Raw genomic sequence first — 168,168 nt, forward strand, 5'->3', positions numbered from 1 at the left:
CCCCCGCACAAAATTTTGTTTTTGCCAGTATCGATAATGATATTGCCATTACGCCAAATGGTAAATTTCCATTAAAATGGAAAGATCAGGGTAAATTTATCCTGGATGGAACAGATCCTGCTTACGATTGGCAGGGATGGATTCCGGCAGCACAAAACCCAACAGTTAAAAACCCGCCAAGGGGTTTTGTAAGCTCTGCAAATCAATCATCAACCGATACAACTTATCCTTACTACATCAACTGGGAATTTTCTCCTTACGAAAGAGGAAAAAGAATTAACGATCGTTTAGCCGCAATGACTAAAGCTACGGCCGACAGTATAAGATTGATGCAAACGGACAATTATAGCGTTATGGCTCAAAATTTATTGCCTGCCTTAATGCCCTTAGTTAATAATGAACAACTAAATGCAACCCAAAAAGAAGCACTTGCTTATTTAAGCAAATGGAACAAAAGATACGATGCCAACCAAATTGCGGCCAGCGTTTTCGAAATCTGGACCAAAAGGTTATCCTTCGATATATGGAATGATGAGTTTGAGGTTGAAGGTGTTCCGATGCGTTATCCTTCGAGAGATCGTACAGTAGAAATGATTTTAAAAGAACCGAATGCAAAATGGTACGATAATATTAAAACTAATAAAAAAGAAACCCTTGCAGATTTAGTAAACGAATCTTTTAAATACAGTTGCGACAGTTTAGAAAAACGCTTCGGTCCAATTAACCAGGATTGGAACTGGGCTAATGTAAAACAAACCAATGTACCCCATTTGGCTAAAATTCCAGGATTTGGTTCAAAAGTTTTAATGATAGGCGGCGCAAAGAGCACCATAAATGCCATTAGCGAAAGCAACGGCCCATCATGGCGTATGGTTATTGAGCTGGGCAAAACACCCAAAGGACATGGCGTTTATCCGGGCGGCCAATCCGGAAATCCAGGCAGTAAGTTTTACGACAACATGGTTGATACCTGGGCAAATGGCAAGCTATATGATTTATTTTACATGCAAAGCCCTGATGATAAATCGGGCACAATTATTTCTCGTTTAAAAATATCTAAAAAATAAAAATGGTCTTCATCGTTATATTAATAGTTTGCTTCCTTTTACAAATGGTTTTACCCTGGTGGGTTATAATCGTTATTTCTTTTGCTACCTGTGGCATTATTGGTAAAACGGGCAAAATCGCTTTCTGGCAATCTTTCTTTGCCATATTCTGCTTATGGATCGGTTATTCCCTTTTTAAAAGCTTACCAAATGATAATGTTTTAGCCAGTCGTGTAGCAATTATGACAGGCGTAAAAATCTGGTGGTTATTACTTTTGGTTACCGGTTTACTGAGTGGTTTGGCCGCAGGAATAAGTGGTTATTGTGGCTATCAATTCCGCAAAGCTATGCTTGTAAAAAAAACTGACGCTTAAATAGCATAATGCTTCGTATTTTTGCCTTGTGATAAAGCATTCTGAAGATCTATTTTCCATTCAAAGTACAGCAGATTTTAATAAAACTGCACTAAAAATATTTAAATTTCAGGCAGTAAACTGTTCTGTTTATAAGGAATATATTCGCCATTTAGGCGTAAACATTTATGAAGTTAAGGCGGTTGAACAGATTCCGTTTTTGCCCATTAGTTTTTTTAAAAGCCATAGTGTTTTAAGCAGTAAAAATCCAATTGAGGTTACCTTTAGTAGTTCAGGTACCACAGGAATGATTCAAAGCAGCCACCATGTAACGAATGTAAAGTTATATGAACAAAGTTATCTGCAAGCTTTTAACCAGTTTTATGGAAATATAGAAGGGTATAGTTTTTTAGCGCTGCTTCCTTCTTACCAACAAAGATCGGGCTCTTCTTTAATTTACATGGTAAATGATTTAATAGAAAAGAGCAAACATCCTCAAAGTGGTTATTTTCTTTACAACCATAATGATTTACTGAATACCTTGCTGGATTTAAAATCAAAGAACCAGAAAACTGTATTAATCGGTGTTACCTATGCGCTCCTCGACTTTATAGAGCAATATGATATTAATTTCCCTGATTTAATTGTCATGGAAACCGGTGGCATGAAAGGGAAACGCAAAGAAATGGTACGTGAAGAACTGCACGAACAACTGACTAAAGGTTTTGGCATCCAATCTATCCACAGTGAGTATGGAATGACAGAATTACTCTCTCAGGCTTATTCTTTAGGAGATGGCATTTTTAATTGCCCGAGCTGGATGCAGATTTTAATCCGCGATACCAATGATCCTTTAAGTTTAATTGAAAACGGGAAAACCGGAGGTATTAATGTAATCGATTTGGCGAATGTCAATTCATGCTCTTTTATAGCTACCCAAGATTTAGGGAGAATAAATGAAGACAACAGCTTTGAGGTTTTAGGTCGTTTTGATAATGCTGATATCAGAGGATGTAATTTATTAGTGCAATAAGTTAAAACAAACGATTATCGAAATTAAAAGGCTTTACCTCAATGATTCTTATTTCTTTGGCTAAGGCATGATTTACATTCATCAAAAAATTAAATTCATCGTCAATTATAGCAGAAGGAACTTGTAATAAAAGAGATTTATTTTTTGAGACAAATTCATTCCCGATTTTTTGCAAGCCTGAAGGAGCTGGATAATTTCGCCAGTTTTTTGATAAATCTGCTTTATTAACAACCTGAATGTTATCTGCTGGAACATCAAAAACAGTGAGGCACAAAGTTCCTGCATCAACCATTGAATTTTTATTGACCAGAACTTCTAAAGCTGCCAGCGCACGGCTCGATGCCATGTAATGTACCGATATGCCAACCGAGTTCCATCGACCGCCAAATAACCTTGCTCCGGTTCCACTAACATCCTTTGCATGTTTGCAATTTGATATCCGGTATAAAATCATTAGCTCACTACACCGTATTCTATCCTGCCCAAAATTTGCAGAATCATGTCAAAACCAATTGAGGTATCTAAAAGGTTTAATGGCACTTCATTATTTAAAGCTTTATTGGGGCTGCGCATCCAAATATTAAAACTTTTGGCATCACCTAAAACATCTATACCACGCTCGTATAAACGTGCTAATTCAATAGCCCTATCGGCCGAATCAGTTTTAACCAGTGTAGATGGCGTGTAACGTTGCAAAGTACGTTCTGAAATGTGCAGGATGCCCGCAATCTCTTCAAGAGTTAAAGAAATTTGCTTTGCAAGTGCAATTAACGCTTTTTTGGATATTCCTTTTCGGGCAAGATTAAGTAAATCAAAATTGGTAGCCTGAGCATAGCTGTTGCCCATCATAGCCACCATTGGTGTTGAAACAACGTGCGAAACGTAAGCAACCATTGGTTCTTCAACAATATGCAAATCTTCTGTTTTCTTTTTCATATCAGACAATTACACATAAATATACGCAAATTGTCTGATACTAAAAATTAATTCAATCAATACCTTCCTTAGGATTTTAATTCAGGCTTATTCTGCAATTAAAAGAAAATAGTTTTTCTTACCTTTTTGCACCACAATAAATTTATCGTTTATCAAATGCTCCACATTGAAAATTTGATTTGCATCAGCTACTTTCTCCTTATTAACTGAAACACCTCCACCTTGGATTAATTTCTTTGCTTCTCCTTTCGAAGGAAATACTGTTGATTTTTCGGCTAATAAGGTTGCCGCATCAATTCCGTTTGCCAATTCTGCCTTTGAAATGTTAAATTGAGGAATGCCTTCAAACATTTCTAAAACCTGCACCACCGACAAGCTTCTCAAGAATTCTAAAGATCCATTACCAAATAAAAATCCGGATGTTTTAATGGCAGTTTCCAAAGCCTCAACCGAATGTGTTTTTATGGTAATATCTTCTGCCAATGCTTTTTGCAGAATACGCAAATGCGGCGCAGCATCATGTTCTTTTTCAAGCGATTCAATTTCCTCTTTAGTTTTTAAAGTAAAAATCCGAATCCACTTTTTAACGTCATCGTCAGTTGCATTTAACCAGAACTGGTAAAATTTATATGGAGATGTTTTTTCTGCATCTAACCAAACAGCGCCACTTTCGGTTTTTCCAAATTTAGTACCATCGGCTTTTTTAATTAGCTGCGTAGTAATTGCATAGGCTGTTCCCTGATCTTTTCGTCTGATTAACTCTGTTCCGGTAACAATATTTCCCCACTGGTCTGAGCCACCCATTTGAACCAGACAGTTGTTATTTTTCCATAAATGGTAAAAATCGTAACCTTGAATTAACTGATAACAAAATTCTGTGAAAGAAAGTCCGGAATCACCCTCCAAACGTCTTTTAACACTATCTTTTGCCATCATATAATTTACGGTAATGTGCTTACCCACATCCCTGATGAATGTAAATAAATTCATATCCCTAAACCAATCGGCATTGTTAACCATTACGGCCCCATTACCAGCATCCTCAAACTTTAAGAATTTAGCCAGCTGGCGTTTCATACCCGCAAGATTATGTTCAATCATTTCTTCTGTTTGGAGATTGCGCTCGTCCGATTTTCCGGAAGGATCGCCAACCATTCCGGTAGCACCACCAACCAAAGCATAAGGCTTATGCCCAGCCCTTTGAAAATGGATTAAAGTCATGATCTGAGTTAAGTGTCCAACATGTAACGAATCTGCAGTTGGGTCAAAGCCAATATAACCAGAAGTCATACCTTCGTTTAACTTTTCTTCAGTATTCGGCATAATATCATGTAACATGCCCCTCCAGCGTAACTCTTCAACAAAATTTGTCATGGTATAAAATTAATTGGGCAAAGATAATTATTAAGCTGAAAGGTAAAAGAAGTTTAAAGTTTTTAGTTAGCAATCAGAAACTGTATAATCTGCTTGCGTTATCACGCATCGCGAATGAAATCTTTATCTTTTTGAAGTTCGCCAAAAGAAATTAAACGTTTAAAATATTATCTTGCCAAACCAAATCTGGCATAATCGAAGCATAAATTATATGAATTTCCTATCGCACTATTATTTTGACAGATTGACAACCGATTCAAATGTGGTAATGGGTACTGTTTTACCTGACCTTATTAAAAATGCCTCTAAGGAAGCCAATCTCTATCCTCAGAAAAATGAGTTTTTATTTAAGGGAAATCTTGATGAAGAGCACTTATTAAAAGGATGGAAACGACATTTGGCTGTCGATTTGTTTTTCCATTCATCAGATTTCTTTATGGAAAAAACAGCCGAATTAAAAATATTAATTAAACCGGTGGTTGAAGGTACGCCGATCCGTCCGTCTTTTTTAGCCCACATAGGCTTAGAGTTGCTTTTAGATCATTTATTAATTGAGCATAATTTAATCCAGGTTAATCATTTCTACGATCATCTAAACGAAGTGAAAAAAGCATCATTAACTGATTTTCTGGAACATTGTAATTTTAAACAACCAGACATTTTTTTCAATTTTCTTGAAAAATTTATCAGCAGCCGTTATTTATTGAGCTACCAAAAGCTGGACAACATTAGCTATGCACTAAACCGAATTTGTATGCGCCTTTGGCCGCAAAGCCTGGAAGAAAAGCAATTACAGGATTTAACCAAACAGATTACCTTTTACAAACAACAGCTTGAAAAAGATTATATGGATATTTTCCATGAAATAGAGGAAAAGTTAACAGCGCTTACATAAGCTGATATTTCTTTTAACAGCCTGGATTTATCAGTGCACCTCCATAGTAAAAAAGATGCTGAAATAAATTTAGCGTGACGACCAATTAAACAAATTAGTAGTTTGTTTTAGTTATTAAATCAATCCTTCCTTTTTTTATCTTTGCTTCATGTCGCTATTTACAGTTAAAGAAGAAATGGATGCCCTGGTTGCAGAGCTGAACCTGCATAACTACAATTACTATGTACTGGCCATGCCAACCATTGGCGATTATGAGTTTGATAAAAAACTTAAACATTTAGCTGAACTGGAAAAGGCAAATCCTGATTTTGCAGATCCAAACTCTCCTACACAACGTGTTGGCGGAGACATTACCAAAAATTTCATCACTGTAAAGCATAAATACCCAATGTTATCTTTGGGTAATACTTACAATGAACAGGATTTAAGAGATTTTGATGAGCGGATTCGTAAAGCAATTGGTGATCATTTCGAATATGTTTGCGAGTTAAAATTTGATGGTTTATCCATTAGTTTAACTTATGAGCATGGTAAACTTCTGAGGGCCGTTACCCGTGGTGACGGAACTCAGGGAGATGATGTTACCAATAATGTAAAAACAATCCATACCATTCCACATCAAATAAAAACAAAAGTAGCGCCCGATCACTTCGAAATCCGTGGTGAAATTTTCATGCACAAAGCTGCGTTTTTAAAATTAAATGCAGCCCGCGAAGAACTCGGGGAGATTCCTTATGCCAACCCAAGAAACTTTGCTTCGGGCACCATTAAAATGCAGGACAGCAAAGAGGTAGCCAAACGACCTTTGGACGGTTTTATCTACTTTTTATACACGGATAAAAATGAATTTAAAACCCATTGGGAAAGTTTAAATGCCGTAAAGGAGTGGGGTTTTCATGTTTGCGAACATAATAAATTAGTTCAAAACATAGATGATGTTTTGGCCTTTATCCACCATTGGGAGAATGAACGTTTCAAATTAAGTTACGATATTGATGGCATTGTAATTAAAGTTAACAGTTATGCACAGCAAGAGGAACTGGGCTTTACTGCGAAATCTCCAAGGTGGGCAATTTCCTATAAATACAAGGCCGCAGAAGTGGAAACCATTCTGAACAAAGTAACCTATCAGGTTGGAAGAACCGGAGCAGTTACACCTGTAGCCAATTTAAAACCCGTTTTGCTGGCAGGCACAACCGTTAAAAGAGCTACGCTACATAATGCAAATGAAATAGAACGTTTAGATCTTCACGAAGGAGATACTGTTTTTGTAGAAAAAGGTGGTGAAATTATTCCTAAAATAATAAAGGTTAACCTGGATAAGCGCCTGGCAGGTGCGGCTAAAGTTCATTATTTGCACAACTGTCCGGAATGTGGAACCGAACTCATCAGAAAAGAAGGCGAAGCAGTTCATTATTGCCCCAATGATGAAGGTTGTCCGCCACAAATTGTTGGAAAAATTCAGCATTTCATAAGCAGAAAAGCGATGAATATTGATGGTTTAGGCGATGAAACCATAGAAACCTTTTATAAAAACGGGTTGGTAAACCACATCAGCGATTTATACAAATTATATGAAAAGGCTTTACAACTTAAAACATTAGAGCGCTTTGGTGAACGCTCTATTGAAAATATGCTTACAGGTATAGAAAAATCAAAAGAAATGCCTTTCGAAAAGGTGTTATTTGGATTGGGCATTCGTTATGTTGGTGAAACGGTAGCCAGAAAATTAGCTGCCGGTGTTAAAAACATCGACAAACTGGCTACTGCTACAATAGAAGAATTAATTGCTATTGACGAAATTGGACAACGCATTGCAGAGAGTATTGTTGAATATTTTGGAAAAACAGAGCATTTAAAGCAAATAGAATTATTAAAAGCAGCAGGTTTGGCCTTTGAAATTGAAGAAAAGGTAATTACACTGGCAAGTGATAAACTTATTGGAAAAACATTCGTAATTTCGGGCGTTTTTGAAAACTTTAGCCGCGAAGAGCTAAAGGACATCATTGAAGCCAATGGAGGTAAAATTTTGAGCAGTATTTCAGGCAAATTAAATTACCTGGTTGCCGGCGATAACATGGGACCATCAAAACTGGAAAAGGCAAATAAGCTAAACATTCCAATGATCAGTGATGCCGAGTTGCTGGAAATGATAAAATAACAAAGAAGGAATGGATGTTAAAATCAATAAACGAAAGATTAAACCATTTTACATTCGGAATTCAATAATTTAATAATTACAATATATAATGAACAAATTTCAGGGTACTGGTGTAGCTCTTGTTACACCTTTTAACGCAGATGGATCAGTTGATTATAATGGCTTAAAAAGCCTGATTAATCACTTGATAGATGGAGGGATAGATTATCTCGTTTCCTTAGGTACAACCGGCGAAACCGCTACTTTAACTAAAGACGAGAAGAAGAAGATCTGGGCTTATACCGCTGAAATTAACAACAACAGATTACCTTTAGTTGCGGGCATTGGTGGCAATGATACTTTAGCTGTTGCAGAAGACATTAAATCTTTCGACACTACAGGCTATAGTGCAATATTATCCGTTAGTCCTTATTACAACAAGCCAACGCAGGAGGGCATTTATCAGCACTATAAGTACTTGAGCGAAGTTAGTCCGTTAGACTTAATTTTATATAATGTACCAGGCCGTACCGGAAGCAATATGAGTCCGGAAACAACTTGCCGTTTAGCGCACGACTTTAAAAACATTATAGCTACAAAAGAAGCTTCAGGAAGCTTTGATCAGTTTAATGAGATTATGAGGGATAAACCAGCTGATTTCCTTTTAATTTCTGGTGATGACCCCATTACTTTGCCAATGATTGCTTTGGGTGCCGCAGGGATTATTTCTGTTATTGGAAATGCTTTACCTAAACAGTTTTCAGAAATGGTTAACCTTTGCCTTTCGGGCGATTATAAAGCCGCTATTCCTGCTCATTTAAGTTTAGTAGATTTTACCAGAATGGTTTTTGCGGAGGGCAATCCGGCTGGAGTTAAAGCTGCTTTAAAGCATCTAAATGTTTGCGGAGATACGGTTAGATTACCGCTTGTAAAAGTTTCGGATACACTGGAAAAATCTATTATAAACGAAGTGGAAAAATTGAGTCAGCTGGTTTAGCTAAATTCAATTTTTTAAGAAAAAAGGCGTCTGGAACATCACCAGATGCTTTTTTTATGGAATAAGGGCCCGCTTTTTTGAAATCAGCATCTACCGTAACAAAAAAGTTTCTTCAGGTAAAATGATTTAGTAATTTCTCAGCGGTTTCAAGGCATTATTATTGTCTTAGATTTATACACACACAATAAACACACAAATGAAAAAACTATTACTGGCAGGCTTAGCCGTTTTCATGCTAAGCTGCAAAACACCTGCAATTTCCCCTATCGGAACAACTGAAACATCTTTTAAACAAAAAAACCGAACAGCTGAACTGGTTTCGGCAGTAGCAGACGGAACCAGCATTTATCGTGTTTCGAGGAGAACTTTCGATTCAGTTAGTACGCCATTTTATTCCTTTTATTATTTTTATCACGGCAAGTTGGTTCGTTATGAGCAAGCTGCACAACCTGATGATTACAAATTTATCAGGTAACAAAAAATCCCCTTGAAATTCAAGGGGATTTTTATGGGTTCTAAATATTTTTAAGGCTTTAAGCTTTGTTTTTAGTTTCCTGAACTTCTAAGCGGATGGCTTGTGCTAAGTTTTTTAAGTCTTGCATTCCTTTACGGATACGCGTACCAGCAGCACTGTTTCCTTTAGTATAAAACTTATCAGCATCTGCTTCTAAAGCTGCGATCAGACTTTTTACTTCTTCAAATTTTTTCATGTTTAATAACTCCTCTAAGTTTTTAAGTTAAGATTTAATAATACTTACTCTAATTTAATGTGTTTAATTAAATAAAAAAACTTTTGCTAAAATAAAAAACAGCCTTAAAAGTGCTTTTTTTCCACATTAGACTCATTTATAAACATTGAACACTCAAAAAACAAAGAAAACACACTAAAAAACAAGCAATTACAGGCATAGCAACACAAAAAAGCCCTTTAAATTAAATTTAAAGGGCTTTTTTGTGTTATTTACAATTTATACAGATGCAAATTGATTTTCTTTATAGTAGCCGTTTTCAAGCTTTTCTGCTACTTCGCTAAAAGCATCCAAGGTGCGTTGTACATCTTCTAAAGTATGTACAGCTGTTGGAATTAAACGCAATTCGATCATTCCTTTAGGAATTACCGGATATACAACGATTGAACAGAAAATGCTATAGTTTTCACGCAAATCGTAAGTAATAGCGGTAGCATCACTCAACTCTCCTTTTAAGAAAACAGGTGTTACTACTGAATCGGTTACGCCTAAATCAAAACCACGCTCACGTAAACCTTTTTGCAAGGTCATTGCAATTTCCCAAAGTTTATCTTTTAACTCTGGCTGGCTTTTTAATAATTCTAAACGTTTTAATAAACCAATTACCATTGGCATGGGTAATGCTTTAGCAAAGGTTTGCGAGCGCATGTTGTACCTCAAGAAGTTGGTAATTTGCTCTGTTGAAGCTACAAATGCCCCAATGCCTGCCATTGATTTTGCGAAAGTACCGAAATATACATCAATGCCTTCAATACAATCCTGAGCCTCGTGAGTACCGGCACCGGTTTTACCCATTGTACCAAAACCATGTGCATCATCAACTAAAATACGGAAGTTGAATTCTTTTTTAAGCTCAACTATCTCTTTTAATTTACCCTGAGCACCACTCATCCCGAAAACACCTTCCGTAATTAAAAGAATACCGCCACCGGTTTCTTCAACCAGTTTAGTAGCACGCTCTAATTGCTTACGTGCACTTTCAATATCATTATGTTTATAAACAAAACGTTTACCCATGTGCAAACGCAAGCCATCTACAATACAAGCGTGCGATTCAGCATCATATACTACAACATCATTTCTATCAACTAAAGTATCAATGATTGATACCATACCCTGATAGCCATAATTTAATAAAAATGCATCTGGTTTACCTACAAAAGCAGCTAATTCTTGTTCTAACTGCTCATGATATTTAGAGTTTCCACTCATCATACGAGCGCCCATCGGGTAAGCCATACCAAAATCTGCAGCGGCCTGCTGATCTGCTTTTCTCACCTCAGGGTGATTGGCTAAACCTAAATAATTGTTTAAACTCCATACCAGATGTTCTTTTCCACGAAATTGCATGTGTGGTGCAATTTCCCCTTCTAATTTTGGAAAAGAGAAATACCCATGAGACCATTTTTGGTGTTGGCCAAGTGGCCCCATGTGTTTTGCTATTTTATCAAATATATCCAATGTAATATGTATTTATGTACTTTAAAATGTTGCAAATTTAATGTTTATTTGGCTCAAAATCAACATCCTTCTTCTTTCCCGTGTCAATTTCGCGAATCTTATAAGCCAATTTTATGCCAAAAAAGCCCCGATTTAATATCGGGGCTTTAAAATTATATTTGGTTGGTTCTAATCAACGTTATCGTGTAGAAAAGAATTATTAGGTCTGATTTCCGTTCCACCGTCCTGATCGTTGCTTAAAGTAAAGCGACTAACCTGCGATTCTGATGAATGCTGAACCTGTTGCAATTGCATTTGTTTACGCTTATAAGCGGGTTCGTTTTCTAATTCCTGTAAACCATTGGTTGTACGCAGTTTCATGCTTAAATCTTTCAAACGTAAAATACGTTCTTTAGATTTTCTAAGCTGCTCTTCCATTGATTCATCGTTTTTATCGTCATCTAAACCAACAACAGGCATTTCAATTTCTGGTTCTGGCTCTGGCATTGCCGGAATTTCGGCAACTGGTGTTTCAAAAACATAATTGGTTTCTGCCAGCTTTACTTCAAATTCGAAACCGCTTTCTGCCGGAGCTTCTGCTTGTGGTTCTTCTTCAATTAAAGTATGACGAACGACGTTATTTTCTGGCTCCTGTACTTTAGGAGTTTCTGATTTATTAAACAAACCGCCGAATAAATCAGCCTGTGAAGTTTCTTCTTTAGCTTTTAAAACCGGCTCGTATGAAGGAGTAGTTTTTGGCTGAATAAAAGAATTTACGGGTTCAACAACACGTACCAATGGCGCTTCTTCTGGTGTTAATAGAGAAATTTTCTTTTTATTTTTCTCTTCGTTAACACGTTCTTCCGAAGTTTGGAAACCAGTTGCAATAATCGTAACCGAAAGCCTGTCGCCCAATGATTCATCGGTACAGTTACCCCAGATTAAATCGGCAGATAAACCTGCTTTTTCCTGGATATAATCTGTAATAATGGAAACTTCATCCATGGTTACTTCGCGCACACCTGAACTGATGTTTAATAAGATATAACGGGCACCTTCAATTTCATTATCTTTAAGTAATGGAGAAGCCAAAGCTCCTTCTACTGCCTGTAAAGCACGGTCATCACCATCCGATGCAAAACTGCCCATAATGGCTACACCGCTATCTTTCATAACGGTACGCACATCTTTAAAATCCACGTTTATATAACCGGGTACGGTAATGATTTCGGCGATACCTTTTGCTGCAGTTGTTAAAATATCATCGGCCTGCCCAAAAGCTGAACCCAGGGTTAGGTTTCCAAAAATTTCACGTAAACGATCGTTTGAAATAACCAGATAAGAATCTACGTACTTTTTCAGTTCTTCCATTCCTTCGTCTGCCTGCAAACGACGTCTTTTTCCTTCAAAAGAAAAAGGTGTAGTAATGATGGCTACAGTTAAAATGTCAAGTTCTTTGGCGGCTTTTGCAATAATCGGACTTGCACCTGTACCGGTACCACCACCCATTCCTGCTGTAATAAACAACATTTTGGTTGTACTACCCAACATCGCCTTAATATCGTCGATATTTTCTATTGCTGAGTTTTTACCTACCTCAGGAATAGAACCAGCTCCCATTCCTTCGGTTAAACTAGCACCTAATTGTACCTTATTGGGTATAGGACTAGACTCGAGGGCCTGGGCATCTGTATTACAAATAATAAAATCCACACCAGTTATACCCGACAGGTACATATGGTTAACTGCGTTGCCGCCACCGCCTCCAACACCAATAACTTTGATGATTGATGACTTATCTTTTAACATTTCGAACTGCATAATCTTATGAATCAGTTGTTTAAAAATTCTTAATTCCTGTTCATTACTCAATGTAATATTAACACTTTTTCAACACACGTTTTCCACAAATGTTAAGAATGTGGAAAACTCATCTTTTGTTGAAAAATAAATTAGCTCTTCAGGTAATCTTCGTCGCTAACGTTCATATCATCCTGAATGAAAGTTCTTGTTTTTGCCAATAATTTATCGAACAAACCAGGTCCTCTTTTCTCTTTTTCTTTCGCTACTTTCGCTTTTTCTACAAACACACCTGGCTGTTTCATTTCTTCAATCAGCTCTTCGGCTTTTAAAATACCTTTAATTAACAAGCCAACACTGGTTGCGTACATCGGGCTTTTTAAATCGTCGTAAATGGTTTTCGGCATGTCTTCGTATTTGGATAAATGCTCATTGGGGTAACCAATACGGCAATCTAAACCTGTAACATATTCTACCAGCTGGCTTAAGTGTTTTAATAAAGCACCACCCCCGGTAATTACAATACCGCCTATTAGTTTCTTCTCGTATCCTGAAGATTTAATTTCATAGTAAACATGTTCTATGATTTCTTCCATACGTGCCTGAATAACGTAAGCCAGGTTTTTTACTGAAATTTCTTTTGGTTCGCGGCCACGTAGTCCCGGAACGCAAATAATTTCATTTTCTTTATTTTCTTCAGCTAAAGCTGATCCAAAGCGTGTTTTTAATAACTCAGCCTGATTGCGCATTACAGAGCAGCCCTCACGGATATCTTCTGTTACGCTGTTACCACCGAATGGAATAACGGCCGTATGACGAATAATTCCCTCATGGAAAATGGCAATATCTGTAGTACCTCCACCAATATCAACCAGGGCAATACCCGCTTCTTTTTCTTCATCGCTCAACACCGACTCGGAAGAAGCTAATGGCTCCAGGATTAAATCCTGAGTTTGCAGCCCTGCATTATTTACACATTTGATGATGTTTTTTACAGCCGTAACCTGCCCCGAAATGATATGGAAGTTGGCTTCAAGGCGAACGCCTGCCATACCAATCGGATCTTTAATACCCGGCTCGTTATCAATGGTAAACTCTTGTGGCAGCACATGGATAATTTCCTCTCCCGGAGGCATAACCAGCTTAAACATATCATCGATTAATTTATCGATGTCTTTTTTTCCAATTTCGTTATTTAATTCTCTCCTGGTTAAAATACCACGATGCTGTAAGCTCTTAATGTGCTGACCGGCAATCCCAACATTTACCACCTGTATTTCTACATTAGATTGGCCGCTGGCTACTTCTACTGCCTGCGCAATGCCTTGTACCGTTTTTTGAATGTTAGATACCACCCCACGTGTAACCCCCGCCGATTCTGCCTTTCCTATTCCTAAAATTTCTACCTTACCGTGTTGGGTTCTGCGGCCTACAATAACACAGATTTTTGTAGTACCGATATCTAAGCCTACTACAATGGGCGACTGACTGGTAAATTTTGCCTTGTCCATATTCGTTAATTTTGTTGAGTTATATATATTGTTTTTATAGGGAGCTATTTATTCTTTTTTTCTGTTGCCGTTTTCTTCTGCGTTGCTTCAGGTTTTACGGGCTTGGGTTTTACAGCGGGTTGGGCTGGTTTATCTTTATTAGTTTCGGGCTTTGCTACCGGAGGTTTTGCTACCGGTTTAGGCTTTGCAACCACAGGCTTTTCTGCCGGTTTAGGTTTAGTTGCCTCTGGTTTTTTAGCCTCAGCCGGAACCTCCTTGTTTTTTATCGCATTTCCAATCACATCATTGATTAGTGAATCTGCTACCTGGTTTCTTAGGCGTGAAACTTCTGCTATTGAAACCACTTTGGCTTTTTTAGCTGCTGTAGAATCCCTTTTTTCGCAAACCACCTGGTTGGTGTATTTTATGTTAATGGTTTTATACTGCCTGGCGATAACCTGGGGCATGGCCCGTTTATAAAAAATATTCAGGTTTTTCATTTTCACATCAAGCGAATCTGCATCACCCAGTATAATGTGTTCATCACCTACACGAGGGATCAAAATCATATCGCTCTTGGCATCTACAATAATTTGCTCAATCTGAGAATCCCATAAAGTATCTCTTTTTATATACTGTGCCGTTTTAAACAAATCTTTTGCCAATTGTGTATGTAAAGTATCTACACGGCTTCCAAAAACTTCGGCAATATTTCCTGTGGCTACTAATACGTTTGCAGTAAAGTTTGATGAAATAGGCATTTTTAAACCATCATTATCAATGTAAAAATCTTGTCCGCCATTATTTAATATACGCAATATTGGTTGTCTTTGTTTGACTTCAATGTGCATTATACCATCCATATCGACATATACTTTTGCAAAGCCGATATATGGGTTTGACCTTAGTTTTTTCTCAATCTGATGAATATTAATATTTTCCAGGTTTCTACCCAAAAGCACACCCTGATCCTCTTTTAATATGGCATCAATTTCTTCGCGTTCAATAAAATTATCTGCACCTGGTATTAGTATTTTAATGTTGGTACATTTTACCGTTTGCTTTTTAACGTTGATAAAACTTAATAGTACAACCACTCCGCTCAGGCTAATCAGCCAGGCAAACCCAAAAAATATTGCTTTCCAGTTAATCCGTTTAAGCATGGTTTAAGGTGTTTTTTAATGGTTCTATTAATGTATCTATATCGCCTGCACCAACCGTTAAAATCAGTTCAGGTTTTGTTTCTTTAACATGTGTAATTACAAATTCTTTTGTACAAACCTTTTTATCTGCGGCAGTAATTTTATCCAGCAGGTAAGCCGAATTTATTCCTTCAATGGGTTGTTCCCTTGCAGGGTAAATTTCGAGCAGCATCAATTCATCGGCAGTACTTAAAATTTTCGCAAAATCATCGGCAAAATCACGGGTACGGCTAAACAAATGTGGCTGGAATACAACTGTAAGTTTCTTATCAGGATATAACTGTCGCACCGCATCAAAACAAGCTTTTAATTCTTCAGGGTGATGGGCATAATCATCAATATAAATTTGTTTACCATTATTTACTACGTATTCAAACCTGCGCTTTACCCCTTTAAAATTTGCGACTGCTTGTTTTACTTTTTCGGCGCTAATACCCAGCTGTAAAGCTATTGCAATTGCAACGGTTGTATTTTCAACATTATGTTTACCTGGCAGCATGAGGCTTAAATCTTTAATCGAGTGGGAAGCATCCGTATAATCGAAAACAAATTTCGAACCTTCAACCCTCAGGTTTTCGGCTCTTGCCATTGCTGTAGAACTTGCCGCATACGTAATTCCATCTTTTAATGGCAATCCCTCATGCGCATATAATTTTCCCCCGTCTTTTAATTGACTGGCAAATAAATGGAACGATTCTTCCAAATGGCTTTTATCCCCATAAATATCAAGATGATCGGCATCCATTGAAGTAATTACCGCCACATCAGGATGAAGGGTTAGAAAAGAACGATCGTATTCATCGGCTTCAACCACTACAACATTGTTATTCCCAAACAATACATTACTGTTGTAATTGCTGGTAATGCCGCCCAAGAAAGCTGTACAATCGTAACCCGTATCTTTTAAAAGATGGGCTACAATTGATGAGGTTGTAGTTTTACCATGTGTACCGGCCACCGCGATGCAGAACATGCCCTTACTGATAATCCCTAAAACCGCTGAACGTTTTTTAAGGCTAAAGCCTTTATCTTTAAAGTGATTTAAAATTTTTGAATCTTTAGGAATTGCTGGCGTATAAACAATCAGTGTATCATCATGTTTATCCAGAAAAGCACAAGGCAAGGTTCCCGATTCATCCAGATAAGAAATTAAAATGCCTTCTTGTTCTAATGTTTCGGTAAGCTTTGTCCTGGTTTTATCGTAACCACAAACAGCAACGCCGCGTTTAGCAAAATAACGAGCAAGCGCACTCATACCGATACCACCGATACCCACGAAATAAGCTCTATTTATTTTGTCTAACTCCATTTTTATTTATTAATCAGTTTTAAAACTTCATTTGCGATAATTTCATCGGCCTGTGGCAACGCCATTTTGCCTATGTTTTCTGATAACTTTTCGCAAAGCACTTTATCCTTTAACATTTTTAAAGCTTCTGTAACCAGGGTATCTTCTGCCGAGCGATCGTTAATTAAAACCGCCGCATTATTTTTAACCAAAGCCATTGCATTTTTAGTTTGATGATCTTCGGCAACATTTGGAGAAGGCACCAAAATAACAGGCTTTTTAATTAAGCAAAGTTCTGCAATGGTTCCGGCACCAGCTCTGCTGATAATTACATCAGCAGCAGCATAAGCTAAATCCATTTTATTTAAAAACTCCAGAATCCGAACATTTGGATGGTAATCCAGGCCTAACCTTTCGATAATTCCTTTGTAGTAAAACTTACCGGTTTGCCAAATCACCTGTACATCTTCTGCAAGGATTTCAGCCAAATGTTTTTCTATACTTTTATTTAATGTTCCGGCGCCAAGGCTTCCGCCTGTAACCAAAATAATTTTCTTTTGAGGATCGAGTTTTAAAAGCTCTGCCCCAGCGTAATGCTTTCCTTTAATATCAACTACCTCTGTACGTACCGGATTTCCTGTTTTTAATATTTTATCCGCAGGAAAAAACTGTTGCATCTCATCAAAAGCAACACAAATTTTTGAAGCTTTTTTACCCAGCCATTTATTGGTTACGCCTGCATAAGAATTCTGTTCCTGGATTAAGTAAGGAATTCCTTTTAATGAGGCCGCATACAGTAAAGGACCGGAAGCATAACCACCTACCCCAACAACTGCATCAGGTTTAAACTCATTAATAATTTGCATGGCTTTACGCACGCTGCCAATTACCTTAAAAGGCAAGGCCAGGTTCTTAACGATCGAACCGCGTTGGATTCCACTAATGTTTAAACCAACAATTTTATATCCTGCTGCCGGAACTTTTTCCATTTCCATACGGCCGGTGGCACCCACAAATAAAATTTCACATGCGGGCACAATACGCTTAAGCGCATTGGCTATGGCCACGGCGGGAAAAATATGCCCGCCAGTGCCACCACCTGATATGATAATTTTTGGGGAATTATTCATTTTTTATCTTTAGTTACTGAATGATAGAATTTTGAACGAATGAATGTTTAACTGCAATAGCTACATTCTCTAATCCAATCATGGTCTCACTCTATCATTCATCTTTTATGCTATCGCAGGTATTTCTCCTATAATAACTTTATTTTTTATTTTGTCTTTCTCTTCTTTTGTTCCAATACCGGCATTCTCTTCAACATCCCTACTCACACTTAAAATAATACCAAACGCCACACTGGTAAAAATCATTGATGTACCACCCATACTTACCAGTGGCAACGGCACGCCTGTTACAGGACCTAAACCTACAGCAACAGCCATATTTGCAAACGCTTGTATGGTTAAGCTAAAGCTTAACCCTGCCGCCAGCAAAGCTCCGAATGCCTTGGGTGCCCGTGTTACTATTTTTATACATCGGTATAGGAGCACCAGGTAAAGCATCATAATTATAATTCCCCCCAGTGTTCCCCATTCTTCAATAATAATGGCGAAAATAAAATCGGAATATGGGTGCGGAAGGAAATTACGCTGTGTGCTATTACCTGGTCCTTTACCAAAAACACCACCAGTAGCTAAGGCAATTTTTGCCTGGTCTGCCTGGAAAGTTTTATCTGAGTGCTGCATCTCTGGATGCATAAACGAATTAATACGCGACATGTATGTTTTTCTTCTGGGACCGAGAAAGAACACGAACATGAGCAAAACCAATCCGCCGGCACAAACTATTGCAATTTGCTTTATACTAATCCTGCCTATAATAAGCAGTAAAATACTTACTCCAAATAACATCAGGGCTGTTGATAAATTGGCCAGGGCAATTAACACGAAAACCACGCAAACAGAACCCATAATCGGGATGAACGATTCTTTTACATTTTTAATGTTTTCTTGTTTCTTGGTCAGCATCCTGGCTAAAAAGGTAATTAAGGCCAGCTTGGCCAAATCGGATGTTTGAAATGTTAAACCAATTACAGGAATTTTTACCCAACGGGAAGCATCATTTAGGTTTGTACCAAATATTAAAGTATACAATAATAACGGTATGGTTACAATCATCAGCACTTTAGAAATACCTGCATAATACCGGTAATCCAGCAAGTGGGCAATGTAAATCATTCCAATACCCAGTAATACAAAAATAAGGTGCTTGGTTAAAAGCAGTTTTTCTACCGCTTCTCCTTTTTTATAGGCCAACGTACCTGTTGCGCTATACACGGCCATTACAGATATAAGCGAAAGCAGGATGATGATCAACCAGATCCATCTATCGCCTTTTGTTTTATTAAGTAGTGCCTGCAACATATTACAACCTCCTTCTATAGTTCTTTTACTGCCGCTTTAAACTGATTACCGCGGTCTTCATAATTTTTAAACAAGTCGAAACTTGCACATGCCGGCGACAACAAAACGGTATCGCCGCGTTTAGCCAGATGATAGGCAATTTGTGCCGCCTCATCAGCCGAAAAAGTATTGACAATCACCTCCACATCATCTTCAAAAGCATCATGTATACGCTTGTTATCTTTACCCAAACAAACAATAGCTTTTACTTTACTTTTAACCAGATCCTTAAGCATATTGTAATCGTTGCCTTTATCAACACCGCCCATAATTAACACTACATCGGTACTCATGCTCTCCAAAGCATACCAGGTAGAATTTACATTGGTTGCTTTACTATCGTTAATAAAGTCTATTCCAGAAATTTTGGCCACATGTTCTAATCTGTGCTCAATATTCTTGAAATCGCCCATGCTTTCGCGGATTGAGCTATTTCTTAATTCTAAAACTTTTGCTACAATGCCAGAAGCCATAGAATTGTAAATGTTGTGCTTGCCCTGTAAGGCTAAATCTGAAATAGACATGGTTAGTTCTTTATTTGGTTCTATAAGGATGTGTATTGTATTATTTTCTAAAAACGCACCTGGTTCAACTTTTTTAGTGATTGAAAATGGATATGTTTTAGCCAAAGGCTTAATATTTTTTAAAGCTTTTAAACTTCCTTCGTCATCAGCACAGTAAACAAACACATCGTTTTCTGTTTGATTCTGGATAATCCGCATCTTAGATGCTGCGTAGTTCTCGAGCTTATAATCGTAACGGTCTAAATGATCTGGTGTGATGTTAAGCAACACGGCTACATCCGCCTTGAATTTGAACATATCATCCAGCATAAAACTCGAAATCTCCAAAACATACCAGTCAAAGTTTTCAGTTGCCACCTGAGCGGCAAAACTTTGCCCGATGTTACCAGCCAAGCCTACATTTAAACCTGCACGCTTCAAAATGTGATAAGTAAGCAAACTTGTGGTCGACTTACCATTAGATCCGGTAATACAAATGGTTTTTGCACTGGTATATCTTTTCGCAAATTCAATCTCTGAAATTACAGGTATACCCTTTTTAGCCAGTTTTTTAATGATGCCTGCTGTTGAAGGAATGCCCGGACTTTTAATTACCTCAGTTGCGTTAAGGATGAGTTCTTCAGTATGTTTTTCAGATTCAAACGCAATAGACATTTTTTCTAAAGCGGCTTTATACCGATCGGTAATTACGCCAAAATCAGACACAAACACATCAAAACCTTGTTGCTGCGCCAATTTTGCAGCACCAACACCGCTTTCGCCAGCACCTAAAATAACCATACGGCCCTGCCCTGCCATTGCTGACTTCGTATTGCCTGATGTGTTATTATTGGTGCTCATTATATTATTTTATTTCTTTATTTTTTCTATCCAGGGCCTTAGCTTACCTTAGTTTTTCTTTTTCGCCAGGTGTTTTCTACCTCAATTTTAGGGTAACAATGGTCATAATGGCCAGCATAATTCCTATAATCCAGAAACGAGTTACAATTTTTGCTTCGTGGTACCCTTTCTTTTGATAATGATGATGTAAAGGCGACATCAGGAAAATCCTTCGGCCTTCTCCAAATTTCTTCTTGGTGTATTTAAAGTAAGAAACCTGCATAATGACCGATACCAGCTCAACTAAGAATAATCCGCATAAAATTGGAATCAGAAGTTCTTTGCGGATCATAATTGCAAATGCAGCGATGATACCACCAATAGCCAAACTTCCTGTATCGCCCATAAAAACCTGTGCCGGGTAAGAGTTATACCACAGAAACCCTACACATGCCCCAACAAAAGCGCCTGCAAAAATCATCAGCTCTCCCGAATTGGGGATATACATAATATTGAGGTAATCTGCCATAACGGTATTACCCGAAACATACGCCAGGATACCCAGCGTGGTACCGATAATGGCTGATGTGCCCGTTGCCAGTCCATCTATACCATCAGTAATATTCGCTCCGTTTGATACGGCCGTAATAATAAAAACCGTGAAAGCCAGGAATACAATAAATGCATATTTCTCGTACCCATCACCCAAAAACTTAAGCACCTTTGCATAATCGAACTCATTGTTCTTATAAAAAGGCATATTGGTTTTGGTCGATTTTACATCTTGTGTGTAATAGAAAGTTTCGCCCTTTTGGCGTAAAACCATGGGCACCGAAGAAGTATTTTTAACATTATCCTGAACGGTTTCTCTTACCACAATATTAGGGTTGTAATACATTGTCCACCCTATAATCAAACCTAATCCTACCTGGCCAACAACTTTAAAGCGGCCGGCTAAACCCTCTTTATTTTTTTTGAATACTTTAATATAATCATCCAGAAAACCAATTGCCCCCATCCAAACTGTGGTTACAATCATGAGGATAACATATACATTGGTAATGTTGGCAAATAAAATAGTTGGAATCAGAATACCCAATAAAATCATGATACCACCCATTGTTGGCGTACCCTGTTTTTGCATTTGCCCTTCCAAACCCAAATTCCTTACCGTTTCTCCAACCTGCATTTTGTGCAAGAAATCAATAATCCTACGGCCATAAACTGTTGTAATAATTAAAGACAGGATAATAGAAATTGATGCACGGAATGTGATGTATTGAAACAACCTTAATCCCGGAATGTCATAATGCTTATGCAGGTATTCGAATAATAAATATAACATTAGCGTGTTGGGTTTAGTTGTTCAATCAATAATTCTTTATCGTCAAAATGGTTTCTTACCCCATTTATTTCCTGATATTTTTCGTGGCCTTTTCCGGCTACAAGAATAATATCTCCGCTTTTTGCCAAAAGACAAGCGGTTTTTATGGCTTCCTTTCTATCCAAAATGGATATCGTTTTTCGTTTATTTGTTGGTGATACACCGGCTTCCATTTCTGTAATAATACTTTGCGGATCTTCGGTACGTGGATTATCAGCGGTAAGAATAACCTTATCACTCCAATCGCAGGCCACTTGAGCCATAATTGGGCGTTTTGTTTTATCACGATCGCCACCACAGCCAATTACCGTAATTACCTGCTCGGTTCCTTTACGAATGTTTGCAATGGTACTCAATACGTTTTGCACCGCATCAGGTGTATGTGCATAATCCACAATACCAATAATACCATCTGGAGAAGTAATGTAATCAAAGCGCCCCTCTGCCCCATTTAAACGGCTTAAAAGAGTTAAAACCTTTAATTTATCCTGTCCTAAAAGAATAGCTGTACCATAAACGGCCAGTAAATTATAAGCATTAAAAGAGCCTACCAGTTTAAAGTAAACATCTTCATTATCAATATCCAGGTGTAAACCACTAAACTGGTTTTCTATAATTTTCGCTTTAAAATCGGCAAGCTGTTTAAGCGCATAAGTCTTTTTATTTGCTTTAGTATTTTGCAGCATAACCATACCGTTTTTATCATCGATATTGGTTAATGCGAAAGCAGATTTAGACAAACCATCAAAAAATGCCTTTTTAGCTTTTAAATAACTGTCAAAAGTTTTATGAAAGTCAAGGTGATCGTGCGTTAAATTAGAAAAAACACCGCCAGCAAAAGTTAAACCTTCTATACGATGTTGGGCAACCGCATGAGAACTTACTTCCATAAAGCAATAATCGCAACCGGCATCAACCATATCCTTTAATAAGGCGTTTAAGGCAATAGGATTGGGTGTTGTATGTGTAGCCGCAACAACCACATCCTGAATGTAGTTTTCTACCGTTGATAACAATCCGGTTTTATAACCTAAATCTTTAAAAAGTTTAAATAAAATGGTTGCTATAGTTGTTTTACCATTGGTTCCGGTAATACCAATAAGTTTTAAAGCAGCAGAAGGATTTCCGAAGAAATTACCCGCCATAATACCGAGGGCAACCGATGAATTAAGAACCTTTACATAAGTAATTTCTGTGTTGATATGCGCGGGCAATACTTCACAAATAATTACTGTAGCACCCTGCCTAATCGTTTGATCGATGTAGCTATGGGCATCAACTGTGGTGCCTACTATAGCGAAAAAAACATCATCCTTTTCTATTTTACGGGAATCAAAATTTAGCGCACGAATACTTCTATCGGTTTTACCAACCAACTCCTGTATTGTTACGCCATAAAGTAAATCCTGTAATTGCATGCTATTTATTAATTATTGAGTTTAATGTATGAGTTGTTGAATGTTTAAAGGCAATCGCTTTCATTTCTTCAATTCTACATTAGTTATTCTAACATTATTTCTACGCCCAATCCTTTTCCAACCTTTGTTCCGGCAAGTATAGATTGGGTAACTACTTTACCTGAGCCCACCACTTTGGTTTTTAGCCCCGCATTACCCAAAAGATATAAAGCATCTTTTAAGCCCATGCCAGCCACATTTGGCATTACACCTTTATGCTCGTTATTTTCCTGGAATACCGTTCCGGCGCTGGTATCAATTGTATTGTAATACTCAGATTTAGATGCAAAAAGAGGTTTAAATCCAAATGCCTTATATACTTTCTGAGTAGCTTTACTTTGTCCGGCTTTTGTTGGTGGGTTACCCGTATTACCAACCAAAGTGGCTGGAGGATCATTATACATTTGCATATCGCTGGCATAAATCCTGTCAGCAATTTCCCTGAAAACAGGCCCCGAAACCGTAGCGCCATAATAAGCGCCTTTAGGATCGTTAATTACTACTATTAAAGAATATTTAGGTTTATCAGCTGGAAAATACCCTACGAAAGAAGCCTGATACTCTTTCTTCGCCTTATATCCTTTATTTGCATCAGCAACTTGTGCAGTACCCGTTTTACCAGCAATCGGATATAATGGATTGTAAACAATCTGTTTTCCGCTACCTTCAGTTACCACACCTTCCAACATTTTCTTAATCTTACTCAGGGTTACATCCGAACATATTTTATCGTTAATTACCCTGGCCTTAAACTGCTCAATTGGATTACCCAGCCTTCTAATCTCTTTTACAAAAATTGGCGCTATCATTTTACCATTGTTAGCCACGGCATTATACATGACAAGCATCTTTAATGGCGTTAACTGCATCTCATAACCATAAGCCATCTGCGGCAGCGTCATATTTTTGTTCCAGCTTTTGTTCGTTTTAGGGTTTTTAACCACTGGCATTGCCTCACCAGGAATCTGCAGCTCCATTCTTTTGTTCAGCTGCCAATCATACAGGTGATCGGTAAATTTTATCGGATCACTGCCATAATGCGTATTGATCAGCTTTGCGATTGCAGCATTGGAAGACGTTTCAAAGGCCTTTTTGGCTGTAACCGTTTCAATTTTTGGATGCGAATCCGTGATTAACTTTCCAGGGATCTGGTAATACCCTGTGCCAATCATCGTATTGGTATCTATGAGTTTATCTTCCAAAAGCGCCATGTAAGAAGCGAGTTTAAAAGTTGATCCGGGATCCTGATTACCCGCTATAGCATAATTGAACTGCTCTTTATACACCCCTTCTTCTACTTTAGAAAAATTGGCTACTGCACGGATTTCACCTGTTGCCACTTCCATCAATATCACTGTACCATGATCGGCCTGCGACTTGATTAGCTGTTTCTCCAACGCACTTTGCGCCAAATCCTGCATGTTTACATCAATGGTAGAAATAATATCTGCTCCATCTTTAGGTGCAACCTCTGCTTCTTCGTTAACCGGAATGTAAACCCCACCGGCAATACGCTGCATTAATCTTTTACCCGTCTCACCATTAATATATTCCTTGTAAGCACCTTCCAAACCAACACCATTTTTTACATTTTCATTTTTGTAGCCAATGGTACGCGCAGCAAGTGCTTTAAATGGCAAAATGCGTTTGTTCTGCTGTACAGCAATTAAACCTCCGCTAAACTTCCCTATATTGTATAATGGAAATGTCCGGATGGTTTTTAAATCTGCATAACCAACCTTACGGTGAATCAACAAATAGCGGGCACTGTCCTGACGGCCAGTGCGCAGGTAACGTGCATATTCTTTGGGCGTTTTATCCTGAAACAACTGGGATAATTTCATTCCTAAAGAATCTACCTTTTCATTAAAAACTTTGTCGTCCTGAATTCCTCCCGCGTACATATCCATACGCAACTCATACTCAGGCACCGAAGTTGCCAGCAAACTTCCATCGTTAGAATAAATGTTGCCGCGCGTGGCCTCAACATTTACATATCTTGTAGAAAGACTATCAGCCATAGCTTTCCATTTATGCCCCTGTACAAATTGCACCTGCCCTAAACGTAGAAATACCGCCAGCGCAAAAAGCACAATTAAGCCAAATGCCAGATATACACGAAGCAATATGTTTGCTCTAATATTCATCGCTTTTAACAATTATTTTTTTGGGTGGCTCAATTAGTTCCTTTATTCCAAGGGTATCAACCTTTTTAGCTACCTCAGTTAGTTTGCTTTTAAACATGAGGTCGGCTTTTAAAGATTTATACTCCCATCTTAATTCTTTTACTTCTTTATTCAACTTATCAATACGGCGTACATTATTTACCGCAAAGTGGCTGTTGGCGATATAGATCATTCCTAAAAAGGCCAAAAAACACAAATAAGGCAGAGCATTTGTTGCCGCCTCTTTCGTTACTAACCCATCATTAAAAAGCTTACTGATAAATGAATTGCTATCCATTTTCTCTTCAGCTGTTTTAGCCCTTTTTGGAGGAGCCTTCAACTCTGGTTCAGGCCCTATTTCCTCTTCTTCTATATCTTCCCTAAACCTGTTCATATCTTTTCTGCAATTCTTAATTTTGCACTCCGCGCCCTGTTGTTCCGCGCTATTTCTTCATCAGATGCTACAATTGCTTTACGAGTAATTACATTAAAAGGCTTTTGCTGGTTGCCAAAAAAGTCTTTATCCACTTCGCCCTGAAACTTGCCTTTTGCCATAAAATTTTTAACCGGTCTATCTTCCAAAGAATGGTAAGACATTACAACCAGGCGACCTTCAGGTTTTAAAACCTCGGCAGTTTGCAACAAGAAATCTTCCAACACACGCATTTCCGCATTCACCTCTATACGCAAAGCCTGAAACACCTGGGCCAGATATTTATTTTCTTTTCCTTTTGGAACAAAACCCGAAATGGCAGTTTTAAAGCTATCAATATCCGTAAAAGGCTTTTCTAAACGGGCTGTAACGACCGCACGGGCCAATGATTTTGCATTTTTAACCTCACCGTAAATGCCAAAAATTTTATGCAGCTGAGCTTCCGGATAAGTATTTAAAACTTCTGCCGCAGTTAACTTACCATGCTGATCCATACGCATATCGAGATCTGCGTTATGGCGAATGGAAAAACCACGTTCTGCCTGATCAAACTGATGTGAAGAAACACCAAGATCAGCTAAAATACCATCAACCTGCCTGAAACCTTTTAAACGAAGGTTATTTTTAAGAAATCCAAAGTTCTGATCGATAAAGATAAATCGCTCATCAGCAGGGATGTTCTTTTGTGCATCTAAATCCTGATCAAAAGCGATCAACCTTCCGTTAGGACCTAAATGTTTTAAAATTTCTTTTGAGTGCCCACCGCCACCGAAAGTAACATCAACATAAACCCCGTCGGGCTTAATATTTAATCCCTCAATGCAAGGCTGCAACATTACCGGCACGTGATAACTATTCTCCATCTACAACTCCTTTCTTTCCACCCATTACTTCCTCTGCCAGATTAGCAAAGTTTTCAGGTTCATTATCAAGCAAATCATCATAAGCCGATTTGGCCCATACTTCAATTTTATTAAACTGACAGGCCAGCACGACATCACCACTGATGCCCGCAAATTCCAATAAAGATTTTGGCAACAACACACGTCCGGAAGCATCAAGTGTTAACTCAGATGCACCACGTGTAAAAAAGCGAATAAACTCACGGGTTTTCTTTTCGTACTGATTTAGCTTACTTAAATCGGCTACAATTTCATCCCATACTTTTTTAGGATAAATAACCAAATGCTTTTCAAAACCACGGTTAATTACCAATCCATCACGCTCGGCTTCGGGCAATTGCTTCTTAAGCGAAGCAGGCACCATAAGGCGGCCTTTCGCGTCAAGTTTACAATCAAATTCTCCCAAAAGTTGAGTCATAGTGGTATCTACACTTTTTATGTAGTGTAAAAGTAAATAGTTCTACCACATTTTACCACTTTTTACCACAAAAAAGTTTTCAACACCACATTTCTCCCACCAAGCCCCTAAAAAAGCTCAGCAAATTACAATAAAAAAACCGCCAAATCAGTATTGATTTGGCGGTTTTTAAAAAGCCAGTGCCTTAAAAGCGGGTAAAAATAAATTTTATCAGCCTGATTGTAAATTAGTTATTCATTGATTGCTTTTACGCCTGGCAATTCTTTTCCTTCCATATATTCTAACAAAGCGCCACCGCCAGTAGAAACATAACTTACTTCATCTTCTAAGCCAAATTTTGCGATTGCTGCAGCAGAATCGCCGCCGCCAATTAATGAAAATGCACCATTATTTTTTGTTGCAGCAACTACTGCTTCAGCAACAGCTTTGGTTCCAACCTGGAAGTTTTCCATTTCGAAAACACCCATTGGTCCATTCCACAATAATGTTTTAGAATTTTTAATTACTTCTTCGAATAAAGCAACAGATTTCGGGCCGATATCCAAGCCCATCCAGTCTGCCGGAATGTGGCCAGAATCTACGTCTTTTTTAGCTGCATCGTTTGCAAATTTATCTGCAATAACGGTATCAACAGGTAAAATCAGGTTTACCCCTTTTGCTTTGGCTTTTTCAATTAACTCTAAAGAAAGTTCTTGTTTATCGGCTTCTAAAAGTGAGGTACCAATTTCGCCGCCCTGTGCTTTTGCAAAAGTGTAAGCCATACCACCGCCAATAATCAGGTTATCTACTTTTTCTAATAATTTTTCAATTAAAAGAATTTTATCTGAAACTTTAGCGCCACCCATAATTGCCGTAAATGGTCTTTCTGCGTGATTTAATATTTTTTCTGCATTTGCAACTTCCGAAGCCATTAAATAACCAAAATATTTGGCGTCAGGAAAAAACTGAGCAATTACTGCTGTAGAGGCATGTGCACGGTGTGCTGTACCGAAGGCATCATTCACATAAACATCACCCAGTTTAGATAATTTCTCCGCAAAAGCCACATCACCTTTCTCCTCTTCTTTATAAAAACGAAGATTTTCCAGCAATAAAACTTCTCCTGGAAATAAATTTTTAGCCTGGCTTACCGCGCTTTCGCCAATGCAATCATCCGCAAATTTTACTTCAAGATCTAACATACGCGATAAATCTCCAAGGATATGTTTTAATGAATATTTATCTGTTGGACCATCTTTAGGGCGACCTAAATGCGACATCAAAATAACCGAACCGCCATCATTTAAAATTTTGGTAATCGTTGGCAAGGCTGCGCGCATTCTTTTATCATCAGTAATTTTAAAATCTGCACCTAAAGGCACATTAAAATCTACACGAATCAGGGCTTTTTTATCCTTAAAGTTTAACTGGTCTATCGTTTTCATATATTTTATTTTGTGATTATTTTAAGTTTAATTTCATTTCGTAATGGAAGCCTATTCCGGGAATGTCAAATTCAGGTGAATCTGTTGAAAAGCCTAATTTCTTGTAAAATGATGCGGCACTTGAGCGTGCATTGCACCATAAATAATCTGTTTGGTACTCTTTTAAATAATCTACAGCAAAAAGAATCAGCGCTGCCCCGTAACCTTTCCCGCCAAAATCAGGATGCGTAGCCATACCCCGAAGCTGATAACCTGAACCCTGATCTTCAAAAAAGTCATTTTTCATAAAACTGGCTATAGATTTAACCTGGTCATCCACAACAAAACCTAAATGAAAAGTATCGTATTGATCATCGCCTTCAAAAATACATTCCGAAAACGGTTTACCATTTCTCAAAACCAGGCTTCTTAAGGGCAATACTTCATCAGACTGAATAAATTTGACCATCTTTTATTAATTTATGCGTTCTTTTTAGCTCCTATCTTTTTTACTAAATCAATTAACCGACTACTGTAACCATACTCATTATCGTACCAACCTACTACTTTAACCAAATCGCCCACAATTGATGTAAGTTGTGCATCAAATATACAAGAATGTGGATTATCTATAATATCAACGGATACAATCGGATCTTCGGTATATTCTAAAACCGTTTTTAATTCTCCTTCAGCGGCTTTTTTAAATGCCTCGTTAATTTCAGCAACTGATGTTTTTTGCTTTAAAAGACAGGTAAAATCTGTTAATGAGCCGTTTAAAACAGGAACGCGAATTCCTGCTCCACCTAAGCGGCCGTCAAGTTCTGGAAAAATATGTGTAATTGCTTTTGCTGCCCCAGTTGTGGTTGGAATAATAGATGATGAGGCCGCCCTTGCCCTGCGTAAATCTTTGTGGTTGGCATCGTGAAGGTTTTGATCTCCAGTCATAGAATGGATGGTTGTAATGTAACCTTCTTCTACGCCCCAGTTATCATTTAAAATTTTAATCATGGGCGCTATGTTGTTGGTTGTACAGCTTGCATTGGATAAAACCGGACTGTTTAAATCCAGGGTTTGATCATTTACACCCAATACCACCATCGGGATATCCTCTGCTGCAGGAGCTGATATTAAAACCTGTTTTGCGCCAGAAGTAAGGTGTTTTTGTGCAGATTCACGATCTAAGTTTTTACCGGTGCAATCTATAACCAAATCTACCCTTAACGCTTCCCAGGGAAGTTCATCCGCATTTTTAATTGCAAAAACAGGAATAGAGAATTCGTTTATTAAAATGGCATCCGGAGCAGCATTAACCTTTCCTTTAAAAACGCCATGAACGGTATCATATTTAAAAAGATGAGCCATTGTTTTAGCATCTGCTAAATCATTAATCGCGACAACATCAAAGCCTTCGGCTAAAGCCAAACGTAAAAATGTTCTTCCTATCCTTCCAAAACCATTAATTGCCAATCTCATTCTTATAAAATTAGAGCGCAAAATTAGTGTTTATTTTGATATTTGACCTGCTAAAGCAGTGCTATTAAACCAAGCGTTTACACTACCTTGAATAAGCACAACGCAACAAAACATAAGTCGCTATATTTCAAAATATTAAACATGAAGATGTTAATTTATTTTGTTGAATTGTTTTTTATTTAACTTAATTGTAATAATCGAATTAAATACGACACAAATTCCAATCAGTAAGAAAATTAACAAAAAATTACCCAGATTTTGAAGCAGGATGGTTAACACAATAATGCCTACGTTTAATCCTGAGGTTAGCCATACAATTTCATTTGGCTTTAAACCAAGCTTTTCCAGCCGGTGATGTATATGGTTACGATCTCCTCTAAACGGCGATTTTCCTTTTAAAATGCGTATGCAAAAAATTCTTAATGAATCGAAAATCGGCACAATTAAAATAGACACCGCTATGGCTGGCGCTGAAAAATATTCTGGAGTAAAAGCACTGGTAAACTTATTTAGTTCAATAAACTTTATGGCCAATGCGGCACAAATTAAACCCGTTATAAGTGCGCCTGTATCGCCCATAAATATTTTTGCCGGATACCAGTTAAATTTTAAAAAGCCTCCAATTGCACCGGCAATTGCAAAAGCGATAAAAGCGTATGGTACTGCATTCATTAACGAAAACAAAATACCAAAAGTAAGGGTTGCAATAATACCAATGGTTGCCGCTAAACCGTCAATTCCATCGATTAGGTTAAACGCATTGTTTAAAAAAATGATCAGGATAACAGAAAAAACGCCGCCCCAAAGCATATTCATATCTCCAATATTGAGCACTCCATATAAACTGGTAAGCCTAAAACTTCCAAAAAACACCAGAATAAAGGCAACTAAAAGCTGCAATATAAACTTTGTGCTCGTGTTTGTTCCGTGAACGTCGTCTTTTAAGCCCAGCGCAGATAATATCAGGCAGGAAACAATTAAAAAATTTGCTTCCTTAAAATTAATCAGGGTAGAAAAAAGCAGAATGCTGATTGTAAAACTACCTACAATTGCTAAACCTCCTAAGCGGGAAATATTTCGCTTATGATTTTTACGGTGTAAATCATTACGATCAAAGAGATTATATTTCAGCGAAGTATAAATAACAGACGGAACGCTAAACAACACCACCGAAAAGGCAAGCAATGCTATAGCTAAATAGAAAAACTCTGGATGAGTATTTACAAGTTCTTTTAACAAAATGGGATGATTAGGGGAAACAAATATAACGATATACCTTTAATTACTCAGACCGGAAGCTGGTGAACTGGTTTAACTTTAAAAATTTCTTTTTAAATAAAACTGACAATGGATTAGGAATTTTATTTCTTTTGAGTGCTTTGTAATCATTGAATATGGCCTTAAACCTACTTTTAAGAGATTGATTACTTACTCCTCCTGTACGCATATTTACCATCAAACGGGGCAAATAAGTTGTTTTTATTTTATAAGTATGAAAATAGCGCAGTATTAAATCGTAGTCTGCAGCTGTGCCCATATCCAATGCATATAGTCCGTATTCTTTAAATAATGATTTTTTTAAATATAATGTCGGGTGTGCCGGCATCCAACCCTTTTCTATGTCGTTAAAATCTGCGGGTTTCGAAATCCACTTTCTGATGATCTTTTCATTTGTTGCATTAACATAATTAAGATCACCGTAAAGGCCTTCAACAGCCGGATTATCCTCAAATACACGGGCTATATCGCTTAACACATCCCTTTCTGCAAACATGTCATCCGAATTTAGCAAACCCACAATTTCGCCTGAAGCCAATCCAATTCCTTTATTTATCGCATCATAAAGTCCATTATCCTTTTCAGATATAAAATGATCGATATTGGAGCGGTATTTTTCAATTATTGCCTGCGTACCGTCGGTTGATCCTCCATCGATGACAATATATTCTAAGTCATTATTATTTTGAGATAAGATTGACCGGATGCAATCTTCTAAATAAGTTTCGGCATTATAAACTACGGTGATCAGGGATATCTTCATCATTAAAAATGCTTATCATTGATTAAGCACTATTGCCATAAAGATAAATATCTCAACTAAAATTCAGTGATAATGGGCAATAATTCCTGTAAATTAAAATGCTAGTAGAATATTAAAATTTCACTCTTCTCCGAATCAGCACGAAACCAAATATTCCTGCGGCTAAACTCAAAGTCCATGAATAATCATCGAGACTGCAACCTATGATAGTGGCCGTTGCAACTTTACCATCAATTAAAGTGGTGCCGCAAGTAACCAATACGCCCGCAATAACTATGGTAAACCCACCACCTGTACAAACTCTACAGTTTTTTGAATTATCGGGAATATATGTTGTCATGGTGTTATTAACACATACCGTTGAACTGGGAGACGGGCTTCCTTTATATCCAGGACCCACTAATAAGCCTAAAATGGCATTAACCAAAGATCCTTCTGGCACGGTGTATACATCTCCGGTAGGTACTAAGCAGCCTGTTTGAGATTTCCCTGCAAAAGGAATTGCAAGTAAACTAAATATAACCACGAGATACTTTAACTTTTTCATAAATCAGAGACAATGCCCTAATTTACGTCGTGTTTATCAGCTAAAAGCCGTTCTTTTTGTTCATTTAATGGTTAAGCAGCATGCTTAAGCTAATATTTGCTTTTTAATAAAAAACACACCTATACCACCTGCCAAGAGTATTACGCCCGGCATATAATCATCTATGGGTAGATTATTTGTTGGAGGACTACTGCAATAGGTAGGATCATTTACTTTATAATCAACCAATACACCATTACCGGTAATACTTCCTCCTAAAGTCGCAGCAGTAACGCAATCTCCTTTGGTGGCTAATATTTCATTTTGGGCAGGAATTGAAACGTTTTTTGTACCATCCCAATAACTGCTCGAACCATAAGAATTAATATAACCGCATTTGTAACCCGTGTTACTATTATTATACCAGATCTGAATATTTGGCCCTGGTTTTTGATAAAACTTAGTTAGCGGGTTACTTGAGCCATATGGTCGTGCCTCTCCTAAATAGTTTGTATAAACAACATTCTCTACCTTACAACCTTCGCCATAGCTTTGCGAAAAGGTTTTGGGACTAAAAAAACTGGAAGCAATAAATACTATTGCGAAAATAAATTTATTCACAATATTACAATGCTATTTTACAGTAAACTGAATTAAATATTAGATGCGGTACAACAATTTTTTTCTTAAAAGAACAATATGTACAATGGTTGGGAGTGGTTGGAAACGTTGCCATTTCCTGATAAAAAACTTTCAAAATCGGGATATTTTCGTATTATTAACAATACAAAAGTGAGAAAAACAGAATGTTTTATAAAATGAATAAAATGAATGTGACAGCGCTATGATATTATGCAAGCATAGCAAAAACTAAAAAAAACAGCCATAACTAATTGTAATCGAACTTTTTCGAATTTTAATGAAAAATCGGGTATTCCTAAAAGGAATATAAATCCCGGTTTTGCTTGACATTTATCAATAACTAAATTGATAATCATCATTTTGGTTTATTATTTTGAACGCGATGAGGTGGCATTTTTAGCAAATACTAAAACTGCTGAATAGAATTAAAGAAGAAATAAACGTTTTGAAAAAAGGATTTTTAAGATGACATGCACAGAGAAAGCATTATTTTGCGGTCCATAATTTTATGCTCCAGCTGAAAATTTCTTCTGCCTGATAAAAAAGAAACCCATTACGCCGGCAAACCCTAATAAAATATAGATCGATTCATCTAAAGGGCAAGCTACAACGGTGAAATAGTACATGATACCGGAATTGGCTGTATCGAAAGTAGTACCAAAACCACAACCTATGTTTGTATTTGAATTTGTATTTGGACTGGGTTGTTGAGCTGCTGAACCCTGTCTGAAATAGGTCTTGGTATCTCCCGGATTACAGGTGGTAAATAAATCATAATAAAGACTGCTATTGTATTGATACCTGAATCCGGTTACGGTGCTACCATTCATTTGATAAACAGTTCGGGTATACGAGTAGTACATTTTACCTCCCGATAAGCAACCAGACCCCGATAATGGTCTTTGGTTCTGGGCTCGAACACTATTTACTAAAAATAAAAAACAGACAACAAAAAGGTAAAATAATAATTTTGGTTTCCCCATAAAAAAAATCGGCTACAGCAAGTAATAAATCTGAAAAATCCAGCGAAGTTAATCGATCGAATGTTTTAAATAACGCTTTTTAGCCAAAAAAATTGCCATTTCAGATTTCAAGCGACTTTTTTATCTAAACAGGGTTCATTTCCTTCAGTCAAAAACAATTATCAATAAATAAAAAATATAGGGCGTTTGACAGAAAGAAAATTAACTTATAAAAAGTTCAACTTTCGGTGGGTGAGATTGTTATTCTTAAAAATTTAAGATGGCGGATATTTTAATTATTAATGGAAGTGCGCGGCTGAATGGAGATACTCAAAAATTTGTAAGCCGATTAATGGAGGGCATTGAACATTCGCAAATTAATTTGGTTGAACATTATTTTCTTCCATATAATTACGAAAATCAATACCCTGCGGAAGATTGCTTTAATGCTTTTGCCAAAGAAATTTTATACCATAAGCACATTATATTTGCCACTCCTATTTACTGGTACGCCATGAGCGGAAGAATGAAAACCTTTTTTGACCGGTTGACGGATTGGGTTACATTAAATAAAGAAGTTGGGCGTAATTTAAAAGGAAAAACCATGCAGGTTATTGCAGTAGGTACAGACGGGACATTACCAGATGGCTTTACAACTCCTTTTTACATGACAGCAAATTATATGGAAATGGTTTTTAGTGGTTACGTTTATTTTAATTCAGAAAGTTCAGTTCCTGAAGAGGAATTTATGAATATCAGGAAATCTTTTTTTAGTTTTATAAAAAGAATAGATGACTTTATGCAGCAGTAATTCGATTTTATAATTTAATGGCTAAAACAAATGAATGTAGAAGACGTATTTAAAAATAACGAAAAATGGATTGCCGGTAAACTGGCTATTGATCCAGATTATTTTACCAATTTAGCGAAAGGCCAGAGCCCTGAATTTTTATACATTGGCTGTTCTGACAGTCGGGTTACGGCCGAAGATTTAATGGGTATCCAGCCAGGGCAGGCATTTGTACACCGCAACATTGCCAATTTAGTAAACAACGTTGATTTAAATGTAATGACCGTGCTGAACTATGCGGTGAGGCATTTGAAGGTAAATCATATTGTTGTTTGCGGCCATTATAATTGTGGAGGTGTTAAAGCGGCTATGCAACCGGCAGATTTGGGTATTTTAAATCCATGGCTAAGAAATATCAGGGATGTATATCGCATACATCATGAAGAATTAAATAAAATTGAAAATGAGGATTTACGCTACAACAGGCTTGTTGAGTTAAATGTGCAAGAACAGTGTGTTAACCTGCTAAAAACGGCAGCGGTACAGGAAGCAATTATCGATCGTGGCTTAACTGTACATGGGTGGGTTTTTGACATCCACAGTGGCCGTTTAATTGATCTGAAAATAGATTTTAATGCAATTTTGAAAAATATAATGGAGATTTATAAGCTGTATTAGAGCTTAGGGTTTGGAGTTTTAGAAAGCTGTACAATTTAAAACTCCAAACTTTAACTCAAAACTTATCTTCCCATCCAGCCACCGTCTACAGTTAAAATGGTACCATGTACGTAATCTCCTGCTTTTGAAGCTAAGAAAACAGTTGGTCCTTTAAAATCTTCTGGTGTTCCCCACCTCGCAGCAGGAATGCGGGATAAAATTGAAGCACTCCGGTCTTCATCTTCACGTAAAGCTGAAGTGTTATCCGTAGCAATATAACCTGGGGCAATTGCATTTACATTTACACCTTTCGATGCCCATTCGTTTGCAAAGGCCTTAGTTAAAGATGCAATGGCACCTTTACTTGCTGCATATCCGGGAACGGTAATTCCGCCCTGAAAAGATAATAATGAAGCTGTAAAGATTACTTTTCCGCTACCTCTTGCAACCATTTCTTTACCAATTTCGCGGGTTAAAATAAATGGAGCCGTTTGGTTTACAGCAATTACTTCATCCCAATATTCATCAGGATGCTCGGCAATGGGTTTACGTAAAATTGTACCGGCATTATTGACTAAAATATCAATAGTTGGATGATCGGCTTTTACTTTCTTAATAAAATCATTCACCGCATCACGCTTGCTAAAATCGCATTGATAAGCATAAAATTTCCGACCTAAAGCCGTAACTTCTTTTTCAATGGCGCTGCCGTCCAATTCTAAACTGGCTGAAACACCGATTACATCGGCACCGGCTTCGGCTAAAGCAATGGCCATTGCCATTCCAATACCACGTTTACAGCCGGTTACCAAGGCAGTTTTACCTTTTAATTCAAATATATTTAAAGACATGTTGTGGGTTAATTAGATTATTTCAATTCGGTGATTTTGCAGTGATCCATATCGCCATAATCTAAATTCTCTCCGGCCATACCCCAGATAAAAGTATAATTACTGGTACCGGCTCCTGAGTGGATAGACCAGTTCGGAGAAATTACAGCTTCATCATTCTGCATCCAAATGTGACGGGTTTCCTGTGGCTGACCCATAAAATGGCAAACGCTTTGACTTTCGGGTACTTCAAAATAGAAATAGGCTTCCATCCTCCTATCGTGCGTATGCGCGGGCATAGTATTCCACACGCTTCCCGACTTTAGTTCGGTCATACCCATTTGCAACTGGCAGGTTGGCAATACGCTATTTACCAATAGTTTATTAATTACCCTATGGTTTGCCGTTTCCGGCGATCCCAGTTCTACAATTTCAGCTTCGGCTTTGCTTACTTTTTTGGTTGGATAGGCTTGATGTGCCGGTGCAGAATTTAAATATAACTTTGCGGGGTGGTTTTGATCTACGGATTCAAAAGAAACAACCTTAGTACCTTTACCTATATATAAAGCTTCTTTATATGCCAATTCGAAACGTTCGCCATCAGCAGTAACAATTGCATTTCCACCTACATTGATCATTCCTAACTCGCGGCGTTCTAAAAAGAAATTTGCTTTTAAATCATCCGGATTTGGAAGGTCTACTTTCTGATCAACAGGCATAGTACCGCCAACAATATAACGATCGAAATGTGATAGGGTTAAATTTACCTGGTTGGCTTCAAATACATTTTCAATTAAAAAGTTTTCCCGCAAGGTGGCGGTATCCATTTCTTTAACTTCTTTTGGGCTCTGGGCGTAACGGCTTTCGAATTTATTCATTGATTAAAATTTGAGTTGTAATTAAGATCGTGGTTAGGTAATCGATCTTAATTACAAATATATTTATACAATCTTAGAAACCGTTTAAATTTCTAATTTAAAAAATAGTTGTGAGATCCTTCGTTTCTCAGGATGGCAAATGCCTAAGCGAATCCCGCTCTCAAATTTGCTGTCATGCTGAGGGCACGAAGCATCTGTAAACCATGAAACTGCATTGCAAATAACTTTGAGATCCTTCGTTCCCTCAGGATGACAAATGCCTGAATCAATTCTCGCTCTCAAATTTGCTGTCATGCTGAGGGCACGAAGCATCTGTAAACCATGAAGCTACAAATGCAAATAACTTTGAGATCCTTCGTTCCCTCAGGATGACAAATACCTGAATCAATTCCCGCTCTCAAATTTACTGTCATGCTGAGGGCACGAAGCATCTGTAAACCATGAAGCTACATTGCAAATAACTTAGAGATCCTTCGTTCCTCAGGATGGCAAATGCCTAAGCGAATCCTGCTCTTAAATTTGCTGTCATGCTGAGGGCACGAAGCATCTGTAAACCATGAAGCTACAAATGCAAATAACTTTGAGATTCTTCGTTTCTCAGGATGACAAGCAATTAAATACTAATACTCTACTTTGTAATCTTTTTTTACAGGTTCTCCTGTCCAGGCTTTAAGACTTGTCCAGGGTGCAGCTGCATCCGTCCAGAATTTATTGTCTGCTGGAAGGCCTAATGTAAGAAAGCCTAATGTTGCCATGTACAAACTTCCTGTTGAGGTATATTGATCAGCAATCATAGGTTGATGGCCATTAAAGCCCAACACAAGCCAGCCTTTACCATCGAAATTTTGATTACCATCGTACATATTATGCATTACTTTTGTTAAACCTGCCCTAACCTGAGCCGGCAATACATAATCAGGCAATTTTTCCATTAAAGCTGTTTGGGCCAGGGCCTGAAAAGCAGCAGTTCTGTAGGTAATTGAGCGACCATAAGCCGGATAGGTACCTTCAGGAGAAATAGAGCGTTCTAAGTATTCAGAATAACGGATCATGCGTTTTAAAGCCTGATCATAATCGGCTTGAGGCGCTTTCTTTTTATCAACCAAAATTTTCAGTAGATCAACCAACATTGGGTGTATCACATAAGAATTGTAATAGTCCATGCTGAACTTTTCTCCATCACTATACCAGCTATCGCCAACATACCACTCTTTCATTTTATTAATCGAAAACTGCACACGTGCAGGATCGTACTGCTCGCCAATACTTAATAAAAAGCCTTCGGTTAAGCCGGAAAACAGCAACCAATTGTTGTAAGCACCTGTGCGTGTGCGTAAAGCCTTAAATTCTTCAACAAAACGTTTTTTCGTTACCTCATCCAAAGGCTCCCAAAGTGCTTTTGGTGCGCGTAAAAAAGCGTGAGCAACATAAGCAGCATCAACTATAGGCTGCTGCTCGGTTCTGTAATTCATGTAATCAGGATTAGCAGGATCTACTGAATTTGCCAATCCTTTTAACAGTTCAGTACGCAACTGTTTCCGCATTTTGCCTTCTTCGGTAAGGTCATCAGGAAGTGCAAGCCATGGTGCTACACCTGCAATGGTACGCCCTAAAGCTTCCAGATAAGTTACCTTTTCCAGGTTCAGGTAATATTGCGGACCAATTTCTTTAGGCATATTTTGTTTTAGCGTTCCGTTGGCAAGATTATGGATTACAGGATAGGAAATGCGGTATAAAGTTTTGGCCCAAAAAGCACGATCTTGTTGTCCGGTAGTGGCCTTTTTAATTTGTGCCTCAGCATGTACGAGTGTGCAGCACAGCAATGCGAATAACGAGATTTTATAGATTAGTTTCATTTTTTAGTTATTTAAAGCAAGGTTTAACATTACAAATACCATTTTTTATACCGGGCCAAAGCTTCCAGATAATAATAATCAGCATAAATTAACGGCACATCAATTTCACTGTTTAAAGGTAAGGCGCCAGTACTATGCATTAATAAAAAGCCACCATTCTCACCTAATTTAGCCCTGTAAGCATCACTTGACAGGGAATAAATCATTGTTTCTGCTGCCGATTTAAACTCAGTTTTTTCTTGTTCGTTACTATACTGGCCAAGTTCCAGCAAAGCAGAAGCGATTAACGCACCCGCAGATGCATCGCGTTTAGCATATGGAATACCTTGTGCATCAAAATCCCAGAAAGGAATCTTGTCGGCAGGTAAATTTGGATGGTTTAAAATAAAATGCGCAATGCCTTTTGCCTGTTTTAGATAGGCTTCATCTTTGGTAAAGCGATACATCATGGTAAAACCGTACAACGCCCAGCCCTGTCCGCGGGCCCATGCAGAACAATCTGCAGCGCCTTGCCAGGTTGCTTTTCGCCTAACTTTTCCGGTGGTTAAATCATAATCAACAACGTGGTAAGAACTAAAATCGGGGCGAAAATGGTTTGCTAATGTTGTATTAGAATGCGCAATAGAGATTTCTTTATATTTTGGGCTGCCACCATTATCACTTGCCCAGTTCATCATTTCTAAATTCATCATATTATCAATAATCACCGGACATTCCCAATATTTACTTTTATTCCAGGATTGGATGGATTTAATCGACGGGCGGTACCTGGTGGCTAAAGATTCTGCCGATCGCTGGATAACGGCTTTATATTCTGCTTTTCCTGTTAAACGGTAGGCATTTCCAAAGCTGCAGTACATCATAAAACCTAAATCGTGGTTACCGGTATAGGTTTGGTTGGGCTCAATTACTTTTAAGGCTTTTTCTGCTTCGTTTTTAATTGCCTTATCCTGGGTTTGCTCATAAATGTACCATAAGCTGCCCGAATAAAAACCACTGCACCACCACTTTATATCATAGTTTACAGGTTTACCTTTTTCAAAGCTTTGGGGGGTTTTTCCCTCGGGAATATTTTTCCCCAGCACTTTGTATTGATCTGCTGCGAATTTAAACTCGTCATTAATGAGCTGGGCCATTTTCTTTTGTGGCGCTGCTTTTTGCGCGAATGCTGTGATACTGCTTAACGTAATGAGTACGGCAATTAAATTTACTTTTTTCATGTATGTGTTTATTCGTGTTTTTTTAAGGCGTTGATCTTTTATAAAGCCCAAATTCTGCCAGTGTTGGATTTAACCTGGATGACTGAATATTAAACCTTATTTTATTTGTACTAATGGGGTCAAAACGAATTAGCCGCTTATAGCCTACTGTTGTTCCGGATGCAAAAACTTTCCAAATGTCTCCATCTAAGTACTCGGCCGAAAACTTCTCAATTCTTTGTCCAATAGCAATATTTTCCTGTAACGCTATAATATCAAAGGTCTCTTTTTTGGCCAGTTCAAACTCAATTACCGCTGTGGTATCTTTTCCGGTAGTTGTTATAAAAGTTTCCATTTTACCATCAAAAAGAGTGTTTAAACCTTTACTATTTGTGGCCGTTATTTTAGCTTTTTTAGCCAGGTTATTACTGAAAGTTTTTTTCATAAGACTGGCAAAGCCCGAAAGATTTTTCACATCGGCATCAGCAATCAGGCCGTGGGTATTGGGAGGAATGTTCAGTAATAATACCCCGTTTCGGCCTACCGAAGTAAAATAAATATCCATCAACTGATCTGGAGTTTTTACTTTATGGTCTTCAGCATTGTGGTAAAACCAGCCCGGTCTTATACTTACATCTGTTTCGGCGGGGTACCAAACCAAACCTGCTGCTTCGGTCAGTTGTGGTCTGCTTCCCCTATCCTGGTCTTTGTAACTTCCTAAAATACCAGGAATAACATTTACATCTTTTTGAGAGGTTGCTGCAATTTTTTCCTGGCTCGTTTCGCCAACGGGCAAAACACTCCATTCGGTTTCTCTGCCCACCCCTGTTTCTGTACCCACCCAGCGTACATCAGGTCCTTGCACCGCAATTACGGCCTGTGGCTGCAGCTTACGGATTAAGGCATACCAGCGGTCGAAATTATAAACTTGTTTTTTACCATTAGGACCTTCGCCATTGGCGCCATCAAACCACACTTCGTCTACCTTTCCATATTGGCTTAGCAATTCAGTTAGCTGGTTTACAAAATAATCATTGTATGCATCTGTTCCATACAATGCATTGTTTCTGTCCCATGGCGAAAGGTATACGCCAAAACCAATATTATATTTGCGGCAAGCCTCTGCCACTTCTTTTACAATATCGCCTTTGCCACTTTTATAGGGCGTATTTTTAATGCTGTGTTCAGTATATTTAGAAGGCCATAAACAGAAACCATCGTGGTGCTTGGCCGTAATAATAACCTGCTTAAAACCTGCATTTTTAACCGTTTGTATCCATTGTTCGGCATTAAGTTGCTCCGGATTGAATTTTGAAATATCTTCAGTTCCATCTCCCCATTCCTTATTGGTAAACGTATTGATGCCAAAATGGAAAAATGCGGTAAGTTCCAGCTGTTGCCAGCGTAACTGCCTGTCAGACGGCGTTATGTTTGCTGCTTTTTTTATAACATCCTGTGCCTGATCTGAAGCATTTATTTTTACAAAACTTTTTTGCTGGGCATTTAACTCCATTGCTGCTAAAACCATTAAGCCTGCTATTAAACTCTTTTTCATTTGATTAGTGTTTTAATTCAAAGGCAAAATAGCTCAAACAAGCTCCATTAAATTCAGGCTTTTCAGCAATAAAATCAATCATATTGGTATAAAATTTTAGTATTTGCTTATGTAAAATTGAACTGGCTGCTTATTTAGCAAATTCTAATTTTCCTTAATTTGAATTTTATAGGTCCCTGATGTGTTCTTATTTTTCGAGGTTAATCGAATTCTGTATAGTTTTTCTCCCCAAATTTTCGCGATGCGTACATCGTCCATTGGTTTTTCATCAATATTTACCTCAAAATTTGCAGCATCAAAGCTCATCGATATTCCAGCTTCTTTAATAACCAGCTTCCCTTTTTGTAATTCGGCTTTATAGGGTGTAAGAAAATTTAAACTTGTTGGCGCTTTATAAGCGCTCAATACGTAATCATCTACCAAACTGATTTCATCTTTAGCTCGGTTGAGCACAATACTTCTGCTCCATTTTTTAACTTCGGCTTCAGCCGGATAAGCGTGTGCAATATCCATTGAAACGGAGGCCAAAGTATTGGTATTGCTATATTTAAAATCGGTTGCCGCAAATGATTTCCCATCCTGCTGGTTAACACCATTTATGGTTGGGCAGTTGTGCCACTGCGACTGCACATTCCATAATTCGTAGCGCTTACTGCTAAAGGTTTTTGCGGTATAAGTGCCAACGCCAGCATCAATTAATGCAGGTTTACCATTTGCATAAACAATAAAATTCCCAATATCGTTGTGGTTATGGCTTTCGGCATTGTTGCCTCCCTTTGCCGCAAAAAACAACCCTTTGGTATCGCCTGCCTTTAGTCGTGCATTAAATACCTGCAAATCGGGCAGTACAGCATATTGAGGATAAGGTGCGCTTGCTGGCAGGTTTTTTAAGTCATTATAAATATCCGTACTTGCCAGGAAATCGCTCACATCATCTGATGGGATTTGATTTTCGCGTTCTTTAAACAGGAATGAAGCATATTCTTTTAATGTTTCATCTTTAAACATCAAACCGTATTCATAAACACTCTCCGGATTTTGAGTATAAACTGCATTTGCATCCGCAAAATTTACATTGTAATTTCCTGCAATCTGCATTTTATAAGTATAGGCACCAATGCGATGCAGAAGCGCTTTATTACTCCAATCGAGTTTGCCACCCGAAGCCTGGTTTAAAATCAGCATTAACCTGATTAACCTGCCTCCAGCCATGTCCCAATAGGATGGTCCTTCGTCACATCCACCATCTTCAGGGTATTGATTAATAAAATTATCGGTACTCTTCAACAATTTAGCCGTAAGGCTATCTAATTTGGCGCCTGGCTTAAGTACCAGTAAAGCGGCCTGAAGGCTATTGGCATTTACATAGGTATTCCAGTTGTTCACCGAATTGCCTTTAAAGCCCATCCACCAGAAATAATCATATTTTAAATAAGGATCAAAGATGCGGCGGTTCAATTCATATAAAATACGGCTGTTTACGACTTTAGAATAAGTTGCAAATTTTGGGGCAAGCACACTGTAAATGCTTGCAACCGTTAAAGCTGTACGCGAAGCGTTTAAATCAATGTAAGGGTTTTCAATATTGGCTAAACCTGCACCTTCCTTTTGTACAACAATATGCGCGGGTGCTACCCAGGTACTTTCTTCTAAAATCAACCAAAGTCCATTTACAATTTGCGGAATGTATTTGCCTTTATTATCAACCAATTCGCCGATAACCATTTGCGAAAGCATTTTTCTACGTTCGCCCTGCAGGTTCTCATAGTTTACACGGGTGCCGGTTAACTTATAATCTAAGTATAAAGATGCGGGTAAAGAAGGCCAGTTGTATTTGTTGGCATTTTCTGCGTTGCGAATCAGTTTTTGCTTTAAGCTATCGGGCAAAGCCGCAATAGCCTTTACATTTTCTTCTTGTTGCTGCTCTTGCCATTTCACAAGGCCGGGCAATACACTCCCGTTTGGATAGGCCTGCTGATAAGCATTAAATAACCAGTTTCTTTTTACAACAGACTGCGCATTAACAAGGGATGAAAAGCCAATTAAAAGACAACATAGTGGAATGAATTTATTTTTAAGCATGATTTTGGTTAAAGATTCTGCAAATTTTATTTTGTTAATATTAAGCCTCGCTGCCTATATTATTCAGCATTTAACCCCTTGCCTGCTGAAACCGGTTCAGAATAACAAATGGTTAATGATCTTTTAAATTTAATAAAAGGCTGCCATCTAACCAATGGCAAACCTTTCTCAACTAACTAACTATTAATTTACCCAGCCTGGTGTTTGTACCAGATTGGGATTTCTTTGTATTTCTACCGCCGGAACCGGCCAGTTATATAAATAATCGCCTTTAAAAGAATAAGCATATACCACTTTACCCCAGGTTTGTTTTACACCATTGCCGGCATAAAAAACTTTGTCTTTCCAGCTTTTCCATCTCATTTCATCAAAAAAGTTAATGCCTTCGTTTGGAAATTCTACCCTTCTCTCGTTACGGATACGTTCTCTTAAATCAACCTGGCCAGCTACAAATGTTGGTAAAGCACCGTTCGCATTCTGTAATATGGCTGCTCCGGCTCTTGCCCTTACTTCATTTACCTTTGCCATAGCATCAGCTGTTAAACCCTGTTCGTTTAATGCTTCAGCCCACATCAGTAATACATCCGCATATCTAATTAAAACAAAATCTGTTGGCCCGTAATCCCGAGCAGGTGTTTCTGTTACACCTTCGTACACATATTTACGGTACAGATAGTAAAACAAACTTTGCGTATCGGTTCTTAAATCACCATTGGTTGCTGCTTCCGCACGATAAGGCCATCTTGATGTTACTATTGCATTGGCACCACTAAACACCCCTACATAGGTAGAGTATGGCGTAATTACATTGGCGGCCAAACGGGGATCGCGGTTGGCATAAGCTTGCAGAATGCGTGCTTCGTTGCCGGTTGGCAGGTAAAGACTCATTTTAGCACCCCTGGTGGTTGCCGCTGTAATCTCCGCAGCTGTTAAATTATTGCGAAGGAAGTAAACTTCCCTTTCTGCTACAGAAAGCACCGAATAACCAGGTAAAACCGTTTCCCAGTTAAATTTTGATCCATCTGCATTTTCATACAAATCGACCAGATTGGGAGAAACATGATAAGTATTCCAGCAAGAACCAAAGGAAGAACGTGTACCACAATAAAATTGTGTTGTAGAACCAAATCCGGTAATGCCAATGTTTTGAATAGAGAAGATCATTTCACTTGACTGTTCATTAGCGGTTTTAAAAAGGGCACTATAATTTGAGAACAAACTATAACCGGCGTCTTTAACTTTTTGAAAATCTGCTGCAGCCAAATCCCATTTTTGAGTATACATATAAGCCTTACCACGTAAAGCATAAGCAGCGCCTTTGGTTATATGTCCGTAATTTCCGTTTCCACTAACATAACGATCAGGAAGATTTGTTTCCACAATGGCAGCACTAAGGTCGCTTATAACCTGCGCCCACACTTCAGCCTCAGTAGAACGTGGTTTTATAGCCTCATCTGCCGAAAAAGGTTCTAAATAAATCGGTACACCTTTATATAACTGGTTTAAGCGTAAATAAAAATAAGCCCTTAAAAACTTAGCTTCGGCAATGTATCTGGCCTTTTTCTCAGGTGCTGAGGGCGATTTTAAAGGTATATTTTTTAATGCATCGTTTGCCCGCTGAATGCCTTCGTAAAGGTTTTGCCAGTGCGCACTGAAATAAGTGTTACTTGCTGTTATTGTTCCTGCAAGTAAAGATTCTGCACCAGAAGTTTGACCTGTAAAACCCAAACAATCCATTTGGTAAAGTTCCAGTCCTGTTGCGCCTGATGTTGACATACCATATCTTAATGCAGCATAAACCCCCGTCATCCCCTGATCTGTTAAATTATCACTGGTCCACATCGTTTCTGATGCGATTTGCGATGGCGGTGTGGTATCTAATAAATTCTTTTTACAACCTGTAAATACAGCAATTGCAAATATTATAGTTAAAATCTTTTTCATTTCTTTCCTTCTAAATCGTTAAAAAGTAACATTTAAACCCAAAGAGTACTGGCGCATAGTTGGATAAGACACTCCTGCTCCAATTTCAGGATCCAAGCCCGGGTAGTTTGTAATGGTAAAGAGGTTTTCTCCTGAAAGAAAAACCCTTGCCCTGCTCATGGCTGCTTTTTTAGAAATTTTTTCTGACAGTGTATAACCAATCTGTAAGTTCTTCAACTTTAAATAAGAGGCATTGTACAGATAAAAATCACTGGCTACCCCTCCATTCTGTGCATCAGATGTATTTTTAAGTCTTGGATATTTTGCCGTAATATTATTGGCCGGATCGTTTGGATTTGCATCGTTGTAATAATAATGGTCGTTGGCAATTAAAGTGCTTACCGCATTACCTAATGACACAATTGAATTGTTATAACCTGTTGCGTTCCAGTAATACCACATACCTGCACTACCCGACCATAGCATAGAAACATCAAAGTTTTTGTAAGATAAATTCATGCTAAAGCCATAGTTAAATCGTGGCGTGGATGATTTATTCATAAACTGCGCATCTACATCGTTGCCATAAAGCCCGTCGCCATTGCTATCGGCATAAATTAAATCGCCATAATAAATTTTGGTTTTACCTACCCCACCTGTTGGCAGAAAAGAGTAACCTGCGGCAATCATCGCGTTTAACCAGTTCATATCATCTGGTGTACGGATCATTCCATCTTTTGGTCCGCCATTAACGTTTACTTTACCATCTGTAAAATAATTTCCATCGCCTTTATATACCTTTTGCAGGTAATACTCATTAATTTCGTGACCTTCTAAAACGCGGGTATCACTGCCACTGGAAACACTGCCCAGGTTAGATTTGTACACCCGGTTGCCCAATGCATCGGTAGTATAACCTGCCTGGAAAGAACCTTTATATTTGGTTACACGGTTAAAATTGTAGGCAAAATTACCTGAAACACCATACTTAAAATCACCGATTTTACCATTATAACCTAAAGTAAGTTCTAAACCTTTGTTGGATACCGCTGCAATATTCTGGGTAGCAGCAGTAGCCGTTCCGGTGGTTAAAGGAATGGTTGGCGTAAATAAAATTCCACCGGTATATTTTCTGTAAAAATCAATTTCAAAAGTCATTGCACCATGAAACAAATTACCATCTAAACCAATGTTGCTTGTGGTTGTACTTTCCCATACCAAAAGTGGATTAGCAAATTTATTTGACACCAAACCGTTGGATTGAATGCCATTATAAGAATAGTTGGTAGAGGCATAAAGTGCCTGATAATCATAGTTACCTAAAGCGGGGTTGGTATTCATTACATTATTACCTGTTTTACCCCACGAAGCACGCAGTTTCAAATTGCCGATATAATCGTTTAAACCGCTCATGAAAGATTCCTGAGAAATGCGCCATCCAGCAGAAAAAGCTGGAAAGAAACCCCAGCGACGTCCTTGCGCAAACTTCGAAGAACCATCATATCTGAATACACCTTCAAAAAGGTATTTACTTTTGTAGGCATAATTTAAACGGCCAAAAACCGAACGCATAGCATAATCGTACTCATCGCCTGTGGCTGATGTAACCGCTGTAGCCGACGTTAGTGTTGTAATGCTTTCGTCAATTAAACCTTTTTTAGTGGCTCCGAAGTTATAATAGTTGTAGTAATACTGATTGTAACCAGCCAAAGCACTAATCTCATGATCTTTTGCAATGGTTGTATTGTATTTCAAAATGTTATCGATGGTCATCCCAACATTTTTGTTAAAACCATAAGTGGTACTAAGCTGATCGGGAGTAGTTTTAGCCGATTTTAAAGTATTGGTGGCAAAATTCCAGCGCTCATTGGTAATGCTATGGTTGTTAAACTCTTCCTCACGGGTTTGATAATTAAACCTGGTTTCAAAATTTAAGCCTTTTAAAATATCAAATCTTGCAAAAACAGTCGTGTTAATCCGAGTTTCTTTATCATCGCCACCTGTACTATATAAATAAGATGAAATGTTATTTGCGGTAGATGATTCTTCTGCAGCAGCCGGGAAACCAAACTTCCCATTCCAAACCGGGTATACGCCAGGAGTGGTTTGACGTAGAAAATTAAAAGCATTATCCGTATTCGCTAAACCAAAAGTTTGCAAAGAGGCAAAAGTTTGTGTTCCTACAGTTAAAAATTTAGCCACTTTCGATTCGAGATTAATACGAAGACTGTATTTATCAGAGCCTGTATTGGCCATTGTACCCGGATTATTAAGATACATTGCAGACAATAAAAACTTTGTATTTTCCGATCCCCCGTTTAATGAAATATTATGTTGCTGAATAACATTGTTTTCAAAAATTACATCACCCCAGTTGGTATTAGGATAAGCGATATAATTGGGTACCCCTTGTGCTGTAACGCCATCAGGATTAGCATTAGCCGCTGCCCATTGTGCAATTGTTGCATCTGTATAAATGGGATTTTGGCCTAAGTTGCGGTAACCTTCATTAACCAAATTCATGTGGGTAATGTAATCTGAAACAAAGGTTGGTAAATTTGCAGGCCTTGCAATTGATGCCAAACCACTATAGGTTATGGCCAGTTTACCGGTACTTCCTTTTTTAGTGGTAATTAAAATTACACCATTTGCGGCCAATGAACCGTAAATAGATGCCGCAGCAGCATCTTTTAATACAGATACACTTTCAACATCATTTGGGTTAACCGCATCCATTGTTCCAATAATACCATCAACCACCACCAGGGCGTTGTTGCTGTTTAGCGTTCCTGTACCACGGATCCTTATTGTAGCTCCATCTGCACCTGGTTTACCCGAAGACTGACGTACAAATACACCAGAACTTAAACCGCCAAGCGAAGAAGACAAATTGGTAACCGGCCTGTTTTCGATTGATTTAGCATCGATTGTTGATACAGAACCGATAACATTAACCTTTTTTTGCACACCGTAACCCACTACAACCACATCGTTTAAGCTGTTATTTTGTTCTTGCAAAACAACATTTAAAGTGGGAGAACTCCCGGCAGCTATTTCTTTAACGTCGTAACCGATATAGCTGAATACTAAGGTTACTTTGTCTGAAGGGGCTGCGATTGCATATTTACCATCTGAGCCTGTTACCACTGCAGTTGACGTACCTTTAACCGTTACACTAACACCAGGTAGCGAACCGCCCGATGCATCTTTTACGGTACCGGAAATTTTCACAGACTGACCGAAGGCCGTAAATGCCGCAAGGTTCAGGAACACCATTATAGCAAATAGTTTAAGCATACTGCCGCCCCTAATGCACCAACCGTGTTTAAATTGGAAATCATTGTAAAGTTTATCCATCTTTTTTGGTTTTATATTGTTTTATTAAATTGGTTAGCAAGGAAAAACATTATAAAATTTGTTTAAGCCGGTGTACAGCCTCAAACGAATGTTAATTATTCTTTAAACTTCTCATCAAGTATTTTTCTGAATATTAACTATTCCAAATTTGTTGGTTTATTTCAGAGTGTAAGGGGGAAAATCCTTAATAAATAGGGGTAAAATTTTATCGTTTAATGTTTTTTAAAGCTTAATACGCTATATTTCGATTGAAATAAAACATCGGCCATTTTTTATAAAACATTTTTTTGTCTGGTGTCAGGTCCACACTTTCTAACCAAAAAGTAAAACTTAATTGTATTTTTATCGCCTTAAACAATCAACCAATCCCATCCAATGTTTTAACATGAAACAGCTGTTTACTTTTTTCTTATTGTTTCATTCAGTAGCTAATTTTGCACAAAACAATAGTTCTTTTAAGCACTTAAATGTTGAAAATGGGCTTTCGCAAAGTTCAGTACTTTCTATTACACAAGATGCAAGGGGTTTTATGTGGTTTGGTACCCGTTTTGGATTAAATAAATATGATTCCAGAAATTTTAAAATCTACAAACATGATCCAAATGATGCCGGGAGCCTAATTAATTCTCAATCTTTATCTTCTATTTTATCAGCTAAGGACGGATCAATATGGATTGGCTCACCAGTGGGAATAAATAAATACAATGAAGGCCAGGACAACTTTGATTCCATAGTCCACCATTCAAAAGAGCCAAAAAGCTTATCCAATTCAAAAATAAACTGCCTTTTCCAGGATCGGGAAAACAGGATTTGGGTAGGTACAGGGAATGGCCTAAACCTATTAACCAACAAAAAAAAATATTATTTTCAGCATTTCCTTACTTCAGATAAATTAAATACGGAGGTTTTTGCGCTTACCGAAGATCATGCCGGCAACATCTGGATTGGCACAGGCAATGGTTTAATTGTAATGAAAATTAAAAACCACAAAGCTACTTTTCAATATTTAAAAACATTTAGCGATCAGATTAACCGGGTAAACGACAACCACGTAACCAGCATTGTTGAAGACCGGGAAAACAACCTCTGGATTGGCACCAAACAAACTGGATTAAATGTATTGAATTTACAAACCGGGGTTTTCAAAACATTTAAATATTCGAGTTTAAATACAAATGGAATCAGCAGCAATAACATCCGGAAAATTATTTTAGACCAGCAAGGTAAACTCTGGATTGGCACTTTACATGGCATAAGTATTTATAACCCAAATACAAAAACCTTTAGCACCCTGCAAAATGAACCTGAGAATAAAGGCAGCTTAAGCCAGAATTCTGTTTACGATATTTTTCAAGATAAGCAAGGTATTATTTGGGTAGGGACTTACTATGGTGGTATTAATATGGTTTATCCCGATTACACTCCTTTTAAAGTATATAAAAGCACCAGAAATGGTTTAAGCAGTAATGTGGTTAGCGCGATAACTGAAGACACCAGTCATAACCTGTGGATTGGTACTGAAGGTGAAGGACTAAATTATTTCGATCGCAAAAAAAACACGTATACGCATTATAAATATAACCCCAATAATCCTAATAGCCTGAGCTCTAATCTTGTTAAATCAATTTTTAAAGATAAAAAAAACAGGATTTGGATAGGTACGCACCTGGGCGGACTTAACTTATACCTGCCCAAAAGCAATAGTTTTGTTCGATTTACAAATAAGCCCAATGATCCTTTCAGCATTAGCTCGGATGCAGAGATTACCAGTATTTTTGAAGATAGTTATGGCCGTTTTTGGATTGGAACCAGCAATGGCTTAAATTCTTTTGAACCCGCCACGGGCAAATTTGTCCGGAAACAAGTTAATGGATTATCGGATGCCGTCTTTTATATTTTTGAAGACTCCAGCCGCCGCCTTTTAGTAGCCACCAATTCGGGCCTATACATTTTAACAGGCAATTCAAACCATTTTACCTCATTACCTTACGGCAATATAAGCTGTATTACCGAAGATAAACAAGGAATGATTTGGCTTGGAACCATGCGCGATGGAATTTATAAACTAAATGCACAAAATCGTAAAATTGGTGAAATTACAACCAAAAATGGTTTACCCAGCAATAACATTGTTGGAATACTTGAAGATGATGTGCATAATTTGTGGATTAGCACTGATAATGGCTTGTGTAAATACAACCCAGCCAAAAAATCTTTTAAAACCTTTAACATTAAAGATGGCTTACCGGGGAATGAGTTCAATTATAAATCGATATTAAAAGATAGTAACGGTGAATTCTTTTTTGGCGGCTTAAGTGGATTTATAAGTTTTATGCCAGGCGAAATAAAGGAGAATAAAATTGCGAGGGGGGCGGTTTTTACCGAGCTTAAATTATTCAATAAGCCTGTAAAATTAAATACGGAAGAGGATTTGTTAAAAAGCAATATCAGCAATCTTAACAGCATAACTTTCAAAGCTAACCAAAATGTATTTTCAATCGATTTTACCGTTTTAAACTTCATTAAGCCCGATAAAAATATTTATGCTTATAAACTAATTGGTTTTGAAAAGAACTGGAATTATGTAAACACGCCCACGGCCAGTTATACCAATTTATCGCCTGGCGATTATAAATTATTGGTTAAAGGGAGTAATAATGATGGTTTATGGGCAGAAAACCCAACAACACTTAATCTGAAAATCCTGCCTCCTTTTTACAAAACCTGGTGGGCCTACTTAATTTATTTCTGCATGGTTACGGGTATTTTAGTTTTAGGTGTACGCTACCTACTCATCCGCGCCGTTTTAAAGAAAGAAAAAGAAATTAATGAGCATAAACTTGAGTTTTTCACCAACATTTCGCACGAAATTAGAACGCCATTAACTTTAATTGTAGGGCCTTTAGAAAATATCATCGGACAAAGCCAGGATAACCCCCAATTAAACAAACAATTGCTACCGATTAAAAACAATGCAGACCGGTTAATGAACCTGGTAACCGAGTTGCTTGATTTCAGGAAGGCAGAAAGTGGCAAAATGACTTTACAGGTAAGCCCTGGTAATTTGGTTAAGTTTTGTCAAGAAATTTTCCTGGCTTTTCAAAATATGGCAATCAGCAAAAACATTGCGTATTCTTTTGAAACAGAAACCGAAGAAATTATCATTTATTTCGATAAAATCCAGCTCGAAAAGGTATTTTTCAATATCCTTTCAAATGCATTTAAATTTACACCTGATGGTGGAGAAATCAGTTTAAAAATTAGTTTAGACAAAAACGCTGTCAACGTTAACATCTGTGATACGGGTAAAGGAATTCCGCTTGAAAACCAGGCCAATTTATTTAATAACTTTTATCAGGCCAATCCAAACGAAAATATTGGTACCGGCCTGGGTTTATCTTTTTCAAAAAGCATTACAACATTACACAAAGGGAATATTTCATTTGAAAGTAGAGCACAGCAAAATAACCAGCCAGGTTTTACCTGTTTTACCATTCATTTAAAAACAGGAAAAGAACATTTTCAGCCTTCCGATTTTATCCAAGACTATGTTTATTACGATGATGCTACAAATTATACCGTAAAAACACCTGAAACTGCAGAAATTTTATCTGAAAAACCCTCAGAACAAGCCATTGCAAATAAAGGTTACAACCTTTTATTGGTTGAAGACAATGCGGAGGTTCGCAATTTCATCAGAAGCTCTTTACAAAACAACTATACCGTTAACCAAAGCGAAGATGGCTTACAAGGCTGGCAAAGTGCTATAGAAACCATTCCCGATTTAATTATCAGCGATGTTATGATGCCCAATATGGATGGGCTTGAACTGTGCCGAAAGTTAAAAACGGACGAACGGACCAGCCATATTCCCATTATTTTATTAACGGCAAGATCTGCCTATGTACACCAGATTAATGGTTTCGAAAATGGTGCCGATGCCTACATTATGAAACCTTTTAATTTAAGGATGCTGGAGCTTAACATCATAAACCTTTTAAATGCACGCGAAACGATAAAAAAGAAATTTGCCCAGGTGGTTAAACTGGAGCCTAAAAACCTGATTATTAATACCACCGAACAAAATTTCCTGCATAAAATTATTTCGATTATAGAAGATCGCATTACAGATTCTGACTTTGATGTTCCGGCTTTGGCTGCAGAAATAGGAATGAGCCAACCGGTTTTGTATAAGAAAATAAGGGCACTTACGGATCTTTCAGTAAATGATTTTGTAAAATCCATCCGGTTAAAAAAAGCAGCGCAATTGCTCAAACTTAACCAGGGTAATATTTCAGAAATTGCCTACAGTGTGGGTTTTAACGACCGAAAATATTTTAGTTTGGAATTTAAAAAGTATTTTGGCAAAACACCAAGTGAATTTATTGTGGAGGACAATGTATGAAAATTTACCAGCAAGATTTAAACCTTAATGAGAAACGCAGAGGTTTCCATTTAATTACACAAGCGGTTGAAAATGCGTTACCTGAAATTTCGAAACTTAAAATTGGTATTTGCCAGGTTTTTATCCAGCACACTTCGGCCTCGCTCTGCATTAATGAAAATGCCGACCCTACCGTTAGGGTAGATTTTGAAATGTTTTTTAATAAAGCTGTTCCGGAAAACGACCCGGATTACGAACACGATTATGAAGGTTCGGACGATATGCCTGCACATTTAAAAGCAGCACTATTGGGTAATTCTGTTACCATTCCTATTAGAAACGGTAAACTTGCTTTAGGTACCTGGCAAGGCATCTATCTATGTGAACATCGAAATCATGGTGGTTCGAGAACATTAATTATCTCTGCCTGGGGAGATTAATTTATTTCTCAATTCCCGGGTGGTTATCCTGAATAGAATTATTTCCTGTTTCTACCTCCACCTCTCTGGTGGTAACGGCATAATGTGCCGGATGAATTTCAGAACCATACGCTACTGCATAAGCCTTGGTAAACTCTGCACCAAAATAAAGAATAATGGAAGAGTAGTAAGTCCATAATAATACAATAACCAATGATCCGGCGGCTCCGTAAGTGCTCCCCACATTACTCTGCCCGATATACAAGGAAATACCGAACTTGCCAATCATAAATAAAATAGCGGTAACCACCGACCCGGCAAAAACGTCTTTCCATTTAATAATGGCATCGGGAAGTACTTTGAAAATTACACCAAAAATTAAGGAAACAACCGCGAGGGTAACCACCTGATTAATGATGTAAAAAACCACCACGGAAACATCTTCATACCTGGCTTGTAATGTGTGACTAAAAGTATCTAAAACGGCTGTAACCGCTAAAGAAACCAATAACAAAAAGCCTAAACTGATGATAACAGAAAAAGATAAAAATCGATTTTGCAACATTTTTAACCATCCTCTTTTTGGTTTAGGTTTTAATCCCCAAATGGTGTTGATTGAATCCTGAATATCGCCGAATATTGTAGTGGCCCCAATTAATAAGGTAACCAGCCCAATAATAAAAGCAATATTCCCTTTACCGCTTAAAGATGCCTTCCTAATAATTTGCTGAAGTTGAAAAGCAGTATCCTTTCCTAAAAAACCATCCAGTTGCCCGTAAATCTGACCTTCTGCAGCTTCCTGACCTAAAAATATAGCACAAAGCGAAATGATAACAACCAATAAAGGTGCCATGGAAAATACAGTGTAATACGCTAATGAGCCACTCAACTTTGTCACTTTGTGATCACCAAAGCCTGAAAATGCCGCTTTTAAAATTCCCCAAATCCCTTTTAATGTTATTTTTTCTTTCGCCATATAAACCTTAACCCACAAAATATCGCATTTGTTTGCTGTAAAGTTTACGAGATTAAATGAACCTGGCACACAAACCCCTTTATTAATCTTTGAGTTATACTTGCTCATTTCTTCCATCGCTAAATCTAAATGCTGTAATTGAGCGGTTTATCATAACAAAAAGAAGCCACCAGATTTTTATCTGATGGCTTCTTTGCTTAAAAATATTGTTTAAAACAGATTTCTATTTGGTTTTAATCCATGTGGCAATATCGTTGATTAAAGTTTCGGATACACTTGCCGGAATTTGGTATTGAGCAGATGAACCTTTTTCTGTTTGCGGACTGAATAAGTGGTTTAATTCCGGATAAAATTTAAGCTTTGCATTTTTCTTTTTGCCCAATGCTTCATTCCATAAATTGTAATCGGTTTGGCTTACCTGAAAATCATTTCCACCCTGAACAACAAGTATTCTGGTTTTAGTTAATTTTTTAGCCGCATCAACCTGATTATAGCTATTCAAATCAGACCAATAAGCCGCTGGTAATCCCAAAACCAATGAGTCGGGCTTTATTTTACCCAATTGCGTAATCCTACTTTTTTCAATTTCAGTTAATGCATCTGCCAATGCTTTTTTATTGGTGTCGGTGGTGTCTTTAGATAACTGGAACATATATTTATTCTGTTCCATGATAATATCTGTTAATTTGCGCGCCGGTGCAGCCGCTAAAATAATCCCGGCTAAATCAGGTGTTAATGTTGCAATTCTTGGTGCAAGCATTCCGCCCAAACTATGGCCAAACAAATAAATATTTTTTTGATCGGCACCAACAATGGTTTTAGCCATTGCAAGTGCAGCACTTGCATCATCCAAAACTTCCTCTTTTACGGTAAAAACCTTGGCAAAATCGTTTGGATATACCAATGTTCTTTTTACATAACGAAGGGAAGCAATTCCTTTTGCTGCAAGCCCGGCAGCCATGTCTTTAAAAGGTTTGTTTGGCCCTACGGTTTCATCCATATCACCAGGACCAGAACCATGAACAAAAACAACCACAGGGAAGTTTTTAACATTTTTTGGAGTGGTTATCACTGCTGCAAGCTGATGACCTGGTGTATTTAAATAGATCGATTTTTCAACATACAGGTTTGTATCGGCATAAGCCGGTTTTAAATAAGCATTGGCATTTGCCGCAGGAGCTAAAAATAATCCTACAATTTTTTCGGCCTTATTAAATCCTACAATAAAGTTCTGGCTTCCGTTTTCAAATTTACCTTCAATCGTTACGGCAAAAAATTCGCCCTGAACTTTACTTTGAATGGCATCAAAAGAATCGGCTTTGCCCAATTTAGTATTTAAATCGGCCCAAAGTTTTTGCAGCATTTCCTGGGTAATTTTGGTTTTTATACTTTCATCAAAATAATTATGTGCCTCAGGAAATTTGCCTTCCTGCATTAAAGCAAAAAACTGGTTGGCACTGTTAAACAGGTTTATAACATTTTGCGAAAAAGCCGATGTTGTTAATAAAAATAAGGTTGCTATAAGTAAAATACTTTTTTTCATGTATTCAGAATGTATTGTTTGGTTAAGTACAATATACCAAAGTTAATAATATTTGATTCTGAATCAGATTAAAATAAACTAATCTTTTAGTTTTTATATGCTTTTATGTTGTTGCTCATATTTTTTCCACAAGAAATAAGGAATAAACAGAATAATTAATGCCACCACTGGTGGAATCAATAAGCTTATACCATCGCCGGCAAAGCTCCTGGAAGCAAAGGCACCAATAAAGTTAAATGCAAAGCCTGCAAATGCCCATTCTTTTATGGCTTTAAACTTAGTTTGTAAAATAGCTATTACGCCTAAAAGTTTGGCTGTGCCGCTAATGATCAGAAAGTACATCGGATAGCCAAGATGCCTCATGACCTCTTTTCCGGCTTCTTGCTGGGTAACGCCTCCAATGCCATCCATAATCATCATTAAAGAGAAGATAATGGTTGCAATCCAGTACCAGGTATTTAGTTTTTTCATCAGTTTATAGTTTGTTTCTATCTTTTTTATTTATCCTTGTGGCATTGCCGACATATCCATATAAAAGTAAGACCAGATGTGTCCGTCCAAATCCTGAAAACTTTCTTCATACATAAAGCCAAGATCCTGCGCATCTACATTTTTTGAGGCACCGGCGTCCATCGCTTTTTTTACAATTTCTTGTACTTCATTTTTACTCTCTGCTGATAATGAAATCAATGCTTCGGTACTTTTTGTCGTATCGCAGATTTCTTTTTTAATAAATGTTTTAAAAAAAGATTCAACGATCAGCATAACAAAATTTTCTTCGCTAATGATCATACAGGTTGCTTTCTCATCCGTAAACTGTGCATTAAAAGTATAACCCAGTTTGGTGAAAAACTCAACTGATTTGTTTAAATCCTTTACCGGTAAGTTGACAAAAATTTTAGTAGCCATGTGTTCTATATTTTAGTGATTGATTAGTAACACAAACATAGGACGTGAAAGCCATAATCGTAAAGTGTATTGAAGACAATTGAAGGGGTGTTTTGCGACAAATTATTGTTAATATAGAATTAGACAAACTTAGGATTTGAAAAAAAATAAAAAAAATTTCGTTGCCATACAATAATTCTTAAAATGAGCGTTTATATTACCGAGAGCGTTAATTTAGATGACGGGGATACTGCTTCGGCGATGTCCCCGTTTCTTTTTACAGATTTCCTGAAGGCGTTTATTCTTTTTATATTATAATTCACAAAAAAAGGGACAATTTAAAAATGTCCCTTTTCGATTATATGATGGAGTTAAGGATTTTAGCTTTTTATTTCAGTATCCTGATTTGTGTTTTTGAAATAATCTTCAAAATTTTTATTCCTTTTAGGTTTTAAAATCACATATAAACCCAAGCCGATTAAAATAATTGCTGTTGTAATTTTTGATACCGCAAAATCCAAAATGGTTATGTCGTTTAATGTAAATACAGCGCCAATAATGGTTAATGCAAGCCAGCTGCTTCCTTGAAAGTTTTTACGATACCCGATCCATAATCCAGCGCCCAGCATAATGGTATGCCAGCTAAATATCCAGTGTGGAATATCTAAGCCTATATTTCTAAGTAAAAAGGCGGCTCCAATAACTAAGATTAAAACACCTGTTCCTAATTGTCTGTCTGCGAAGTTTTTTTTGATTGAAGTTTCCATGACTTTGTTTTTTTATTCAAATGTATTATGCAAATGAACACCAGTCTATGGTTTTTCTTTAAACCAATATAAATGATCGGTAAAAGGAATTAAAACGGCGGTTAAAATATTTTGGTTTTTTGTAATATGATCAAAATATCGGTGAAATACCTGGCTTCAGCCCATTTTTAACCAAAAACAGGAAGATATTGTTATACCTTATCAAAACTTATAACCTCAGTACCCTTTGCCATGATAACCTTTGATGTAAGGCCAATAAATAAACCATGGGCAAGTACGCCCGTAACCTGGTTTAAATTTGTAGCTAAACTTTCTGGATCATCAATTAGGCCAAAATCTACATCGATAATGTAATTATTATTATCGGTTATAAAAGTTTCATTATCCTTTTTTCTCAGAATGCCTTTACCGCCCAACTTGGCTAATTGATTGTACACATATTGAAATGCTAAAGGAAAAACTTCTACAGGTACGGTAAAGGCACCTAATTTTTCAACTCGTTTGGAAGTATCGGTAATGATTATCGAATTTTTGCTCAGTGAGGCGATGATCTTCTCCCTGAATAAAGCTCCTCCTCCTCCTTTTATAAGATTTAAGGTATCTGTAAATTCATCTGCACCGTCAATACTAATATCTATAGATGATAAGGCTCCGAGATCAAGGATTTGAATACCTAAAGATTTAGCCAGTTCTTCAGACCGGATAGAACTTGATGCCGCGGTTATTTTTAATCCATCGGCAACTCTTTTCCCTAATTCTTTTATGGCAAAAGTGGTTGTAGTGCCTGTACCCAGGCCAACCACATCGCCATTTTTTATAAATTTTACGGCTTCTTTTGCGGCCAGTAATTTTTCGGCATCCTGCTGATGTTGATCTGTAACTCCCATACAGTAAAAATAGAAAAAGAAATTTCCATGTAACCTACTTAAAAAAAAATTAAAAATATTTTACCGCTTGCACAATAAATCTTTATTATATCGTTTATGTATGTGAGAGCGTTAATTTAGATGATGGGGATTCTGCATAAGTGGAATCCCCATTTCTTTTTGCTCAAAAATTTAAGCATAAAAAAATCCCGATTTTCATCGGGATTCTTCATTACCATATCATTCTGTTATTTTTCGGTTGATAAAGAATAAGGGAAATCTGCAGGGTTTGAGCCTCTTTGTTTATTTGGGGTAGCCGTCATATTAAAATTTAATACCGCTCCCTTTTGCAGGCCGCTGTGGCTGATCCAGTTTTTAGAATAGGGTTTACCGTTCATTTGCAACGATTGAACGTAGCGATTGGCATTGCTGTTTGCAGGCGCATTAATCACCACTGTTTTACCGCTTTCTAAATTCAGGGTTACCTTTTTAAACAATGGCGCACCCAACACATACTGATCTACCGCTGGTGTAACCGGATAAAAACCCATTGCCGAAAAGACATACCAGGCAGAAGTTTGCCCGTTATCTTCATCTCCACAATATCCATCAGGTGTTGCTTTATACATTCTATCCATGGTTTCTCTAACCCAATATTGAGTTTTATAAGGCGCACCACCATAATTATATAAATAAATCATGTGCTGAATAGGCTGGTTTCCGTGTGCATATTGACCCATATTTGCAATTTGCATTTCTCTTATTTCATGAATTACACCACCATAGGCACTTTCATCAAATACTGGTGGCATAGAAAAAACAGAATCCAGTTTGGTTACAAATTTGCTGTGACCGCCCATTAATTTAGCTAAGCCATCTACATCCTGAAAAACCGACCAGGTGTAATGCCAGCTGTTTCCTTCTGTAAATGCACCCCCCCATTTAAAAGGACTAAATGGACTTTGGAAAGTGCCATCCTGATTTTTACCCCTCATTAAACCTGATGAAGGATCGAAAAGGTTTTTATAGTTCATGGCTCTTTTCTTATAAATATCAATCTCAGAAGCAGGTTTACCTAATGCCCTGCCCAACTGATAAATCGTAAAATCATCATAAGCATATTCCAAAGTTTTAGCTGCATTTTCGTTTTTCTTTACATCGAAAGGCACATAACCTAATTCATTGTAGTATTTAACGCCATCGCGACCAACGGCTTCAATAGGCCCTTCGTTGTTTGCGCCATGTTTTAAAGCTTCCCAAAGGGTTTGAATATCGTATCCGCGTAAACCTTTAATGTAAGCATCAGAAACGACCGAAGCAGAGTTATTGCCCACCATAATGTTGGCATAACCCGGGCTGCTCCATTCTGGCAACCATCCACCTTCCTTGTAATCGTTAATTAAGCCTTCCTGCATTTCTTTGTTGATAGAAGGATACACTAAATTTAAGAATGGATAAAGTGCCCTGAAAGTATCCCAGAAACCTGTACCGGCAAACATATAACCAGGTTTAGTTTCGCCTGTGTATGGGCTCCAGTGTACAATTTTATTTTGAGCATCAACTTCGTAAAGTTTATTAGGGAAGAATAAGGTACGGTACAGGCAAGAATAAAAAGTACGCATTTGATCAATGGTACCACCTTCAACCGAAATACGGCTTAGTGTTTTATTCCACGTAGCTTTAGCCTTAGCTTTTGTTGCTTCAAAACCATCGCTTGCCAGTTCTCTTTTTAAGTTTAACTCGGCTTGTTCGAAACTGATAAACGATGAAGCAACCTTGGCAGAAACTTTCTCTCCTTTTACGGTTTTAAAACCAATCACGGCGCCACTATGATCGCTTTCCAATTCTAATTCCTGATTATTCAATTTTTTTCCACTCCAGGTTTTTGATAATGTAAAATCTTTATCAAAATAGATTACGAAGTAGTTTTTAAAGTTTTTAGGCAATGGCCCACGTGCATATTTAGTGGTATAACCAATAATTTTACGTTCCTGGGGGATAATTTTAATATACGATCCCTTGTTCTGGGCATCTACCACTACAAAAGCGCTGTCGGTTTTAGGAAATGTAAACCTAAACTGAGCCGCACGTTCTGTTGGCGTAATTTCAGTTGTTACATCAGCATCGGCCAAATAAACACTATAATAATACGGTTTTGAAACCTCTGCTTTGTGGCTAAACCAGCTTGCACGTTCATCATCTGTAAATTTAATTTTTCCGGTACCTGGCATAATTGCAAATGCACCATAATCATTCATCCATGGAGAAGGCTGGTGGGTTTGTTTAAAGCCGCGGATTTTGTCTGCATCGTAGGTATAAGCCCATCCATCGCCCATTTTTCCGGTTTGCGGGGTCCACATATTCATTCCCCAAGGCAAGCCAATAGCGGGATAAGTGTTACCGTTTGATAGATCGGGTTTAGATTGCGACCCCATTAAAGGGTTAATCCACTCAACCGGATCGGTAATTTTGCCTACATTTTGTGCAAAGCTGGTTGAGGCTGCAAAACTGAGTAAGGCGATAAATAACTTTTTCATTTGTGTAATTTTGTTTTCAGTTGTAATGAATGGCTTTTAGTTTATTCATTTGTACCATGTGCGATTCATTTATATTCGGTTTTTTTGCTGTTCTACTGGCTTATACTTGGCTATAAGGTCGGGTTTTTAACGTAATCTGCCCAAAGTGCATCCAAATCTTTACCTGTTAAGTTGGTCCAGATTGCATCAGTATAAGTATGATCCCTTAAAGATGCATCTACTGCTTTTATTGTCCCGGCTTTTACATTTTTCTCTATCCACGCAAAAAACCTTGCCGTAATGCGGTAACTATTTTTATAAGTGTGTTCTGGTTTCACATCAGGCAAAGCCCATTTTGCACCTGCATTATCTACACCAAATTTATAACGGGCATAATCTGCAATACCCTCGGTTAACCAGCCTGGTCCAACACTATTGCCATAATCCTGCACAATATGCATCACTTCATGGGTTACCACATCAATATCTTCGGGATGTTTAACCATCCATATGGAGCTGTAGGTAACTTTTCCATTGCTGGTTGCTGCAACTCCTTTATAAGCCGTATCTACAAAAAACTTAACTGTTTTAAGTGTTTTCGGATTATATTCCTTTGCTAATTTAGGGTAAACAACAAAAAAAGTTTCAATTAATCTTTTCTTTAACTGCGGATTTAAGGCCTCGAAATTACTTTCAAAAGTTAAGGTATAACCATTTTTTTTTACGGTTTCCTGTGCTTTTAATTTAGCAAATGGAATGGCGAGCAATGCTAAGGTATTTAATAAAATTATTTTCTTCATTTGATTAATTTTAGGAATGACATCAATATTAAGCGTTGTTTTTTAGTAAATTTAAGTCTCTACAGCTGGCGGCTCCAATTAGTGCCGCATTTTCCTTTAATTCGGATATTTTAATTGCTGTTTCAATCTGATTTCCTTTTAAAGTTGCAATTAACTCCGGTGAAAACTCGTTGAAGGCCTGCGTAATGTTTCCTCCAAAAATGACCACTTCAATTTTATATTTCTGAATAATCGGAATTAGAAATTTAGCCAGGTTATTGCCAAATTCCATAAAAATACGGGTAGCATTATGGTCTGTACCAATAAGGCCCACCAGGTCTTTTACACCCGATAAGGTTTTATTGGTGAGCTGATGGTAACGTTTAACAAACCAACCGGTTGATAAATAATCTTCGGCAATGCCATTTAAAAACGCCGAATTCCATAATGCAGCGTCGGTGGCCTTATAATCAAGGCAAAATGCAGAACCTAAACCGGTACCTAAGGTTAAACCCATTACACTTGCATTTCCTTTGGCTGCACCTGCAAAAACTTCTCCCTGTAGAAAACCGGCTGCATCATTTATAAAGTGAATATTATTGGAAGGGATATTTAAGCGCACCGCTAATTCTTCTTTAATATTTACACCGTAAAGCGACCTGAATTTATCCTGGTCTTTAATTAATGAAATCCCTTTTTCGTAATTAAAAGGACCTGGCATTGCAATTCCTACTGTTTTATCGGCTGTTTCGTATCCACTAAAAGAATCCTGAATCACTTTACACCAACCCACTAAAATACTTTCTGCTGTTCCGTTAGAATCTATAAATTCTCTTTTTATTGAGCCTTCAACCAACTTTTTCCCTTCTATATCTACAATTCCGGTTGTTATATGAGAACCGCCTATATCTACACCTAATGCTACAGGCTTTAATTTCATTGTTATACTATCTTCTTTCATTAAAAAAACAAACGCTGCTAATTTTAGCTATTAATATTCTTAGTTTTCACTTGTTTTGATCTAAAATACCTTTTTTCATTCAACCCCAGCTCTTTTATAGAGCACTGTATTACAAATAATTAGAATTCTGCCTCACACAGCTAAAACGATTTATGAAATTATAAAAAGTTTTGGATAATCAACCACCTTATCCTGATTATGTTCTACATCCTGTTTTTCACCTCAACCGGGTTCATTATTTGCTTAAAGAAAAAGGTTTATCACTTTCTTGCAAGCCCCTGTTTAATGCAGGTTTATTATCCATTTCCAACTTTAATGTTCCACCTTTTAAAATATCCTGGTGGGTTAAAAAGTTTCGGGTATAGTTATTACCGTTTAATGTGGCCGATTTAATGTATACGTTTGAAGCATCATTTTTAGCGGCATCAATAATAAATTGTTTGCCATTTTCCAGGTTAATGGTGGTTTTTTTAAACATCGGACTTCCAATTACGTATTCTCCGGTACCGGGTGTTACACTATAAAAACCCAAAGCACTTAATACATACCAGGAAGAAGTTTGCCCCTGGTCTTCGTCGCCGGGGTAGCCATTTTCGGTAGCGTTATACAACTTACTCATCACTTCACGTGCGTGAAATTGTGCCTTCCATGGCTGGTTGGCATAATTATACAAATAAACCATGTGTTGTATGGGCTGATTTCCATGTGCATACTGCCCCATGTTCGCCATTACCATTTCAGTCATTTCATGGATCATGCCGCCATAACTGCCCACATTAACTTTATTGGGTTCGCTAAAAACAGAATCCAATTTAGAAGTGAAATGCTCATTGCCACCCATTAAATTAATTAAGCCTTTGGTATCCTGAAAAACCGACCATTGCCAGTGCCAGGCATTCCCTTCGGTAAAAGGTCCGCCCCACTCTATCGGATCAAAATTTGGCGTCCATTGCCCGTTTGCATTTTTTCCCCTCATAAACTTAGTTCCAGGGTCGTAAACATTTTTATAATTATACATCTGGCGTTCAAAAACATCCATGTAAAACTTATTCCCGGTCATTTTTGCAAGTTCATAGGCGCAGTAGTCGTCATAAGCATACTCTAATGTTTTAGCCGTAGCTTCTCTGTATTTTGGGTAAGGAACATATCCAAGCTGGTAATATTCTTTCCAGCCATCTCTTCCATTTGCCGGCCCCCAGGGCCCTTTATTGGTGGCTTCATGCAAGTATGCTTCCAAAGCCTGTTTGGGGTCAAATGTTCTGATTCCTTTTGCCCAGGCATCAGCCAATAAAGAAATGGCATGGTTGCCAATCATACTCCCTGCTTCGCTTGGAAAAGACCAGGAAGGAAGCCATCCACATTGTTCATAAGCATCGAGCATTGCTTTTACATAACGTCCGTGCATTTCGGTTTGCACCAAAGTATTGAGCGGAAATTGAGCCCTGAAAGTATCCCAGAAACCTGTATCGGTAAACATATAACCTGGGTGAACTTTACCATCGTAAGGACTAAAATAGTAAGGTTGGCCATTTGCATTTAGTTCGTAAAATTTTCTGGAGAATAAACTGGCCCTGAAAAAGCAAGAATAAAAAGTTTCCGTATCAGCCCGCGACCCACCTTCTACCACAATTTTGCCTAATGATTTATTCCAAACCGCAGCGCCATTTGATTTGGTTTGCTCTAAAGTTTTATCTTTCCCTAACTCGTTTTTCAGGTTAAGTTCTGCCTGTTCTAAACTAATGTATGATGAAGCTGTTTTAACCTGAACTTTTGCCCCTGCCTTAAATTCGACATAAGCACCTTTCCCTAAACCATCAGCAAAAACGGAGTCTGGATGAATGGTATTTTTCTTATTTTCCCAGGTTCCATAAGCTTTAATTGGCTGATCGAACTGTACCACAAAATAGCTTTTCCATCCTTTTTTAAAACCTTCTCCATTATTAACATATCCGGTTATCCTGTTTTGCTTAGGCTCTATTTTTACACCGCTTAAATGGGTATAACCATCCAAAATCAGGAAGCTTTTTTTACCTTTTGGATAAGAAAAGCGTAAATGAGCACCTCGTTCTGTAGGCGAAATTTCTGTCGTAACCTCATTATCAAATTTTACTTTATAATAATTGGGTTTGGCAACTTCATTTGCGTGGCTAAACTTAGCCTCACGTTTATTTTCATCCACCACAAGCTCATCAATTACCGGCATAAAAGAAAAAACAGCATAATCCCTGGTCCAGGAGCTACATTGATGTGCCTGCTGAAAACCTCTTATTTTATCTTTAAAATACTGGTATTTCCAGCCATCGCCATTTTTACCGGTTTGTGGCGACCAGGTGTGCATGCCAAAAGGAAGTGCTGTTGTTGGATAAGTATTGCCTCTGGTTAATTCGTGTTTAGAATTGGTACCCTGTAAAGTATTTACATACTGTACCAAATCTTTTTGCTGCGCAAATAAACCTTTAGTGGCTATGCAGCACAAAATTGTTGCAATTAATTTAAATTTCATTTGTGTGTGTTTATTTACAGATTAATGTTAACCTCTACACCTTCGCTGTAATTTTCAAATCCAAGTAATAAAGTTTTCGATTTTTCATCCCAGACATTTTGAATAAGCGGTAAATTTCGACCTCCGGTTTTAGCGGTAATAACACCTGGTTTTGAGGTTAGTAAAATCCGCATTACGTTATTAGTTTTAGCCGGACTTTTCGCTATAAAGGAGTATTGCTTCTTAGTAACCATTTCGTTCGTTACCCTTGATGCGGCGGCTAAAACCTGTGCTTTGGTTTTGTTTTCGGCTTTATTGATATCATATAGGTAAGCCTGTGTACCTGGCTGAATGATTTTTTGAGTAAGTACAGGTAGTGTAGGGTCAAATAAATCAATAAATAGTCCGTTTAAAGTAAGTGGTTCTTCTGTTACCTCATTTAAAACCGCAGCAATGGTAAATGGTCCGCGCGCTAAAACAAAATTATTTTTGGTTATTAATTCTTTAGCATTCTTTTCGTAAGCTTTTTTAACTGTGGCTAAAAATTCAAGATCACCGTTGGCTTGCATCACAAGTTCTTTAGGGTCTTTTCTAACTAAAAATACCTTCCCTTTACCGGCCTGGTATTCTGTTAATCCATCAGTTACCTGAATGCCCAGTTGTTTAAATAAATGTTCGGACGGGGCTTTGTATGTATTTCCATTGGTATTCCACCATTCCTTTACATTTTGAAAAGGATCATTATCTCTTCCGTAATATAAAAGCGTACCTCCATTTTTAACCCATTTGGCAAGCTCGTTATGATAGTCGGCAGATAAGGGTTTCATATTTGAATAACTCATAATTAATACCTCAATATCCTTTAAAGTATTTTTGTTGGCCAGGTTTTCTATATGTACAGTTTCTACCGGAATACCTCTTTTTAACAAAGGAATAGCCATTCCATAAAAATTAGAAAGCTGAGGATCATCGTAACCTGCATGCGTTGGAAAGCGCTGAAACATCATGGAGTTTGAGAGTAAAACTCCAATGCCATGACTGCCGTTCAGCTTATTTTTTGATAAGGGCATTTGATTAAGCGAATTGACCATTACCTGCATCTGCGTGGCATAATCAGGAGATATTGGCTGTTTTTCGGCTACGCCTTCTACCTTGAACTTACCTTTATAAATTCGGTTTGGCCAGGGCATTACTTCATAATTATCAACCATTGGGTATAACAGCTGTGCAGTAAAAGTAGCCTGATAATTAACCTTGTAATCATCCCATGATCTGGTTCTGTCTTCTATTGGATCTGTTAAGAAAAAAATCTTTCTCCCGGTTGGAGCCGTCATCGAAACCATTGAGCCATACTCCAAAAAAGCATTTTCAAATACCCTTTCTTTTTCTATACCATTAAAGTAAATAGGCTCTCTTGATGTTCCGGTCCATACTTGCGCAATGTAACCGTCCATGCCTTCCAGATTAGCCAAACTGGCCTCAGGGCTTACAATTTGCCAGGAAGAATAGTTAATTAGCGAATGCGTAGGCACATAGCACCTAACCCTTTTTCCTTTGCTTTCGCTATAAGATTTAACGTAACTGAATACTTCTTTTAGTGCTTTAAAATAGAGCTGGTATTTTAATTTAGAGGAGAGATAGGTGGCTTCGGGCGATTCGTGTTGAGCCATCCAGGGAAAACCATAATAGGCCTGCCATTCTTTTTTAAAAGCATCACCATAACCTGCCCTTGCCCAAAATTCGGGTTCTTCCAGGTAAATTGCGGTTACCCCTGCGTCAATAGCTCTTTTAACATGTGTTTTCATGTAAGCTAAATAATTTTGAGAGGGCACAATATAAGGCACATTTTCGCCATGCCAAATGGTTTCGCCATTGCGCATTACCTGACCTTCATCAAGGTGTTTTTTGCTATCCCATTGCCCCAGGAAATAATCTTTATACTGCCCCCAGGCTATTCCGGTCATAAACTGTACTTCATAACCTTTATCACGATAACTCTTTACCCTTTCTTCAAATTTTCCGCCATCATCATTTATACCATAAACCATGGCAATATCTGCCCTAATATCGTAATCAGGGCTCCATGGTGCCGAAGCCTGAAAGGATGTTTTTTCTTTTGTTTTGAGCTGTGCAGATAAATTGCTTTGCTGAAAAAGAAAAATAGTGGCGAGTGTTGCATAAACTTTTAATTTTTCCATTTAAATAATTTTAAATATAAACCCTGCACATTTGAGAGATCGATAGGTGCAAGATGTACGTTAATCGTTTAGAATTATTGGGCCGGCGAGAACAATTGCATTAATGCAGCTGCTGCGCAGGATTCGTAAGATTGAACTGCGCCAACAGGGCAGGCTACTTTATAATTTCTATACATAATTCCACAGGTTTGATCTCGGTTGTTCCATAACTCGGGGTTTTATGGGTGATGAAAAATCAAAGTTGTACCTGCCCGTTTAACGACAGGCACAACTTGAAATGGTTATTTATTAAGTGCTGTATTACCAGCCTGGGTTTTGCACCATCAAATCATCAGAATTTACATCTTTTGAGGGGATGGGGAATAAATAATGTCTTTTGGTAAATACCCGGGTTTCAAAAGGGACCACGGTAAGAAACTCAGGAAGATTTTTAGAAATATTTAATCCATAAATAGGTCCATTATCTGTTACTTCAGCAATTTTCCATCTTCTGGTATCAAAATACCTCACGTTTTCAAACGCCAGTTCTACCCTTCTCTCTTTTCTAATGGCTTCACGCATTAAATCCTGACTTGCCGGAGGTATAATCTGGCCGGCACCTGAACCATACAACGGAATGCCTGCTCTTTCCCTGATTTGGTTTAAGTAGATTAAAATATCCGGATCTCCGGGAGTTGATTCATTTAGTGCTTCAACATAATCCAGAAATAAATTACCCACCCTGTATAAAATACAAGGGCGATTACTTTCTCTCCAGTTGCCCAGGCCCATAGCTTTACGTACAATATAACCTGTAACCGAATAATCGTTACCTCCTGTTGCTTTACCGGAGTTGCCGTTGTTATTCATTTCAGTTATGATATTGCCGTAAGTTGTATTTAACCAAACACTGTTGTGGTAGGTGATGTTTACATAAAACCTTGGTTCGCGGTTAACCCATTGATTGTAGGTATCGGTAGCAATAGGACTTCCCGGTGCCTGGTAATTGGTGCTTCCAGAAGTTACATAACCCGAAGTCGGGTCTTCAATACTTTTCCCGTTGGCCATAAAAAATGCATCTACCTGATTTTGTGTTGCCGCTAAACCACCCGAGCCTCTAACCTCAGAGTTTTTGCCGTTGTGGTAGGGTGTTAATTCATATTGTCTGCCTTCAATTGATGCTTCAATTCTCGACATAATGATTTCGCTATTGAAACGATCGATAAAAACATCCCTGCAAGATAGATATGGGCTAAAATTACCCGAAGCATCATTTTTTCTGAACAAGCTATAAGTGCCCGGAACAAATTGAGTAATGTAAGCTTTATAGGCATCAGAGGCTCTTTTCCATTTACCGGCATCATAAGTTTGGCTAATCAATTGTTTGCCGTCTTTATTTTTTAAACTTGCCATATCCGGGTTACCATTATACAGCGGACTTGCGGCTAATAAATAAGCCTGTAAACGATAACTTAAGGCCATGCCTTTGGTAATGCGGCCATAGTTATTATCATTTACTGGGTTTACGGACAGATTATCTGCGGCTGTTTGCAATTCGGCCGCGATATAATTAATACATTCATCAAAGCTGCTGCGGGGTAAACGCACGCTTTCAGACGGTGCATCAGGCGCAATTACTTCTTCACCCAAAAGAACCACCGGGCCATAAGTACGTACCAAGTAAAAATAATACATAGCCCTTAAAGCCCTTGCCTCATTTTTATACTGAACAATTAACTGAGGTGTAATATCCTGGGTAACTTTATCAATATTGGCCATAAAGAAACTGGCCGAGCGGATGCCTTTATAATAATTGTTCCAGTAATCGTTTACAAAACCTGTGTTTGCATCCCAGCTGCCAATGTTAACATTATTAGCCTGGTTAAAGCCCCAAACAAATTCTGCCTCGTCGGCTGCACCTGTCCATATCCCTGCATTTCTGCCTGTATTGGGATTTCTTTGTCCAAATTCATCCGGAATCCAGGAGTATATATTATTTAAAAACTTCTCTGCTGTGGCCCTGTTGGTAAATGTTTCCTCAAGTGTTAACCTATCATTAGGTACTTGATCAAGGAAACCTTTTTTACATGAAGTAGCCAGTGTTAGGCAAGCTACAAATGTGATCAATATATATTTTTTCATGATTTCTAATTATTAAAATTTAACATTAAGCCCAAGCGATAAGGTAGCGGTAAGTGGATACTTGGCTCCATTTGCCCTACCGTCGACATTGGTATTTAACTCCGGATCCCAAAGTTTCCATTTACTGAATGTTAAAAGATTAGACCCAATTAAATAAATTGCTGCATTTTTAATGTGAACTTTTTGGGTAAATGCGGTTGGCAGATTATAGCTAAGCTGAGCGCTTTTTAACCTTAAGAAACTTACATCCTTTACCCACCACGAGCTTTCTAAAGTGTTATTTGTATTATCGGCTTCTCCATAGGCTAAACGAGGATAAAATGCATCTTGTCTTGGATTTGAAGGTGTCCAGCGATCGTTGGCAATTGCGTAAGCATTGCTTAAACCACCACCGCCATTAAAAGGAAATATACCCGAGCCACCCAACATAATATCGGCATTGGCAACGCCCTGGAATAAAGTGCTTATTGCAAAACCTTTGTAAGATGCGGTAAAGCCAAAGCCATATACGGTATTGGGAATATCGCCCCTGCCAATTTTAGTTTTATCATAATCGTTGATTAAGCCATCGCCATTTAAATCTTTGTATTTAATATCGCCAGGCTTAATGCTGCCTTTCGAACCCGGGGTTGCGCTTGCATTAATTTCTTCCTGCGAATCGAATAATTTTTCGGCTACATATCCGTAACGTGCGAGTACGTTGTCACCAAGATGGCTCATCCATGGATAAGGTTGCGCCGGGCGATCATCTGTAATCAATTTATCTTTACTGTAGGTATATGTACCTCTTAAGCCAATATCAACCTGCCCAACTTTAAAATTATACTCTAAAGTGGCGTCAATACCTCGGTTATCAACCACACCTAAGTTTCCGTAAGGTTGATTGGTTAAGCCTACATAACCTGGTAACGACTGGCGTTGTAAAAATATACCGGTACGTTTTTCTTTAAATAAATCTACAATCAGGTATAAATTATTGTTAAGGGTCCTGATTTCCATTCCTAAATCTTGTTTACGGGATTCAGCCCATCTAATATCTACGCCATAATCCATTACGGTAATACCACCAGAATTATTGAAGTTTTTACCCAACTGGTAACCTTGAACTTTATCCGGGTCGTTTGGATTATCAGATACCAGCGTTAAATAAGCAAACCTTCTGCCGTTGATTTTACCGATACCGGTAACACCATCTGAGTACCTGAACTTTAAGAATGAGATGGTATTTTTAATGGGCTCCCAGAATTTTTCATTAGAAGGAATCCATCCAATGCCGAAAGCTGGAAATGAGCCGTATCGGTTTGATGGAGCAAACAACTCAGAACCATTATATCCAAAGTTAACTTCAGCAAAATAACGATCATCGTAAGAATAGGTACCACGAGCGGCTAAACCAACCTGGCGTTCGGGAATTGACGAAGTAAAGTTTCCGGCAAAAGGATCATTATAGTCCTGTGTATAACCCAAAATTAAGCCGCCTACGCGATGTTTACCAAAAGCCCTGTCGTAATTTGCAGCCGCTTCTGTGTAAAATTTACGGTTACCGGCCCTGGTTGGATCAAAACTTAAATAGTTACCACCACTTGTAAAGGTTTGTACTAAATTTAAAGAACCATCGGCTTTATAAGGCGAGTTGGTACCGGTAACATTAGAAATGAAATAAGTACTTTCTCTTTTTGATCTTTTAATGAAATTTTCATTGTAGGCATCAAACGCCACCATTGCTGTGGCAGATAAACCTGGAGTAACCATTTTTAAATCTTGCGTTAACCTCAAGTTGGTATACAACTGGTTTTTAAATTCTGTACGGTAACCTCTTCTGGTTAAATCGGCATAAGGATTACGAAACCCCCCGTTTGATGAGCGGCCGGGAATAAAACCACCTGGATATAATTTAGGATATTCTACTGAGGAAACATCCAATGCAGAACGAAAAATATCTTCTGTTTTTTCGCCCGGATAATTCCCTGTAGATGCATATCCCTGAATACCTAAATCTAACTTGGTTGTTCCGGTTAGTTTTAAATTTAAATTACTGGTAAAATTATACCTGTTGTAATTTAAAGAAGAATTATACTGCGATAAATCATCGGTTTTTAAAAAGCCTGATTCATTGTAATATGCCAATGAAACATAGTACTGTGCATTTTCAACACCACCGCTTGCATTTAAATTTGCTCTTCGGTTATGGCTGTACTCTTTAAATAATTCATCCATCCAGTTTACGTTTGGATAAAGGAGCGGATCTGCACCTGATGCCGTTTTATCAATGTAATCCTGTGCGTATTTAGCACTCTGGCCCCTACCAGTCAAAGCCTCATTTGCCAGGTTCATGTAATCGATGCCACCAAGCGTTTCGGGTTTTTTGGTAAATGTACTTATGCCTTCATTATAATCGAAAAAGATATTGGGTTTACCTACCTTACCTGTTTTGGTTTTTACAATTACAACTCCATTTGCACCTCTAACACCATATACTGCCGTACCAGACGCATCTTTCAGCACAGTAAAAGATTCAATATCCTCCGGATCTACGTTATCAATCGAACGCTCAACACCATCTACTAAAACCAGGGGCGAACTTGAGTTGCCTCCAAAAGTGGCAATGCCCCTAATCCAGATGTCAGCAGCACTTCTTCCTGGCTCACCACTTCTTTGCACGCCAACTACACCGGCAATTCTACCGGCTAAAGATTGGGTAATACTGGCCACAGGTTGTTTTAATTCTTTTGCATTAACTGTTGATTGCGCGCCAATTAAGGAAACTTTACGTTGTGTACCAAAACCTACAACTGCAACCTCTTCTAATGCATTGCTGCTGGGTACCAGCTGGATTGAAATGCTTTTTTGATTGCCAACGGTAATTTCTTTAGCATCGTAACCTACATAAGAAATAATAAGAACGGATGCTTCTGAAGGGACAGAGATGCTAAAACTACCATTTATATCTGTCGCTGCTACACTTAAAGTACCTTTTACTTTTATACTTGCGCCTGGAATTGGTGCACCGGTTTCGTCTTTAACAATACCCCTAACCACAATGTTAGCGATATTGCGGTTCGGTTCTTTTTTTGTCGTGCGCACATTGGTATTCATCTCTCTTGCACCTGCCGAAGCGGTAAATGTTAAACCAAAAGCTAAAGATAAAGTGCCAATTTTAATCGCACCCGACCTCGTCATAAGCCTAAGCTTAATGAGTTTAGTAAATTTCTTGTTCATAATGGAATGGTTTGTATTTGGTTATTATTTTTGGTAATGCTATTTAATGCCCCATTTATCAGCCAGCAGCTTGATAAAATAGCCACCCACAACACTTCGAGCCTGGAAACCAGTTAATTTTCCAGTAGTTGTTTCGTACCAGTCGCTCATCGGAACTCTGCTTTCTGTTTGGGTAGCGTATTTATAAACCGGTTTAACAAATTTTTGGAAATCGTTTTGATTATCAGCTAAAGTCGCAGTCCATATAATCCAGTCTGATTTAGTATAGGTTTTGCGGCTATCCAGTGGTAATCCGAATTCATTTTGCTTTGTTAAATAGTAGTTGATTTCTTTTTTATACAATTCTTCTGGGAAAAGATTGAGCTTTAATAATTTATCCCAAACCAGGTTATATTTCTGGCTCCATGTATTTTTATCATTAAAAGTTAAGGCATAATGATCGCCGCCATCAGCCAATTTCTGCCAGTTTTTGGCCATTTCTAATGCTGCATTTCTATATTTTACAGCTACATCCGTTTTACCCATTTGCTGGGCCATTTGGGCATAACCGCCCAGTGCAACAATGGCCTTAACCGATAAATTAGCATTACGGGCAAGGTGACCGGCAAAGTCATCTGTACACAATTGATTTGCAGGATCAAATCCCTCTTTTAATAAATAATCGGCCCAGGTAGACATGGTTTGCCAGTGCTTTTCGGCATATTTTACATTTCCATCTGCTTTACTGATGGCAGCAGCCAGAATAATCATATTTCCCGCCTCTTCTACTGGCATATCTTCACCATAAATCTGACCGTTTGCAACCGGATAGGTACCAATATCGTGTGCAGGATAAGGCTTGTTCCATTTACCACTTTCTGCATAATAGAAAATACCGTTTAGCATTCCTTTTAACAATTCGGGATTATAAAGCAAATATTCGGGCGCCGAAGGATAGGTAACATCAACCGTATTGATAAAACCTCCGCTAAAATTTTCTTTTGAAAGAAAAAGAATTTCACCATTTGGCGCATATAAAATTTTATGGGCAGCTATGCTTTGTCTGTAAGCCATTTTACATAAATCGGCATATTCAATGCCACCAACTTTCGTTGCCTCGGCAACCAATTGCTTGTTAAACGCATCGCATTTTGCTTTAATAGTTGCATAATCATTGCTGGCATTAAGCAGTAAGTTTTCGAATGACTGGCCCGATTTCTTCCAGATTGGCAATAAAGACTTCCCGAAATATTCTACAGATTTTAAATCATCATAACCCATCATTACATATTTCTCTACCGGTTTGGCCGTTACCGTACCAAAAGGAATTACACTGCTCAAATCTAATTCGGTTGTATTTAAACGCTGTGTTTGTTGCGGGTATTTGCCACTCAAAAAGTTCTTTAAATTTTCGTCCTGCTTACCTATAAATTGTTGAGCCTTAAATTTTGCAGGCACAGCCACATACATATAACCCCAGTCAATTCGCGTATCATCGCCTTTTTTCTGCAATATTGGCTGCTCTACTGTTCCGGCTTTTAATAGGGATAAATTGTTTTTCGAAGTTTTCCATGCAGATACGGGCTGATTGCTTGTATTTACTGCAATGTTAGATGAGGCACTAAAATAAACGGCCACCTGATGTGCTTTAGCATCGTTAGCTTTGGCAACATAACTGATGTAACTAATTGGTTTTGCCGTTAAATTAATATCATTCAACAATAATGGAGAAGTAAAAGTTACCTGTAAATTAACCTGCCCGCAGTTGAACGTGTACTGGGTTGATGTTGCTTCAAACGCTACGTTGGTTTGTTTTGCGGTTAGTATTTTTGAGCCTTGCGGAACTTCCTCAACAATACCGGCATCGAGGTGCCTGCCACCTGCTGTATTTTTACAATGTATGGCCAAAGTATTTTCCCCGCTGGTTAAAATACCATCTTCAATAGGGATATAAATGTATTCATGTACCCATCCCTCTTTCTGATAAATCGTTTTAGTATTTAGATACACAATTACATTGTCATCGTGGCTAAGCTTTAAATATTTTTTAGCTTTTGAGGGTTTTGCGATGGAAAATTTCCTTCGGTAATAAATATTATCGGTATCCCATTTTGTTTTTGCCGTCTTATCATCTCCAAACGGAGCAGCTGATTTTTTCCAGCTCTGGTCGTTATATTCAGGGCCATTCCAGTTTGCTCCCGGATCATCAAACGTATAATTTACGCTATATGCAGTTTCATCTGCTGCCGGAAGAATGGTTTTATAATCTTTAGTTTCTTCGCCAAGGAAACGATAAAATTGATCATCAACTTTTACAACACCCAATAAAGATTGTTTTTTTCCAGTCCAGTGTTTAGTTACCGATTGGTTTAAATTGTCTCCAAAAGACCAAATGCTGAAGTAAGTATCGTGTGTAATTAATGGATAGGCAGGAGCCTTGTCTTGTGCCTTCGCACAAATTGAAATAAACAGGCACAGCCCGAGTAGGTAAAGGTTTCTCATAATTAGGAATTTGGTTAAACTTATCAATAAAACGTTTTAGTAAACTTTTAAAAATTAAACCCTCTGGTAAAAAAGAAGGCTGAAAAATTAAGTTGAAAATTTTTAATCGTGCATATATGGTTTTTATATGCAACAAAGCTTAAAACAGTAAAACGTTTTACTAAATCAATTTTAAAGAAAAAAAAAGATGAATAAAACAAATGCGGGTAACATATTGGTTACAGTATAATTTTAGTTAAAAACCTGAACGAACTGATTTCCAGAATAAAAATAAGGGATGCCTGTTTAAGCATCCCTTATACTAATTAAGTGTTCTTAATTATAACCCGGATTTTGGGTGAGTTTTGAATTATTCTTGATTTCGGGTGTTGGAATCGGGAATAAAAGATTTTTTGTTTGCAAAGGCAGGTTTACACTTTTATTAACATGCCCTACAAAGCTGTCAAAACTATTGGTACTTTCATTATAAGCCTTGCGCAGGCGAAGCATATCAAACCAGATAATTCCTTCATAGCACAGCTCATGCCAGCGCTCTTTCCAAACGGCTTCTTCAAATTGCGTTTGTCCAAGCCCTGCTAAATCTCCAAGCAAAGCCCTTCTTCTAACTGCATTTACCGCTGCATATCCGGCTAAATTTGGCGATCCATCAGCACGGTTTTGTGCTTCTGCATAAATTAATAAAACCTCAGCATACCTGATTTGCGGGATATTTAAATCACTTCTGGTTGTTCCTTCAACACCTAATGTACCATTGGCAACAATATCAAAGTGTTTAAAAATATAAGGTTTCCCCCTATTTACCAATGGCATTTTAAATCCGTCAGTATAATAATCGGTAAAGAAATAGCCATCTCTGTTTTTTGCTCTTAAATCTCCGGCTTCATACGATGTGTAAAAATCGTTGGTGGGTATCGCTGTTCCAATTCCATCTATTTTAGAAACCAATGGTTGGTGCAGTGGTAAATAAGAAGATTGAAGCGGATTGCCAACGCCGGCCGCATCATTATATTGAATACCAAAAATGTGTTCAATCCTATTATCATTCTTTGCATCATGTATGGCTCCATAAGTTGCAAAAAGATTAAGTGTGCCTGGATTGCCAGTGGAATAATCGATTACTTCCTTCGCTTTATCAGCCGATAAACGGTAATATGCTGCACCTTTATTTAGTGGCTGACCTGCCATGGTTAAATAAACTTTTGCCAGCTCTGACTTAATTGCTGCTGTAGAAACCCTTCCACTGGCATCCATAAAAGGCAAACCAGCTGATTCTGCAAATACTAAATCATCTACAATTTGTTTGTAAACCTGCTCCTGAGGTGTTCTGGCAGGATAAAAATCAGGATCGTTAGGGCTTGTTATCGGTTTTACAATTAAAGGCACATCGCCCCACAAACGTACTAAATAGAAATAGGCCCATGCCCTTAAAAAAGAAGCTTCTCCTAAAATCCTTTTTTTCTGCACCGCATCCATCGGGTTAATGCCCGGTACTTTATCCAACAACAAATTGGCTTGTGCAATTACTTTGTAAAAGCCATTCCAGTTTTGGTTAATGTGCAGGTTTGTTCCATCGTATATTAACGAATACAGGTTGTTTAAATCAGAATTTTGTGCAGTTTCAGTAGATTGTATGCCTGTAGGGGCATCAAGCATTTGCCAGTTATTGGAATAAATTCCTGCTCCGTTTCCGATGAACCTGATTTCAGAATATATTGCCGCAATGCCAGCCTCGGCATGCTCTGGCAAAGTATAAAAACTACCTGGAGAAAGGTTGGTTGGGTCTTTTTCTTCTAAAAACTTTTTACAACCTGAATTTCCAATTATTGCTCCACCCAAAAGCAGCAAAGCAGTGATGTTTTTTATGTTGATTTTCATTGTATCTTTCTTTAAAATGGTTTACAATCCAATGTTTAAGCCCACCATAAATGTGGTTGGTTTTGGATAATCAAAAAATGTTTGTCCTTGCGCAAATGCATTTCCATAGGTTGTTACCTCAGGATCGTTGCCCGTGTATTTTGTTGCGATAAAGAAATTTTGAACTGAGGTATAAACACGAAGTTTGCTCAGGCGCAATTTTTCGACAAGTGCCCTGTTAAAAGTATAGCCCAGTAAAAGGTTTTTTCCACGGATAAAAGAACCATCTTCCAACCAATGTGTATCTACATTGGTTACATAACCAGCTGATTGATCCCTGATGGCCGCGATAGGTGTATTTTGGTTTTGTGGTGTCCATGCATTTAATACACTTGCAAAACTATTGGCTTGTACTTGTCTATCTTCGCCCGAGTGATGCGTCATGTTCAACACATCGTTGCCATATGAATATTGAAGTTCAACAATTAAATCAAAATTTTTGTACCGGAATGAGTTTGAGAATGATCCCCAGCCTTTTGGCATTCCGTTTCCAATAATCTGGCGATCAGCATCTGTTATGGCGTGATCTCCGTTTACATCCAGGTATTTAATATCGCCCGGTAATAAAGTTTTGCCACCACGATAACTTACATATTTAGCCGCTTCATCTCTTTCTGCTTCACTCCAGGTACCTAAACGAACCAATCCCCAGAAAGAACCAACAGGCTCTCCCACTCTGATGATACCCGTTTGATTAGTAAAGTTTGGGTTACCAACGCCAAAAATATCATCAGGGGTAGCCAAAGAAAGTACCTTATTTCTATTTAGAGAGATATTGAAACTTGTTTTCCAGGTAAAATCCTTACTCTCAATGTTTACGGTATTAATGCCAAGGTCTAAACCTTTATTTTGCATCGAGCCTATATTTTTACGGATTACAGCATAACCAGTTGTTCTTGGAACAGGCGCATCCAACAACATGTCGGTTGTTTTTCTGTAGTAAAGGTCTGCTTCCAGGTTAATTCTGTTATTAAACAAGCCCAATTCCACCCCTGCATCATATTGCGCTGTTTTTTCCCAAACCAGGTCAGGATTAGCCAGTCGTCCAATTCCAATACCGGTTACTTTACCATCATTTATAATGGCAAAGTTATTAGCCAGCGTAGATAAAGATTGGTAGGCAGGCAGTTCTGAATTACCACTTAAACCGTAGCTGGTTCGTAATTTTAAATTAGAAATGGTTGTATTTCCTTTAAGGAAATCTTCATCTGAAGCTTTCCAGGCCAATGCTGCAGACGGGAAAAAAGCAAATTTGTGGTTTTCTCCAAATTTAGACGAACCATCTACCCTGCCGGTAAAAGTAACCAGGTATTTATCTCTGTAGGCATAATTTATCCTTCCAAAATAAGAGTTAAAAGCCGATTTATTTCTGCTTGAGCCCACAGTAATGGATTTACTTCCTGAGCCCATATTATTGTTTCCAAAGAAATCGGTTACAAAATTTTCTGCATGGCCGGTACTGCTAAAGAAATTTGTTGCTTGCCAGGATATCCCCAATAATGCATTAATGGCATGTACTTCGGCGAAACGTTTGTTATAAGTTAAATAATTTTCTAAAGACCAGAAGGTTTCTCTATCGTTGGTTACATTAGCGGTACCGTTCTGTCCGTCAGAAATACCATAAAGTTGCTTTGCATTATATTCATTTATATTCCGGCTTACAATGTTAGCGCCCAGTTGGGTACGAAATTCCAGATCTTTACTAAAGGTAATGTTCGAATAAATACTACCCAAAGATGTTTGCGTAACCATACCGTATTTTTGATCGGTTAAAATGTGAACAGGATTAGATCCTCCTTCGGCCCATGGAATTAATTTATTATCGGCCCAGGTTCCGTTAGCCAGTTTTATAGGTAAAAATGGGAAGGCCTCTGTAATCATACGTACCGAATTTAATCCCCCTGTTCCCTGGTCTACAATATTTTCTACCTGATTATTATAGCTTAAATTACCACCCACTTTTAACCAGGGCTTAATTTTGCTATCGAAATTAAAGCGTCCTGAATAGCGTTTTAAGAATGAATTAAGCAACAATCCTTCATCATCACGATAGCCTGCAAAAACACCATAAGTGCTGTTTTCATTACCGCCGGTAAAACCCAGCTGATGATTTTGCGAGAGCTTATTTTGAGTAGATTCTTTTAGCCAGTCGGTATTATACAAAGGATCGCCATTACCGTCGAAAAACTGTGGCAAAGCAATTCTGGCTGCTTTAGGAACCGGCGTTGAAGCATAATTTCCGGCAGCCCAGCCAACCGGATCGTACACCTTTATATTTTCATAGGCCAGATCCTGCACTTTTATATATTCGTAAGCATCGAGCATTTTAACATGATGCGAGGATAATGTATTTATTCCAAAATCAGCATCGTAGGTAATTCTTTGCGAATTGGCCGTTCCCTTTTTGGTGGTAATTAAAATAACACCATTTGCGCCCCTGGCACCATAAATTGCTGTAGATGACGCATCTTTTAAAACCTCTACAGAAGCAATATCACTTGGATTGATATAATCTATTGCATTACTGTTCTGCGTTTGCGAACCAACTGGCAAAGCCACCCCATCTACCACATAAAGCGGGTTATTACTGGTATTAATGGAGCTGAAACCCCTTATTTTAATACTGGTTTGCCCGCCCGGACGGCCTGAGTTTGTATTTACCTGCACACCGGATATTCTTCCGGCCAGTGCCTGGTTTAATGATGAGGCTGGCCTTTCCTGCAGTTCGCTTGCTTTTACCACTCCTACAGAACCTGTAAGATCAGTTTTTTTAACGGTTCCATAGCCAATAACAACAACTTCATCCAGCCTGCTGGCTTCGGATGGCGATATTTTGACACTGATGCTGTTTTGACTTCCAACAGTAACATCTTTCGTTTCATACCCCACATAAGAGAAGCGCAGCACATCACCAGGATTGGCTTCGATACTGAATTTACCCGAATCATCTGTTACAGCCGATTTGCCGGAAGATTGATTCTTAATTCCAACACCTGGGAGCGGAAGATTTTTTTCATCCAGCACCGTTCCGGTGATTACTTTTCGGACCTGAATTAAAGTTCTTGGTTCATACTTTGTCAAAAATCCTCCGGGCGAAACCCCGTCGTGATTCATTGAAAATGCAGGACTATTGAGCAAAAAAAGCGCAGAAAGTCCTGAAATCTTGAGTAGATTGATTTTCATTTAGTTTTAGTTAATGGTTAATTAAAATAGTTTTCTTTACTGGTTAAAACGTTTTACTAATTATTTATAAAATTTGCGAGTACAAGTTTTTTGTACCTAATCAGCGTGAAATGTTTAAAATGAAATAACTGGGTGTAAATTGGAACTACGTTTTAATGTGTAGATTTTCCATGTAACTAAATAAATTATGCATACAGAAATTGCATAATACGGAAGTATTAGTCCTGAGCTCATAAATACATTTGGTTTAGTTTGATAAAACGATTTATCAATCCAATAATAAATATTTTTCCTTCATTTTCAAGTCGGCGATGAGCAACATATATGTTACACAAGACAGTCGGATAACAATACGGCCTTAATTTAGTAGTTATACAACTACAAAAAAATCATTTTAAAAAGAAGAATAATCAAAGAATGAATAAATAAAAATGCGCGCAGATTGCTGTTTATTTGTAGATATTATGACAGGAAAGCCTATATGGAGCCTACAAATACCATACGTTTATAGGATTTTAAAGGAAATCAAAATCAATCAGACAATTTTTTCAATAAGTAAGGTTTAACTTCTTGAAATTAATTTAGCAGGAATAATAACCTGCTGGTTGGCAAGTTTTGTTTTTGAGGAAAGCTGGTTTAAAATTAATTTAATTACTGCTTCTGCAATTTCTTCAAGCGGTTGTTGTACTGCCGAAATTAGCGGCGTATGCAATTCAAAAGCTTCATGATCATCGTATGCAATTACAGCAAGATCTTTCCCTATAGTTTTTTTGATTTGTTTAAGGGCTTTTAAACCACTTATGGCTAAATAATTGGTTGCAAACAACACTGCATCTATTTCGTTGTTTTTAAAAAGTGCTTTTATATGATCAATGGTTTCCTCTTCTGCTTGTCCAAAAGGCACTCTTAAAACTAAATGCTCCTGATAAGGAATTTTATAATCGGTTAAAGCTTGTTTATAACCATCAAAACGTTCGATAATTTGTTGCACACCTACATCTGTAGTAACCAAAGCAATATTCTTTTTACCAGATTTGGCAAAACTTTCTATAGATTGATAGGTTGCCGTAAAATGGTTGGCCCCTACATAATTGGTATCAATATCGGGTAAATTCCTATCGAAGAGTATTACGGGTTTATTATCGTTTAAAAGCAGTTTTATATCTTCCTCAATCCCTACAATCGGAGAAATGATATAAGCATCAACTTTCCTTGATTTGAACATATTGATAAGCTCCTGAGCTTTTTCTATGCTATTTTCGGTACTGGAATAGATAATTTTATAGCCTTTTTTATACGCTTTATCTTCAATAAGCCTGGCAATTTTAGAGAAAAACGGGTTTGAAATATCTTCTACAATCAAACCAATAATATTAGAATTGCCCGTTCTTAAACTTCTGGCTATTTGGTTGGGCTTATAGCCGCTTTCACTAATAATTTTTTCAACTTTTTTAATTACGGCCTCGCTTATCGATTTTTCCTTAGCTTTTCCATTGATAATAAAGGAAACCGTAGTAATGGATACATTGGCTTTTAAAGCAATATCTTTTATGGAAAGGCTTTTCATTATGAATAATTATTTAAGGATGTATAAACGAATATAAATTATAGATTTCGATTTTGGCTAATATAATAGATAATCGGGTATTTTTTTGAAAATACGATTGTATTTAGCGAGCCTTTAACAAAATTTAAGCTTTTTCGGAAGTAATAACGGATAAAAATACAAAAGGTGCAAATAATTTGCACCTTTTGTATAACTAAATTAGTAACCCGGGTTTTGGGTCAGTTTAGTATTTAAATCCCGCTGTTGCTGAGGGATTGGATATAATGTTCTTGTAGCAACTGATGGTGTATGATCCCACCAGCTACCGGTACTAAATTTACCAAAACGGATTAAGTCGTTTCTTCTAAATCCTTCAAATATAAATTCCCTGCCTCTTTCTTCCAGCAGCTCGTTTAAATCTAAAGTTACAGTAGTATACGCTTTTCCTACCCAGGTTGCAGGTGTATAGGCTCTTGATTTACAAGCATTGATTAGATCGACAGCTTCTGCGGTAGCCATACCACCATTTTTACGCATTAAAGCTTCTGCTTTTGCAAAATAAATCCAGGTTAAGCGGTAAACATTCCAGTCGGTATTGTTGTAATTCGGATCAGGCTCTACCTTAACACCATTTACAATACCCGGCAATGAGTTTCCAAGTTTATACTTATTAAAACGAATGCCACTGTTTTCTTCTCCTTCGCTCATGTTGGAAAGTGTAGAATTTTTTACATTTCTTCGAATGTTATCAACAAACTCAAGTGGTTTACCTGCATACTCTACTGTACCTTTAACCGGTGTTACGCCATCAGAAAATGAAAGCTGTGGGCCTGCTAAAAGCCAGCTCGTTTTGCGAAGATCATCTGTTTTATATGTTGTGTAAACACCGGGCACTAAAACTACACCATCGTTGCCGTTTCTACCGCCGCCATAAATTTCCTTTTGCGAAAAATGATAAAACTCTCCCGTCCACGAAGGTTCAAATTTAGCCCTCGTAAAATCATAAGCAATGGAGAATATTACTTCTTTGGAAAGATCATTGGTATTCTTAAACTGATCGTTAATGTTTGGGTCTAACTGCATGTTTCCACTTTGTCCGCCGGCCTGCCCGTTAATTAACTGATCTGCCGCAGCAATACAATCGTCCCAGCGTGGTGTTCCTGTCCATACCTCAGCATTGAGGTACAATTCAACCAACATGGCATAAGCACTGGCCTGACTCATACGTCCTAACTGCGCCCTTGATAATTTTGGAACATTGCCCAGGTTATCCTTAATCTCCTTTTCTACAAAAGCAAAAACATCTTTTCTGGATGATGTACCGGGCAAAACAGGATTAGATGGATCTACGATTGAGGTCGAAATTGGAATATTGCCAAACAAATCCATCAATTTTAAATAATGGAAAGCCCTTAGGAGTTTTAATTCAGACAGGTATGCATCTTTTTCGGCCTGGGTAATGCCCATTTTAGAAATGTCTCTTGATTCTATGTTGAAAATAGGGTCGTTACAGTAACCAACACCTCCATACATTAAAGACCATGCATTATTAATGCCGGCTTCATCAACTGTCCAGGCGTGGTAATGCAGCCTTTTCCATTTACCACCATCTTCTCCGTGGGGGCCTTTTGTTGGCCAGGCCAACTGATCTGCCGACAATTCTGCCAGGCGCCACCATCCATCCTGCCCCGAAGGTGTAACCCAGGCATTTGCATGGGTATATGGTCTTAAAACGGCAGATAGAACTTCGTTTTTGTTGTTATAGAACTGATCAGCCGGAATGCTGTCGTATGCCTTTTCATCCAGATTGGTGCAGGCGCTTCCTAAACCAGTGAATAGAATAAGTGCTGTATATATGATTGATTTGTTTTTCATTGTTGTATAAATTAAAAGCCTATGTTAACGCCAAAAAGAAAAGATCTGGTGCTTGGATAAGCGCCACGACTATCAATTCCGGGGCCTAAACCAGTATCCTGAACAAAATCAGGGTCGTTACCCGAATAACCGGTAATGGTTGCTAAGTTTTGCCCCGTTGCGTAAACCCTGAAATTACGAATGACTTTACTTTTTAGCTTGAAATTATAACCTACAGTTACTTCGTCAATTTTAACGTTGGTACCGCTTTCTAAATAATAATCGGAGTACATATATGTGTCCTTAATGGCACTATATTTTGTAAACGCATCATTTAAATAATTGGAGCCGCTAATGAAGGGGTTACCATAAGAAAGTGCTGTTGTATTTAAAATATCGTAATCAAATTTACCCCTCAGGAAAATTCGGAGATCAAATTTCTTATACGTAAAATTAGCCGTGTAAGAAGCGTAATATTTTGGAATCGCATTTCCAATTGGTGCTAAATCAGATAAGTTTTTATCCTTTGAATAGTTAATCTTATCGTTACGAACAGCCTCTCCGTTCCTGTTGTAAAACAACCATTTACCGTCTGCATCAAAACCGGCGAATCGTTTACCATAAAAAACACCTAAATCTTCCCCTTCGTAGGTAATAATGGCATCGCCTAAATCTCCTGATCCACCAATTGCACCAAAGGTTTTATATTTTACCTTATAAACATCATTAGAATAAGAGTTTAGTTTATTTTTAATTGTGCTGCCGGTAAAATCCATGCTAAATGTAAAATCTTTGGTTTTAACCGCTTGATAACTCAGGGCAAGCTCAATACCTTTAGAAGAGATTGTACCTACATTGGCATATATTCTGGTTTGTACAAAAGGTGGCTGAGGTGTAATATATTCGTCTAAAAGATCTTTAGTTGTGCGGTTAAATAAATCCAATGATCCTGTTAGCTTACTGTTAAACAAGGTAAAGTCTGCTCCAATATTGGTTTCACGCTTGGTTTCCCACTTTAAAAAAGGATTAGGGTTTCTGGATGGACCATAGGTTTCGCGGTAAACTCCATCCGGGTAAAGATATTTTCCACCGCCACTTAAGGTTACCCTTGATGCGTTGTTACTAAAGCCCGAGTTACCCGTTACGCCGTAACCGGCTCTTAACTTTAAATAGTTAACCCACTTCACATTTTTCATAAAACCTTCTTCAGTAACATTCCAGCCTAATGAAACAGCGGGGAAATTACCCCATTTATTATTTGCGCCAAAACGCGAAGAACCTTCTCTCCTTAAAATAAACTGGGCTAAATATTTACCATCAAAAACGTAGTTAATTCTTCCAAAAAAGGCAATCAGGGTATTATCATTTTTAAAACTTCCCATAGCGGCCTTACCATCTGCTAAAGCTTGTCCTGCACCTAAATTGTCTTCGTGAAACTGATCATTTAAAAACCCGCGGTTGCTGGCTTTCTGGCCTTCTTCCATGTTATAACGATAACTGTAACCGGCTAAAGCGGTAATGGAATGTTTAGCTAAAGTGGTTGTGTATTGCAATGTAGGCTCAAATGCATAACTCTGCGAAAGGAAGTTATTTTTAAATCCATATCCTCCATTTGGATAATCGCTATTTTCGACAGAGTTTTCACTTCCAATAAGGGCATAGCCGCCATCGATATAAAAATCGCGCTGTAATGAACCGAAAACAGATCCTTTTAATCCTTTAACAATATCTATATCTGCTTTAATATCAGCCGAGCTGGTCTGTTGTTTGCGATAGCTGGTTTGCTGAAACAGTTTTGCATATTGGTTGGTACTTTGGTTATCAAAATAGAAAGAACCATCTGCATTGTAAATTTGTTTTGTTGGGTTTTTGGCCAATTCCTCTTCCCAGCCACTTCCATTCAATTCGTTATCATAAAATTGTAACGGACTTCCATTAGAAAGTAAATTGGCGCGATTAAAATTGGTTGCCAGGTTTAACTGCAAATTTAACTTATCGTTAAAAGCTTTTTGGTTTACATTTATTCGGGCAGTATATTCTTTTCTGCCATTCTCTAAAGCAATTCCTTGTAAATCACGGTAGTTTAAACTTGCGCGGTAACTGGTTTTGTCGGTTCCTCCAGAAAGGGAAACATTATGGTTTTGAGATAAATTACCATGATTAACCAGTTTATCATACAAATCATTATTGCCTCCATAATCAATAGCATTGATTTGTCCGGAAGCAATTTTAGACCTGAATTCATCAGCCGTTAAAAAGTCCAGTCGGTTCTGGATAAATTCTTTCCTGATGTAACCCGAGTAATTAATGGTTGGTATACCTGGTTTACCTTTTTTTGTGGTGATTAAAATTACGCCTGCATTTGCACTTGTTCCATAAATGGCTGCACCTGAACCATCTTTCAAAACATCAATAGATAAAACATCATCCTGTTGAAGTAAATCCGGATTACCGCCGGGAATACCATCAATAACATACAGCGGAGATGCGCTTCCGGTAACAGATACCACCCCACGCAATTGCACACTCGGACTTGAATTTGGATTTGACCCCGAGCGGGTAATATTTAAACCGGCTACTTTTCCCTGCACCAGATCTAATGCACTACGGGCACCGCCCTGCCTAAACTGGGCTGTATCAACGTGTGCCACTGCCGAGGTAACTTCTTTTGATTTTAAAGTACCATAGCCTACTACAACTACATCATCAAGCTTTTGCGATTCGGAAGGAACCAGGTTAACCACTAAAGGGGTATTTCCAGATCCTGCAGGCATAGATTTTGCCTGGTAACCAATATAACTGAATAATAAAACATCGCTGGCTGAGCTAACTTTTATCGAAAACTTTCCATTTTCTTGTGTTACTGCGCCTCCTGTTTTACCCTGGATTTTAATTCCAACCCCTGGTAAGCCAATCTTTTTTTCGTCCAGAACAACTCCCGTAATTGTTTTTTGCCCGGTTGAATCTGCTGGTTTTGCTGTAGCAGGTTGCGCCACAGCTGATGGGTTTGATGAACCCAAAGGATTTACCGGCTTTTTAGTGGTGTCGGCAGTGTTTACAACTGGTATTTTCTTAGTCGTATCCTGCCTTTTGGTGGTGTCCTGTTGAAAATATAAAAAATTTTTCTTGTCGTTTTCGCCCTTGGGACTGGCGAATAATTTCATGGATGAAATCAGGAAAAAGCATAGCAATCCCAATCTCGCTGGTAAAAAGTTTTTCATTGGCACTCATTAGGTTTAGAAATAATTAGTTCGCAATGCGGCAAACAAATTACACTTAATCAATGAGGCGTTTAAAAGATTAATTAGATGAAAAGTTTTCCGCAAAACGATTTAGTAACGCTTTAAATGCGGTTTTGTTTTAAACAAAATGAAAAAACTTTAAAAAGTGTGTGGTTAAGGTCGTTTATTTTTGCTGCATGTAGCTGTATATCAGCCGGGCTGTTTTTTCTGATGCACCAGGTTTTCCCATTAAATCTAAGAGCTCCTCATAGTTACTCAACATAGATTTTCTACCCGGTCCTTCGAGGATAATACGCAGTTCTTCGTCAACCTTTTTTGTATTGCAATCTTCCTGAATAAGCTCGGTTACAATTTTCTTATTTACAATAAGGTTAACGAGCGAAATGAATTTAATTTTAACCAGCATCCTGGCAATGGCGATAGAAATTGTACCGCCTTTATATACCACAACCTGTGGAACTTTAAACAATGCGGTTTCTAAAGTTGCGGTACCTGAGGCCACAATTGCAGCCTCGGCAATTTGTAAAAGGTCGTAAGTAGCATTAAACAGTAAATGAACATTTTTTTCACCCGTAAACTGCTCATAATAAGATTTGTTAAAAGTGGGTGCAGCAGCTATAGCAAAAACACAATCCGGATATTGATCGGTAATACTTAACATTACAGGCAACAATCTTTCTATTTCTTGTTTCCGGCTGCCGGGTAAAAGAGCAATGACTTTTTTATTCTCTAAATTATACCGCTCTCTAAAATTTTTATCTGCCTTAAACTGATCAACCGCATCCAGCAACGGGTTGCCTACATAATCAACATTCATTCCCCATTCCTTGTAGAAATCTACTTCAAATGGCAAAATGCAAAACATATGATCCACCACACGTTTTATTTTTAAAACCCGTTTTTGGTTCCATGCCCAAACTTTTGGCGAAATGTAATAACAAACTTTTATGTTATTGGCTTTTGCAAATTCTGCAATTTTTAAATTAAAGCCAGGAAAATCAATAAGAATTAATACATCAGGCTGCCAGGAAAGAATATCTGCCTTGCACGATTTCATATTTTTAAAAATCGTCCGCAGGTTTAAAACCACCTCTGTAAAGCCCATAAAGGCCATATCGGCGTAGTGTTTTACCAACTCGCCACCTTCTGCCTGCATTTTATCGCCACCAAAATACCTGAAATCTGCTTGGGCATCTTCTGCCTTTAAAGCTTTAATTAAATTGGCACCGTGTAAATCGCCTGATGCTTCTCCGGCTACGAGGTAGTATTTCATATTTTTGGAATGGAAAGTGCGAAATTAAAAGATAAGCGGTTGAAAATAACATATAAAAACTGAACGCTTCCTCTTACAAAGTTGCTTTCAATCTTTTTATATTTTCCAGCTTTTAAATAGCCGCCTAACTTTTTCATTATTAAGCTACTTTATAAAAGAAAAACACAAAAGCACATAAAAAAGTAGCCGCAAGAATCCCTCTTCCAATATTTTCCTTATTGTGTTTAAAAAAATACTGCATGGTATAGGCATTTATTGCTATGCCACCAATGTATAGTAAATCTGCTTTAGAAAGGTAAAACACATGGTGAATTAAATACCAGGCTATTGAACAAAAAATAGCGGGACTTAATAAACCAATCCCTACACCAACCCATACATTGTTATTCAGTTTTTTTAAATTTTCGTTCATTTATATCGTTATCCTAAACTTAATCCATCGGGTGCTGAAACCGTATTTTTGGCCGTATCTGTTTTCGATTTTTTACCGTCAATAAATGACCAGCTGTTTAACATTTGAATGGCATGGTGCGCGGTTAAATCAAACTGAACTGGGACAATTGATGCATAATGATTTTCCAGTGCCCAAACATCAGTATCTTCTCCCTTATCAAAGTTCTGAAAAACACCCGTTAACCAGTAATAAGGTCTTTTGTAAGGATCAACTCTTTCTTCAAATTCTTCCGCCCATTTTGCATTTGCCTGGCGGCAGATTTTAATTCCTTTTATTTCGGCTCCATTTGGAAAGTTTACATTCAGCAAAGTTCCATCAGGCAAACCATGTTCCAAAACCTGCTCGCAAATGTTTTTAATGTATTTTTTACAGTGGCTAAAATCAGCATCTGCTCCAAAATCGTCTAAAGAAAAACCAATAGATGGAATTTTCTCAATGGCACCTTCTACCGCTGCAGACATGGTGCCCGAATAAATTACATTAATGGAATTATTTAAGCCGTGGTTAATTCCTGAAACGCATAAATCTGGCTTTTTACCCTTAAAAATTTTATTGACTGCAATTTTAACACAATCTACAGGAGTGCCACTGCATTTGTACATTTCAACACCACTGTAAAGATCTACTTTATCAAAACGGATGGGCTTACCAATGGTTATTGCGTGCCCCATGCCACTTTGCGGACTATCCGGCGCAACCACTACAACATTACCTAATTCCTGCATCACCTCCATCAGGTTTTTTATGCCCGTTGCCGTTATTCCATCATCATTTACAACTAAAATATTGGGTTTTGTGCTTTGCTTTGTCATAGGGGTAAAAATACGGAATATAAGCTTGCTAATGTAAAAATGGATGGAGATTTTCTATTTAAAATTAATTAAAGCTTTAGAGGTATCAACTATAAAAAATATTATATTTGATTACTAACTTCAAATAAAAACTATGAAAACCAAACAAAAAGAAACTCTTTCGAGAGAAGAAATGAAAAACATCCAGGGTGGCGGAACGCGTTATTATTGCTTATGCAATAACGGAACCACAATTAATGGCGCTGTTTCTGAAACCATGATTGACGATGTGGACAGAATTTGTGGCGATGCTGGTGGCGAATGCTTTACACGTTAGTAAACCAATCCTGCCGCCTGTTATGGGATGGCAGGATTGCAATAGTTTTTTAAAAGAATACCAGAAAACCACTTTTATTACTTCATAAATTATATGTTTAAATTAACAACACTGGCAGGTATAATTTGCTTTACCTGCTTTTTATCGCATGCTCAAACCTCCTATCAATGGAAAACGGGCACATCGGGCGGTTACAACTACAAATATGTAACAAACGATCCCACAAAATCGCGTTTTTACACGTTAAAAAATGGGCTTACAGTTATTTTATCGCAAAATAATAAGGAACCAAAAATTGTGTATAAAATGGCCGTTCGTGCCGGAAGTAATACCGACCCAAGAACAAATACTGGATTGGCGCATTACCTGGAACATCTTTTATTTAAAGGCACGGATAAGTTTGGCTCTTTAAATTATGCAAAAGAGAAACCTTTACTTGACAAAATAGAAGCCCTTTACGAAGTTTACAATAAAACCACCGATCCGGCAAAACGTAAAGAGATTTATAAAGAAATCGATAAAACTTCTGGTGAAGCATCCAATTATTCTATTGCAAACGAATATGATAAGATGATGAAATCTATAGGAAGTGAGCAAACCAATGCCCATACTTCTGTAGAAGAAACCGTATACGAAGAAGATCTTCCTTCAAATGCCATCGATAAATTTTTAGCGGTTCAGGCAGAGCGTTTCCGCGCACCTGTTTTCCGTATTTTCCATACCGAATTAGAAGCGGTGTATGAAGAAAAAAACAGAGGATTGGATGATGATAACCGCAAAGTTTATGAAGCCAGGTTAAGGGCTTTATTTCCTACCCACAATTATGGGCAGCAAACCACTATTGGTACGATTGAGCATTTAAAAAATCCATCTTTGGTTGAAATCAGAAAGTATTACAACAAATATTATGTGCCAAATAACATGGCCCTAATTATGTCGGGTGATATTAATTATGATAATCTGATCAAAAAAATCGATAAAGATTTTGCATACATGGTTCCAAAACCATTTGCTTTGTATAATCCGGCACCAGAGAAGCCATTAACACAGATCCAAAAAGTTGATGTATATGGCCCAAGTGCAGAAAGTGTTAATATTTCTTATCGTGGCTTTGCTCAAAACTCTCACCAGAGCTTATTGCTTGATTTGATTAGCAGTATTTTATCAAATGGCAAAGCAGGTTTGCTTGACATTAATTTAAACAAACAACAAAAGGTATTAAGGTCAAGTGCAGGTTACGGTCAGTTTAAAGATTATGGCTTCTTTATCGCTTCGGCTTCGCCAAAAACAGGTCAGAGTTTGGAAGAAGCTCAAAAATTATTGCTTGAACAAATAGACCTGATTAAAAAAGGTGATTTTGATGAGAGCTTAATTAAAGCAACAGTTGCCAACACTAAATTAAGCGAACTCGAGGCTTACGACAATAATGATGTTAGAGCAGATGCAACCATGACAGCCTTTATCCAGAACAGAGGTACTGAATGGGATAAAAGCTTATCATCAACCGATGCTATGGCTAAAATAACCAAAAAAGAGATTGTTGATTTTGCCAACAAGTTCTTCATTGATAACTATGTTGTAATTTTTAAACATAAAGGTGAGGATAAAAGCATCACTAAAGTAGAAAAACCAGCCATTACTGCTGTAAAAACTAATGTAAACGAGGTTTCTCCATTTACTAAATCTATTATTGACAGTAAAGTTACCCCGATTGCACCTAAATTTTTAGATTATGCAAAAGATTTAAATTTTGGTAAAGCCGGCATTGCTGATGTAGTTACAGTTAAAAACACAGAAAACAGTATTTTCCGTATGAGCTACCGTTTTGAAAAGGGTTCTTATAACTACAGGCTATTGCCTTATGCCTCTCAATATTTAACTTTTTTAAGCACAGATAAATATACTGCTGAAGAAATTAGTAAGGCTTTTTATAATATTGCCTGCTCTTATAGCATTAATGTGGGTACCGATGCAACAACCATATCTGTAAGCGGTTTACAAGAAAATTTTGATAAAGCGGTTGCTTTAGTTGAACATGTTTTAGCCAATTGTAAACCAAATGAAAAAGCACTTGAAGATTTAAAAGGCCGACTTTTAAAAGCAAGGGAAAACAATAAATTAAACAAAGGCGCTATTATGAGCGGTTTAATGAGTTATGCACAGTATGGTGCTGATAATCCATCTAACTACGGTTTAACAAATGATGAGATTAAAAACATGAAATCTGCTGATTTAATTTACCTTTTGCAAAACTTAACCAATTACAAACATACCATTACTTATTATGGCCCTAAAGATTTAGAAACTTTTGCTGCAGATATTACGAAAGTGCATGCGTTACCAAAGGAGTTTACCCCGGAGGCACCGATGAAAAAATTTACTTATACCACTACGGATGCCAACAAAGTTTACTTTGCGGATTACGATATGGTACAGGCAGAAATTCGTTGGGTACGTAATTCAGGGTTGTACGATGCAGCAAATGCAGCAAAAGTAGATTTATTCAACAACTATTTTGGTGGCGGCATGGGATCGATTGTTTTCCAAACCATTCGCGAATCTAAAGCCTTAGCTTATTCTACGTTCGCTTTTTATTCTACCCCAAATAGTAAAGAAAAAGAAAATACGGTTGTAGCTTATGTTGGTACACAGGCAGACAAAATGAATGATGCTGTTGTAGGCATGAATGAATTATTAACGACTTTACCCGAGTCTGATAAATCATTTAACTTATCAAAAGGCAATAGTTTAAACGGCCTTGAAACCTCTCGTATTACAAAAGACGGCATTATTTATTCTTATTTGGCGGATAAAAAATTAGGGTTTGATCATGACTCCAGAATTGATCTTTACACCAACTTAAAGCCATTAAATTTTGCTGATATTAAAACCTTCCATCAAACTAACTTATCAGGAAAAGCTTATAATTATTGTATTGTAGCTTCTGACAAGAAAGTTAGTACAGCCGATTTAGAAAAATATGGCGCGGTTACTAAATTAACTTTAGAACAAATTTTTGGATATTAAGTAGGTTTAAAATTTTGTTGCTTATTTATAAACAGCGTTTCGATAATAAATCGGGACGCTGTTTTATTTTAATGCATATAGGAAACTTACCTCTTTCTTTTTTCTAAAAAGAACTTTGGTTATAGTAGCCTCGCCAAAATATCTTTTATAGAGAATTTAGCTGCGCATACAAATTCATCAGCCGCACCGTAATACATTGTAACTTCATCGCCATTAACAATATGCCCGTTGGTAAAAACCACCTGACCAAAAAAACCATTAAGTTCGTATGTTTCTGTTGGTACCATAATAGGTTCAGTAGTCTGTCCGATTATTTTGTAAGGATTTTCCAAATCCATTAAAAAGGCACCCAAACCGTATACCTGTTTTTCATCTGCGCCATGGTAAATGGCCAGCCAGCCAGCTTCTGTTTTAATAGGTGCGGCACCGGCTCCTACCCGGGCGCTATCCCAGCTATTTTTTCTTGTTTTGATTAAACAATGGTGTTTACCCCAATAAATTCCATCGGGAGATTCGGCAATCCAAATATAATTACCACCTAAACCCACACTACTGGGGCGATGCAATGCGTAAAATTTACCATTTATTTTTTCTTCAAAAATGGCACAATCTTTATTATGTGGAGGAATGATCATTCCGTGTTTTTCAAAAGTTTTCCAGTCTTTTGTAGTGCGCATTCCAACACCTACACCATGAGAAGATACTGCCGTATAGGTTAAATAATAGGTATCATCTATTTGGGCAACCCTGCAATCTTCTATCCCAAACGCTTCATCAGGTCCCTCTCCTTTCAAAATGGGGTAATCAGTAAGTGGTTTAAAGTTTATTCCATCCTCACTACAAACCAAGCGCAAATGCGATAAAGTGGTTAAATAATCATTCCCTTTATAATTAATAACTCTTGGATCCGTTTCAACCAGATCAGCACTATCTTTCTTAATTTCTATAATCTGTATTTCATCATCTTTTAAAACCGGAAAAGAAATAAAGCCAGGCTTTTGCTTAGGGCGTTCTGCAACTCTAATAAGCAACCAGGTTTTACCTTGAAAGGTAAACGCACCAGGATTTAATAAACAGGCAATTTCTAAGTTAGGCACACTGGGCACTAAATCTGCTGGTTTTAATATCGGATTTTCCGAAAAACGTTTCACAAGGTTGCCCATGATGTTTGAATTATTTTTTTAAACTAAACAGGCAGCCAAAAATTGACTGCCTGTTCTTATATTTAGTGGCATAAACCTATAAAGAATTAATCCATTTCACCAGTTCATCACGGCCTTTACCTGTTTTTTGCTGTAACTTCCCTAACAATTCATCATCTTTACCTTCTTCGTGTTTTAAATCATCATCCGTTAAATCTGCATAAGCCTGTTTAACTTTTCCTTTAATCTCGTTCCACTTTCCTTTTAATTCTAACTTATCCATTGTTATATTTTTAAATTAATAATGTGTTTGTAAATACAACAACGCTCTTCTGATTATTGTTTCAAATTTCTAAAACGATATAAAATATTAACTGCTAATTCTAATCTTTTAAAAACCAGGCCAATTTGTATTGCTTACAAACGCTCTGCCCATACAGTTTTGTATCATTAAACGCTATTTGATTAAAAGCCTGTATTGTCATATTAACCTCATGTATATCTTTTTTTTTCGTTACATTGTATTATCATTTACGAACAAACAAATTCATTTACTAAAAAAAAATTTGATGAAAAAACTACTCTTATGTTTTGTGCTGTATTGCTTTGCAATGGCACAAGCTTTCTCGCAAGAAAGGGTTATTAGCGGAAAGGTAACATCAAGTAATGCTGAGCCTATACCTGGGGTTAGTATTTATTTGAAAGGTTCTCCGTCTGTTGGAACTCAAACAGACGCTACAGGAAAGTATAAATTAACTGTCCCAAGTGACTCAAAAATGCTCGTTTTTAGCTTTATAGGCTATAAAAGTAAAGAGGTTGCAATTAATGGAACAACAATTAATACAATTTTAGAAGAGGATAATAAAACTTTATCTGATGTGGTTGTTGTAGGTTATGGTTCTCAGATCAAACGTGATGTAACCGGAGCCATATCTCAGGTTAAAGCAAAAGATCTTGAAAACTTACCAGTAACCAGCTTTGAATCAGCCCTACAAGGGAAAGCTGCAGGTGTTATGATTTCTTCTGAAGGGGGTAAATTAGGGCAGGGCATAAATGTTAGGATACGCGGTGCAGCATCTGTAACAGCTGGTAGTGCACCCCTTTACATTGTAGATGGAATTCCAATTACCGCTGCTGATTTGTCTGGTACTACCGCGGCAACAAATTCTTTAGCTGATATTAATACAAACGACATTGAATCTATTGAGGTTTTAAAAGACGCGGCATCGTCAGCAATTTATGGAGCAAGAGCATCAAATGGGGTTGTAATTATTACCACAAAACAAGGTAAAATTGGCAAAACAGCCATTAATTTTAGCGCATTAGGCGGAATTAGTTCTCCTTCAAACCATCGTAAATTTTTAAACGCTCAAGAGTTTGTGCAAATTATACGAAGAGCTGGTGTAGGAGCCGCTAATCAAGATTTTTTATTGACTGATGAATATGCTACTTTACAGGAAGCGCTCGACGATTATAACGGCATTGTAGAAAATCGACTAAAAAGATATTCAGCTGGTAATACGGATTATCAAACTTACAAAGTAAATACAGATTGGGAAGCAGCTGCTTTTGCGGATAAACCAGTTAATCAACAATATGATTTAAATTTTACAGGCGGTAACGAAAAAACTAAATTTTATATTGGCGGACAGGCTTTAGACCAAAAGGGCATTTTAATTGGAAACTCTTATAAAAGGTATAGTGGCAGATTAAATTTAACCAATAAAGTAACCGATTATATAGAGGTTGGTGTAAATTTAAATTTCTCTAACAGTATTAATAACCGTTTATCTAATGACAATGCTTTTTCAAACCCATTACAGGGAGTTGCATTATCGCCGATTACACCTTTTATAGATCCGAGAACAGGATTAATTAGCGGGAGTTTACCTGGAGAAGCCTCTAACTATCCTTTATATTATAACCCCCAGCTTTCTGTTGGCAATTCATTTTACCAGGCAACTGTTTACCGTACAATTGGTAAGGCATTTGCGAACATTAACCTGGCGAAAGGTTTAAAATTCAGCACTGATTTTTCTGTTGATAACCTAAACCAAAATGAAGAAAGTTATTATGGTTCTTTAACCTTTAAAAATACCGGAACCCCAAATGGAGATGGCCAAAACATTTCAACATTTGTAATGAATACCAACACAAATAATTTTTTCAGCTACAATACCAACATTGGAGAAAAAAGCAAATTTGATGCAGCTTTAGGTACCAGTTATCAAAAATCGACCACAAAATACAGCACTATAGAAGCCACTGATTTTCCAAGTGACGCATATAAAAAATTAGGTAGTGGTGCTACAAAGGTTATTGCATCTTCAAATGAAAATGCATTTAGTTTTCTTTCTTATTTTTTCAGGGCTAATTATAAATACAACGATAAGTATTTAGCTGGCTTCAGCATCAGGGCTGATGGGTCATCAAGGTTTGGTGCAAATCATAAGTATGGTTATTTCCCTGCAGGATCATTAGGATGGATCTTATCAGAAGAAGATTTCTTAAAAAGTAATGAAACCGTTAGCTTATTAAAATTAAGGGTAAGTTATGGTTTAACGGGTAACGCAGAAATTGGAAATTATGCAGCAAGAGGTTTATATAGTGGTGATGCTGCTTATGGTGGTATTCCAGGACAGATTCCAAATCGAATTGCAAACCCTGATTTAACTTGGGAAAAGACCAAACAACTGGACATTGGTTTAGATTTCGGAATTTTGAAAAATCGTATTACGGGTACTTTGGACTACTACCAGAAAAAAACCACTGATCTTTTGTTAGATGTTCCTGTACCGCAGACCAGTGGCTTCTCTATAAAAACACAAAATTTAGGTAAGCTAACCAATTCAGGTTTCGAAATTGGAATTAACAGCGAAAACTTAACAGGCAGCCTTAAATGGTCTACCTCTTTTACTGCTGCCATAAACAATAACAAAATAACAGATTTGGGCGGCCAGCTATTAAACACCAATGAAATTAATGCAGCAAGCGCAGGACAACCAATTGGTGCATTTTATGTTCCGGAATATGCAGGTGTAAATCCTGCAAATGGTGATGCCATTTACTATTTGAATACGGTTGATGAAAATGGTAATATAAATCGAGGCACCACCAATGATATTAATCAGGCGCAAAGAATTTTTGCCGGCAATCCTAACCCAAAATATACATTTGGGTTAAATAATACTTTGTCTTTTAAAAATTTTGATTTAAACATATTTTTCCAGGGTGTACAAGGCAATAAAATCTTTAATTCTGCTGGCCAATACATGAGCGCAAATGCATCTAATGGTTATGATAATCAAACCGTAGATCAAATGTCGTACTGGGATAAACCTGGCGATATTACAATGGTTCCAGAGCCGCGGTTAGGTTATGGAAATGGAACCGGTAATTCAACCCGATATCTTTCAAGCGGTTCTTATATCCGTTTAAAGACTTTAACATTGGGTTATACTTTACCTGTAACCGCTTTAAGTAAAATTAAATTAACCAAACTTAGAATTTTTGCCTCAGCTCAAAACTTAGCAACTATTACTGGCTATAAAGGATGGGATCCGGAGGTAAATGCGGATTATCAATCGACAAATATTAATCAAGGCGTGGATTTTTATACTGCTCCGCAGCCAAGGGTAATTTCAATCGGCATTAATATTGGTTTATAATTTAGACAGAAAGAACATCATGAAAAAGACATATATATACAACTTTATTATAGCTTGCCTGCTGTTGGGAACAACCTCATCTTGCAAAAAAGCACTTGATATACAACCCAAAGATACTATAGAAAAGGGATCGGCATTACTAACCTCAAAAGATGTTGAGGCTGCATTAACAGGTTCTTATTCTGACTTGGGCAACAGAAATCTTTACGGGGGCCGTCCTTTTTTAATGGCCGATTTTTTAGCGAATACTAATGCTATAGATTGGACAGGTACATACCAGGAATTAACCCAAACGATTAATAAATCTCTATTAAAATCTAACGTTTTTGTAGATAATGTTTGGGCCCAAGGTTATAAGACGATTAATGACGTTAATAATGTTTTAAATGCGATTGACAAGGTAGATGCGACAAAAAAAGATCGCGTAGAAGGTGAAGCTAAATTTATCAGGGGGGCTGTTTACTTTGATTTGGTTCGGTTATTTGCAAAGGCTTATAATGATGGAAGCCCAACAACTAATTTGGGTGTACCTATCGTATTAACCCCAACTGATGTTATATCTGAAGCTTCTTATGTAAAAAGAGCTACTGTTGCAGCAGTTTATCAACAGGCCATTACCGACTTAACCGAGGCCGAGGCAAAATTACCGGCGACAAATGGCTTTTTTGCAACAAAATATGCTGCCGCTGCAATGTTAGCCAGATTATACCTACAAATGGGTAATTTTAGCGCCGCGGCAAGTGCCGCAGATCGAGTTATATCTTCTAACAAATATACACTCGCCTCAACTTTTCTTGGAGCCTTCCCCCCGTTAACAGGCAAACCTGGAGTGAACACGACTGAAGATGTTTTTGCAATGCAAGTAACTACCTTAACTGGTTTTAATGGCTATAATGAGTTTTACGGATCATCTACATACGGTGGAAGAGGTGAAGCCGCAATAGCTCAAGACTGGATTGATGCAACTTATACTACCGATGACGACAGGATCAATAGTTTCTATGAAGATGGGGACATTTATACGTCTAAATTTGGAAATTTATATGGTAATGTTTCTATTATCAGGCTGGCCGAAATGTATTTAATTCGTGCCGAATGCAATCAGCGTTTAGCTCCTGCTACTCCTATTGGCGGCCAAACAGCTTTACAGGATCTTGCAGTTGTAAGAACCAGAGCAGGCTTAACGACAACAACTGCTACACTTGCTGATATACTAAAAGAGCGAAAATTAGAACTTTCTTTTGAAGGCTTCTCTCTGCACGATGCTAAAAGAACCCAGACCAATATTGGCAATATCGCCTGGAATGATAATGCATTGGTTTTCCCAATACCACAGCGGGAAATGGATGCAAACAAAAGTTTAGTGCAAAACCCTGGTTATTAATATAATTTAGGAGCAAAAAACGCCCCCGAAATTCGGGGGCGTTTTTTGTATAATTCTAAAATCAGACCTAAAGTTTCTTCGAAGCAGCTATAATTTCTTCAACAACCGCAGGGTCTAACAAAGTTGATGTATCTCCTAAATTAGAGGTATCACCTTCCGCTATTTTGCGTAAAATACGACGCATAATCTTCCCTGAACGCGTTTTAGGTAAACCAGAAACAAATAATATTTTATCTGGCTTGGCAATTGCTCCAATTACACGGGTAACCGTTTGTAAAATATCTTTTTTAGACAATTCAGCTTCGCCATGCATCTCGGGGTAAATTACAAAAGCATAAATTCCCTGTCCTTTTACATCGTGGGGATAGCCTACCACAGCGCTCTCCACTACACCAGCATGCATATTAATGGCATTTTCTACCTCGGCCGTTCCAATTCGGTGCCCTGATACATTTAATACATCATCTACCCGACCGGTAATTCTATAATATCCATCTTCATCACGAAGACAACCATCACCCGTAAAATATAAATTTGGATAGGCCGAAAAGTAGGTTTGCTTGCAACGCTCATGATCGCCATAAGTGGTCCGCAACATACCTGGCCATGGGAATTTTATGCATAAATTTCCACTTATACCATTACCCTTTAGTTCATTTCCATTTTCATCTACTAAAATGGGCTGAATACCTGGCAATGGCAGTGTTGCATAACCTGGCTTTGTTGGCGTTACCGTAGCAATTGGTGAAATCATAATCCCACCTGTTTCCGTTTGCCACCATGTATCTACAATTGGAGCTTTGCTACCTCCAATTTTTTCATCAAACCAATGCCATGCTTCTTCATTTATTGGCTCTCCTACTGATCCTAAAACACGGATGGTACTTAAATCCTTTCCATTCAATGGATCTTCGCCAAAACTCATTAAAGAACGAATTGCTGTTGGTGCCGTATATAATGTATTTACCTTATGTTTCTCTACAATATCCCAAAAACGTGAAGGACTTGGGTAGGTCGGAATTCCTTCAAATAATACCGATGTTGCACCCTGCGACAAAGGGCCATAAACAATGTACGAATGGCCTGTAATCCATCCAATATCTGCTGTACAGAAATACACTTCTCCAGGTTGATAATTAAATACATTAGCGAACGTATAACCCGCATAAACCATGTAGCCACCACAGGTATGAACTACGCCTTTAGGTTTACCTGTAGAGCCGGAAGTGTATAAAATGAATAATAAATCTTCGGCATCCATTTCTTCGGCTTCACAAATGTTATTTACGTGTTTCACCTCATCTTCCCACCAAACATCCCGACCTTTTAACATCGAAACCGGTGTGCGTATATGGGTTAAAACAATGCATTTTGATACTGTTGGACAACCAATTAAAGCATCATCAATTACATCTTTTAAAGGGATTTGTTTATTTCCACGGTATGCTCCGTCAGCGGTAATAACCAGTTTGCATTCAGCATCATTAATTCTATCAGCAATGGATTTGGCCGAAAAACCACCAAAAACGACAGAATGTACCGCACCAATGCGTGCACAAGCCAACACAGCAATGGCCAATTCGGGTACCATAGGCATATAAATGCAAATCCGATCGCCTTTTTTAGCGCCATTTCTTTTTAAAACATTCGCAAAGCGACAAACACGCTCATGCAGCATTTTATAGGTAAGGGTTACGCTTTCTTCTTCAGGATTGTTGGGCTCCCAAATGATGGCCGGTTTATCTCCATCTTTTGCTAAATGCCGGTCTAAACAATTCTCGGTGATATTCAGCTTCGCGCCTTCAAACCACTTAATATTGGGTTCTTCAAAATTCCATGATAATACTTTATACCACGGTTTACGCCATTGAAAGTTTTGTGCTACTTCTCCCCAGAATTGTTCAGGGTTATCTACGCTTTTTCTATAATCTTCTTCGTATTGCTTAAAAGATGTAATTTGCATTGCTCGTTTATATGTTTTGGATTAGTAGCTGCTAATTTAAATAATTATTGAGGGAATAAGACGGTTAAATTGTATCAAATGTATTTCACGCATAAAAAAGATCAGTTATATTTTTATATTTGAGTATGAAAACATACGCCTTATATGCTGCATTAGTCCTGTCGGGATTAACAGCAAACCACACATTTGCATCTGTAAAAGATGTTAAACCCTTTATAGCCATTGATTCTACTCAGGAGGCAGGTTACAAGGTAATTAACCAATCTGCGGGGATTGAAACTATAAAAATACGCAAAATCAAAAAGGGCGGAAACATACTTTATATCACGCTTGGAAATAAGAAACAAGATGTATTAAACAATCATGTTGCCTCAAATGGCATTTCCGGAAAATCGTTATCAGAACAAGAGAGAGATCGAGTTGGCCCTTTATTGGACAAAATAGACATATTAAATGGCGGATACGATGATATTAAAATTGATAAATTGAATGCCGATCAAAATGTATACACTATAAAAAATATTAACTTTCCATTAAGATTAAGTATGAAATCAGGTAAAGAGTTGATTGAATTTGAAATAAAAGAGCCTGGACGTTGGGATGTAAATATTAATTACAAAAATAATTAAGCAACTCTTGTCTTTTACAATTATTATTCAGATATTTGCACACTCTTAAAAAAATTAAGTAGCGATATTAACAACTATATATACAAGTCATGTCAAGAGTTTGTGATTTAACAGGAAAAATGGCGATGAAAGGTAATAATGTTTCTCACTCGAACGTTAAAACCAAGCGCAAATTTTATCCTAACTTAAAACTTCAGAAATTTTATATCCCTGAAGAGGACCGTTGGATTACGTTGAAAGTTTCAACTTCAGCGATAAAAACCATTAACAAAGTGGGTATTAGCGAAGCGATTAGTCGTTTTGTAAAAAAAGGATTTTTGTAAAAAACATTAACTGTTGAGATTAACAGTTTAAATTTATATTAAAATGGCAAAAAAAGGTAACAGAGTTCAGGTTATTTTAGAATGTACTGAGCATAAAGAAAGTGGCATGCCAGGTATGTCTAGATATATTTCGACTAAAAACCGTAAAAACACTACCGAAAGATTAGAATTGAAAAAATTCAATCCGGTATTGAGAAAAGTAACCGTACATAAAGAAATAAAATAATTGAATGATAGATTGAATGATCGAGTTTTAAAATTCTTTCGTTCTGAAATTCTCTAATTCGATCATTTAAAATTTAAAATATCATGGCAAAGAAAGTAGTTGCAACCCTTAAAACCGGAACTGGTAAAGAATATTCGAAAGTAATTACAATGGTTAAATCACCTAAAACTGGTGCTTATTCATTCAAAGAACTTATCGTTCATAACGACCACGTTAAAGATGCTATCGCATCTAAATAAGGTTAATATTTTTTAATATTGAAAATATTAAAAGCCGTTCCGCATTAACCGGAAGGGCTTTTTTTGTTATATAAAATTTAGATATGGGCTTATTCGATTTTTTCAAAAAGAAAGAGGTTGCACCTGAAGCTCAGGAAGCACTGGATAAAGGTTTGGAAAAAACCAAAGATGGTTTTTTTAATAAAATTACTAAAGCTGTCGCCGGAAAATCTTCTGTTGATGATGAGGTACTCGATAATCTGGAGGAAGTTTTAGTCACTTCTGACGTTGGTGTAAGCACTACCTTAAAAATTATTAAGCGGATTGAAGAGCGTGTAGCCCGAGATAAATATCTTTCAACTTCTGAGTTGAACTTTATATTACGTGATGAAATCCAGTTATTACTTTCTGAAAATAACAGCAACGATTTTCGTCAGTTTGAATATGGCGACCATAAACCCTATGTAATTATGGTGGTTGGCGTAAATGGTGTTGGCAAAACCACTACCATTGGAAAGCTGGCCCACAAATTAAAGGAAGCAAATTTAAAAGTTGTTTTGGGTGCTGCCGATACTTTCAGAGCGGCGGCTGTAGACCAGATTAAACTTTGGGGAGAAAGAGTTGGTGTAAGGGTTGTGGCACAAGCCATGGGATCAGATCCGGCTTCAGTAGCTTTCGATACTTTACAATCGGCCGTAGCTAATGGCGAAGATGTAGTGATTATAGATACAGCAGGGCGCTTACACAATAAAATTGGTTTGATGAACGAGCTTGGTAAAATTAAGCAGGTGATGCAAAAGGTTGTACCCAATGCACCACACGAAATTTTACTGGTACTGGATGCGTCTACCGGGCAAAATGCTTTTGAACAGTGCAAACAATTTACCGAAGCAACAGATGTAAATGCTTTAGCCATTACCAAATTAGATGGTACAGCAAAAGGTGGTGTTGTAATTGGTATTTCTGACCAGTTTAAAATTCCTGTAAAATACATTGGTGTAGGCGAGAAAATTAACGACTTACAGCTTTTTGATAAAAAGGAATTTGTAAACAGCCTTTTTAAATAATAGACAGATTAAGTGTAAAAGATGAATACTAAAATAGTAAAAAACAAAGTTGCAGTTAAACAGCCTAAAATCAATGTAATTACATTAGGTTGCTCTAAAAATATTTACGACTCGGAAGTGCTGATGGGTCAACTGCGTGGGAACAGCTTAAACGTTGTACACGAGGCTGACAAAGTGGGTAAAGACGACATTGTAGTCATTAATACCTGCGGCTTTATTGATAACGCTAAACAAGAATCTATCGATACTATTTTACAGTACAGCGAACTTAAAGAAGCTGGTAAAGTAGGCAAAGTAATTGTTACCGGATGTTTATCTGAACGTTACAAACCAGAGTTACAATCTGAAATTACAAACGTTGATGCTTTTTTTGGCACCAACGATTTACAAAATATACTGCACGAATTAGGTGCAAATTACAAACATGAGTTAATAGGCGAACGCTTGTTAACTACACCATCTCATTTTGCCTATTTTAAAATCGCTGAAGGCTGCAACCGCCCTTGTTCTTTCTGTGCCATTCCCTTAATGCGTGGTAAGCACTTAAGCAAGCCAATGGAAGAATTGGTTAACGAAGCTAAAATTTTAGCTAAAAACGGCACGAAGGAACTGATTTTAATTGCGCAAGACCTTACCTATTATGGCCTTGATCTTTACGGAGTTCGCAAATTAGACGAATTAATGCGCCGTTTATCCGATGTACCGGGTATTGAGTGGATTCGTTTACAGTACGCCTACCCTTCTGGTTTTCCGATGGAAATTTTAGATGCCATGAACGAGCGTGACAACATTTGTAAATACCTGGATATGCCACTGCAACACATTACAGATAATATGCTGAAATCAATGCGTCGCGGTACAACGAAACAGAAAACTATTGATTTGGTGAATCAAATCAGGGATAAAGTTCCGAATATAGCCATGCGTACGACATTAATTTGTGGTTACCCGGGCGAAACCCAGCACGATTTTGAAGAAATGAAACAATGGGTTGAAGATACAAAGTTTGACCGTTTAGGCTGTTTCACTTATTCTCACGAGGAAAAAACACATGCCCATACTTTAACAGATGATGTGCCTGATGAAGTAAAACAACAGCGCGTTGATGATATTATGGAAATACAGCAAGGGATTTCTTTTGATATTAACCAGGAAAAAGTTGGTAAAACATTTAAGGTACTGATCGATAAAAAGGAAGGCGATTTCTTTGTTGGACGTACAGAATTTGATTCTCCTGAAGTAGATAATGAAGTTTTGATTGATGCGGCTACGGGATACGCCGCTAATGGTAGCTTTGTAAATGTTAAAATAGACAGGGCTGAAGATTTCGATTTATACGGAAAAATTGTTTAAAAATAAATCCTTTAAAAAATCCTGGAAGATATCCTTTCAGGATTTTTTTTTGCTCAAAAAAACAGCAACCACTGTTTATTATAAAATTGCCTTTATTTTTTAATATAATCTGTAGCGTATTTTTAATTCGTTCGGTTAGCATAATAAAACTAAATATGAAAAAATCCTAATTACACTTGCGGTATTGTTTATTATAAAATTAAGTTGCGAAAATTGAAGGAGGTGGACTATTTGTCTGTTCAACTGCTGTCGATATTTCTCTCAGCTTGATAATCAAAAGCAGTACCGAGGGCTTATTTACTAATTCTGCAACTGCAGGCCTTTACGGCAAAGACCAGATAAAACTTTACTCAAATTAGCTTTACTATAAATCAAGGTTCTAACGCATTAGTATTGCTCACCGACTTCATTGCTGCTGTTATTCATTAATATGTAACAAGGTACCTTGTTATGCATCATAGTATAAAAGTTATTTATGAAAAATGAACTCTTACTTACAATCAGCTTTTGTTTATTTTCTATAACCTGTTGGTCGCAAACTGAAAAATTGCTTACGGATAACCCGCTCAAAAATAACTTAGATATGGCAGTTCAAGTGGCGGCATCTGATTATATGGCTGATCCGGGAACCATTGGTCTTTCAATCGCCATTTATAAAAATGGCAGCAGTTTTATGTACAATTATGGAAAATCAAAAAAAGGGACAGCCCAACTTATCAAGTCCAATCAACTCTTTAATTTAGGCTCAGTAGCTAAAACATTTATTGGAATCATGCTTGCGGAAGCTGTGATACAAAAAAAAGCAAATTTGAAAGATGACATCCGTAAATTTCTACCGGGAAAGTATCCGAATTTACAATACGAAGGCCACCCTGTTAGGTTGATTGACATAGCTAATCATACGTCTGGCTTACCAAAGTCGTCTCGAAATTTTTCTGCGAAAATTATGGACAGTATAAAAAACATCAGCCTTCCTAAACAGCTTGATTTTTTTGCCAAGTACAACCAAGATACTTTAATGAAAGATATGCATAATTTTAAGCTTAATACTATACCTGGTAAAAAATACGAATATAACGGCAACGCTATGACCATCCTTATTCTTTTACTTGAACGCATATACCATCAACCCTATGAACAGTTAGTCACAAATTACCTTAAAACTCATCTTGGCCTTTATGATACAAGAACTAAAATTCCAGTGAATCAATTAAGCCGCTTCATTCAAGGCTACAAAGATTCTACACACCCAGTACAATGGTATGATCTTACAATTAACAAAACAGATGATATTAATACAAATCTTTTTTACCCGGGAGGACCAAGCATGAATTCAACAATGTCGGATATGCTAAAATATGTAATAGCAAATGTAAAAGAGACCGATCCAGCTATTAAATTATCACATAACAATACTTTTAGCCAATCAGACAGTACTGGTGTAGGCTTAAGTTGGATGATCAAAAATAATAATGGAAACCGATTACTTTATCATAGTGGGCGTACTGGTATCGGATTTAGCACACTTTGCATGGCCTACCCTGAGGAACAGATAGGAATCATGATACTTGTTAATGATAACCTTAGTCAAGACAACGTTTCAATATTAGCAGACAAGATTAAAACTGCCCTATCAAAATGATGAGTTTTCTTTCAGGTTTTTTTTTTGCTAATAAACAGCAACCAACTGTTTATTAAAAAATTGCCTTTATTTTTTTAATAAAATCTGTAGCGTATTCCTAAATTAGTTCGTTTAGCATAATAAAACTAAACATGAAAAAAATCCTAATTACACTCGCAGTATTGTTTATCATTAACTTAGGTTGCAAAAAAATAGAGGGAGGTGGATTATGTGCCTGTTCTCCTGCTGTGGGGCCTTCTCTTAGCTTGACAATCAAAAGCAGCACCGAGGCTGATTTACTGAATTCTACTACTGCAGGCTTTTATGGTAAAGACCAGATAAAACTTTATTCAAAAGATGCAAATAATGTAGTTAAGCAGATTAGTTTTACGATAAACCAACCTTTTACGTATACAAACGACCTAAAGGTTACTTACTATCAACTTCACTCTTACGAAATCGCTTCGCTATCCAAAAATATTGATAATACCTTTTATTTGAAACTTGGGGATGATAAAATTTATGAGCTTAATTTGAAGGTAACCAGTTCTTTGGTTGAAAAATTACTAATTAATAAAACGGAGGCCCCTAAAGAATTTCCAAATGTTACTGCTTCATTTCTTAGTAGCATGTATTCCTTAAAAATCTAAATTAATCGTTGCATTAATTTTTATAGAATCTGATGCAAACAAAAAACCCCGATAGTTTTGCTATCGGGGTTTTTTGTTTTTATTTTTTCTCAGCAGGTCTGTTTTTAATCTGGCTTGCTTTTAACCAAATTTTTGCACCTTTTTTATTAACATAATACTTTTCGTTTTTACTGTTAATATAAACATCAGATCCATCTGGTGCCATTTTACCTTTATATACTTTATCCGCTACTTTTGAAGCACCTTTTACAGCAACTTCAGCTGTTTTTTTTCCAACTTTATCAGCAGTTTTACCTATGGCCTGGCCTGCTTTTTCAACACCACTTTTTTTCTCTTGTGCGTTAACACTCAGGGTTAAACCACCAACCAAAGCTAATGTCAATAACCCAAAAACAAATTTCTTTTTCATAATAGCTATTATATAATTTCTATAACAACGATTGAAGATTGTTTTTGTTTTTGAACTGATATAAGTTTTTAACAAAAATAATACAAAGTAATTTTTGGGCGCAAAAACGATACTTAAAAAATAACTATCGCCTGTTTAACAATTAAATATGCCGCCAGTACAAAAAGAAAAATTGCAATTGATTTATTGATTAAAAGACTGCTTAAAGCAAACTTTTCTTGTATGTATTTTGCAAAGTGACCATATAAATACAGTGCACCTGCTGAACCAACTCCTGATCCTAAAGCGAAAATAACCAACGATAAGTAATCCGTTTCTATCCATTGATGCAGAATAACATAATTACCAAAAAACAACCAGAAAGGAATTTGAACCGGATTAAGCACCCCTAAAATTAACCCGTACAATACACTTCCGCTACGCTTATCTTCTTTATCATTTGTTTTTGGCGTTTTTTTACGGTTTCTCCAGGTTATGGTACCCATTACCAGGAACATAACAATCATAAAACAATCTACCAAAGTGCTTAATCTTACATCGCTAACAGCTTCGTTCGGATTAATATCGCTCATGGCCCAACGGGCAAAACGCATCATTCCAAATGTAAAAAACACTTCTACAATAGAAAACGATAAAATAAAATACCATACCTGGCGCATGCCACGGTTAATGGCGAGTTTGGCTACTGTTAAGTTAATATTCCCCGGAGGGATATAACCCATGGCGTTGAGAACGATGCCAATGAAAAACGTTAGAAAAAGCATTGTCTAAATTATGGATTTATATTCAAATGAGTAGCTAAATATTTTCCGGTGTAAGAATTTTTCTGTTTTACCAGGTCTTCAGGAACACCTTCAAAAACAAGTTGTCCACCACCATCCCCCCCTTCAGGGCCAATGTCAATTACCCAATCGGCACATTTAATCATATCCATATTATGCTCAATTACTAAAATGGTATTTCCCTGTTCAATTAAGGTATTCAATGCTTTCAATAATTTTTTAATATCATGAAAATGCAAACCTGTTGTTGGTTCATCAAAAATGAACATGGTTTTATTGGCATTGTTACCTTTTATTAAGAATGATGCCAGCTTAATTCTTTGCGCCTCGCCACCTGATAATGTATTGGAAGATTGTCCAAGGTGAACATAACCTAAACCTACATCAACTAATGGATTCAGCTTATTGAGGATTTTTTGTTCATCTTTAAAGAAATCAACCGCCTCATCAATGGTCATATCCAAAATTTCTGAAACATTTTTTTCTTTATAGGTAACGTCTAAAACCTGTTGTTTAAACCGTTTACCACCGCATGCTTCGCAAGGCAAATAAATATCTGCCATAAACTGCATTTCAATCTTAACTTCCCCCTCACCCTGGCAAACATCGCAACGGCCACCCTCTACGTTAAAAGAAAATGCTGCCGGCTTTAAGCCCGCGGCCTTGGCTGCAGGAAGAGCTGAAAATAAAGCCCTGATATCATCCCAGGCTTTTACATAAGTTACCGGATTTGAACGGCTGGAACGGCCAATAGGATTCTGATCAACCATTTCCACTGCACTTACCAGATCGTAATTACCAAAAATCCCGTCGTAAGCCCCGGTTTGCTCTCCGGCATAATTTCCAATTGCTTTTTGTAAAGCCGGATACAATATTTTTTTCACCAAACTGGTTTTTCCTGATCCAGAAACCCCGCTTACCGCGGTAAAAACACCCAAAGGAAATTTGACATCAATGTTTTGGAGGTTATTTTCTCTTGCCCCTTTAATTAAAACATGATCTTTCCATTTACGGCGTTTCTCCGGAATGGCTATTTTTTCTAAACCAGATAAATATCGGCCGGTAAGGCTATTCTTATCTTTTAAAATCTCTTCATAATGTCCGCTAAAAACAAGATTTCCACCGTGTGTACCTGCTTCCGGGCCAATATCAATAATATAATCAGCAGCACGCATCATTTCTTCTTCGTGCTCCACAACTAAAACAGTATTACCTACGTTTCTTAATGATAATAACACTTCAATCAGCTTATTCGTATCACGTGGATGCAAACCAATACTGGGTTCGTCTAACACGTAGATAGAACCTACCAAACTACTTCCTAATGATGTAGCTAAGTTGATCCTTTGCGATTCTCCCCCTGATAAAGTATTCGACAGCCTGTTTAAGGTTAAGTAGCCTAAGCCTACATTGTTTAAATAAAGAAACCGGTTATCAATTTCTGCCAGTAAACGCTTAGCAATTTTTGCATCGTTTGCATTTAGTTTTAAATCATTAAAAAAACCTAAAGCTTTTGATAAAGGCATTAAAACAACGTCGATAATCGATTTTTCAGCTATTTTAACATAAGATGCATCTTTACGCAAACGAGATCCTTTACAATCCGGACATACCGTTTTGCCTCTGTAACGCGATAACATTACACGGTATTGGATTTTATAGGTTTGCTCTTCCAGTTCTTTAAAAAACGCATCTAATCCGGCAAAATATTTATTTCCTGTCCAAAGTAATTTTTGTTCCTTTTCTGTTAACTGGCTGTATGCACGGTGAATTGGAAAATCAAATTTGGAAGAGGCCTTGATAAAATTCTGCAACCAAACACTCATCTTTTCGCCCCGCCAGGGCGCTATTGCATTGTCGTAAACACTTTTACTTTTATCAGGAACTACAAGATCCTCATCAATGCCGATTACATTGCCATAACCTTCGCATCGTTTACACGCTCCATATGGATTGTTAAAAGAAAAGAAATTAGGTGTTGGCTCTTCAAAACGGATTCCATCCAGTTCAAAGCGATCGCTAAAATGCTTGGTTTTACCTTGTGCTTCTACATAACAGTCGCCCTTACCCTCAAAAAAGGCAGTTTGAGCAGAGTCAGCTAAGCGACTTAAGGTTTCTTCTTCCTGGTTAACTACAATTCTGTCTATCAGGATTTGAACAGTCTCGTGGTCCGTCAATTCTGCATCTTTAAAGTCAGCATCATCCAAAACCGTTTCTATTTTTTCAATTTTATTTTTAATCAGCACCCTTAAAAAACCTTTCTGCAATAAAATGGCAAGTTCTTCTTTAATTGTGCGGTTGTTGTGCGGATATAAAGGGCAGAAGAGAGTTACCGTAGTATCTTCGGGCATTGCGCTTACATAATCAACAACTGTTGTAACCGAATCTTTTTTAACCTCTTTACCCGAAACCGGAGAAATGGTTTTGCCAATACGGGAAAACAACAACTTTAAATAGTCGTAAATTTCTGTTGAGGTACCAACCGTAGAGCGCGGGTTAGACGTAATTACCTTTTGTTCGATTGCAATTGCCGGAGCTATACCTTTTATATAATCAACATCCGGTTTGTTCATTCTACCCATAAACTGTCGGGCATAAGCAGATAAACTTTCTACATAACGGCGTTGTCCTTCCGCATAAAGTGTATCGAATGCCAGAGAAGATTTTCCTGACCCCGACATACCCGTTACCACTACTAATTTATTTTTTGGAATAGCAACATCTATATTTTTTAGGTTGTGCACTCGGGCACCTTTTATAATAATATTTTTATGCGGATCTTTTTCGGCTTCTTTTTTGCTCATGTATTTATTAATATATGAAATATAACCCGGGAAGTATATTTTGGGTTTTTAAAACATACAAAAATAAGGTACTGAGACGGTTTATTTATTTTTTAACATTTTATTTTTTGTTTTTTGATAAAAAAAACACTTTCTTTGAATATCAACCCTCTCAAAACCAAACTAACAATAGTCAAAAACCATAGGAGATAAGCTATAGAAATTAAACATCTACAAATTAATTTTTAGCAAATAGTACGGGATTTAGTGTAGGTAAACCTATGAATTTACAATCATATAATGATCAGGACCTGGTAAAGGTATATATTACCGGGAACGAACTTGGATTGCAGGAGCTTTTAAGAAGGCATAAAAGCAAAATTTATACTTCTATCTACTTATTGGTTAAAGACCAATATCTGGCAGAAGATATTTTTCAGGATGCTTTTATCAAAGTAATTAATACGCTGCGATCAGGAAGGTATAACGAAGAGGGTAAATTTTTACCCTGGGTAATGCGTATTGCCCATAATTTAGTAATTGATTATTTCAGAAAAGAAAAACGCACTCCAATTATCACCAGTGCCGATGGCATGGATGTGTTTAATATGCTACAATTTTATGATGAAAGCGCAGAGGATAGAATGCTTCGCGACCAGACACATAAAGACTTAAAGGAAATGATACATTTATTGCCTGACGAACAGAAGGAAGTACTTTTGATGCGTCATTATGCCGATTTGAGTTTTAAAGAGATAGCAGACTTAACAGATGTAAGTATCAATACAGCACTTGGACGGATGCGCTACGCTTTGAGTAACCTTCGTAAAATGTTAAAGACAAAAGAGATGACATACAAGGGGTAGCATAAATATTACAAAAAAAGTTTGTTGATGTAAAATAAAGCTAAGCAACTATCGTTAAGTTTATAAAACTTATCACATTTAGTTGCTTATGACAAAAACCTCTACATCAAAACAAAATGTAAATTTACCCCAAAACATGTTTCAGCTTACTACTGATAATGAATCCGATGCAGAAATCGACTTGTTTTACGATCAAATCAAAAGCAAGTTGGATGGGCTAATTAAAAATCCTCAGGATGACACCATCAACAGGATTTTAGCCTACAGCAAATCGAAGTAAAATTTACACGAGCAAAAAAAGTTGTCCTGAAATTGGTGCAACTTTTTTTGTCTTTTAGCAAGCCTTGTATTAAACAGTTTATTTTCATTAAAAAAATATAATGAAATCTCAGCACTGTATTTCCTCCCTGTATTCAGATTACAGGTAATTTCGCACATTCAAAATGTCGTAGCGATTACAATTCTGTTTTAAGAAAAAGCCTACCTTTGCATAGTGTAATTTAAACACTAAGGCATGAATAAAAATTTACTTCCTTTAACATTGGGTGGCCTGGGCATTGGCATAACAGAATTTGTAATGATGGGCCTACTTCCTGACATTGCTAAAGATTTAGGCGTGACCATTCCACAAGCCGGGCATTTAATTTCGGCCTATGCCTTAGGCGTTGTTATTGGCGCCCCATTGCTGATTATGATTGCGGGCAAGTATCCACCCAAAAAAATCCTGATGGCTTTAATGGTGATGTTTACCGTATTTAATGCTTTTTCTGCATTCGCTCCCACCTTCGATACCTTATTTATTGCCCGGTTATTATCCGGATTGCCCCATGGCGCATTCTTTGGAGTGGGCTCTGTTGTTGCCAGTCGTATTGCAGAGAAAGGTAAGTCTGCTCAGGCCGTTTCATTAATGTTTGCAGGTTTAACCATTGCAAATGTTTTAGGCGTACCACTCGGAACTTATATCGGCCATAATTTTTCGTGGCGCATTTCCTTTGCCGTAGTCGTATTTGTTGGCCTCGTTACTTTATTAAGTCTTAAATTATGGCTACCGGCTTTAGAAGCCACAAAAAACAGAGATTTAAAATCAGAACTAAGTTTCTTCAAAAAACGTGATGCCTGGATCATTATTTTTATGATTTCTATTGGCACTGGCGGCCTCTTTACCTGGTATAGTTATATTGCCCCGCTCATGACGGAGGTTGCTCATTTTTCGGCCGAAAATGTAACTTATATTTTAATGCTTGCCGGTTTTGGTATGATGGCAGGAAATTTCGTAGGTGGAATTTTAGCCGATCGTTTTTCGCCTGCAAAAGCTTCGGCGTTTTTATTAATCGCAATGGTGATTACCTTAGTTATTGTACACTTTGTATCGTTCAATCAAACATTAGCCTTGGTTATGACATTCGTAACCGGTGCAATTGCTTTTTCTTTGGCTGCACCCATACAAATGCTCATGATTCAGTCAGCAAAAGGTTCGGAAATGCTTGCAGCCTCTGCAAGCCAGGCCAGCTTTAACATTGGAAATGCCCTTGGTGCGTTTTTTGGTGGCTTACCCTTAGTTTACGGTTTCGATTATACCTCGCCTGCCTATGTGGGTGCTGCAATGGCTTTAATCGGCTCTTGTTTTGCTTTTTGGTTAATCAAAAATAACCGCAATGTAAAACAAGAAGGTAAAATTACGGCAACAGCTTTCCATTAGAAAAACAAACCAATTTAAAATCAATCGCATTATCGGCGTATACGTTAATGCCTATTCATTATCTTTTGAAGTGAGCACAATACCTAAACCTGCGGAGGCGAACGTTTTTTGTCTGTTTGCATTTCCATTTACGGATAATGACAGGCCAACACCATTAAAAAAACGATAAATGTATTTAGCCTCAGCAATAAGGCCAGCTGAATTTTTCTGAACAATTTTATCCCGGGAAGTTTGGCTGTTCGACTGATCGTACTTTTTCAAATCTGAGATCACGGCCGCTCCACCGCCAAGTTCAATGCGATGATTTGAATTGATTTTTATCCTTTTCCCCAATATCAGCGCAACCTCTGAAAAGCCCGGGAGTTTTGTTTCTTCACCATTTATATTAACTTCGTAGGTGTCTTGTAAAATGGAAGAAATCCTAAACTTAAAATAAGCTTTAGGTTTATTGTACCCTACAAAGCCTGATATTAATGGCTCCTTTAACGTTGCGGCACCAATTTCTAAACCTCCGGTTAAACCACCCATAAATGTTTCAACTTGCGATTGTGCTTTACTGCCATAACCTGCGAAAGTTATTGTAGCAATGATAATTAGCTTTTTCATATCCTTAAATTTTGTTTGAATCAAACTTAAGCAACTCACAAAAAGCAATTAATCCTAAAAAGATTACCCTAAAACAAAAAAGTTTTAAAAACCCAACACTAACTAAAAAATAATCATTAAAGATTATTTAGCTTTAAAAATAAAAGAGAATAAGCACAGAAAGCGATAATTTATATTTAAATTCAATTATAAAATTATTCTTTTAAGATGAATCAACAGGCACTTTTTTTCGAAACGATTAAATCGGCATTGCCAGCCTATCAAAATCTGGCACAAAGTGTAGCGGAGGAATTAGGAATCAGCACCAACGAAGCCTATAAAAAAATCAGAGGCGTAAGCAGTTTAACGTTTCAGCAGATTATTAAACTCTCTGATTGTTTCAACGTGCAGTTCTTATACAGTCCAAAGCAATCTTTATCCGTTACCTTCAGCTACCTGAGTGTAAATGAAGACTTGGATATGATTGGTTATCTGGCCAATTTGCTCGATAATCTTAAAACCATCAAAAACAGCGGCAAAAAGCACATCACCATTACTACAGACGACATTCCTTTATTCCATTTTTTCAAATATCCTGAACTCACCAGCTTTAAATTATTTTTCTGGGCAAACAGTGCAAACCATTTGGAAATGCCATTCAGCGCCTCATTCCTGTCTGATGAAATTATTAAAATCTCACAAGAACTGCATGCCACCTACCTGGAAATACCAAGTACCGAAATATGGTCGAAAGATACCGTAACAGGCACTCTTGAACAAATCAGGTATGCTTTTGAAGCAGGACATTTGACCGACCCTGAACTGGCTGTGAAAATTGTAGAGCAGGTAAGGTATTGCCTTACCGATATGAATATGTATGCCATTAGCAGTAAAAAAACCATTGATCCAAATCACACTTTTAACTGGTACAACTGCGATGTTTTAGGAAGCATTGCTTATTTAGTTGATTTTAAGGACCGCATGGCCTGCTACAATAGATTTAACACCTTTAATTACCTTAGAACTGAAGATCAGGCATATTGCAACCAAACTAAAAACTGGATGCAGGGTTTGATTATGAAATCAGTTTCCTTTAGCGGTCAGGGAGAAAAACACCGAAACAAATACCTTTACAATGCTTTTGCGGAGTGCGATAAACTAATTAGAGAAATAAACAGCCATTAATTTAAATTTCCTGAACAATCTATTACTTATATTTGCAAATGCTTAAAAAAGAACGCTACAAACTTTTTGTAGAACATTTTTCGGCCAAGCAACCTGATGCAGAAACCGAGTTACACTATAACAACCCTTACCAGCTTTTAGTTGCCGTAATTCTGTCTGCCCAGTGTACCGATAAACGGGTAAACCTGGTTACACCTGCCCTCTTTCAACGTTTCCCAAATGCGAAGGCCATGGCTGAAGTAACGCCCGACATTGTATTTGACTATATTAAAAGCATTAGTTACCCCAATAATAAGGCTAAACATTTGGTTGGAATGGCCCACATCCTGTTAAACGAATTTAATAACGTTGTTCCTTCAGACATAGACGATTTGCAAAAAATGCCTGGTGTTGGGCGTAAAACGGCCAATGTAATTGCATCGGTTATTTACAATGCTCCAGCTATGGCGGTTGATACGCATGTTTTCAGGGTGGCCAACCGTTTAGGTTTAACAAATGGCCAAACCCCTTTGGCAGTAGAAAAAGATTTGGTTAAAAACCTGCCCGAGCAAGATATTCATATTGCCCACCATTGGCTAATTTTACACGGCCGGTATGTTTGTTTAGCCAGAAAGCCTAAGTGTGAGATTTGCGAAATTACTTATATGTGCAGGTATTTTGAACGATTAACTGCGCAAAACGAAAGAGATAAACTAAAAATTTAAAACTATTTTCACCTTGCTATTGACATTAGCTAAAAAACACTTAACTTAGCTAAATATTTTAGTATTTTAAATTGTAAAACTTTAGGCTTGATAGCCAGACAAATAATATATATTTACGTAATCAGATAGATGAAACAAAACATGAGCAGCGCAAATCCAGATAAATTAAAAGCCCTACAATTAACGCTTGATAAATTAGAAAAGTCATATGGTAAAGGTACCATTATGAAATTAGGCGATACTGCCATTGAGCCTATTGATTTTATTTCTACCGGATCTATCAGTTTAGATATTGCCTTAGGTATTGGTGGCATTCCAAAAGGACGTGTTATCGAAATTTATGGCCCTGAATCATCAGGTAAAACAACTTTGGCCACCCACATAATTGCCGAAGCTCAGAAAAAAGGTGGTATTGCAGCTTTTATTGATGCAGAGCATGCCTTTGACCAGTTTTATGCAAAAAAATTGGGCGTTGACACTGATAACCTTTTAATCTCTCAACCAGATAATGGAGAGCAGGCTTTAGAAATTGCAGATAACTTAATCCGCTCTGGCGCTATTGATGTAATCGTAATTGACTCTGTTGCGGCCTTAGTTCCTAAAAGTGAAATTGAAGGCGAAATGGGCGACAGTAAAATGGGCTTACATGCCCGTTTAATGAGCCAGGCTTTGCGTAAATTAACAGGAACAATTTCTAAAACGGGCTGTTGCTGTATTTTTATTAACCAGTTACGTGATAAAATTGGTGTAATGTTTGGTAACCCAGAAACCACTACAGGAGGTAACGCATTAAAATTTTATGCATCTGTACGTTTAGATATCCGTCGTATTTCACAAATTAAAGATTCTGACGAGGTTTCAGGTAACCGTGTAAAAGTTAAAATTGTTAAAAATAAAGTTGCTCCACCTTTCCGTATTGCCGAATTTGATGTAATGTTTGGAGAAGGTATTTCTAAAAATGGCGAGATTGTAGACTTAGGTGTTGATTTCGGTATCATTAAAAAAGCCGGTTCATGGTATTCTTATGGAGATACAAAATTAGGACAAGGTAGAGATGCCGTTAAACAGTTATTATCAGATAACCCTGAATTGGCAGAAGAATTAGAAATTAAAATTAAAGCGGAAGTAACCGGCGAGAAATTAGCGGAGAAATAAGCCAATTGTATGAACGAAAAGGCCTGCTTAAAAATTTTAAGCAGGCCTTTTTTATGAGGAGCAAATCTTATTTCGAACCATCCTGACTAAAGATGGCATTAAAATCTTTGGTAACGTAAACTATAACTAAAATTGCGGCAACCAGTAAAGCACCTAAAATAATTACACCCCAACTCCCACTTAACTTATTTTTATCTTTTCTTATCATCCAGTACAATGCTCCCATTAGAGGAATTGCACAAACGATCCAAAATATTAGCGATGCTCCTGTCATATTATAAAAATCAATATTTTATTAAATTATGTATTAAAATTCCATTCGGGCCATAGGCGATACCTCTTGCCCAACAAAATCCTGTTTTAAAAACTTCTGGTATCCGGCTATCGCAATCATACCTGCATTATCCGTACAATACTGAAAGGCAGGTATATAAACTTTCCACCCCAATGTTCCGGCTAAATCCTGCAAAGTATTGCGCAAACCCGAATTTGCTGAAACTCCCCCAGCAATGGCAATTTCTTTAATGTTAAACTGAACAGCAGCTTTTTTCAGTTTTTTCATTAAAATCTGAATAATGCTGTACTGCACAGAGGCACAAATATCATCTAAATTTTCTGTAATAAAGTTTGGATTTTCTTTTTCCTGTTTCCTTATAAAATACAAAATGGACGTTTTAAAACCACTAAAGCTAAAATTTAAATCCGCAATTTGAGGTTCGGCAAACTTAAACGCAAGTGGATTACCATTTTTAGCGTGTTTATCTATAAGCGGGCCACCCGGATAAGGAAGTTGCAAAATTTTGGCAGTTTTATCAAAAGCTTCACCTGCAGCATCATCCAGCGTTTCGCCAACAATTTCCATGTCAAAATAATCCTTAACCAGAACAATTTGTGTATGCCCGCCAGAAACGGTTAGGCACAGGAATGGAAAGTTGGGTTTAGGCTCATCAATAAAGTGCGCCAATATATGCGCATGCATATGGTTTACAGAAATTAACGGTATATTTAGGGCTAATGCGAAAGATTTAGCAAAAGAAACACCAACTAAAAGCGACCCCAATAAACCCGGACCGCGTGTAAAAGCAACCGCATTTATGTCCTGTTTTGTAACTTTAGCATAAATTAATGCTTGTTGTACGGCAGGTACAATATTTTGCTGATGTACCCTTGATGCTAATTCAGGGATTACACCACCATAATTTTGATGAATTGTTTGGTTTGCAATAACATTGGCAGTAATTTTGCCGTTGTTACATATGGCAACTGAAGTATCATCGCAAGAAGATTCGATAGCAAGTATGACAGACAAATTATTTATATTTAAGCTGCAAAATTATTAAAAAACTATTTAAAATACTCCTTTGGGTAATCGCATCAATAATTTTGCTGCTGGCGCTTGTTATTTTTTCTCTACAGTTTAAGCCTGTTCAAACTTATATTGCCCAAAAAGCAGCCTCATATCTTTCTAAAGAGCTCAATACAACTGTATCTATTAAGAGTGTATACATTAAGCCTTTTAAATCTGTTGTGCTCGAAAATTTATTGGTGCTTGATCAGCAAAAAGATACTTTATTAAGCACTCCAGCCTTTCTTGTCGATATCAACCAACTATCTATTAAGAAAAGAATAATTGACATAAGCACTGTCCAAATTAACAATGGCAGCTTTTTCCTAAAGGATTATAAAGATAAGACATCTAATCTTGATTTTATTATTAACTACTTCGATTCTGGTAAACCTACTGTAAAGAAAAAGAAATCGGAACCTTATAAAATAGATTTCAGGAGAATTATTTTAAATAAAATTAGCTTTAAGTATAAAAACTACGCAGTTAAAGATACTGTACTTAAACAGAGTGTAAATTTTGATGATGTAAGTTTACATAGTTTAAGCGGCATTTTTGAAGGGCTGGACACTAAAAACCATTTACTAAAAACCAATATCAAGGGATTAACTTTCAGGGAAAAAAGTGGTTTTTACTTAAAAAATCTTACTGCCGAAACAACTGTTGACAGCAATGCAATTGAATTGAAGAGTTTATTGCTGGAAACCAATCAAAGCCGGTTAACAGACTATTATCAAATGCGTTTTAAGAGCTTCAAAGATTTTAATCACTACGTTGATAATGTAAGGATGAAAGCAATCTTTAAGGAAAGCCATCTTACCTCTAAAGATGTTTCGTTTTTTGCACCTGAGCTCGGCAAAATGAAACTTGACGTTGATGTTGATGGCCAGATTACGGGCTTGGTGAATAATTTGAGGGCAAAAAAGCTGTCTATAAAATCAGGAAAGGCTACCTACATCAAAGGTGATTTCATTATCAAAGGGCTTCCTAAATGGGAAGAAACTTTTATGGATCTTAAAATTGAAATGGCCGGCACAAACAAAGCAGATTTGGAAGAGGTTATTGGTGGCATTACCGGAAAAAATGCGAAGATTATTCCTTCCATTGTAAATAAATTCGGAAATATAAATTTCAATGGTAGTTTCACTGGCTTTCAGAACGATTTTATTGCCTATGGCGAATTTAAAACCAAACTGGGCAAAATTGTTTCTGATGTGAATATGAAAATCGATAAAAACGATGTGCCTTCTTACACAGGAAACGTTAAAACATTTGATTTTAATATTGGCAACTTGCTTGATGAAAAAAGTCTGGGCAGAATTAGTTCTTCGTTATATGTTAAAGGTAGAGGTACGGAGCTTAAAAACCTATCTGAAAATATAAATGGTGATGTAGATTATATAGATTTCAATAATTACCGTTACCACAATGTTAAGGTTGATGGTACTTTTGATAAAAAATATTTTGACGGCAAACTCAGCATAGACGATAAAAACGTGAAGCTGATTTTTGACGGCGGCGTAAACCTGAACCCCAAGTTGCCCGTATTTAACTTCAATGCAACCATTACCAGGGCTAAGCTTAAAGCACTTAAATTATTAAGTGATTCATTAATGGTTGATGCCAAATTCAGCACTAATTTTTCGGGCACTAACTTAAATAACATTGAAGGCCGGTTATCGATTCAAGAAATCAGGCTACAAAATCCAAAGGGAATTTACCATGTAGATTCGGTACAGTTACTCGCAAATGGTACAGGTGTAAATCGAAACCTGACTATTAAATCAGATATTCTGGACGCCAGCATTACCGGTGAGTACGATCTAAACTCGATTGGATCTTATTATAAAGCCATTGCCAAAACCTATATTCCTTCGTTAAAAGCAGAAATAATTAAATTTAAAGATCAGATTTTTAAGTTTAATCTGCAGGTTAAAAAGTTTGAACCTTTGGCGCAGATTATATCCCCAGGCTTAAAGCTCGAAGAAGGTGCTATTTTTATTGGTAATTTCGACTCTAAACAAAACACAGCTACTTTAAATGGCTTTATTAAAAAATTAGATTACCAGGGCGTGGTTGTTAATAACATTATCCTTGATGAAAACACCACCCCCCAGCAATTACAGTTAAACATTACTTCTGATCGGGTTCAGTTAAACGACAGCTTATACATTAAAGACTTTAACATTTCGAACATCCTTCGGAATGACAGCCTTGCATTTAACGTAAAAATGTCAAATGCCGATGAAGACAATCAACTTGATTTAAACGGATTGGTTGAATTTACCAAAAACCAGGATACTACAGCAAGGTTAAGTATTCTGCCGTCGATTTTAAAAATTAACAGTCAGGAATGGCGGATACAGGAAAAAGTGCGTATCGTGTTGAACAATGGCAAAACAGAAATAAGCAATTTCGATTTAACCAACAACCAGCAGCAAATTACGATTGATGGTTTAATATCTGAAGATCCTAAAGATTTGCTACAAGTTGGCTTTAAAGATTTTAGCCTGAAAACGCTTAATCCTTTTACCAAAAGTATGGGCATTAAATTAAGCGGAAATGTAAATGGTAAAACCGAATTATTTGGCATATTAAAAGGTTTGAGGGCTAATGATGATGTAAAAATCGATTCGCTAACCTTTAACAATATTTATATTGGAACCTTAACAGACACTTCTTCTTTCAATACCAAATCAAATAAAGTTAACGTATTTACTAAAATCATTGCGGATGATACAGAGACCTTTAAATTAACGGGAGATGTTGACCTGAAGGAAAAACAGATTGATCTTGCTGTTAAAATGAACGACAGTAAACTTACCATTCTGGAGCCATTTGTAAAGCAACTGGTTTCTAACCTAAAAGGAAATATTTCTTCGGATTTAACCATTAAAGGCCCGCTGGATAAACCCCAGATTAATGGTTCGGTTGCGCTGAATAAGGGGCAGTTGATGGTTAATTACTTAAAAACAACTTATGTAATTAGCGATAAGGTTGATGTTGAGAACAGTGTAATTAATCTTGACAATTTTAAATTAAGTGATATTGAGGGTAATGAGGCTACAGCAAACGGCACTGTAGATTTAAACAACTTAGATAACCCAACATTGCAGGTAGTTGTAAATGCAGAAAATTTTATGGCTTTAAATACGACTGCCAAAGACAATTCTGTTTACTACGGAAAAGCGTATGGAACTGGTGTTTTTAAATTTACCGGACCAACCAACAAGATGAAGATAGACATTAAAGCCAAAACAGAAAAAGGCACTGTCTTTAACTTACCCTTAAACAGTTCGGAAACCGTATCAGACAACGACTTTATTAATTTTATTAGCCGAGACTCCACCAAAGTTGTTAAAAAAGCGACAAGTTTTGACGGCTTAACCTTAACATTTAAACTTACTATTGACCCCAATACAACAGCAAATATTTTTACCACATTGGGCAACCTGAGCGGTAAAGGTAACGCTGAACTGAACTTGAACATTAACAGCTTTGGAGATTTTGAAATGTCGGGCGATTATATTATCGAAACGGGTAGTTTTGATTTTACGGCGCAAGAGGTAATCAATAAAAAGTTCGAAATAAGGCAGGGCGGTACCATCAGGTGGACTGGTAATCCTACCGCAGCCCAAATTAACTTAAAGGCCGTGTATGCGCTAAGGGCAAACTTAAACGAGCTATTTAAAGCCGCCAACCGAGATGCCAGCAGTAATGCCAATCAAAGGGTAAATACCGAGGTTGAGATGGGCTTAACCGGATTACTGTTAAAACCTGATATTAAACTGGACATTAATTTCCCTTCACTTCCGGCAATTAAGGACGAGTTGCAAACTTACCTGAGCGACCAGAATAACCTGAACCTGCAGGCCTTCAGTTTAATCATCAGACGAAGTTTTGCTCCTGGAAACGGTGGTGAATCTATTGGTAACCAGTTGGGATCTACAGTTCAAAGTACCGCTACTGAGCTGGTATTTAACCAGTTTAACAATGTTCTTTCGTCATTAAACCTCAACTTTGTTGATTTAAATGTGAAATCACTTAGTGAAGCGAATGCATCATTCAAATTCTTTAACGACAGGTTAATTGTAAACGCAGGTATTGTAGACCGGAATAGTTTGAGTGACTTTACGGTTATCGATTTTTCTAAAAACAATGTAGGTAGTGAAGTTGAAGCCTTATTCCTGATTAAGAAAGATGGTAGTTTAACAGGCAAATTGGCCAACAAACCACCAACACAACAAAGTATTTTCTTAAATAGCGGAATTAGCCCTACTGCAAATGTAACTTCTTTAGGCTTACTTTATACACAACAATTTGATACCTTTAAAGAGTTTCTTCAAAAACTATCAGGTGCTTACAGGCGCAATTTAAAAAGAAAGCAAAGTGAGCAACAGCCTAAGGTAAATAAATCCATCAGTAAAGAAGTGATTATTAACCAAAGCAAAAATAATCCGAGGAAGTAAAAAGAGAAAAGTCCTTAAAATCGGGCTTCATATAATCAAAGTTGGTGTTAGAGTCTGGAGTCAAATAAAAAAACGCTTAACTCCAAAATCAGCATTTTGTTCCTGCGCCAATGCAAAATACGCCTATACTAACGCTTTACTTGGGTAAATGTTTTGGATGAAAAACAAAAGGGTTTACATTAGAATAATAATCAAAGTTGGCGTTTAGAGCGGGAGATCCAAATAAAAAGACTCCTGATTCCAAACGCCAAACTCCATATTTATATCTATCCTTTCATAATGGAATGACCCATTTTATCACGTTTTGTTTTTAAATAACGCTCGTTATGAACATTACTTTCGATTTCAATAGGAATATTTTCTACTACCTCTAAGCCATAGCCCACAAGGCCGGCTCTTTTAGTTGGATTGTTACTCATTAAGCGCATTTTGGTTACACCTTCTGATCTTAAAATCTGTGCACCAACGCCATAGTCGCGTTCATCACCTTTAAAGCCTAACTTAATGTTTGCTTCAACCGTATCAAAACCAGCATCCTGTAAATTATACGATCTTAATTTATTAATAAGTCCAATACCTCTCCCCTCCTGGTTCATATAAACCACAATCCCTTTACCTTCTTTTTCAATCATTTCAAGTGATTTATGAAGCTGAGGTCCACAATCGCAACGGCAAGAACCGAAAATATCTCCGGTAACGCAAGAACTGTGTACACGCACTAAAATAGGTTCGTCTGCAGCCCACTCTCCTTTTGAAATGGCTAAATGGTTTGCATTATTATTTAACTGCGTATAGGCTGTCATTTTAAAATCGCCCCATTGCGTAGGTAAATCAACGGTAACTTCTTGTTTAATCAGGCTATCTATTCCTAAACGATAAGCGATTAAGTCTTCAATAGAAATAATTTTTAACTGATGCTGTTCGGCAATTTTAAACAATTCGGGAAGTCTAGCCATTTCGCCGTCTTCTTTCAAAATTTCTACTAAAACACCTGCAGGCTGAAATCCGGCAAGCCTGGCCAAATCTACCGCAGCTTCTGTGTGCCCTGCCCTGCGGATAACACCGCCATCTTTTGCCCTTAACGGAAAAATATGTCCGGGTCTTCCTAATTCTTCAGGATCTGTTTTTGGATTGGCTAAAGCCAGCATTGTTTTTGAACGATCGCTTGCAGAAATACCGGTGGTACAGCCATGCCCAACAAGATCAACAGAAACCGTAAAATTAGTTTCGTGTACAGCTGTATTTTTAGTAACCATTAAATTAAGGTTCAGTTCATCACAACGCTCTTCTGTAAGGGGCGCACAAATTAAACCACGCCCATAAGTAGCCATAAAATTAATGATTTCTGGTGTTGCGTTTTCTGCTGCAGTTACAAAGTCGCCTTCGTTTTCCCTTCCTTCATCATCCACAACTATAATAACTTTACCGGCTTTTATATCTGCTATAGCCTCTTGTATGGTGTTTAATTTTGTTTGCATTTTTATAAAGCAATAAGATTTGATTATTATCGGCTAAAAGCAATACTTCTAATAAGATAAGCCATATTTTTTAGCTATACAAAGGTACAACCTTATTAGACAATAAATTTAATATTATATCATTTTGAAGTAAAGGAAAAGAAGCTGACGTGTTACTGTTTTTGTTTTATCCTGAAAAGCTTAACGAAGAATTGTTTGTAGTAATTGATGTCGAACAACGCAGAATCTACAGTTGCCTTGTAGGTTAAAAATGCGGCTAAGGGCGACAATACAATTACCGCAATCCACATGGCAAAAATTGGGTTTAATGACCCCTCTCTGGCCGATTTCTCCGCAACCGTAGTTAAAATGTGGTAAACCAAGAAAAATGATATGGCCATCACTACAGGCAAGCCCATACCACCCTTTCTAATAATGGCGCCAAGCGGTGCCCCGATAAAGAACAATAAAATACACGATGCGGCAAGTGTAAATTTGCGTTGATATTCTATTCTGGCGAAGATAATTTCAGATGTTAAATCCTGCGTCCGTGGCGAATCGTTATTTAAACTTTGATTAATAGAGGCTACTGCACCTGCTGCATTTTCAATACTTTGTTTTCTTGAACCATTTGGAATGGTTTTAAGAATAATATCATTAATTTTTTTTGGCGCTACCTTTAACTTCGAGTAACCTTTTGCAACATTATTTTGCTTAAAGTTATTTGCAAGGTTCATCGCGGTGTTTCGCTTAAAGGTATCGAGCACTTTTGTTAACGAATCCTGTTTCCTGGAAATTCCCTTTAAGTTAAGCATGGGTGTACTGTTTCCAAAAGCATTAGGATCGGTCCTGTTCATCTCGAAAGAAGAAAGATCAAACTTTGGTTCGGTTTCTTTAAATCTATTTCTGTAAAAAATCTGCCGCGGATTATATATCCCGCTGTTATTAGCCTGTTCTTCGTATTGTACGCCATCTTTTAATTTCAGCACAAGAAATTTACCATCACTGGTTTTTTCCATTACCCCTTGCTTGGCCATAATAATTTTAGGGATACCGCCATTGCCTTTATGATCGTAAATCATAATGTTATGTAAGGTTCCGTCGTCATCTTTTTTATCTACCCGGATAGAATAATTAGGAATACTATTATTAAAAACACCAGGTTTAATTAAAAAAGAGAGTTTTTTATTTCTTACGTCGTAAAGCAGCGAGCCAAATTTTAAATTGGCTTTTGGCAACATATAGTTAGAAAAAAGGAAAGAGCCTATTGTAAGGAGAATAATCACCACAAATAAGGGCTGCATGGCCTTTTGAAGGGATATACCTGCAGATTTAATTGCAACAAGCTCATAGTTTTCGCCCAGTGAACCAAATGTCATGATGGAAGAAAGCAGGATAGATAGCGGCAGCGCCATAGATACGTTTGCCGCAGATGCATAATACATCAGCTCTAAAATGGTATACCACTCAAAGCCCTTGCCTATTAAATCATCTACCCACTTAAAAAGAAAAAACATTAAAAGGATAAACATAACCACAAAAAAAGTAGTAATGAAAGGCCAGATAAATGCTTTAACTAAAAGAAGATGTATTTTTTTCACCCTACAAAGGTAAACAAAGCATTAAAATATTATGCACCTAAAACACTAATCAAATAATCAATTTGATTATCCCAGATTAATTTTTTCTCAGAAAGTGTTTCATCTGTTGAGAAATCCGTTATGGAAAGGGCAACATCATTTGTTAACTCATCCTGCACAATTTCCATCTCAAAATAGCACTGTGGTTCGTCATCTAACCACTTAAACTTAACTAATTTGTTCTCTTTTATAGAAATTAGCTTTGCTTTTAACTCTTCATCATCCCAGGTAAAAGTATAAAGCTGATCGCGAAAAACAACATCATCTGCAAACCATTGCGATAAGCCATTTGGCTCACTTATAAAACTATACAGTATTCTTGGTGACGATTTAACCTCGTACTCTAGCGTAAATTTTTTCTTTTCTGCCATGTTAATTCATTACCAGAATAATCTTCCGGACGATTTTTTTTATTTTATTTTTCTAAAGAAAAGGAATTTATTCTATATTTGCAACTCCAAAAAATAACCACACAAATATTTGATAATATAAGCAAATATTTTTACCCGGCGGGGTAGCTCAGATGGTTAGAGCGCAGGATTCATAACCCTGAGGTCGGCAGTTCGATCCTGCTCCCCGCTACTTGATTATCGATCCCTTAGACATAAAAATCTAAGGGATTTTTTATTCCCGCTTAAACATAGCTAAAACATTTTTCTGATTTTCTCTAAAAATCATTGCCTCAAACTTTATCATTAACGAAGCGGAGAATAGAAACGTAAGGTATAGCTTGATTTAAAAATCGGGTGTTTATTTGGGTGTTCTCTATTTATTCTATATAAAGAATCAAGCTATAACTTGTATTGCAATCAACGATACCCTTATTTTTAGAACCCGATCACTGAATCCAAAGCCTCATCCGCATCTTTATTGATAAATTGTCTTGATAGATAACCGTCGTGGCTATCGACGTGTGGCAGTAAAACATTTGCAGCAAGATATTCTCGCCCGAGATATTGCCAAAGGCATGTTGCAAATGGTGCGGATGAGCATAAGGCTATTAATAATAGTCCTACCGAATATTGTCTTTTGTTTATTCTTACCGACTAAAAGGTCCATATCAAAACTAATATTTCAAATACTACAAAACATTAATGCAAAACTTGTGTAGTATATGTTTTTTATTAGTTTTGGTAAAAGGATTCAAATTCAATAATTGATGAGAATCAAAACCGAAAAACTAAAATAATAATGAAAAAATTAATGCTCTCTAAAGGCAAACTGGCGATTTGTCTAATCTTGCCGTGCCTGTTTATAGTGCAAAGTTGTCGAAAGGCAATACTCTTACCTACAAGCGGATCGAATGAACTAACTATAGCTGAGGCAAAAAACTATTTTGAGAAAAAGATAGTCCAAACTTTGAATTCTAAAAAATTAATGTCAACTACTGGTTCAAATAATACCACTACTGATCCAGCACTTAAAGAAATCCTGCAAAGGAAACAAGCAATTTGGCATGAAGCCTATCAAAAAATAATTTCAACGGGAGCTGCGGTTAAGGTACCTTTAGATTTTGGTAAAGCCTATGCTGTGACCAATGTAGAGAAAAAAGAACTGATTCCTTTTAGCTCTTTAAATTATCTTTTTATGTACAAAGATAGTTTACAGCGTATCCATACCGAATGGGTAGTCATGTTGCCCGATCATGAATGGCTATACGGTAACCGAAATGTGTATACCGGTAGGATAGTGATAAAAGATTGGGATGGAAATTTCATAAAACAATACGATTATAAAAACTTATCTCCTGCTAATGGCTTAAGCTCAATAAAGACTAAACTGAAAGGCCATATACCTGCATCAATGAGCGTTACAGAACAACCGCCCATAACTCCAACCGAGCCGACAGCCCCTGGTCTCGGAATACTATGTATTACAGTGTGTCATGAGTTTTGTGGGGTCAATGTAATCGACAGTCGGAAATGTTGGTTTGTTGGGAATGGTGAAGATGAAGGTGGTGGTGGGGATGATGGAACAGGTGGCAATGGCAGCAGTACTGGAGGTAGTCACAATGGTAGTCAAACGGGCGGAGGTGGTACTAGTAGTGGTGGAGGTACCGGAGCTGGAGACTATCCACCATCAACCACTTGCAATGCTGACCCAAATGCGACTCAGGTTATAAATGGAATAATTCCCTGCTCATGGACAGTGCCAATTCCTACGCCTGTCGGATTTCTCCCTGCTCTTGACAGAGAAGAAACAGATTTTTTTGCCAATCATCCTAATGTAAAAGTAATCTTAGATAATTATTTCAGAGAGGCGACCGACAAAATCGATGCCGAGAATTTTTATCATTGGGCGATTAAATACTGGACAATTAGACCTAATATTTCATTGGCACAGCTAGATAATATTTATGATATGGTTAGATATCAAACTTATGTGCTTAGGGATAGAGAACCTGCGAGTTATTATTGGAGGCCAAAGCTTACTAGCGATGACTTTAGTAATTATCTAACAGAAACGACACCACGTTTTACTTATCCAAATGGGCAAAAAAAAGTAAATTTAGATGCATTTAACTGCCATTATTACGCATTTGGTTTAGAATATGCAACAGAAGTAGATGATGAAAATCCAAAATGGGTAACAGCAATATCACTAACATCGAAATACTGGGAACTGGTAACCGGAGCCGTTCGAGTTGGCGATAGGGTAATGTATTCATTAAATAATAATGGAGCATCGGGTTGGACACACTCGGCCATAGTAACTGAAGTAGATGCCGAGGGTTACGCCACCAAAGTAAGCAGTAAAATGGGAGCTTATGAAATTATAGAACATCATCCAAGAGATATTCCTGTATCTTATGGATCTACAGAGCCAACATTTATAATAGATGGCAAGACATATCCGTCTCGCATCTATTGGAGAAAAAAGTAATTATCGTCATGAAGCAAATTATTTTAGTTATAAGTTTATTCTTATCAATTACAGGACACGTACACTCGCAAGAGATTAATGGAAATTCGATTGATCTAGAATTTCAGAAGCTAACTGATTTGAAATGGGATTACGAAAGATATAAAAACAATGCTCCAAAAAGAGATACCATTCTTACCCTTTATAAAAGTCAGGTCAATAAAATAAAGAAATCGCCAGAGATATATCTAAAGTACATCAGGCGTGCACTAAAGAATGACAAAGCTAGGCAAGGCAAGGAAACTGTTTATTATAAATACGTACCCGGAACAGGAGAGTACATCAATAAAAGTTGGCATAGAATTAAAAAAATTGATTTATACAGGGTTATTAGATACAGCTTATTTAAGAAAGATGATGAAATTTTACCAGAGGATTTTCGCGGACTACCTGTAATTAGAGAGAAAGATTATAATGGATACGATGAAGCTAATCGGGGCGATTTTAAGCTGGCGTGTAGATTACTTTTGCACCACTTACCGTTAACTCCTCAAGAAATAAGGTTTGTTAAAAACGACAACAATCAATTGCATGTACTAGACATGAAAAAATATCTTGATAAGTATAGCTTGAGCGAGGAAAATAAAGACTTCATCAAATGGGCTATAGATTATTTGATAAAATATCCAAAATATTCGCTTGTTTATCTTAATAATGCTTACGATCCGATAAGGTACCAAAACTACAGACCAAGAGATAAGCCAATCAACAACCCCTAATAACCATTACTAAAACACAACTAATTTAAAAATCAATAACAGAATTTAAGGCTTCATCCACATCTTTGTGGATGAAGTTTCTTTTAATGATTTTCAATGCATTTGAATAAATATGAAAGAAGAAAAAGCATCAATTAACTACAAACTTTTTTATCAATTTTGTTTTGTGCTTGTATTCTGTTTTGTCTCTCCGATTAGTGTATACTCCCAGAAAATCGTTAATGGTAAAGTGTTAGATGATGAAACCGATTTGCCTATTGCTAACGTAAGTGTATTTATTAATGGTAGCACACGAGGGACAATGACAAATGAAAAAGGAGAATTCTTATTACATTACCTTTCTATAAATAAGTATACAGTAGCATTTTCTTCCATAGGTTACGAAACACAAGAAGTAAATGTTAGCGTACAACCTGATAGACCAATTTTGATAACTATAAGGCTAAAACGAAGGACAATTAGTCTTAGTGAAGTTACGATTTCCTTACAGAATAACTCATGGAAACGCTGGGGGAAAATATTTCTTGCTACTCTTATAGGCACTTCTTCTCACGCACAAAACTGTAATCTTTTAAATAAAAAGGCAGTTAGGTTTAATTACGATAAAGATAATAACAAATTATACGCCTACAATACCGAACCTTTGGTTATTCAAAACGATGGGTTGGGTTATATTATTCATTACAATATTGAAGACTTTAGCATCGACTTTAACAATGAATATATTTTTTATCAGGGCTTTGTTCGATTTATTGAAATGGAAGGCTCGTCGATCAAACGTAAAAGATGGGAAACTGCAAGGCATTTAACGTATCAATATTCTATGGCTAGATTTGTACGTACTTTATACAAAGGCCAGGCGATTGACGATTTATACGAAGTAAGATCGATTGAAAAAAGGCTAAATACCGAAAAAATTCGTGTGATTAACCTACTGAGGCAGAGTAATACCCACAAGAAGGATTCCATCAAATACTATCAACAAGTTATTAAGCAGGAGGATAGTATCAAAGTATTATCTGCCCCTTTGCATCCAAAAAATTTTATAAGTGCTATTAACGATGGGAAGAGAGGCATTATTGGAATTAACATTTTATATGTAAGCTTAATATCAGTTAAAAATAAGATTTTGAACAGATTGGCTACTTCCAAACTTACTATTTTACCAGATAGACACATTTATATTGAGCAAACAGGCGTTGTAACAGCTTCCCAAGATTTTGTAATAGGAGGCTATTGGTCTGGTTTTGAAAGAATTGGAGATGCGCTACCGATAGATTATATCCTACAACAAAAATAAAAAATCAGAAATCCAAAGCATCATCTGCATCTTTATTGATAAAATTTCCTTGATAGATAACCGTGGTAGTAATCGAAGTATGCTTGTAAAGCTTTTGTAGCATTTGTAGCGAGATATTCTCGCCTGAGATATTGCCAAAGGAATATCCTGCTCCCCGCTACTTAAGGAAACAACACATATAAGTTGTTTCCTTTTTTTATACCTAAATAAATCTGACAGTCTGACTCTTATGATCGGATTTTTTAGTTCGAAAACAGAATAAAATGTCCTAAACCGTTTATCCTTCAGATCGGGGCCTATTGTTTCCAATAGGATAAGTATTCCCATGCCTTAAATTGTAACAATACGTAATCTTTCACTATCTTAATATAAAATCTTCCAGTTCATTTCATGAATATGATGTTTAACTTTCCAAAGCTGAATACCCAGACCTGTTCGTTATTGGTCTTGATTGCAACCCTGCTTAATTCATCCATGTTGCTGGCACAACCTGCAAAAACCAGTTTTGTAATCTCCATGCCAAAGCCGGCAAACCACCTCTATCATGTAGAACTCAATTATCGTAACAATGTAAATGAAAAACTCAATTTCCACATGCCCGTTTGGACTCCTGGATTTTACTCTATAATGGACTATGCCAGTGCAGTAAGCAATTTTAAGGTAATTGGAAAAGGGAACAAGCTATTGAAATGGTCAAAAACAGGTTCATCAACCTGGCAAGTTATTGCCCAAAAACAAGATCTTAAAATTACTTACGATGTTAAAGCCAATGACCCGTTTATTGCGAACATCAACCTCACTGAAGATTATGGGTACATCATTCCTGGTGCTATGTTACTCTACACCAAACAGGCCTTGCCCTTACCAGTAACTGTACAGGTAAAGCCTTATGTGAAGTGGCCAACGTTTGTAGCAACGGGTCTCGGCGCGCTACCGAACCAGGTAAATGTATTTCGTGCAGCCAACTTCGATGAGTTGTATGACAGTCCTTTGCTTATGGGGCAACTGGAAGCCTTACCTGTTAGCATGATTAAAGGAGTGCCCCACCAATTTATCGGCAATAACCTTGGAGATCTCGATCGAAACCAGCTTGCGGCAGATTTAAAAAAGATTTTTGAGTGCGGTAGCGAGATCATTGGTGAAATCCCCTACAAACACTACACTTTTTTAGCAGTAGGCACCTCTGTAAGTGGAAGCCTTGGCGGAATTGAGCATCTTAATTCGGCGTCTCTGATTATCGGCAATAAAAATCTGCTCGCCCCAAAGAATAAAATACATTTTTACAACTTGCTGGCTCACGAATACTTCCATGCCTACAATGTAAAACGGATTAGGCCTATCGCCTTGGGCCCTTTCGACTATAGTAAACAGAACTACACCAATTTGCTTTGGGTATCAGAAGGCTTTACCGCTTATTATGAAAATATAATTACCCGGGCAGCCAAGTTAATGACTGCGCAACAGATGTTGGACAATTTTAAAGAATCCATCACCAATTATGAGAACAAGCCAGGACATCTTTATCAATCGGCATCAGCCGCAAGCCGGGCCATTTGGGAAATGGAAGGCAATCCTAACAATCGTGATGCAGATGCTTTGAACAAAACAATCTCTGTTTATGATAAAGGGTGTGCATTGGGTCTGATGCTTGATTTAAAAATACGCAATGAAACCCAAAACCGCAGTTCGCTCGACGACTTGATGCGAGTACTTTATCGCAAGTATTATCAAGTAAAAAAACGCGGCTTTACGGACGATGAGTTTAGAAAAGAAGCAGAACAGATTGCCGGTGTTCCACTAACGGAGTTATTTTCCTATGCAAATACAACCGTGGCACCCAATTACCCAAAGTATTTTGCTTATGCCGGCCTGGCCATTGATACCGCAAGGCATACAGTTGATGCCAATAACTTAGGCATTACGGCCCGTTTAAACAATGATCTAATCGTGGTAAGGTCGGTAAGCTGGCCGTCACCCGCCTGGAAAGCTGGCTTGCAAGCAGATGACCAAATCTTAAAAATCGACGGCGTACAGGCCAGCCTTGATCAATTTAAAGCGCCTTTGGCAGGCAAAAATGAAGGTGAGCAAATCACCTTGCAAATTAAACGTAATGGGATTGTGCAAAATTTAACCTTAACTTTAAAAAGATGGTACACTAAAAGTTTCGACATTACACCTTTACCTGAAGTCAATAAACTGCAAGCAAGAATCTATAACAGTTGGATAAGAAATTGAGTAGCCCTTTAAGAACAAAACGAACTACTCCTACTTCAACAAAGCCTAAACATTTAACTTTAGTTGGAGAGAACACAAATCGAAGGAAAATGGACCACAATCAAAGATGTTATTAATTGGAGTTTCGTATATTTAGGAGTTGGTGTTCATTGCACACCGACATACGAAAATCATCAAAATGGAAAGTATCTCAAGATTTATATTATTAATTTCTCTTATTTCTTGTCTAAATAAACAAGAGGGTAAAAACGCAGTGCCCAATCTTGTAAAACCTGATACAGTACAACAAAACCAAATAAAAAAACAAGATGGTTTGTTTAAACTTGATGTAAATCTTAATAAAAACTTTGTTAAAATTATTGCACCTAAAAATTCAAAATTTAAATTCCCCGACAGTTCGGCCAAAACAAAACCTTATAAATTGGGCGACTTTAATGCAGATAAAAAAGAAGATATTTTAGTCTATTTGGGTGCTTGTGGAACAGGCGGATGTATGTATGGTTTATTTTTAAATCAATACGACAATTACTATAAATTGGCTTTTATGAACTATTTGAAAAATGCAGAATTTGAAATAGAAAAAAATGGTTTGTGGACAATTAAATCATCAGAAGAAATTGAACCATATAATCCTTCTAAACTCCAAATAGCAATTTTTAAATTTGATAAAACTAAATATCAGTACAAATTGGACACCACTTATGTCCATATTGACACTAAGTAGAAATATGTAAACGAATGAAAAAACAACCGTGAAACAGACACTCTACATATTGACCATAACATTCTTGTCGATTGCTTGTAGTCAAAACCTTTTGACAACTGAGACTCCAAAAGTAGGTACTATTAAGGTTATTTCTGACACACTGAAGAAGAAGAATGATAAGATAGCAAGAAAAATAGTAAGCGATTCTTTGATATTGTATAATGACTTCTTGTATAGTGATCTGAAACTAAACTTTACTGAAATCTCGAAAAATGAGTTTCAATCCTACAAACAAAGGTATAAGACAGGTTGCGTTTTGGATTCAGGGAACTTTATTAGGGGTTCAGATCTTTATGTAAGTCGCCACTGTAATGAAATTTGTGAAACTTACCTCTCAGAAAGAACTACAAACAGAAAAATGCTAATTCCCTCAAGCTATGATGCGGGCATATTAACGATGTTACTTTCGCCAGCATGCAATAAGCTTATAGTTTGCTCATCGTATGACGGGCCTGATTATAGAAACTACTATAAACATAGAGCAGAAATATTTGTTTTCAAAGTAACCACAGGAATTGGATTAAAAGGAATAAAGCCTGCTCTTAAGTTTTACACAAAGAACTGGTCAATTGAGGATTTGACCTGGGTAGACGACAAAATAATAGCATTAAAAATTTACGAAGAAGCTAAATTAGGCGATGGAAGTGGCATTCATTATAAATATTATAAAGCAGACTTATAGAGATAAAAAACGTCTCATAACAGCAGTTTGGCAAAATGCGGACTGGCTTACTTTAACAGTTGCGCGAGGGATGAACTTTAGTTCTAAAATTCTTCAAGTCGCAAAACGTTATGTACAAGGATATAAGCCAAACATTATGAAAATAAAAATTGTTAACAAAGAATTTTTAATGCTCTCAGGAGTGATTCCTTATTTGACAAATTAGTTATTTTTTATTTTAATGGAAAAAATATGGAACTGAAACTTTATTCGTTAAAAACCGCACTTTAGATATATTAATTAATATTTTTGACCTTCCCTTTTCGATGAAAATTAATATCTTGCCGCAAAAATTAACATCATGCTCCATCTCAATTTATCCACTCTAAACATAAATAAAGATTTAAACACGAATAAAGACTGTTCAAAATGCTCAATTATTAATTTGGCTAAAAATGTTTTGATGAACTGCAATCTAAGATGTTGGCAAATCGTTTGTTTCGTGTATTTAGCTGTTAGCAGAAATCATAATTCAACAATGCAGATTGAAAATTAAAATGAAACAGGCTGACAATTTATCTAAAAATAGCAAGCTGAAGCGAATTAATTCATCGTATATCATGCATGAAATACAGCATCTGCTCCATTTGGAAAGTGGTTTTTTATTCACTGTAAAAGAACTATTTATCAGACCAGGAAAATTAATAAGAAATTTTATTTTAGAAGATAGAAGTAAAATTACAAAACCTTTAATTTTTTTAATATTCTCAGGTACAATACTTACGCTTACTTTTCACTTTTTTCATATTGAATACATTTTCTTTTCATTAAATCAAAAAATTGGAAACATTGACGGTTTTTTAGAAAAGCAAAGGATTAGTGACTGGACAAATAATCATATCGGCTATACTTCGCTTATCATTGGGTTTTTTATTGCATTATGGATTACACTTTTTTTTAAAAAGCAGAAATACAATGTTTATGAAATCACAACTTTATTATGCTATTGCGTTGGTCAAGGACTTTTAATCATTAGTTTATTTGCTTTAACTTCAATTCTGTTTAAAACTAAAACAATCGCCTCTATTGGAGTTTTTGTATCCTATTTTTACATTTTTTGGTCCATTGGACAATTTTTTGGCGAAAAAAAGCTAATAAATTATGTTAAAGCAATCATATGCTGTATTCTCGGAACTGTATCTTTCAGACTAATTTTATTGTTATTAGCCTATATTTTTCATCAATTAGGAATTAAATAATAACTTTCTGCCAACTATGGTTTTGCTTCAGACATACTGCAGTGCAAAATTTAGGGCTTTCATTCATAAAACTTTGTACCTAAATTTTCATTCCTGAATGTAAAGCTCAAAACGTAAGCATTCCTCAATAGAGACGTTTACTTTAAAAAGCCATCCAAGCAAGCCAATATTGTTTTCTTTTGCATCATTAAGCTCACATGTTCTTGCGCATGAACGATGGCCAATTGCGATTTTGGCATCGCCACCATATCAGCAAATACATCACCCCTAAATAATTGATAGGTTCTGATTAATTCAATTTTATCCAGGCCATCATCGTAGCAAAAGTAATCATCTGCCCCCCAAACTTTGTCCATTTTGTTTTGTCGGCCGCTACAGCATCATATGCTGTTTTCATTGGTGTGTTTGTTGAAAATTCTGGTTTTATACCTTTAAACACATTATTTACCTTTGGCATCCAACCAGAAGTTTTATAGGTAGAAGAAATGATGACTAACTTCTTTACTGGCTTAGGGCTTTGTATTGTTCAGTGATAGGCTACAGAGCTACCCATGTTATATAATTTAATGCCTCTCTTACTGTTACACCTTTATTAATCAACCGCTCTAAGGTAATTTGCACAATTGGTGGCTTATAAGCCTCACACAACAATTACACTACGTGTTAATTCATCCAAATTAGCCAGGTTTTTTGCATGCCCAGTTTCATAAGTTTTTGCCATATAAGTATTTATTCTTAACAATTGCCTGTATTGGCAATATGTAAATCAATATAACAGAAATTAACATATAATTAATCAATTAAAATAATTTAAAAACTACAAATAAAAAACATAATAATAATACAAATAATATTTTTGATAATAAAATCTACACCACTAAAATTCTATCTAAAATCAAATTAATTTTAAACCTATATTAATAATTAGCCTTAAAATGAATTAAATCTAATTATCATCAAAATCAAAACAAACCCATAATTATAATTAACACTAAATATGTAAATTTAAAATTACAAAATAATTATAAATATTAATACTTAATACAATGTTAAATTTTTAAAAAAAAGTTATTAGATTGGTAATTATTAAGTTATTATAGTATATTCGTCTATCATCCCCTGATTAAAGTATTTATTCATCCGCACGAATTAGACTTACTTATTACAAAATAAATACAAACAGATTTACGAATGCAGGCGATTACTTGCATCGCCTAAGCCGTTCTTGCGTGAAGGAATAGCAAAAATTAAACTCTTATTTAAATTTGTTAGATTATGAAAAATCTATTAGTGCTTAGTAAAGACCAAATGAAAAAAGTATCAGGGGGCGTTGCAAGAAATTGTGATGTGTATTACATCCTACCTGGCGGAGGTAGAAAAAACATCATGAGTTTCGATGAAGATTCTCCTGGTGCAAACAGCGCCCATGACGAAGCAACATTTTGGGCGATTGAAAGTGGAAAGCGGGTTGGATATGATTGTGAAGGAGTTTAGAAAACTCTGTTAACTTAGACTTCAACAGCTTAATAATTAAGCTGTTGAAATTAACTGAATGTAAACATGAAAACGTTTTTGATTCTAATTTCAAGCCTTATTTTGTGGCTTTTCAGTGGAGATACCAAAACTCGGCATAAAAGTAAACTTTATACCGGTTTTATTACTGTAAAGTTTAAATTAAGGCCAAATGAAAATGCAACACTTTTAACAGATGACTCAACAGGAGATGATAAGAAAATCATTTTTTTTAATACAGGAACTACTGACACAATAATATCTCAACAAATAGCAAGTAATAAACCAAAGGAGTTTAGATACGGTAGGGGGAATAAAAACGGTAGATTCATTCACCATTTTCTTTTAGATCCAAATACAGTGACCACTTTTGAAATGGTTAACGGGATTGACATCCAACCATTGAATACAGATAAAAAAGCATTATTTCTGGATTATTGGTTTGGATTCAAGTATAATTATATCCATCATAAACTGAGCAATGAAAATGATTATAAAATTTACTTTTCAAAAGTAGATAAGTTTAACATTAAAAATCTAAAATTAATTGATAGCCTATACGGTGTTAAGATCATAGATATAAAAACAAAAAATAATTGGGAAGCATATAAAGCAATTGAATACAATACCGCATATATGTATTTTTTTAAAAAAAATAATTTCAACTCTATCACTCAGAAATACAAAATACGAGCTGATTCTATTTTAAACAATTACGGTCGCGATGTTTCGAAGGTAGATTTTAGCAATGAACTATTTTACTATCTATGTAACTATGGATTATTAAAAGATAATAAAAATATTGATAATATAAATGATCGTATTCTATATTTAATTCGTAACGAGCAAAAATTTGGCTATGAAATAGTTATTAATGAAGCATATAGTTTAATAAAAAATTACTCAAAAGTTTCTGATCCTAACTATAAATTAGCTTATAATAATTTATTAGAGTTTGCGTCTGCAAAAAGAAATGGTAAATACGAGGGCTTAATAAAACAAATTAATCAAAATGATTTTTCCTCATATGCAGAGGTAAAATTAATTAATATACAAAACGAACAAACAACCTTAAAAGATATTGCCAACGAAAGCAATAAATTTATTTTAATAGATTTATGGGCAAGCTGGTGTAAACCATGTAGACAGCAGATACCTTTTTTAGAACAATATAAATTAAAAAACAAAAGTACTGTTCGTATTATTTCTATAAATATTGATGATGAGGATAAGCCACAGTTATGGATTAATGCACTAAAAGAAGAAGCAATATATAACAGTAAAGATCAGTATCAATTAAAAAACAAGGAAACCTCTCCATTATTAAAGTTTTTTAATGTAATATCAATCCCGAGGTATATAATATTAGATAATAAAGGAAAGGTTATTAATAGTTTTTTTTATACACCGGATGATCAAAGATTTGAAAAAGAACTAAACAATCTTTCTGATCAAAAGAAATAATCTAATTGGTTGGGACACTACCAATACAGGTATTATTACTATAAAAATGAAAGCAATCATAGAAAAAGCTCCTTTAGTTAGTGATAACGCCAGCCAAAAGAATCTTAATTATTTGACTATTTACTTTCTAATTGGTTGGCGATAACCCCAACCAGTGGAGAATCTGGGAAAAACTTCTTTAAAGAATAGTTTTAGCTGGAATATCGTACTGTAACATCTTTATGCTGCGATCAAAAAAATCTGTTATCTTAATATGCTTTTCGACAATGAATCTTAGTCCTTTATTGTTGAATACGCTTATGGCTTTTGTATAATCCTGATCAGTTATAATCTTTAGTAACTCTATTTTTCTTTCGGCTGCCCATTTGTTTATATCTATCTCGCCTGTAAATTTTTTAAAATTTTCATAAACCTCCAAAATTGTGTTACCTTTTGACACATGCGAATTGGTGAAATGATAATTGATTTTAGCTGAGACGTAATGTGCAACTTGTAAATCGATAGCTTCTTAATTCGCGTATGCGACTAATTTTGCGACCTAAATGCGGGCGGTTGGTTTTTAGTGCGGTTTCCATATTTCAAATATATCTAAAATATCGTTAGTGCAAAAAACAATACACGGCTTGTTATAAACAATTACCTGTGGTTGGTTACGCGGAGTTATTGTTTCATTTTTATTACCACAACTATTTTAACTTTTGGTTGGTGTTATCGCTAATAAAAGTTAAAATAGGTTCAACCCACTCTATAATTACTTAGAATCTCCGGTTCTATGTTTATGTGGTTTTAGGTCTGGGTGTTTAGGTTTTGTTTCAGGTGTTACTCTTCTCCTTTTGTCTGGTGTGCCGTCCGGTTTATTAGGCTTGGGTCCGGGTTTAATTGCTTCAATGTTTTTCATAAAAATATTTGTATTAAATTGAAACAAATTTAACTTAGAATTTAATCACATACTTACGGTTTTCCGTACACAATTTAGAATATCATTAACTTAACTTTAACTTTTGCTTGGTGTTATCACCAATCAATACCTTAGTGACGCGAGTTATAACTCCACCACAAGAAAATAGAAAGAAGTATCATTTCTTCTTGTTAACGGTATAAGAGATCATTTTTGTGATCAACCCATCGGCAAGCTCATAAATATCAGCATAAAACATATCATAAACTTGCCCGGTCTTATCCGTACATTTTACTTCACCTGCAACTGAAGCTTTATCTCCATCAACAAGGATATAGTCTTTACTCACCGAAAGTATTTTCATATCTGGATGCTCGGCAAAAAATTTTAGCAGGTTTTCTTTTCCTTTAATAATACTATCGCCCAGCATATGCCATTCAAAATCTTCAGATACATATTTGGCAATATCCTCCTTGGTGTCTTTATCAAAAGCGGTGTTAAATTTAATAACGATTTCCCTGTTGTCCATTATAGATTATTTTAAGTGCATATCAAAGATAAGTTTTCACAAGGGCGCTAAGGCGTTAGCAAAGGACAAATAGTAGGGCCAAACGCGACATCGTGCTAAACGCCCAAATAATTTATCTTTTTAGTTGACGACGACACCAAACATTCGGTGCACAGGACACAGATAACTTTTGGTTGGTTATCTTTTAGTTGATGATAAAATTAACCGAGGAAAAAACACCAACAAAAGGAAATTTTGGTGATTTGCCTGATCTGTTTTCGGTTTGAACTAAAAAAAGAGTTCAGGAAACTCTGTCCGGAACTCTTTTTATCAATTACATCAATCTATTTGGATGAATGTATAGTTATGACTTTCCTTTCTTATGGTTGTCGACTGTTTTAATAAATTGAATGGCTGCATTAATGGGTTCTTGAAATTTGGGGAAGGAAGTGTTATGGCCCAACTCCGGAAACAACTGGTATGTGTAGGGCTTACCTTTCGCTTTAAAAGCATCAAGGTGTTCTTTTGATAAACCTACAGGGATTTGTATATCTTTACCTCCAAAAAGCCAAAGCCCGCGGATTGAAAGTGTGGAGAGAGCGTCTTGCGGATCAGTGGCCGCAAATTGGTACCGATCTGGGTCGTTGCGTGTGTGTGCCCGTGCATCTGCTTCGGTATGTGTGCTCCAAAAGGCAGAATTTCCTTGGGTATAAAACTGAAACCGCAGCTGCTCGAGCGTGGTTACAACTGGCCCGCTAAACAATACCATAAAATTTATCTTAGGATTTTTTTGTGCGGCTATAGGGATTACCCATCCGGCCTGGCTAAACCCAATTAAACCCAATTGACCGTGTTTGGCCGGCAAATGTGCCAACAACATGTTAGAAGCGGCGTTTACATCTAAGGCAAGTAGATTGAGGTTGGCAGAATCAATGTTGTTGGTTCCCACTTCTGGCCCTACATAAACACCACCCGATTTACCTACTCCACGTTTGTCGTAAGTTAATACTGCAATACCGTTTTGGGCTAAGAATTTGGCCATTTCCTCCATTCTTGTCGCCTGACCAGATCCATGCACGATAACGACCGCACCATATAGATGCTTGGGTTTAAAAATTGCACCAGCCAAGGTAACGCCGGCACTGTTGAACTCAACATTTTCCGTGCTGAAGTCTGTTTGATTGGGAAGTTCAGGCACGTTTTGTCCAAAAAGGTTAAGACTGAAGCAGCCGAACAGAAGAATTAAATATGGTTTCATTGTTTTTAATTTAAGAGATTTTATTCCCGGTTATTACGATTATTTAAATGTGAAGCAATATACTTCGGATGGTAAACCGGTAGGAATAAATGTGACAGGATGGGGAATAAATGTGATGAATGATCACCCTAAAGTTTACAAAAGAAAACTGAATATAAATTGCTTATATATAGATGTGAAATATATCTTTGGTTTGGTAACAACACGAATAAAAAATAGCAAAGGGAAGAATTATAAATTATTTAGGTCTCTTCTTTCAAAAAACCACTAATTACTCAACCGATTTTTAATCTGAAATGATCGGTTTTAGCCCGAAGCAACACAATGCTAAATCAATTCCGCAACATCAATTCCATAAACCTGTTCAAATAGTTTTTTAAAATAAGCTCTTGAACTGTAGCCTGCGATATTTGATATCTCTGCTATGGTTTTATACTTTCCTGAGCCAATAGCTTCCCAGGCCAATTGCAGTCTGATTATTCTGATCAGATTATTTGGCGTAATAAGCATGATTCGGTTTACTTGTCTAAACAACTGGCGCTCGCTCATGGCCAGCTCGGCACTCAAAAAACTTAAGTTCAGATCTATTTTTCCTATATTTTCTCTTACAATGGCCTCAAACCTATTCAACCACATTTGATCAGTTTGTGATGGCTCGGTTTTTATTTTGGGAAGCTGATGCCCTGCTATTGTTTCTTTTATTTTTTTACCTGTGCCATCGGTTTGTATTTTAAAATGCTCAATCTGTTCGGTATTGAGCCGCATTAAAATAGCCGATATTCGCTCCAATTCTTCAAATTGTTTCCGGTAGGTAATATCTTTTGCAATGGCAAATACCAGCTTATCGCGCTCAATACGTATTGATGTCCAAAACAACCAAACCGCTGTTCCATCCTTTGTAAGGTATCTGTTTTCAAAATGGAGGAGTGTTTCCCCCTTCCTCAATCCATCACGTTTTTGAGCCGTACGCTCGCGGTCTGCCGGATGCACAAATGAATTTATCGGGGCAGCCATCAATTCTGCATGGCTGTAGCCCAATGTTTTTGAAACTGCGGGATTAATTTTTTTGAAATAACCATCATAACCTGCTACACAGAGCAAATCGGGCGACAATTCAAAAAAGTACTCTAAATCAAAAAGGTCGTTCTTTGGCAATTTATCCATGGAATGAATCAATCTATAAGGAATAGGCAGCTTTAGCAAAAATACGCTTATAAATGAGTCTACCGCTTTACTTCTTAAAATTCTTCCAAATAATAATCAAAAATCGAATTTTGTCAATTTTGCGCACAAATTGGGCAGTATTGTAAAAATCAAATAGTTGAAATTTGGATTTTCTGTATTACCATTTGTAGAGCCAAACTGTTTGCCGGTTATGAACAATATTAAACTTGTTCAATCAGCTTTATAGCAAAAAAGTACTGCCAATATAGTAAACATTAATTATCCCTAATTATATGAGTTTTAAAGATGAAGATCAACTCGCCATTTCGTTTTTGCTTAACTATTTACAACAACAACATTCTTTGCCAGAAAGGTTAGTTTCAGAATACAGACAGCATTGTAAGGTTATCAAAGTCAAAAAAAGCAAGTATATTCTCTCCCCGGTAGATAACAATAAATATTTATACTATATCGTTAGTGGCACTGTACGTGGTTTTATCAGAGATCAGGGCCAGGAAATCACCACATGGTTTGCCTTTGAACAGGAGATTATGGGGGCTTTACGCCATCCGGAAGAGGCAACACATTATTCGGAAGAATACCTCCACGCTCTTGAGAACTGTATGCTGGTATGCATCCCTTATTTATTAATCGACAGGATGTGCGAAGAGTTTGCGGAAGGGAACAAAATTAGCAGGAAGTTTCTTACCCTGCAATATTTTAGTGCTTCGCAAAGATCAATTTTGGCAAGAATACCAAAAGCTACCGACCGTTATAAGCGAATGCTTACTGACGAACGCTTTATAATGAGCCGTATTCCCCTCCGTCATTTGGCAAGTTACCTATCAATGAGGCTGGAAACACTGAGCAGAATCAGAAAAAAAGAATTTGACAGCTCTATAAATTTAAAAGAAGCGCTGGCCGATGTAGCTGGCCTGGCTTTTGTTTAATACTGGCTAAATAAGGTATATTGACGATTAAACTTCAATAAATAAATACAAGGCTTACTTTTTGCTGAAAGCTTGTATAACTTGTATTGCTTAATTTTAAAAAACCATTGTATATTTAAGGGCCCTCTTGGTAAATTCAGAATTTGATAGAGTTAAATACTAATAGGTTATTATTTAATTAGCAAATCTAATTCCGCTCAAATATTATTTTTGAAACATGCAGCACCAGGAATTCGAGTCCCCCAAAGAATTACAGGATACAATAAAGTGCTTTTGGTACAATAAAAGAGAATCGGGCATTGTGCACTCAAGTTTTGAGGTTGTACCTGATGGTTATGCTGAAATTATTTTTCATTTTGGAAATTTATACAACATATCACCAACCGGAGATTTGCAGCCATTGCCCTCGCCCTTTTTAATGGGCTTGCTTAACCAGCCAGTTATTTTTTATGCCAAAAACTGCTTAGAAATTATCGGGATCAGATGTTTCCCCTGGACGGTTTTTGATTTACTCGGACTTCCATCCGGCAAGGACAGTGTACATATATTTGAGCATCCTGTTGCCCAGCTTCAACCGCATTTGGATAAATTAATTGGGATGGGCATGATCAATGAAGCAATAGCGTATGTAAGACAATATTTTCTGAATGCGCAATCAGAAATTGCTGTTGATAGCCTGTTATTTAAGGCAGGCCTTGCCATGAGTAAAGCAAAAGGCACTATAGCGGTAAGCCAGGTAGCGGCAGCAGCACATGCTACAGTGCGTACGCTGGAAAGAAAATTTAAGCAATCATCGGGCTATACGGTTAAAGATGTGGCTGGTTTAATGCGCTTTGAGCAGGTTAGAAACCGGCTTTGGCATTATCCGGATACCAATCTTGCTGGTTTAGCTCATGAATTGGGTTATTCAGACCAGGCACACTTGAGTAAGGAATTTAAACGTTACAGCGGTACTACGCCTGCTGCTTTTGCCCGAAAAGCAAAGAAAGGTAAAGAGACTTTGGACAGCGATTTTGTCGCATTTATACAAGCCTAATCCTGCAGCATTCAGGAAGTTTGTAGTTCAATATTATGAATATGAAAACGACTACTGAAAATCATAAATCTGCGCAACATCATTCTATTTACGACGTAATTATTTCTGGTGCGGGCCCCGTAGGCTTATTTCTTGCCTGCGAACTTGCCCTAATGAAATGTTCGGTTCTTATCCTTGAAAAGACAGAACAATTGCATTCGCCTTTAAAGCAATTTCCTTTCGGAATCCGTGGAGTATCTGTACCTTCTGTTGAGGCACTTTACCGTCGAGACTTGCTAAAAGAACTTGAATTGCACAACAGACTTAAAAGCCCGCACGCTACAACAGGCAAGGTACCGCAAACCAAGCGCCAGGCCGGACACTTTGCCGGCATTCCAATTTACAGTGATTATATTGATTCCTCTCAATGGAAATACCGCTTACCAAGCGCTACAGAAACCAGTTTAATTTCTGAAATGGAAGAGCTTGAAACCGTATTTGCACGCCGCGCAGAAACACTTGGCGTAAGTATAAAACGTGGACTTGGCCTTACAGGTTTTAACCAAACTGATGATGAAATAACTGTGCAGGCCGGCGATGAACTTTTTAAGGGTAAATGGCTTGTAGGTTGCGACGGAAGTCGTAGTGCTGTACGCAAATTAGGCGGTTTTGAATTTGCCGGTACAGAGCCTGAATTTACCGGCTACTCTATCCAAGTTGATATTGCCGACCCTGAGAAGCTTAATCCGGGCAGAAATGTAACAGCTAAAGGGATGTACATGCAATCGCAACCGGGTTATCTGATGTTACAGGATTTTGATGGCGGGGCCTTTCATCAATCGGGAAAACCAATTACACTTGAACACCTGCAGGAGGTGCTCCGTCGAATTTCGAGCACTGACGTTACAATTAATGCCCTACATATTGCAACCACCTGGACAGACCGGGCAAGACAAGCCACCAGCTACCGCAACGGGCGGGTATTTTTGGCCGGCGATGCAGCCCATATTCATTCGCCTTTAGGCGGGCAAGGGCTTAACCTCGGGTTAGGCGATGCCATGAACTTAGGGTGGAAATTAGCTTCAACCATTTGGAAGAAAGCTCCTGAAAGCTTGCTGGATAGCTATAATGCCGAACGCCAACCAATTGGTGCACAGATTTTAGATTGGTCGAGGGCACAGGTTGCCATAATGAAACCAGATCCGCATGCACGTGCTTTGTACGCCATTATACAGAACCTCATGGATACACGTGATGGCTCGACTTATTTTGCAGGAAGGGTGTGGGGTGTATTAACAAAAACAAACCTGGGCAATAGCCACCCGATGGTAGGATACAGTGTACCTAACTTTGAGTTTGATGATGGTATAAAAATTGGCGACTTGATGCACGACGGTAAAGGTATTTTACTTGATTTTGATGGGAATACCTCACTTAAAAATTTAGCAGACAAATATGGAAAGCAAATTAAATACGTTACAGGTAGTGCAAAAGATCAACTGGATTTAAGCGCCCTACTGATCCGTCCGGATGGACTTATTGCCTGGGCTTGCAACAATAAACCAGACTACAATGAGCTCAAAACAGCAGCTGATTACTGGTTCATGGAAGAATAAATATTTAAAATATCATCTCTTTATCGAAACTCAGAGATGATATTTTAAAGGCTGTTAAACAATAAAAATCTATGGGCAAGGTACAATTGTAGACCAATCTGTACTTTCCATATTTACAAGGTTTGCTGTATGTCCATGTCCCGTAGCATCGGCTATGGACGTACCTGTACCTTCATTAAATTTCCAGTACGCTTCCAGGTTGCTGCTATTTACTGCAACGCTACATTTATTTCCCTGGATTGAGGTTTGTGGTAATGCCGTTTTCCAAACCCTCAGCTCGTCAAGTTGTCCGTTAAAACCACGGTTTGCATCCCAGCTTCTGGAAACCTGAAATGTGCCATTTGCTGAAATTGTACCCGTAGCACTCAAGCTTGCATCTAAAACTCCGTTAATGTAAATTTTCATGGTGGCCCCATCATAGGTTGCCGCAACATGATACCAGGTATTTGCAGTTAATGCGGTTGCAGAATTTAATTTTTTAGGCGTAGCACCACCTGTATTTAAAACAAACTGTAGTTTATTATTGGCCAGCGAAGCATCACCCAGGCGCAGTAAAGCTACATTTGCATCACTAACCTCTACCCCCATAATGGTTGATATATAAGGCGATGCGGCTTTAAAGCCTGCTGGTTTTACCCATCCTTCAAAGGTTAATCCTGTTCCGGCTAAGTTAAAAGTATTAGAATTAAGGTATTCGTTGGTACCATCGAATACTAATGACATATTTGATCCGGTTGGTGGCGTAGTTGCAGGAAAGAGTGCAGTAGCCAGGTTGGAAAGTTTTGCCTGCGAATCGTTACTTACATTATAAACCATTGCGCTTGCTAAACCATTATCTTTAACATAGGTGGCTACCGCTGCCTGATCGTTATTTGCCAAATCGGTGCCTAAACCTAATTTACTTTTTGGTACACCGGCACTAATATAGGGCTGTAATCTGCTTGCATAACTTGAAGAAAAATAGCTTTGCTCAAAAACATAATCTAAAATATCACCAACTTTTTTTCCGTTATAGGTGGCTGTAAAATAATGCGCATCGTTAAAAGCAGCAATTGTAATCAGTTTATCAGCCCCTAACCTTGCTCTTAAGGCTGCAACGGCAAGGACTAAAGAATTATCATTTGTTGTACATTGAGAATATTCCGTATCAATATCAATCCCATCTAAACCATATTGCTGTACTGCATTAGCACATTGTATAGCAAATGCATCTGCCTGGGCATAGGTTGTAAAGCAGCCCCATCCTGCATTTTGATGGTTACCAAGCACATCTAAAACCACTTTTATACCTAAAGCATGTAAATCAGCTACTTTACTTGAATTTAAAACAGCTTGTACCTGCGGGTTAAAAGACAAAGTTGGCACATTATTGCTTGAATTGATATTGGCTGCAAAAATAACCGAAAGACTAAATAATTGTTTTGACGGATTACCATAAGTATAAGTACCAATATTTGCCATGTCATGGTCGTTTACCTCTACGTAACCAGTAACAAATGGCCCTGCTGAAAGCGGTACTGGGTTTGCAGCCATCATTGCACCTTTTAAACTGGCGGTTTGTGTTGTTGTTTCTGTTCCTGTTTTTTTACAGGCATACAGTAAAACGAATGCGGATAGAATTACCCCTCCGAAGATGATTAGTTTTTTCATAAATTTGATTATAAGTGGTTAGATTAAATGTTAACAGGATAATTCTATACCCTGTTAACAGATTGGATTTTCTTTAATTTAAAATAAAATTCTATTATACTTTTCGTTTAGGTTGAAATTATTGAAGAACGAATTTCCATTTTTGCGCATTGGAACTATTAGCAGTCCAGATTTGGACTTTTGTACCATTTGAAGTGCCAGAACCACTCACATCAAGATTTTTGGCCGGAGCATTAGCCGGACTTAATGTATAATATCCATCGCCTGAGCTGGTTATTTTCCATTTCTGTGCATTTGCTGCATTATCGGTATAAATTTGAATTTGTGTTCCATCGGCTGTTCCTGAGGAAGCCACATTTAATGCTTTTGTAGATGCATTTAAAGGTTGTAATTTGTAGTAACCACTTCCAACACTAATTACTTTCCATTTTTGATTATTGGTTTTAGGGTTATTCGCACTCCAAAGTTCAGCCAAAGTTCCATCTGCTGTACCGCTGGCCGTAACATCCAGTACACTGCTATTATTTACCGCCGAAATTAACTGATAAGTGCTACCAGAGGTGATGCCGGTGCTCGCGACTGCAGACGGGTTAAAATATTTAATTTGGTCGTTTGTGTTTTTATAATTACTCTGTTTATCAAAATTAAAACCATAAGCACCAAAACCGCCTACTTTTCCCGAATATTTACTATTGGTATAATATTGTTTTAACCTGGTGGTACCGCTTGAATAACTGCTCTCAAAATCAGCAGAAATCAGCATGATTTTGTTTGAAGGATAACCATTAGCTATATAACCATCGATTTTATCATCAGAACTTGATTGAGAACCAAAATAATCCTGAATGTAGATGTAATCCACTTTATTAAGGGTCTGCATAGAGTAGCCTAATGTGCTAAACCCCACATTTGTATCAACAATAAGTAATTTACCTGTCCCGGAAGTTGGCCCGAAATACTTGGCAAAAGCATTAACATAGGCTTCTTGTTGTGCTATTGTTAAATTACCTACTGAAAATCCAGGTTCAATATCGAGATCAATACCATCAAAACCCCATACATTCAAAGAATCAGATACCGCTTTTGCATAACCGGCATAGTCTTCAGGCGTGTTTTGCCATTTTGCAGTTTTAGCGGCGTTTTTATAAGCATCAAAAATTTCACTTAAAAATTGAGTTTCAACAACCTTGGTTCCTCTTTCCTGTAAATAATCTACATCAGCGATAATTTCAGTTAATGATTTTGCATCTTCGCCGGTTGCTCCAGGTGTACGCGAACCTCGTTTTAAATTTCCCAAGCTAACAAATCTGGTAAAAACATTAACAATGTCAACGCTATCTGGAATATTTCTTAAATTATAATAGTCTGGAGTAACTACCCGGGTTACACCATTGAAATAACCAACGGTTTTAATATGGGTGCTATTCTTGTAGGCAATTAAACTTGTGAAGTTAGAAACATTGGTTACCGCAATTGCATTACCATTGGCGTTAAGCAAAGTTTCCTTTTTTTCTGGACCGTCTTTTTTACAGGCGTAAAAAACAGTAAAAACAGCAAGAACTGCCATTCCTAACGTTATTATTTTTTTCATAGGTTTAAATTTTGGTTAGATTGTGATGTACCAAAGAGTACAGGCTTAAGTTAAGCCCGTAACTCCAAGTATTTTTTCCCGTTCATAGCGAGCTGTAAGGAATATAAAATTATGGTACAAGAATAATGATTAACTGCCCACTGGAAGCCGTACTGTAACCTGTATAAGTATAAGGTGTGGGTACCGAGTAACCATATAACTGATTATCACAACGGAATACGCCTAAACTATTTGGTCCTGACCCTGATATCTGTATGTTGTAAACACCATCATCTATAACATTGGACGTTACTTTTGTTTTAGGTGGAATTGTAAATGTATAATTACTACCACCCGAAGTACTGGTTAGCGTAATTGTTGCCCAGGCATTTGAACTATTATCAAAATAGGTTGCAGCAGTTTTGAAATTTTTAAATGCGATGGATGAAGTGTTCAAAGGTAGCGAAAGTGGTTTAACTCCGGCAACTCTTGGATTTGAATTGGCTTTAATTCCGATTAAAGCAATTGCTGTAAATAAAATTAGTTTTTTCATAGTTTTTGTGATTAGATGTTAATAATATAATTAAAAAAGGTCTTTGTCAGTCATGTGGTTCTTGCTGTAAAAAAAAACAGGATTAATCAATGACTAATCCTGTTTTGCTTATTAAATTAAAAATTCGCTTTATCTAAATCCCACCATAATCTTGTTCCTCCGTTATCTGGTCCTGATAGCATTGAAATGGCTTTTTGTACCTCAGTATTATTGGTGCTGTATTCGTTTTGAGAAAATGGTAATCTCCTGATCTGAACTGTTGTAGAAATTGAACCTGCACTATTATTTTTAACAACAGGCAATAATTTAGGATAACCGGTTCTGCGGAATTCGCTCCAGGCTTCTTGTCCTTCAGGAAAATTAGCAATCCATTTTTGCGTAATAATGCGCTCTAATTTTTGCTCATTGCCAGCACTCTCATCCCATTTAATGGTGATGGTTGATGGCACTGGCGCATTGTTTACAGCGTTTAATGGATCCACGTAGGCTGCAGGTTTACTTGTAGCATCGGCTAAATAAGTTGTTGCACTTACACCCCATTGAGCAAATGAGGTTTGAATACCCTGTTCGTAAAGTGCCTGTGCTGTTCCACCAGTATTGCTCCAGTTTCTTAAAGCAGCCTCCGAACGTAAGAAATATACTTCAGCAGCCGTCATTAATACAGGCGCGGTTTTTAAGGTATAAGAAGGGCTTCCATCTTTAAAATTCAGGGTAGAGTATTTTTCGTATTTAAATGCGCCTACGTCTGATCCGATACGAATTCCCTGGTACTGACCATTTGAGGCTGCATCTGTTGATTTATCCATATATTTTCCAATACGAGGGTCATTATAACCACTCATATAAGTTTGAATAGATGCGCCGATGCAAATATTTGCCCAGTTTTGGGTAATAAAAACCAAAGGATTGCTGAAGTTGCCGCTTGGTATACTTACTTTCACAATCTGAGTATTATCGGTAATTACGCCGCCATTAGCTGGGTCAAGTGCTTTTTCTCCCTGCAATTTTGCCGTTGCCGGATCTACTTTCACTATTCTCATGGCTAACCTTAAACGCAACGAATTTGCAAAGCGAAGCCAGTTTTCAAACTCTGTACCTGTGCTGCTTCCATATACCAAATCCATTTTAGAAAAATCGAAAGGTAAAGATTTACCACTGGCAATAAAGGCTTTAAGCGCGGTGGTAGCTGCATCTAAATCTGCAAAAAAGCTATTGTATACATCTTTTTGATTATCATATGGTACACCAGTTGCACCGTTGGTTAGCGGGCCAACTTTACTGTAAGGTATAGGGCCATATATATCAGTTACGCGGTGCATGCCTTCTACCTTTAATATTTGTGCAACTGCCCAAATACCCGGGTATTTGGTATCAACAGCCTGTCCTTTAAGGATATCGATATAACGCATAATATCTAAGTAACCTACTTTAAAAGGTTCGCTATTCCAGCCAGATACCAAAGCATAGTTTAAGTTATTATTGCCACTTGCAAAATTAATCTGGCTCATAAAGTAACCTGAGTAACAATCAGAATTTAAATTTTGCTGCAATTGGTAAGAATTGGGATCGCCACCACCAGAAAAATTATAAACACCCATTTGAATGTGTTTAAATGTGGTTTCCATGTTAATATCGACCGCCAAATTGCTGGTATTATACTCTTCGAAATTCTTTTTACATGAAGTGGCAAAAAGAATAAGCACACATGGAATGATGTATTTAGATATGAAATTATACTTATTAATATGTTTCATGATTATTATTTTAGTTGTAATTAAAAACTGGGATTAAAAATTAGCATTTAAGCTGATTCCATAACTGCGGGTGGAAGGTGGCATAAAAATATCCACACCTGAAAGACCGTTACCAGTAGACATTGTTAACTCTGGATCGTAAGGTGCTTTCTTGTAGAAATAAATAAGATTTCTACCCGTTAATGAAAGTTTCAATGCCCTGAAAAAACTATTTTTAATATCGAAAGTATAACCTAAAGCAACTTCTCTTAAACGAACTGTTGTAGCACTATACATATATTCGCCAGATACACCTTCTCTACCTCCAATGGTTTGGTACCATTTATCGGCTGCAACCGTAGTAATGGCATTACCAGTAGGGCCAACACCATTTACCAAAACACCACCAGCCAAACGGGCATCGCCGCTTGCTTTAGATACGCCATAAGCATCAAGCATTTGCTCAGTTACCGACATTACTTTTCCGCCAAACTTTCCGTCAACCAAGAATGATAAATTAAACTGTTTGTAGGTAATGTTGTTGTTCCAGCCCAACTGCCATTTTGGATTCGGGTTACCTAAGAAAGTAAAATCTCCGCCCTGAACAATTGGTTTTCCATCAGCATCAATCATAATACGTCCCTGACTATCGTGCTGAAGGGTTTTTCCATAGATATCACCAAAAGAACCACCTACACTGGCAACAGATTGATAATTAGCACCAGAAGAACCTGTTAGTACAGCTTTGGAAACTGTTGGAGATAACTCAATAACCTTGTTTCTGTTTAAGGCAAAGTTTACCGAGCTATTCCATTTAAGGTTATCACCATCAAATACGTTATTATAATTGGCTACAAATTCAATACCCTGATTTTGAATATTTCCGGCATTTAAATAGGCTGTTCCATAAAATGAGGCTTCAGGTGCAGCAATTAATAAGGTTTGATTACGGGTATTGGTTTTATAATATGTAAAATCTAAGCCTAACTTGTTGCCAAAAAATCTCCATTCTGTACCAATTTCTATTGATTTTGTTCTTTCAGGAGCTAAATCTGAATAAGGGGAAATTGACCCAAGTGGTGTTAAACCGCCGGCACCAATGGTTGCTAATGGCTGCCTGCTTTGATACGCTAAAGGTGCATTACCTACTTCTGCATACGATGCACGTATTTTTGCAAAACTTATGGATTGTGGCAATTTAAACAACTGGCTTAAAATTGCATTTGCACCTACTGATGGATAAAAATAAGAAACACCGCTTTTTGTAAATGCCAAAGGTGAAGCCCAATCGTTTCTGGCTGTTACATCTAAATATAAAGCATCGTTATAAGCCAGGTTTGCACTGGCAAATACCGACTGAAACTGAGTGTGTTCTTCAGGAAGATCGCCTGTTGATGAAGGATCGGTAATGCTATTTTGCAGCGTAAAGATGTTTGGATAAATTAAACCAATATCTCCTGATGAGGCGTATTTTAAACCCTTCGTTTTAGTATCTCTGATACTGGCACCAACTACGCCTGTAATTTTAAACTTATCACTTATTGAACCGTTAAAGTTTGCAAGTAAATCAGCATATTTTTGAGTATTTACACTATTTGAATAAGAATATCCACCATTTGTTTTGGCTAAATATTGTGACGTACCCGCATATAATTTCTGATCATAAATATCATTAATTCTATCAATACTTCCTCTTGCCTGAATGTTAAACCATGAATTTACTTCGTATTTTAAATTTCCGTTTAATAAAACCCTGTTTCTATCCAATGTATTTGGGTTGCGGTTAATAATCCACCATGGATTTTGTTGAGTATCTTCACTAAACTTCTGTACCCCATCTGCACGGTTAGTTGCAATCCAGTTTTGTTCGTTTAATAATGTTAAAGGATTAACAGACTCATAGCCATTCTTATATGGATTAATATCTACGCCTCTTGGAAATAAATATAAACCAGTAAGCGGGTTAAAATAGAAACCTGCCAAAGGAGAATTTTCAATTTTTTGCGTTACATAATTAACACTTGCATCGGCCGTAAGCTTATTGTTAAAGAAGTGGCCTACTTGTTTAAAATTTAAATTATTTCTTGTTAAGTTATTATTTGGTTGTATTCCCCTTGCTGTTGTATTTGCATAAGAAACATAAGTTTGTGCAACTTTTGATCCTGCTGATAAACTGATGGAGTTTGTGTAATTTGTTCCGGTTTGAAAAAAGCTTTTTAAATTATCGTTTGATCCTGTTATGGCAGCACCCCAGCTTTTATACTGATCTGAAACACCGTAAGAATTTTGGAACGCTGGTTTAAAGGCTGCCTCATCAAATGAAGCGCTTGAAGAAAAATTGATTTCTGTTTTACCTTCTTTTCCGCTTTTTGTAGTAACAATAATAACACCATTTGCGCCCTGGCTTCCGTAAAGCGCTGCTGCAGAAGCACCTTTTAGGATAGATATATTTTCAATATCATCCGGGTTCAGGTTGGAAATAGGGTCACCGCCATCATAAGAATTGGTTCCTCCGTAAGCACTTGAAGGCTGGTTGGTGGTGGTGTTGTTCATTGGCACCCCATCAATCACGTAAAGTGCCTGGTTATTTCCAACCAAAGATTTTGAACCTCTTAAAATTACCTTAGCCGAACCACCAACGCCTGATGAGCTGGAAGAAATGGTTAAACCGGCAACTTTACCATTTAATGAATTGGCAAGATTTGTACTTTTAACCTTGGTTAATTCATCTCCTTTTACCTGCTGAGTAGAATATGTTACTGATTTCTCTGATCTTTTAATACCCAATGCGGTTACCACAACGGTTTCCAGGTTTTTAGAATCATTATCCAGTGTTACGTTGATTACACTTTGTGTACTTACCGTTATTTCTTTTGTTTGATACCCTACAAATGAAAACACCAATACATCCCCGGCTTTAGCCTGGATTGAGTATTGCCCCGATGTATTTGTTTGAGTGCCGCCAGTGGCGCCTTTAATGGTAATGGTTACCCCAGGTACTGTTGCTCCTGTTGCATCTTTTACCGTTCCTTTTATAGGTTCCTGGTAAAATGCAGTAAAGGACGAGGACAGTTTTAGATTATTGACAGTTTCAGCCGCGTATAAACTTGTGGAAGCATACAGCAATAAACATGTTAATTGTAATGATTTTTTCATACTCATTAAGAATAAACTTTGGTTATTATTTGGTTAATTGTAAACGCATTTAAAAATATGATTATAGCGTTATTAGTAGAGAGCATTATTTTAAACGAATTGCCTACAAGAAAATCGTTTTACGTAAATTATTTTATGTACCCGCTGATGAACTGATAATCAATTTATTTTCCCAGCAACTTGCCGCACCTGCAATAGCCGCATGCTCGTTAAGTGTTGAGATAAATACTGGTATTTCAATATCAAAAGCTTTAAATTGTTTAATAATGGATGGCAAAAACCGTTCTGAAGCATTTGCAATGTTACCACCAATAACAATTGCATCGGCCTGGGTATCTTCTTGAAAGATTTTCAGAAAAGCAGTGAGGTTATTGGCAAATTCTATAAATATTTTTCTAATGGTTGGGTTATAAACATACAGCCCGGTCATTTCCTTTACATTTAAAATATTAAGTCCGGATAATTCATAGTATCGTTTTAAAAACCATCGGGTAGAGAGATAGTCCTCAGCTATACCGTCTAAAAAAGGCGAACACCACAAATTTGCATCATTTGTTTCTCCATTTTTTAATACCGCAGTACCTAAACCCGTACCCAGGGTAATACCAATTACATTTTTATATCCTTTTACAGCGCCTGCAAATACTTCTCCAGCTAAAAAACAAGAAGCATCATTTTTCATCAGAATATCAGCGTGTTCTATTCCAAGTTTATCGGCCAGCATATTTTTGACGTTTAAGCCGTAAAAAGCTTCGTATTTATCGTTACCTTGTATGTAAGATATTCCCTCTTCGTAATCAAAGGGGCCTGGCATAGCAATTCCAATTTTCTCTATGTTTATACCAGCCTTGTTATAAGAAAGTGCAATGGCTTTGCTCCAGTTTTCAATAATAAGATCAGGCTTGCCGTGAGAATCGATCCATTTTCTGGTATATGAATTTTCAAGGATGAATCTGTTTTGCATATCCATTATTGCTGCCGTAATGTGGGATCCGCCGATGTCTACACCAAGTACATATTTATTTGTAATCATTTTGATATAGGTAGTTTGTTTAAAATGCCTAAGGATTTAGTAAATCCTTTTACGTAATAGATTTTAAAAAACTGAAAAGCAGTAGGTAGTTGCTCACTCATATTTAAGAAGGGTTTATATTGGTTTAAGTATTAATAAATTGTAAGCAGCGTTAAAATTTATAATGCCATTATTAGTAAGAATCCATTTTTTAAGAAAACTGCCTACAGGCAAATACATTTTTTGTAAATTATTTTTAATTATTACCTTACATTTGATCAAATAAATCTAACCGAAATTGAAAGCATCAAAGCCGGATCTTCTCGTATTATGGACAAGTATTTGCCTCGAAGATGATGTAAAATCATTCGAAGCACTATACCGTTTTTTATATAAAGGCCTGCTTAAACTATCGGTTTATTATGTTAACAGCAGAGAAATCGCAGAAGATATTGTTGCTGAGGTATTTGTTAAATGCTGGGAAAACCGCAAAACAAGTACGCATATTTTAAACCCTGAAAGCTATTTTTTCGTTGCCATCAGAAATCAATCTTTAAAATATCTAAAAAAAAATTCAGGTATTACGTTTATCGATTTAGGAGACACAGGAGCGCATGATCCGGTGAATCATTTTAATCCTGAAAGTATTTTAGAACGAAAAGAATTACATAAAAAATTAGACCAGGCCATAGAAACTTTGCCTCCGCAGGCTAAAATTATTTTCAGGTTGATTAAAGAAAATGGCATGAAATATAAAGAAGTTGCCGAGGTTTTAGAGATTAGCCCGAGAACGGTACAAACTCAGTTATTTAGAGCTATTGCCAAACTCAGATTAATTTTATCGCCAAATCAGCAAAATAATACCGGAAATGAAATAGTAGAAAAGCTTATAAGCTTAATTATAATCCCCGGTATGCTATATTTTTTTAATATTTTGTAGGCAATTTTAAAACAAATAGGTACTATAATAGTATAAACAGGTTAAGGATAAATGACGGATCAAAGATTTACAGAATTGCTTGGCAAACAGCTGGCTGGTGAAATTTCACCAGAGGAATCGAATGACCTTGAATTATTGCTTGCCAACAATGACAACTTTCGCCAGGAACACAAATCGTTAACCACCTATTTTGAACAAGAGGAAAATACAGACGGGCAAATTGATGTGGTTTTTGACCGTATAAAATCTAAAATTACAATCCCTGGAAAGAGCAGCAAGGCCACAAATATTCAATCCATCAGGCCTGATAAGGGTTTTAAAATATGGCTTCAAATTGCAGCGGTTTTCGTACTCTCCGTTAGTGGATTTTTCATCTATAAAAATTATTTCAATAAAGATCAATCTCAGTGGCAAACCATAAATACACCTGCTGCCGAAAAGAAAAATTTTACTTTGGCAGATGGAACATCCGTAACATTAAACTCCGTAAGCCAGCTTAAATACCCTGCATCTTTTAAAGGCGGTACCAGGGAAGTGTATTTAAGCGGTGAGGCCTTTTTTGATGTAAAAAAAGATGCCAAACACCCATTTATCATACACACCGAACAGATAGACGTTAAAGTTTTAGGTACTGCATTTGATGTTAAAGCGTATAAAAATGATGATTTCACAGAAACAACGCTAATCAGGGGGCGTGTTGAAATCAAAGTTAAGGATAACATGGCTACACCTTTTATTCTGAATCCTAATGAAAAATTTGTACTTACAAAGCAAAACAATAAAGCCAATTTAACGAAGCTTACCTATTTTTCTGCAAATGATGAAAATTCAATTATAGAAACATCATGGACAAAAAATGAACTGATGTTTAAAAACAATGATTTTGCATCAATTTCGAGGCTTTTCGAAAGGTGGTATGGAGTAAAAATAGTTTTCAAAGACGAAACCTTAAAGTCGTTTAAATTTACAGGGAAGTTTAAAGAAGAAAGTATCACTGATGCTTTAAAGGCCCTCAAAATGATTGAGCATTTTAATTATAGCCTACAGGGTAAAATTGTTTACCTTTATAATTAACCGGTTCTAACGCGGGTTATGCACACTCATTTTTATGAAGCGGGTACAGAAATTACTACTTTTTATACTTCTTTTAATTTCAATAAATAGTTACTCGCAAACTAAAGTTACCCTAAACTTTCAATCTGTCGACTTTGAAAGCGTAATTGAATCTATCCAAAACCAAACCATTTACCATTTCGTTTTTAGTGAGTCAAAAATTCCTCAGAAAAAAATCACCATTCAAGTAAATGATCTTGAAGTTGTTCAGGTACTGAATCAAATTTTAAAAAATACGGGCTATGAGTATGCATTATTGCCTAATGAGCTTATTGTAATTAAAGCCACCGAAAAAAAACCGAGTTATCCCGATAGTGTTAAAATGCTTAACGAGGTTATAATTACGGCCTTGGGCATAGAAAAAAACAACAGAAAAATAGGCTATGCCCTAACTTCAATTAAGGGCAGTTCTATAACTCAGGCGAGAGAATCTAATATGATTTTGGCGCTTCAGGGAAGAATAGCCGGATTAAACATCAGCGGCACCAACGGTGGCCCGTCCTCTTCAGCACGAATATTACTTAGAGGTGTTGCCAGCATGACTGCTGCATCTCCGCTTTTTATCGTTAATGGGGTTCCAATAGACAATACGATTCGTGGCAGTGCCAATGAATACGGAGGGGCTGATTATGGCGATGGCATCAGCAATATTAATCCTGACGATATAGAAACCATTACTATCCTCAAAGGTTCTGCGGCATCTGCCTTATATGGTGCCAGGGCAGCCAATGGTGTAATCTTAATCAATTTAAAAAGTGGAAAAGAAAATGCTGGTCCGTCAATAGAATACAACACAAACCTATCTTTTGAAAGCCCCATAAACAATACCGATTTCCAGTATATTTACGGCCAGGGGGCACAAAATAAACGACCAATTAATGTTTATAATGCCACTTCTACCGGGATTTTAAGTTGGGGAGAAAAAATGGATGGTGCCCTTAGCCCACAAATCGATGGATCCTTTAAACCTTATCTGCCGGCAAAAAATAATATCGTTGATTTTTACAGAACCGCTCCTGCCTTTACCAATACTTTATCTTTAGTAGGCGGAAGTCGCCAAAATATTTACCGCTTTTCCGCTTCCAATCTCGATTATGGTTCTATTTTAAAAAACGGCCACCTAAACAGGAAAACCTTTAATGTATATGGTTCTTTTGATTTAACCAAAAAGCTGACGATTAATTTTAATGCAAATTACATTTACGAATACAATAAAAATAAAAGTTACTTAAGCGATGGCCCACTTAACGCTAATTATGGCATAGCATCATTAGCAACCAGCTTAAATCAGGCCCTTTTAGCACCCGGATATGATGAAGCCACAGGAAACGAAACCCGTTGGAATGCCGATGAGTATAAAACAAATCCATATTTCCTGATGAATAAACAGGCTGATTACGCAAAACGTAACCGCTACATTTCTTCGGCTGCTGCAAAATATAAATTTAACAATTGGGCTTCTATTCAGGGGCGATTTGGTTACGACATCAGCAAAGATGAAGTGATTAGTATTTTGCCCACCGGAACCGCATTTTCAATCAACAGGCAAGGCGGAATAAATGCTTTTGATCAATCGCAAACGTCAGAATTAAACAGTGATGTTCTGCTTTCTGCCAACCGGAATATTACTAAAAATATTAATCTTGATGTTTCATTAGGTGCAAATTACAGGGAACGAAATGGAAAAACAAATAAAACAAAAGGCTCGCAATTTATAATTCCTTATCTATATACACCCGAAAATTTAATTACCAAAACAAATACCAATACCATATCCAAAATAGTAACAGAATCTGCTTATTATACAGCTGACATATCTTTTAAACAGCTCCTAAATTTATCTCTAACCGGTAGATATGATATTTACTCTACACTTCCATCCAATAACCGGGGGATTTTTGTACCCGGAATTTCAGGAAGCTTTATTTTTTCAGACTTAATTGACGTTAAGAACCTAAATTTTGGTAAGTTGAGGTTAGATTTTGCAAAAACCAGCGGCGAGCCAATCGTTCCTTACACCACGCAGATATATTATGTATCAGATGATCGTGTTAACGGCACCCCGATAGGCGATTTTTCAAGAGATTTACCCAATTACAATTTAAAACCATTTACATTAAGCGAGTTTGAAGCTGGAATAAATTTAAAGTTTTTTGATAGCAGGCTTGATCTCGATTTTACTTTTTTCCATAGAGTAACACACAACGAAATTATTAATGCAAAGCAGTCCATAACCACCGGTTTTACATCGGCATATGTAAACTTAGGCAAAACCCAAAATATAGGTACCGAACTTGCCATAGAGTATACACCAATTTTAAGGAAGAATAAAAAATGGCAGGTTAGTTTTAATTTTACACAAGTAAAAAACAGGTTATTATCTATCGATGGCAGCAATACCTATACTTTAACAGGAACTTACAGACCGTTAAATGCCAACACCGCTTTGGTTGTAGGAAAACCGATTACGCAAATTATGGCTTACGATTATAAAAGAGATGCAATGGGTAACGTGATCATCGGATCGGATGGAATACCCAAACGTGGCGAACTTATGCCTATGGGAAGTACGATCCCTTCTGTATATGGTGGATTAAACAATAGTTTTACCTTTGGCCAATTTAATATTTCCTTTTTAATTGATTACAGGTTTGGTAATAAAATTTTATCCGCAACAGAAAACTATTCTTATGTAAACGGACTAAATAAGGCAACTTTAGCAGGAAGGGAAACGGGTATTATTGCAGATGGTGTTTATGAGAATGGGGTAAAAAATACAACTTTAGTGCCGGCCTATAATTATTACCCTGAACTGGCCACCAACATCTCTGCATTGTCTGTACTAAACGGAAGTTTTATAAAATTAAGACAAGCAACCTTTGGTTATACTTTTAAAGAAAATTTCTTAAAGAAAACGCCTTTCAAAAACATCAGTATAGATTTTGTTGGCAGAAATTTATTTACCTTATTAAAATATACTAAAAACATCGATCCCGAGTCTGAGTTTTCACCTGTGCTTGCCTATGCGGGTATAGAAGGTGCCTCTTTGCCGGCTACAAGGACATTTGGTTTAAACGTAAATTTTAAATTTAAATAAAAACTGTATGAAAAAAGCGATCCTCTATTTAACCGGTTTTTTCTGCTTAATGTATGCAGGCTGCTCCAAACAACAACTGGACGATATTAATACCGACCCTACCAAAGTTACAGCAGATAATTACGATCCGAACAAATTGCTTTCTTCCGCACAATTAAAATATGCCAATATTGGTTATTATCAACTGGTTTACCAAAGTACAATGATGCAACTGCTTGCATCTACCTACTATTATTACAATAATGGCGATAAATACATTAACGTAGCCAGTTTTACCGATTATCAGGGCAGAATTTTTGATGAAGGCTACGCCGAAGTTTCAACGATACGGGAAATGCAGCGACTTGCTAACTTAAAAAACCCGGATAACAATGTTAACCTGATTAATATCGGCGATATTATGTTTGTATTAATTTTACAGCGAATAACCGACACTTATGGCGATGTTCCATACACTCAGGCCGCCAAAGCTATGCAAGGCATTAAATATCCCGTTTACGATAAGCAAGAAGATATTTACAATTTCATGCTCCAGGATCTTGAAAATGCAATTAATAACCTGGACCCTTTAAAGCCAAAACCTACCGCCGATTTATTTTACAATGGAGATATTGATAAGTGGAAAAAATTTGGCTATTCCTTAATGCTCAGAATTGCGATGCGGCTGACAAAAATTAACCCGGATAAGGCCAAAATCTGGGTAGAAAAAGCAGCTGGTAAAACTTTTTCGGGTATTGATGATAATGCAATATTATTAACCGACGCCATGTCTTTTAATAGCCAAAACGGAACTTCTCTTGCCCTTAGAACGTATTCAGATTATCTGGAAGTTCGGTGGAGCAAAACATTAATTGATCAGTTGAAAACCACCAATGACCCAAGGCTGGGTGTAATTGGCGAAATTCCTTTAAATGGTTTGGCCCAAAATGCCAATCAAAACCTAAAAGGAGATAATAGTCCGGCCATTCAAATAGGAATGCCCAACGGATATGATTTGCAGGATGGCGCAACAGATATCCATAACGCTCCGGGTTATCCGGGGGGTACGGGCAGTGGTATTGATTTTGCTCCCTTAGGTAAATATTCACGGCCACGAACATCTGTTTACTTAAAACTTGGCGGGCCTATTTTTGTATTTACTTACGCAGAAACAGAATTTTTACTTGCTGAGGCAAAAATCAGAGGCTGGAACGTATCGGGTACAGCAAGCAACCATTACAGCAACGGCTTAACCGCATCCTTACAATCGTTGGCACAATTAGACCAGCAGGCCAAAATAGATCTTGTAGTTATCAATACCTATGTTGCCCAAAACCCATTGGACGAAAGCAGTGTACAAAACTCATTAAAGTCTATCAACACTCAATACTGGATTACCACCGGTACAAATTTTAACTTTATTGAGTCTTGGTTAAACTGGAAACGAAGTGGTTATCCAGAACTTGTACCCGTTAATTATACAGGTAATGTAACCAATGCAACCATTCCAAGGAGAATGATTTATTTATCAACAGAAATTTTAAACAATACCATTAATTATAAGGATGCTGTTAGTAGATTGAATGGAGGCGATGTGTTAACTTCAAGGGTTTGGTGGGATAAATAAAGTCTCGTCTCAACTATTGTTTAATTTGGTTCAATAATTGGATTAATTCGATACCTTACCATTACCTTTTTCCCTTTACATTTTCCCGGCTTCCATTTTGGGCACTTTTTAAGTACATCCACATACCCCAAATCTAAGCTTGAATAAGCTTTGGGCGACTTATTATCGATGCTAATGTTTTTAACCGAACCCAATGTATCTATCATAAAAGTAATCAAAACCCTGCTTTGCCAGGATTTTGTAGTGTCAGGTTCGAACTTAACATTCTTAAAAAGATAGGAATAAAATTTACTTTGCCCGCCTGGGTACTCTGGCATTTCATCAACATAATTATAAACAAAGGCACGCAGCGCTTTATCATAATATTTTGAACAGGAATCCTGTTGAGTTTTACAATCACTTTTAGGTGCATTAATACCAATCAGGTAAAACAAGAGCAATAAAGATTTCATAAGGAGTTGCGTTATTTAAAGATGCCTATTTCATACTCAAATGTAACTTATTTGATAACTATTCTTTAAAATTCATATCTTGCAACATCAAATAAAAATGACGCTCATTAACCAATTTAAATTAGTAAAAACAGTTCTGTTTTTGCCAAAAGGGCAGCTGAAGCTTTCATGTGTAATTTAAATTGTTATTTGGTTACAGGTAAATGAAAAAGTTAGTTTCAATAGTTATTCCCGCTTACAACGAGGCTGATAATATTTTTATAATTATAGAAAGTATTAAAAATGTATTTTCGACCCTTAATTACAACCACGAAGTTATTTTGGTTGATGATGGAAGTGCAGATCATACACTTGATAAAATTAAAGAATATGCTGCTGCATCAAGCAATGTGTTTTTTCTTGAATTTTCCAAAAACTTTGGCCATCAGCTTGCTGTAAAAGCAGGCATGGATCATGCTTTTGGAGATTGCGTAATTTCCATGGATTGTGATATGCAACACCCTCCCGATTTAATTCCGGAAATGCTACTAAAATGGGAAGAAGGAAATGAAGTCGTCTATACCATCCGTGAAGAAGATAAATCCTTATCAAAACGCAAAAGAAGTACTTCTAATTTATTCTATAAAGTATTAAATAGCCTTTCGGATATTGAATTGGAACCTGGTTCAGCAGATTTTCGTCTTCTCGACCAGAAAGTTGTCAATGTTTTTAGAAACTTCCATGAGAACGAACCCTTTTTAAGAGGGCTTGTTAAATGGCTTGGGTTTAAGCAATATGCAATTAAATATAATCCTGCTGCACGTTTTTCAGGAAAAAGTAAGTACACCGTTAAAAAAATGATCCGGCTTGCACTCCATGGCGTAACTTCATTTAGCATTAAGCCACTTTATAGCGCTGTTTATTTAGGTTTTATTCTTTCTTTCGCCTCTATCTTATATGTACCCTACGTGCTTTATGCTTTTTTAAATAAAGTAGAAGTGTCAGGCTGGGCTTCTGTAATCATGACAATTGTTTTCTTTGGAGGTTTACAGCTCATTATTTTAGGTATTATTGGCATTTACGTAGGTAAAATGTTTATGCAAACTAAAAACCGGCCTAATTACATCATTCGTTCAACAAACATCCAAGATAAATAATGATCCTTCTAAGTTTTGACATTGAGGAATTTGATATGCCCTTTGAATATGGAAAAGACATTTCTTTTGAAGATCAGATTGCAATTTCGAGAGCCGGTACCATTTCTATTTTAAATTTACTGGATAAATACCACGTTAAAGCTACTTTCTTTTGTACCGTAACCTTTGCAGAGCATATCCCTGATTTAATTAACAGAATTACATCAAGCGGCCATGAACTTGCTTCTCACGGATACTACCATTCTGATTTTAAACCTGAACATCTCCTGCAGTCAAAATTGAAACTGGAAGAACTTTCTGGTCAGGAAATAACGGGTTATCGCATGGCGAGAATGATGCCTGTTGATGAAAAGGAAATTTTTAAAGCCGGCTATATTTACAACACCTCTATCAATCCTACTTATTTACCGGGCAGGTACAATAATTTCAACATTTCCAGAACGTATTTCAGAAAGGAAAATGTACTGCAAATTCCTGCTTCAGTAAGTCCGATTATTCGTTTTCCATTATTTTGGTTGTCATTTCATAATCTACCGATCGGGATTTATAAATTCTTATCCAATTGGACCTATAAAAAAGACAAGTACTTAAACATTTATTTCCACCCCTGGGAATTTACAGATTTAAGTGATTTTGAACGTTTTGGTTTTCCAGCTTACGTACGGAAAAATACAGGAACCAAAATGATTGAGAGAATGGATGAATTAATTTCGTGGATGAAATTAAAAAAATATCCATTCGGAACATTTCAGGATTTTATTAAAACCATTAATCACTAATAATAAAACAGTGTTTCATCTGTTTTAGGTTTATTTTTTATACTTTTCAGCAAGTTTTAAGGCATTGTATGCATTAACAATACCACCACTTACACAAATATCAGAAAAAAGTACCCGTACATTTTCACCCTTTCCATTCTTATATTTTATTTTATGGTTTACCTTAGAAACTGATTTTATAATGATGTCCCTTACCTCAGCAGCTGTAAATTCAGGGTAATAGCTTAAAATTAAAGCAGCCAGACCAGCAACCACCGGCGATGCCATGCTCGTGCCATCTAAATCTTCATATTTAGAATCAGGAACCGTAGAATTAATTAAAAAGCCGGGAGCAAAAACATCAACGCTATAGCGGCCATAGTTAGAAAAATTTGCTTTCAAATTATCATCATCTTTATAAGCACTTGCCCCAACTTCAATCCAGTTATTTGCATGTGGAAGGTTAAATTTGAGTGAATCTAAGGCTTCCACTTTATCTAAATTCTTTCTTTCTACAGCCGGAAGCATACCCAACCCATTTCTATTTAGATTTTTAGGCGGTGTAAAATCAGGTTTCGCTTTTACTTTATGAACAACTTTATATTCCTCTGCCTCTTTACTGTCGAAGTATTTATTTGGATAGTTTTCATCAATATCATTATCCTGATTATCGTTGCCTGCCGCATGTACCAATAAAACACCTTTAGTTTCTGCGTATTTAACAGCCTCATCAACTGCTTTTTTATCCCATTTATAACTTTTACCAAAACTCATATTAATTACCCTGGCCCCATTATCAACCGCATATCTAATGCCGTTGGCTACATCTTTATCCCGTTCATCACCGGTAGGTACAACTCTTATAGCCATTATGTTTACATTATCTGCAACGCCCATTATACCAATATTATTGGTACGGTTAGCAGCGATAATTCCCGAAACATGGGTTCCATGCATAGCATCAGGGCCTTTTACATCGCTGTTGCCATAGTTTCTTTGGTTAGCGTTTGAATAGTCATCGCCCACCAATTCAGCCCTTCTGTCATATTTTGGGTTTAAGTTATACTTAAGCATGGCATCATACTGCTCATATCCATCTTTTATATTTTTATAAAATTTTTCAAAACTACCATCCTCCTGGCTACCCCTTCTTATAATCTTTTTTACCTGCTCCTCTGTCTCATCATCGGCTTTATATCGATCAATATCCTCCAAAGATGGAATCTTTTTATTGTTAATCTTCGCTACAGAATCTAAAACTTTGTTTATGGCAACAAGGACTGAAAAAGTATTGCTCGCATCCTCGTATTTCTTACCAAAATCTCCAACCATTTTTTTATACAACCTAAATTCTTCTTTTTGTATGCTATCCAATGGTGTAAGATTAGTTGTAGATTGATATTTTGGAGTATAAATTCTTAACAACCGAACAAGTTCAAGATTATCATATTGCAAATTACCTTTTTTTGAACCTATAAAATTCCATCCGTGTATATCATCTACATAGCCATTACCATCATCATCTATGCCATTGCCAGGAATTTCTTTAGGATTAGTCCACAAAATACCTTTTAAATCTTCGTGATTAATATCTACGCCACCATCTATAACTGCCACAATAATTTTTTGCTTTGGCTTTTTATCCTTTAAAATTTCACGATATGCCTTTTCGGTACTAATTCCAAAGAATCCATTTTCCGCTAAATCCAAATTATGCCAGTTTGCCGGTAATTTTATTTTTTTACTCTGAGCGAAGGATAGCGTTTGTAAGCAAAGGAAAAAGATGATAAACATCAATTTCTTTAGGTTAAAATTCATCATAAAGATATTTACGTAATAATGCAATTATACGGTTTTATTGCATCCTCTGATGCATATTTATGATTTTTTAACTTAATCTTTAGGGGCCGTCAGACTGATAATATCCCTGTTTTAATAAGGAAACGCGTGTTGGTGTTTCATGGCTGCTGTAGCCCTGCCCTTTACTGCAATCTTTTTGGTTATTGATCTTTAACAGGGTAATTGTTACGCCAGCCAAAAAGGATTTTCGTGAGGGTCAGGTTTGGCTTGCAACGGCCGGGTGTAGAGATGGAATTTCTGGTTAATGGCAT

The 168,168-nt window shown here is 37.0% G+C and carries 129 protein-coding genes and 1 tRNA gene (1 of these 130 only partly in view); 49 read left to right on the forward strand and 81 right to left on the reverse strand.

Annotated elements, in window-relative coordinates:
• The 3 genes in view from R2Q77_RS12255 to R2Q77_RS12265 are tightly spaced (at most 31 nt apart) and all read left to right on the forward strand, a layout consistent with a single transcriptional unit that may run on beyond the window.
• Positions 1 to 1,067, forward strand: the final stretch of a protein-coding gene (locus R2Q77_RS12255) for a penicillin acylase family protein (RefSeq protein ID WP_316804011.1). The gene continues 1,366 nt to the left of window position 1, outside the view; 1,067 of the gene's 2,433 nt are visible here — the last part of the coding sequence; its start codon lies beyond the left edge, outside the window; its stop codon occupies positions 1,065 to 1,067.
• A 2-nt stretch (positions 1,068 to 1,069) separates the two neighbouring features.
• Positions 1,070 to 1,420, forward strand: a complete 351-nt coding sequence (locus R2Q77_RS12260) for a hypothetical protein (RefSeq protein ID WP_316804012.1) — start codon at positions 1,070 to 1,072, stop codon at positions 1,418 to 1,420.
• A 31-nt stretch (positions 1,421 to 1,451) separates the two neighbouring features.
• Positions 1,452 to 2,432 (forward strand): acyl transferase, encoded by a 981-nt coding sequence (locus R2Q77_RS12265; RefSeq protein ID WP_316804133.1) that lies wholly within the window; start codon positions 1,452 to 1,454, stop codon positions 2,430 to 2,432.
• 1 nt (position 2,433) lies between these two features.
• Here R2Q77_RS12265 and R2Q77_RS12270 read toward each other — a convergent pair whose 3' ends face one another.
• The 3 genes from R2Q77_RS12270 to tyrS form a co-directional block, all read right to left on the reverse strand.
• Entirely contained in the window at positions 2,434 to 2,886 is a 453-nt protein-coding gene (locus tag R2Q77_RS12270; RefSeq protein WP_316804013.1) for an RES family NAD+ phosphorylase, read from the reverse strand.
• On the reverse strand, positions 2,886 to 3,368 hold the full coding sequence (locus R2Q77_RS12275; RefSeq protein ID WP_316804014.1) for an antitoxin Xre/MbcA/ParS toxin-binding domain-containing protein: 483 nt from the start codon (positions 3,366 to 3,368) through the stop codon (positions 2,886 to 2,888). The genes R2Q77_RS12270 and R2Q77_RS12275 overlap by 1 nt, the downstream gene beginning before the upstream one ends.
• 87 nt (positions 3,369 to 3,455) lie before the next feature.
• Positions 3,456 to 4,742, reverse strand: coding sequence for a tyrosine--tRNA ligase (gene tyrS / locus R2Q77_RS12280; RefSeq protein ID WP_316804015.1), 1,287 nt, complete (start codon positions 4,740 to 4,742; stop codon positions 3,456 to 3,458).
• 211 nt (positions 4,743 to 4,953) lie between these two features.
• Here tyrS and R2Q77_RS12285 point away from each other — a divergent pair, with 211 nt between their 5' ends.
• The 4 genes from R2Q77_RS12285 to R2Q77_RS12300 all read left to right on the forward strand — a co-directional run bounded on the left by R2Q77_RS12285 (position 4,954) and on the right by R2Q77_RS12300 (position 9,249).
• Positions 4,954 to 5,637 carry a hypothetical protein gene (locus tag R2Q77_RS12285; protein ID WP_316804016.1) on the forward strand — a complete coding sequence of 228 codons (684 nt, stop codon included), beginning with the start codon at positions 4,954 to 4,956 and terminating at the stop codon, positions 5,635 to 5,637.
• 148 nt (positions 5,638 to 5,785) lie between these two features.
• On the forward strand, positions 5,786 to 7,798 hold the full coding sequence (gene ligA, locus R2Q77_RS12290) for an NAD-dependent DNA ligase LigA (RefSeq protein ID WP_316804017.1): 2,013 nt from the start codon (positions 5,786 to 5,788) through the stop codon (positions 7,796 to 7,798).
• Between the two features lie 88 nt (positions 7,799 to 7,886).
• Positions 7,887 to 8,774 (forward strand): 4-hydroxy-tetrahydrodipicolinate synthase, encoded by an 888-nt coding sequence (dapA, locus tag R2Q77_RS12295; protein ID WP_316804018.1) that lies wholly within the window; start codon positions 7,887 to 7,889, stop codon positions 8,772 to 8,774.
• A gap of 196 nt (positions 8,775 to 8,970) precedes the next feature.
• Positions 8,971 to 9,249, forward strand: coding sequence for a hypothetical protein (locus R2Q77_RS12300; RefSeq protein WP_316804019.1), 279 nt, complete (start codon positions 8,971 to 8,973; stop codon positions 9,247 to 9,249).
• A 58-nt stretch (positions 9,250 to 9,307) separates the two neighbouring features.
• On the opposite strand, the gene R2Q77_RS12305 is transcribed toward R2Q77_RS12300, so the two are convergent.
• The 23 genes from R2Q77_RS12305 to R2Q77_RS12415 form a co-directional block, all read right to left on the reverse strand.
• Entirely contained in the window at positions 9,308 to 9,484 is a 177-nt protein-coding gene (locus R2Q77_RS12305) for a histone H1 (RefSeq protein WP_316804020.1), read from the reverse strand.
• A 258-nt stretch (positions 9,485 to 9,742) separates the two neighbouring features.
• Complete coding sequence (locus R2Q77_RS12310) at positions 9,743 to 10,984, reverse strand: aminotransferase class I/II-fold pyridoxal phosphate-dependent enzyme (RefSeq protein WP_316804021.1); 1,242 nt, start codon at positions 10,982 to 10,984, stop codon at positions 9,743 to 9,745.
• Between the two features lie 168 nt (positions 10,985 to 11,152).
• The gene (gene ftsZ, locus R2Q77_RS12315) at positions 11,153 to 12,784 is read right to left on the reverse strand and encodes a cell division protein FtsZ (protein ID WP_316804134.1); all 1,632 of its coding nucleotides are present in this window, start codon (positions 12,782 to 12,784) and stop codon (positions 11,153 to 11,155) included.
• Between the two features lie 131 nt (positions 12,785 to 12,915).
• Positions 12,916 to 14,274, reverse strand: coding sequence for a cell division protein FtsA (ftsA, locus tag R2Q77_RS12320; protein WP_131535885.1), 1,359 nt, complete (start codon positions 14,272 to 14,274; stop codon positions 12,916 to 12,918).
• A 44-nt stretch (positions 14,275 to 14,318) separates the two neighbouring features.
• Positions 14,319 to 15,416, reverse strand: a complete 1,098-nt coding sequence (locus tag R2Q77_RS12325; protein ID WP_316804022.1) for a cell division protein FtsQ — start codon at positions 15,414 to 15,416, stop codon at positions 14,319 to 14,321.
• On the reverse strand, positions 15,409 to 16,764 hold the full coding sequence (gene murC, locus R2Q77_RS12330) for a UDP-N-acetylmuramate--L-alanine ligase (RefSeq protein ID WP_316804023.1): 1,356 nt from the start codon (positions 16,762 to 16,764) through the stop codon (positions 15,409 to 15,411). Before murC ends, R2Q77_RS12325 begins: the two co-directional genes overlap by 8 nt.
• A 2-nt stretch (positions 16,765 to 16,766) precedes the next feature.
• A complete protein-coding gene (gene murG / locus R2Q77_RS12335) occupies positions 16,767 to 17,873 on the reverse strand; it encodes an undecaprenyldiphospho-muramoylpentapeptide beta-N-acetylglucosaminyltransferase (protein WP_316804024.1) in 1,107 nt (368 codons plus the stop codon).
• 105 nt (positions 17,874 to 17,978) lie between these two features.
• Positions 17,979 to 19,172 carry an FtsW/RodA/SpoVE family cell cycle protein gene (locus tag R2Q77_RS12340; protein WP_316804025.1) on the reverse strand — a complete coding sequence of 398 codons (1,194 nt, stop codon included), beginning with the start codon at positions 19,170 to 19,172 and terminating at the stop codon, positions 17,979 to 17,981.
• A gap of 14 nt (positions 19,173 to 19,186) precedes the next feature.
• Entirely contained in the window at positions 19,187 to 20,575 is a 1,389-nt protein-coding gene (gene murD / locus R2Q77_RS12345; RefSeq protein WP_316804026.1) for a UDP-N-acetylmuramoyl-L-alanine--D-glutamate ligase, read from the reverse strand.
• Between the two features lie 76 nt (positions 20,576 to 20,651).
• Positions 20,652 to 21,899 carry a phospho-N-acetylmuramoyl-pentapeptide-transferase gene (gene mraY / locus R2Q77_RS12350; RefSeq protein WP_316804027.1) on the reverse strand — a complete coding sequence of 416 codons (1,248 nt, stop codon included), beginning with the start codon at positions 21,897 to 21,899 and terminating at the stop codon, positions 20,652 to 20,654.
• Positions 21,899 to 23,356, reverse strand: coding sequence for a UDP-N-acetylmuramoyl-L-alanyl-D-glutamate--2,6-diaminopimelate ligase (locus R2Q77_RS12355; RefSeq protein ID WP_316804028.1), 1,458 nt, complete (start codon positions 23,354 to 23,356; stop codon positions 21,899 to 21,901). Before R2Q77_RS12355 ends, mraY begins: the two co-directional genes overlap by 1 nt.
• A gap of 83 nt (positions 23,357 to 23,439) precedes the next feature.
• Positions 23,440 to 25,542: a penicillin-binding protein gene (locus tag R2Q77_RS12360; RefSeq protein ID WP_316804029.1), complete on the reverse strand. Its 2,103-nt coding sequence runs from the start codon at positions 25,540 to 25,542 to the stop codon at positions 23,440 to 23,442.
• A complete protein-coding gene (locus R2Q77_RS12365; protein WP_316804030.1) occupies positions 25,532 to 25,954 on the reverse strand; it encodes an FtsL-like putative cell division protein in 423 nt (140 codons plus the stop codon). Before R2Q77_RS12365 ends, R2Q77_RS12360 begins: the two co-directional genes overlap by 11 nt.
• Entirely contained in the window at positions 25,951 to 26,856 is a 906-nt protein-coding gene (gene rsmH, locus R2Q77_RS12370; protein ID WP_316804031.1) for a 16S rRNA (cytosine(1402)-N(4))-methyltransferase RsmH, read from the reverse strand. Before rsmH ends, R2Q77_RS12365 begins: the two co-directional genes overlap by 4 nt.
• Positions 26,846 to 27,313: a division/cell wall cluster transcriptional repressor MraZ gene (gene mraZ, locus R2Q77_RS12375; RefSeq protein WP_131535895.1), complete on the reverse strand. Its 468-nt coding sequence runs from the start codon at positions 27,311 to 27,313 to the stop codon at positions 26,846 to 26,848. Before mraZ ends, rsmH begins: the two co-directional genes overlap by 11 nt.
• 230 nt (positions 27,314 to 27,543) lie before the next feature.
• Positions 27,544 to 28,737: a phosphoglycerate kinase gene (locus tag R2Q77_RS12380; RefSeq protein ID WP_316804032.1), complete on the reverse strand. Its 1,194-nt coding sequence runs from the start codon at positions 28,735 to 28,737 to the stop codon at positions 27,544 to 27,546.
• A 16-nt stretch (positions 28,738 to 28,753) separates the two neighbouring features.
• Positions 28,754 to 29,185, reverse strand: a complete 432-nt coding sequence (locus R2Q77_RS12385; protein WP_316804033.1) for a GNAT family N-acetyltransferase — start codon at positions 29,183 to 29,185, stop codon at positions 28,754 to 28,756.
• Positions 29,186 to 29,196: 11 nt separating this feature from the next.
• Entirely contained in the window at positions 29,197 to 30,192 is a 996-nt protein-coding gene (gene gap / locus R2Q77_RS12390) for a type I glyceraldehyde-3-phosphate dehydrogenase (RefSeq protein ID WP_316804034.1), read from the reverse strand.
• Between the two features lie 150 nt (positions 30,193 to 30,342).
• On the reverse strand, positions 30,343 to 31,431 hold the full coding sequence (locus R2Q77_RS12395) for an MraY family glycosyltransferase (RefSeq protein WP_316804035.1): 1,089 nt from the start codon (positions 31,429 to 31,431) through the stop codon (positions 30,343 to 30,345).
• 43 nt (positions 31,432 to 31,474) lie between these two features.
• Complete coding sequence (locus R2Q77_RS12400) at positions 31,475 to 32,236, reverse strand: glycosyltransferase family 2 protein (RefSeq protein ID WP_316804036.1); 762 nt, start codon at positions 32,234 to 32,236, stop codon at positions 31,475 to 31,477.
• A gap of 109 nt (positions 32,237 to 32,345) precedes the next feature.
• A complete protein-coding gene (locus R2Q77_RS12405; RefSeq protein ID WP_316804037.1) occupies positions 32,346 to 32,780 on the reverse strand; it encodes a hypothetical protein in 435 nt (144 codons plus the stop codon).
• Positions 32,781 to 32,864: 84 nt separating this feature from the next.
• Entirely contained in the window at positions 32,865 to 33,380 is a 516-nt protein-coding gene (locus R2Q77_RS12410) for a hypothetical protein (RefSeq protein ID WP_316804038.1), read from the reverse strand.
• A 527-nt stretch (positions 33,381 to 33,907) separates the two neighbouring features.
• A complete protein-coding gene (locus R2Q77_RS12415) occupies positions 33,908 to 34,264 on the reverse strand; it encodes a hypothetical protein (protein ID WP_316804039.1) in 357 nt (118 codons plus the stop codon).
• Positions 34,265 to 34,643: 379 nt separating this feature from the next.
• Here R2Q77_RS12415 and R2Q77_RS12420 point away from each other — a divergent pair, with 379 nt between their 5' ends.
• Positions 34,644 to 35,174 (forward strand): flavodoxin family protein, encoded by a 531-nt coding sequence (locus R2Q77_RS12420; protein WP_316804040.1) that lies wholly within the window; start codon positions 34,644 to 34,646, stop codon positions 35,172 to 35,174.
• Positions 35,175 to 35,204: 30 nt separating this feature from the next.
• The gene (locus R2Q77_RS12425; protein ID WP_316804041.1) at positions 35,205 to 35,831 is read left to right on the forward strand and encodes a carbonic anhydrase; all 627 of its coding nucleotides are present in this window, start codon (positions 35,205 to 35,207) and stop codon (positions 35,829 to 35,831) included.
• 62 nt (positions 35,832 to 35,893) lie between these two features.
• Here R2Q77_RS12425 and R2Q77_RS12430 read toward each other — a convergent pair whose 3' ends face one another.
• The 8 genes from R2Q77_RS12430 to R2Q77_RS12465 form a co-directional block, all read right to left on the reverse strand.
• The gene (locus R2Q77_RS12430) at positions 35,894 to 36,661 is read right to left on the reverse strand and encodes an SDR family NAD(P)-dependent oxidoreductase (protein WP_316804042.1); all 768 of its coding nucleotides are present in this window, start codon (positions 36,659 to 36,661) and stop codon (positions 35,894 to 35,896) included.
• Positions 36,662 to 36,678: 17 nt separating this feature from the next.
• Positions 36,679 to 37,518, reverse strand: a complete 840-nt coding sequence (kduI, locus tag R2Q77_RS12435) for a 5-dehydro-4-deoxy-D-glucuronate isomerase (RefSeq protein WP_316804043.1) — start codon at positions 37,516 to 37,518, stop codon at positions 36,679 to 36,681.
• Positions 37,519 to 38,138: 620 nt separating this feature from the next.
• Positions 38,139 to 39,374: a DUF2264 domain-containing protein gene (locus R2Q77_RS12440; protein ID WP_316804044.1), complete on the reverse strand. Its 1,236-nt coding sequence runs from the start codon at positions 39,372 to 39,374 to the stop codon at positions 38,139 to 38,141.
• 29 nt (positions 39,375 to 39,403) lie between these two features.
• The gene (locus R2Q77_RS12445) at positions 39,404 to 40,594 is read right to left on the reverse strand and encodes a glycoside hydrolase family 88 protein (RefSeq protein ID WP_316804045.1); all 1,191 of its coding nucleotides are present in this window, start codon (positions 40,592 to 40,594) and stop codon (positions 39,404 to 39,406) included.
• Positions 40,595 to 40,616: 22 nt separating this feature from the next.
• Positions 40,617 to 42,128, reverse strand: coding sequence for an alpha-L-fucosidase (locus R2Q77_RS12450; RefSeq protein WP_316804046.1), 1,512 nt, complete (start codon positions 42,126 to 42,128; stop codon positions 40,617 to 40,619).
• A gap of 144 nt (positions 42,129 to 42,272) precedes the next feature.
• Entirely contained in the window at positions 42,273 to 44,210 is a 1,938-nt protein-coding gene (locus R2Q77_RS12455; protein ID WP_316804047.1) for a heparinase II/III family protein, read from the reverse strand.
• 183 nt (positions 44,211 to 44,393) lie between these two features.
• Positions 44,394 to 46,154 (reverse strand): RagB/SusD family nutrient uptake outer membrane protein, encoded by a 1,761-nt coding sequence (locus tag R2Q77_RS12460; RefSeq protein WP_316804048.1) that lies wholly within the window; start codon positions 46,152 to 46,154, stop codon positions 44,394 to 44,396.
• Positions 46,155 to 46,172: 18 nt separating this feature from the next.
• Positions 46,173 to 49,490 carry a TonB-dependent receptor gene (locus tag R2Q77_RS12465; protein ID WP_316804049.1) on the reverse strand — a complete coding sequence of 1,106 codons (3,318 nt, stop codon included), beginning with the start codon at positions 49,488 to 49,490 and terminating at the stop codon, positions 46,173 to 46,175.
• 385 nt (positions 49,491 to 49,875) lie between these two features.
• Here R2Q77_RS12465 and R2Q77_RS12470 point away from each other — a divergent pair, with 385 nt between their 5' ends.
• Both R2Q77_RS12470 and R2Q77_RS12475 read left to right on the forward strand, forming a co-directional pair.
• A complete protein-coding gene (locus tag R2Q77_RS12470) occupies positions 49,876 to 53,895 on the forward strand; it encodes a two-component regulator propeller domain-containing protein (RefSeq protein WP_316804050.1) in 4,020 nt (1,339 codons plus the stop codon).
• Positions 53,892 to 54,314, forward strand: coding sequence for a secondary thiamine-phosphate synthase enzyme YjbQ (locus tag R2Q77_RS12475; RefSeq protein WP_316804051.1), 423 nt, complete (start codon positions 53,892 to 53,894; stop codon positions 54,312 to 54,314). Before R2Q77_RS12470 ends, R2Q77_RS12475 begins: the two co-directional genes overlap by 4 nt.
• A gap of 1 nt (position 54,315) precedes the next feature.
• Here R2Q77_RS12475 and R2Q77_RS12480 read toward each other — a convergent pair whose 3' ends face one another.
• From R2Q77_RS12480 to surE, 23 genes are all read right to left on the reverse strand, one after another.
• Positions 54,316 to 55,377 (reverse strand): YihY/virulence factor BrkB family protein, encoded by a 1,062-nt coding sequence (locus R2Q77_RS12480; RefSeq protein WP_316804052.1) that lies wholly within the window; start codon positions 55,375 to 55,377, stop codon positions 54,316 to 54,318.
• Positions 55,378 to 55,492: 115 nt separating this feature from the next.
• Positions 55,493 to 56,812: a DUF3887 domain-containing protein gene (locus R2Q77_RS12485; RefSeq protein WP_316804053.1), complete on the reverse strand. Its 1,320-nt coding sequence runs from the start codon at positions 56,810 to 56,812 to the stop codon at positions 55,493 to 55,495.
• A gap of 93 nt (positions 56,813 to 56,905) precedes the next feature.
• Entirely contained in the window at positions 56,906 to 57,283 is a 378-nt protein-coding gene (locus R2Q77_RS12490; protein ID WP_316804054.1) for a DoxX family protein, read from the reverse strand.
• A gap of 30 nt (positions 57,284 to 57,313) precedes the next feature.
• Positions 57,314 to 57,721, reverse strand: coding sequence for a VOC family protein (locus R2Q77_RS12495; RefSeq protein WP_316804055.1), 408 nt, complete (start codon positions 57,719 to 57,721; stop codon positions 57,314 to 57,316).
• Positions 57,722 to 58,080: 359 nt separating this feature from the next.
• Positions 58,081 to 58,467, reverse strand: coding sequence for a LiaF transmembrane domain-containing protein (locus R2Q77_RS12500; protein ID WP_316804056.1), 387 nt, complete (start codon positions 58,465 to 58,467; stop codon positions 58,081 to 58,083).
• Positions 58,468 to 58,658: 191 nt separating this feature from the next.
• Positions 58,659 to 59,354: a ribose-5-phosphate isomerase RpiA gene (rpiA, locus tag R2Q77_RS12505; RefSeq protein WP_316804057.1), complete on the reverse strand. Its 696-nt coding sequence runs from the start codon at positions 59,352 to 59,354 to the stop codon at positions 58,659 to 58,661.
• Positions 59,355 to 59,581: 227 nt separating this feature from the next.
• Entirely contained in the window at positions 59,582 to 61,870 is a 2,289-nt protein-coding gene (locus R2Q77_RS12510) for a GH92 family glycosyl hydrolase (protein ID WP_316804058.1), read from the reverse strand.
• Positions 61,871 to 61,980: 110 nt separating this feature from the next.
• Positions 61,981 to 62,649 (reverse strand): basic secretory protein-like protein, encoded by a 669-nt coding sequence (locus tag R2Q77_RS12515; RefSeq protein ID WP_316804059.1) that lies wholly within the window; start codon positions 62,647 to 62,649, stop codon positions 61,981 to 61,983.
• A gap of 28 nt (positions 62,650 to 62,677) precedes the next feature.
• Positions 62,678 to 63,568 (reverse strand): ROK family protein, encoded by an 891-nt coding sequence (locus tag R2Q77_RS12520; protein WP_316804060.1) that lies wholly within the window; start codon positions 63,566 to 63,568, stop codon positions 62,678 to 62,680.
• Positions 63,569 to 63,824: 256 nt separating this feature from the next.
• The gene (locus R2Q77_RS12525; protein WP_316804061.1) at positions 63,825 to 66,092 is read right to left on the reverse strand and encodes a GH92 family glycosyl hydrolase; all 2,268 of its coding nucleotides are present in this window, start codon (positions 66,090 to 66,092) and stop codon (positions 63,825 to 63,827) included.
• A gap of 14 nt (positions 66,093 to 66,106) precedes the next feature.
• A complete protein-coding gene (locus tag R2Q77_RS12530; RefSeq protein WP_316804062.1) occupies positions 66,107 to 68,269 on the reverse strand; it encodes a hypothetical protein in 2,163 nt (720 codons plus the stop codon).
• Positions 68,270 to 68,569: 300 nt separating this feature from the next.
• On the reverse strand, positions 68,570 to 70,390 hold the full coding sequence (locus R2Q77_RS12535) for a RagB/SusD family nutrient uptake outer membrane protein (protein WP_316804063.1): 1,821 nt from the start codon (positions 70,388 to 70,390) through the stop codon (positions 68,570 to 68,572).
• A gap of 12 nt (positions 70,391 to 70,402) precedes the next feature.
• Positions 70,403 to 73,609, reverse strand: a complete 3,207-nt coding sequence (locus R2Q77_RS12540; protein WP_316804064.1) for a TonB-dependent receptor — start codon at positions 73,607 to 73,609, stop codon at positions 70,403 to 70,405.
• A 39-nt stretch (positions 73,610 to 73,648) separates the two neighbouring features.
• The gene (locus R2Q77_RS12545; protein WP_316804065.1) at positions 73,649 to 76,090 is read right to left on the reverse strand and encodes a glutaminase family protein; all 2,442 of its coding nucleotides are present in this window, start codon (positions 76,088 to 76,090) and stop codon (positions 73,649 to 73,651) included.
• A 315-nt stretch (positions 76,091 to 76,405) separates the two neighbouring features.
• Positions 76,406 to 77,965 (reverse strand): RagB/SusD family nutrient uptake outer membrane protein, encoded by a 1,560-nt coding sequence (locus R2Q77_RS12550; protein ID WP_316804066.1) that lies wholly within the window; start codon positions 77,963 to 77,965, stop codon positions 76,406 to 76,408.
• A gap of 21 nt (positions 77,966 to 77,986) precedes the next feature.
• Entirely contained in the window at positions 77,987 to 81,187 is a 3,201-nt protein-coding gene (locus R2Q77_RS12555) for a TonB-dependent receptor (RefSeq protein ID WP_316804067.1), read from the reverse strand.
• Between the two features lie 562 nt (positions 81,188 to 81,749).
• Positions 81,750 to 82,754, reverse strand: a complete 1,005-nt coding sequence (locus R2Q77_RS12560) for a LacI family DNA-binding transcriptional regulator (RefSeq protein WP_316804068.1) — start codon at positions 82,752 to 82,754, stop codon at positions 81,750 to 81,752.
• A gap of 198 nt (positions 82,755 to 82,952) precedes the next feature.
• Positions 82,953 to 84,608 (reverse strand): RagB/SusD family nutrient uptake outer membrane protein, encoded by a 1,656-nt coding sequence (locus R2Q77_RS12565; protein WP_316804069.1) that lies wholly within the window; start codon positions 84,606 to 84,608, stop codon positions 82,953 to 82,955.
• 11 nt (positions 84,609 to 84,619) lie between these two features.
• Positions 84,620 to 87,808, reverse strand: coding sequence for a SusC/RagA family TonB-linked outer membrane protein (locus R2Q77_RS12570; RefSeq protein WP_316804070.1), 3,189 nt, complete (start codon positions 87,806 to 87,808; stop codon positions 84,620 to 84,622).
• A 184-nt stretch (positions 87,809 to 87,992) separates the two neighbouring features.
• Positions 87,993 to 89,102 carry a lipid-A-disaccharide synthase gene (gene lpxB / locus R2Q77_RS12575; RefSeq protein WP_316804071.1) on the reverse strand — a complete coding sequence of 370 codons (1,110 nt, stop codon included), beginning with the start codon at positions 89,100 to 89,102 and terminating at the stop codon, positions 87,993 to 87,995.
• Entirely contained in the window at positions 89,099 to 89,239 is a 141-nt protein-coding gene (locus R2Q77_RS12580; protein ID WP_316804072.1) for a hypothetical protein, read from the reverse strand. The genes lpxB and R2Q77_RS12580 overlap by 4 nt, the downstream gene beginning before the upstream one ends.
• A 2-nt stretch (positions 89,240 to 89,241) precedes the next feature.
• On the reverse strand, positions 89,242 to 89,514 hold the full coding sequence (locus R2Q77_RS12585; RefSeq protein WP_316804073.1) for a stationary phase survival protein SurE: 273 nt from the start codon (positions 89,512 to 89,514) through the stop codon (positions 89,242 to 89,244).
• 8 nt (positions 89,515 to 89,522) lie between these two features.
• The gene (gene surE, locus R2Q77_RS12590; protein ID WP_316804074.1) at positions 89,523 to 90,368 is read right to left on the reverse strand and encodes a 5'/3'-nucleotidase SurE; all 846 of its coding nucleotides are present in this window, start codon (positions 90,366 to 90,368) and stop codon (positions 89,523 to 89,525) included.
• Between the two features lie 133 nt (positions 90,369 to 90,501).
• Between surE and R2Q77_RS12595 the strand changes: the two genes are divergently transcribed.
• Both R2Q77_RS12595 and R2Q77_RS12600 read left to right on the forward strand, forming a co-directional pair.
• Positions 90,502 to 90,684, forward strand: a complete 183-nt coding sequence (locus tag R2Q77_RS12595) for a hypothetical protein (RefSeq protein ID WP_316804075.1) — start codon at positions 90,502 to 90,504, stop codon at positions 90,682 to 90,684.
• 93 nt (positions 90,685 to 90,777) lie between these two features.
• Positions 90,778 to 93,711, forward strand: coding sequence for a M16 family metallopeptidase (locus R2Q77_RS12600; protein WP_316804076.1), 2,934 nt, complete (start codon positions 90,778 to 90,780; stop codon positions 93,709 to 93,711).
• Between the two features lie 119 nt (positions 93,712 to 93,830).
• Here R2Q77_RS12600 and R2Q77_RS12605 read toward each other — a convergent pair whose 3' ends face one another.
• Together R2Q77_RS12605 and R2Q77_RS12610 are read right to left on the reverse strand one after the other, a co-directional pair.
• Positions 93,831 to 94,874, reverse strand: a complete 1,044-nt coding sequence (locus R2Q77_RS12605) for a glycoside hydrolase family 130 protein (protein WP_316804077.1) — start codon at positions 94,872 to 94,874, stop codon at positions 93,831 to 93,833.
• Between the two features lie 76 nt (positions 94,875 to 94,950).
• Complete coding sequence (locus R2Q77_RS12610) at positions 94,951 to 95,136, reverse strand: CsbD family protein (protein ID WP_316804078.1); 186 nt, start codon at positions 95,134 to 95,136, stop codon at positions 94,951 to 94,953.
• Between the two features lie 286 nt (positions 95,137 to 95,422).
• Here R2Q77_RS12610 and R2Q77_RS12615 point away from each other — a divergent pair, with 286 nt between their 5' ends.
• Together R2Q77_RS12615 and R2Q77_RS12620 are read left to right on the forward strand one after the other, a co-directional pair.
• Positions 95,423 to 98,521: a TonB-dependent receptor gene (locus R2Q77_RS12615; RefSeq protein ID WP_316804079.1), complete on the forward strand. Its 3,099-nt coding sequence runs from the start codon at positions 95,423 to 95,425 to the stop codon at positions 98,519 to 98,521.
• 19 nt (positions 98,522 to 98,540) lie between these two features.
• On the forward strand, positions 98,541 to 99,905 hold the full coding sequence (locus tag R2Q77_RS12620) for a RagB/SusD family nutrient uptake outer membrane protein (protein WP_316804080.1): 1,365 nt from the start codon (positions 98,541 to 98,543) through the stop codon (positions 99,903 to 99,905).
• A gap of 67 nt (positions 99,906 to 99,972) precedes the next feature.
• Here the strand turns inward: R2Q77_RS12620 and acs are convergent, their stop codons facing one another.
• Positions 99,973 to 101,868 carry an acetate--CoA ligase gene (acs, locus tag R2Q77_RS12625; RefSeq protein WP_316804081.1) on the reverse strand — a complete coding sequence of 632 codons (1,896 nt, stop codon included), beginning with the start codon at positions 101,866 to 101,868 and terminating at the stop codon, positions 99,973 to 99,975.
• Between the two features lie 125 nt (positions 101,869 to 101,993).
• On the opposite strand from acs, the gene R2Q77_RS12630 reads away from it, so the two are divergent.
• From R2Q77_RS12630 to R2Q77_RS12665, 8 genes are all read left to right on the forward strand, one after another.
• On the forward strand, positions 101,994 to 102,497 hold the full coding sequence (locus tag R2Q77_RS12630) for a hypothetical protein (RefSeq protein ID WP_316804082.1): 504 nt from the start codon (positions 101,994 to 101,996) through the stop codon (positions 102,495 to 102,497).
• 89 nt (positions 102,498 to 102,586) lie between these two features.
• On the forward strand, positions 102,587 to 102,820 hold the full coding sequence (rpmB, locus tag R2Q77_RS12635; RefSeq protein WP_131535406.1) for a 50S ribosomal protein L28: 234 nt from the start codon (positions 102,587 to 102,589) through the stop codon (positions 102,818 to 102,820).
• A gap of 43 nt (positions 102,821 to 102,863) precedes the next feature.
• A complete protein-coding gene (gene rpmG / locus R2Q77_RS12640; RefSeq protein WP_010599807.1) occupies positions 102,864 to 103,046 on the forward strand; it encodes a 50S ribosomal protein L33 in 183 nt (60 codons plus the stop codon).
• An 83-nt stretch (positions 103,047 to 103,129) separates the two neighbouring features.
• Positions 103,130 to 103,285, forward strand: coding sequence for a DUF4295 domain-containing protein (locus tag R2Q77_RS12645; RefSeq protein ID WP_010599808.1), 156 nt, complete (start codon positions 103,130 to 103,132; stop codon positions 103,283 to 103,285).
• Positions 103,286 to 103,368: 83 nt separating this feature from the next.
• Positions 103,369 to 104,331 carry a signal recognition particle-docking protein FtsY gene (gene ftsY, locus R2Q77_RS12650; protein ID WP_316804083.1) on the forward strand — a complete coding sequence of 321 codons (963 nt, stop codon included), beginning with the start codon at positions 103,369 to 103,371 and terminating at the stop codon, positions 104,329 to 104,331.
• A 21-nt stretch (positions 104,332 to 104,352) separates the two neighbouring features.
• The gene (gene rimO / locus R2Q77_RS12655; protein ID WP_316804084.1) at positions 104,353 to 105,684 is read left to right on the forward strand and encodes a 30S ribosomal protein S12 methylthiotransferase RimO; all 1,332 of its coding nucleotides are present in this window, start codon (positions 104,353 to 104,355) and stop codon (positions 105,682 to 105,684) included.
• Between the two features lie 475 nt (positions 105,685 to 106,159).
• Positions 106,160 to 107,326 (forward strand): serine hydrolase domain-containing protein, encoded by a 1,167-nt coding sequence (locus R2Q77_RS12660; RefSeq protein WP_316804085.1) that lies wholly within the window; start codon positions 106,160 to 106,162, stop codon positions 107,324 to 107,326.
• Between the two features lie 131 nt (positions 107,327 to 107,457).
• The gene (locus tag R2Q77_RS12665; protein ID WP_316804086.1) at positions 107,458 to 107,955 is read left to right on the forward strand and encodes a hypothetical protein; all 498 of its coding nucleotides are present in this window, start codon (positions 107,458 to 107,460) and stop codon (positions 107,953 to 107,955) included.
• Positions 107,956 to 108,034: 79 nt separating this feature from the next.
• Here the strand turns inward: R2Q77_RS12665 and R2Q77_RS12670 are convergent, their stop codons facing one another.
• The 3 genes from R2Q77_RS12670 to uvrA form a co-directional block, all read right to left on the reverse strand.
• Positions 108,035 to 108,364, reverse strand: a complete 330-nt coding sequence (locus R2Q77_RS12670; protein WP_316804087.1) for a hypothetical protein — start codon at positions 108,362 to 108,364, stop codon at positions 108,035 to 108,037.
• Between the two features lie 113 nt (positions 108,365 to 108,477).
• A complete protein-coding gene (locus R2Q77_RS12675; protein WP_316804088.1) occupies positions 108,478 to 109,128 on the reverse strand; it encodes a LysE family transporter in 651 nt (216 codons plus the stop codon).
• An 8-nt stretch (positions 109,129 to 109,136) separates the two neighbouring features.
• Positions 109,137 to 111,950: an excinuclease ABC subunit UvrA gene (gene uvrA, locus R2Q77_RS12680; RefSeq protein ID WP_316804089.1), complete on the reverse strand. Its 2,814-nt coding sequence runs from the start codon at positions 111,948 to 111,950 to the stop codon at positions 109,137 to 109,139.
• A gap of 260 nt (positions 111,951 to 112,210) precedes the next feature.
• Here uvrA and R2Q77_RS12685 point away from each other — a divergent pair, with 260 nt between their 5' ends.
• From R2Q77_RS12685 to R2Q77_RS12695, 3 genes are all read left to right on the forward strand, one after another.
• The gene (locus R2Q77_RS12685; RefSeq protein ID WP_316804090.1) at positions 112,211 to 112,795 is read left to right on the forward strand and encodes an RNA polymerase sigma factor; all 585 of its coding nucleotides are present in this window, start codon (positions 112,211 to 112,213) and stop codon (positions 112,793 to 112,795) included.
• Between the two features lie 88 nt (positions 112,796 to 112,883).
• Complete coding sequence (locus R2Q77_RS12690; protein WP_316804091.1) at positions 112,884 to 113,075, forward strand: hypothetical protein; 192 nt, start codon at positions 112,884 to 112,886, stop codon at positions 113,073 to 113,075.
• Between the two features lie 234 nt (positions 113,076 to 113,309).
• Complete coding sequence (locus R2Q77_RS12695; protein ID WP_316804092.1) at positions 113,310 to 114,494, forward strand: MFS transporter; 1,185 nt, start codon at positions 113,310 to 113,312, stop codon at positions 114,492 to 114,494.
• Between the two features lie 51 nt (positions 114,495 to 114,545).
• Here the strand turns inward: R2Q77_RS12695 and R2Q77_RS12700 are convergent, their stop codons facing one another.
• A complete protein-coding gene (locus R2Q77_RS12700; RefSeq protein WP_316804093.1) occupies positions 114,546 to 115,100 on the reverse strand; it encodes a hypothetical protein in 555 nt (184 codons plus the stop codon).
• 207 nt (positions 115,101 to 115,307) lie between these two features.
• Between R2Q77_RS12700 and R2Q77_RS12705 the strand changes: the two genes are divergently transcribed.
• The 3 genes from R2Q77_RS12705 (at position 115,308) to recA (ending at position 118,123) form a co-directional block, all read left to right on the forward strand.
• Positions 115,308 to 116,264 carry a hypothetical protein gene (locus tag R2Q77_RS12705; protein ID WP_316804094.1) on the forward strand — a complete coding sequence of 319 codons (957 nt, stop codon included), beginning with the start codon at positions 115,308 to 115,310 and terminating at the stop codon, positions 116,262 to 116,264.
• Positions 116,265 to 116,302: 38 nt separating this feature from the next.
• Complete coding sequence (nth, locus tag R2Q77_RS12710) at positions 116,303 to 116,968, forward strand: endonuclease III (protein WP_316804095.1); 666 nt, start codon at positions 116,303 to 116,305, stop codon at positions 116,966 to 116,968.
• Between the two features lie 141 nt (positions 116,969 to 117,109).
• Positions 117,110 to 118,123, forward strand: a complete 1,014-nt coding sequence (recA, locus tag R2Q77_RS12715) for a recombinase RecA (protein ID WP_316804096.1) — start codon at positions 117,110 to 117,112, stop codon at positions 118,121 to 118,123.
• Positions 118,124 to 118,190: 67 nt separating this feature from the next.
• Here recA and R2Q77_RS12720 read toward each other — a convergent pair whose 3' ends face one another.
• Both R2Q77_RS12720 and tsaD read right to left on the reverse strand, forming a co-directional pair.
• The gene (locus R2Q77_RS12720; protein ID WP_131535389.1) at positions 118,191 to 118,397 is read right to left on the reverse strand and encodes a hypothetical protein; all 207 of its coding nucleotides are present in this window, start codon (positions 118,395 to 118,397) and stop codon (positions 118,191 to 118,193) included.
• Between the two features lie 33 nt (positions 118,398 to 118,430).
• Positions 118,431 to 119,432, reverse strand: coding sequence for a tRNA (adenosine(37)-N6)-threonylcarbamoyltransferase complex transferase subunit TsaD (tsaD, locus tag R2Q77_RS12725; protein ID WP_316804097.1), 1,002 nt, complete (start codon positions 119,430 to 119,432; stop codon positions 118,431 to 118,433).
• Positions 119,433 to 119,506: 74 nt separating this feature from the next.
• Between tsaD and R2Q77_RS12730 the strand changes: the two genes are divergently transcribed.
• Complete coding sequence (locus tag R2Q77_RS12730; protein WP_316804098.1) at positions 119,507 to 123,937, forward strand: translocation/assembly module TamB domain-containing protein; 4,431 nt, start codon at positions 119,507 to 119,509, stop codon at positions 123,935 to 123,937.
• Positions 123,938 to 124,203: 266 nt separating this feature from the next.
• Here R2Q77_RS12730 and R2Q77_RS12735 read toward each other — a convergent pair whose 3' ends face one another.
• The 3 genes from R2Q77_RS12735 to R2Q77_RS12745 form a co-directional block, all read right to left on the reverse strand.
• Positions 124,204 to 125,415 (reverse strand): bifunctional 3,4-dihydroxy-2-butanone-4-phosphate synthase/GTP cyclohydrolase II, encoded by a 1,212-nt coding sequence (locus R2Q77_RS12735; RefSeq protein WP_316804099.1) that lies wholly within the window; start codon positions 125,413 to 125,415, stop codon positions 124,204 to 124,206.
• 152 nt (positions 125,416 to 125,567) lie between these two features.
• Positions 125,568 to 126,995: an LptF/LptG family permease gene (locus R2Q77_RS12740; RefSeq protein WP_316804100.1), complete on the reverse strand. Its 1,428-nt coding sequence runs from the start codon at positions 126,993 to 126,995 to the stop codon at positions 125,568 to 125,570.
• A 29-nt stretch (positions 126,996 to 127,024) separates the two neighbouring features.
• The gene (locus tag R2Q77_RS12745; RefSeq protein WP_316804101.1) at positions 127,025 to 127,405 is read right to left on the reverse strand and encodes an START-like domain-containing protein; all 381 of its coding nucleotides are present in this window, start codon (positions 127,403 to 127,405) and stop codon (positions 127,025 to 127,027) included.
• A 137-nt stretch (positions 127,406 to 127,542) separates the two neighbouring features.
• Here R2Q77_RS12745 and R2Q77_RS12750 point away from each other — a divergent pair.
• The 8 genes from R2Q77_RS12750 (at position 127,543) to R2Q77_RS12785 (ending at position 136,896) form a co-directional block, all read left to right on the forward strand.
• Positions 127,543 to 127,616: transfer RNA gene (locus tag R2Q77_RS12750), tRNA-Met, on the forward strand.
• Positions 127,617 to 128,225: 609 nt separating this feature from the next.
• Complete coding sequence (locus R2Q77_RS12755; protein ID WP_316804102.1) at positions 128,226 to 129,917, forward strand: hypothetical protein; 1,692 nt, start codon at positions 128,226 to 128,228, stop codon at positions 129,915 to 129,917.
• Positions 129,918 to 129,925: 8 nt separating this feature from the next.
• Complete coding sequence (locus R2Q77_RS12760) at positions 129,926 to 130,675, forward strand: hypothetical protein (RefSeq protein WP_316804103.1); 750 nt, start codon at positions 129,926 to 129,928, stop codon at positions 130,673 to 130,675.
• 112 nt (positions 130,676 to 130,787) lie between these two features.
• Positions 130,788 to 131,975: a carboxypeptidase-like regulatory domain-containing protein gene (locus tag R2Q77_RS12765; protein ID WP_316804104.1), complete on the forward strand. Its 1,188-nt coding sequence runs from the start codon at positions 130,788 to 130,790 to the stop codon at positions 131,973 to 131,975.
• A gap of 396 nt (positions 131,976 to 132,371) precedes the next feature.
• Positions 132,372 to 134,210, forward strand: coding sequence for a M61 family metallopeptidase (locus R2Q77_RS12770; RefSeq protein WP_316804105.1), 1,839 nt, complete (start codon positions 132,372 to 132,374; stop codon positions 134,208 to 134,210).
• Between the two features lie 178 nt (positions 134,211 to 134,388).
• Entirely contained in the window at positions 134,389 to 134,934 is a 546-nt protein-coding gene (locus tag R2Q77_RS12775) for a hypothetical protein (protein WP_316804106.1), read from the forward strand.
• A 91-nt stretch (positions 134,935 to 135,025) separates the two neighbouring features.
• Positions 135,026 to 135,658: a hypothetical protein gene (locus tag R2Q77_RS12780; protein WP_316804107.1), complete on the forward strand. Its 633-nt coding sequence runs from the start codon at positions 135,026 to 135,028 to the stop codon at positions 135,656 to 135,658.
• 536 nt (positions 135,659 to 136,194) lie between these two features.
• Positions 136,195 to 136,896 carry a DUF3667 domain-containing protein gene (locus R2Q77_RS12785; RefSeq protein WP_316804108.1) on the forward strand — a complete coding sequence of 234 codons (702 nt, stop codon included), beginning with the start codon at positions 136,195 to 136,197 and terminating at the stop codon, positions 136,894 to 136,896.
• Between the two features lie 137 nt (positions 136,897 to 137,033).
• On the opposite strand, the gene R2Q77_RS12790 is transcribed toward R2Q77_RS12785, so the two are convergent.
• Positions 137,034 to 137,252: a hypothetical protein gene (locus R2Q77_RS12790; protein WP_316804109.1), complete on the reverse strand. Its 219-nt coding sequence runs from the start codon at positions 137,250 to 137,252 to the stop codon at positions 137,034 to 137,036.
• Between the two features lie 919 nt (positions 137,253 to 138,171).
• Here R2Q77_RS12790 and R2Q77_RS12795 point away from each other — a divergent pair.
• Together R2Q77_RS12795 and R2Q77_RS12800 are read left to right on the forward strand one after the other, a co-directional pair.
• Entirely contained in the window at positions 138,172 to 138,390 is a 219-nt protein-coding gene (locus R2Q77_RS12795) for a hypothetical protein (protein WP_316804110.1), read from the forward strand.
• A gap of 66 nt (positions 138,391 to 138,456) precedes the next feature.
• On the forward strand, positions 138,457 to 139,872 hold the full coding sequence (locus R2Q77_RS12800) for a TlpA disulfide reductase family protein (protein WP_316804111.1): 1,416 nt from the start codon (positions 138,457 to 138,459) through the stop codon (positions 139,870 to 139,872).
• Between the two features lie 1,076 nt (positions 139,873 to 140,948).
• Here R2Q77_RS12800 and R2Q77_RS12805 read toward each other — a convergent pair.
• The 3 genes from R2Q77_RS12805 to R2Q77_RS12815 form a co-directional block, all read right to left on the reverse strand.
• Positions 140,949 to 141,299 carry a nuclear transport factor 2 family protein gene (locus R2Q77_RS12805; RefSeq protein WP_316804112.1) on the reverse strand — a complete coding sequence of 117 codons (351 nt, stop codon included), beginning with the start codon at positions 141,297 to 141,299 and terminating at the stop codon, positions 140,949 to 140,951.
• 343 nt (positions 141,300 to 141,642) lie between these two features.
• Entirely contained in the window at positions 141,643 to 142,476 is an 834-nt protein-coding gene (locus tag R2Q77_RS12810; protein ID WP_316804113.1) for an alpha/beta hydrolase family protein, read from the reverse strand.
• Between the two features lie 387 nt (positions 142,477 to 142,863).
• Positions 142,864 to 143,700: a PAS domain S-box protein gene (locus R2Q77_RS12815; protein WP_316804114.1), complete on the reverse strand. Its 837-nt coding sequence runs from the start codon at positions 143,698 to 143,700 to the stop codon at positions 142,864 to 142,866.
• A gap of 293 nt (positions 143,701 to 143,993) precedes the next feature.
• Between R2Q77_RS12815 and R2Q77_RS12820 the strand changes: the two genes are divergently transcribed.
• The 3 genes from R2Q77_RS12820 (at position 143,994) to R2Q77_RS12830 (ending at position 147,281) form a co-directional block, all read left to right on the forward strand.
• Positions 143,994 to 144,650: a Crp/Fnr family transcriptional regulator gene (locus tag R2Q77_RS12820; protein ID WP_316804115.1), complete on the forward strand. Its 657-nt coding sequence runs from the start codon at positions 143,994 to 143,996 to the stop codon at positions 144,648 to 144,650.
• Positions 144,651 to 144,867: 217 nt separating this feature from the next.
• The gene (locus R2Q77_RS12825) at positions 144,868 to 145,686 is read left to right on the forward strand and encodes a helix-turn-helix domain-containing protein (protein WP_316804116.1); all 819 of its coding nucleotides are present in this window, start codon (positions 144,868 to 144,870) and stop codon (positions 145,684 to 145,686) included.
• Between the two features lie 41 nt (positions 145,687 to 145,727).
• Entirely contained in the window at positions 145,728 to 147,281 is a 1,554-nt protein-coding gene (locus R2Q77_RS12830; protein ID WP_316804117.1) for an FAD-dependent monooxygenase, read from the forward strand.
• Between the two features lie 69 nt (positions 147,282 to 147,350).
• On the opposite strand, the gene R2Q77_RS12835 is transcribed toward R2Q77_RS12830, so the two are convergent.
• The 6 genes from R2Q77_RS12835 to R2Q77_RS12860 form a co-directional block, all read right to left on the reverse strand.
• A complete protein-coding gene (locus R2Q77_RS12835) occupies positions 147,351 to 148,931 on the reverse strand; it encodes a LamG-like jellyroll fold domain-containing protein (RefSeq protein ID WP_316804118.1) in 1,581 nt (526 codons plus the stop codon).
• Positions 148,932 to 149,049: 118 nt separating this feature from the next.
• Positions 149,050 to 150,522 carry an RICIN domain-containing protein gene (locus tag R2Q77_RS12840; RefSeq protein WP_316804119.1) on the reverse strand — a complete coding sequence of 491 codons (1,473 nt, stop codon included), beginning with the start codon at positions 150,520 to 150,522 and terminating at the stop codon, positions 149,050 to 149,052.
• A 109-nt stretch (positions 150,523 to 150,631) separates the two neighbouring features.
• Positions 150,632 to 151,054 carry a hypothetical protein gene (locus tag R2Q77_RS12845; protein WP_316804120.1) on the reverse strand — a complete coding sequence of 141 codons (423 nt, stop codon included), beginning with the start codon at positions 151,052 to 151,054 and terminating at the stop codon, positions 150,632 to 150,634.
• Positions 151,055 to 151,170: 116 nt separating this feature from the next.
• Positions 151,171 to 152,808, reverse strand: coding sequence for a RagB/SusD family nutrient uptake outer membrane protein (locus R2Q77_RS12850; RefSeq protein ID WP_316804121.1), 1,638 nt, complete (start codon positions 152,806 to 152,808; stop codon positions 151,171 to 151,173).
• A gap of 33 nt (positions 152,809 to 152,841) precedes the next feature.
• A complete protein-coding gene (locus R2Q77_RS12855) occupies positions 152,842 to 155,943 on the reverse strand; it encodes a SusC/RagA family TonB-linked outer membrane protein (protein WP_316804122.1) in 3,102 nt (1,033 codons plus the stop codon).
• A gap of 133 nt (positions 155,944 to 156,076) precedes the next feature.
• On the reverse strand, positions 156,077 to 156,976 hold the full coding sequence (locus R2Q77_RS12860) for an ROK family protein (protein WP_316804123.1): 900 nt from the start codon (positions 156,974 to 156,976) through the stop codon (positions 156,077 to 156,079).
• A 277-nt stretch (positions 156,977 to 157,253) separates the two neighbouring features.
• Between R2Q77_RS12860 and R2Q77_RS12865 the strand changes: the two genes are divergently transcribed.
• Genes R2Q77_RS12865 through R2Q77_RS12880 form a run of 4 tightly spaced genes read left to right on the forward strand, consistent with a single transcriptional unit; the run spans position 157,254 to position 163,711 of the window.
• Complete coding sequence (locus R2Q77_RS12865) at positions 157,254 to 157,895, forward strand: RNA polymerase sigma-70 factor (protein WP_316804124.1); 642 nt, start codon at positions 157,254 to 157,256, stop codon at positions 157,893 to 157,895.
• 51 nt (positions 157,896 to 157,946) lie between these two features.
• Positions 157,947 to 158,969: a FecR family protein gene (locus tag R2Q77_RS12870; RefSeq protein ID WP_316804125.1), complete on the forward strand. Its 1,023-nt coding sequence runs from the start codon at positions 157,947 to 157,949 to the stop codon at positions 158,967 to 158,969.
• Positions 158,970 to 159,003: 34 nt separating this feature from the next.
• Positions 159,004 to 162,105 carry a SusC/RagA family TonB-linked outer membrane protein gene (locus tag R2Q77_RS12875; RefSeq protein WP_316804126.1) on the forward strand — a complete coding sequence of 1,034 codons (3,102 nt, stop codon included), beginning with the start codon at positions 159,004 to 159,006 and terminating at the stop codon, positions 162,103 to 162,105.
• Between the two features lie 7 nt (positions 162,106 to 162,112).
• Positions 162,113 to 163,711: a SusD/RagB family nutrient-binding outer membrane lipoprotein gene (locus R2Q77_RS12880; protein ID WP_316804127.1), complete on the forward strand. Its 1,599-nt coding sequence runs from the start codon at positions 162,113 to 162,115 to the stop codon at positions 163,709 to 163,711.
• Positions 163,712 to 163,731: 20 nt separating this feature from the next.
• Here the strand turns inward: R2Q77_RS12880 and R2Q77_RS12885 are convergent, their stop codons facing one another.
• Entirely contained in the window at positions 163,732 to 164,163 is a 432-nt protein-coding gene (locus R2Q77_RS12885) for an energy transducer TonB (RefSeq protein ID WP_316804128.1), read from the reverse strand.
• Between the two features lie 203 nt (positions 164,164 to 164,366).
• Between R2Q77_RS12885 and R2Q77_RS12890 the strand changes: the two genes are divergently transcribed.
• Both R2Q77_RS12890 and R2Q77_RS12895 read left to right on the forward strand, forming a co-directional pair.
• Positions 164,367 to 165,299 carry a glycosyltransferase family 2 protein gene (locus R2Q77_RS12890; RefSeq protein WP_316804129.1) on the forward strand — a complete coding sequence of 311 codons (933 nt, stop codon included), beginning with the start codon at positions 164,367 to 164,369 and terminating at the stop codon, positions 165,297 to 165,299.
• A complete protein-coding gene (locus R2Q77_RS12895) occupies positions 165,299 to 166,078 on the forward strand; it encodes a polysaccharide deacetylase family protein (protein ID WP_316804130.1) in 780 nt (259 codons plus the stop codon). Before R2Q77_RS12890 ends, R2Q77_RS12895 begins: the two co-directional genes overlap by 1 nt.
• A 30-nt stretch (positions 166,079 to 166,108) precedes the next feature.
• Here R2Q77_RS12895 and R2Q77_RS12900 read toward each other — a convergent pair whose 3' ends face one another.
• Positions 166,109 to 167,875, reverse strand: coding sequence for a S8 family peptidase (locus R2Q77_RS12900; RefSeq protein WP_410479278.1), 1,767 nt, complete (start codon positions 167,873 to 167,875; stop codon positions 166,109 to 166,111).
• Between the last annotated feature and the right edge of the window lie 293 nt (positions 167,876 to 168,168).

It is taken from the genome of Pedobacter nototheniae, from assembly GCF_032678625.1.
GTDB lineage: Bacteria > Bacteroidota > Bacteroidia > Sphingobacteriales > Sphingobacteriaceae > Pedobacter > Pedobacter nototheniae_A.

Bases quoted from the DNA above. Each gene is read 5' to 3' on its own strand.
- R2Q77_RS12260 (WP_316804012.1), top strand. From the start codon at position 1,070: ATGGTCTTCATCGTTATATTAATAGTTTGCTTCCTTTTACAAATGGTT.
- R2Q77_RS12270 (WP_316804013.1), bottom strand. From the start codon at position 2,886: ATGATTTTATACCGGATATCAAATTGCAAACATGCAAAGGATGTTAGT.
- R2Q77_RS12275 (WP_316804014.1), bottom strand. From the start codon at position 3,368: ATGAAAAAGAAAACAGAAGATTTGCATATTGTTGAAGAACCAATGGTT.
- tyrS (WP_316804015.1), bottom strand. From the start codon at position 4,742: ATGACAAATTTTGTTGAAGAGTTACGCTGGAGGGGCATGTTACATGAT.
- R2Q77_RS12285 (WP_316804016.1), top strand. From the start codon at position 4,954: ATGAATTTCCTATCGCACTATTATTTTGACAGATTGACAACCGATTCA.
- ligA (WP_316804017.1), top strand. From the start codon at position 5,786: ATGTCGCTATTTACAGTTAAAGAAGAAATGGATGCCCTGGTTGCAGAG.
- dapA (WP_316804018.1), top strand. From the start codon at position 7,887: ATGAACAAATTTCAGGGTACTGGTGTAGCTCTTGTTACACCTTTTAAC.
- R2Q77_RS12300 (WP_316804019.1), top strand. From the start codon at position 8,971: ATGAAAAAACTATTACTGGCAGGCTTAGCCGTTTTCATGCTAAGCTGC.
- R2Q77_RS12305 (WP_316804020.1), bottom strand. From the start codon at position 9,484: ATGAAAAAATTTGAAGAAGTAAAAAGTCTGATCGCAGCTTTAGAAGCA.
- ftsZ (WP_316804134.1), bottom strand. From the start codon at position 12,784: ATGCAGTTCGAAATGTTAAAAGATAAGTCATCAATCATCAAAGTTATT.
- ftsA (WP_131535885.1), bottom strand. From the start codon at position 14,274: ATGGACAAGGCAAAATTTACCAGTCAGTCGCCCATTGTAGTAGGCTTA.
- R2Q77_RS12325 (WP_316804022.1), bottom strand. From the start codon at position 15,416: ATGCTTAAACGGATTAACTGGAAAGCAATATTTTTTGGGTTTGCCTGG.
- murC (WP_316804023.1), bottom strand. From the start codon at position 16,764: ATGGAGTTAGACAAAATAAATAGAGCTTATTTCGTGGGTATCGGTGGT.
- murG (WP_316804024.1), bottom strand. From the start codon at position 17,873: ATGAATAATTCCCCAAAAATTATCATATCAGGTGGTGGCACTGGCGGG.
- R2Q77_RS12340 (WP_316804025.1), bottom strand. From the start codon at position 19,172: ATGTTGCAGGCACTACTTAATAAAACAAAAGGCGATAGATGGATCTGG.
- murD (WP_316804026.1), bottom strand. From the start codon at position 20,575: ATGAGCACCAATAATAACACATCAGGCAATACGAAGTCAGCAATGGCA.
- mraY (WP_316804027.1), bottom strand. From the start codon at position 21,899: ATGTTATATTTATTATTCGAATACCTGCATAAGCATTATGACATTCCG.
- R2Q77_RS12355 (WP_316804028.1), bottom strand. From the start codon at position 23,356: ATGCAATTACAGGATTTACTTTATGGCGTAACAATACAGGAGTTGGTT.
- R2Q77_RS12360 (WP_316804029.1), bottom strand. From the start codon at position 25,542: ATGAATATTAGAGCAAACATATTGCTTCGTGTATATCTGGCATTTGGC.
- R2Q77_RS12365 (WP_316804030.1), bottom strand. From the start codon at position 25,954: ATGAACAGGTTTAGGGAAGATATAGAAGAAGAGGAAATAGGGCCTGAA.
- rsmH (WP_316804031.1), bottom strand. From the start codon at position 26,856: ATGGAGAATAGTTATCACGTGCCGGTAATGTTGCAGCCTTGCATTGAG.
- mraZ (WP_131535895.1), bottom strand. From the start codon at position 27,313: ATGACTCAACTTTTGGGAGAATTTGATTGTAAACTTGACGCGAAAGGC.
- R2Q77_RS12380 (WP_316804032.1), bottom strand. From the start codon at position 28,737: ATGAAAACGATAGACCAGTTAAACTTTAAGGATAAAAAAGCCCTGATT.
- R2Q77_RS12385 (WP_316804033.1), bottom strand. From the start codon at position 29,185: ATGGTCAAATTTATTCAGTCTGATGAAGTATTGCCCTTAAGAAGCCTG.
- gap (WP_316804034.1), bottom strand. From the start codon at position 30,192: ATGAGATTGGCAATTAATGGTTTTGGAAGGATAGGAAGAACATTTTTA.
- R2Q77_RS12400 (WP_316804036.1), bottom strand. From the start codon at position 32,236: ATGATGAAGATATCCCTGATCACCGTAGTTTATAATGCCGAAACTTAT.
- R2Q77_RS12405 (WP_316804037.1), bottom strand. From the start codon at position 32,780: ATGAAAAAGTTAAAGTATCTCGTGGTTATATTTAGTTTACTTGCAATT.
- R2Q77_RS12415 (WP_316804039.1), bottom strand. From the start codon at position 34,264: ATGTACTACTCGTATACCCGAACTGTTTATCAAATGAATGGTAGCACC.
- R2Q77_RS12420 (WP_316804040.1), top strand. From the start codon at position 34,644: ATGGCGGATATTTTAATTATTAATGGAAGTGCGCGGCTGAATGGAGAT.
- R2Q77_RS12425 (WP_316804041.1), top strand. From the start codon at position 35,205: ATGAATGTAGAAGACGTATTTAAAAATAACGAAAAATGGATTGCCGGT.
- R2Q77_RS12430 (WP_316804042.1), bottom strand. From the start codon at position 36,661: ATGTCTTTAAATATATTTGAATTAAAAGGTAAAACTGCCTTGGTAACC.
- kduI (WP_316804043.1), bottom strand. From the start codon at position 37,518: ATGAATAAATTCGAAAGCCGTTACGCCCAGAGCCCAAAAGAAGTTAAA.
- R2Q77_RS12440 (WP_316804044.1), bottom strand. From the start codon at position 39,374: ATGAAACTAATCTATAAAATCTCGTTATTCGCATTGCTGTGCTGCACA.
- R2Q77_RS12445 (WP_316804045.1), bottom strand. From the start codon at position 40,594: ATGAAAAAAGTAAATTTAATTGCCGTACTCATTACGTTAAGCAGTATC.
- R2Q77_RS12450 (WP_316804046.1), bottom strand. From the start codon at position 42,128: ATGAAAAAGAGTTTAATAGCAGGCTTAATGGTTTTAGCAGCAATGGAG.
- R2Q77_RS12455 (WP_316804047.1), bottom strand. From the start codon at position 44,210: ATGCTTAAAAATAAATTCATTCCACTATGTTGTCTTTTAATTGGCTTT.
- R2Q77_RS12460 (WP_316804048.1), bottom strand. From the start codon at position 46,154: ATGAAAAAGATTTTAACTATAATATTTGCAATTGCTGTATTTACAGGT.
- R2Q77_RS12465 (WP_316804049.1), bottom strand. From the start codon at position 49,490: ATGGATAAACTTTACAATGATTTCCAATTTAAACACGGTTGGTGCATT.
- R2Q77_RS12470 (WP_316804050.1), top strand. From the start codon at position 49,876: ATGAAACAGCTGTTTACTTTTTTCTTATTGTTTCATTCAGTAGCTAAT.
- R2Q77_RS12475 (WP_316804051.1), top strand. From the start codon at position 53,892: ATGAAAATTTACCAGCAAGATTTAAACCTTAATGAGAAACGCAGAGGT.
- R2Q77_RS12480 (WP_316804052.1), bottom strand. From the start codon at position 55,377: ATGAGCAAGTATAACTCAAAGATTAATAAAGGGGTTTGTGTGCCAGGT.
- R2Q77_RS12485 (WP_316804053.1), bottom strand. From the start codon at position 56,812: ATGAAAAAAAGTATTTTACTTATAGCAACCTTATTTTTATTAACAACA.
- R2Q77_RS12490 (WP_316804054.1), bottom strand. From the start codon at position 57,283: ATGAAAAAACTAAATACCTGGTACTGGATTGCAACCATTATCTTCTCT.
- R2Q77_RS12495 (WP_316804055.1), bottom strand. From the start codon at position 57,721: ATGGCTACTAAAATTTTTGTCAACTTACCGGTAAAGGATTTAAACAAA.
- R2Q77_RS12500 (WP_316804056.1), bottom strand. From the start codon at position 58,467: ATGGAAACTTCAATCAAAAAAAACTTCGCAGACAGACAATTAGGAACA.
- rpiA (WP_316804057.1), bottom strand. From the start codon at position 59,354: ATGGGAGTTACAGATCAACATCAGCAGGATGCCGAAAAATTACTGGCC.
- R2Q77_RS12510 (WP_316804058.1), bottom strand. From the start codon at position 61,870: ATGAAAAAGTTATTTATCGCCTTACTCAGTTTTGCAGCCTCAACCAGC.
- R2Q77_RS12515 (WP_316804059.1), bottom strand. From the start codon at position 62,649: ATGAAGAAAATAATTTTATTAAATACCTTAGCATTGCTCGCCATTCCA.
- R2Q77_RS12520 (WP_316804060.1), bottom strand. From the start codon at position 63,568: ATGAAATTAAAGCCTGTAGCATTAGGTGTAGATATAGGCGGTTCTCAT.
- R2Q77_RS12525 (WP_316804061.1), bottom strand. From the start codon at position 66,092: ATGAAATTTAAATTAATTGCAACAATTTTGTGCTGCATAGCCACTAAA.
- R2Q77_RS12530 (WP_316804062.1), bottom strand. From the start codon at position 68,269: ATGGAAAAATTAAAAGTTTATGCAACACTCGCCACTATTTTTCTTTTT.
- R2Q77_RS12535 (WP_316804063.1), bottom strand. From the start codon at position 70,390: ATGAAAAAATATATATTGATCACATTTGTAGCTTGCCTAACACTGGCT.
- R2Q77_RS12540 (WP_316804064.1), bottom strand. From the start codon at position 73,609: ATGAACAAGAAATTTACTAAACTCATTAAGCTTAGGCTTATGACGAGG.
- R2Q77_RS12545 (WP_316804065.1), bottom strand. From the start codon at position 76,090: ATGAGAAACCTTTACCTACTCGGGCTGTGCCTGTTTATTTCAATTTGT.
- R2Q77_RS12550 (WP_316804066.1), bottom strand. From the start codon at position 77,965: ATGAAAATCAACATAAAAAACATCACTGCTTTGCTGCTTTTGGGTGGA.
- R2Q77_RS12555 (WP_316804067.1), bottom strand. From the start codon at position 81,187: ATGAAAATCAATCTACTCAAGATTTCAGGACTTTCTGCGCTTTTTTTG.
- R2Q77_RS12560 (WP_316804068.1), bottom strand. From the start codon at position 82,754: ATGAAAAGCCTTTCCATAAAAGATATTGCTTTAAAAGCCAATGTATCC.
- R2Q77_RS12565 (WP_316804069.1), bottom strand. From the start codon at position 84,608: ATGAAAAACAAATCAATCATATATACAGCACTTATTCTATTCACTGGT.
- R2Q77_RS12570 (WP_316804070.1), bottom strand. From the start codon at position 87,808: ATGAAAAACTTTTTACCAGCGAGATTGGGATTGCTATGCTTTTTCCTG.
- lpxB (WP_316804071.1), bottom strand. From the start codon at position 89,102: ATGAAATACTACCTCGTAGCCGGAGAAGCATCAGGCGATTTACACGGT.
- R2Q77_RS12580 (WP_316804072.1), bottom strand. From the start codon at position 89,239: ATGAAAAAGTTAGGCGGCTATTTAAAAGCTGGAAAATATAAAAAGATT.
- R2Q77_RS12585 (WP_316804073.1), bottom strand. From the start codon at position 89,514: ATGAACGAAAATTTAAAAAAACTGAATAACAATGTATGGGTTGGTGTA.
- surE (WP_316804074.1), bottom strand. From the start codon at position 90,368: ATGACAAAGCAAAGCACAAAACCCAATATTTTAGTTGTAAATGATGAT.
- R2Q77_RS12595 (WP_316804075.1), top strand. From the start codon at position 90,502: ATGAAAACCAAACAAAAAGAAACTCTTTCGAGAGAAGAAATGAAAAAC.
- R2Q77_RS12600 (WP_316804076.1), top strand. From the start codon at position 90,778: ATGTTTAAATTAACAACACTGGCAGGTATAATTTGCTTTACCTGCTTT.
- R2Q77_RS12605 (WP_316804077.1), bottom strand. From the start codon at position 94,874: ATGGGCAACCTTGTGAAACGTTTTTCGGAAAATCCGATATTAAAACCA.
- R2Q77_RS12610 (WP_316804078.1), bottom strand. From the start codon at position 95,136: ATGGATAAGTTAGAATTAAAAGGAAAGTGGAACGAGATTAAAGGAAAA.
- R2Q77_RS12615 (WP_316804079.1), top strand. From the start codon at position 95,423: ATGAAAAAACTACTCTTATGTTTTGTGCTGTATTGCTTTGCAATGGCA.
- R2Q77_RS12620 (WP_316804080.1), top strand. From the start codon at position 98,541: ATGAAAAAGACATATATATACAACTTTATTATAGCTTGCCTGCTGTTG.
- acs (WP_316804081.1), bottom strand. From the start codon at position 101,868: ATGCAAATTACATCTTTTAAGCAATACGAAGAAGATTATAGAAAAAGC.
- R2Q77_RS12630 (WP_316804082.1), top strand. From the start codon at position 101,994: ATGAAAACATACGCCTTATATGCTGCATTAGTCCTGTCGGGATTAACA.
- rpmB (WP_131535406.1), top strand. From the start codon at position 102,587: ATGTCAAGAGTTTGTGATTTAACAGGAAAAATGGCGATGAAAGGTAAT.
- rpmG (WP_010599807.1), top strand. From the start codon at position 102,864: ATGGCAAAAAAAGGTAACAGAGTTCAGGTTATTTTAGAATGTACTGAG.
- R2Q77_RS12645 (WP_010599808.1), top strand. From the start codon at position 103,130: ATGGCAAAGAAAGTAGTTGCAACCCTTAAAACCGGAACTGGTAAAGAA.
- ftsY (WP_316804083.1), top strand. From the start codon at position 103,369: ATGGGCTTATTCGATTTTTTCAAAAAGAAAGAGGTTGCACCTGAAGCT.
- rimO (WP_316804084.1), top strand. From the start codon at position 104,353: ATGAATACTAAAATAGTAAAAAACAAAGTTGCAGTTAAACAGCCTAAA.
- R2Q77_RS12660 (WP_316804085.1), top strand. From the start codon at position 106,160: ATGAAAAATGAACTCTTACTTACAATCAGCTTTTGTTTATTTTCTATA.
- R2Q77_RS12665 (WP_316804086.1), top strand. From the start codon at position 107,458: ATGAAAAAAATCCTAATTACACTCGCAGTATTGTTTATCATTAACTTA.
- R2Q77_RS12670 (WP_316804087.1), bottom strand. From the start codon at position 108,364: ATGAAAAAGAAATTTGTTTTTGGGTTATTGACATTAGCTTTGGTTGGT.
- R2Q77_RS12675 (WP_316804088.1), bottom strand. From the start codon at position 109,128: ATGCTTTTTCTAACGTTTTTCATTGGCATCGTTCTCAACGCCATGGGT.
- uvrA (WP_316804089.1), bottom strand. From the start codon at position 111,950: ATGAGCAAAAAAGAAGCCGAAAAAGATCCGCATAAAAATATTATTATA.
- R2Q77_RS12685 (WP_316804090.1), top strand. From the start codon at position 112,211: ATGAATTTACAATCATATAATGATCAGGACCTGGTAAAGGTATATATT.
- R2Q77_RS12690 (WP_316804091.1), top strand. From the start codon at position 112,884: ATGACAAAAACCTCTACATCAAAACAAAATGTAAATTTACCCCAAAAC.
- R2Q77_RS12695 (WP_316804092.1), top strand. From the start codon at position 113,310: ATGAATAAAAATTTACTTCCTTTAACATTGGGTGGCCTGGGCATTGGC.
- R2Q77_RS12700 (WP_316804093.1), bottom strand. From the start codon at position 115,100: ATGAAAAAGCTAATTATCATTGCTACAATAACTTTCGCAGGTTATGGC.
- R2Q77_RS12705 (WP_316804094.1), top strand. From the start codon at position 115,308: ATGAATCAACAGGCACTTTTTTTCGAAACGATTAAATCGGCATTGCCA.
- nth (WP_316804095.1), top strand. From the start codon at position 116,303: ATGCTTAAAAAAGAACGCTACAAACTTTTTGTAGAACATTTTTCGGCC.
- recA (WP_316804096.1), top strand. From the start codon at position 117,110: ATGAGCAGCGCAAATCCAGATAAATTAAAAGCCCTACAATTAACGCTT.
- R2Q77_RS12720 (WP_131535389.1), bottom strand. From the start codon at position 118,397: ATGACAGGAGCATCGCTAATATTTTGGATCGTTTGTGCAATTCCTCTA.
- R2Q77_RS12735 (WP_316804099.1), bottom strand. From the start codon at position 125,415: ATGCAAACAAAATTAAACACCATACAAGAGGCTATAGCAGATATAAAA.
- R2Q77_RS12745 (WP_316804101.1), bottom strand. From the start codon at position 127,405: ATGGCAGAAAAGAAAAAATTTACGCTAGAGTACGAGGTTAAATCGTCA.
- R2Q77_RS12755 (WP_316804102.1), top strand. From the start codon at position 128,226: ATGAAAAAATTAATGCTCTCTAAAGGCAAACTGGCGATTTGTCTAATC.
- R2Q77_RS12760 (WP_316804103.1), top strand. From the start codon at position 129,926: ATGAAGCAAATTATTTTAGTTATAAGTTTATTCTTATCAATTACAGGA.
- R2Q77_RS12765 (WP_316804104.1), top strand. From the start codon at position 130,788: ATGAAAGAAGAAAAAGCATCAATTAACTACAAACTTTTTTATCAATTT.
- R2Q77_RS12770 (WP_316804105.1), top strand. From the start codon at position 132,372: ATGATGTTTAACTTTCCAAAGCTGAATACCCAGACCTGTTCGTTATTG.
- R2Q77_RS12775 (WP_316804106.1), top strand. From the start codon at position 134,389: ATGGAAAGTATCTCAAGATTTATATTATTAATTTCTCTTATTTCTTGT.
- R2Q77_RS12785 (WP_316804108.1), top strand. From the start codon at position 136,195: ATGAAACAGGCTGACAATTTATCTAAAAATAGCAAGCTGAAGCGAATT.
- R2Q77_RS12790 (WP_316804109.1), bottom strand. From the start codon at position 137,252: ATGGACAAAGTTTGGGGGGCAGATGATTACTTTTGCTACGATGATGGC.
- R2Q77_RS12795 (WP_316804110.1), top strand. From the start codon at position 138,172: ATGAAAAATCTATTAGTGCTTAGTAAAGACCAAATGAAAAAAGTATCA.
- R2Q77_RS12800 (WP_316804111.1), top strand. From the start codon at position 138,457: ATGAAAACGTTTTTGATTCTAATTTCAAGCCTTATTTTGTGGCTTTTC.
- R2Q77_RS12805 (WP_316804112.1), bottom strand. From the start codon at position 141,299: ATGGACAACAGGGAAATCGTTATTAAATTTAACACCGCTTTTGATAAA.
- R2Q77_RS12815 (WP_316804114.1), bottom strand. From the start codon at position 143,700: ATGGATAAATTGCCAAAGAACGACCTTTTTGATTTAGAGTACTTTTTT.
- R2Q77_RS12820 (WP_316804115.1), top strand. From the start codon at position 143,994: ATGAGTTTTAAAGATGAAGATCAACTCGCCATTTCGTTTTTGCTTAAC.
- R2Q77_RS12825 (WP_316804116.1), top strand. From the start codon at position 144,868: ATGCAGCACCAGGAATTCGAGTCCCCCAAAGAATTACAGGATACAATA.
- R2Q77_RS12830 (WP_316804117.1), top strand. From the start codon at position 145,728: ATGAAAACGACTACTGAAAATCATAAATCTGCGCAACATCATTCTATT.
- R2Q77_RS12835 (WP_316804118.1), bottom strand. From the start codon at position 148,931: ATGAAAAAACTAATCATCTTCGGAGGGGTAATTCTATCCGCATTCGTT.
- R2Q77_RS12840 (WP_316804119.1), bottom strand. From the start codon at position 150,522: ATGAAAAAAATAATAACGTTAGGAATGGCAGTTCTTGCTGTTTTTACT.
- R2Q77_RS12845 (WP_316804120.1), bottom strand. From the start codon at position 151,054: ATGAAAAAACTAATTTTATTTACAGCAATTGCTTTAATCGGAATTAAA.
- R2Q77_RS12850 (WP_316804121.1), bottom strand. From the start codon at position 152,808: ATGAAACATATTAATAAGTATAATTTCATATCTAAATACATCATTCCA.
- R2Q77_RS12855 (WP_316804122.1), bottom strand. From the start codon at position 155,943: ATGAAAAAATCATTACAATTAACATGTTTATTGCTGTATGCTTCCACA.
- R2Q77_RS12860 (WP_316804123.1), bottom strand. From the start codon at position 156,976: ATGATTACAAATAAATATGTACTTGGTGTAGACATCGGCGGATCCCAC.
- R2Q77_RS12870 (WP_316804125.1), top strand. From the start codon at position 157,947: ATGACGGATCAAAGATTTACAGAATTGCTTGGCAAACAGCTGGCTGGT.
- R2Q77_RS12875 (WP_316804126.1), top strand. From the start codon at position 159,004: ATGAAGCGGGTACAGAAATTACTACTTTTTATACTTCTTTTAATTTCA.
- R2Q77_RS12880 (WP_316804127.1), top strand. From the start codon at position 162,113: ATGAAAAAAGCGATCCTCTATTTAACCGGTTTTTTCTGCTTAATGTAT.
- R2Q77_RS12885 (WP_316804128.1), bottom strand. From the start codon at position 164,163: ATGAAATCTTTATTGCTCTTGTTTTACCTGATTGGTATTAATGCACCT.
- R2Q77_RS12890 (WP_316804129.1), top strand. From the start codon at position 164,367: ATGAAAAAGTTAGTTTCAATAGTTATTCCCGCTTACAACGAGGCTGAT.
- R2Q77_RS12895 (WP_316804130.1), top strand. From the start codon at position 165,299: ATGATCCTTCTAAGTTTTGACATTGAGGAATTTGATATGCCCTTTGAA.
- R2Q77_RS12900 (WP_410479278.1), bottom strand. From the start codon at position 167,875: ATGAATTTTAACCTAAAGAAATTGATGTTTATCATCTTTTTCCTTTGC.